This window comes from Microbacterium psychrotolerans (assembly GCF_031085295.1).
GTDB lineage: Bacteria > Actinomycetota > Actinomycetes > Actinomycetales > Microbacteriaceae > Microbacterium > Microbacterium psychrotolerans.
This window is the reverse complement of record NZ_JAVFWO010000006.1, coordinates 55,667-246,932: the sequence shown is the minus strand read 5'-3', so window position 1 is coordinate 246,932 and position 191,266 is coordinate 55,667. Positions and strand designations below refer to the sequence as shown.

Here is a 191,266-nt window from a genome sequence, read left to right as displayed (position 1 = left end):
GGGCGGCGGCGCGCAGCTGCGCGACGGCGCCGCCGAGCGACCCGGCGCTCGCGAGGGCGTCGGCGAGCCCGGGATGCGCGCGGGCGACGGGCAGGTCGTCGGGATGCTGCGAGTGGACGCCGTGCACGACGGGCGCGACCAGCAGGTCGAGCATCTCGTCGCCGTAGCGCTCGCGGACGAGGGCTCCGAGTGTGGACGGCATCGCTCCCAGCGGCCGGGCGTCGAGCTCGACCGCCTGCTCCGCGGCGGGCCGGCCGATCACGCGCACCACGTCGTCGGCGAGCGGATCGGACGGGATGCCGAGGAGCGCCGTCGCCGGCAGCGGCACCGCGTCGCCGATCACCGGCTGGAGCCAGGCGGGCCCGGGCGCGGGAGCGACGATGTCGTCGGCCAGGCCGAGCTCCGCCAGCAGGGCCGCGACGACCCCGCCACGGACGGCGAAGCTCTCGGCTCCGGCATCCAGCGCGATTCCGCCGACGTCGTGCCGCGCGACCGTTCCGCCCAGGCGATCGGATGCCTCGAACACGGTCACCGCCGCGCCCGACGCCGCGAGCCGGCGGGCGACGACCAGGCCCGCGACGCCGCCCCCGACGACGGAGAAGCGTCCGGCCGCGGTGGATTCAGCCATGCGCGTGGACGAACTCCACGATGCGCGTCAGCACGGTCGGGTCGGTGTCGGGCGGAACGCCGTGGCCGAGATTCAGCACGTGGGCGCGTGCCGCACGGCCGCGTTCCAGCACATCGACGATGTGGGCCTCGAGCACGGGCCACGGGGCGCGCAGCAGCGCCGGGTCGATGTTGCCCTGCACCGACACGTCGGGGCCGAGTCGCTTGACGGCCTCGTCGAGCGGCAGGCGCCAGTCGACGCCGACCGTGTCGACGCCGACGTCGCGCATCGCGGCGAGCAGTTCGCCGGTGCCGACGCCGAAGTGCACGAGAGGCACGCCCAGCTCGCGCACCGGCTCGAGGGCCCGCGCCGAGAAGGGCGCGACGTGACGGGTGTAGTCGGAGAGGCTCAGGGAGCCCGCCCACGAGTCGAAGAGCTGGCCGGCGGACGCGCCCGCCTCGATCTGCGCCGCGAGGAACGCGCCGGTGATCTCCGCACACCACGTCAGCAGCGCCGACCAGGTCTCGGCGTCGGAGTGCATGAGCGCGCGGGTCTTGAGCTGCTCCTTCGACGGCCCGCCCTCGACGAGGTACGACGCCAGCGTGTAGGGGGCGCCGGCGAAGCCGATGAGCGGCGTCGAGCCCAGCTGGGCGACCGTGAGGGCGACCGCGTCACGGATGGGTGCGAGTGCTTCGGGTTCGAGCGGAGGCAGGGCCGCGACATCCGCCGCCGTCCGCACGGGGTTCTCGAGAACCGGTCCGCGCCCGGCGACGATGCGCACATCGACGCCCGACAGGCGCACCGGGATCACGATGTCGCTGAAGAAGATCCCCGCGTCCACGCCGTGACGGCGCACGGGCTGCAGCGTGATCTCGCTGGCGAGCTCGGGGTTCAGGCAGGCGTCGAGCATGTCGGTGCCCACGCGCAGCTCGCGGTATTCGGGCAGGGAGCGCCCCGCCTGGCGCATGAACCACACCGGCGTCCTGGTCGGCTGCTCACCGCGATACGCGCGTATCAGGGGAGGGGGATCGTTTCTCTGAAGAACGGAAGGGTGAGAGTCATGCAAAGACACACGTTAAGATTAGAGTCGTGCTCCTCTGTCTGACCGCGAACCACCGGAACGCGAGCCTCGACATCCTGGAGCGTCTCTCTGTGGGAGCGCCCACGGCGACGCGCGCTCTCGTGGATGACGAGCTCTTCGTCTCCGGCGCCGTCGTGCTCGCCACCTGCAATCGGTTCGAGGCGTATCTCGACATCGACGAGCCGCTCACCGGCGGCGAGGCCGTCGCGGTGGAGTCGGTCGTCGAGGCGATGGCCGAGGCATCGGGCGTCTCCGTCGACCTGCTGCGCGCATCTGTCGCGGTGCACCAGGGAGCGGATGCCGCAGCCCACCTGTTCGCCGTCACCAGCGGGCTCGAGTCGATGGTCGTCGGCGAAGACGAGATCTCGGGCCAGGTGCGTCGTGCTCTCGACGCCGCCCGCGCGGACGGCATGACCAGCAGCGAGCTGGAGCGCCTGTTCCAGAAGGCAACCCACACCAGCCGTGGCGTGCGCAACCGCACCCAGCTGCGCGGCGCTCACCGTTCGCTCGTGCGCCTCGCCCTCGAACTCGCCTCGAGCCGCGTCGCCGACTGGGCCGCCGCGCGCGTCGTGCTCGTCGGCACGGGACGCTACGCCGCGCGCACCGTCGACGCGCTGCGCGCTCGCAGCGCCGGCGACATCCACGTCTTCTCTCCCTCGGGTCGCGCGCAGACCTTCGCCACGCAGCACGGGCTCATCCCGGTGTCGGACTTCGCGGCCGCCGCGGCCGAGGCCGACGTCGTGATCACCTGCACCGCCGACGCCGTGGTGCACGCCGACGCCTTCGTGCCCGGACACCGGGTGCTCGTGATCGACCTCGGTCTTCCGCGCAACGTCGACCCCGCCGTCGGCGACGTCGAAGCCGTCGAGCTGCTCGACCTCGAGACGATTCGCCTGCACGCTCCGTTGCAGGAGTTCAGTGCCCACGCCGATGCGCGCGCGATCGTGGGCGACGCGGCGACCGAGTTCCACGCCGACCGCCTGGCTGGGCCGGCCATCACGACGCTGCGCACCGAGGTGCTGGGCATCGTCGAGCAGGAGATCGCCCGCGCGCGCGCACGCGGCGCCGGCGACGAGACCGAGGCCGCGCTGCGCCATCTCGCCGGGGTGCTGCTGCACCGTCCGTCGGTCCGCATCCGCGAACTCGCGGTCGAGGGCCGCCTCGACGAGGTCACCGCGGCGCTCGAGACCCTCCACGGGCTCACGGTCGACGACGAGGGCCCCGCCGAGGGCCAGGCCTGGTCGGCATCGGCCTGATCCGCCGTTCCTGTTGACCCTCACGCTGTGTCAGGGTCGAGCATGGGCTCCACCATGTACACCATCGGAGAGTTCGCCGCCTTCGGGCGCGTGAGCGTGCGGATGCTGCGGCACTACGACGCGATCGGACTGCTGCAGCCCGTGCGGGTCGACGGCCGCAGCGGCTACCGGTACTACGGGGCGGACCAGCTCCGCGACCTGCTGCGCATCGTCGAGCTGCGTCAGCTGGGCTGCGGGCTGGACGACATCGCAGTCGTGCTCGGGGCCGACGACGAGCGGGAGGCGCTGCACGCGCTCCTCGTCCGCCGAGGCGCCGAGCTCGAGGCATCCGTCGCCGTCGACACCGCACGGATCGCCCTGATCGGCGAGCGCCTCCGCGCCCTGGAAGGAGACGTGGACACCATGTCCGCACCCATCGAATACCGCCCCATCGACCCTGTCACCGTCTACGCCGTCGAGGGGCGCGCGCCGGGGGCCGGTCCCGAGAACGTGTCGCCGGTCATCGACCCGCTGCTGGGCCGCCTGACCGGTGCCCTCCGCGCCGCGGGACGTGATCTCATCGAGCCCGGCATCTTCTGGTACGAAGACGTCGAGGGCTCGGAGGAGCTCGGTGTGCACGTCTCGTTCACCGCCGACGACGTGCCACAGCCGGGGGAGGGCTACGACGTGGTGGAGCTCCCCGCCGTGCCGCTCGCCGCAGTCGTCACGCACCGCGGCGACATGCCCAGCATCGGCGAGTCGTACAGCCTCCTGATGAACGGCCTCATCGACGACGGCTACCGCATGGTCGGCCCGTGCCGGGAGGTCTATCTCGTTGCCGAGCCCGATATCCCGCAGTCGGACTGGATCACCGAGCTGCAGGTACCCGTGGAGAAGGACTGACGCGAACGTCGCGCTGCCGAACAGGGGGATGCACCCGTTCTTCATTCTAAAGAAGTCTTGCGAAAGACTTCTTTAGAATCTATCGTTGCCCGCATGCCCACCGACGATCGGCCGTTCCCCCGCTCGGCGCGACGCGAGCGCATCACCGACCCGGAACGCATTCGGGCGCTCGCGCATCCCGTGCGGATCGCTCTGCTCGACTACCTGGGCGATGTCGCCGAGGCGACGGCGACGGAGTGCGCGGAGGCGCTCGGAGAGTCGCCGGCCAGCTGCTCGTTCCACCTGCGGATGCTGGAGAAGTACGGCTACATCGAACGTGCCGAACGGCGCGGGCGTGAGAAGCCGTGGCGGGTGCGGGTCGCGGACTTCGACATGCGGCCCGATCCGGAGGTTCCGGGGTCCCTGCTGGCGGTGCAGGCGGTGGCGTCCCTCGGGCTCGAGTCGGAGTTCCTCCGCGCGATGGACTGGTTCTCGCGCATCGATCGGGAACCCGACGAGTGGGTGCAGGCGACCACGTTCACCCGCTCGTCGTTCTGGGCCACCGCCGAGGAGCTCGCCGAGCTCAGCCGCGACGTGCAGAACCTCACCGACCGATTCGCCGGCCGTCACACCGACCCGTCGAAGCGGCCGCCGGGCGCGCGCTACTCCCGGTACTTCGCCGTCGTGAACCCAGAGCCCGAGGAGCAGCGGTGACGGCCGCGGCCGAGCGGCGCGGCGGCATCCGACCGCCCGTCGCGTGGTCTGCGCCGGGTTTCCCGCGCCTCGCAGCAGGGTGGGTGGCCACCAACCTCGGCGACAGTGCGCTGTTCCTCATGGTCGCGGTGTGGGTGAAGGAGCTCACAGGATCGGACGTGGCGGCCGGGTTCGTGTTCGTCGCACTGGGGCTCCCGGCCATCCTGGCGCCGTTCATCGGGATGATGGCTGACCGGATGCCGCGCCGCCGGCTGCTCGTGATCAACAACGTCGCGCTGGTGCCCGTCGTGCTGTCGCTGCTGCTGGTGTCGGGTGCCGGTCAGCTCTGGCTCGTGTACGCGGTCGTGTTCGTCTACAGCGCTGCGGGCTACGTGACCGCGTCGGCGCAATCGGGGATCATCCGGGCGATGCTGCGCGACGAGCAGCTCGCGTCGGGCAACGGCGTGCTCTCGACCATCGACAACGGGCTGCGGCTGGTCTCGCCGCTCATCGGCACCGCGCTGTACGTGTGGCTGGGTGCACCTGCGGTGATCGTGCTCACGGCGGCGTGCTTCGCCGCGGCGGCGATCATCGTCGCGGGGCTGCCGGTGGGAGCGGCGGCGCCTGAGCGCGAGGTGCAGCGCGGATACTTCCGGGAGCTGGTCGCGGGGTTCGAGCAGCTGTTCGCCCCGCAGAGCCTGCGTGTCGTGACAATCGCCGCGGCGATCGGCTTCGGCGCGACCGGGCTGCTCAACATCGTGGTGTTCCCGGCTCTGGATGCGATGCGCGTGGACCCGGTCGCGATAGGCGTGCTGGTGCCCATCCAGGGCGCGGGGGCGGTGCTCGGCGGCATCCTGTCGGCGACGATCGTCACGCGCTGGGGCGAGGGGCGGGCGGCTGCACTCGGCCTGCTGCTCGTCGCGGCCGGCAGCGTTCCGTTCGCCTTCGGCTCGGTCGTGCTGGGCGGGGCGGGGATGTTCGTGATGGGCATCGGCATCCCGATCACGGTCGTCGCGTTCTCGACGCTCCGCCAGCGGATGACGCCGGACGCCCTGCAGGGACGCACCGGAGCCGCCGCGAACGTGCTGGTCAACCTGCCCCAGACGCTCGTGTCGATCATCGGCGCCGGTCTGCTCATCTTCGTCGACTACCGGGTGCTGATCTGGGTGGCGGTCGGGGCGGTGGTCGTCGGGGCTGCGACGGCGCTGCGGGCGCGGAGGGCTCCCGCGTTGGCGGACGCCGGGGCGCTGCCGCTGGAGTGAGGGAAGGGGTCGGCGGCACCCGTGTGGTGAGGGCGGGGGTTCCGGGCGGGTGCCGGGGGTCCGGGGGTCGGGCTGGGTGAGGGCGGGTACCCCGGGCCCGCCTGGGTGAGAGTGGGGGCCGGCATCCTTGCAAGAGATTCGTTGCGAAGTTCGAAACTATGTTCTAAACTGGACGCATGACTCACGGCCCCACTCCGCCACTCCATGACGTGGCGGAGTGCTGGGATGACGACGTGGACGATTTCATTCCGCCGGTGCCGGACGCCGTGGACTTGGTGCTGGAGACCGCGACCATGCTGTCGGTTTTCGCGGCGGAGCGACTTCGCCGGATCGAGGCGCTGCGTCGCGAAGAACTCGCCCTCATCATCGGCCTCGGTGCCGGCACTATAGACGTGGCAGAGCGCTCCATCCGACTCGAGCTGTCGGCCGCCATGCGTATCACCGAGTACGCAGCGGGCCGTCTGCTTCTGCAGGCCGATGCTCTGGTGAACCGCTACCCGAGCGCGTTGGATGCTCTCGGCGAGGCGCGGATCACGGAGAAGCACGCCGAGTTCCTCGTCGACCTCCTGGACCAGGTGATGCCCGAGCTGCGTGCCGACGTCGTCGACCGCGCGGTGGCGCTGGCCGAGGCTGAGCCGGTCGGAACCTTTCGGCGCCGCCTGCGTGATCTCATCGCCCAGGTCGAAGCCAAGACGCTCGAGGAGCGATACGCGTCAGCGGTCGCCGGTCGGCGGATCGCGATCGAAGCCGGCAGCGACGGTATGGGCCTTCTGCTGCTGAATGCGCCCCTCGTGGAGCTGCAGGCGATCCACGGCCGAGCCACGGCGATGGCGAAGGCGATCAAAGCCACGGAGGGCGAGACTCGCACACTGGACCAGATCCGCGCCGATGTCGTCTCCGACTTGCTCATCGACGGTACGACCGCGCATGTTTCCGCCACGGCGTCCGGTATCCGGGCGTCGGTGGTCGTGACGGTTCCGGCGCTGTCGCTTCTGGCTGAGAACGCAGGCACGACGGGAGATGCTCCGGTTGTCGAGGGCGTCGGACCGATCCCGCTCTCGCAGGCCCGCGAACTGTGCGGCGGCGACTCGAAGCGGATGCGGGTGCTCACTCATCCCGAGACCGGCATGGTCCTCTCCGTGGGACGTGAACAGTATTCGCCGCCGCCGGCCCTCCGAAAGCTGGTGAAGTGGCGAGCGGATCGGTGCATGGGACCGGGATGCGGTGTGCCCGCCTCGCGATGCGAGGTCGACCACCAGGTGGCGTGGAGTCGCGAGGACGGCGAGACGAGCCTCGACAACCTCGCGCCACTCTGCAAAGGCCATCACACCGTGAAGCATCACGGCGGCTGGGACGTGCAGCAGATCGCCGGGAGCGGCGGGGCTGTCGGGTGGACCTCGCCCACCGGGCGGCGGTACGTCGTGGCGCCGGAACGCAGGGTGCCCACCGTCAGGGTCGCGGGCGGCGAAGGTGCCCGCGACTGCGATGGGGCAGGCGTCCACGATGCGCCGTTCTGACGCCGAGGATGAGCTTCCGGTTCGTGGTGACGCGGCCTGGTCGGCGGCAAACGCTCCCCGGAAAGGGTTCCCTCGCGAATCGGGCCAGTCGGTTCGACTGGTGGAGATCCGGACTTACGCGAGCTCGTGGAGGAGGAAGGCGCCGAGGAATCCGATGGTCGCCCACAGACCCGTGAGCGCGTGCTGCTCGTCGAAGGCCTCCGGAATCATCGTGTTACAGACCATGGCCAGCAGGCCGCCGGCCGCGATCGTCGTGATCAACGCGATGAGATCCGGCGACGCCGACTGGAGCAGCACATAGCCGGAGACCGAAGCGACGACGGTCACCAGGGCGATGCCGAGCCACAGCAGCGCGACGAACCGGCCTTGACGTCCGCCGCGCTTCAGAGCCGCCGTCGACCCCAGGCCCTCGGGGATGTTGCTGATCGCGATCGCAGCGACGATGGGGATGCTGATCCCGCCCTGCAGGACCGACAACCCCATCACGATCGATTCCGGGATGCCGTCGATCAAAGCGCCGATCGCGATCACGACGCCCGCACTGCCCGCAGCCCCGGCGGCACGCCGCGCCACGATGTTCGCGGGCACCTCGCTCGGGGCCGGGCGGCGCGCGGAGGCACTGCCCGTCGCGAGCGGAGCAACACCGGCGGAGGCTGTCGCGCCGGCCGTCGCGTCGGGCGTCTGCGGACGGCGTGCGGCCGTGCCCGCGCTCGGAGAAACTGGCTTGTGCTTCCTCGGGCGGGAGACGAGCTGATCCGCGACGATGTAGAGGATCGCGCCGCCGAGGAAGCCTACGGTCGTCGGGACCAGCCCGCCGTCGTCGGCAGCCTCCTCGACGAGTTCGAACGCGAGCGTCGAGATGAGCACACCCGCACCGAGCGCCATGATGCCTGCGACCACGCGCTGCGGGATGTCGACGAACCAGGCGACCGCAGCGCCGACGAGCAGCGTCCCACCGCCGATGAGACCGCTCAGCGCCGCAAGCCACACGCCATCCATGGCGCCAACCTAGTGGCCGCGATGGTAGAACGAGCGAGGCGCGACGAAGGCATCCGACACGCTCGCCCAGTCGACGACCAGAGGAGCGAAGACCCCGGCGGGCTCAGACCGTCGCGGCCTCCCGAGCTCGCAGGTCCTTGCGGAGGATCTTGCCGGCGGTCGACTTGGGGATCGCCTCGATGAACTCCACGCGACGCACCTTCTTGTGCGGGGCCACCTGCTCCGCGACGAACGCCATGACCTCCTCCTCGGTGAGACCCGAGTCGGGCATGGGAACGATGAAGGCCTTGGGGATCTCCTGCTTGTCCTCGTCCAGCACACCGATGACCGCGGCATCCATCACCTTCGGGTGACTGAGCAGCAGCGCCTCGAGCTCGGCCGGAGCGATCTGGTAGCCCTTGTACTTGATGAGCTCCTTCACCCGATCGACGATCGAGAAATACCCGCCCTCGTGGTACACCGCGATGTCGCCGGTGTGGAGATATCCGTCGGCATCGAGCGTCTCGGCCGTCGCCTCGGGCTGGTTGAGGTAGCCGAGCATCACGTTCGGGCCCTTGACCCACAGCTCGCCGGGCTTCGTCACTCCGTCGGCGCCGACCTCGGTGATCTCCTCACCCGTCTCGGTGTCGATGAGCTTGTTGAGCGTGTTCGGCAGCATGACGCCGACCGAGCTCACCGGGATGTCGTAGCGATCCGTGGGCATGGCGTGCGAGACAGGGCTCAGCTCGCTCATGCCGTACCCCTGCATCATGCGGGCGTTGATGCGACGACCGGCGGTCTCCGCGGTCTCGCCATCCAGCGGCGCAGCCCCTGAGAAGACCGTGTGCACGCTCGAGATGTCGAACTGGTCGACGATCGGATGCTTCGCCAGCGCCACCGCGATCGGGGGCGCGATGTAGAGGTACGTGCACTGGAACTTCTGGATGTTCGTGAGGAACTCGACGAGGTCGAACTTCGGCATCGTCACGAGACTCGCCCGCTGGCGCAGCGCGAGATTGAGGAGCACGGTCATGCCGTAGATGTGGAAGAACGGCAGCACCGCCAGAACGCGGTCGCTCTCGCTGAGATCGAGCGCCACACGGCACTGCGCGACGTTCGCGACGAGATTGCGATGCGAGAGCATCACGCCCTTCGGGATGCCGGTCGTGCCCGACGAGTAGGGGAGCACCGCCACATGAGTCGCAGGATCGAACGACACCTCCGGGGCCGGCGCTCCCTCCGAGAGCAGCTCACGCAGGTTCGGATGTCCCGCGGCGCCGTCGAGCACGATGACGCGCTCGTGCGGGATGCCGACCGCCTCGGCGGCGGTCGTCGCCTGGGGGAGCAGCGGGCGGACGGTGATGAGCCACGTCGCCCCGGCATCCCGCAGCTGCTTCTCGATCTCGCCCGCCGTGTAGAGCGAGTTCACGGTCGTCACGGTCGCGCCCGCTCGCAGGATGCCGTGGAACACCGTGGCGAACGCCGGAACGTTCGGGCACAGCAGACCGAGGACCGTGTGGACCTCGACCCCGCGCGCAGCCAGTGCGCCCGCGAACAGATCGATCTGCCCACGAAGTGCGCCGTACGTGGTCTCGGCGCCGGTGGACGGATCGATGAGCGCGACGCGCCCCAGATCCTCGTCGGTCAGGCTCGCGAAGAGGTAGTCGTAGATGCTGAGCTCGGGGATCTCGACATCGGGTTGGGGGCTGGTGAACACCGGATCTCCTTTGATCGCGCGGCGTGAGTCGCCGTGACGGGCCAGGGCCGCGCCGTGCGACCATCATGCCACCCCGGCCGCAGATTCTGGCACGCGATTCCGCGAGGAGTGGAACGCAGTGTCAGGCCGGTGCGCCCGGCCGCCGCCGCAGCGGCAGCCGGGCGCACACGCCTGTGTCAGCGGGCGAGAGCGGGCTGACGGCCACCCGCGGCGAGCCGCTCGGCGGCCAGGCCCTCGGCCGCCTCGAGCGGAGTGACCCCACGCGACTCGGCTTCGTCGAAGATCCGGCGCACGGTGTCGCCGATCTGCCCGACACGCTCCATGATCTCGGTGCGCGTGCCGAGCTGCTTCGCCTCGAGATCGAGATAGATCACACCACCCGCGTTCACCACGAAGTCGGGGGCGTACAGGATGCCGCGACCGGCGAGTCGCGCCGCACCGCTGTGGTCGGCGAGCGGGTTGTTGGCCGGTCCGCACACCGCCTTCGCATCGAGCGCGTCGATGACCTCGTCCGTGAGAAGGCCGCCGATGCCGGCCGGCACGAACACGTCGGCGGGCACCAGGTGCTCCTCGCCCGGGCTGACCCAGTCGGCGCCCAGCTCTGCGGCCAGATCGCGCTTGGCCGGGTTCACGTCCGTCACGGTGAGGCGCGCCCCCTCGGCGGACAGGCGCACCGCGAGACGGCTGCCCACCTGTCCGAGGCCCGAGATCGTGATGCGGCGACCCTCGACGTCGGCGGTGCCGGCGACGCGCTCGAGCGTCGCGCGGAGCGACTCGTAGACCCCGAGGCTCGTCGGCCCGGCCGGCTCGCCCGAGCCACCGACCGTGTCGGGGAGCCCGACGACGTGCTCGGTGCGCTCGCTGACGACGAGCATGTCGTCGGTCGTCGAGCCGACGTCCTCGGCGGTGCGGTAGAGGCCGTGCAGCGATTCGACCGCGTCGCCGAGGTCGAGGAAGGCGGCCCGACGGCGGTCGGCGTCGAGCGTCGTGCCGGGCGGCAGGGCGATGACGGACTTGCCACCACCGGCGTCGAGACCGGCCGCGGCGTTCTTGAGCGTCATTGCGGCCGACAGTCGCAGCGCGTCGCCGAGAGCGTCGCTCCAGTGCGGATACGTCCAGAGACGTGCGCCGCCGAGAGCCGAGCCGAGCACGGACGAGTGCAGCGCGACAGTGATGAACAGGCCGCTGCGCCGTCCGGTGATCACCTCCACCCGCTCGTGTGCGAAATCGGGCAGGGGCAGAGTGGGCACAGTGTGCGTCATCGCGATACTTCCTTCGGCGGGCCTCGTGGGCAGTGCGCTGCGGACGCCGCGGCGTTGCGGCATCCACCCCCATTGGACACCGGTTCGGCGGATTGTTCAAGCCTGCCGTCGGCGAGTGCGCAGAATGCGCGGTCGGTTCTCAGCCTGCTGCGCAGGTGTCAGCAGAGTGCGCGCCGTCGATAGCATCGGTGAATGCCAGACGCCTACACCCACGGTCACCACGAGAGCGTCCTGCGGTCGCACCGCTGGCGCACCGCCGAGAACTCCGCCGCCTACCTGCTGCCGCACCTGCGGCCGGGGGTCTCGGTGCTCGACGTGGGGAGCGGACCGGGCTCGATCACGGCGGATCTCGCGACCCTGGTGGCACCCGGTCGCGTCGTCGGGACGGATGCCTCGGCCGACGTCGTCGCACAGGCGGCCGCCGATCACGCTGCTCCCGGCCTGTCGTTCGAGGTCGGCGACGCCTACGCCCTGGCGTACGAGGACGGCGAGTTCGACGTCGTACATGCCCACCAGGTGCTCCAGCACGTCGATCGGCCCGTCGACATGCTGCGCGAACTCGGCCGCGTCGCGGGTGCGGACGGACTCGTCGCAGCGCGCGACGTCGACTACGAGGGCGTGATCTGGTACCCGCTCATCCCGGCGCTCGACGAATGGCTCGCCCTCTACCTCACGACTCATCGGAGTGTCGCGGGCGAGCCTGCTGCGGGTCGTCGCCTCAAGACCTGGGCACGCGAGGCCGGGCTCACCGACATCCGTGCCACCGCGTCGCTGTGGCTGTTCGAGGACGAGGCCGACCGCGCCTGGTGGGGCGGGATGTGGGCCGACCGCGTGCTGCAGTCGGCGTTCGCCGACTCCGCTCGCGCGACGGGCGCCGACGATGCGCAGCTGCAGCGGATCTCGGACGGCTGGCGGGAGTGGGCCGCGGCCGAAGACGGCTGGCTGCTCATGCCGCACGGCGAGATCCTCGCCCACGGGCGGCGTCGTTAGGCTGATCCGATGACGACGCCCGCCTCGCTTCCCGCCCGCAGCCGTCTCGTCCACGATGCCATCCGTGCCGTCGGCATCACCGGCGACATCGTCGTGCTTCCGGATGCGGCATCCACCGCAGCCCTGGCGGCCGCGGCGCTCGGAGTCGAGGTCGGAGCGATCGCCAACAGCCTGGTCTTCTTCTGCGACGGCGCGCCACTCCTCGTCATGACGAGCGGCGCTCACCGGGTCGACACCGCAGCGCTCGCCGAGCGTCTCGGTCTCGGAAGGATCCAGCGTGCGACGCCCGAGCAGGTGCGGGAGGCCACCGGCCAGGCGATCGGCGGCGTCGCTCCGGCCGGGCACCCCTCGCCGCTGCGCACCGTCGTCGACGAGGACCTCGCCCGGTACCCCGAGATCTGGGCCGCCGGAGGCACTCCGCACACCGTCTTTCCGATGACGTACGACGAACTCGTGCGCCTCACCGACGGGACGATCGCCAAGGTCGACTGAGCATCCGCCGGCCCGTCACTCCCGCAGGATCTCGCGACAGACGATGGCCGCCGCCGCCGACCAGGCCTGCGGCCGGCACGCCGCCGGATAGGGCGTCGGCACGGAGGTCGCGGACGCCGGGTCGCCGGAATGCAGCTCCGGCACCCGATAGCCGAACCCGTCGGCCGCCGCCAGCAGGCCGTCGACGACCTGGCGAGCGGAACCCCAAAGGCCCGCACGCGCCATCCCGTGCGCGCAGATCGCGCTGTCGTGGGTCCAGACGCTGCCGCCGTGATACGACAGCGGCCAGTAGCCCGCGGCCGCCGTGGACATCGTGCGGATGCCGTACCCGCTCGACATCGTGGGCCCCACGAGCAGCGACGCGACGTGGGCTTCGTCATCCGGGTCGAGCAGTCCGGTGCCGAGCAGATGGCCGATGTTACTGGTGAGGGTGTCGACCGGGCGCTTGTCGCGATCGAGGGCGATGGCCGGGTACCGGCCCTCCGGAGTCCGGACCCAATAGGCCTCGGCGAACCGCGCCCGCAGTCGCGCCGCCCACGTGCGCAGATCCTCGGGCGCGGGCGCCGCGAGGTTCGGATCGAGGTCCTCGCCGAGCGCCTCGAGCAGGTCTGCCCCCGACATCGCCGCCTCGTACGCGTACGCCTGCACCTCGCAGAGCGCGATCGGCCCGTGGGCGAGTGTGCCGTCGCGCCACTGGATCGAGTCGCCCGAGTCCTTCCAGCCCTGATTCGCGAGCCCTCTGCCGGTGCGGTCGACGTAGTCCAGGAAGCCGTCGCCGTCGCTGTCGCCGTGCTCGACGATCCACCGCAGCGCACGGAGGAGCGCTGGAAGCAGGTCGCGCACCTCAGCCTCCGGCATCCCGGCCCGCCACGCGTCCGCCAGGACGCACACCCACAGCGGCGTCGAGTCGACGCTGCCGTAGTACAGCGGCGGCAGGACGATGCCTTCGCCAGGCATCTCGAGGGTCGTCGCGCGCAGCTCGTGCAGGATCTTGCCCGGCTCCTGCGCGGTGTCGGGATCCCTTTCCGTGCCCTGCAGACGGGCGAGCACGCGGAGGGTGGATGCCGCGATCCCGACGTCGACCGGCAGCGTGAGCCGCGCAGCCCACAGCGCGTCGCGCCCGAACAGCGTGAAGAACCACGGCGTCCCCGCGGCGAAGAACTCGTCCTCCGGATCATCGGGAAGCGCCAGGCGCAGGGCGTCGAGATCGCTCAGCGCCGTCTCGAGCCACCGGGCGAGGCGGGGCTGGTCGGAGCGGACCTCCTCGGCGAGCGCTGCCGCGTTCCAGGGGGTGGGACTCGTCGCCTCCCGCACCACCAGCGCGTCGTCGCGGAGTTCGACCGACCACGCCACCTCGGTGCGACCACCCGGGGCTACCTGCACGGGCCAGGTCGCGACGACGTCGTCGCCGTCGGTCTCCAGTCGTGCGCCCGCAGCGCGCAGGACGAACCGCTGCGGGCCTGCCGCGAAGGTGGCACCGGCATCCGGATCCTGCTCGATCCGGATGTCGACCGGGCGGGCACCGGGGAGGCCGGCCTTCAGGTCGTGGAGCGGCGCGAACTCGGGACGGAGGCGCAGCGAGAGCGTCGTCGTGATCGGCGTCATGAGCCGTGAAACGATGGTCAGCGTCTCGGTGAGCCGCCCTGCCGCCACGCGGCGGTCGCGCGTCAGGCGCACCTTGGGGTCCGGGGTGGGGTCGTCGAGGCCGCGCAGCAGCCCGCCGAACACGACCCGGTCGGCGCCGTCCGGCGCCGCCGAGATCCACTCGATCACCGAGTCCGCACACACCAGTGAGATCGCTCGGATGTGGCGCACATCTCCGTGATAGACGCCGTCGATCGCGGCGGCACCGAGCTCGCCGTTCGAGGCCGACCACGCCTGTGTCGGTGCCCGGAACACGATCGTCGCCTCATTCAGCAGGGGCTGCAAGGGCTGCCCGGGACTGGTGGAGGAGGGGAGCGAGGCGGGACTCATTCCTTGACGGCTCCTTCGCTGGCATTCATGATGCGCCGCTGGAAGATGAAGAACATCACGGCGACGGGGACGGTCATGATCAGCGCCGCGGCGAGCTTGATCGGATACTGACTGCCCTGGCTGAGCTGACCCGATGCCAGCGACGCGACGCCCTTGGTGAGGGTGGTCAGCTCCGGCGACTGGGTGGACACGATGAAGTGGGAGAGCTCGTTCCACGAGCCCTGGAACGACAGGATGATGATCGTGATGAGCGCCGGCCGCGCCATCGGCAGCACGACCGACCAGAAGATCCGGAACGTCCCGGCACCGTCGATGCGCGCCTGCTCCTCCACGGACACCGGAATCGACTCGAAGAAGTTCTTCATGATGAACACGCCGGCGGCGTCCACCAGGAGCGGAAGGATCATCCCGGCATAGGAGTCGTAGATGCCCAGCTGATTGATGACCAGGAACCGCGGGATGAGGAGCACCACGCTCGGCACGGCCATCACGGCGATGACGCCGGCGTACACGACGCCGCGCCCACGGAAGTTGAGCCGCGCCAAGGCGTAACCCGCCAGAGACACGAAGAACACGCGCCCGAGCGTCACGCTGATCGTCACGATCGTGGAGTTGCGGAACCACACGGGGAAGTCGCTCCGGAGGAACAGTCGTTCGTACGCCGCGGTCGTCCATGTCTGCGGGACGAGGGCCACGGGGTTGCTCGCCGCCTCGGCGTCGATCTTGAAGGACGTCCCGATCTGGACCAGGAACGGATAGATGTAGAACAGCGCGATCGCGACGAGCAGGACGTAGAGGGCGATCTGCCAGCCGATGCGGGCCGTCTTGCGACGGGCATCGGATGGCGCCCGCGGTGCGGGCGGCTGCGACACCACCGTGGGGGCGACGCCGATGGTCGTGCCGGTCATGATCGCCCTCTCGTGTCAGCGGGATCGGGTGGACTCGGAACCTGATCGGCGGCGACTGTCGCGGGCGTCGCGGTGGCGGGGCGGGTGGGCAGCTGGTACTGCCGCGCACGTCGCCGTGAGACGGGGCGATCGCGCAGCACCCAGCGCTGGAAGATCGTGAACAGCACGATGATCGCGAACAGGATGAACGCGATGGCGGCGCCCTGACCCCAGTGCTGGTCCAGGAAGCCCGCATCGTAGGAGAGATACGCCGGCGTGAGCGTGGTCTTGCCGGGCGCGCCCTGCGTGCCGGTGTAGATCTGGTCGAAGACCTGCCAGCAGCCGATGAGGCCGAGAGTCAGCACCGTGAACAGGGCCGGCTTCAGCTGCGGCAGGGTCACCCGCCAGAACCGCTGCCAGGCGTTGGCTCCGTCGACCATCGCAGCCTCCTGGATCTCGGGGCCGATGTTCTGCAGCGCGGCGAGGAACAGCAGCATGAACGTGCCGCTCGTCGTGAAGATGCCCATGAGGATGATCGCCGACATCGCGACGGAGGGGCCGGCGAGCCAGTTCCACCACGAGACGCCGAGGAAGTCGTTCTCCGTCAGGGCGGCGGGGCCGTCCGTGATGCCGACCGCCGCCAGCGCATTGTGGAGGATCCCGCTCGGGTCGGCCCACCAGTTCGGTCCGTCGATGCCGATCGCGGCGAGGATGGCGTTGACCGGGCCGATCGCGTTGAAGAGGAACAGCCAGAGCACCATGATCGCCACGGTCGCCGTGACGGAGGGGAAGTAGAACGCGGTGCGGAAGAGACCGCGCCCCCGGAGGACGGCGCCGTTGACGAGGACCGCAAGGAAGAGCGACAGCGCCGTCTGCAGTGGGACGACGAGCAGCACGTACCAGGCGTTGTTGCGCATGGCCGTGCCGAAGTCGCGCGTGGCGAGGCCGTCGCCCGTCGTGACGGCCGCGTAGTTCTCGAGGCCCACGAAGCCGACGCCCGACGAGAACGGGCTGCCCCGGCCCGACCAGTCGGAGAAGCTCACCCACAGCGCCATGAAAACCGGGACGAGCAGGAAGACGCCCAGGATGACGATGACGGGGAGGGTGAAGATCCACCCCGCGGCGGCCTCGCCGCGGCGGATCCCCGATCGGGGACTCCGCGCGCGGCGAGGCGCTGTGGCGGTCGCGGTCATGGCTCGCTCAGCCGACGATCGCCTCGAGGTTGGACTGCACCGAGTCGAGGATCTGCTGCGGGTCGCCGGTCTTCAGGCCCTCGAGCTGGGCGTTGAAGTCGGTGATGACGTCAGCCGTGCCGTCGTACGTCGGGATGCCCTGCGCATAGTCCGCACCCGCGAGGAACGCCGCGAGGTCGGGGTTGTCGGTGGTCCATTGCTCTGCGGCGGACTCGATGGAGGGCATGACGCCGAACGCCTCGGAGAAGGCGAGCTGCTGCTCGGTGCTCGTCAGGTACTGCACGAGGTCGAGTGCGGCCTGCTGGTTGGGGCTGTCGGCAGCCATGCCCCAGCAGTTGGTGTACTGCAGCGTGCCCTTGCCCGCCGGGCCCTCCGGGAGCTCGGCGACCACGTACTGGACGTCGGGGAAGTCGTTGGTCATCGCGCCCGTGATCCAGTTGCCCTCGATGGTCATCGCGGTCAGCTGCTTGCCGAACGCCTCGCCGCCCCATCCCGCACCGACGTCGGAGGAGTAGGCGAACGTGCCCGCCGTCATGTTGTCCTGCACATAGGTGAGGGCGTCGACGTTCTCCTGGCTGCTGGCGATGGCCTCGCCGTCCTTCACGAGGCCGCCACCCGCCTGCGCCATGAACGCGCCCACGCGCTGGTACTCGGGTCCGAAGCCGAGGCCGACGACGCCGTCCTTCGTCAGGGTCTGCGCGACGGTCGCCAGCTGGTCCCACGTGGTCGGGATGTCGGCGTCGGTCAGGCCGGCGGCATCCCACAGTCCCTTGTTGATGACGAGAGCGAGCGTCGAGAAGTCCTTCGGCGCGCAGTAGAACTCGTCCTCGAACGTGAAGTTCTCGACGAGCGACGGGTAGAAGTCGTCCTTGTTCTCGAGCTGGTCGCCGTAGGCCACGAGCGAGCCGTTGCCGGCGTAGCCGGCGAGCGCCTCGGTCGCCAGGTAGAACAGGTCGGGCGGATCGCCCGCCGCGAAGCCCTGCGAGAGCTGCTGCGGAAGGTCGTTCGCGACCTGGACGCTGGCCTCGACGCCGGAATCCTCCGACCAGGCCGCGACGGCATCCTCGACGGCGGTCGTCTCCGCGTCACCCGACGTGCCGATGAGGACCGTGAGGGCATCGTCGCTCGAGGTGAGTTCACCCGAGCCAGCGTCACCGCCCCCGCCGCCGTCGTCGAACCCGGAACCGCAGGACGTCAGTGCCAGCGCTCCGGTTATCAGGAGCGCGCCCGCTCCGAGGAGGCCGCGTGTGGTGTGCCGTGTCATGAGTCTCTTCTCCTTCGATGAGTGCTTCGGGATCGGCATCGATCGCGCATGTGCTGTCGAGCGACTCTGGGGTGCTCGGAATTTGAACGATCAAAGTCGGTTCGTGATGCCACGGTAGAAACTGTGGGGCGCGAGTGTCAAGGGGATTGGCGCGCCCGTAGGATAACGATTTGAACGATCCGATCCGGCGCCGATGGGGGAGGAGGATCATCATGGCGAAGCCGCCCACGGTCGAAGACGTCGCGCTCGCTGCGGGTGTCTCCCGTCAGACGGTGTCCAACGTCCTCAACAGCCCCGACATCGTGCGCGAGAAGACGCGCGAGCGCGTGCTGCAGGCGATCTCGGACCTGGGCTACCGCCCGCAGGTGGCGGCGCGGCGGCTGCGCACGCGCCGCAGCTCGACCATCGGCATCCACCTCGACCCCTACGCCGGCGGGATCTCCGGAGTCGTCCTCGATCGATTCGTCCACGCGCTGACCGAGCACGCGAGCGACCGCGGCATGCGCATCCAGCTCTACGCCGCGCGATCCCCGGCGGAGGAGATCGACCGCATGCGCGAGCTCACTGATGGCGGCGAGATCGACGCGGTGGTCATCACGGGAACCTTCCCCGGTGACCCGCGCACGCGATGGCTGGCCGAGCGGGAGATTCCGTTCGTGTCGTTCGGGCGCCCGTGGGGCGAGGATGACGTGGCGGACCCCGCGCACCTGTGGGTGGACGTCGACGGCGCGGCCGGGACCCGCGCCGCCACGGTCGAAGTGCTCGCGCGGGGCGGCTCACGCGTCGCCTTCCTGGGCTGGCCCGCCGGGTCGGGCACCGGGGATGAGCGGGAGCGCGGCTGGCGTGAGGCGATGGCCAGCGCGGATGCCGACGGCCGACGGCTCGTGAGCGAGGAGGGCGTGGGGCGTGCCCGCGCGGTCGTCGACGAGTTCCTCGCGGACGGCGAAGGGGTCGACGGGATCGTGTGCGCGAGCGACGCCCTCGCGATCGGCGCGCATCTGGCGGCGGCCTCTGCCGGCATGCCCGAGCTGCCCATCATCGGGTTCGACAACACCCCCGCCGCAGAGGCGATGGGGCTCAGCAGCGTGGAGCAGCTGCCGGAGCGCGTCGCGGTGGGCGTCCTCGAGCTGCTGATGGGGGCGTCGGGCAGTGTCGTGGCGCCGCGGACTCCGACCGCCGGTTCGGCGCACGTGCTCGTCGAACCGCAGCTCGTGCTGCGATAGCAGCGGCGGCCCGTCCGGCGACAGAGGCCGGCGGCCGCGGTTACGGGGTGCGGCTCACGGCATCCGTGGCGCCTTCGGCCTTCCGCGTCGGACGATCCTCCATGCGAGGCAGCCACAGCAGGGCGATCACGCCGCTCAGCAGATACAGGCATCCCTGCGCCTCGAGCAGCGGGAGCAGCCCGATCGCGCCGTCGGAGAGGGCCCCCAGCAGGATGCCGAGCGCCTGCCCGACGGCGCTGACCAGCCCGACCGCGGCGAAGACGGCACCGCGCTGCCGCGGCTCCGACTCCTCCTGCAGCACGCTCATCAGTCCGGCGATCATGATCACGCCTGGGGCTCCGACGGCCGCGAACAGCAGAACGTACGGCCAGACGTCGGTGGTGACCGCCGGAAGGTTCCAGGTGACCAGCGACAGAGCACCGAAGGCGAACAGGCTGGCCGCGGTGAGCGCGCGCGGTGACGATCCCCGTGCGATGAACCCGAGAACGACGCCCGCCACGACCGCGCCCACGGCCTGGATGCCGCGCAGCAGGCCGACGTCGGCATCCGATCCTCGCAGCGGGCCGAGCGCGAACAGCACGAAGAGCACGAGGAACATGCCCTGGGCGACGCTCGAGACGAGGATCACCGCGAACGCGCCGCGCAGCCGCCGGATGCGGAGCGCGGCGAGGAGACCGACCGCGCGCACGTCGCGGGAGTCGGGATGGGGGGTGTCGGCGGTCGCGTCGGTGCTGCCCCGGTCATGCGCGGCCGCCTTCACTGCGGGGAGTGTCGCGATGAGCACGGCCGAGATGACGTACGTGACGGCATCGGCCGCGACGATGAGGCCGAGATCGCCGACCGCGAGCAGGACGCCGCCGAGCGGGCCGCCGATGAGCCGGCCGAGGTTCTGATTCAGGCCGATCAGCGCGTTGGCCGAGACCAGGCGCTCGGTGTCGACCAGATCGGGCAGCAGCGTGTTCTTCGCCGGCTCGAACAGCGTGCTCAGCGAGGCGTGCACGAATATGACGGCGTACGCCAGCGGAAGGTCGGCGACCTCGTTCACCCAGAGGAGGGGGAGGAGCGCGAGGGCCTGGCCGATGTTCACCGCCACCATGATCCAGCGGCGGTCGAACCGGCCGATGAGCCGTGCCGCGAGCGGCGCGAGCACCACCGCGGGCACCAGCTCCAGCAGGAACGCGATCGACGTGCCGAGCGCTGACCCCGTGAGCTGGAAGACGACGAGCGGAAGCGCGATGAACAGCAGCCAGTCGCCCGTGTCGGAGATGAGCCCGGCCGCCCAGAGTCGGCGGAACGCGGGAATCGCGAAAGCGGTGCGCGGGGTCATCTCCCGGCCTCGCCGAACGTCGGACGCGGGAACGCCAGGAGCGAGAGGTTGGCGATGGCGGCATCCTCGGGTGCGTCCGACCGCGTCGCCGCGATGTAGGGACGGACGATCGCATCGATGCGCTCGACGATCGACCGCAGCTCATCGGGGTTGACCGCGAGACCGTACTGGGCATGGGCGTCGACGTCGCGCCACGCGCCCTCGATGCGGTCGCGCCGGCGCACATGCTCGCGGGCCAACTGGTAGTCGAGCCGGATGGCGGCCTCGAGCATCGCGGTCGCGCTGGCGACGACCGACGGGTCGGCGGAGTCGAGATCGAGGCTCAGGCCGGTGATCGTCGCGCGCCACGGCCGTTCGCGGCCGTCGTCGGACTCGACGGACTCGACCAGGCCGTGCTTGGCGAGCACCCGCAGGTGGTAGCTGCAGTTGGACGGGCTGTCGTCGACTGCTCGCGCGCACTCCGAGGCGGTCGCCGCACCGTGCGACATCAGGAAGCTCAGCAGGTCGAGGCGCACCGGGTGCGCGAGGGCGTCGAGCGCCGCCGGGTCGGTGATCGTGCGTCTGATCGCGGGATCGGCCATGATCGTCCAATCTGAAAGGTCGTTTCAGATTATGCGCTCCGATGGCGAGATCTGCAAGAGCCTTTCAGAGTTTCGGTCTGGAGGGACGTGCGCCGCGGATCCGGCGGCCGAGTTCCGTCGCCATCGGTGCGACGAGAGCCGCCAAGGCCGCCGGGTCGCGCTCTTCCTCGGCGGGATAGGTGACGGCGATCGCCGCGATCGGCCAGCCGACGTGGTCGAGCACGGCGACGCCGATCGACCCGAGTCCCAGAGTCACCTCGCCGTCCTCGAAGGCCCAGCCCCGCGCCCGCACCTCGCGGAGGAGCTCGCGCAACTCGCTCGGCCGGCGCGGGCCCCGGCCGGTGCGGTCGGCGAACGCCGCGGCATCCGGGAACAGCGCCCGCACCTGCTCGCGGGGAAGGGCCGCGAGCATCGCCCGGCCCGTCGCCGTGAGGTGCGACGGCAGGCGGACACCGACGTCCGTGACGAGCGCGGGTCTGCGCGGCGCGCGCTCCTCGACGATGTACAGCACGTCGCGGCCGTGCATCACAGCGAGGTGGGCGCTCTCGCCCGCACGATCGACGAGATCGGCGAGCACCGGGCGTCCGAGACGGGCGAGCGGCTCCTGCCGCGAGTAGCCGCCGGCCAGCTCGAACGCGGCGAGGCCCAGACCCCATCGCCGCTCCTCAGGGAGGTGCACCACGAAATGGTGCTCCTGCAGCGCGCCGAGCAGGTGATACACGCTCGAGCGCGGGATGCCGAGTGCCGTCGCGATCGCGCTCGCCGGCGCCGGTCCGCGCTGGCGAGCGAGGAACGACAGGATCCGCAGGGTCTGGTCGGCGGCGGGCACCTGCGGGCGCGGGGGATCCGCGCGCGGCGGGTCTCGGAAGTTGTGCTGGCTGTCTGGCATGACAGACACAGGATCGCACGGTCCGCTGTCGCGCGGCAGCCCCGCGGTGTGGAATCGGAGCATGATCACCGTCACGCCCCCTCCCGCGAACGACACCGCCGCCGTCACCACCGGCGCGGTCACCGTCGGGGCGGCCCCGCTGCGCCCCGCGGACGTCGTCGCCGTCGCCCGGCACGGCGCCCAGGTCGCCCTCTCACCGGAAGCCCTCGCCGGCGTCGCGGCCGCCCGCGCCCTTGTCGAAGGTCTCGCCGACGACCCGGAGCCGCACTACGGCATCTCGACGGGATTCGGCGCGCTCGCCACGACGTTCATCGCCCCGGAGCGCCGCGTGCAGCTGCAGGCGAGCCTCATCCGTTCGCATGCGGCAGGCACCGGGCGCGAGGTGGAGCGCGAGGTCGTGCGCGCCCTCATGCTGCTGCGGCTGCAGACCCTCGCCACCGGCCACACCGGCGTGCGCCCCGTCGTCGTCGAGACGTATGCGGGCATGCTCAACGCCGGCGTCACGCCGATCGTCCGCGAGTACGGCTCGCTCGGCTGCTCGGGCGACCTCGCCCCGCTGTCGCACGTCGCGCTCGCCGCGATGGGCGAAGGGCGCGTCCGCGACGCCGACGGCGAAGAGGTCGAAGCCGCCGACGCGCTGGCCGCGGCTGGCCTGACCCCGCTGGTGCTCCGCGAGAAGGAGGGACTCGCGCTCATCAACGGCACCGATGGCATGCTCGGGATGCTGCTGCTCGCGCTCCACGACATCTCGCTGCTGCTCGACACCGCCGACGTCGCCGCGGCGATGTCGGTCGAATCGCAGCTGGGCACCGATGCGGTGTTCGCCGCCGACCTGCAGGCACTGCGCCCGCAGGTCGGCCAGGCGGTGTCGGCCGCGAACCTGCGCACCGTGCTGGCCGGCTCGCCGATCGTGGCGTCGCACCGCGACCCGGCCGTCTGCACGCGGGTGCAGGACGCGTACTCGCTGCGCTGCTCGCCGCAGGTGCACGGCGCCGCGCGCGACACCGCCGACCACGCGCTGACGGTCGCCACGAGAGAGCTCGCCGCCGCCGTCGACAATCCCGTCATCACCGACGACGGCCGCGTCGAGTCCAACGGCAACTTCCACGGCGCGCCCGTGGCGTACGTGCTCGACTTCCTCGCCATCGCCGTCGCCGACGTCGCCTCGATCTCGGAGCGCCGCACCGATCGCGCCCTCGACCCCGCCCGCAGCAACGGGCTCCCGCCGTTCCTCGCGCACGAGGTCGGCGTCGACTCGGGGTTCATGATCGCCCAGTACGCGGCGGCGGGGATCGTCTCGGAGCTGAAGCGACTCGCCGTGCCGGCATCCGTCGACTCCATCCCATCGTCGGCGATGCAGGAGGACCACGTCTCGATGGGGTGGGCCGCCGCCCGCAAACTGCGCCGCGCGATCGACGGGCTCTCGCGGGTCCTCGCGATCGAGGTGCTCACGGCAGCGCGCGCCCTCGACCTGCGCGCACCGCTGCAGCCCGCCGTCGCCACCGGCGCCGTCCGCCACCTGGTGCGCACCGTCGCCGGCGGTCCCGGTCCCGACCGGTTCCTGTCGCCCGAGATGGAGGCGGTGACCACGCTCGTCGCGTCGGGCGCCGTCGCCCAGACCGCCTTTCAGACCACCACGAAGGAGTGAGATGTCCGTTTCCACAGATTCGACGACCGGCGTGAATGCCCCCACGGTCCGCGCGCCGCGCGGCCCGGAGCGCACCGCGAAGAGCTGGGGCGCCGAGGCCGCCAAGCGCATGCTCATGAACAACCTCGACCCCGAGGTCGCCGAGCACCCCGAAGAACTCGTCGTCTACGGCGGCACCGGCCGCGCCGCGCGCAGCTGGGCGGCGTTCGACGCGATAGTGCGCACACTCGACGAACTCGAGCCGGACGAGACGCTGCTCGTGCAGTCCGGCAAGCCGGTCGGCGTGTTCCGCACGCACGAGTGGGCCCCGCGCGTGCTGATCGCCAACTCCAACCTCGTCGGCGACTGGGCGACCTGGCCCGAGTTCCGCCGGCTCGAAGAGCTCGGCCTCACGATGTACGGCCAGATGACGGCGGGCTCGTGGATCTACATCGGCACGCAGGGCATCCTGCAGGGCACCTACGAGACGTTCGCGGCCGTCGCCCGGTCGCTCGGCCGCGACGACCTCACCGGCACCCTGACGCTCACGGGCGGCGCGGGCGGAATGGGCGGCGCGCAGCCGCTCGCCGTGACCCTCAACGGGGGAGCGGTGCTCATCGTCGACGTCGACGAGTCACGCCTTGCCCGTCGCGTCGAGCACGGCTACCTCGACGAGTACACGACCGACCTCGATGCCGCCCTCGCGCGGGTCGTCGCCGCGAAGGCCGCGGGCGAGGCTCTCTCGGTCGGCGTCGTCGGCAACGCCGCCGAGGTCTTCGGCGACATCCTGCTCCGCCATCGCGCGGGCGAGGTCACCGTCGACATCGTCACCGATCAGACGAGCGCGCACGACCCGCTCGCGTACCTGCCGGTGGGGATCGCTTTCGATGACTGGAAGGCGGAGGCCGCCCGCGATCCCGAGGCCTTCACCGCCCGCGCCCGCGGCAGCATGGCGAAGCACGTCGCCGCGATGGTCGGATTCCAGGATGCCGGCGCCGAGGTCTTCGACTACGGCAACTCGATCCGCGCCGAGGCGCAGCTCGGCGGCTTCGAGCGCGCCTTCGACTTCCCGGGCTTCGTGCCGGCGTACATCCGCCCGCAGTTCGCCGAAGGGCGCGGACCGTTCCGCTGGGTCGCGCTCTCGGGAGACCCCGAGGACATCCGCAAGACCGATGAGGCGGTCAAGGCGCTCTTCCCCGACAACGCCGGGCTCGTGCGCTGGCTCGACAAGGCGAGCGACGCCGTGCACTTCGAAGGACTGCCGGCGCGCATCTGCTGGCTGGGCTATCAGGAGCGACACCTCGCGGGGCTGAAGTTCAACGAGATGGTCGCCTCGGGCGAGCTGTCGGCCCCGATCGTCATCGGCCGCGACCATCTCGATGCCGGCTCGGTGGCGAGTCCCTACCGCGAGACCGAGGCGATGGCCGACGGCTCCGACGCGATCGCGGACTGGCCGCTGCTCAACGCGCTGCTCAACACCGCGTCGGGCGCGGCCTGGGTGTCGATCCACCACGGCGGCGGCGTCGGCATCGGCCGCAGCATCCACGCCGGGCAGGTCACCGTCGCCGACGGTACCCCCCTCGCCGCCGAGAAGCTCGCCCGCGTGCTCACGAACGACCCGGGCACCGGCGTCATGCGTCACGTGGACGCCGGCTACGAGCGGGCCAAGGAGGTCGCGCGCGAGCGCGGGCTCCAGGTCCCGATGCTCGATGCGTAGCCCTGGACGTGGACGGACGGATGCCGTGACCACGACGCTGCTCACCAATATCGGCGAGCTCACCACGAACGTCGAGCGCGACGGCGACCCCTGCGGCACGCTGCACGATGCGGCGGTGCTGATCGAGGGGGACCGGATCGGGTGGGTGGGTTCGGGGGCCGAGGCCGACGACGTCGTAGCCCGCCTCGCACGCTCGGACACCGGGACGCCGGTCGTGGATGCCGGCGGTCGTGCCGTCATCCCGGGCTTCGTCGACAGCCACACGCACCTGGTGTTCGGCGGCGACCGTGCCGACGAGTTCGAGGCGCGGATGACCGGTACGCCGTATGCCGCAGGGGGCATACGGCGTACCGTGGCGGCGACACGCGCGGCGACGGATGACGAGCTGCGCGCCCGCCTCGCCGGTTTCGTGACCGAACTGCACCGTCAGGGCACGACGACCTTCGAGATCAAGACGGGCTACGGGCTCACCGTCGCCGACGAGGAACGGCTGGCGCGGCTGGCCGCCGAGGTCACGGCGGAGGTCACCTTCCTCGGCGCCCACGTCGTACCCGTGGAGTACGCCGAGCGCCGCGACGCCTACGTCGACCTCGTGTGCGACGAGATGCTCCGCGCGTGCGCACCGCACAGCCGGTGGGTGGACGTGTTCTGCGAGCGCGGGGCCTTCACCGCGGCGGAGTCGCGGCGGATCCTCGCCGCCGGCGTCGCGCACGGCCTCGAGCCGCGCGTGCACGGCAATCAGCTCGGCCACGGCGAGGGTGTGAGCCTCGCCGTGGCGATGGGTGCGGCATCCGTCGACCACTGCACCTATCTCGATGACGACGATGTGACCGCGCTGGCCGGCTCCGACACGGTGGCGACCCTGCTGCCGGGCGTCGAGTTCTCGACGCGACAGCCATACCCCGATGCGCGACGGCTGATCGACGCCGGAGTGACGGTCGCGCTGGCGAGCGACTGCAACCCCGGCTCGAGCTTCACGAGCTCGATGCCGCTGATGGTCGCCCTCGCCGTGCGCGAGATGGGCATGACGCCGTCCGAGGCGGTCTGGGCGGCGACCGCGGGCGGCGCCCGCGCCCTGCGCCGGGATGACGTCGGCGCGCTCGCCCCCGGCATGCACGCCGACCTCGTGCTGCTCGACGCGCCGACGCGGGTACACCTCGCGTACCGCCCCGGTGTGCCGCTCGTGCGCACCGTGTGGGCGGGTGGCGTGCAGGTCTAGCCGGGAGACCGCATCAGCGGGGGACGTCGAACGTCCAGTTGTCGGGATCGACGGCGGCGGCGACATCCCAGTCGTCCTGCGCCCAGATGAACGTCGCGACGGCGCACGTCGGCATATGGGCGATGTCATCGTCCGAGAGACGGGCGGCGAGTGCGCTCATGCCGGGGTCGTGCGCGACGACCATGACCGCCTGGGCACGCGTCGCGGCTGCCGCCTCGAGGATCTTCGACGCCGGAGCCCCGTACAGCTCGGGGTCGAGCGACACCGCCGCACCGAGCTCGGCGGCGAAGGCCTCTGCCGTCGTCCGCGCCCGCAGCGCCGTGCTCGACAAGATGACGTCGGGCCGGAAACCGGTGGCCGCGAGTCGCGCCGCCATCCGCGGCGCGTCCCGCATGCCGCGGTCGTTCAGCGGACGGTCGTGATCGTCGAGGCTGGAATCCCCCCAGTCCGACTTGGCATGCCGCACCAGCACGAGACGGATCATGACGCCACCTTTCGCAGGGCCTTTCCGGCGAGGAGTTCGAGGACGCACAGGGCAGCCAGCCGCACCGTGCGCCCGTCCGGCGCATCCGCCGTCGCGTCGACCTCGGCGATGTCGGCACTGTGCACGCGGGCGTCGGAGGCGACCGCCCGCACCAGCGCGCGCAGCTCCCACGCGGCGAGGCCACCGGGAACGGATGCGGGGCACCCGGGCGCGACGGAACGGTCGCAGACGTCCACATCGATATCGAGATGCACCGTGCCTCCGCCGGCGCCGGCGATCTCCAGCGCCTCGGCGACGACGTCGGCCGCACCACCGCGTCGCACATCGTCCATCGTCACGACGGTGATGCCGAGGTCGGCCGCGCGCTGTGCGTACGCCACCGAGTTCGCGAAATCGGCAATGCCGAGCTGGACGATGCGTCGGGGGTCGAGGCCGTCCGCCACGAGCCGCCGCACCGGCGACCCGTTGGACACGCCGTCGCGCAGGTCGAAGTGCGCATCGATGGTGATGAGTCCGGTCGCCGCAGCGCCCTGCGCGACGGCGTACGTGATCGAGTTGTCGCCGCCGAGCGCGACGACAAGGTCGGCGCGCCCCCGCAGCGCCGCCACCGCAGCGCGGACGGATGCCTCGCCCGCGGGTCCGTCGGGCTCGTCCACGTCGCCCGCGTCGGCGATGCGCAGCACCTCGCCGAGATCCAGCGGGGGAGGACCGAGGAGCGTCGGACTGTACCGCTGCAGGGCCTCGCGGATCGCACCGGGCGTGGCATGCGCGCCGGTGGGGGAAAGCGAGGTGCGGAACGCGGGGACACCGAGGATGGCGGCATCCCAGCCGCCGTCGTCGATGGCCGGCCACGCGCCTGCGCGGGGCCAGAGAGGGTCATGGGCGAGCGTCACGCTCTGACGCTACCGGCCCGGTCAGGCCGCGACGTAGACCCACGCGGAGCGACCGCTCGCGAGCACCACGGCGATGCGGCGGTAGAGCGCCACCTCGTACTCGTCGGACGCGTCGAGCTCGTCCGCGGTGACCAGGAGTGCCTTGCCCACGACCTTGTCGAGCGGGTTGCCGGTCTCTCGGACGATGGGGTGCACGGAGAGGCCCGAGAGGTCGACCACCCGGGTGTCCTCGATCTCGGCGTAGTCCACGGTGTAGCCGGGCAGGACGTCGTCCTCGCTTTCGACCAGGCGCCCGAACGTGTCGAGCTGGACGTCGGGGTGCTGCAGGGTCCCGTAGCTGAACAGGTACTCGAGGGGCTCGTCCACCGACACGGCATCAGGCTAACGCGCGGCGTCGCCGCGCCCCCGGGTCTTCACGCAGTGTTTACACGCGACGGAGGACGTCCGGTCCGCGCCGCGGCGCGGGCGCACTCAGCCCAGCAGCGCGTGCGCGATCGAGAAGATGGCGAGGCCCGCCAGGGCACCCACGATCGTGCCGTTGAGACGGATGTACTGCAGATCGCGTCCGACCATGAGCTCGATCTTCTCGGTCGTCTCGGCAGGGTCCCACCGTTCCACGGTGTCGGTGATGATCGACGCGATGTCATGGCGATAGCGGTCGACGAGGAAGACGGCGGCATCGGTGACCCAGGAGTCCACGCGGCGCTGGAGGGCGGCATCCGTCGTCAGTCGTCCGCCGATCTCGGCCAGCGCCTCCGCAGCGCGCCGGCGCAGCCCGCTGTCGGGGTCGGAGAGGGAGCGCAGCAGCCCCGCCTTCGCCGTGGTCCACACCTCGCCGGCCAGGTCGCGCACGCGAGGGCTGTCGAAGACCGCGAGCTTGGCGTCCTCGAAGCGCCCGATCGTCGCCGGATCGTGCTGCAGGTTCGCGGCGAGCCGGTCGAGGTACGCGTCGATCGCCACGCGCGCAGGATGCCCCGGATCCGACCGCACCGCGGCCACGAACTTGACGGCCTCGTTGTAGACGGTGTCGTCGACGAACCGGTGCGCGATCGACGGCACCCACCCGGGCAGGCGCCGCGAGATGACGCCGGTGAAGGATGCCTGATTCGCGGCGAGCCACGCCGCGATGCTGTCGGCGGCGAGATCGACGGCGCCGCGGTGCGCGCCCGCCTCGACGATGCGTCCGAGCCACTCGCCCAGCGGCGGTCCCCACTCCGGCGTGATGAGGTGCTCGCGGGCGAGCTCCTCGATGACGTCGCGCACGTCGTCGTCGCTCAGGGCCTGCAGGACGCCGCTCGCCATGACGGATCCCTCGGCCGCGACCCGCTCCGCGTGCGCCGGCGCGCTCAGCCACTCGCCGAGCCGGGCGGCGATCGCGGTCTGATCGAGCTTGGTGCGCACGACCTGGGCGCGGAGGAACTCGGTCTCGACGAACTCGCCGAGCGTCCGGCCGATCTCGTCCTTGCGGCTGGGGATGATCGCGGTGTGCGGGATGGGGATGCCGAGCGGATGCCGGAACAGCGCCGTCACCGCGAACCAGTCGGCGAGCGCACCCACCATGCCGCCCTCGGCCGCTGCGCGGACGTAGGCGAGTGCGGGGATGTCCTGCTGGAAGGCGAACGAGAAGGCGAACAGGACCGCCATGAAGACCAATGCACCGAGGGCGACGCCCTTCATGGTGCGCAGCGCTCGGCGGCGCTCCTGGTCGGCAGGACTCAGGAGATGGGTCGGTGTGGGCGACATGCGTCAGTCCTCGAGCGGGCCCAGCCACGCGGTCGCGACCGTTGCATGCGCGGATTCGGGGTCGGACGGGTGGAAGAGGCCCGCGAGGACATCGCGGTAGAGGCGGTTCAGCTCGTTGGCGGAGAAGTACGACGAACCGCCGCCGACGAGCATCGCGTCGTCGACGATGGACTTCGCCGCCGTCACCGCGCGGTGCTTGACGCCGGCGAGCAGCGAGAACCACCGCGCTCCGTGGTCGGCGAGCTCGTCGACATCGCGTGCGAGCGCCTCGATCTGCGGCGGCAGCGCGTCGTACGCGAGCGCCATGCCGGCGATGCGCCAGCGGATGTCGGGATCCTGGCTGTACGCCTTGCCGGTGCGCTTCGAGGTGCGCTTGCCCGCCGCGGCCACCGCGAGGTCGAGCGCCCGCCGCGCGACCCCGGTGTACACGGATGCGAGCAGCAGCTCGAAGACGCTGAAGATGCCGAAGACGAGCGGGTCGGGGTTGGGCCCAGGGGCGAGCCGGCGGACCACGCGGTCGGCCGGCGCCACCGCGTCGCGCAGCTCGGTCGTGCGCGACTGCGTGCCGCGCATCCCGAGCGTGTCCCAGTCGTCGCGCACCACTACGCGGCCGACCTGGACCTCCGAGCGCGGCACGAACGCGTAGACCATGCGCGGCGCGTCCTCCGAAGAGGTGTCGAGGCCGTGCAGCCCCAGCTGCGTCCACACCGGCGCGAGCGAAGTGAAGATCTTGGTGCCCGTGAACGAGTACCCGCCGTCGGGCAGGGGAGCGGCATCCGTCCCGCTTCCGAAGAGCACGAGGTCGTTGCCGGCCTCGCTGATCCCGAAAGCGAACACCTCGCCCGCAGCAGCGCCCTCCTGCACGAACCGCAGCGCGTCGATGCCGCGGTCGGCGAGCACTTTCGCGACCCCGGTCCACACCAGGTGCATGTTGATCGCCAGCGCCGTCGCCGGCGCCGCGCTCGCGAGGCGCTGCTGGAGCGCCGCTGCCTCCGCAAGGCCGAGCCCCGCACCGCCGAGCTCCTCGGGAACGAGGATCGCCAGGTAGCCGGCATCTTTCAGATCCGCCAGATCGTCGTCGGGGAACGTGTTCTCGCGATCGTGCACGGCCGCCCGCACGCGGAAGCGCTCGAGGAGTTCGTCCGGAAGGAGGTCGGCGGCATCGTTGGGGGTCACTCCGCCATTCTTACGCCATGATGTGCGCATGGCGACGCTCTCAGAGATGATGCAGGCGCTCATCCCCGCAACGCAACGGCAGACCGCGGCGGAGGTCGGCGAAGCGCTCGACCTCGGCTCGGGGGATCGTGCGGGCAAGCGCAGCGGATTCCTGATCATGCTGACGCTCGCCGGGATCATCGCGATCGCGGGCGTGCTCACCGACTCCACGGCCACGGTCATCGGCGCCATGATCATCGCGCCGCTGGGCACCCCGATCCTCGGAATCGGACTCGGCATCGTCCGCGGGCACCTCAGCCTCGTGGTGCGGTCGATCCTCTGGGTGCTCCTCGGAGTCGCCATCGTCATCGTGCTGGGACTCGCGTTCTCGGTCTTCGTCTCCACGCCCGAGAGCCTGGAGACCAACTCCCAGGTCGTCGGCCGCACGTCGCCGAGCTTCATGGACATGGTGGCGGCGCTCGCCACGGGGTTCGCCGGCGGCTTCGCCATGTGCCGCAAGGACCTGAGCGCCATCCTCCCCGGGGTCGCGATCGCGATCTCGCTCGTGCCGCCGCTCGGCGTGGTGGGCGTCTGCGCCGGCCAGGGCCTCTGGATGGATGCCGTCGGTGCGCTGTGGCTCTTCCTCTCCAACGTCGTCGCACTGGTCATCGCCGGCAGCATCGTCTTCACCCTCGCCGGATACGCGCGCGACCCCGGGTCATCGCGCGTCGCCAACCGCCGCCGGGCGTACACCATCGTCACGCTGCTGGCCGTGGTCATCACGATCCCCCTGATCGTGAACTCGGTCGTCTCGGTCGCGCTCGCCCGCTGGTCGGTCGGGATCCAGGACGCCGCCACGCAGTGGCTCGGCGACGATGAGGGTGCTCGCGTCTACGGCGTCGACTGGTCGGGCGCGACGGCGACGATCGAGGTCACCACCGAGGACGGCGAGACCCCGCCGCTCGATGAGCTGCAGAAGGCGGTTGCCGCAGCGGTCCCGTCGTTCGTCGGCGTGGTGGTCGACGTCGGGCAGGGAGTCGAGATCCCTGTCCAGTAGCCGGTCGGGGCGGTACGTTGGGCCGGCGGAGCGCCGGCGGTGGGCGTCAGCCGAGCGCGGCGTGCAGTGCCTCGATCGTGGCCTCCGGTCGATCGCGATGCGGCGAGTGTCCCGCGTCCGCCACCACAGAGAAGGTGAACACCGGGTTCGCGGCGACCGCGGCCTCGGCGGGCTTGCCGCGGAAGATCGAGTACACGTGCGGATCGGACGCGATGACGTGGGTGGGCACCGACACGCGGAGGGCGGCATCCGTCACGTCCCATCGCACGTTCTGCGCACTCGTCTGCTCGACCGCCCAGCGGCTGGCCTGCCGGGCGGACAGCGCCTTCAGCTCGACGTCCTGCGGGTGCCAGTGCGGGTGCTCGGCGCGCACGGCCTCCTCGGACGGGTCGTCGAACGAGCGGGTCTGGCTGTTGCGCACGATGTCGCGGTCGCGATCGGTCAGCATGATCGCCGGGTCGACGAGGACGAGCCGGCGCGTCCACGACGGATCCTCCGCTGCCGCCAGCACGGATGCCGCACCCCCGAGCGAATGCGCGATCACGAGGTCCCACGGCCGCTCGGCGCCCGCCCTGGTGCCGGCGACGTCCGCGCCGTACGCGGCCAGCGTGTAGTCGAGCGCGCGCGGTGCGGTGCCGTGTCCACGCAGGTCGACGGCATCCGCCCGCCAGCCGGCCTCCGCCAGCGCGACGCCGTAGCGCCACATCAGCGCGCCGTTCGAGCCGAGGCCGTGGATCAGCAGTGCACGGCGCTCGGCCGAGGGTGAGCCCCAGGACAGGCGGGGGAGGATGACGCGACTGGGCATACGCTCAGCCTAGAAGCGCGGCCCCGGCCGTTCCGACGCACGGCAGGATAGATGCGGGGGTTGGCGTGATCTCGACGGAAATGGCTGTGGCGCTGCGTGAAGCAGGGCTGGTGTGGCACCCGCGCTCGGGCGACCGGTTCCAGCTGGACGAGCCCGAGTTCGAGGCCGACGTCTTCACGGTCAGCGAGATGACCATCGAGCCGCGCGAGTACCCGACCGGCCGCATCCTCGCCTTCAACGGCACCACCGAGTGGGCGCTGGACTCCGTTGCGCTCGAGGACGCGCTGTGGCTGCCGCACGAGCACCAGCTGCGCGAGCTGCTGCGCGGCGCTTTCCGCGGACTTCGGCGCCTGCCCGACACGCACGAGGTCGAGATCGTGCTCGGCGGCGAGCGCCTGGCGTTCGAGCATCCCGAGCCGGCCGATGCCTACGCGCTCGCGCTGCTGGAGATGCTGCGGCGCCTGGCCTGACGCCCGCCGTGGCACCTCAGCCGATCGTCGCGACCGGCTCGGTGTCGGGGATGGGGCTCGCCCCCCGCACGCGGAGGTCGGGCAGACCGCGCACGAACACGATGGCGACGAGCAGGCCCAACGCGCAGAACGCCGCCGCCGCCGCATAGGAAGCTGTCACGCCGCCGGGCCCGTCGATGAGGATGCCCGCCACCGCCGAGCCGGCCGCGGCGCCGATGAGCTGACCGGTGCCCACCCAGCCGAACGCCTCGGCCGTGTCACTGAACTTGACGCTGGCGGTGGTCACCGCCGAGAGCACGGCGAGAGCCGGCGCGATGCCGATGCCGGCCACGAACAGCGTGCCGCCGATCCACCACACGTTGATCCACAGCGCGGTGAGGGCCAGCCCGAATGCCACCACGGTCAGGCGCCGTGCCAGCGCCCAGCGCCCCATCGGCAGGTGCCCGAAGGCGAACCCGCCGGCCAGGCTGCCGATGGAGAAGACGGCGAGCACGAGTCCGGCTTCGAGCCCGCCGTGGTCGAACGTCGCCACCACGCTCGCCTCGACCGCCGCGAACGAGCCGATGATGAGGAAGCCGACCACCGTCGCAAGCAGGATGGGCGGGCGGGTCAGCACCGTGCCGAAGGAGCGCTTGCTGCGCGGGATGCGCACCCGGCCGACCTCGGGGGAGAGGATGAACCACGCTCCGCCGCCCACCAGGAACACGACCACCAGCACGAGGCCGGCGACGGTGCCCGCCTGTGTGGCGACGAACGTGATGAGCACCGGGGCGAGGATCCAGATGACCTCCTGCAGCGACGCATCGAGCGAGTACAGCGCCGTGAGCTGCGTCGAGTTGACCATCTTGGCGTAGATCGTGCGGACCGCCGCCACGATGGGCGGCGTCGACGCGCCCGCGATGAAACCCAGCACGATGTAGACCGGCACGGGCACGACGAGGAAAGCGACCGCCAGCAGGGATGCCGCCGAGACGATCGTCGTGAGCGTCAGCACGCGGCGCATGCCCCAGCGGCCCATCCACCGGCTCGTAACCGGGCCCGCGAGCGCCTGGCCGATCGACACCGCGGCGAGGACGATGCCGGCGGCGCCGTAGGAGCCGGTGATCCCCTCGATGTGCAGGAGGATGACGAGGCTGATCATCCCGTTCGGGAACCGCGCGGTCAGCTGTGCCGCGATGATGCGGGCGACCCCGGGGGTGCGCAGAAGATCCCGGTAGCCGGCCATCCGTCCACGTTACGACACGCGCCGAAGCGCACGACACGATCGCGACACGCCCGCGACACGCCGGAGGGCTTCTCCACAGGCGGATCCGATGTCGGACCCCGGATCTACCGTCTGGCTGTGGAGGGATGCGGCCGCGGCGTCCGAAAGCGCCGTGATCCTGGTCTTTTCCAGAGCCCCGGCCTGTGGATGAATCCGTGGAGAACCTGTGTTGTACATGGGGAGAACGGTGGAAAATCACACGGATGTAACTACTAGCCCTTGTGGTGCTATCGAATGTCGGTACCCATATGTAGTATTGGACTCCCGGTGGGGGGACTACCGGGAAGAGCACCGGATGCCACCGGGGGAAGCACTGAGGAGACGGAATCGACATGGCGATCACGGTTTACACGAAGCCCGCGTGCGTGCAGTGCACGGCGACGTATCGAGCACTCGATTCCAAGGGGATCGAGTACGAAATCCACGACCTCTCGCAGGACCCTTCGGCCCTCGAGCAGGTCAAGGCGCTGGGGTATCTCCAGGCGCCGGTCGTCATCACCGATGAGGACCACTGGTCGGGCTTTCGTCCCGACAAGATCGACGAACTCGCAGCGCGGCTGGCGTAGTTCGACGCAGCCCACCCGTTTCGACGGAGCTCAACGACCGCCGTCGGGTGTGTCCGAGCAAGGGGCGTCATGGGCGTCGTAGCAACTGAGACACCGCTGCTGGTCTACTTCTCGAGCGTGTCGGGCAACACCGCACGCTTCATCGAGAAGCTCGGAGCACGAGCACTCCGGATCCCGCTGCATGCGACGGATCCGGAGCTCGTGGTCGACGAGCCGTACGTCCTCGTGACACCCACCTATGGCGGAGGCCAGGGGCGGGGCGTCGAGAAGGGCGCCGTTCCCAAGCAGGTGATCCGGTTCCTCAATGACGAACGGAACCGGCGCCACATCCGCGGGGTCATCTCCGCGGGGAACACCAACTTCGGCGAGCATTTCTGCCTCGCCGGCGACATCATCAGCCGCAAGTGCAACGTGCCGCACTTGTACCGGCTCGAGGTATTCGGCACGCCTGAAGATGTGGAACGCGTGAACGCGGGATTGGAACGATGGTGGGAACTCTGACGCAGCAGACCGACTTCAAGACGGAGGCACGCTTCGAGGGCATGGATTACCACGCACTCAACGCGATGCTGAACCTCTATGACGCCGATGGAAAGATCCAGTTCGACGCCGACAAGCGCGCTGCGCGGGAGTACTTCCTGCAGCACGTCAACCAGAACACGGTGTTCTTCCACTCGCTCAAGGAGCGCCTGGACTACCTGGTCGAGAAGGAGTACTACGAGCCCGAGGTGCTCGCCAAGTACCCGTTCGAGTTCATCCAGAAGATCAACGACCACGCCTACGGCAAGAAGTTCCGGTTCGAGACCTTCCTCGGCGCGTTCAAGTACTACACGAGCTACACGCTGAAGACCTTCGACGGCAAGCGGTACCTCGAGCGCTTCGAGGACCGCGTGGTCATGACCGCCCTCGGCCTCGCCGACGGCGACCAGACGCTCGCGCTCGAGCTCGTCGACGAGATCGTCTCTGGCCGGTTCCAGCCGGCGACGCCGACGTTCCTCAACACGGGCAAGGCCCAGCGCGGTGAGCTCGTCTCGTGCTTCCTCCTGCGCATCGAAGACAACATGGAGTCGATCGCCCGCGGCATCAACTCGGCGCTTCAGCTCTCCAAGCGCGGCGGCGGCGTGGCACTGCTGCTGTCGAACATCCGCGAGTCGGGCGCACCGATCAAGCAGATCGAGAACCAGTCCAGCGGCATCATCCCCGTGATGAAGCTGCTCGAAGACTCGTTCTCGTACGCCAACCAGCTGGGCGCGCGTCAGGGCGCGGGTGCGGTGTACCTCAACGCCCACCACCCCGACATCCTGCGCTTCCTCGACACCAAGCGCGAGAACGCCGACGAGAAGATCCGCATCAAGACCCTCTCGCTCGGGGTCGTCATCCCCGACGTCACGTTCGAGCTCGCCAAGAACGGCGAGGACATGTACCTGTTCTCGCCGTACGACGTCGAGCGCGTCTACGGCGTGCCGTTCGGCGACATCTCGGTCACCGAGAAGTACCGCGAGATGGTCGACGACCCGCGCATCAAGAAGACCAAGATCAACGCGCGCGAGTTCTTCCAGACCCTCGCCGAGATCCAGTTCGAGTCGGGCTACCCGTACATCATGTTCGAGGACACGGTGAACAAGGCCAACCCGATCAAGGGCCGGATCAACATGTCCAACCTCTGCTCGGAGATCCTCCAGGTCAACACCCCGACCACGTACAACGAGGACCTCTCGTACGCCGAGATCGGCAAGGACATCTCGTGCAACCTCGGCTCGATGAACATCGCGCTCGCGATGGACGGCCGCAACCTCGGCCGCACGGTCGAGACTGCGATCCGGGCGCTCACCGCGGTGAGCGACCAGAGCCACATCGCGTCGGTGCGCTCCATCGAGGACGGCAACGACCGCTCGCACGCCATCGGCCTCGGTCAGATGAACCTGCACGGCTACCTCGCCCGCGAGCACGTCCACTACGGCTCGGAAGAGGGCCTGGACTTCACGAACATCTACTTCTACACGGTCGTCTACCACGCGCTGCGGGCCTCGAACCTCATCGCGATCGAGCGGGGCGAGGTGTTCGACGGGTTCTGGGACTCGACCTACGCGTCGGGCGAGTTCTTCGACAAGTACACCGACCAGGCGTGGGTTCCCCAGACCGAGAAGGTGAAGGAGCTGTTCGCCGGCATCCCGATCCCGACGCAGGAGGACTGGAAGGCGCTCAAGGCCTCGATCCAGCAGCACGGCATCTACAACCAGAACCTGCAGGCGGTGCCGCCGACCGGCTCGATCTCGTACATCAACAACTCGACGAGCTCGATCCACCCGATCGCGTCGAAGATCGAGATCCGCAAGGAAGGCAAGCTCGGTCGCGTCTACTACCCGGCTCCGTTCATGACGAACGAGAACCTGGAGTACTACGAGGACGCGTACGAGATCGGCTACGAGAAGGTCATCGACACCTACGCGGCCGCGACGCAGCACGTGGACCAGGGCCTGTCGCTCACGCTGTTCTTCAAGGACACCGTGACCACCCGCGACATCAACAAGGCGCAGATCTACGCGTGGAAGAAGGGCATCAAGACCATCTACTACATCCGTCTGCGGCAGATGGCCCTCGAAGGCACCGAGCTCGACATGTGCGTGAGCTGCACGCTTTAGCCCTTCGACTTCCTCAGGGACCGAAAGAAGACTGAAATGACTCCCGAACCGCTCAAGCTGCTCTCGCACGTGCAGGCGATCAACTGGAACCGCATCGAGGACGACAAGGACCTCGAGGTCTGGAACCGCCTCGTGAACAACTTCTGGCTGCCCGAGAAGGTGCCGCTGTCGAACGACATCCAGTCGTGGAACACGCTCACGCCCGACGAGCAGACCCTCACGATGCGGGTGTTCACGGGGCTCACGCTCCTCGACACGATCCAGGGCACCGTCGGCGCCGTCTCGCTGATCCCCGATGCGCTCACCCCGCACGAGGAGGCCGTCTACACGAACATCGCGTTCATGGAGTCGGTGCACGCCAAGTCGTATTCGTCGATCTTCTCCACGCTCTGCTCGACGAAGGAGATCGACGAGGCCTTCCGGTGGTCGGTCGAGAACCCGAACCTTCAGAAGAAGGCTCAGATCGTCATGGAGTACTACCGCGGCGACGAGCCCCTCAAGCGCAAGGTCGCCTCGACCCTGCTCGAGAGCTTCCTGTTCTACTCGGGCTTCTACCTGCCGATGCACTGGTCGAGCCGCGCCAAGCTCACCAACACCGCCGACCTCATCCGCCTCATCATCCGCGACGAGGCCGTTCACGGGTACTACATCGGCTACAAGTTCCAGAAGGGGCTCGAGAAGGTCGACGAGGCCACGCGCAACGACATCAAGGACTACACGTTCTCGCTGCTCTACGAGCTCTACGACAACGAGATCCAGTACACGCAGGACCTCTACGACGGCGTCGGCCTCACCGAGGACGTCAAGAAGTTCCTGCACTACAACGCCAACAAGGCCCTCATGAACCTGGGCTACGAGGCGATGTTCCCCTCGACGGTCACCGACGTGAACCCGGCGATCCTGTCGGCCCTGTCGCCGAACGCCGACGAGAACCACGACTTCTTCTCGGGGTCGGGCTCGTCGTACGTCATCGGCAAGGCCGAGGCCACCGAAGACGAGGACTGGGACTTCTGACGCAGGTCTGAAGACATCAAGAGGACGGATGCCGCGGATCGCGGCATCCGTCCTCTCTTTCGTGGCCGCGCTCGGCCTCGGGTCAGAAACCGGGCGAAGTCGCGTAATAGATGGCCGTCGATGCTGTCTCTTGAGTGGGGGATGCGCCGGAGCCCCGGTCCGGCACCCCTGGCCGTGGGTCCCGAGCTCGCGGCTACCGGGGGTGCCGGCATTCTCGCGTCGGCCCCCCCGGTCAAAACCCGCGCTGGGGCGCCCTGCCGCGGAACGCCTCGTCATGTGAAGCCAATTCCGCCGGAACAGGTGACACCGAGCGCCCGCGTTCCTACAGTTGTGACAGCGCGCCCGGTGATGGGGACCGGCCGCAGGCTGTGCGCGCTGTGGAAGGGGAACGTGCCGTGGACGATGATGCCGGTTCGACAGGGGTTTCCGCACCCGCAGCCGCTGCCGCGCCGGCCGCGGTCCCGGTGACGCGCAACACCCTCGTGTGGTTCGGTCTCGGCTTCGTGCTGCTGTCGTTCTTCGCCGCGTTCCTGGGCTCGTGGCTCGCTCGATCGGTGGACACGGCCGCGCCCGCGCCGGCGCCGTCGGCTTCGGCCACGGCCGCTCCCGAATACGAGGAGGCGCTGGCCGAGATCCTCCCGGCCGGTTCGGCCGTCCGCGCGGGTTCCGGAGCGCCGGAGGCGGGCAAGGGCTACGAGGGCGACGTCTACATCGACATCCTCACGGCCGACGTCTACCTCTTCCAGGACGACTGGACATTCGTCGGCAACATCCGCGCCTCGGCCGCCGAGAACCTCACCGGCGAGCAGGGGCCTGCCGGTGAACAGGGGCCTGCCGGTGAACAGGGCCCGGAGGGCGCCCAGGGTCCGAGCGGAGCGCCGGGCGCACCGGGGACTCAGGTCACCCTGGGCGCCGCAGCACCCGACGACGACGACTGCACCGCCGACGGCGACGTGTTCATCGACACGACCGCCGTGCAGTTCTACGAGTGCACCCACGACGCCTGGGTGCTGTTCGGGCCGACGCCCGACGCGACACCCGAGCCTTCGCCCGAGCCGAGCGAGTAGGCGTCACCGCCGCGTCCCCCTGGGTCACCGACGCGTGGACGCCGTCACCGTGAACTTGGCGTTGCGGGCGATCTGCCGTGTCGGCCCGACCGCGCGCTCCAGCGCCGGCCGATAGCCCAGGCCCGAGTTCCACACCGTCCACAGCTCACCGCCCGGCCGCAGGACGCGCGCAGCGTCGGCGAACATGCGCGGGGCGATGCCCTCATGCACCGCGGCGCCCGAGTGGAAGGGCGGGTTGAGCGCGATGAACGACGCACTGCCGTCGGGCTGGGCTCCGAGCATGTCGTCGCGGACGACCTCCACGCGCTCGCCGACGCCGTTGGCCTCCGCCGTGGCCACGGCCGATGCGACGGCGGCGGCCGATTGATCCGAGGCGGTGACCCGCAGTCCGGGATGCCGGAGCGCCAACGCGGCCGCGACCACTCCCGTTCCGCACGCGAAGTCGATCACCGTCGCGCCGTCGCCGGAAGCGGCAGGCAGCTGCTCGAGCAGGAATCTGGTGCCGATGTCGATCGAGGTGCCCGCGAACGCGCCGCCGAACGCACAGACGACGATGCCGTCATGCTGCTCGCGACGCGGTGCGGGGTCGCGGCCGTCGTGAGGGGCGCGCGCCGTCAGCACGCGGGACTTCTGCCGCGCGTGGCTGACGTCGAGCCGCGCGAAGCTCTCGCGCAGGACGTCGTTCATGGCGAGCGTCATGTGCTTGACGCGCCCGCCGGCGAGGACGACCACGTCGGGCGCCGCGTGCGCGGCGAGGAGGCCCGCGATGTCGCGCAGCGCCTCGAGCGACCGCGGCAGCCGCATCATCACGACGCGTGCGCCGTGCACCAGCTCGGGCGACAGCGGCAGTGAAGCGAAGGCGCCGGCGAACCCGAAGCGCTCGGCGTTCGCGGCGAGCGCACGCTCGCCGGTGAGCGGGTCCTGATGGACGCGGATGCCGCGTCCGCCGTCCGCCGCCGCGGCAAGGGTGAGTGCGCCATAGCCGTCACCGATCACCGTGAGCTCGCCGTCACCGAGGCCGGCGCGGGCGGACCTGGACTCATCGAGGAGCAGCCGGTCCGCGGCATCCGACGCCACGAGCCCGGGAGCCTCGACGTCGGGCCAGCGGCGCAGTCCGTCGAGCGAGAACGTCACGCTCCCACGCTAGCGGGCGGTGCGTCGTTCGCCGGTCGGTGAATGCGCGCCGTCGCACGACAGCAGGGCTAGCATTTAGCGCGTGTCCGAGCGCGCCTTCAGTCCTGTCATCTCACTGCTGACGGTGGCGGGCGTCTGGGACGCACGTCTGGGGGCGGAACTGCGCGATCTCGGCCTGACCACCCGCAAGTACGCGCTGCTGGCGCACATCGAGGCGACGCCGGGCATCTCGTTCAGCGAACTCGCGCGACGTTCGCAGATCACGGTGCAGTCCGCGCACACCGCCGTGCAGACGCTCGTCGCGGACGGACTGGTCGCCGATGCGACGAAGCACGCGGGTTCGGCGTCCGACCTGCGGGTCACCGAGCGGGGGAGCGACGTGCTGGAGTCGGCGCAACAGCGGCTCGCGGCGCTCGACGGCGCGCTCGGCGCGGGAGCACCGGCCCTCGCCACGGCCCTGGAAGGGCTGCACGAGCAGCCGTTCGGCGCGGAGGCCGGACCATCGGACGAGTGAACCTTCAGGTCCACTGAAGATCTTTCAGTTAGGCTGAAGGTGTGTTCCGGACTCCCCACACCCTCTTCCGCGCGCTCGCCATCGCCGAGGCGATCTCCTGGACCCTTCTCATCCTCGGGCTCCTCCTCCGCGCCACCACCGGCTGGGCACTCGGCGTCACGATCGGCGGCGGCATCCACGGCTTCGTCTTCCTGTCGTACGGCGCCACGGCGATCCTCGTCGCACTCAACAACCGGTGGCGCGTATGGCCCACCGTGATCGCGCTGATCAGTGCCGTCATCCCGTACGCCACCATCCCGACTGAGCTGTGGCTGCAGCGCACGGGACGGCTGGCAGGGCCGTGGCGGCTGGAGCCGTCCGACGACCCGCGCGACGGCGCCTGGTATGACCGGCTGATGCGATGGTTCCTGCGACGCCCCTGGGTGCTCGCCGCGCTGATCGCCTTCGCCGTGATCGCGCTGTTCGGGGTGCTGCTCATCGCCGGCCCGCCCGGAGGCCGCGACTGACGACGCCGGCCGCCGGACGGCCGAGGTCAGTCGCGCGGCGGAAGCTGCTGCAGCGTCCAGGTGTTGCCGTCGGGGTCGTCGAACTGCACGAATCGGCCCCACCCCTGCTCATCGACGCCTCGCGCCTCCACGCCGAGGCCGCGCAGGTGCGCCAGGGCCTCGTCGGCATCGGGGACCACGACCTGGATCGTGTTCTGGCGGCCCGGCTCGAGATCGTTGCCGAGCCCGGTGCCGAACGCGATGGAGCAGGCCGACCCGGGCGGCGTCATCTGCACGAACCGCAGCCCTTCGAACGGGACCTGATCGTGGTCGGCGTGGAATCCGATCCGCTCGTAGAACTCCTTCGCCCTGTCGACGTCGGTGACGGGCACGAAGATGAGCTCGATCTTCCAGTCCATGGTTCTCTCCTTTGAGACGGGATTCTCCCCAGCTGACGAGGCTACGCCGTACCACCGACGCCGACAGGGGCTCGGGTCGGAGTCATGTCTGAAACAGGAGGGAATACCTGCGCGCGGGTGCCGTTGAACTTGACAATGCGTGTGTCAAGTTCAAAACTTGATGCTCGATCACTCAAGTTTCAGGAGAGACGGAATGCCCGAAGACTTCACGCCCCAGGCCGGCGACGACGGGAGCTCGTTCGACGAGTTCCTGGCACGCTACCTCGCGGGGGAGCGCGCGCGTGCCGAGCGGTCGATCGACCTGAGCCGGTACCTCGGCGCCCGCACCCAGGAGCTGCTGCAGCGTGCCGGAAAGTACGCCCTGGACCGCGGCCAGCGCGAGCTCGACGCTCTGCACGTGCTGCGCATCCTCGTCGCCGAGGCCCCGGCCCGCGACGCGGTGCGCCGCGTCGGCGCCGACCCCGACGAGATCTCGCGCGCGACCGAGGAGCGGTTGCCCGCAGCCTCCGCCGCGGCGGACGTCGACGGCGCCGTGGTCACCGCCTCCGTGCAGCGCGCGCTGTTCCACGCGTTCCAGGTCGCCCGTTCGTCGGGATCGACCTACGTGGACCCCGAGCACCTCTTCTTCGCGCTGGTGCTCGCGCAGGACACGCCGGCCGGCCAGGTGCTGGCGCGCGCCGGCGTGACGGCCGAGGCGCTCATGCAGGGTGCCCGCGAGACGGTGACGCCGGGCGAGGCTGCGGCCGAGCCTGGAACGGATGCCGCGGCATCCGACACCCCCATGCTCGACACGTACGGCACCGACCTCACCGCGCGCGCCGTCGCCGGTGACCTCGACCCGGTGATCGGGCGCGCCGACGAGATCGAGCAGACCATCGAGATCCTCAGCCGCCGCACCAAGAACAACCCGGTGCTCGTCGGCGAGGCCGGCGTCGGCAAGACGGCGATCGTCGAGGGACTCGCGCAGGCGATCGTCGACGGCGGTGTGCCCGAGCAGCTGCTCGGCAAGCGCGTCGTCGCCCTCGACCTTCCCGCGATGCTGGCCGGGACCCGCTACCGCGGCGACTTCGAGGAGCGCCTCACGAAGACGATGGACGAGATCGCCGCCCACAAGGGCGAGCTGATCGTCTTCATCGACGAGGTGCACACCGTCGTGGGCGCCGGCGGCGCCGGCGACGGCGGCATGGACGCCGGCAACATCCTCAAGCCCCGCCTCGCGCGCGGTGAGCTGCACCTCGTGGGCGCGACGACGCTCAAGGAGTACCGCGTCATCGAGAAGGACCCCGCGCTCGAGCGCCGATTCCAGCCGGTTCGAGTGGGCGAGCCGTCCGTAGAGGACGCCGTGCTCATCCTGCGGGGCCTGAAGCCCGCGTACGAGGAGCACCACGGTATCGCCTACACCGACGAGGCCCTCCGCGCCGCCGTCGAGCTGAGCGATCGCTACCTCACCGAGCGCGTGCTGCCCGACAAGGCCATCGACCTGATCGACCAGGCCGGCGCGCGGCTGCGTCTGCGGCTCGGTGCGAAGGTGGACGTCAGCGGCCTGATCGAGCGTCTCGCGACCCTCGAGGCCGACAAGAACGCCGCGGTGTCCGCCGAGCACTACGAGGAGGCCTCGCGGATCCGCGACCAGATCGCCGAGGTGCAGGCCAAACTCGATGAGGCCACGGCGTCCGGGGCTGCTGCCGCGCGTGTCGACGCGATCGTCGGCGAGCCCGAGATCGCCGCGGTGATCAGCCGGGCCACCGGCATCCCGGTCAACCGTCTCACCGAGACCGAGCGCGAGCGGCTGGCGTCCCTCGAGGACGAGCTGCACGACCGCGTGATCGGGCAGGACGACGCCGTGGTCGCGGTCGCCAAGGCCGTGCGCCGCAACCGCACCGGCATGGGAGACGCACGTCGCCCCGTGGGCTCGTTCCTCTTCCTCGGCCCGACCGGCGTCGGCAAGACCGAGCTGGCCAAGGCGCTCGCCGCGAGCCTGTTCGACGATGAGAGCGCCGTGATCCGCTTCGACATGAGCGAGTTCGGCGAGCGGCACACGGTGTCGCGCCTGGTCGGCGCCCCTCCGGGATACGTCGGCTACGACGAGGCCGGGCAGCTCACCGAGCGCGTGCGGCGCAACCCATACTCGATCGTGCTGTTCGACGAGATCGAGAAGGCGCACCCCGACGTCTTCAACCTGCTGCTGCAGGTGCTCGACGACGGGCGGCTGACCGACGGCCAGGGGCGCACGGTCGACTTCCGCAACACCGTGGTGGTCATGACCTCGAACCTGGGCTCGGAGTTCCTCGCGTCGCGGGGCGGCGCCATCGGCTTCCTGCCCGACGGAGGAGGGGAGACCGGCTTCGGCTCGGAGAAGGACCTGCGCGATCGGGTGTTCGCCAAGCTCCGCGAGGCGATGCGGCCCGAGTTCCTCAACCGCATCGACGAGATCGTGCTGTTCCGCAAGCTCGACAAGCCGCAGCTGCAGAGCATCGTGCGACTGCTGCTGGGCGCGTCCGACGCGCGGCTGGCCAAGCGCGAGGTCGACCTCGTCGTCACCGACGGCGCCGTCGCCTGGCTCGCCGAGCACGGCTACGAGCCCGAGTACGGCGCCCGGCCGCTGCGCCGCCTGATCCAGCGCGAGGTGGACGACCGCATCGCCGACCTGTTCGTGACGGGTGCGCTCGTCGACGGCGGGGCCGTGACGGTGGATGCCGTGGGCGACGAGCTGTCGGTGGTCGCGGGCGCGTCGTTCGCGGTCGCCGCGTGAGCTGAGCCGCTCCTCGAGAGGCGCCGTGCCTTCGGGCACGGCGCCTCTCGCCATGTCCAGAGGCGGTCGCCGACGACGCCGCACCGCCGAGGGGCGTCAGGCCCCCAGCATCCGTTTCAGTGTGCAGGCGTTGCGGACGGCGTTGCCCTCGCCGTCGTTGTTGAAGTAGGCGTGCACCTCGTGCCCGGCGGACTCCCATTCGCGGATGCGCTCTGCCCACCAGGCGAGGTCGTCGTCGGAGTACGAGCCGCCGTACAGGTGCTCCGGGTCGGGACCGTGCAGGCGCACGTACACGAGGCGGGCGGTGGCGCGGAGGATGCAGGGAAGCCGCGCCCCGCTCATGACGCAGTAGGCGGCGCCGTGGCGTTCGAGCATCCCGAACACCGCCTCGTCCGCCCACGACGGATGCCGGAACTCGATCGCCGGCCGCGTCCACTCGGGCAGCGCGCTCAGGAAGTAGTCCAGGCGGGCGTCGTCCCGCTCCATGCCCGGATGCAGCTGGACGATCAGCGGTCCCCGCCGACCACGGAGCTCGTGCAGCCCGCGAGTGACGCGTGAGATCCAGAGCTCGGGTTCGAGCAGTCGCCGCGCGTGCGTCAGGCCGCGGGGCGCCTTGACGGCCATCTCGAATCCCTCGGGCAGCCGCTCCCGCCATGCCGCGAACCTCGCATCGGCCGGCCAGCGGTAGAAGCTGCCGTTGAGCTCGACCGCATCGAACGTCGCGGTGTACTGCGAGAGCCAGTCGTGCTGGGGGCCTTGGTAGAGCACGCCGCGCCAATGCGGGTAGACCCATCCCGACGTCCCGATGCGTGCCATCGCTCCAGCGTGCCGGGCGAGAACGGCCTCGGGCACGGGGTTGCATCAGTGGGCCGGCCGCGTTAGCCGCCCTGGAGATGCGCGTGTCGGCCGCCGCTGACAGAGTGGGGGCATGACCCGCATCGGCGCGATCTTCAACCCGTACACCCACACTCCCGACGAGTTCCGCGACGCCGTCCTCGCCGCCGAGTCGTCGGGTCTTCCGGAGCTGTGGATCTGGGAGGACTGCTTCCGGCAGTCCGCGTTCGCGACGGTGGGCGCGGCTCTCGCCTGGACCGAGGCCCTCCGGATCGGGATCGGCATCGCACCCATGCCGCTGCGCAACATCGCGGCGACCGCCATGGAGCTCGCCACCGTCGAGCGGCTCTTCCCCGGCCGGCTGCTGCCGGGTGTCGGCCACGGGGTGCTGGACTGGATGGGGCAGGTCGGTGCGCGGGTCGCATCACCCCTGACGCTCATGCGCGAGTACGTGCCGGCGCTGCGGAGCCTCCTGGCCGGCGACGAGGTCACGGCGGCAGGGCGGTACGTGACGCTCGACGGCGTGCGGCTCGACTATGCGCCGACGACCCCGCCTCCGGTCTACGCGGCGGCCGAAGGCCCCAAGACCCTCCGTCTGAGCGGCGAAGTGGCCGACGGCACGGTGCTCGACAGCGGCCACACGGCTGAGGAGTACGCGGTCGCCACGGCGTCGATCCGCGAGGCGCGCGTACTCGCCGGGCGCGGCGGCCATCACGACGTGGTCGCCTACGTCGTCACGGCGTTCGGCGCCGATTCCGAGGCCCGCGCGATCGCCGACGTGGGCGACAAGCCCGACCCCGCCGCGCGCGCGCTCTGGGGCGACCCCGCCCAGGTCGCCGCCGGCGCCCAGCGGTTCTTCGACGCCGGCGTCGACGACCTCGTGCTCCTGCCCTCATCGCGCGGCGACATCGCCGAGTTCTACCGGGCAGCCGCCGAGGTCGCCCGCCTGGTCGGGACGGACGCCTCGTGACGGCGAAGCTGTCGCTCGGTATCGCGGCCGCGGCCGGCCCGGACCTCGCTGAGCGGGTCGCGCCGGCCGCCGAGGCGGCCGGCTTCCACGGCCTCTGGGTGAACGACACGCCCGGACACGACGCGCTGGCCGTTCTCGGCGCCGCAGCCCCCGTCACCGAGCACCTCGTGCTCGCCACCGGCGTGCTCCCCGTCGACCGCCGCACGCCCGGCGACATCGCGGCCGCGGCGTCCGGCCTGCCCACCGGCCGGCTGGTGCTCGGCATCGGCTCGGGACAGGTGCGCACCGGCGCCGTGGAGCTGGTGACGGATGCCGCCACCGAGCTGCGTGAGCGCATCGGCGCGCGCGTCGTGGTGGGCGCGCTCGGCCCGCGCATGCGGCGGGCAGGGGCTGCGGCATCCGACGGGCTCCTGCTGAGCTGGCTCACCCCGGCGGCCGCGACCGCACAGGCCGCGCGGGCGCACGCGATCGCCCCGGGAACGCACGTCGCGCTGTACGTGCGGACGGCCGCCGACGCCGCCGCGGTCGCGGCACTGGATGAGGAGGCCGCTCGCTACGCGGGGTACCCGGCGTATGCCGCCAACTTCGCCCGCCTGGGGCTGGCCGCGGCAGACACCGTCATCCGCCCGACCGATCTGGGAGACCGCATCGGCGCCTACTGCGTCGGCGTCGACGAAGTGGTGCTGCGCGCCATCACGCCGACCGGCAGCGTGGACGACCACCTGCGGTTCATCGACGCGGTCGTCGGGGCCGTCGCGTGACGCGGGTCGTCGCCCGCTGGGCGCTCGCGGCGCTCCTCGTCGTCGCGGGCGCCTCGCATCTGACCTGGGGCCGTCGCGGCTACCGGATCGTCGTGCCGGACTGGGCGACGCGCCTGCTCCATACCGACAAGGACACGATCGTGGTGGCATCCGGCGTCGTCGAGCTGATGCTCGGCGGGGCGCTCGTGGCGCTCCCCGCCGAGCGCCGCCGGGTCGGCTGGATCGTCGCGGCGTTCTTCGTGGCGGTGTTTCCGGGCAACGTACATCAGTGGCGCACGCGTCGGCCCGCCCCGATGCTGCGCACCGACCGGTCGCGCTTCGTGCGACTGCTGCTGCAGCCGCTGCTCGTGGCCTGGGCGCTCTGGAGCACCGAGACCGCGGCGGGCAGGCGCGGATGAGCCGGCCGGTCGCCGTCATCGCGGGCGCGTCGGGGTTCGTCGGCCGGGCACTCGTGCGTGCGTTCGCCGACGACGGCTATGAGGTGCGCACCATCGGCCGTGCCGGCGCCGACGCGTCCTGGACTGACACGGACGGCATCAGGGCGCTCGTCGATGGCGCGGCGATCGTGGTGAACCTCGCCGGGAAGTCGGTGAACTGCCGCTACACCGACGCGAACCGCGACGAGATCCTGCGATCGCGCGTGCAGACGACGCGGGCACTGCGCGCCGCGATCGGCGACGCAGGCACGCCGCCACCGCTGTGGCTCAACGCGAGCACGGCGACCATCTACCGGTACGCGCTCGATCGGCCGCAGACGGAGCGGGACGGCGAGCTCGGCACCGGGTTCTCGGTGGATGTCGCACGCGGGTGGGAGGACGAGTTCTTCGCGGGGAGCCTGCCGTCCACGCGGCGCGTCGCGCTGCGCATGGCGATCGTCCTCGGAGACGGTCCCGCGACGCGCAGGCTGGTGGCGCTGGCCCGGCTCGGGCTCGGCGGACCCCAGTACGACGGCTGGTGGTTCCCGCATCGGCGCTATCGCGGAATCGGCCCGCGTCCCACGGGTGACGGCCGCGCACCGCACCACCGATCCCACGGTCGGCAGCGGTTCAGCTGGATCCATCTCGACGACGTCGTCGGGGCGGTGCGGTTCGTGCGGGACGATCCCGGCATCTCCGGGCCGGTCAATCTCGCGGCACCGGGCACGGCCGACAACCGCGGACTCATGGCCACGCTCCGCCGCGTCGTGGGCGCGCCGATCGGGCTGCCCGCCTGGCGCTTCATGCTCGAACCGGCGATGTGGGCGCTGCGCACCGAGCCGGAGCTCGTGCTCAAGAGCAGATGGGCCACTCCCGAGACTCTGACCGCGGCGGGCTACGAGTTCGCCTACCCCGACCTCGAGCCGGCCCTGCGCGACGTCGTCGCATCGCTCGGCGGGCGGCGCCGCTGAGGCCGGGCGGCACCACGGTGTGCGTGTCGGGGCCGGATGGGAGAATGCGGGAATGCTGCTCCACGAGCTCGTGACCGCGACGGACGCTGTGGCCTCGACGTCGTCGCGACTGGCAAAGGTCGCCGCGCTGTCCGATGCCCTGCGCCTGCTCGGTCCCGATGAGGTCGGCCCGGCGATCGGGTTCCTGACCGCGAGCCCGCGCCAGGGTCGGCTCGGCGTCGGGTGGCGGAGCCTGTCGAACCTGGCCGTGACGCACGCCGACGAGCCGACCCTCACCGTCGGCGACGTCGATGCGGCACTCGACCGTCTCGCGGGGGCGGAGGGCACCGGATCGGTGGCCGCGCGCGCGGCGGCGCTCGATGCGCTGGCCCGTGCGGCTACGGCGGACGAGTGGGATTTCCTGGCCCGCGTCATGCTCGGGGAACTCCGCACCGGGGCGCTCGAGGGGGTGCTGCTCGACGCCGTCGCGAAGGCGTCGGATCGCGACGCCGCCACCGTCCGCCGGGCCGCGATGCTGTCAGGCGACCTCGGCGCCACGGCGCGCATCGCCCTCACCGGCACGCCGGAAGAGCTCGCCGCCATCGGGCTCGAGGTGGGGCGCGGCGTGCTGCCGATGCTCGCCTCGACGGCGGGCTCGGCGACCGAGGCGCTCGAGACGCTCGGAGGAGCGGCATCCGTCGAATACAAGCTCGATGGGGCGCGCATCCAGGTGCACCGCGACGGCGAGCACGTGCGCGTATTCACCCGGAGCCTGGCCGACATCACCCACCGCGTGCCCGAGATCGTCGAGGCCGTGCGGGAGCTGCCCGCCGACCGGGTGATCCTCGACGGCGAGACGCTGTCGCTCGATGAGGACGGCGGGCCGCGCCCGTTCCAGGACACCATGGCCCGCTTCGGGTCGCTGGGCGCCGACGATGCGGCCACGGTGGTGCTCCGCCCATGGTTCTTCGACATCCTGCACCTCGATGGCCGCGACCTCATCGACGAGCCGCTGTCGACGCGCCTCGCGCTGCTCGACAGCGCTGTCGGCGACGCCCGCATGCCCGGCATCGTCACCGAGGACGCGACGCGTGCCGAGGAGTTCTCGCGCGAAGCCCTCGCCGCCGGGCACGAAGGCGTGATGGTGAAGGCTCTCGACGCGCCGTACGCCGCCGGGCGACGCGGCAAGAGCTGGCTCAAGGTGAAGCCCGTGCTCACCTACGACCTCGTGGTGCTCGCCGTCGAGTGGGGGTCGGGGCGACGCACCGGCCAGCTCTCGAACCTGCACCTCGCTGCGCTCGATCCCGAAGGGGCGTTCGGCGAGCCGGGCGGCTTCGTGATGGTGGGCAAGACCTTCAAGGGCCTGACCGACGCGACCCTGCGCTGGCAGACCGAGTACTTTCCGACGATCGAGACCCATCGCTCGTCCTACGCCGTGCATGTGCGGCCCGAGACCGTCGTCGAGATCGCGATCGACGGCGTGCAGCGCTCCACCCGCTACCCCGGCGGTGTCGCCCTGCGCTTCGCCCGAGTGAAGGGATACCGCCCCGACAAGCGCGCCGACGAGGCCGACACGATCGACACCCTGCGCGCACTGCTGCGGGGCTGAGGGGAGCGGCGTGCGTCAGCGGCGGACCGCGACGTACTGGTGCTCGGGCCTTCCCGTCGTCCCGTAGCGCAGGCGCACCTCGACCAGGCCACGGCTGGCGAGCCCTGCGAGGTGCCGCTGCGCTGTCGCCCGCGAGATGCCGACGCGTTCGGCGATCTCGGCGGCGGACGCCTCGTCGTCGCCGAGCCCCTCGAGGATCAGCTGCTCGGTCGCCGAGCGCGCCACGGTCGCCGGCTCCGCACCGCCGTGCATGATGGCCAGTGCGCGGTCGATCTGCTCCTGTTCCAGCGGCCGGTCGGTGACCAGCAGGTTCCGCATCCGCGCGTAGCGATCGAGCCGCTCGGCGAGCACCCGGGCGTCGAAGGGCTTCGTCAGGTAGGCGAGCGCGCCCGCCTGCAGGGCGCGGCGTACCGTGGCGGCGTCGGTCGCCGCCGACAGCACGAACGCGTCGATGCCGGCCGCGGCGACGAACTCGACGCCGTCGCCGTCGGGAAGGAACGCGTCGACGAGCAGCAGATCCGGAGCGTGCGCCTTCGTGGCCTGCCGTGCCGCGCCGAGCGATTGCACGGCATCCAGCGCGGTGAACCCGGTGCGCGACGCCACGACGTCGCGGTGCAGGCCGGCGACGCGGAAGTCGTCGTCGACGACCAGTACGCGGATGGGACGGTTCATGCTTTCCTCTTCTCGGGGTTCCCGTCAGCCGGGCGGAGCGCCCCGGGCAGGCGGGCCCCGAAAACGGCACCCGCCCCCGCGCCGCCGGGATCGATCAGCCAGACGTCACCGCCGCGCCGGCGGGCGAGGTCGCGGGAGAGCGGGAGTCCGAAGCCGTGCCCGTGCACGGTGTCGTTCCCGCCCGCGTCCGTGTCGCGGACGACGGGGCGCGCGAAGGGGTCGGCTCCCGGGGGTCGGATGCCGCCGCCGGAGTCGGCCACCGTGATCACCAGATCGTCGCCGTCTCCGAGCAGCGCGATCTCGACCCAGCCGGGCCGCGCGCCGCCCACCGCCGCGGTGACGGCGTTGCCGACGAGGTTGCCCAGGACGGCCGCCACGTCCTCCGCCTCGGCCACCTCGCTCAGCAGCAGGGTGTCCTCCGAGACGCGGACTGTCACGCCGCGCTCCCGCGCCGTCGCGGCGGTCGCGCCGAGAAGCGACGTCAGGAACGCGTCGGGCACGCGCTCGAGTCCCGCGACACCGAAGTCCACGGCGCCGCGCGCGGTCAGGTCGCCGAGGAACGCGCGGGCCTCGTCGACGCGCTCGGCGTCGATCAGGCCGGAGGCGACGTGCAGGCGATTGGCGAACTCGTGCCGCTGCACGCGCAGCGCCTCGGTCATCGCGCGCACCGTCTCGAGCCGGCCGGCGAGCGCCTCGACATCGGTGCGGTCCCGCACGACCACGATCCGGCCCAATGCCCGCGCATCACGCTGCACCGGCCGGGTGTCGAGGTACAGCACGCGGTCGCCGACGACGGCCTCGACGCCGGAGGCCCCGTCCCGCACGGCGTCGCGCAGCGTGCCGGGCAGTGCGAGGTCGTCGAAGCGGCGCCCGACGGGGGCGTCGATGCCCAGCATCCGTTCGGCCGCCTCATTGCACACCCGCACGACGCCGTCGGGATCCAGTGCCACGACGCCGTCGCCGACCCCCTCGAGCACCGCCGCCTGGTTCTGCACGAGGGTCACGAGCTCCTCCGGCTGAAGCCCGAGGGTGAGCCGTTCGAAGCGTCGTCGCAGCACGAGCGTCGCCACCGCGGCGAGCGCCAGCCCGCCGAGCGCGGCGATCGCGATCGTCGCGACGAGGGCCGGCAGGTCGTCGAAGACGCTCGCGCGCTCGAACCCGACGCTCACCTCGCCGACCGGATCGCCGCCATACTCCGGGTAGACGGGCACCTTGGCGCGGGCGGACTCGCCGAGCGTGCCCACCTCCCAGTCGACGACCTCGTTGCCCTCGAGCACCTCGGCGAACGGGGTCGAGACGACCTGACCGAGGAGCTCCTCCGTCGGGTGGGCGAGACGGATGCCGTGATCGTCGGTGATGACGACGAAGAGCGCGTCCGTGCGATCCGCGACGTCGGCGGCGATCTGCTGGAGCGCGCCGGTGCGCAGCTGCGCGGCATCCGGCGTTCCCGGGTCGGCGGAGAACTCGGCGACCAGCGACTTGACGTCGGGGTCTTCCGCGACCGTCCGGGCGATGTTGAGGGCGGCGGCCTCCGACTCGGCGCGGAGCTGGCGCACGCCCAGCCACCCGAAGACGAGCGCGCACACGGCGACGACGGCGGTCACCGTCGCCAGCTGCATCAGCAGCAGCCGCGTCGCGAAGCGCATCCCACCTCCTGGGCTGATGAGGGCTGAGGCCGATGAGGGGCAGCGACCTTCCGCACACGTGAGCACAATGCGCAGAAGACACGCTACGCGCACAACCTGCGGGAATGCGACTTAGCGCGCGAGGAGCCGCGGCTCGCGCCTAGCCTCGCGGGGACGCACCGCCATCGGTGCGATGCCACCACCCGCACGACACGACGAAGGAGTCGAGATGAACGCGGCAGTTCCGTTCCTGTTCCACGCCGCCGAGGCCGACGAAGGCTACGCCACCGCGTTCGTCCCGTCCGAAGGCGTGCTCGTCGCGCTGGGTTTCACGATGGTCCTGGCGTTCATGGCGCTCATCATGACGCGCCGGCTGACCCCGATGGTCGCGCTCATCATCGTGCCGACGGTCTTCGGGCTGTTCGCCGGCGCCGGGCTCGGACTCGGCGACATGATCCTCGACGCGATCGGCAGCATGGCCCCGACGGCCGCTCTGCTGATGTTCGCCATCATGTACTTCGGCATCATGATCGACGTCGGCCTGTTCGATCCGCTCATCCGGGCGATCACGCGCCTGCTCGGCGACGACCCGGCCAAGGTCGTGCTGGGGACGGCCGTGCTGGCCGGCGCGGTCTCGCTCGACGGCGACGGCTCGACGACCTTCATCATCACGACCTCCGCGATGCTGCCGATCTACCTGCGCCTCGGCATGAGCCCCGTCGTGCTCACCTGCGTCGCCGGCCTCATGAACGGCACGCTGAACATCGTCCCGTGGGGCGGACCCACTGTGCGGGCGGCGACGGCGCTCGGCCTGCAGCCCACCGACATCTTCGTGCCGATGCTGCCCTCGCTCGCCGCCGGCATCGTCATCTCGCTGGCCTTCGCGTGGTTCCTCGGGCTCTCGGAGCGCAAGCGCATCGGCAGCATCGACGAGTCGCGCCTGGACGGCGGGGGAGTGCTCGCCGGATCCCGCATCTTCCGCGGCGCCGACACGAAGCCGGGCGCCCGCGCGACGCTGCGCACCGGCAACATCGTGACGCTCGCCGGCGGCCGGGGCAGCGTGCCCGTCGCCACCGCCGTCGTCGACCGCGAAGACACCGCGATGGCCGACACGATGCTCGATCCGAACCGTGCCACGCTGCGGCCGAAGCTCATCTGGTTCAACCTGGCGCTGACGCTCGCGGTGATGGTGCTGCTGGTGCTCGACGTCTTCCCGCTCGCCTACGTGTTCATGGTCGGCGCCGCGATCGCGCTGTTCGTGAACTTCCCGAAGCTCAAGAGCCAGGCCGACGAGATCGTCGCCCACGCCCCGAGCATCGTGGGCGTCGTCTCGATGGTCCTGGCGGCGGGCGTGCTGGTCGGCGTGCTGAACGGCACCGGCATGGTCGATGCGATGGCGACCTGGATCACGACCGTGATCCCGGCCTCGCTGGGACCCTTCCTGGCCGTGATCACCGGCATCCTGTCGATCCCGTTCACGTTCTTCATGTCGAACGACGCGTTCTACTACGGCATCCTCCCTGTGCTGGCGCAGAGCGCCGAGCACTTCGGGATCGCGCCGGTCGAGATGGCCCGCGCCTCGATCACCGGCCAGCCGGTGCACTTGCAGAGCCCGCTGGTGCCGGCGATCCTGCTCCTCGTCTCGCTGGCGAGCGTCAACCTCGGCGACCACCACAAGAAGGTGCTGTGGCGGGCGTGCGTCGTATCGCTCGCGATGCTCGCCGTCGGCGTGCTGGTGGGTGCGATCCCGCTCATGGCCTGAGCGGCGCGGCTCCCGGCGGGTTCTCCCCGTCCGCGTCCACGGCTCATAGGCTTTGGCCATGACGAGAGCAGCCGCACCCGACGCCGCCTACGAGCACCGCAGCTTCGGGGCGCCCGGCGCGGAGCGCACCGTGTTCCTGCTCCGCGAGGGCGTCTCGACGCTGTCGGATCCGTTGCACGACGCCACGACCCGACGCGATGTGCGGGTCGTGGCGATCGGACTCACGGTGGACGACATCGACGACCCGGTGGCCTACCGCGGCACGACTCCCGCGGAGGCCACCGCACGACGGATCGCACAGTTCGTCACCGAGGAGCGCGGCGATCGGTCCGCGGGCCTCGTGGGCGTCGCCACCGCCGGCGAAGTGGCCATCCAGGTCGCCGCGCTCGTGGGCGACGGCGTCGACAGACTCGCCCTTCTGGCCGTGCCGCGTCCCGAGTCCGAGCTCGGCGGACATGCGGTCGCGGAGCTCCTCGAGAACATCGCGGCCAAGACGCTGCTGATGAACGCGCGGAAGGATCCGGATGCCGCGAACGCCGCAGCACGCTGGTTCGCCGAGCGGCTCCCCTCCGCCCGCGTCGAGATGGTGCCGCAGACGTCGGACCCCGAGTCGCGCCTCGTCCTTGCCGAGGTGTGGGAGCGCGTGCTGTCGCACGTCGCGCCCGGAACCCTCCGATGACCCGGATCGTCGTGCTCACCGGCGCCGGCATCTCCGCGGAGAGCGGCGTGCCCACCTTCCGCGGCGCCGACGGCCTGTGGGAGGGACACCTGATCGAGGACGTCGCCACACCGGAGGCCTACGAGCGCGACCCCGACACCGTGCTTGCCTTCTACGACGCGCGGCGCCGCGCCCTGCGGACGGTCGTGCCCAACGCCGCCCACCTGGCGCTCGCACGACTGGAGGGTGCGATCGGCGGCGATCTCCTCGTGGTCACGCAGAACGTCGACGACCTGCACGAGCGCGCCGGCAGCCGCAACCTCGTCCACATGCACGGGGAGCTGCGCCGCGCGCTGTGCCTCGCGTGCGGCTCGCGGCCCGCGTGGGACGAAGACCTCATCGATCGCCCGGCATGTCCCGACTGCGGAGAGCGGATGCTGCGCCCCGACGTCGTCTGGTTCGGCGAGATGCCGTACGAGCTCGGCCGCATCGAGAACGCGGTGGTCGCCGCGGACGTCTTCGTGTCGATCGGCACGTCGGGTGCGGTGTACCCGGCCGCCGGCTACGTGGCGCTCGCGTCCGCGTTCGGCGTGCGCACCGTCGAGCTGAACCTCGAGCCGAGCGACGCGGCCGTGCCGTTCGACGACGCCCGAGCGGGTCGTGCGAGCGAGCTCGTGCCCGCCTGGGTGGACGAGGTCCTGTCGGCCCGCCGCGCGGGCGCCGAGCGACGCTGACACTGCGAGGGCGCCGGGTGGATCGCTCCGCCCGGCGCCCTCGAATCGACTGCTGCGGCTATACCCGGCCGCCACCCGACCGCACGCGCGAGAGGGCGTCCACGGTCGCGGCGAGGATCAGCACGGCGCCGGTCACCAGCAGGTTGACACCCGCGGGCAGGTTAAGCAGACCCAGACCGTTCGTGATCGTCGCGATGACGAGTGCGCCGATCGCCGCATGCATGAGGCGCCCCTTGCCGCCGAACAGGCTGACACCGCCGACGACCGCCGCCGCGACGCCCGACAGCACGATGTCGCGGCCGACGGTGGCGTCGACCGAGCCCACCCGCGCCACGCTCAGCAGGGCCGAGAACACCGCGAGGCTCGAGCAGATCACGAACGCCCACCACTTGATCCACCGCACCTTGACACCGGAACGGCGTGCAGCCTCGGCGTTGCCGCCGATGGCGTAGATGTAGCGGCCGAACTTGGTGCGGTCGAGCAGGAACGTGCCGAGCCAGAGGATGGTCAGCACGACCGGCACGACGATGGGAACGCCGGCCACCTCGATCACGGACTGGCCGCGGTTCTGGTTGAGGACGAAGACCACCGCGCCGCCGATCACCGCGATCGCCGCGAGCTTGATCCAGACCATCGACAGGGCACGGTTGGGAACGCCGGCCCGCGTGCGGCGTGCGCGGTCCCAGAACGACGTGCCCGCCGAGATTGCGAGCATGATCACGAGCATCGCCCATCCGCCCCACACGGGCAGGTTTCCGTTCTGGAGGGCGATGAGCTCGGGCACCTCGAGGCGGAACAGGCCGCCGGGGCCGATGATGACGAGCGCGAGGCCCTGGAAACCGAGGAACAGACCCAACGTGACGACGAACGACGGGATGCCCACCCTCGCCACGAAGAAGCCTATGAAGGCCCCCGTGAGGAACCCGAAGCCGAATCCGATGAGGAGTGCGAGCGGCCAGGGGACGCCGAACTGGGCGTTCAGCACGACGAACAGCGCCATGCCGACACCGCCGGTCACACCGGCGGACAGGTCGATCTCGCCGAGGAGCAGCACGAACACGAGCGCCATGCCGAGCACGACGAGCGTCGCAGCCTGGTTCAGCAGGTTGGCGAAGTTGCGCTCGGTGAGGAAGAACGGGCTCATGATCGAGAACAGCGCGCCGAGCACGACGAGGCCGCCGATCGCGGGCAGGGCGCCCATGTCTCCGCCGCGAACGCGCTGCCACCACGCTCGAAGCTGATCGCCGACGCCGCCCTCCACGCCGCTGCCGATCAGGTCGCTCGCGATCGGATCGGGGGCGGCCTCGGTCCGGGTGGCATTGCTGCTCATTCCGCGCCTCCTTCGGTGCGAACGGTCGACGTGTCGAGGATCGTGACACCGGCGGGTGCCTTGGTTCCGGTGATGTAGCCCACGACGTCGTCGCGGGTCGTCGAGGATGCCGGGATCTGGGCGACCATCTGGCCGAGGTACAGGACGGCGATGTCGTCGGCGACCTCGAAGACGTCCACCAGGTTGTGGCTGATGAGGATCACGGCGACACCCTGCTCCGACAGGCGCTTCACGAGGTTCAGCACCTGCTCGGTCTGCGCGACGCCGAGGGCGGCCGTCGGCTCGTCGAGGATGACCACTCGGGCCTTCTTCAGCACGGCGCGCGCGATCGCCACGGTCTGCCGCTGGCCACCGGACAGGCTGGACACCTTCTGGCGGACGGATTTGACGGTGCGCACCGAGAGGGAGCGCAGCGTGTCGGACGCCTCCTTCTCCATGCGACCCTCGTCGAAGGTGCCCGACGAGAGCTCCTCGCGGCCGAGGAACATGTTCTGGACGATGTCGAGGTTGTCGCACAGGGCGAGGTCCTGGTACACGACCTCGATGCCGAGGTGCCCTGCGTCGCGGGGAGTGTGCAGGTCGCGGTGCACGCCGTCGATGAGGACTTCGCCCTCGTCGTACGGCTGCACGCCGGCCAGACCCTTGATGAGCGTGGACTTGCCGGCGCCGTTGTCGCCCACGAGGGCGGTGACCTTGCCGGGGTGGACCTTGAGATCCACGCCCTTCAGGACGCTGACCGGGCCGAAGGACTTCTTGACCCCGACCAGCTGGATGATCGGCTCCGCGCCGACCGGGGCGGGAGTGGTGGTGAATGTATCTGACATGCTCGCTTCCTTGGGAGTGCCCGTGGTCCGGCGAGAAGGGGCGCCACGCCGAGCGGCGCGACGCCCCCTCGCGGGTTCAGCCGTAAGCCGATCCGCTACTCGGCGGTGACTCCATACTGCTCGCATGCGGCCATCACGTCAGGCGTGCAGACGTCGTCGTAGTCGGCGTCACCGGCGGCGACGACGTCCTTGACCTGCTCGGGGCCGACCAGGATCGGCGTCACCTGGATGTAGGGCGTGCCGTCCTCGAGCTCTGCCTGTGCGTCGACGTCCTCGCCCTTCAGGAGCGCGACGGCCGTGTCGACGGCAGCGGTGGCCTCGTCCTTGACCGGCTTGTAGACCGTGGCGGTCTGCCAGCCGAGCAGGATGTTCTGCAGGCCCGCGACGTTCGCGTCCTGGCCCGACACCGCAACGCCCGTCAGGTTGTTGTCCTGGAGGACCTTGATGACGCCCGCGGCGTTGGTGTCGTTCGCGGCCCACACGCCGTCGACCTTGCCGCCCAGGCCCGTCAGTGCCTGCTCGAAGTTGGTCTGCGACTTGGCCTGGTCCCAGATCCCCGGGGGCTCGGCCGCCGGCGTGATGCCCGCGGCCTCCATCACCTCGACGGCGCCGTCGTGGAACATCGCCGCGTTGCCGTCGGTCGGGTCGCCGCCCATGTAGACGACGACTGCGGTCGCCGGGTCCTTGCCGGCGGCTTCGAGGCCGTCCAGAACGGTCTGACCCTCGAGACGGCCGACCTCGGTGTTGTCGAACGAGACGTAGTAGTCCGCGCCGGTGAACGGGCGGTCGTAGGCGATCACGGGGATGCCTTCGGCCTTCGCCTTGGTCGCGACGGCCTCCGCGGCGCCCTGGTAGTCGACGAGCAGCATGACGCCGCAGCCCTGGGTGAGCTGCTGATCGGCGATCGTCGAGTACTTGTTGACGTCGCCCTGCGCGTTCTGGATGTCGACGTCGAAGCCGGCTCCCTCCAGCCCCTCCTGGAGGTACTTGCGGTCGAAGTTCTCCCAGCGCGGCGAGGACGCAGCGTCAGGCAGGATCACACAGGCGCGGTCGGCGGCATCCCCGCCATCGCCGCCGTCGCCACCGTCACCGGTGTCGCCGTTGCCGCCGGCGCAGCCGGCCAGCATCACCGCGGCCGCGCCCGCGAGGGCGGCCACGGCGAGGATCGAAGACTTCTTCATCATTCGCCTTTCGTCGTTGAAGCGAGCGAGTTCCAGGAGCGTCCCTGGTTTCTTCGCGCTGATGCGATCATCGATGACCGGCATTCTTGGCGTCAAGTCTTGAACGTAACGCTTTGGCAACGCAGGCGCTGTCGCGCGACGGATGCCGTGATGGCCGGGTCGAAGAGAGCGCTTACCGTGCAGAGTGCACCCTTTTCTGCGGAAGAAGACGCAGATTGTCTTCCGGTCACCCCGGGTCGTCTGGCCGCGCCGAGCGGAGCGTTCGCCAAGTGAAGCCAGTGCGCGGCGACGCGGGTTCAGGCGCGACCGGTGGCCGCACGCGTCCGGCGTGACAGCGAATCCACGATCACCGCGAGCACGAGCACGACGCCGGTCACCATGAACTGCACCGACGAGTCGAGGTTCATGAGGGTCAGACCCGACGAGATCGACTGGATCACCACGATGCCGACGAGAGCCGAGAACGCCGATCCACGGCCGCCGAAGAGGCTCGTGCCCCCGATGACGGCGGCGGCGATCGCGTTGAGGTTCACGTCTCCCGTGCCCGAGCTCTGGTTCGCCGACGCCAGTCGCGCGGCGGCGAGGATGCCTCCCACTGCGGCGAAGGTCGAGCACATCGCGAAGACCGAGAGGTAGATGCGGTCTACGCGGATGCCGGCGCGGCGGGCGGCCTCGACCGATCCGCCGACGGCGTAGACGGCGCGCCCCCAGCGGGTGCGGGTCAGCACGAAGTTCATGGCGACGATGAGGGCCAGGAAGAACAGGAACATCACCCCGACGCCGCGATAGAGGTTCAGGTACCAGGTCGCCACGAGCAGGAAGGCGAGGAGGACCGCGCTGCGCACCGCGATCTCGGTGTAGCTCTGGCTCACGAGGTTCGCCGCCGCCCGCCGTCGCGCGCGCCGCAGCAGAGACCAGGCGAACGCGGCCACGGCCAGCACGGCCACGACGTACGACGCCCAGGCCGGAAGGAACATCTGCTGGGCGAACTGGACGAGCCACGAGTCGAACGGGATCGCGATGGATCCCGTCTCGCCCAGCACCCACAGCTGCAGCCCCAGGAAGCCGAGGAGGCCGGCCAGCGTGATGACGAAGCTCGGCAGTCCGAAGCGCGTGAACAGGTAGCCGTACAGCAATCCGACCACGCACCCGACAGCGATCGCCGCCACCAGCGACAGGATCAGGTTCCACTGCAGCTGGACGAACGTGACGGCGAGCACCGCGGCGGCGAGCCCCGACACCGACCCGACTGACAGGTCGATCTCGCCGACGAGCAGCACCAGCACGACGCCCAGCGCGATCGTGCCGATGGCGGCGCACTGCATCGTGAGGTTCACGAGGTTCTCGCTGGAGAGGAAGACCGGGTTCAGCAGCTGGAAGACCGTCCAGATCACGGCGATCCCGAGCACGACGGGAAGGGCGCCGAGGTCTCCGCCCCGGATGCGCGTCACGAAGCCCTCCAGGGCGAGGCGGATGCCGCTGCCGCTCAGGAGCCGTTCGTCGCCGGTCGGCTCGGTGAGCCGCTCGTCGCCGCGCGCGCTCATCGGCTCCCGTCCCCGCGGGGTCGGGAGGTGGGGCGCGACCCGGCGCGCGGCATGCGGATGACGGTACCGCCGGAGGTCTGGTCGGCGGGCTCGTCGTCGCGCGCGGAGGCGGGCGCGGCATCCGTCCGCTCCGGCACGCGTCGCGGCGCCACGGAGTGGTCCACCGCGCCGGTGATCGCCGCGATGAGGGTCTCGCTGGTGACGTCCGCGACGTTGTACACGCCGTTGTTGCGGCCGAGGCGCAGGACGACCACGCGGTCGGCGACCGCCATGACATCGGCCATGTTGTGGCTGATGAGGATGACCCCATGCCCGCGCTCGCGGAGGCGCTCGATGAGGTTCAGGACCTCGGCCGTCTGCGCGACGCCGAGGGCAGCCGTCGGCTCGTCGAGGATCACGACGCGCGGCTCGCCGATCAGCGAGCGGGCGATGGCGACGGTCTGGCGCTGTCCGCCCGACAGCGACGCGACGGGCACGCGCACGGACGGGATCTTGGCCGACAGCTCGCGCAGCAGCGTCCACGTGCGCTGCTCCATGTCGACCTCGTCGAGCGTGGCGCCGTCGCGCAGTTCGCGCCCGAGCCAGAGATTCGCGACGACATCGAGGTTGTCGCACAGCGCGAGGTCCTGGAAGATCGTCTCGATCCCGAGCTGCTGCGCGTCGGCGGGGGAGCCGATGACGACTTCGTCACCGTCGAACTCGATGGATCCGCTGTCGGGAGGGTGCACGCCGGCAAGCACCTTGACGAGTGTCGACTTGCCGGCGCCGTTGTCGCCGACGAGCGCGACCACCTCGCCCTCGTTCACCCAGAAGTCGACGTCGGTGAGCGCCTTGACGGCGCCGAACCGCTTGCCGATGCCGCGCATGGTGAGCACGCGTTCACGCGGCCTCCCCGCCCGCGGGTGCGTCATCGACATCCTCGCCCCGTCCTCATCGTCGTTCTCGGCCCCAGCCGGCCCCTGCCAGAGTCTGGACCCTACCCGATGCCGGCAGCTTCGCACGCATCAGCGTAGGCGGGGGTGCAGATGTCGTCGACGCTCCAGAATCCGTCGGCGACGACGGTGTCCATGATGTCGTCGATCGTCACCGCGACGGGGTCCAGCAGCGTGGCCGGAGTCCCCTCGATCTCGAGGGGCGCGGTCACCTCCTCGCCGTGCAGCAGCTTGACGGCGACCTCGGCTGCGAGCTCCGCCTGCGGCTTGATCGCCTTGTAGACGGTCATGTACTGGTCGCCGGTGAGGATCCGCTGGATCGCCGAGAGCTCGGCATCCTGTCCGGTCACGATCGGGAGCGGATCGACGTTCGCGACCCGAAGCGCCGCGATCGCACCGCCGGCGGTGGCGTCGTTCGCGGCATAGACGCCGGCGATCGCGCCGCCGTGCTGCGCGATCTGGCCCGACACCCACTCCTGCGCCTTCTCGGGGCTCCAGCCCGGGGTGTCGTACTCGGCGAGCACGCGCAACCCGCTGTCGTCGATGATGCTGTGGGCGCCGCGCTTGAACAGCGCCGCGTTGCTGTCCGTCGGCGAGCCGTTGACCATGAGGATCCCGCTGCCGTCCTCCGTCGCGCGCATCCCCTCGACGAAGGCCGTCGCCTGCAGCACGCCGACCTTCTCGTTGTCGAATGAGATGTAGTAAGCCAGGTCGCCGCCGGCGATCAGGCGGTCGTAGGAGACGACGGGCACTCCCTTGGCGTTGGCCGAGTTCACGATGCTCACGGCGGCGTTCGCGTCGACCGGATCCAGAACCAGCACCCCCGCACCCGAGGTGAGGGCGGATTCCGCCTGCTGCTGCTGCTTCGCGGCATCCTGATCGGCGTTGGCGTACAGCACGTCGTAGTCTCCGAGCTCGGCCACGCGAGCTTCGAACAGCGGCCGGTCGAAGGTCTCGTAGCGCGCGGTCTTCGCGTCGGGCAGAAGCAGCGCGATGGTGTCGTCGGCGGGCGTGCCCTCCCCGGCTCCCGGATCCCCCGTACAGGCGGACAGGGTCGCCGCGGCGACCAGGAGGATGCCGGCAGCCGCCGCCGCGCGGTGCCCGACCGGGCGCCGCCGCGGCCGATCGTGTCGGGTGCGGGACATCGGACGAGCCTATGCGGTGATGGGGAGCGTCGACGCCGCCGGGAGCTGGGCGCTGACCGTGACGTGGTCGAGGGCGATCGCGATGGCCCCGCGTGTCTCCGCCCACTCGCCGAAGGAGGCGCCGACGATCTCGGGCAGGCCGTCGGCGGACGGCAGGGCGGTGCGCTCGAGCGAGTGCCGCATCGGCGCCATCAGGATCTCACCCGCCTGCCCCAGCTCGCCTCCGACGACGATGACCTCGGGATCGAAGAGGTTGCAGAGGCTCGCGGCCGCGATGCCGATATGGCGTCCGGCATCGGCGATGACCCGCCGTGCGGCGCCGTCGCCGGCCTCTGCGGCCTGGAGCAGGTCGCCCAGACGGTGCATGCCCTCGCTCGACGGGAAGAGCGACAGCAGCGCAGGCCCGCCCGCGTAGGTCTCGAGGCAGCCGCGGTTGCTGCAGCGGCAGATGGGGCCGTTCTCGTCGAGCGTGACGTGCCCGATCTGGCCCGCCTTGCCGTTGACGCCGCGGAACAGGTCGCCCCCGACCACGAGTCCGGCGCTGATGGTGTGGCCGACGCGGATGAAGACGGAGGACGCGGCGGCGCGACCGTTGCCCTCGCGGGCCTCGGCGAGACCGCCGAGGTTCGCCTCGCTGTCGACGTAGACGGGGCGGCCGATGCGCATCGAGAGGCTCTCGGCGACGTCGACGCCCTCCCAGCCGCGCAGCAGGCCCGGAGTGGACACCATGCCGGTGCGCGGGTCGATGGGCGCAGGGAGCGCCAGGCCCACCGCGAGGAGGTCGGTGAGCGACCCGCCGAGCGACTCCATCATGTCGCCGAGCAGCAGTGCGAGGCGGTCGAGCTCGGAGTCGTGGCGGTGGTCGAGGGGGAGGGGGAGTGAGGACTGCGTGACGATCGTGCGCGCGGTGTCGGCGATCGCGATGTGCAGGTGCCGCGAGCTGTAGTGGACGCCGGCGACGAGGCCGAGCCGGCGAGCGAGCGACACGAGGGTCGCGCGGCGACCGCTGCTCGTGGTGAAAGACGTGTGGAGCAGGCCCGAGGCCGTCAGCTCCTTGACGATGTTCGAGACCGTGGCGGGGGAGAGTCCCGTGCTGCCGGCGAGCTCGATCTGCGTGAGGCGGCCGTGGCGCTTGAGGGACTCGACGACGCGCGCGCGATTGGCCTCGCGCAGCGAGGTCTGCGAGCCCGGCGGAGCTTGACGGCGTGCCACAGCTCACACTGTATCCCACGTGCGATTTCCCAGATCGGCCGAGGGATCGCCGGTCTGCGGGCGAGCCCTCGGCCGCCGCCGCGTTCAGCGCGGGGCTCCTCGAGTTCCTCGCGCGCATCGGCTGACGCACGCGCTCCGGCGCAAGACGCTACTCGCGCAGGCGCACCAGTCGCTCGTGCCCGGTCTCCTCGAGCTCGGCGATCGACTCGCGAGCCTTCACGAAGTCGTTGAACGACCGGTAGCCCAAGGCCTTCTCGCTGAAGGACGGGTCCATCCGCCGCATGTGCGTCTTCACCGCCGAGCTGTGCAGCCATTCGGAGTCGTCGTTCTTGTCGTGGCCGAGGCGCAGGGCGCGCTCCAGCAGGCGGGTGGCCGTCTCCTGCGGGTCCTCGGCAGGCTCCTCGACGGGCTGCACCGGCTCCGGAGCGGGTGGCTCGACGCTCGCGGCCACGGTCTTCGACGACGCACGACGGTTCCCGCGCTTCGGAGGCGCCGTGGTCTCGAGCGCCTCGTTGAGCGCCGCCTCGATCTCGACGCTCGAACGGGCCTCGGCGGTCGCGGCCGTGGCCTCGGCCGGCGCGTCGGGCGTGACGGCATCCGTCGTCGAAGGAGTCTCCGCCGGCACGGACTTCGCCGCTCCGCGACGGCCTCCCGACCGCGCCGCCGTGCCGTTGGCCGCCACGCTCGCCGCCGTCTCCTTCGGCTTGGTCGCACGGCCCGAGGCGGCCTTCGACGGCGCCTTCTCGGCGGCCTTCTCTGCGGCCTTGTCCGGCGTCTTCGCCGCCCGCGCGGGCTCGCGGGACACGCGGGGGACGCCGGGCAGCGAGTCGTACGCCTCGAACTCGTCGCACGCCGCGGCGAGCGACTTGGCCGTCGATCCTGCGACACCGACTCCTACCACGTAGCGGCCGAGCCGCTTGCACCGCTGCGCGAGGGGGACGTAGTCCGAGTCGCCGGCCACGATCACGACGTGCGTGAGGTCGGGCAGCCGGAACATGTCCTCGACGGCGTCCACCGCGAGACGGATGTCGGCTCCGTTCTTGGCGTACGCGGCGGCCGGGAAGAGCTGGACGAGATCGACCGCGCGCGCGACCAGCTGCGAACGGTAGATGGCGTTGACGGGCGCCGACCAGTCCGCGTACGCGCGGGTGAGCACGAGCGTGCCGAACGAGGCCGCGAAGTCGATGATGGCGCCGACGTCGATGGTGGCCGCGGCGAGCCGCTCGGCGATCTCGGGATCGGCGGGGTTCTCGGCGATGCGCTGACGGTCGCGGGAGTACGAGTTGCGGCCGTGGACGCGGTCGTACCAGGACATCACGATGTTGTCGAAGTCGAGGTACACCGCGACGCGGGGATTCTGCAGGTCGGGCATGTCACTCCTCACCGGGGTAGCGCACGCCCACGAGCGTGCGGATCTCATCGAGCGTGGCCATGATCGCGACGGTCTCGTCGATCGGCAGGATGTCGGAATCCGTGCGGCCCTCGGCGAGGTATCGCCCGGCCGCCAGCGCCTGGTACTGCATCCCGCGCCCCTCGATGTCGGAGCGGAATTCCTCGCGCACCGTGCCGTCCGGCCCCACGAGGCGGAAGGAGGTCGCCGTGTACCAGACGCGGTCGATGTCGATGCGGACGTCCGTGCCGATCACCGACGCGGTGTTCGGCCCTGCGCCGCGCGAAGCCGACAGCGACGTCGACAGCGCGCCGTTGGCGTGCGCCATGATCGTCGCCACCTCGGTGTCGGACCCGGCGTCGCCGAGTCGGGCGGACGCGAGGATCGACACCGGCTCGCCGAGCATGTCCCACGCGAACGACACCGGGTAGATGCCGAGGTCGAGCAGTGCGCCGCCGCCCAGCTCGAGCGCGTTGATCCGGTGCGCGGGGTCGGACGACAGCAGCTGGGTGTGATCCGCGGTGACCGCGCGGATCTCGCCGAGCGCGCCGGAGGCCACGAGCTCGCGGATGCGGACCATATGCGGCAGATATCGCGTCCACATGGCCTCCATGGCGAGGAGCCCGCGGTCGGCGGCGGCGTCGCGGACCGCCGCCGCTTCGTCGGCGTTCAGCGTGAACGGCTTCTCGACGAGCACGTGCTTTCCGGCCTCCAGCGCCAGCAGGGCGTTGGAGGCGTGCATCGGGTGCGGCGTCGCGATGTAGACGATGTCGACGTCGGGGTCGGCGACCAGGTCCTCGTACGACCCGTGCGCGTGCGGGATGGAGAAGTCGGAGGCGAACGCTTCCGCGGTCTCGCGGCGACGGGATCCGACGGCGGTGACGTCGAGGCCGGCGGTGCGCAGATCGCTGGTGAACGCGCGCGCGATGCCGCCCGGTCCGAGGATGCCCCAGCGGGGTGAGGACGGTGAGGTCATGACTCGAGGCTAGTGGCGCGACGGCGCACTCGCCGGGTCGACTAGCTCGGGACGCTCTCCGCCAGCCGGGGGCGGTCGGCCGAGTCGCCGATCCGCTCGAGCGCGCGGGCCAGGTCGTCCACGATGTCGCGCGCGTCCTCCAGGCCGATCGACAGGCGCACGGTGGTCGGACCGATGTGCGCCTCCGCGAGCTGGGTGCGCGACATGTGGCTGTGGGTCATCGAGGCCGGGTGGGCGACGAGACTGCGCGCGTCGCCGATGTTGGCGACGAGCCGGATCACCTGCAGGCGCGAGATGAACTCCTCGACGAGGCGGAAGTCGGCCTCGTCGTCGCCGGTCGTGCGGAGGTCGAACGCGAAGACCGAACTCACCCCGTGCGGCAGATAGGCCTGGGCCTGGGCGTGCCACGGGCTGGTCTCGAGCCCCGGGTGGTGCACCCGCGCGACCGCCGGGTTCGTGTCGAGGAAGCGCGCGACTGCGAGGGCGCTCTCGGTGTGGCGCTGCATGCGGAGGTCGAGCGTCTCGAGCCCCTGCAGCAGCTGGAAGGCGTTGAACGCCGACAAGGACGGCCCCAGGTCGTGCACGTACTTGGTCTTCACGAGCGCGATGTACGGCGATCCGGTCTCGCCGAAGCGCTCGACGAGGCTGCCGTCCGGGACGCGGCGGTAGGTCTGCGTGAGCTGGGGCCAGCGCTCGGGCTGGGCAGTGAAATCGAATGTGCCGAGGTCGACGACGACGCCGCCCAGCGACGTGCCGTGGCCGCCGAGGAACTTCGTCGCCGAATGGACGACGATGTCGGCGCCGAAGTCCTTGGCGCGCTGCAGGTACGGCGTCGCGACGGTGTTGTCGATCACGAGCGGCACGCCGGCGTCACGGGCGACGGCCGCGACGGCGCCGAGGTCGAGCACCTGAGCGATGGGGTTCGAGATCGACTCGGCGAAGAGCGCCCGGGTGGTGGAGCGCACAGCGGCCGACCAGGCGTCGATGTCGTCCTGGTCGACGAAGGTGACCTCGATGCCCCAGTCGGCGAACGTGTCCTGCAGCAGGTCGACGGTGCCGCCGTACAGCTGCCGCGCCGCGACGATGTGCTCACCCTGCTTGGCGAGGGCGAGGAGAGCCACCGCGACGGCCGCCTGGCCCGAGGCGACACCCGCGGCGCCGATGCCGCCCTCGAGCTCGGCGACGCGGCGCTCGAACACGAGCACGGTGGGGTTGGCGGCGCGACTGTAGATGTTGCCGTCCTTGCGCAGCGCGAAGAGATCACGTGCCTCCGCGAGCGAGCGGAACTCGAAGCCGTTCGACTGGTGGATGGCCGGAACGGCGGTGTTCTCGGCCACGCTGGAATCGAACCCGGCCTGCACCTGGGCCGTCGCGAACGAGCGAGGGGCGGCCGGGCGAGGCGGCAGGTCGTTGTCGGTGGCACGAGGCATGCTGACCATTGTCGAGCCGAGGGGGTGGCGCCCGTGCGTCGTGTGTCGAACTGTTGCGCCGGCCGCGCCGACGCTGGCCGGCGGCGGTAGGCCGCGCGCGGGCGAGAATGGACGGGTGCCGCAGCTGATCAGCCCCGCAGAACTCGACCGCCTTGTCCGCTCCGGCGCCGTCCGCGTGCTCGACGTCCGCTACCGGCTCGACCGCCCGGACGGCAGCGCCGACCACCTCGACGGCCACGTGCCCGGCGCCGTCTACGTCGACATGGAGACGGAGCTCTCCCGGCACGGTCGGCCCGAGGACGGCCGCCACCCGTTGCCGGCCACCGAGGATCTGCAGGCGGCGGCGCGTCGTTGGGGCGTCCACGACGGCGACACGATCGTGATCTACGACGACGACCGGGCGCTCGGCGCATCGCGTGCGTGGTGGCTGCTGACCCGCTCGGGCGTCGTCGATGTGCGCCTCCTCGACGGCGGGCTTCGTGCGTGGGTCGCCGCCGGCCTGCCGTTGGAGACCGGGCCCGTGGTCCCCGAGCCGGGGGACGTGTCGCTGGCTCACATCGTCGAGCCGGTGCTCTCGATCGACGAGGCGGCGGCGCTCCCGGCCTCCGGCGTGCTCATCGACGTGCGCGCCGCCGAGCGCTACCGCGGCGAGGTCGAGCCGGTCGACCCGATCCCGGGACACATTCCGGGCGCGGTGAACCTTCCGACGACCGCCTATATGGACGGCGAGCGGTTCCGGGATGCCGCGAGCCTGCGCGCGCTGTTCGGCGGCGTCGGCGTCGCCGAGGGCGTGACCGCGGCGGCATACTGCGGGTCGGGGGTCACGGCCGCCCAGGCGGCGTTCGCCGCCGAGCTCGCGGGGCTGCGGCTCGGCATCTACCCGGGCTCGTGGAGCCAGTGGTCGAACATGCCCGGCCGCCCGATCGCCACCGGCGCTGCGCCGGCCGAGGTCACCGCCACCGTGTGACCGCGGTCAGGGCACCAGGGTGATCTTGCCGTCGACGCCCGCCTCGATCGCGCGATGCGCGTCGGCGGCGTCGGCCAGCGCGAACGACGGTCCCAGCTCCACCGAGAAGCGCTCCGCGGCCATCAGGGCGATCGCCACCGCCACCGCCTCGGTGCGCCACCGCTGCTGCTGCGCGGTGAGTGGCAGCGGAGACCCGCCCGAGAAGGCACGGATGCCGAGGCCCGCGGCATCCCGCCCCCGCACCAGCGTCGCGACCCGCTGCCGGTCGGGCGCGAGTTCGATGGACGTCTGCAGCGCTTCGTCGGTGCCGGCCGCGTCGATCGCGACCGTCACGCCGTGCGGCGCGACCTCGCGCACCCGGTCGGCCAGACCGTCGCCGTAGGTGACCGGGATGGCGCCGAGCGCGCGCACGCGGTCGAACCGGCGCTCGGACGACGTCGCGATCACCGTGGCGCCCCACAGCACCGCGAACTGGATGAGCGCCTGGCCGACGGCACCGGATCCGCCATGGACCAACAGCGTGTCGCCGTTTCCGACACCGAGGGATCGCAGCGCCTGATACGCGGTGCCGACGGGGATGCCGAGTGCGGCGCCCTCTGCGGCGCTCACGTGCGGCGGACGCACGAAGACCCGGTCGGCGGCGACGACCACCTCGGTCGCGTAGGCGCCGGAGGCGCCCGCGAAGACGACCGGGTCGCCGAGGCGGAATCCGTCCACGTCGTCGCCGACGGCGATCACGACGCCCGCGCCGTCGCCGCCGACGCGGCGTGGCGCGGTGATCTCGCCCGACGGGCGGGCGCCGGAGCGCAGCTTCGCATCGATCGGGTTCACGCCGGCCGCCGTGACGCGGATCGCGACCTCGCCGGCGTCCGGCGCCCGCTCGGGCACGGGGATCTCGTGCAGCACCTCGGGGCCGCCGAACTCGGTGTACGCGATCGCAGTGGTCATGGCGGGGCCAACTCCTGTCGTCGAGGCGGGTATTCCCGCACGGGCTCTGCTGTCGAGTGTCTAGCCGCGCAGGGCCCGCTGCATCCGCTGCAGCGACACGGGCTCCGCCGTGCCGAGGGACTGCGCGAACAGGCTCACACGGTACTCCTCGAGAAGCCAGCGTGCGTGGACCAGCGACAGCGGGGCGTCATCCGGCGGCGGGATGGTGCCGCCGGCCTCGGCGAAGACGGTCGCAGCGCGCTCGAACTCCGTCATCCGCTGCCGGTCGCGACCGGGATTGTCGGCCAGCGTGCGCACGCGGTCGAGCGCCCCGCGGAGGTAACGCGGGAGGTGTGCGAGGCGTGCTGTGCCCGTGCGCGACACGAAGCCGGGGAACACCAGTCCGGCGAGTTGGCCCTTCACGTCGTTCAGGGCGCCGAGGAGGGTCAGCGAGTTGCCGTCGCGCATCGCCTTCTCGACCTCGCGCGCAGCGGTGAGGATCCGCGCGGTCAACGACACGGTCTGGAAGAGCTCGTCCACGACCGCTCCCGAGAGCGCGTCGCGCACCGCCTCGAAGCCCGCGCGCGTGCGCACCAGCCCGTCGGGGGCGGTGCGGGCGATCACGGCATCCGCCACCGCCACGCGGCAGTCCTCGATCAGTGCCTTCGCCGACGGATAGGGGGATGCCGCGAGGGCGAGCTTCTCGGCGGACGTGAGGTGCTCGAGCACGTACGCCGTGGGCGAGGCGACCGAGAGCAGCACGAGCCGTCGTACGCCCGCCCGTGTGGCGCGCGCCGCTGCCTCGGGGGTGGTCTCGATACGCAGGGCTACCGAGGCGTTCTCGTCCACGATGGCGGGATAGCCGCGCACGACGCCGCCGGCGACCTTCGTGTCGACGACCTCGGGGAGGTCGCCGAACGTCCAGTCGGTGAGACCGGTCTGCTCGATGAACGCGGACTCGGGGGGCGCTGCGGCGCCCGGCGTGCCCGTCGAGCGCGGTGCGGGCACGCCCGCCGCTCGCGCGGGGGCGGATGCCGGTGTCGATGCGCTCAGCGAGCGCGAGACCGAAGCTCGCGCGCGGTCGGCGAGACGCGCCTGCAGCGTCGTGAGGTCGCGGTCCGAGCCGACGGCGCGCCCGCGCTCGTCGACGGCGCGGAACGAGACCTGCAGGTGGCCGGGCACGCGCTCCATCTCGAAGTCCGCGGCGCTCACCGGCTGGCTCGCGACACGCTGGATGCGCGCAGCGAGCGCCTCGCGCAGCCCCACCGGCGGCAGTCCGGCGTGCGACTCCGGCCCCTGCCCGGCGAGGTCGGCCGAGAAGGTGGCCGCCCAGTCCGCGGCGGGCACCACGTGGCGGCGGATGGACTTCGGCAGCGACCGCAGCAGCGCGGTGATGAGCTCGTCGCGCATGCCGGGCACCTGCCAGTCGAACCCGTCCGGCCGCAGTTGCGCGAGCAGCGCGAGCGGCACGACCGCGGTCACGCCGTCGTCGGCGGCGCCGGGCTCGAAGCGATACGCGAGCGAGAGCACCTGGTCGCCCTGCGTCCACCGTGCCGGGAAGTCCCGCTCGTCGCCCCGGGACGCCTCGTCGACGAGGTCGGCCTCGGTCATGTCGAGCAGGCGCGGCGTGCGGACAGAGGTCTCCCGCCACCAGGCCTCGAAGGAGCGCGCGTCGAACACGTCTCGGGGGATCCGTGCGTCGTAGAAGCGGTAGACGGCCTCGTCGCCCACCAGGATGTCGCGGCGCCGCTCCCGCTCCTCGATCTTCTCGAGGCGGCGACGCAGTTCGAGGTTGCGCCGCTCGAACGCGGTGAGCCGCTTGTCGAGGTGCGTCGCGTCCCACTCGCCCTCGACCAGCGCATGGCGCAGGAACAGCTCACGTGCGAACGGCCGGTCGAACCGGGCCAGCTGTACGCGCCGCTTCGGAACGATCTCCAGCCCGAACAGCGTGACCTTCTCGTAGGCGGATGCCGCCCCCGACGCCTTGGACCAGTGCGGCTCGCTCAGCGACCGCTTGGCGAGATCGCCCGCCAGCGGCTCGGCCCACTCCGGATCGATCGCCGCGACGGTGCGCGCGAACAGCCGGCTGGTCTCGACGACCTCGGCGGCCATCACGGCGCTCGGGCGCTTCTTCTTGAGGCCGGAGCCCGGGAAGATCGCGAAGCGCGTGCCGCGCGCGCCCACGTACTCGGCGCCGCGACGCTGCTCGGCGCGCTCCGAGCGATCGCCCGATCGGCCCCGTGCGGCGGCGCCCGTCGTGCGCTCGTCGAGGATCCCGAGCTGCGACAGCAGGCCCGAGAGGATCGCCTTGTGGACTTCGTCGGCATCGGCGGCGCCGGGCGCCGTCTTGCGGGGCGCGTTCACGAGTGTGCTCAGCTGCCGATGCACATCGGCCCACTCCCGCACGCGCACGTAGTTGAGGTGCTCGGAGCGGCACAGCCGCCGGAACGCGCTCGAGCCGAGCTCCGACTGCTTCTCCTGCAGGTGGTTCCACAGGTTCAGGAGGCTGAGGAAGTCGCTGGACGGATCGGTGAACCGCGCATGCAGGCGGTCCGCCTCCTCCCGACGGTCTTCGGGCCGCTCCCGCACGTCCTGGATCGACAGCCCCGCGACGATCGCCAGCACGTCGCGCAGGACGCCGGTGCGGCGGGCCTCGACGAGCATGCGGGCGAAGCGCGGGTCGATCGGCAGCCGCGCGATCTCGCGCCCGAGGTCGGTGAGCGTGGGGTGTCCGCGGTCGTCGCGGGCGCCGCTTCCCGCGCGTTCCGGCAGGCGCACGGCCCCGAGTTCGACGAGCAGGTCGAACGCCGCCTTCACGCCGCGCGAGTCTGGCGGGGTGAGGAACGGGAACGACGAGATGTCGCCGAACCCGAGCGAGAGCATCTGCAGGATCACCGAGGCCAGGCTCGTGCGCAGGATCTCGGGCTCGGTGAACTCGGGGCGGCTGTCGAAGTCCTCCTCCGAGTAGAGCCGGATCGCGATGCCGTCGCTGGTGCGCCCTGCTCGGCCGGAGCGCTGCTGCGCGGAGGCCTGCGACACGGCTTCGATAGGCAGGCGCTGCACCTTGCTGCGGTTGCTGTAGCGCGAGATGCGGGCGGTGCCGGTGTCGACGACGTACCGGATGCCCGGCACCGTGAGGCTCGTCTCGGCCACGTTGGTCGCGAGGATGACGCGACGACGGATGCCGGCGACCTGCGACCGCTCGAACACCCGGTGCTGCTCGGCCGCCGACAGCCGACCGTACAGGGGCAGGACTTCGGTCGGCGCGGCATCCTTGGCGTACATGCCCCGCACGGCATCCGCGGCGTCGCGGATCTCGGCCTCGCCGGGGAGGAAAACGAGGACGTCGCCCGCAGCCTCGCGGTCGAGTTCCCGCAGTGCCGAGGTGATGCCGTCGACGTCGTCGGATTCGTCCGCGTCCTTCGCGGCGCGCGCCGGCGGGCGGTAGCGGATCTCGACCGGGTAGGTGCGTCCCGACACCTCGATGATCGGCGCGGCGGTGCCGTCGGGCTGGGCGAAGTGCTCGGCGAAGCTCTGCGGATCGATCGTCGCGCTGGTGATGACCACCTTGAGATCGGGGCGCTTCGGCAGGATCCGTCGCAGGTAGCCGAGCAGGAAGTCCACGTTGAGCGAGCGCTCGTGCGCCTCGTCGACGATGATCATGTCGTACCGGCGCAGCAGCCGGTCGCGGTGGATCTCGTTGAGCAGGATGCCGTCGGTCAGCAGCGCGATGCGCGTGTCCTCGGACACCTTGTCGGTGAAGCGCACCTTGTAGCCGACGGTGGAGCCGAGGGGCACCTGGAGCTCCTCGGCGATGCGCTCGGCGATGGTCCGGGCCGCGATCCGGCGCGGCTGCGTGTGGGCGATGCGCGTGCGACCCAGTTCCAGCGCGATCTTGGGGAGTTGCGTCGTCTTGCCGGAGCCGGTGGCGCCCGCGACGATGACGACCTGGTGGTCGCGGATCGCGCGCGCGATCTCGTCGCGCGCGGCGCTGACGGGGAGCTCCGGCGGGTACGAGATGACGGCTTCGGGCGCGGACATAGCCTTCGATCGTATCCCGTGTCGCGGCCTGCTCCGCCTGCGGGTCGCCGGATCGCGTGACGAAAGGCCTTGATCTGCAAACAACTTTGCAGTACAAAGTTCTCATGATCACCTCGGCGAGCACGCTCGCATCGCCGCCCCCTTTTGGGTGCCGCTCCGATCGCGGTGCGCTCGTGTGGGGCATCGGGCTCCCAGCCCTGCGCGTGCTGCTCGTCGCGGCGGCGTGCACGCTGGCATGGCTGCTGCTGACCGCGTGGGCGGGGCCCGCGGCCTTCCCGCCACCGCCCCTTGTGGCGGCGGTGGCGATGCTGCCGGTCAACGTCGTGTGCCTGCTGCTGGTGGTGCGCCGCCTCCGCGCCACCGGCACGAGTGCTGCGGCGCTGATCGGCTACCGGCGCGGACGCCTCGGCCGCGACATCCTGTGGGGCCTGTTGTGGCTGGCGGTGCTGTACGTGCCGTTCGTGGGGGCCATCATGCTCGTCATGTGGGCTCTGCACGGTGCCGGCATGTTCACGGCGTTCGAGACGGTCTTCTTCGACCCGGAAGCGATCCCGCCGCTGTCGCCCGGTGGCGCGGCGGTGCTCGCGATCCTCGCCGTGCTGACCTTCGCACCGTTGAACGCACCGACGGAGGAGCTCGTCTATCGCGGGTCGGCGCCGCGGGATCTCGGGAGCCGGATGCCGCTTCCCGCCGCGATCCTCATCTCGTCGGCGTTCTTCGGCCTGCAGCACGTCTGGTACGCACCTACGCCCGACGCCGTCATGGTCTACGCCTGCGCGTTCTTCGTCTGGGGCATCGGCTCCGGCATCATCGCCTGGCGTCAGGGGCGGCTGCTGCCGCTCATCATCGCCCACGGCCTGGTGAACCTGCTGTCGACGCTCCCGGCGCTCGCCGTGCCCTTCCTTCTCGCGAACGGAATCCGATGAACACCCCCGGCATCCCCGACCTGCCCGATCCCGCCGACGACGACGCGCCCCGCGACGCGGCCGCGATGCTCGATCTGGTCCGCAGCCAGCAGGACCGCGTCACCCGCCGGCTCGCCGCGGAGGTGCCGCTCATACTTCTCGCGTGGGGGATCGCCTGGTTCGTCGGATTCGGGCTGCTGTGGCTGATCGACGGGGCGAAGCCCGCCGCCGGCGTGCCGCTGCCGGTCGCGGTCACCGTCTTCATCGTGCTGATGGCCGGGGCCCTCGTCGCGACCGCGATCCTGGGCATCCGCAGCGGTCGGGGCATCCGCGCATCGGCGGGAGCCGCGTTCACCGGGGCCGTTTACGGCTGGAGCTGGACGATCGCCTTCATCGCGATGTTCGTCTTCGGCACCGCGCTCGTGCGCAACGGCATGCCGCCCGAGCTCGCGAACATTTACTACCCGACCGCGTCCACGCTGCTGGTGGGACTCCTCTACTTCGTCGGCGGCGGGATCTGGCACGCCAAGCCGCTGCTGTGGCTCGGCGGCTGGATCATGGTCGTCGCCCTCGTCGCGTCGTTCTTCGGGTACCCGACGCATTACCTGGTCTTCTCGATCGCGGGCGGCGGCGTCTTCCTCGTCGGCGCCCTCGTCGCCTGGCTGTGGATCCGCCGATGACCGAGCTCGACCCCGTGATCCACGCCGCGGCGCGCCTGCGGATCACCGCGACCCTCGCGACGCTGGACCCTGGCGAGAGCATCGCGTTCCCGCGCCTGCAGGAGCTGCTCGACATGACCGCCGGCAACCTCTCGACGCACGTCCGCAAGCTCGAGGACGCCGGCTACGTCGCGGTCGAGAAGACCCATCGCGGGCGCACGCCCGTCACCTATCTCGCGCTGACCAAGCAGGGCCGTCGCGCGTTCGAGGACTACACCGACGCCCTGCGCTCCGTACTGGGGGAACGGCCATGAACCTCGCCCGCTTCGACCACGTCACACGCCGCTACGACGACGTGGTCGCCGTCGACGACGTCACCCTCGACCTCGAGCCCGGCGTGCTCGTCGGGCTCCTCGGCCCCAACGGCGCCGGGAAGACGACGCTGCTGTCGCTCCTGCAGGGGCTGCGCACGCCGACGTCGGGGACCGTCACGCTGTTCGGCGGGGACCCGCGCGATGCCCACAGACGGCGGTTGCTCGGCTCCACCCCGCAGGAGACCGCGCTTCCCGAGACGCTGCGGGTGCGCGAGGTCATCGACTACGTCGGCGGGCACTTCGGCGATCGTGTGCCGACCGCAGAACTCGCGGCCGAGTTCGGACTCGACGAACTGCTGCGGCGGCAGTGCGGCTCGCTGTCGGGCGGTCAGAAACGCCGACTCGCGGTGGGGCTGGCATTCGTCGGGCGCCCGCGACTGGTGCTGCTGGACGAGCCCACCACGGGGCTGGACGTCGACGGACGGCGTGCGCTGTGGGAGGCGATCCGCCGACAGCATCGGGTCGGCGCGACCGTCGTCGTCACGAGCCACTACCTGGAAGAGATCGAGGCGCTGGCCGAACGGGTGGTCGTGATCGGAGACGGCGCCGTGATCGCCGACGACACCGTCGCGCGCATCCTCGCCCGGGTCGGCGTCAGTCAGGTGCGGCTGCGCACGCCCGAGCCCGACCGGCTCGCGGCGCTCCCCGGGATCGCGCACCGGGAGAGAGCCGACGACCGCGAGGTGCTGACCGTCTCGGACGCCGACACGTTCGTCCGCGCGCTCGTCGGCAGCGGCATCGACTTCCACGAACTGGCCGTGCGAGGAGCGTCTCTCGAGGAGGCCTTCCTCGCTCTCACGGCACGCACGCCGGGGCGGGCCTCCGACGCGCTCGGCCTGGAGAGGGCATCATGACCGCGCACGCCGAGACCGTCCCGTCCGTCGCGCAGCTCACGCTGCTGCACGCCCGCTTCGGGCTCATCGAGACGTTCCGTGTGCCGATCGCGGTGATCGGAACGCTCGTCTTCCCCGCCCTCGCCCTGCTGTTCTTCGTGGTGCCTCAGCGCGCAGTCGCCGACAGTCCCGAGTACGCCACGCAGGCGGTGATCTCGCTGTCGGTGTTCGCCGTCATGTCCAATGCGCTGTTCTCGTTCGGGCTGACGATCTCGGAGAACCGCGAGAAGCCGTGGGACCCGTACCTGCGCACGCTCCCGGCACCCGGCGTCGCCCGCGTGTTCGCGCAGATCCTCTCGACCGGTCTGCTGGGCCTCGTCGCGATCATTCCGCTGATCGTCGTCGGCGGTATCTTCACCGCCGCCGAGGCGCCGGTCCTGCGCGTGCTCGCGGGGCTCATGGCGCTCGCCGTCTCGGCGCTGCCCTTCATGCTCATCGGCACCGCGATCGGCTACGCCCTTCCCTTCAAGGCGGCGATCGCCGTCATCCAGATCGTGATGTTCGGGCTCGCCTTCATCGGCGGCCTGTTCCTGCCGCCGATCCTGTTCGCGGGCTGGCTCGACGCGATCTCGAAGTTCACGCCGTCGCGTCAGGCGCGGGAGCTGGTGATCTGGGCCGTGCAGGGCGGTTCGCTCGAGTGGTGGGTGTGGGTCGGGGTCCTCGCGTGGACGACGCTCTCGCTCGCGGCAGCGCTCGTGCTGTTCCGTCGCGACGAAGGGCGCCGGTACCGCTGACCGCTCCGCCGCGCGCGGTGCGTCCTAGGCTGGGAGCATGACAGTTCCCACCGTGACCCTCAACGACGGCAACTCCATCCCGCAGCTCGGGTACGGCGTCTTCAAGGTGCCGCCGGCCGACACCGAACGGGCCGTCTCCGAGGCGCTCGAGGTCGGCTACCGCCACATCGACACCGCCGCGATCTACGGCAACGAAGAGGGCGTCGGCGCGGCGATCGCGGCGAGCGGCATCCCGCGCGACGAGCTGTTCATCACGACGAAGCTCTGGAACGACCGCCACGACGGCGACGAGCCGAACACCGCGATCGCCGAGAGCCTCGAGCGACTCGGCCTCGAGCAGGTCGACCTCTACCTCGTCCACTGGCCCACTCCGGCCCGCGACAACTACCTGCACGCATGGGAGAAGCTCATCGAGCTGCGCAGCGCCGGGCTCACCCGCAGCATCGGCGTCTCGAACCACCTCGTGCCGCACCTGGAGAAGATCGTCTCGGCCACGGGCGTCGCCCCGGCGGTGAACCAGATCGAGCTGCACCCCGCCCACCAGCAACGCGACGTCACCGCATGGGCGGCGGCGCACGACGTGAAGATCGAGTCGTGGGGTCCGCTCGGACAGGGAAAGTACGACCTGTTCGGCGCCGGGCCCGTGGCGGCCGCTGCCGAGGCGCACGGCAAGACGCCCGCGCAGGCGGTGCTGCGCTGGCACCTCCAGAAGGGCTTCATCGTCTTCCCCAAGTCGGTGCGCCGCGAGCGCCTGGAGGAGAACCTCGATGTGTTCGACTTCGAGCTCACCGCCGACGAGATGGCGGCGATCGACGCGATGGACTCGGGCGACGGCACGGGTCGCGTCAGCGCGCACCCCGACGAGGTGAACTGACCGCTCACGAGCGGGAGGAGCGGATGCCGTGAACCCACGCCTCGCGGAAGCGACGAGCCCGTACCTGAGAGCCCACGCGGGCAACCCGGTCGCGTGGTTTCCGTGGGGTGAGGAGGCGTTCGCCGAGGCGCGGCGCCGCGACGTGCCGGTCATGGTGTCGATCGGCTATTCGACGTGCCACTGGTGCCATGTGATGGCGCGGGAGTCCTTCGAGGATGCCGCGACCGCCGCGGTCCTCGACGCCGGCTTCGTGTCGATCAAGGTCGACCGCGAAGAGCATCCGGAGGTCGACGCGGCGTACATGGCCGCGGCATCCGCGTTCAGCCCGAGCCTCGGATGGCCGCTCACGGTGTTCGCCACACCCGACGGGCGCCCCTTCTACGCCGGCACGTACTTTCCTCCCGAGCCCCGAGCGGGCATCCCCGCCTTCCGGCAGGTGCTCGCCGCCGTGCAGGAGGCATGGGCCGAGCGGCGCGACCAGATCGATGAGACCGCGGCTGCCGTCGCCGGCGCCCTCGCCGAGGTGCGCGATGCGTCACCGGCCACGGACGCGGTCGTTCCCGCCGCCGAGGATCTCGCGCGCGCCGCGCACGCGCTCGCGGCCCGCGAGGATCCGCGCCACGGCGGTTTCGGCGACCCCGCCTCGAACGCGCCCAAGTTCCCGGTGGCCACGGCACTGCGGTTCCTGCAGACCCGCGTCGTGCGCGAGCAGGCGGCAGCGGCCTCCGGCGTCGCCGATCGAGCGCTCGCCACCATGGCCTCATCGCCGCTGCGCGACCCCGTCGAGGGCGGGTTCTTCCGCTACGCCACGCGTCCCGACTGGACCGTTCCGCACTACGAGCGCATGCTGACCGACAACGCCCAGCTGCTCGACGTGGCAATGGACGCGTCACCGGCCCGGCACGATGTCGCGCGCGGCATCGCCGGATTGCTCATCGACGTGCTGCAGCAGCCGAGCGGCGGGTTCGGCGCTGCACAGGACTCCGAGTCCTGGATCGACGGGGCACGCAGCGAGGGAGGCTACTACGCCCGCGACGCCGCCGGCCGTGCGCCGCTCGAGCCGCCTGCGGTGGACGGCAAGGTGGTGAGCGGGTGGAACGGCCTGGCCATCGGCGCTCTCTCCCGTGCCGGCTTCCGCCTCGACGAAGCGTCCTGGATCGAGGCGGCGCGCTGGGCCGCTGACGCCGTCCTCGAGTCGAACGTCACGCCGGACGGCCGGGTGCTCCGGGCATCGCTGGACGAGGTGCCGTCGCGCGCCCACGCGACGCTCGCCGACCATGGGCAGCTCGCTTCCGGGCTCCTGGCCCTGGCGTCGGCCACCGGCGAGATCGCGTACGCGACGCGCGCCCGCGACCTCGTCGACGCCTGCGTGGGATCCGACGGTCGCGTCGTGGTGCCGGGCGGCGGAGACCCCGTGCTCACCCGGCAGGGGATCGGGGCACCGGATGCCGCTTCGGACGCCGACGAGCCCTCCGGCGCCGCAGCGCTCGCGGAGGCCGCAGCGATGCTGTGGGTGCTCGGAGCGGGAGAGCAGTACCGCTCCCTCGCAGAGCGTCTCGTCGCGACGCACGCGTCGGCCGCGCTCGCGCAGCCGCTCGCGTACGGCGCCCTGCTGCGTGTGGCCACCACTCTCGCCGCCGCGCCCCGGCAGGTCGTGGTGGTGACGGACGACACCGGCGCGGCGATCGCGAGCGCGGCTCGCGGCATCCGTGCCGACGTCGTGAGCATCGTGTCGCCCCAGCAGACGACCGACTGGGCCGACGCCGGTTTCGGGCTGTTCGCCGACAAGGCCGTGCGCGAGGGACTGCCCACCGCCTACGACTGCCGCGACTTCGCGTGCCGGCTGCCGGTCACCGACCCGGCCGGGCTGCAGCCGTGAGCGGTGACGCGGTCAGACCCAGCTGTCCAGCCACATGTGCAGGTGCCAGAAGTCGTACGGCACGTCGACCGCGGCGATGATGGGGTACCAGAAGGCCGACAGCGCGAGGGCGACCGCGAGGAACACGAGCACCAGGCGCTGGCCGGTGAGCCGGCGGTAGGAGTCTGCCGTCGGAGAACCGGCGATGTCCTTGAGCGCGAACGTGAGCGCCAGGAGCATGAACGGCAGGATGAGCACCGTGTAGAACTGGAACACCGTGCGCTCGGGCAGGAACAGCCAAGGCACGTAGGTGACGGCGACACCGGTGAGCACGAGCGCGTACCGCCAGTCGCGAACCACCACGAAGCGGTACGCCAGGTACAGGACGGCAGCCACGCCGGCGTACCAGATGAGCGGGTTCGGCATCGTGGAGATGACCTCGACGCAGCCGCTGGAGGCGCCGCATCCGTTCACGCCGAGTGCATCGTGGTGGTAGTAGACGCCGGTCGGGCGCATCAGCAGCGGCCACTGCCAGGCCGGGCTCGCGTACGCGTGGCCAGAGGTGATGCCGGCCGTCGAGGTGTACATCGCCACGTGGTAGAGCCACAGGCTCTCGAGCGCATTGCTTCCGGCATGCCGGTCGTAGCCGCCGTCGGTGACCAGCCAGCCGGTCCACGACGCCAGGTACACGAGAACGGCGACGGGCACGAACAGCACGAACGTGACGAGTCCCTGGCGCACGGCATCCGTCGGCCAGAACAGCACGCCCGCACGCCGACGCGCGAGCGCATCGGTCACCACCAGGTAGACGCCGAGCCCGGCGAGCACCCACGCGCCCGACCACTTCACGGCGCTCGCCGCGCCGAGGGCCGCGCCCGCCGCGATGAGCCACGGGCGGTTCCACAGCACGGGTCCCCACGACGGAGCCTCGTCGCCGTCGAACCGGGCGGCCACCGACTCGGCGATCCGCGTCATCGTCCGCTCCCGATCACGCAGCAGGAACAGGAAGGCGAGCAGCACGAAGAACGTCAGAGCGGTGTCGAGCAGCGCGACGCGGCTCATCGAGATCGCGAGTCCGTCCACCGCCATGAGCAGGCCCGCCACCACCGCGAAGGTGGTCGATCGCGTCAGGCGCTTCGCGATCAGCATCAGCAGGAGCACGGAGGCGATGCCGAGGAGCGCGGTCGTGATGCGCCATCCCCACCCCGACTCGGGGCCGAGCGCCATCATGCCCAGCGCGATGATCCACTTGCCGAGCGGCGGATGGACGACGAACGACGGGTTCGTCGAGAAGATGTTCACATCGCCCGACAGGAACCGCTCGTTCGCGCCGCCGGGCCAGGATCCCTCGTACCCAAGGTTGAGCAGCGTCCACGCGTCCTTGACGTAGTACGTCTCGTCGAACTGGTTCATCAGGTCGTGCGCGGCGGCGAGGTTCCACAGGCGCAGGACAGCGGCGATGACGAGGACGACGGCCGGTCCGAGCCACGCGTAGAGGCGCCGGGCGCGCGCATCCCCGCTCAGGCGGCGCGCGAAGCGGTCGTACAGGCTCGGACGTGCCGGAGGAAGGAGGGGCGCGGCGGGCGGGTCGGCGCTGTGCTGGTCGGCACTGGGCTGGTCGACCGCGGGCCGCGGGGCATCCGTCACCCGGCAAGTTTAGGCTGAGGGCGTGATCATCCTCGCGGCGACCCCCATCGGAAACCTCGGGGACGCGTCCCGCCGGCTGGTCGAGGCGCTCTCCGAGGCGACCATCGTCGCCGCCGAGGACACCCGCACGACGCAGCGCCTGCTGGCTGCGCTCGGCATCTCGAACCGGCCGCGCCTCATCGCGCTGCACGACCACAACGAGAAGGAGCGCGCACCCGAGCTCGTGGAGCTCGCGCGCGACCAGGACGTGCTCGTGCTGAGCGACGCCGGCATGCCCACGGTCAGCGACCCCGGCTACGGGCTCGTCGCGGCGGCCGCCGACGCGGGCGTCCTCGTGACCGTCATCCCGGGGCCGAGCGCTGTCGTCACCGCGCTCGCCGTGTCGGGCCTGCCGACCGACCGCTTCACGTTCGAGGGATTCGTGGCGCGCAAGCCGGGGGAGCGGGCGGCGGCCTTCCGTGCCCTGGCGTCCGAGCCCCGCACCATGGTCTTCTTCGAGGCGCCCTCGCGGGCGGCGGCCACGCTCGCCGACATGGCCACCGCCTTCGGCGCCGACCGGCGTGCGGCCGTCTGCCGCGAGCTGACGAAGCTGCACGAGGAGGTCGCGCGCGGAACGCTCGCCGACCTCGCCGCGTGGGCCGAGGCCGGCGTGCGGGGCGAACTGGTGATCGTCGTCGAGGGTGCGGCGGCCCGCGCCGTCGCCTTCCCCGACGCGGTGACCCAGGTGCTCGAGCTGGTCCGCGGCGGCACCCGCTTGAAGGATGCCGCCGCCGAGGTGTCCGGGCTCACCGGACACTCCAGCCGCGAGCTGTATCAGGCAGCCCTCTCGATGCGCGGGTAGCCGACTGTTACGTTCGGGCCGTTCTCGGGGCGCCCGCGGCGGAGTCCGGTCACAGCGGCGGGCGGGGCATCCGCGCTGGCTAGACTCGTCGGGTGACTTCCGGCCCCTCGTCCTTCTACATCACGACGCCGATCTACTATCCGAGCGACGTGCCCCACATCGGCCACGGCTACACCACCGTGGCGGTCGACACCCTCGCGCGCTGGCACCGCCAGGCGGGCGACGACACCTGGATGCTGACCGGCACCGACGAGCACGGCCAGAAGATGATGCGCGCCGCCGCCGCGAACGGCGCGACGCCGCAGGAGTGGGTCGACCGCCTCGTGGGCGAGTCGTGGTTCCCGCTGCTGAAGACGCTGGACGTCGCCAACGACGACTTCATCCGCACGACGCAGCCGCGCCATGAGGAGCGCGTCCGCGCGTTCGTCCAGGCGATCTACGATCGCGGCTACATCTACGCCGGCGAGTTCGAGGCGCTGTACTGCGTGGGCTGCGAGGAGTTCAAGACGGAGTCCGAGATCGTCGACGGCACCGGGCCGTTCGAGGGCCTCAAGGTCTGTGCGATCCACTCGAAGCCGCTGGAGCTGCTGCAGGAGAAGAACTACTTCTTCAAGCTGAGCGAGTTCCAGGACAAGCTCCTCGAGCTCTACTCCGGAGGCGACTTCATCCGCCCCGAGTCGGCGCGCAACGAAGTCGTCTCGTTCGTCAAGAACGGTCTGAAGGACCTCTCGATCTCGCGGTCGACGTTCGACTGGGGCATCAAGGTGCCGTGGGACGAATCGCACGTCATCTACGTGTGGGTCGACGCGCTGCTCAACTACGCGACGGCCGTCGGCTACGGCAGCGACCCGGAGGAGTTCGCGCGGCGCTGGCCCGCCTACCACGTCGTGGGCAAGGACATCCTGCGCTTCCACGCCGTCATCTGGCCCGCAATGCTGATGGCCGCCGGCGTCGATGTGCCCAAGGGCGTCTTCGCGCACGGCTGGCTGCTCGTCGGCGGCGAGAAGATGTCGAAGTCGAAGCTCACCGGCATCGCCCCGACAGAGATCACCGACGTGTTCGGCTCGGACGCCTACCGGTTCTACTTCCTGTCGGCGATCGCGTTCGGTCAGGACGGCTCGTTCTCGTGGGAGGACCTCTCGGCCCGCTACCAGGCGGAGCTCGCGAACGGCTTCGGCAACCTCGCGTCGCGCACCACGGCGATGGTCGAGCGATACTTCGAGGGCGTCGTGCCGCCGCCGGCCGAGTACACCGAGGCCGACGTGCACATCCAGACGACGGTGGCGGATGCCGCCGCCCGCGCCGACGCCGCGATCGAGCGGTTCCGCATCGACGAGGCGATCAGCTCGGTGTGGACGATCGTCGACGCCCTGAACCTGTACATCACCGAGAACGAGCCGTGGACGCTCGCCAAGGACGACTCCCAGCGGGAGCGCCTCGGCACCGTGCTGTACACGGCGGCGGAAGGCCTCCGCGCGCTGGCGGTGCTGCTGTCGCCGGTCATGCCGGAGTCGACCGAGAAGCTGTGGATCGCGCTCGGCGCCGCGGAGTCGATCGGTCGCCTGCAGGACCAGCCGATCCGCGAGGCGGGCGGATGGGGCGTGCTGAAGCCCGGCACCTCGGTCAACGGCCTGGCGCCGCTGTTCCCGCGCGTCGAGCAGTCGGTCTGATGGCGACACCCCCCGTCCCGTACCCGGCGGAGGGCTCGGACCCCTCGCAGTACGTCCGCACCCGCGAGAAGGGCTCGCGCGACGTCACGTACCCCGCGGCGCCCGAGCCCCTCGCGGTGCCGGTCTACGACAACCACGCGCACCTCGAGATCGAGGACGGCGAGGTGGGTCTGTCGCTCGACGAGCAGCTGGAGCGGGCCGCGGCGGTCGGCGTCGTCGGTGTCGTGCAGGCGGGCGGCGACATCGACTCGAGCCGGTGGTCGGCGTGGGCCGCGGCATCCCATCCCCGCGTACTGGCGGCCGTCGCCATCCACCCGAACGAGGCACCCGCGTACAAGGACGCCGGCCGCCTCGACGAGGCGATCGGGGTCATCGACGAACTGGCGGCGCAGCCGCGGGTGCGCGCGATCGGCGAGACGGGACTCGACTTCTTCCGCACCGGCGAAGACGGCCGTCCCGCGCAGTTCGAGAGCTTCGAGGCGCACATCGCGCTCGCGAAGAAGCATGACGTCGCGATGCAGATCCACGACCGCGACGCCCACGACGCCGTGCTCGAGACCCTCGAGCGGGTCGGCGCGCCGGAGCGGACGGTGTTCCACTGCTTCTCGGGCGACGCCGCCATGGCCCGCCTCGCGGGTGAGCGCGGCTATTGGCTGTCGTTCGCCGGCAACGTCACGTTCAACAACGCGCAGAATCTCCGCGACGCTCTCGCAGTCATCCCGCGGGAGCGGATCCTCGTCGAGACGGATGCCCCGTTCCTCACCCCGACGCCCCATCGCGGTCGTCCGAACGCGCCGTATCTCGTCCCGGTCACCGTGCGCTTCATGCACGCCGAGCTCGGCGTGGACCTCGACGAGCTGTGCGCACAGCTCGCGGCGAACACGCTCGAGGTCTACGGCGCATTCGAGGACTGAGGGGCGTCAGGGAGCTGTGGACGGCGAGCTGTGGGACGTGACGGATGCCGACGGCATCCCGACCGGGCGCACGCACCGTCGCGGCGACCCTGACTTTCCGGCAGGGATGTTCCACATCGTGGCGTCGGTGTGCGTCGTGCGCGGCGACGGGCTCGTGCTCATGACGCGCCGCGCCGAGACGAAGGACTTCCCGCTTGACTGGGAGTTCCCGGCGGGCAGCGCTCTGACCGGCGAGACGAGCGCCGAGGCCGCGGTGCGCGAGCTCGCCGAGGAGGCCGGGGTCCGGGTCGGCGCCGACGAGGTGGTGGTGGTCGGCCGGCTGACCGAGAGGACGGCCCTGTTCGACCTCTATGTCGCGGCCGTGGCCGGCGACCCCGCGCTGACGCTGGATCCGGAAGAGGTGTGCGAGAGCGCCTGGGTCCCCTTGGCGGAGGCGCTCCGCCGCGCAGCGGCGGGCGAGATGGCAGCGCCGTGGGTGCGGCGCCTGGAGCGGTTCGGCCCGCGCCTGGCCGAGCTCGTGGAGTCGCGAGGCGCCTAGCCGCAGGCGAGCCCGCGAGCCGACGAGCCGGCAGGGCCCGTCAGTCGGGCAGCGGCATTCCGCCGGCACCCGGCTCGTCCGATGGCGGCACATCGCCTGTCGAGCCTTCGCCGATGACGGGCTTGGCGGCGGCGATGTGCGAGATGGAGCGCCACACCAGCAGCAGCGTGATCGCCGATCCCGCGAAGGCGAACCACCAGGGTGCGGTGAGTCCGAAGAGCTGGGCCAGGATGCCGCCGATGAACTGCCCGATCACGAGGCCGCCGAAGACGCCCACCATGTTGACCGAGGCGATGCGGCCCTGCAGCTCCATCGGCACGAGTCGCTGGCGCACGGTCGTCGAGATCGTGCCCCACACGAACGCGTACACCCCGAAGCCGAACATGATGACGAACGCGACCGGCGGCGACGTGGTCAGGGCGAAGCTCAGGTGCATGAGCACTTCGAGCGACAGGCAGACGCGCATCAGCGTCGAGAACGAGACGTGCTTCTCGAGCCAGCCGAAGCTCGCGATGCCCACGAGGCCGCCGAGCGCCGACGCGGTGGTGAGCGCGCCGTAGCCGACGGCGCCCATGCCGAGGTGCTCGGTGGCGTAGAGCACGAGCACGCCCCAGGGCGCGGCCCAGGTCACGTTGAACACCAGGATGATGATCACGAGTGTGCGCACTGGCGCGTTGTGGCGCAGCCACCGGAGCCCCTCGCGGATCGCGTGCACCTTGGTGCCCGGCGCGTCACCGGGGTGCTCCGGCACGGGAGTGCGGGCGATGCGAGAGATGAGCAGCACGGCGAGCGACACGCAGATCACCTGCAGCAGGAACGGCCAGAACGAGCCGAGCGCGAACAGGAAGGCGCCCAGCGGGGGACCGGCGAGCTGGTTGGCCACGAGGTAGCCGGCCTGCATCCGCGCGTTGCCGATGCCGAGGTCTGCGGGCTTCACCAGCATGGGCAGCAGCGTGCTGCCGGCGGAGTCGGCGAAGACCTCCGCCGTCCCGTAGAGGAACGCTGTCGCCAGCACCAGCCACACGGTCGCCTGGCCGGTGACGAGGAAGCCGACCAGGGCGAGCACGACCACGGCTCGCACCCCGTTCGCCAGCATCACGAGCCGGCGGCGGTCGTGGTGGTCGGCGACCGCGCCCGCCAGCAGGCCGAACAGCAGCCACGGCAGGAACTGCATCATCGCGCCGGCGGCGACGAGGAACGGCGACGAGGTCAGCGACGCGATCAGCAGGGGCGCGGCGGCGAGCGCGATGCCGTCGCCGAGGTTGCTCGTCCACGACGACGCGAGCAGCCAGCGGAAGTCGGTCCCGAGGCGGCGCGGCGCGATGATCTCCCCGAGCGAAGGCATCCCGCCATCCTATGAGGATGCCGGGCGGTGCGACGCGCCGGTGTGGCCGCCGGCGCCGATGGGACCTCAGCTGGTGGGCGCAGCGGCTCCCTTGTGCGTGAACAGCGTCTCGGTCTGCTCGATGTCCATGCCCTTGGTCTCAGGGATGCGCAGCAGCACGTAGAAGAACGAGAGCGCAGCGAACAGGGCGTACATGCCGTAGGTGAGCGGCAGCGACCACGACGACATCGCGGGGAACGAGATCGTGATGAGGAAGTTCGCGATCCACTGTGCGCCGGCGGCGACGCCGAGAGCCTTGCCGCGGATGCGGCTGGGGAAGATCTCGCCGAGCAGCACCCACACCAGGGGTCCCCACGAGGCGCCGAACCCGACGACGAAGACGTTCGCCGCGACGAGCGCGATCGGTCCCCACGGAGCCGGCAGGGTGACCGCCCCCTCGGCGTCGGTCTCGGAGAACACGAACGAGATCGCCATCAGGCCGAGCGACAGCGCCATCATCACCGAGCCCGTGAGGAGGATCGGCTTCCGCCCCACGCGGTCTACGAGGAAGATCGCGATGAGCGTCACGAGGACGTTGGTGATGGAGGTCACGACGCTGATCGTGAACGAGTCGCTCTCGTCGAAGCCGACCGACTGCCAGAGGCTCGTCGAGTAGTAGAAGATCACGTTGATGCCGACGAACTGCTGGAACACCGACAGGATGATGCCCACCCACACGATCCGCTGGAGGCCCAGCACCGGGCCTCGCAGCGAGACACCGGCGTTCTTGCGGTCGGACTCGATGGCGGTCTGCAGGTCGCGGATGGTGTGATCGAGGTCGGCGGCGGGGACGAGGCGAGAGAAGATCTCCTTCGCCTCGGCGTAGCGGCCCTTCGCGATGAGGTAACGCGGCGACTCCGGCAGCGTGAACGACAGGATGCCGTACACGGCCGACGGGATCACGCCGACGAGGAACATCCAGCGCCACGCCTCGAGTCCGAACCACAGCACGTTGTCGGCACCGCCCGCGGTGTTCGCGAGCAAGGCGTCCGACAGGAGGGCGGCGAAGATGCCGATCGTGATCGCGAGCTGCTGCAGCGAGGCGAGTCCGCCGCGGATCTGGCGCGGTGCGATCTCGGCGATGTACGCCGGCGCCACGACCGATGCGATGCCGATGCCCAGGCCGCCGATGACGCGCCACAGCGCAAGGTCCCAGGCCGAGAACGCGAGGCCGGCTCCGATGGAGCTGACGAAGAACATGATGGCGCCGAGGAACATGACGCGCAGGCGCCCCCAGCGGTCCGACAGGTTGCCGGCGATGATCGCGCCGACGGCGCAGCCGAGCAGCGCGATCGCGACGACGAAGCCGGTGATGACGTCGTTGAGCGCGAAGTCCTTGGAGATCGAGTCGACGGCGCCGTTGATGACCGACGAGTCGAAGCCGAACAGGAAGCCGCCGACGGCGGCGGCGACCGAGAGGCCGATCGCCCGGCGCCCGTAGGGGCTGCGGAGAGAGAACGCGTCTGCGGGGATCGATCCGGTCGAACTCATGGTCGTACGCTAGCCGCCGACCGCCCCGAGGGCGAGGTCATCGGCGGCTCGTCGGCGAACCGAGGGCGACGGCCGCCCGCGCCGGAGGACGGAGGCCGGGATCCCGGCGCCGCGGATCCGAGGAGGCGTCCCGCACGCCGTACAGTGAACGCATGCCCGTGACACTCCTCGGTGCGGCCGAGATCCGCGCCCTGGCCGCCGACCTCGACGTGACGCCGACCAAGAAGCTCGGGCAGAACTTCGTCGTCGACGCCAACACGGTCCGCAAGATCGTGAGCGTCGCCGAGGTGGCTCCGGGCGACCGCGTCGTCGAGGTGGGGCCGGGACTCGGGTCGCTGACCCTCGCGATCCTCGAGGCGGGCGCATCCGTCACGGCGGTGGAGATCGACCACCGACTCGCCGAGCGCCTGCCGGCGACCGCTGCCGCGCACGGCGTCGCCGACGGTGCTCTCACCGTCGTGGACGCGGATGCCCTGCGCGTCACCGAGCTGCCCGGCGAACCGGCCGTGCTCGTGGCGAACCTGCCCTATAACGTCAGCGTGCCGGTGCTCCTGCACTTCCTGGAGAACTTCCCTGGCCTCGAACGCGGGGTCGTGATGGTCCAGGCAGAGGTGGGCGAGCGCCTCGCCGCCCCGCCCGGATCGAAGGTGTACGGCGCGCCGAGCGTCAAGGCCGCCTGGTACGGACCCTGGCGTCTGGCCGGCACCGTCTCGCGTCAGGTGTTCTGGCCCGTCCCCAACGTCGACAGCGTGCTCGTCGGATTCCGTCGCGACCCCGTGCCGCGCGGTGACGAGATCCTCCGCCGGAGGACGTTCAGCATCGTCGACGCGGCGTTCCAGCAGCGACGCAAGATGCTGCGTCAGGCGACGTCGGGCGTCCTGGGTGGCACCGCGGCCGCCGCGTCTGCCGTGCTCGAGAGGGCCGGCGTGGCGCCGACCGCGCGCGGCGAGGACCTCTCCATCGACGATTTCGTGCGCATCGCGCAGGCTGCCGGAGACGCCGCCGTCGTGTGAATTCGGTGATTGTTCACCGTGTGGTGACCGGATGCCCCGAAACATGTCGGTAACATTTCTGCGTCTGCCGTCCCGTTCACGGGCAGCTCGCCTCGCGGCGGACCGGAGTGAATCGACATGCGACCCGCCGAGTATCCGGCCCCTGAACGCATCTTGCTGCACATCAGCGACACCCACCTGCGCGCGGCATCGACGCCCCGCCTGTTCGACGCCCTGGACGGTGCGGCCCAGCTCGCCCGCGCGCTGGCGGTGATCGAGGACTCGGGCATCAGGCCCGACGCGGTCGTCTTCACGGGCGACCTCGTCGACCTGGGGGAGCGCGGCGCCTACGCCGACCTCCGCGCCCTCGTCGAGCCGTTCGCGGCGCGCATCGGCGCACGCGTGCTCTGGGTGATGGGCAACCACGACGACCGTGCGGCATTCCGTGCCGAACTGCTCGGCGAGGCATCCGATGTGCGCCCCGTCGACCGCGTCGACGAGCTGGACGGCCTCCGCGTGGTCACCCTCGACACGAGCGTGCCCGGGCACCACTACGGCGAACTGCGCGACGAGCAGCTCGCCTGGCTGACCGACGTGCTGGCGACGCCCGCTCCGCTGGGCACGATCCTCGCGATGCACCACCCGCCCGTTCCGGCTGTGCTGCCGCTCGCGGCGAGCGTCGAGCTGCGAGACCAGGCCAACCTGGCCGCGGTGCTGCGCGGCAGCGACGTGCGCGCCATCATCGCCGGCCACCTGCACTACTCGACCTTCGCCACCTTCGCCGGCATCCCCGTCTCGGTGGCGTCATCCACCTGCTACGCGCAGGACCTGACCGTGCCCGTCGGCGGCACCCGTCCGCAGGATGGCGCGCAGGCGTTCAACCTCGTGCACGTCTACGACGACACCGTGGTGCACTCGGTCGTGCCCGTCGACGCGCCGCGCACACTCGAGTACATCGACGCCGACGAGGCCCAGCGCCGCCTGCGCCTGGCCGACGTCGCGCCCCTCAGCGCCGCGCCGAGGGATGCGCCGACCGAGCCGATTCCTCTGCTGCGCTGAGCTCAGCGCGCTCCCACGGCGCCCGCACCGGGAACATGCGCTCCAGCGCATCTCGGAGGCTCCGCACGCGCACGTCCTCAGGGACCTCGGCGTTGCCGCCGTCGTTGAGGCAGAACATGTCGACGTCGGTGCGTTCCGCGAGCCGCTGCATGCGGCGAAGTCCCGATGCCATCGTGGTCTGCGCGTAGCGCACGCGCGGCTCGCGCGTGGCGACGGCCCGCCCTGTCATCAGCGCGTAGTAGTGGTAGAGGCTGTTGGTGACCGAGATGTCGGTGGCGGAGCGGAAGCGGGATGCCGCGGTCCGGGCGAAGTCGTCGGGGAAGGCCGCCTCGAGCTCGGCCATCACGCTCTTGCGCAGCGGTGTCGCGCAATGGTCGAGGTCGCGCACGATCGTGCGCCCGAACCGCTCGCTGAGCAGGGCGCGGTTGACGCGGAGTCCATTGTCGTGACCGCTGCGGTGCAGCGCCGGCGCCCCGGACCCGATCCGCACCTCGCACTCGACGAACTTCGTCACCCCGGCGGGCGTGAAGAACAGCTCCGGCTCCACCAGCCGGCCGAAGAACATGTCGTCGTTCGAGTACAGGAAGTGCTCGGCCAGCCCCGGGATCCGGTGCAGCTGCGCCTCGACGGCGTGCGAGTTGTGGGTCGGCAGCACCGACGGGTCTGCGAAGAACTCCTCGCTGCGGACGATCGTCACCTTGGGGTGATCGAGGAGCCATGACGGCGCGGGCGAGTCGGTCGCGATGAAGATCCGCCGCACCCAGGGCGCGTACATGTGGACGCTCCGCAGCGCGTAGCGGAGCTCGTCCACGTGCCGGAAACGCGCGGGGCTGTCGTCGCCGTCGCCCACGACGTACTCCGCCATCTGCGCGGCGCGCATGCGCTGGAAGGCGCTCGACGAGCCGTCCACCCACGAGAAGACGAGGTCGACCTCTTCGGTGAACTCGTGCGGCTGCGGGTCGAACATGCCGTCCAGCGTCCGCCAGGAACGTCCGTAGCGTGCGACGGTCGTGTAGGACAGGTCCTCGACGGGCGTGAGCTTGCGGGTGAGCGCGTTGTCATGCGGCGCTTCGACGAGGTCGTCGGTGTGGCGCCAGAACTCGAGGTGGGCGCCGAGCGCGGCGGTGTAGCGCAGCGTGCCGTTGCGGCTGATCCGGGGGCGGTAGACGCGCACGGCCGACGGTGCCGCGGCAAGGGGCGGTGCGTCGGAGGCGAGCACCGGCGGACGCCCCTTCGCCTTGAGGTACACGGGCTCCGTCTCGCAGAGGCCGGCGAGTGCGGCCAGGGCGGCGTCGCGATCGTCGAGGTCGACCGCCAGCGCCGGGATCGCGTGATCGTGGCGGATCAGGGTCACGGTGATGCCGGCCGCCTCCAGGGCGCCGGCGACGAGCAGCAGATCCGACGTGCGGGCCTCGAGCGGCGCGACATCGTCGTGCACGAGGTGCAGGATGCCGCGGTCGACGGCGATGTCCGCGCGCTCCAGCAGTCCCGTCCACGTGCGGGCGGGCTGCGGCAGAGCCGAAAGTGCGGCCATATCTCCTCCTTCGCTGGCGACGACGTGTCGCCGTCCGGTGTGGTCACCCTAGGCATCATCCGTTACGAAGACGTTTCCTCTCGCATCCCTTGACACGTCGGCACGCTGTGTGCCTGCGTGAACCCCCCGTGCGGCACACGCCGGGGGGCGTCACCTGCGCACCGGACGCCGCGCCGATAGCCTGGACCGGTGACCGAAGACGCGCGCTACCTGTCCCGTGGAGGAGACCTCCACACCCCCTACGCCGCCGCCGCCGACCGCTACGCCCGCGCGGAGTACCGCCGCGTCGGCACGTCGGGGCTCACCCTTCCTCCCATCTCTCTCGGCCTGTGGTGGAACTTCGGCGACAACATCCCGTTCGACAACCAGCGGGCGCTGCTGCGCCACGCCTTCGACCGCGGCATCACCCACTTCGATCTGGCCAACAACTACGGCCCGCCGTACGGCAGCGCCGAAACGAACTTCGGCCGCATGATGCGCGAGGACTTCGCGCCGTACCGCGACGAGCTCATCATCTCGTCGAAGGCCGGCTACGACATGTGGCACGGGCCCTACGGCAACGGGGGCGCACGCAAGTACCTCCTGGCCAGCGCGGAGCAGTCCCTGCAGCGCATGAGCATCGACTACGTCGACATCTTCTACTCGCACCGCGTCGACCCGGACGTCCCGGTCGAAGAGACCGTGGCTGCGCTCGACACGCTGGTGCGTCAGGGCAAGGCCCTGTACGTGGGCATCTCGTCGTACAGCGCCGAGCGGACCGCGGTCGCGGCATCGGTCGCCCGCTCGCTCGGCACGCCGCTGGTCATCCACCAGCCGTCGTACTCGATCCTCAACCGCTGGGTCGAAGACGGCCTGACCGGCGTCCTCAAGCAGGAGGGCATGGGGGCGATCGCCTTCACGCCGCTCGCGCAGGGCCTGCTCACCGACAAGTACCTCGGCGACGGTTCCGCCGAGCGTGCGCAGCAGCGCGCGTCGCTTCCCGGGGGCTCGCTCAGCGAGAAGGGCCTCACCACGCTCCGCTCGCTCGACGTCATCGCGAAGGAGCGCGGGCAGACGCTCGCCCAGATGGCGATCCAGTGGGTGCTCCGCGACCCTGTGGTCGCGTCCGCCCTGATCGGGGCGTCGCGCCCGGCCCAGCTCGACGAGAACCTCAAGGCGCTCAAGGGTCCTGCCTTCGACACGGAGGAGCTCGAGCGCATCGACGCGCTGTCGGACGGCCTCGACGTGGACCTCTGGGCGGAATCGGCGAACCGGTGACTCAGGCCCTCGCCGCCGACGGCGTCCGGGTACGGGCACCGGGCAAGCTGAACCTGTTCTTCGAGGTCGGCGGCGTGCACGATGACGGCTACCACGACGTCGCGTCGGCGTATCAGGCGGTCTCGCTGTACGAGGACGTGTGGGCCACGCCGTCCGACGATTTCAGCGTGGCGGTCTCGGGCACGGTCGACATGTCGGGAGTGCCGGCCGACGACCGCAACCTCGCCGTGCGCGCGGCGCGGCTCGTGGCTCAGCGCATCGGGTACTCGGGCGGCGTGCACCTCGACATCGTCAAGCACGTGCCCGTCGCCGGCGGCATGGGCGGTGGATCCGCGGATGCCGCGGCCGCCCTCGTCGCCTGCGACGCGCTGTGGGGAGCAGAGCTCGGCAGCGCCGAGCTGCACAAGCTCGCGTCCCGCCTCGGCGCCGACGTCCCTTTCGCCCTCATGGGCGGAACGGCCATCGGAACCGGGCGTGGCGACCAGCTCAGCCCAGCCTTGGCCAAGGGCCGGTTCGACTGGGTCGTGGTCCCCTCGAACGCGGGACTGTCGACGCCCGAGGTGTACGCGCACCTCGACGAGCTGCGCGCGCGCCCCGACATCGCCGCGACCCGGACACCTGCCGTGGACCCGGCGGTGCTGCAGGCGCTGCGCGCCGGCGACCCGATCGCCCTCGCCGAGCACACCCGCAACGACCTGCAGATCGCGGCGCTCTCCATGCGGCCGCAGCTGCGGGAGGTGCTGGAACTGGGGGAGGAGTCCGGAGCGCTCGCCGGGCTGGTGTCGGGGTCCGGCCCTACCCTGGCATTCCTGGCCGTCGATCCGGAGTCCGCGCTCGAACTGCAGATCACACTGTCGGCCGCGGGGTACGAGGCGCTTCACGTCCACGGCCCGGTGGCCGGGGCGCGCGTGGTCACCTGAACCGGCGACCGGAGTCCCCAGTCCCGCACGCCGACCTGAGCCCGTACCCCGCGGGCGTGGAGAGGAAGATCCCATGAAGACGCTCGATCTCACGCACGGTGCCGACGAGGCCGACCGCGCCGCGTTCCGCGCCGGACCCGTCGACGAGGAGTCCCGCACGCGGCTCGCGGCGAACGGCCTCGACTACCGCCGGCTCGCGGTCGACCACGACGGCTTCGTCGGCTGGCTGCAGACCGTGGCGAGGGGCTTCCAGGACGGCGAACGCACCGACGAGCAGGTCGCGGCCTCGCGCGACCGCAGCGGTTACCGGCGGCTCACGGGTGTCTACGATCCTGCCGGCCCGATGGCCGACGCCCCGGTGGCGACGATCGCCTCCTGGCTCGGAGAGCTCACCGTGCCCGGCGGCGCGGCGATCCCGTCGTGCGCGATCTCGGCCGTCACGGTGGCGCCCACCCACCGCCGGCGCGGCGTCGCCCGGGCCATGCTCGAGGGAGAGCTGCGGGCCGCTCAGGCTGCCGGCATCCCGATGGCGATGCTCACGGTCAGCGAGTCGCCGCTCTACGGCCGCTACGGCTTCGCGCCCGCCGCTGCGAGCGCCTCTTGGCAGATCGAGACCAAGCGCGCCGCGTGGATCGGGCCGCAGCCCGCCGGGCGCATCGATTTCGTCACCCGCGAGCGCGTGCGCGAGCTGCTGCCGTCGCTGCACGAGCGCATGCGCCACCGCTTCCCGGGCGAGATCGACGTTCCCGGAAGTCACTGGGACGGGTTCGCCGGCACGAATCCGGCAGCCGAGAAGGTCGGCGAGAAGCGCGCCGTTCAGTACGCGGATGCCGCGGGCGAGGTGCGCGGCGCCGCGGTGTACGCCGTGCGCGAGAACCACGACGACTTCACCAAGGCGACGGCCACCGTCCACTACCTCCTGGCCGAGACGGACGACGCGTACGCCGCGCTGTGGCGGTTCCTGCTCGAGCTGGACCTGGTGGCGGAGGTCCACGCGGGCGAGCTGTCGATCGACGAGCCGCTGCTGTGGATGATCGCCGACCAGCGTGCGGCGAAGGTCACGGTGCGCGATCACCAGTACGTGCGGATCATCGACGTGGTCGCGTGCCTCGAGGCCCGTCGCTACGGCGCCGCGGGCGCGCTCGTGCTCGACGTGTCCGACCCGATCGGACTCTCGGCGGGCCGCTACCTGCTCGAGGTCGACGACGCCGGCGTGGGGCGCGTGACCGTCCTGGCCGACGGCGAGTCGCCGGAAGGGGCCGTGCAGGTGGCACTCGGGATCACGGAGTTGTCGGCCACGTACCTCGGAGCCGTCTCGCCGGCGACGCTCGCGGCAGCGGGTCGGGTGACGACGACCGATCCCACGACCGCCGCTCGCGTGCTGGGCTGGCACACCGCTCCCCGGCTGAGCATCTGGTACTGACCCGGCACCCCCTCGCGCACGACCTTCGGCGGGAACACATCCGCGGGTGGGCCGGTTCGTCCCTCTGGGGCAGACCAAGACCAACCCACCTGGAGGAGACATGAAGGCTGTGCTGAACGGCGTGGTGATCGCCGAGGCCGACAAGGACGACCTCGTGCGCATCGAGGGCAACTGGTACTGGCCGCCTGTGGCGGTCGCCAAGGGCGCCCTGGTCGAGAGCGCGACGCCGTACACCTGCCCGTGGAAGGGCGAGGCCCAGTACTTCAGCGTCCGGGCCGGCGAGCACGAACACACCGACCGGGCCTGGTCGTACCCGACCCCGCACTCCAGTGCGGTGACGCGCGTCGGGGCGGATTTCTCGGGGTATGTCGCCTTCGACCGCGCCGTGCAGATCGCCGACTGACCCGGCCTCCCCGACGCCGGGCGCGCGGCGAGGCCTTCCGGCTCGCCTAGCCTGGAGGGGACATGGCACATCTTCTGGGGGCCGAGGCCCTGCACCTGGAGTTCCCGACGAAGGTCGTCTTCGACCGGGTCTCGCTCGGCATCGACGAGGGCGACCGCATCGGCGTCGTCGGACGCAACGGCGACGGCAAGTCGAGCCTGCTGGCGATGCTCGCCGGCCGGCTCGAGCCCGACGGCGGCCGGGTGACGGTGCGCGGCGGCGTCCGCGTCGGCGTGCTCGACCAGGCGGACACCCTGGACGACACGCTCACGGTGCGCCAGACGGTCGTCGGCGATCGCCCCGACCACGAGTGGGCCGGCGACTCCCGGGCGCGCGATGTGATCGCCGGGCTGCTGGGAGACCTGCCGTGGGACGGGCCCGTGGCCGGCCTCTCGGGCGGTCAGCGCCGGCGCGTGTCGCTGGCGACGCTGCTCGTGGGCGACCACGACGTGCTCTTCCTCGACGAGCCCACCAACCACCTCGACGTCGAGGCCATCGCGTGGCTCGCGGCGCACATCAAGGGTCGATGGCCGGCGAACCAGGGCGGGCTGCTGGTCGTGACGCACGATCGCTGGTTCCTCGACGAGGTGTGCAACACGACCTGGGAGGTGCACGACCGCCTCGTCGAGCCCTTCGAGGGCGGCTACGCGGCCTACATCCTGCAGCGTGTCGAGCGCGACCGCCAGTCCGCGGTCATCGAGCAGCGGCGGCAGAACCTGGCACGCAAAGAGCTGGCGTGGCTGCGCCGTGGAGCGCCGGCGCGCACGTCCAAGCCGAAGTTCCGCATCGACGCCGCCAACGTCCTCATCGCCGACGTGCCCGAGATCCGCGACGCCACCGAGCTGCGCTCCCTCGCCGTCTCGCGCCTCGGCAAGGACGTGGTCGACCTTCTCGACGCGGCCGTCTCGTACGACGGGCGCGAGGTGCTGCATCCGGTCGAGTGGCGGATCGCCCCCGGCGAGCGCACCGGCATCCTCGGCGTGAACGGCGCCGGCAAGTCGACGCTTCTCGGGCTCGTGGCCGGGGACGTCGAGCCCACCGCGGGGCGGGTCAAGCGCGGCAAGACGGTGAAGGTCGCGACCCTGACCCAGCGCCTCGACGAGCTCGAGGAGCATCTCAACGATCCGGTGCGCGTCGTCATCTCGCGCCTGCGCACCACGTACACCTTCGGGGCCGGCTCGAAGGCGCAGGAGCTCACCCCCGGCCAGCTCCTCGAGAGCATGGGCTTCCAGAGCGCCCAGCTCTCGACGCCGGTGAAGGACCTCTCGGGTGGTCAGAAGCGCCGGCTGCAGCTGCTGCTCATCCTCCTGGAGCAGCCGAATGTGCTCATCCTCGACGAGCCCACCAACGACCTCGACACCGACATGCTCGCCGCGATCGAGGACCTCCTGGACTCCTGGCCGGGCACGCTCCTCGTCGTGTCGCACGACCGCTACTTCATCGAGCGCGTCACCGACCAGCAGTACGCGATCCTCGACGGCCACCTCCGCCATCTGCCCGGCGGCGTCGACGAGTACCTGCGTCGCAGGGCCCGGTCGCTGAGCGAGCGGGACGACGCGAAGCGCACGAGCGGGACGGATGCCGCCGCCGCGGCTGCCGGCACCGCGCCGACGCCGGGTCTCGCTGGGCAGGAGCTCCGCGCCGCGCAGAAGGAGGTGTCCGCCCTCGAGCGGCGCCTGACCAAGCTCGAGGCGCAGATCGGCGCCGCCCGCACGGCGCTCGCCGACCACGACCAGGCGGACTACGTGGGGCTGAGCGCCGAGATGAGCCGCATCGGCGAGCTGGAGAAGGAGCGCGACGCCGTCGAGGAGCGCTGGTTCGAGCTCACCGAGCAGATCGGCTGATCTCGGGACCTAGTCGTGCGCGTCGAAGCCCAGGCTGAGCTTGCGCAGCAGCCCGGCGAGCCGCTCGCGGTCGCCCCGCGAGAGGGTGTCGAGCAGCAGCGCCTCGGCGTCGACGAGACGCGTGATCGCGGCATCCACGCGGATCTTGCCCTCGTCGGTGAGGGTGACCAGGACGCTCCGGCCGTCGTCAGGATCGGACTCGCGGCGCACGAGCCGGCGCCCGACCAGGCGATCGATTCGGTTGGTCATCGTGCCGCTCGAGACGAGCGTCTGCTGCAGCAGCTGCTTCGGGCTGAGCTGGAACGGCTCTCCCGCGCGGCGGAGGGCCGACAGCACGTCCCACTCCCACGGCTCGAGCTCGCTGCGACGGAAGGCGTCGCGTCGCGCGCGGTCGAGGTGCCGTGAGAGCCGGTCGACGCGCGAGAGCACGCCGAGCGGTGAGAAGTCGAGGTCGGGGCGCTGCGTCGTCCACGCCTCGACGATGCGGTCCACTTCGTCGCTCTGCGCCGTCATGCCCTCATTATCGCGGGGCCGGCGCTCCGGCAGGCTCATCGACCGGGGGCGGTCTGGCAGACTTGACGGGCGGCATCCGGAGTCCTGGTCGCCGCGTTCCGCCGTGGTGTAACGGCAGCACGACAGCCTTTGGAGCTGTGAGGTTCAGGTTCGAATCCTGGCGGCGGAGCATGACCGACACCCCTGACAACGCTCTGGCCGTCATCGTCCTCGCCGCCGGGCAGGGCACGCGCATGAAGTCGTCGCTGCCCAAGGTCCTCCATCGCATCGGCGGTCGTCCGCTCGTCGGGCACGTTCTCGCCTCCGCGGCCGCCCTGGCACCGGCGCGCACGCTCGTCGTCGTGCGGCACGAGCGCGACCAGGTGGCCGCGGCGGTCGCCGACCTGGCGCCTGACGCGCGCGTCGTCGACCAGGACGAGGTCCCCGGCACCGGTCGCGCCGTCGAGGTCGCCCTCGCCCAGCTCGACGGCTTCGCCGGCGATGTGCTCGTGCTCTCGGGCGACTGCCCGCTGGCGGATGCCGGAACGCTGACCGCGTTCCTCGCGGCCCACCGGACGACCGATGCGGAAGTGACCGTCATGACCGCCGTCGTCGACGACCCGAACGGCTATGGACGCGTGATCCGCGACGCCGACGGCGACGTCGCGCGCATCGTGGAGCAGAAGGACGCCGACGACGCCGAGGTCGCGGTACGCGAGATCAACGCGGGCATGTACGTCTTCCGAGTGGACGCCCTTCGCAGCCACCTGCCGGCGATCGGCCTCGACAACGCCCAGGCGGAGAAGTACCTCACCGACGTCGCCGGGCTCGTGCGGCGCGCAGGCGGCCGCGTCGCGGCATCGCTCGTCGACGACGTCACCGTGACGTACGGCGTGAACGACCGCGCACAGCTCTCGGAGGTCGGCCGCCTCCTCAACGCGCGCACCGTGCGCCGCTGGCAGCTGGAGGGTGCGACGATCCTCGACCCGGCGACCACCTGGATCGACGTCGACGCGAAGCTCGCTCCCGACGTGACCGTGCTGCCCAACACGCACATCCTCGGCGCCACCGTCATCGAGACCGGCGCGATCGTCGGACCCGACACGAGCCTCGTCGACTGCGAGGTCGGCGAGGGCGCCACCGTCCGGCGCACCGACGCGACGCTCGCCGTCATCGGCGCCGGCGCGACCGTCGGCCCGTTCGCGTACGTCCGCCCCGGCACCTATCTGGGCGCCAAGGGAAAGATCGGCACCTTCGTCGAGACGAAGAACTCGACCATCGGCGAGGGCAGCAAGGTGCCGCACCTGTCGTACATCGGCGACACCACCATCGGCCGCGGCGTCAACCTCGGTGCCGGCGCGATCACCGCCAACTACGACGACCTGGCCAAGCACCGCACCGAGATCGGTGACGAAGTGCACGCCGGCTCGCATAACGTCTTCGTGGCGCCCGTTAGGATCGGAGACGGCGCGAAGACGGGGGCGGGGGCGGTCATCCGCAAGGATGTGCCCGCCGGTGCTCTCGCTCTCAGCGTCGCCCCTCAGCGCAACGTCGAGGGGTGGGTCGAGAAGAACAGACCGGGTACCGGAGCGGCGGACGTCGCCGCCAAGGCCCGCAGCGCACAGAAGGCGGACGATGGCGCGCAAGAAGAAGACCGTTGAACTCGACCGTGCGAATGACATCGCCCCCGGACTCGTCGCCAAGACGAAGAAGCGGCTCGTCATCGCGCGCGGGAGCTCGCACCCCGAGCTCGCATCGCAGGTCGCCGAGCAGCTGAGCACCGAGCTCGTCCCCACCGAGTACCGCACGTTCGCGTCGGGCGAGATCCTGACGCGGTTCGAGGTCTCCATCCGCGGCTGCGACCTGTTCCTCATCCAGAGCTTCGGGCCGCCGGTCAACGAGTGGATGATGGAGACCCTCATCATGCTGGACGCCGCGAAGCGGGCGTCGGCCAAGCGCATCACCGTCGTCGCGCCGTACTTCCCGTACTCGCGTCAGGACAAGAAGGGCCGGGGCCGCGAGCCCATCAGCGCTCGCCTCGTCGCCGACCTGTTCAAGACCGCCGGGGCCGACCGTGTCATGAGCGTCGACCTGCACGCCGCCCAGATCCAGGGCTTCTTCGACGGACCCGTCGACCACCTGTTCGCGAAGCCCGTGCTGCTGGAGTATTTCGAGAACACGCTCAGCGAGTCCGACCGCGACCGCCTCACCGTCGTCTCGCCCGACACCGGCCGCGTGCGCGTCGCCGACCAGTGGTCGGACAGCCTGGGCGCGCCGCTGGCGATCATCCACAAGCGCCGCGATCCCAACGTCGCCAACCAGGTCACCGTCAACGAGATCGTCGGCGCGGTCGACGGACGCGTGTGCCTCCTGGTCGACGACATGATCGACACCGGCGGCACGATCGTGAAGGCCGCCGAGGCGCTCAAAGCCAACGGCGCGACCAAGGTCATCGTCGCCGCGACGCACGCGATCTTCAGCGATCCCGCCGCCGAGCGCCTGCAGAGTCCGGCGATCGACGAGGTCGTCGTGACCGACACGGTGCCGATCCCCGACGAGAAGCGGTTCCCGAGCCTTACGATTCTGCCTATCGCACCGCTGCTCGCACGCGCGATCCACGAAGTGTTCGAGGACGGCTCCGTCACCAGCATGTTCGACGGGGCGGCCTGACGCCGGCACAGGGTCGGACCCCCGACTCCGCGGCGGCGACGGAAGGATGACGAATCCATGACGCAGCCGCTGAACTCCCCGCCGTTGACCGAAGCGCGCCTGACGGTGGCGCGCCCCTGGGCGCTGCTCGCCGACGACGTGCTGGCGCATCTCGAGGCCGAGGCCGGGGGACTGCGCACCGACGACGCGGCCACGCGCCTCGAGATCGCCGGACCCAACCGCCTCCCGGAGCCAGCGCGCAAGCCGGCGGTGCTCCGGTTCCTGGCGCACTCCAACGACACCCTGATCTACATCCTGCTGGGCGCCGCGGTCATCAAGGCGCTCATGGGGGACTGGCTCGACTTCTGGGTGATCATGGTCGTCGCCATCATCAACGCGGTGATCGGGTACATCCAGGAGGGGCGCGCCGAGAAGGCGCTCGCCGGCATCCGCGGGATGCTGTCGGCCGACGCGAGTGCGCGCCGCGACGGCGGCTGGGTGACGGTGCCCGCCGCCGACCTGGTGCCGGGCGATGTCGTGCGGCTCATGCCCGGCGACAAGGTGCCCGCCGACCTGCGGCTGCTGCAGGCCTTCCAGCTGCGCATCGACGAGGCGGCGCTGACCGGAGAGTCCGTGCCGTCGTCGAAGACCACCGACCCGTCGGCGCCGGAGGCGGGGGTGGGCGATCGCGGATCGATGGCGTTCTCGGGCACCATCATCAGCGCCGGGCAGGGCCGGGGCGTGGTCACCGCGACCGGATCGGACACCGAGCTCGGCCGCATCCAGAGCCTGGCGGACGAGGCCGAGTCGCTGGCCACCCCGCTGACCCGTCAGCTCGACGGCTTCGGCCGCGTGCTCACCGTCGTGATCCTGGCGATGGCGGCGATCATGATGATGATCGGGCGCTTCCTGCACGGCATGCCGTACCCCGAGCTCATCTCGGCCGCCATCGGCTTCGCCGTCGCGGCGATCCCCGAGGGGCTGCCGGCGCTCGTGACGATCACGCTCGCGATCGGCGTGCAGCAGATGGCCCGTCACAACGCGATCACGCGGAAGCTTCCCGCGGTCGAGGCGCTGGGATCGGTGACCACGGTGTGCTCCGACAAGACGGGCACGCTCACCCGCAACGAGATGACCGTGCGGCACATCGTGACACCGCTGGGGGAGTACAGCGTCACCGGGCTCGGCTACGTGCCCGAAGGCGACATCGTCCCCGCCGGCGGAGGCGCGGATGCCGCCGCGGGCGACGCGGCACCGGCCGAACGCGGCGATCTGGCAGCGCTCCTGGCCATCGCGACGCTCTGCAACGACGCCCACATCGTCCGCGGCGAGGACGGCGCGTGGGGCCTCGTCGGCGAGCCGACGGAGGGCGCGCTCAAGCTCGTCGCGATGAAGGGCGGTGTCGGGAGCGCCGGCGGACGCCGGGTCGCCGTCATCCCGTTCGACTCCGCGAACAAGCTCATGGCGACCCTCAACGAGGGCGCCCGCTCCGGCGGTGCCGCCGGCGAGGTCTCGCGGGCGATCCTCGTCAAGGGCGCACCCGACCGCCTGCTCGAGCGTTCGCTCACCCAGCGGGGAGCCGACGGGTCCGAGCCGCTCGACCTGGTGCGCTGGAACACGGCGATCGAGGCGCTGAGCTCGCAGGGCCTGCGCGTGCTCGCGGCGGCCCGGAAACCCGTGCGGCCGACCACCGACGAGTTCGCGCTCGACGACCTCATCGACCTCGAGTTCATCGGGCTCTGGGGGATCGTCGACCCGCCCCGGCCGGAAGCCGTCGAGGCGATCGCGGACTGTCACACCGCTGGCATCCGCGTGAAGATGATCACGGGCGACCACGCCGGCACAGCCCTGGCCATCGCGCACGAGATGGGGCTTGCGAGCGCCGACGCCGAGGTGCTCACCGGCGCCGAGCTCGAAGCACTCACCCAGGAGCAGTTGCGCGAGGTCGTGCGCGACGTCGACGTGTACGCGCGCACGAGCCCCGAGCACAAGATCCGCATCGTGCGGGCGCTGCAGTCGCACGGCGAGGTCGTCGCGATGACCGGTGACGGCGTCAACGACGCCCCTGCGCTGACGCGGGCCGACGTCGGCATCGCGATGGGCATCAAAGGCACCGAGGCGACCAAGGAGGCCGCCGAGTTCGTGCTGGCCGACGACAACTTCGCGACGATCCGCAGCGCGATCGCCGAGGGACGTCGCATCTACGACAACCTGCGCAAGTCGATCGTGTTCCTGCTGCCGACCAACGGGGCGCAGTCGCTCGTGATCCTCGTCGCCGTCGTGTTCGGGCTCGCGCTGCCCATCACGAGTGTGCAGGTGCTGTGGGTCAACATGGTGACCGCGGTGACGCTCTCGCTCGCCCTCGCATACGAGCCTGCCGAGCGCGGCATCATGCGCCGCCCGCCGCGCGCCAGCGGCGGACCGATCATCGATCGCCGCGAGCTCGGCTTCGTGCTGGTCGTGTCGCTCCTCATCGGCGGCGCCGCGATGGGCGTGTTCTACGGCGTCGTCGCGACCGGAGCCGACATCGAGGTGGCCCGCACCGAGGCCGTCCTCATGCTCGCGCTCGGACAGCTCGCGTACCTGCTCAACTGCCGGTTCCTCGGACGCTCGAGTCTCACCCTCGACGTGCTGCGGGGCAACCGCGTGGTCTGGTGGTCCGCCATCGCTCTCATCGTGCTGCAGCTGATCTACACCTACGTGCCGTTCATGAATGTGCTGTTCGACTCGCGGCCGCTGGACGCGGCATCCTGGATCCTGCCGATCGTGGTGTCCATCGGCATCTTCCTCGCCGTCGAGGTGCTCAAGGCGGTGCTGCGCGCACGCGGCACGTCATCGACATCGGCGGACACGCTCAAAGGCGGCTCATAGGACCGGTTGACAGGATCTGATTCAGACGCTTCCGCGTCACCGCTCGCACGACACGAGCCGACCCGAGCCAGGAGGACCGTCATGATCCGCACCGCACTCGCTTCCCGCCCTGTTCGCGCCGGAGCCGCGCTGACCGCCGTCGCCGGCATCGCGCTCCTGGCCGGCTGCACGCCGGAGGCGTCGGAGGCCGAAGAACCTGCGACGACCGACACTGCGGAGAGCACCGACAGCGGCTCCGCCGGCACCGGCTCGAGCGGCTCCTACGCCGACGGCACGTACACGGCGGACGGCTCGTATGCCACGCCCGAATCGGTCGAGACGATCACCGTCACGGTGAGCCTCGAGGACGACGTGATCACGGCGGTCGAGGTGACCGGCGACCCGCAGAAGCGCGAGTCGGAGCAGTACCAGGGCGAGTTCATCGGCGGCATCGCCGACGTCGTCGTCGGGCAGGACATCGACGAGATCCAGGTCAGCCGCGTGGCCGGGTCGTCGCTCACCAGCGGCGGCTTCAACGACGCGATCGAGACCATCAAGTCCGAGGCGGCGAACTAGGCCGTGAGCACGGCGCCGGACTCCTGGCGCTTCGACGCCATCGGCACGACGTGGGACATCGTCACCGAGCGTCGCCTGCCGGCGGCGGTGCGCGACGAGGTGAGCGCGCGCATCGACGAGTTCGACCGGGACTGGTCGCGGTTCCGGGCGGATTCGGTCGTGAGCGCGCTGGCGCGGACGCCAGGCGCCGTCCCCGCGCCTGCTGATGCCGTGCCGATGCTCGACGCCCTCGCCACCCTGTCGGACGCCACGGGAGGCGCAGTCAACCCGCTCGTCGGCGGATCGTTGGACGCCCTCGGCTACGACGCCGCCTATACGCTGCGCGACCGCGGGGCGACGCCGGCGCCGGCCCGATGGCGGGAGCTGCTGAGCTGGCACGACGGGCGCCTGGCGCTCGTCGAGCCGGCGACGATCGACGTCGGCGCCCTCGGCAAGGGCCGCCTCGTCGACCTGGTGCTGGGCATCCTCGTGCGCAGCGAGTCCGGTGATCTCACGGTGGACGCCGGCGGCGACCTTGCGCTGCGCGGGCGCCCGCAGCGCATCGGGCTCGAGCACCCGTTCGATCCGCGTCGTGCCATCGGCGTGTGGGAGGTGACGGATGCCGCGCTCTGCGCGTCGGCCGTCAACCGGCGCGCCTGGCCCTCGGCGACGGGCATCGGCACCCTGCACCACGTGCTCGACGCGCGCACCGGGCAGCCCGTGCGGACGATCGCCGCGACGTGGGCGGCGGCGGCCGACGCGATGGCCGCGGACGCCGTCGCGACGGCCCTGTTCTTCGACGGCGGTCCTCGCCTCGCCCACGAGTGGGGCGTCGAATGGGTGCGCATGACGACGGACGGCCGCGTCGAGTGGTCTCCTGGCTGCCGCGCCGACCTGTTCGTGCGAACAGATGTCGGACCCGGGATCGCACCGGCTTCGCGACCGAATAGCCTGGAACAGTGACCGAACCCCTCTCCGGACACGTCGTCGCGGTCGCCCGCGACGACGCGCATCGCTTCAGCAAGCCGACGCGCGAGAGCATCACCCTGATCGCCGGCATCGGCGTCGAGGGCGACGCCCACGCCGGCACCACCGTGCAGCACCTGTCCCGCGTCCGGCGCGATCCCACGACGCCCAACCTGCGCCAGGTGCACCTGATCCATGCCGAGCTGTTCGACGACATGGCCGAACGCGGCCACGAGGTGCACCCGGGCGCCCTGGGCGAGAACGTGACCACCGCCGGCATCGACCTGCTGGGTCTGTCGCGCGGCACGCGACTCGCACTCGGCGACGACGCGGTGATCGAGGTCACCGGCCTGCGCAACCCCTGCGTCCAGATCGACGGCGTCTCGGAGGGGCTGATGAAGGAGCTTGTCCACGTCGACGACACGCGTGCCACCGTGCGCCTGGCCGGCGTCATGTCGGTCGTGCTCGAGGGCGGCGTCGTGCGCCCGGGCGACGGCATCCGCGTCATCCCGCCCGCAGGTCGCCACGAGCCCCTGCAGCCGGTGTGACCCGGATGGGCACTCTCACCTCCATCTGGAATCGCGCCTTCGCGGTGCTCGGCCGCGTGTCGATGTACCGCCTGGTGTATCTCGCACTCGCGACGCTGGCCCTAGTGGCCCTGCTGCTCTCGTTCTTCGGCCTGGTCGGCCCCGATCCGCTGCAGCTGATCGTGACGCTCGCCGTGCTCTCGGCGGTCTGCGTGGGAGTGGATGCCGCCGCACAGCGCGTGCTCAACCTGCCGTGGCGTCTCGAGTCGTCGCTGATCACGTCGCACATCCTGCTGTTCGTCCTGCGCCCGACGCTCGAGCTCGTGGGGCTGCTGGGAATCGTCATCGCCGCCGCGGTCGCCTCGCTCTCGAAGTACCTGCTCGCATGGCGCGGCCGCCACATCTTCAACCCTGCGGCAGTCGGTGCGACGGTGCTGACGCTGCTGAGCCTGGCGTGGCCCGACCTCGGCGCGTCGTCGTGGTGGGTCGGGACGCCGGCGCTCGCCGCGCCCGTCATCCTGCTCGGGCTCGCGGTGCTGGTGCGCACCGAGAAGCTGCGCGTGGTCGCCGTGTTCCTGGTGTTCGCGGTCGCTGTCGCGGTCTTCCGCACGGCCGCTCAGTACCAGGCCGCGGGCGTCGAGGTCGAGGTGCTCGACCTGCTGTGGCCGATCCTCTGGTCGTCGCCGTTCCTCTTCCTCGGGGCGTTCATGCTGTCCGAGCCGCTCACCCTGCCGCCGCGCCGATGGCAGCAGCTGACCGTCGCCACGGTGGTCGGCGTGCTGGCCGGATGGCCCATCCCGATCGGCGATGTCACCCTCGGACAGGAGCGGGCGCTCCTCGTCGGCAACCTCGTGGCGTTCGCGTTCGCCGTGCGCACCGCCGTGCGCCTCACCCTCGTCGCACGCTCGGAGCCCACGCCGAGCGTGCAGGAGCTCACGTTCCGCGTGCACGACCGGCTCGCGTTCCTTCCGGGGCAGTACCTCGAACTCGAGGTGCCGCACCGCCATCCGGATGCCCGCGGCACGCGTCGCGAGTTCAGCATCGCCTCGGCGCCGGAGGATCTGCCGCTGCTGAAGGTCGCGTTCAAGGACGGCAAGACCACCAAGCCGCTCAGCTCGTACAAGAAGGCGCTCGCCGAGGTCCAGCCCGGCGACGCCCTCGCGATCACGGGCGTCTGGGGCGACTTCCTGCTGCCAAAGCGCGACGCGGCTCCGATCCTGATGGTGGCCGCCGGCATCGGCGTCACGCCGTTCGTGTCACAGCTGCGCCACGCACAGGCCGCGGGCCTCGACCGCGACATCGTGCTGGTCTACGTGGCGTCGGACTCCTCGGAGCTGGCGTACCGCGACGAGATCGCGGCATCCGGGGCGCGCGTCATCCTGTTCACGCGTGACCGGCCGGCGGATCTGCCGGACCACTGGCTGTGGGCGCAGGGCGTGCGCCTCGACGCCGACGGGCTGCTGCGCGTCGTGCCCGACATCGGGTCGCGTCACGCGTACATCTCCGGTCCGGCGGCGCTGATCGCCGACCTCGCACCGGCGCTCGAGCGCGCGCGCTCGATCACGACGGACGCCTTCAGCGGCTACTGAGCGTCGGTACTCAGGTCGGGTCGACCGGACGAGCGGGCAGCCGCACCTCGAACGTCGTGTCGCCGGGGGTGCTGTCGACACGGATGCTGCCGCCATGGGCATCCACGATGGCCCGGGCGATCGAGAGGCCGAGGCCGGTGCCGCCGGTCTGACGTGCACGCGAGCGGTCGGCGCGCGCGAAGCGCTCGAACAGCTCGTCCTTGATCGAGGGATCGATCCCAGGGCCGTCGTCGTGCACACGGAGGACCGCCGTGCCGTCGTCACGGGTGACGCTCGCGGTGACCGTGGTGCCGGCGGGGGTGTGCGTGCGGGCGTTGGCCAGCAGGTTGGCGGCGACCTGGTGCAGCCGGCCGGTGTCCCCGGCGACCAGCACGGGTTCGTCGCCCACCTCCAGCACCCATTCGTGGTCGGGCCCGGTGGGACGGACATCGCCGACGGCGTCGATCACGAGCCGCGTCAGGTCGACCGTGCCGTAGACGAGCTCCTGACCCTCGTCGAGGCGCGCCAGCAGCAGCAGGTCCTCGACGAGCGAGGTCATGCGCAGCGACTGCGCCTGGATCCGCTCGAGGGAGGCCTCCGTCGTCTCGATGGTCGCCGCACCCTGCCCGCGGCTCAGGGCCTTGAGCGACAGCTCGCTGTAGCCCCGGATGGACGAGAGCGGCGTGCGCAGCTCGTGGCTCGCGTCCGCGACGAACGCGCGCATCCGCTCCTCGTTGCGCTGCCGGGCGGTGAGCGATTCGTCGACGTGGTCGAGGAGCGTGTTCAGCGCCTCGCCCACGCGGCCGACCTCGGTGCGGGGATCGGCCTGGTGGGACGGCACCCGTTCGGCGATGGTCACCTCGCCCTGGTCCAGCCGCTGGGTCGAGACGCGGGCCGCCGTGTCGGCGACCGCGCGCAGCGGCGCCAGGCCTCGCCGGATGGTCCAGGCGGTGGCGACGGCGAGGAGCAGCAGGCCACCGGCGGTGAGGAGACCGATCGTGATCCACATGCGCGTCAGCGTCACGGCGACGTCATCCCGCGAGAGTCCGACAAGGGCGAACGTGGCGCCCGCCTGCACGGGTTCCACGCGATAGGTCCCGCGGTCCTCGACCGTCACCACGAGTTGATCGTGCTGGCCACGCAGGCTCTCGCTGATCTTGTCGATCTCGTCCTGGTCCAGTTCGACGACGCCGGCGGTGGTCATCACCGCGGCTGTCGGGGCGTCGGGGAGCGTCTGGATCGCCAGGAAGTAGCCGGGCGGCTGCGGCTGCTGGGTCAGGATCTCCTTGGCCGTGAGACCACTCGCCCCAGCCTGCGCGAGCACGACGGACGACCGTCGTGCCGCCGACTGCACGTTGTCGTTGAGCTGCTGCTCCAGCACCTGGCTGAGGATGGCACTGGTCGCGACGGCGACGAGCACCATGATGAACGACGTGATGCCCACCACGGTGACGATGAGCTTGCGCTGGAGCGTCCACGGCGCGCGGCGCGGGAGCCGTTCGCCGGCGGGGGACTCGACAGCGGTCTCCGCGGAGGCCGCGGATTCCCCGACGGATGCCGAGGCGCCGGCTACGGCATCCGACCCCGTCCGGTGTCCCTCGGGCGAGCCGGTCCCGTCGGTCACTGGGGCGCCTTGATCATGTAGCCGACGCCGCGCACGGTGTGGATGAGGGGCTCGCGGCCGGCGTCGATCTTCTTGCGCAGATACGAGATGTACAGCTCGACCACGCTGGAGCGTCCGCCGAAGTCGTAGTTCCACACGCGGTCGAGGATCTGCGCCTTCGACACGACGCGGCGCTGGTTGCGCATGAGGTAGCGGAGCAGCTCGAACTCGGTCGCGGTGAGCTCGATCTCCTCGCCCGAGCGCTCGACTTCGTGGCTGTCCTCGTTGAGGGTGAGGTCGCCCACGCGGAGGATCGGCTCCGCCCCCGCGGCGTGAGCGGTGCCGGCGCGGCGCATGAGGCCGCGGAGGCGCGCCACGACCTCCTCGAGGCTGAACGGCTTCGTGACGTAGTCGTCGCCGCCCGCCGTGAGGCCGGCGACGCGATCGCTCACGGCATCCTTCGCGGTGAGGAACAGCACCGGAACGTCGTCGCCCGCCTGACGCAGACGCTGCAGCACGGCCATGCCGTCGAGGTCGGGCATCATGATGTCGAGCACCATGGCGTCCGGCTCGAACTCGCGGGCGGACTGCAGCGCCTCGAATCCTGAGCCGGCCGTCCGCACCTCCCATCCCTCCATGCGCAGCGCCATCGACAGCAGGTCGGTGAGCATCTGCTCGTCGTCCACCACGAGCACGCGGAGGTTCGAGCCGTCGGGACGCAGCAGGGCGGGTGCGGGGTTGGTCATGCGTCCATTGTGGACGTCTTCCTATGCGCTTCCTATGGAGCGCGCTATGCGCCGGCTGTGAAACCGGCCGTCTCCGCGAGACACCAGCGCTGGGGCGAGACCGAGGGGAACCCCGGGGTCTTCGTGCTGCCGGTGAGGTCTCGCGGTTCATAAGGTGCCCATAGGGGCCGCTGGGCATGCCCATCACGCGGGTTCGTAGCGTCCCCTCGACGGCCGGCATTCCGCCCGCCAGGAGGAGACCCATGTACATGACCTATCTGCGGCGGGAGCTGGCCGGCCGCAAGAAGCAGACGATCATCGTGGCCGCCGGCCTCGCGATCGCCATCGCGCTCGTGATGATCGTGAACTCGCTCGCCGCCGGCGTGAGCGCCGCGCAGGCGCAGGTGCTGGAGTCGGTGTACGGCGTCGGCACCGACCTCACCGTGACCGGCGCGCAGGCCGAGCCCGGACAGGGCGGAGCGCGGTTCGACTTCGGCGAGGACGGTGGCGAGACCACCGACGACGGCACGACGCAGCTCAGCCAGTCGCGGCTCGTGACAGAGCCGATGCGCTCGACCCTCGACGCCTCGACCCTCGACACGGTCGCCTCCGTCGACGGTGTGGAGGCGGCATCCGCCGCACTCAGCCTCACGAACATGACCTTCTCGGGCGAGCTGCCGCAGCGGCCGGACGACGCCACCGGCGACGCCACCACCCAGCCACAGCCTCCGCAGCAGACCGAGGGGGAGAGCGGTGGCGGCGGCTTCGGCGGAGGCTCGTTCGGCGTCGACTCGTTCACTGTGCTGGGCATCGACCCGGCGGCCGACGCCGTGGGTCCGCTGTCCGCGGTGGAGCTCAGCGACGGCCGCGGCCTGGAGGCGTCCGACGAGGGCGCGTACGTCGCGGTGCTCGATGCCACCTACGCCACGACCGCCGACCTCGCGGTCGGCGACACCGTCGACGTCGGAGGCCAGGACTTCGAGATCATCGGCCTCGTGACGTCGACGTCCGATGAGGCCGACACGGCCTCGAACGTCTACATCCCACTCGACGTCGCTCAGGAGCTCTCGGGCGCCGGAGACGTGATCTCGACGGTCTACGTGCAGGCGGAGTCCTCCGACGCCATCTCAGCGGTGCAGACGGCGCTCCAGGAGGAGCTGCCCGACGCCACCGTGAGCTCGCAGTCCGATCTCGCCTCGACGGTGTCGGGATCCCTCTCGAGCGCGTCGTCGCTCATCACGAGCCTCGGCACGTGGCTGTCGCTCATCGTGCTCGCGGTCGCTCTCGTCCTCGCGGTGCTGTTCACGATCTCGGGCGTCTCGCGCCGCACGCGCGAGTTCGGCACCCTCAAGGCGATCGGCTGGTCCAACGGGCGCGTCGTCGGCCAGGTGGCGGGCGAGTCGGTCGTGCAAGGCCTCATCGGCGGTGTCGTGGGTCTCGTGATCGGCTTCGCCGGCATCCTCGCCATCAACGTCATCGCCCCGACCATCTCGACGGCGCCCTCGACCCAGACCTTCGGGCCCGGCGGCGACGGCGCGCAGATGCCCGGAGGAGGCCCCGGCACCTTCGGGAACGCCGTCATGCAGCAGACGGGCGCCGACGTCGTTCTCCAGGCACCGGTCACGCTCTGGGTGGTCGTCGCGGCGGTCGGCATCGCCGTGCTCGGCGGCCTGGTCGCCGGCGCCTTCGGCGGATGGCGGGCCGCCCGCCTGAGCCCCGCCGAGGCCCTCCGTTCCGTGGGCTGAGGCATCCGTGTCCGACACCATCCCCACCGCACCCGAACCCACCTCGACGACACCGTCTCCAAGAAGGGGAGAGCACGTCATGACCATGACCGACACAGAGGCCGCCTCGGCCCCGGATGCCGCAGCCCCGGCACAGTACCGCCTCCAAGGCGTCACCCGCACCTATACGCAGAAGGGCCGCATCGTGAAGGCGCTCGCCGGCGTCGACCTCACGATCGAGGCGGGGGACTTCGTCACGATCCAGGGACCCACCGGCGGCGGCAAGTCCACGCTGCTGCAGCTGCTGGGGGCCCTCGACCGCCCCAGCACCGGCTCGGTTCACCTCGGCGAGCTCGACATCGCGACCGCCAGCAACGGCGAGCTCGGCCGCATCCGCGCGCACGAGATCGGCTTCGTGTTCCAGGGGTTCAACCTCATCCCGACGCTCACGGCGCACGAGAACGTCGACATGGCTCTGGAACCGCTGGGGCTCTCCAAGGACGAGCGCGCCACCCGTGTCGCCGAGGCGCTCGCGCACGTCGGCCTGGCCGAGCGCGCGGACCATCGGCCCGGCGAGCTGTCGGGCGGTCAGCAGCAGCGCGTCGCGATCGGGCGCGCCATCGTCAAGCGCCCGCGGGTGCTCCTCGCCGACGAGCCCACGGGCAACCTCGACGAGAGCATGCGCGACGAGATCCTGTCGGTGCTGCAGGCGCTCAACGACGAGGGGCTCACGCTCATCGTCGTCACGCACGACTCCGCCGTCGCCCGCCGAGCGCGGCGCCGACTGCGGCTCGAGAAGGGGACGGTGCGCGACATCACACGCTGACCGGGGGCGTCCCCCGTCGGTCAGCCCGCCGAGCGGGCGTGGGACGCGATGCGATCGAAGAGCGCGTCGCGGTCCTCGTCGATCCGCTGCTCCTCCGGGTGCGCGTCGTAATGCGCGAGGATGCGGCGGGCGCCCTCGTCGAACGTGATCGTCGTGCGGAACTCGGGCACCAGCTGTGTCACCTTCGACGAGTCGAACAGCATGGAGTGGGCCTTGTCGCCGATAAGCGTGGGCCCGAGGTCCGGTGCGAACGCCGCGATCGTGTCTGACGCCACGTGCACGAGGTCGGCGGAGTCGACGCCGGCGGCGTCGGCCAGCCAGCCGTAGATCTGGTTCCAGGTCGGTGCATGCGTCCCGGTGATGGTGAACGCCTCGCCGATCGCCGCCGGATTGCCGAGCAGCCCGGTGAACGCGACGGCGAAGTCGTCGGAGTGCGTGATCGTCCACAGGCTCGTGCCGTCGCCGTGGACGATGACGGGGCGGCCGGCGCGCATACGCGCGATGTCGGTCCAGCCGCCGAGGGTCGGCAGCAGCCGCTCGTCGTAGGTGTGCGACGGCCGGACGATCGTCACCGGCAGGCCGCGTTCGCGATGTGCGGCGACGAGGACGTCCTCGCAGGCGATCTTGTCGCGCGAGTACTGCCAGAACGGGTTGCGCAGCGGCGTCGACTCGGTGACCGGCACGCGGCGCGGCGGCTTCTCGTACGCCGAGGCCGAGCTGATGAAGACGTACTGCCCGGTGCGTCCCTCGAACAGCTCGAGGTCGGTCGCGATGTGCTCGGGCGTGAAGGCCAGGAACTCGGCGACGACGTCGAAGCGGCGGTCGCCGAGGGCGCTGCGCACCGCGCCGGCGTCGCGCACGTCGGCCTCGATCAGTTCGACCTGCGGCGGCAGGGGGCGTCGTGCGCTGCCGCGGTTGAGGACTGCGACGTCGTGCCCGAGAGCCACGGAGCGGCGAACGCACGCCGCGCTGATCGTTCCGGTACCGCCGATGTAGAGGATGCTCGTCACCCACGCGAGCCTACGCCCGCGAGTGCGCCTCGGCGGAAGGCGCTCTCTCGCTGACGGCGAACATCTTCCCCGATGTCGGGGGTGAGCCCTAGCGTGGCGGTCATGAGCAACGACGACCTCAGCGCCGGTTACGTCGGCACCGTCATCCGCCCGGGCGATTCCGAATGGGAATCCGCCCGCCGTTTCCACTCCGGCATCGGCGAGCCCGCTGCCGTGATCCGCGCCGCCAGCGTCGATGACGTGCGCGGCGCCGTCCGCTACGCGTCCGCAGAACGGCTCGAGATCATGATCCGGGGCGGCGGCCACAGCGCCTGGGGCGGCGTACCCGGCGGACTCACGCTCGACATCTCCGCCCTCGACGCCGTCGAGGTCGACGGCACCCGCGTGCGCGTGGGCGGCGGCGCCCTGTGGGGCGGCGTCGCCCACGCCCTCGCCGAGCGCGGCCTGGGGCTCAGCTCCGGCGACACGGCCTCTGTCGGCGTCGGCGGTCTCACCCTCGGCGGCGGCATCGGCTGGATGGTGAGGGCGTGGGGACTGGCCGCCGACCAGCTGGTGGGTGCGCAGCTCGTCACCGCCCGCGGCGAGGTGGTCGAGGTGACCGAGACCTCCCACCCCGAGCTTCTGTGGGCGCTCCGCGGCGGCGGTGGCAACTTCGGTGTCGTGACGCGGTTCGACTTCGAGGCGCACCCGCTCGACGGCGTCGTCCACGCGGTCTACGGGCTCGAGGGCGACGCGCGCCCCGTGCTGCGCGTACTGCGTGAGGTCATGGCGGACGCCCCGCGCGATCTCACCGTCACCTACATGGACGTTCCGGCGATGGACCCGAATGCACCGGCGGGCGCCTCGATCACGGCGGTCTGGGTCGGCACCGACGAAGAAGAGGCGCGTCGCGCGCTGGCGCCGCTGGCGGGTGTGCCCGGAGTCACCGAGCGCGACTTCGGCGTGCAGGACTACCCCGACGTGCTGATGGAAGCCCCCGAGTTCGACCCCGAGCGGCCGATGCCCGGGTTCGTCGGGGGCAACACGCTGTTGGGCGTGCTCGACGACGAGGCGATCGATCGTCTCGTGGCGTTCCGCGAGCAGCATCCCGCCTCGGTCGTCATGCTGCGCTCGCTCGGCGGCGCATACGCCGACGTGGCGCAGGACGACACGGCGTTCCCCGCGCGCGACGCGACCTGGTTCGCGATGGCGGGCGCATTCGACATCCCGGGCATGCTCGACGACGCTGGGCGTGCAGAAGCGAACGCCGCATGGGACGCCATCGAGGTCAAGGGGTCGGGCGTCTACGGCAACTTCACCGTCTCGACGGCCGACACGATCGTCCAGCGCATGTACCCGCCGGCGACCATGGCCCGTCTCGCCGCGATCAAGCACGCGTGGGACCCCGGCAACGTGTTCTGCCGCAACCACAACGTGAAGCCCGTGCCCGACGGCCGCGCCGCCTGAGACGCTGCGCGGCCCGAGACACCGCGGCGCCTGAGCTGCCGCGCCGCGCAAGCGACACGACGAGGGCGGAGCCCCGTGATGGGGATCCGCCCTCGTCGTGTGCGGGACGCGTCGGTCTGACGCGTCGGCGTCAGTGGGTGTCTTCGGCCTCGATCTCGCTGCGGTCGCCCGACCACAGCGTGTGGAAGGTGCCTTCCTTGTCGATGCGCTTGTAGGTGTGGGCACCGAAGAAGTCGCGCTGCCCCTGGATGAGGGCGGCCGGCAGGCGCTCGGCCCGCAGGCCGTCGTAGTACGACAGCGACGACGAGAATGCGGGGGCGGGGATGCCGGCACCCGCCGCCGTCGACACGATGCGGCGCCACGCGCCCTGCGCGCGGCCGAGCGCCTCGACGAAGTAGGGCGCGGTCAGCAGCACGGCCAGGTCGGGCGTCTCGTCGTAGGCGTCGGCGATGCGGTTCAGGAACTGGGCGCGGATGATGCAGCCGGCGCGCCAGATCTTCGACACCGCGCCGAGGTCGATCTGCCAGTCGTACTCGGCGGCGCCGGCGCGGATCTCGTCGAAGCCCTGCGAGTAGGCGACGATCTTCGACGCGTACAGCGCGAGGCGCACGTCCTCGATGAACGCGTCGGCATCCTCGACCGTCAGGCCCTCGGCCGGGCCTGGGAGCTCGCGCGAGACCTCGCGCTGCTCGGGGTGCGACGACAGCGATCGGGCGAACGTGGCCTCGGCGATGCCCGATACCGGCACGCCGAGCGACAGTGCCGTCTGCACGGTCCAGGCGCCGGTGCCCTTGGCGCCGGCCTGGTCGAGGATGACGTCGACCAGCGGCTTGCCGGTGGAGGCATCCACCTGACGCAGCACCTCCGCCGTGATCTCGATGAGGTACGACTCCAGCTCGCCGCGGTTCCACTCGGCGAACACGTCGGCGATCTCGGCCGGCGTCTTGCCGGTGCCGCGGCGGATGAGGTCGTAGGCCTCGGCGATGAGCTGCATGTCGGCGTACTCGATGCCGTTGTGCACCATCTTCACGAAGTGACCGGCGCCGTCGTGGCCGATGTGCGTGACGCACGGCTCGCCCTCGGCGACCGCCGCGATGGACTTCAGGATCGGACCGAGGGTCACCCACGACTCGTCCGAGCCGCCGGGCATGATCGACGGGCCGAGGAGGGCGCCCTCCTCGCCGCCGGAGATGCCGGCGCCGACGAAGTTGATGCCGGTCTCGCGCACGGCCTTCTCACGGCGGATCGTGTCGGTGAACAGCGCGTTGCCGCCGTCGACGATGATGTCGCCCGGCTCGAACACCTCGACCAGTGCGTCGATGACGGCGTCGGTGGGTCGCCCGGCCTTGACCATGATGATCGCGGCGCGCGGCTTCTGCAGCGATGCGGCGAACTCCTCGTACGAGAACGCGGGCACGAAGCCGGCCTCGGGGTGGGTGGCGAGCAGCTCGTCGGTCTTCGACCGGCTGCGGTTGTGCACCGCGACGGTGTTGCCCTCACGGCTGGCCAGGTTGCGTGCGAGGTTCGACCCCATCACCGCGAGACCCACGACGCCGATGTTCGCCGTCGCCACACGGTCGGTCTCAGGACCCTGGGGCTCCGGGGTCTCCCGGGCCACGTCCTCGGGTGCCGGTGCGGCCTCGTGTGCCGTCGTCGCCTCGTCAGGAGCCTGGTCCTGATCCGTCGAGATTCTGGTCTCGGCCTGATTGCCGCTCGCTGAAGGGTCGTTCGAAGACACACGCGCTCCTGAGGTTAGATCGTCTCTTTCAGCCTAGAGTCTGGCGCGTCCGTGTTACACCGCAGCGGCGGGATGCTCACACCCGGCCGCGGCCGGGTGTGACGCGTTCCCGGGCGTCGGATACCGTGGCCGTCGTGACCGAGCCCTCGCATCCCGAGCCCGTTCTGCCGGGTGACGCCGACGCGCGCCCCGAGCCGGGCGTGCGCGTCGTGGTCATGGGCCCGAGCGGTTCGGGCAAGTCAGCTGTGGGACTGGCGCTGGCGCAGCGCCTCGGACTGCCGTTCGTCGACGCCGACGACCTGCATCCTGCCGCCAATGTCGCGAAGATGGCAGCCGGCACCCCGCTCGACGACGACGATCGGATGCCGTGGCTCGACGTCGTCGCCGCGGCGCTGCACGATGCGAGTGGGGGAGCGGTGATGGCCTGCTCGGCGCTCGCGCGCCGCTACCGCGACCGCATCCGCGCCGGTGCCGCGGGCGTCGTCTTCGTGGAGCTGCGCGTGCCGCAGGACGAGCTCGCCCGTCGCATGGGTTCACGCGAGCACTTCATGCCCACGTCGCTGCTTGCCTCGCAGCTGCGCACGCTCGAGCATCTCGAGCCGGAAGAGCCGGGCGTTGTCGTCGCGGGCGACCCGCAGCTCGTCGAGGTCGTCGACGCGGCGGCGGCTGCGCTGGAGAGGTTTCAGTCCTTGCGGTAGCCCTGGCGCCCGAGGCTCCAGAACGCGAGGACGGTCCCGATAGCGCCGACCGCGGCCATGGCGGCGATCAGCCAGAAGAGAGCGTGGCTCCAGAAGCCGTAGTCCATGGGGTCCTCCGTGGGGAGCGGGAAGCAAGTGCGTTCCTCATCGTAGCGGGGGCGCTGGTAGACTCGTGTCGAACTTCGGCGAGGGATGCCTCGCGCCCGTCGATCCCGGTGGGCTGCGGCATCCGTGATCGACGCAGTGATGCGGGCCCCACGGGCTTTCCTCACGCGCGTGCGTTCGAGTCGAAGACATCCCGAATACCCCCGGGCCCGCCACCGCGCAGGCCGAGTCAGAACGGCCACGCGCCGCAGCTTACCGGGCCAGTGCGCCCACAAGGAGAACCCCATGTCGTCCGAGCCCGATACCAAGGTCCAGGCCGAGTTCCGCGAGAGCTTCGGCAAGGGCTTCGCCCGCCGTCTCCGCGCCGCCGGCAAGATCCCCGCCGTCATCTACGGTCACGGCACCGACCCCGTGCACGTCGCCCTGCCGGGCCACCAGGTCTCGCTGCTCATCCGCCGCGCGAACGCGGTGCTCGAGCTCGACCTCGACGGCAAGTCGCAGCTCACGCTCGTCAAGGACGTGCAGAAGGACCCGGTGCACCAGGTCATCGAGCACATCGACCTGCTCGTCGTGAAGAAGGGCGAGAAGGTCGAGATCGAGGTGCCGATCGTCGTCGTGGGCGAGTCCGCCCCCGGCACCATCGCGAACCTCGACAACACGACGGTCACCCTGCAGGCCGAGGCGACGCACATCCCCGAGCACATCGAGGTCGACGTCGAAGGCCTCGAGGACGGCACGCACATCACCGCCGCCGACCTGAAGCTGCCGAAGGGCTCGGTCCTCATCGCCGACGCCGAGCTGCTCATCGTCGCGATCTCGGTCCCGGCAGCGACGCTCGCCGCCGAGGACGAGATCGCCGAGGCCGATGCCGAGGTCGCCGCCGAGCAGTCCGAGGCTGCGGAAGAGTCCGCCTCCGAGTAATCCCTTTCACGAAGTCGAGGGGGTGCGGATGCCGCACCCCCTCGCTCCGTCTCACCGGCAGGATGGATGACATGGCAGAGTCGTGGCTGGTCGTCGGGCTGGGAAACCCCGGTCCCCGCTATGAGCTCACACGGCACAACGTCGGGCAGCTCGTCGTCGACGAGCTCGCCGCGCGACGTGGCGAGTCGTTCAAGTCGCACAAGGCCAACGCCCGGGTCGTCGAGACCTGGCTGCGCCCCGGCGGGGCCAAGCTCATCCTCGCCAAGCCGAACACGTTCATGAACGTGTCGGGCGGTCCCGTCGCCGGGCTCGTCAAGTTCTACGGCATCGACCCCCACCACGTGGTGGTCGTGCACGACGAGCTCGACATCCCGTTCGACACCATCAAACTCAAGGTCGGCGGTGGCCACGGCGGCCACAACGGGGTCCGCGACGTCGCCAAGGCGCTCGACACGCCGGAGTTCACGCGCGTCCGCGTCGGCATCGGCCGCCCCATGGGCCGGCAGGATCCCGCCGACTGGGTGCTCGACCCGTTCGGCGCCACAGAGCGCAAGAACCTGCCGATCCTCGTCGGAGACGCCGCCGACGCGGTCGAGCAGCTCGTGGCCGAGGGCCTTCTCGCCGCACAGCAGAAGCACCACGCACCTCGCGTCTGAGGCGGGGTGTCCGGCGCAGGGCTCGGGGTGATCCCCGTCTGCTGGTCAGGCGCCCATGCCGGTGCCGGCGGTGAGCCCGGCGGTGAGGAAGCCCTGCACCACCCCACCGAAGACGATCGGGCCCAGCGCGGCGACGATCACGGCGGCGATGCCGGCGCCGCGGCCGCGGGCGGTGACGATCGCGATCACACCCTGCACCAGAGCCCAGACGCCGAGCGCGGTGCCTACCCAGAACGAGACCTCGCCCAGCAGCACCCAGTCACGCACGGGGGTGAGGATCGACCAGTCGAAGTCGCTGTCGAGGGCCCCTGCGGTGATCTGGCGGCCGGCGCCGAGTCCGATGCGATAGCTCGCGATGGCCGCCACCAGGCTCGCGCCGACGGTCGCGACGAGTGCAAGTGCGAGGGCGACGACACCGAGGACGCTGCTGCGCCTCGCAGGCGGAGCGCCGTACACCGGGGCGGATGCCGCGACCGGCGCGGCAGCGTAGCCCGCGGGCGGGGCATACCCCGGCGGTGGGGCGTACGCGCCGGCAGGCGGCGCGGACCATCCCGTAGGGATCCCGGGCTGCGCGCCAGGTGCGCCGGCGGCGCCGGGCTGACTGCCGTCCGCGCCCGCGGGCGGCCCGAACGGCGCATGCGCCGGTGGAGCCCACGCGCCGGGCGGAACGGTCGGGGTCTGAGGCGCATCGGGCGCGGGGGGCTGGCTCACAGGCTCATCCTAGGAGGGGCGCGCGGCACCTCATCGGCTTCGGAGGGGCCGGGTCGCACGCTCCTTCCCTGGGCGGCCCCGTGTCGGCGGCGGGCCGTAGACTCGTGCGGTGACAGTTCCCGGGATCGTTCGCGCCCTCGAGCAGGCTGAGCCGTTTCGGGACGCGGTGGCCGCGGCATCCGTCGATGCCGACTTCTCGCTCGTCGAGGGGCTCGACGCCCCCCTCCTCGCCGCCCTGATCGAACGCCGCCGTGCCGCAGGCAAGCCACCGCTGGTCTTCCTGATCGCGCCGACCGGCCGCCGGGCGGAATCGTTGGGTCCGGCGCTCGGCGCACTGCTGCCCGGTGCCGAGGTGCTCCACTTCCCCGCGTGGGAGACCCTTCCCCACGAACGGCTCAGCCCGAGCGCCGAGACCGTCGGCGCCCGACTGGACATCCTCACCCGCATCGCGCGCTGGGACGCCACGACGCCGCTCGTGATCACGGCATCGGTGCGCGGCGCCATCCAGCCGCTCGCGGCCGGGCTCACGGACGTCCCGCCCGTGGAGCTCGTCGTCGGCGCCCGCGGGCACGACCTCGGCGAGGTGTCGGCTCGCCTCGTCGAACTCGCCTACCACCGCGTCGACATGGTCTCGCGTCGCGGCGAGTTCGCGGTGCGCGGCGGCATCCTCGACGTCTTCCCGCCGACCGCTCCGCACCCGTACCGCGTCGAGTTCTTCGGCGACGAGGTGGACGAGATGCGCGCGTTCTCGGTCGCCGATCAGCGTTCGCTGCCCGGCGAAGTGCGGGACGTCACCCTGCTGCCCAGCCGTGAACTGCTGCTCACCGAGCCCGTGCGCGGCCGTGCCCGCCAGCTCAAGGGCGAGTTCCCCGGGCTCGCGGGAATGCTCGAGAAGATGGCCGAGGGCATCCCGGTCGAGGGCATGGAATCCCTGCTCCCGGCCGTCGTCGACCGGCTCGTCACCGTCGTCGACTACCTGCCCGAGGGCTCGGCCGTCGCCCTCGTCGACCCGGAGCGCGCGGTCGCCCGGGCGATCACGCTCGGTGAGACGAATCGCGAGTTCCTCGAAGCGGCGTGGAGCGCGGCCACCGCCGGCGCGAGCACCCCGATCGACCTCGGCGCCGGCGACTTCCTGACGCTGCCCGCCATCCGCGCCGCTGCCCGCACGCGCGGCGGGGTCTGGTGGAGCCTCAGCTCGTTCGACTCGGGACAGGCGGATGCCGCCGCCGAGGGGCTCATCGACGACGACATCGACGTCGCGCTCGAGGCCGCCGCCGCGATCCGCGTGCCGGGGTCGGCGGTGCCGTCCTTCCAGGGGAACGTGGAGGGCGCGACGCAGCACGTCGGCGCACTCCTCGCGGACGGCTGGCGCGTCGTGGTCGCGGCCTCCGGAACCGGGCTCGTGGAGCGTGCGCGCGACGTGCTCGCCGAGCGGGGCATCGCGGCGCGCAGGGTCGACGAGGTGCTGCAGGCGCCCGAGCCCGGCGTCGCCCACGTGGTGCTCAGCACGCTCGAGCGCGGGTTCGAGGCGGCGGCCGCGAAGCTCGCCGTGCTCACCGAGTCGGAGTTCTACGGCCGCACCATCGGGGGCGACTCCCGCGTCGTGAAGAAGCTCGCGTCGCGACGCAAGGCCGTCGTAGACCCGCTGCAGCTGAAGGCCGGCGACTACGTGGTGCACGCGACGCACGGCATCGGCAAGTTCGTCGAGCTCACCCAGCGCGAGGTCTCCAGCGGCGGGCGCAACGCGATCAAGAGCGTACGGGAGTACCTGGTGCTCGAGTACGCGCCGTCCAAGCGCGGCTACCCGGGCGACAAGCTCTTCGTGCCCACCGACCAGCTGGACCTCCTCTCGCGCTACGTCGGCGGCGAGGCGCCGGCCCTGTCGAAGATGGGCGGCAGCGACTGGGCCCAGGCCAAGAGCAAGGCCCGCCGCGCCGTACGCGACATCGCGGTGGAGCTCGTCAAGCTGTATTCGGCGCGCATGGCGTCGAAGGGCCACGCCTTCGGTCCCGACACGCCCTGGCAGCGCGAGCTCGAAGAGGCGTTCCCGTTCGCCGAGACCCCCGACCAGCTGCAGACGATCGACGAGATCAAGGCCGACATGGAGAAGCCGATCCCGATGGACCGGCTGCTGTCAGGCGACGTCGGGTTCGGCAAGACCGAGGTGGCGGTGCGCGCCGCGTTCAAGGCGATCCAGGACGGCAAGCAGGTCGCGATGCTCGTCCCGACGACGCTGCTGGTCAAGCAGCACCTCGAGACGTTCACCGAGCGCTTCGCCGGCTTCCCGGTGAAGGTCAAGGCGCTCTCGCGGTTCCAGACCGACAAGCAGGCGCGCGAGGTGCTGGCAGGTCTCACCGACGGCACCGTCGACATGGTGATCGGCACGCACCGCATCCTCACCGAGAAGGTGATCTTCAAGGACCTCGGGCTCATGATCATCGACGAGGAGCAGCGCTTCGGCGTCGAGCACAAGGATCAGCTCAAGAAGCTCAAGACCAACGTCGACATCCTCGCCATGAGCGCGACGCCCATCCCGCGCACGCTCGAGATGGCGGTCACCGGCATCCGCGAGATGTCGACGCTGCAGACGCCGCCCGAGGACCGGCATCCGATCCTGTCGTACGTCGGCCCGCGCAACGACAAGCAGATCGCCGCCGCCATCCGCCGCGAGCTGTTGCGCGAGGGGCAGGTGTTCTACGTGCACAACCGCGTGCAGTCGATCCAGCGCGTCGCGGCGGAGCTCGCCGAGCTCGTCCCCGAGGCGCGCATCGCGGTCGCCCATGGCCAGATGGGGGAGCACGCCCTCGAGGAGGTCGTCGACGCGTTCTGGGAGCGCCGCTCGGACGTCCTGGTCTGCACCACGATCGTCGAGACCGGCCTCGACATCTCCAACGCGAACACGATCATCATCGACCGCGCCGACAAGTACGGCCTCAGCCAGCTGCATCAGCTGCGGGGCCGGGTCGGCCGCGCCCGCGAGCGCGCGTACGCGTACTTCCTCTACGACGACATGAAGCCGCTCAGCGAGACCGCCGCCGACCGCCTCGAGACGATCGCGGTCAACAACGACCTCGGATCCGGCATGCAGGTCGCGCTGAAGGACCTCGAGATCCGCGGCGCGGGCAACCTGCTGGGCGCCGAGCAGGCCGGACACATCGCGGGCGTGGGCTTCGACCTGTACCTGCGCATGATCGGCGAGGCGGTCGCCACCTTCCGCGGCGAGGAGACCGAGGGGCCGGCCGAGCTGCGCCTCGAGCTGCCCGTGCAGGCCCGCATCCCGGAGTCCTACATCGACAGCGAGCGGCTGCGCCTGGAGGCGTACCAGAAGCTCTCGGCGGCGGCATCCGTCACCGCTCAGCCCGACGCGATCGACCTGGTCGTCGAGGAGCTCACCGACCGGTACGGCGAGCCGCCGGCCGAGGTCGAAGGGCTGCTCGCCGTCGCGCGGCTGCGGCGCCGGGCCGGGCAGGCGGGGCTCGCCGACGTCGTGGCGATGGGCCCGAACCTGCGCATCGCGCCGGCGAATCTGCCGGACTCGATGCGTGTGCGCCTGCAGCGACTGCATCCCAAGGCCAAGCTCGTCGCCGGCGGCGAGGCGATGGTTGTGCCGCTTCCGTCGGCCGGTGGCGAGCCGCTCGGCGACGACGAGCTGATCGCCTGGGTCGCCCAGCTGATCGAGCAGCTGTGGCCGCCGAAGAAGACGGACGCGGATGCCGAAGCCGAGGCGGCCGTCAACGCCTGACTCCGGAGGCACGTTGCGTGCGCGAGACCGGGTCAGATCACACCCTGCGCCAGCATGGCGTGCGCGACCCGTTCGAAGCCTGCCGAGTTCGCTCCCACGACATAGTCGCCCGGGCGACCGTATCTCTCAGCGGCGGCGAACGCGGCGTCGTGCACGTCGGCCATGATCGCGCGCAGCTTCGCCTCGCTGTCGTCGAAGCTCCAGCGCTGGCGGGCGGCGTTCTGGCTCATCTCGAGCGCTGATGTCGCGACGCCGCCGGCGTTCGCCGCCTTGCCCGGTCCGAACAGCACGCCCGCGGACTGGAAGAGCTCGATCGCCTCGGGAGTCGAGGGCATATTGGCGCCTTCGGCGACGGCGCGTACGCCGTTCGCGATGAGTGCCCGCGCGTCGTCGGCGTCGAGCTCGTTCTGCGTGGCCGCGGGGATTGCGACGTCGACCGCGACCTCCCAGGGGCGCGCACCTTCGACGTAGCGTGCCGTCGGGCGTCGCGCCGCGTACTCCGCGATGCGAGCGCGCTCGAGCTCCTTGACCTGGCGGAGCAGGCCGACGTCGATGCCGGCGTCGTCGACGACATAGCCGGAGGAGTCGGATGCCGTCACCGGCGTCGCGCCGAGCTGATGGGCCTTGTCGATGGCGTAGATCGCCACGTTGCCCGACCCTGACACACCCACCCGCTTGCCCGCGAGCGTCTGTCCGTGGACGCCGAGCATCTCCGCCGTGAAGAAGACAGCGCCGTAGCCGGTCGCTTCGGTGCGGACCTCGGCACCGCCCCACTGCACGCCCTTGCCCGTGAACATGCCGGACTCGTGGCGGTTGGTGACCTTCCGGTACTGGCCGAAGAGGTAGCCGATCTCACGGGCACCCACGCCGATGTCTCCGGCGGGCACGTCGGTGTGCTCCCCGAGGTGGCGGTAGAGCTCGTTCATGAACGACTGACAGAAGCGCATGATCTCGGCATCCGAGCGGCCGTGCGGGTCGAAGTCGCTGCCGCCTTTCGCACCGCCGATGCCCTGGCCGGTGAGGGCGTTCTTGAAGATCTGCTCGAAGCCGAGGAACTTGATGATCGACAGGTTCACCGAGGGGTGGAACCGGAGACCGCCCTTGTAGGGGCCGAGCACGGAGGAGAACTGCACGCGGAATCCGCGGTTGACCTGCAGGCGCCCAGCGTCGTCGACCCACGGCACTCGGAAGATGATCTGCCGCTCCGGCTCGACGAGCCGCTCCACGATGCCGCCGTCGACGAACTGCGGGTGGGCTTCGAGCACGGGCGCGATCGATTCGAGCACCTCGTGCACCGCCTGCAGGAACTCCGGCTCGTGGGGATTGCGGGCTCCGACGGTGTCGAGGACGAGGCCGATCGACTCGGCTGACGAGAGGGCGGTGGGAGCGGAGGCCGTGGGCGGTGCAGTGGGCATGTGGAGCTTTCGGGGTGGAGCGATGCGCGCTGGGACGGCGCTCTTTCACCCTACCCAGGGCCCGGAACCTCGACCGGGCGTGTGACGACGACGGCCGTCGCCTTTGCACGGCGTTTCTCGCGCGCCTGCGCGCGACGCAACGGGTTCGCGTGCGGGAGAGTGGAGGGATGGCGGCCGACCTTCGCATCGAGATCTTCCCCGACGACCTGGACCTGACCGTCGATTTCTATGTCCGCGTGCTGGGGTTCTCCCTCGTGCGCGATGAGCGGCACCTCGAGTGGGCCTACGTCGCGCTGGAGCTCGGTCGCGTGCGCCTCGGGGCGGCAAGGCGCGCGTCCGTCGACACCGCGCCGCGCCGTGCGCCCGTCGGAGTGGAGCTCGTGCTCGAGACGGACGATCTGGATGCCGCCCGCCGGCGTATCGCGGACGAGGGCTGGCCCGTGGACGACGACCTGCGGGCGCAGCCGTGGGGCCTCCGCGATTTCCGCGTGCTGGATCCGAGCGGCTACTACTGGCGCCTGACCGAGCATCCGGACTGACGCGCGCGGCGGCGACCGAGTGCGGCGCGGATGCACCGCACTACGCTGTGAACCGACCGCGACGGCCCCGACGACGGGCGGGCCGGCACGGGATCGAGGAGGCATGATGCGTTTCGAGCACCTCGGGGCCCAGCCCCGCATCCACCCCGACGCTGTCGTCGCGGCGACCGCCGTGATCAGCGGCGACGTCGAGATCGGCGCCGACTGCCAGATCCTCCACGGCGCGGTGATCACCGCCGAAGGAGGCGCGATCACGCTGGGCGAGAACGTCATCGTGATGGAGAACGCCCTCATCCGGGCGACGGCGACGAACCCGGTGCACATCGCAGACCACGTGCTCGTCGGGCCGATGGCCAGCGTCTCGGGCGCCGTCGTCGAGGAGGAGGTGTTTCTCGCGACCGGCACGCGCGTGTTCAACGGCGCTCGGCTGGGTGCGCGCAGCGAAGTGCGCATCAACGCGGTCGTGCACCTGCGCACCACGCTCCCGCCGGACTCCACGGTCCCGATCGGCTGGGTGGCCGTGGGCGACCCGGTGCAGATCCTTCCGCCCGACCGCCACGAGGAGATCTGGGCGGCGCAGCGCGAGCTCGACTTCCCCGGCTATGTCTTCGGACTCGACCGCGAGACCCCCGACCTCATGGTGCAGCTCACCGAACGATACGGTCGGAGCCTCGCCCGTCACGTCGACGACCGCCGCGTGGACTGACGCCCCAGCGACCGTCCGCCGTACAACCGCCGATCGCGAGATCGACGTGGGCCTGGCCTTCTCCTGGCTCAGGCCATAGGGTCGCGGACATGGGCCGTCTGGGGACCCGTTCGAGGCTCGATCAGGCCGTGGGTGCCTTCTCGAGCAACTGGCGCAACCCCAATCTGCGGCGCGCGCAGCTGAGCTTCCTCGGTGCCTGGACGGCGGAGTGGGCGTTCACGGTGGCGCTCGGCATCGTCGCGTACAACGCCGGGGGCGCGCTCGCCCTCGGCGCGGTGGGACTGCTGCGCATGCTGCCCTCGGCGCTGCTGGCGCCGATCCTGTCGCCCTTCGCCGACCGCGGGCGGCGCGAGCGCGTCCTCGTCGTCGTGTCGGTGGTGCGGGGCGCCGCCACCCTCGTCGCGGCGGTCGTCGTGGCAGTGTCGGGCCCGATCGCGGTCGTCTACGCGCTCGCGGTGGTCTCGACGATCGCGGCCACCATGTTCCGGCCGGCGCACTCCGCGCTCCTGCCCACGCTGTGCCGCACCGGGCACGAACTGGCCAGCGCCAACGTCGTGCGAGGGCTGCTGGACTCCGTCGCGACCCTCGTCGGGCCGCTCGTCGCCGCGATCCTGCTGATCTTCACCGATGTCTCCGTCGTGTTCGCCGTCGCGGCGCTCGCATCGTTCTGGGCGGCGCTGCTCCTCTTCCGCGTGCGGTACGACGCCCCACCCAGACCGGCGGCACCGCGGCGCGACCTGCTGAGGGAGGCGGCCGAAGGGCTCGCCGCCGTGTGGCGGAGCCGCGATCTGCAGCTCATCCTCGGCTTGGCCGCCGCCCAGTCGCTCACGCGGGGTGCACTCACCGTGTTCTCGGTCGTGGTCGCCATCGAGCTGCTGGGCATGGGCGAGTCCGGCGCCGGATCGCTGATGGCCTCGGTCGGCGTGGGGGCGGTCCTGGGCTCGCTGGCGGCCTCACTGCTGGTCGGAACCCGCCGGCTGGGCGCGTGGTTCGCCGTCGGCGTGGCGTTGTGGGGACTGCCGCTCGCCCTCGTCGGCGTCTTCCCCGCGCAGGCGGCGGCGCTTCTCCTGCTCGCGTTCGTCGGGGTGGGTAACGCGCTGATCGACCTCGCCGGGTTCACGCTGATCGGCCGACTGGCCCCGGACGCCCTGATGGCGCGCGTCTTCGGTGTGCTCGAGAGCCTGGTCGCCGTCTCCATCGGCGTCGGCGCGATCATCGCGTCGATGATGATCGCGTGGCTCGGCGTCGATGGCGCGCTCATCGCGATCGGCCTGCTGTGTCCGGTGCTCGCGCTGGCATCGTGGTGGCGGCTGCGCGCCCTCGATCGATCCGTCGGCGCGTTGGACGCCGAGGTCGGTCTCCTCCAGCGGGTGCCCATGTTCCAGCCGCTCCCGCTGCCCGCGATCGAGCAGCTCGCGCGCGGGCTGGAACCGGTCGAGGTGGCACCAGGCAGCGCCGTCTTCACCCAGGGGGACCTCGGTGATCGCTACTACGTGATCGAGAGCGGCCGAGCCGACGTGCTCGGCGACGGTCGCGTGATCGCAACGCTCGGCGACGGGGAGGGATTCGGCGAGATCGCGCTGCTTCGTCGCACGCCGCGGACGGCGACGGTCCTCGCGCGCACCCCGCTCGCGCTGAAGGCGCTCACCGCCGACCGGTTCACCGCCGTCGTCCTCGGCTACGCGCCCAGCGCGCAGGCGGCCGCCACGACAGTACAGGACGAGCTCGCGCGATACGCGCCCGACGACCTGCCAGACGAGCCTCGGGCATCGTGAGACCCGCTGGGATCAACGACCGACGAAGGGACTGGCACATGGGACGGAGCGAACGGCCCTGCTGATCGCCGATATCGGCGGTTACACCGAGTACATGGGCTCGCATCGCATGACCCTCGCGCATGCCGAGGTCAACACGGCGCGGATGCTGGAGAGCATCGTGCGCGCCGCGACCGGATTCGAGCTCGTCGAGATCGAGGGCGACGCCGCGTTCCTCTCTCGGCGCGCCGTCGCGCGGGAGCCGGACCCGACCCTCACCGACATCCTCCATCTGGCTGTCGTGATGCACCGCGCCTTCCATCTCGAGCGCGAGTACGTGGTGCAGAACCTCTGCCCGTGCGGTGGGTGCCGTCAGGCGCGCAATCTCACTCTCAAGTTCGTGGCACACGTGGGCGATGTCGCGACGCAGCGGGTCGGCGGCCGCTCCAAGCTGGTCGGCATCGACGTCATCCTCGTGCATCGACTGCTGAAGAACTCCGTCGGCATTCCCGAGTACGTCCTGCTGACAGAGGAACTGTGCCGCACCGACGCGGCATCACTTCCCGCGTCCGCGGGCGAGCTCGCGCCGGATCTCGAGGGCATCGGCACCATCCGCGCCTACTTCGTCGACGTCGCGGATCTGGACCACGTCGACGCGGTGCCGCAGGTGCCGACGGTGTGGTCCCGCCTCGGCAGCACGTTCTCGGCCGTGGGCCGCGGGCTCCCCTACATGCTGGGCACGAGGAAGCCTCGCCGCACGCGCTAGGGGGAGGCATCCCCATCCGACGCCGCCGGGCAACGGCGGACGAGGCCGCGTGGGCCTGCGGCCCGCGGCATCCGTGATCCGCCTTCGTCACTCCCAGAGCAGGTCGCAGTCGCGGCAGCCGAACTCGAGGCGGTCGACCCAGCCGTCGTCGAGGGCGTCTCGACGATCCCACTCGATCCGGAACCACCTCGGCTCGGTCACTCGCACATCGAGCGACCCGCACCGGGGGCAGACTTCGGCGACGACGATCCGTGCCATGGGCGCTACGGTACGCCGGGCCGTCGGAGATCACGGGTGCGACGCGCGTGTCACCGCACCCGGGCGGGTCAGCCCGTGTTCTGCAGGCCGGCGGCGACGCCCGACACCGACAGCAGCAGCAGTCGCTGCAGCTCGGGATCGACCGGTGCGCCCTCGGGAGCCTCGCGCAGAGCGCGCAGGGCGCGCAGCTGCAGCAGCGAGAGCGCGTCGACGTAGGGGCTTCGCATCTTGACCGCCCGCTGCAGCACCGGCTTGTTGCCGAGCAGCTCCGTGCCGCCCGTGATGCGGACGACCCAGTCCCGCGTCACGCGCATCTCGTCTCGCACGAGCGCGGCGAGATCGTCACGATCGCCGAGCTCGAGGTAGTGCAGCGCGATGCGATCGTCGGTCTTCGCGAGGCTCATGGCCACGTTGTCGATGAGGGTACGGAACAGCGGCCACTCCTGGTACGCCTGCTGCAGCAGCGGCTCGTCGCCGACGGCGTCGAGGGCGGTGCCGAGTCCGAACCATCCGGCGAGGTTGATGCGGGCCTGCGTCCACGCGAAGACCCAGGGGATGGCCCGCAGGTCCTCGAGAGACTCGACCGACAGTCCGCGGCGGGCCGGGCGCGAGCCCAGCGCCAGCAGTCCGATCTCCTCCATCGGCGTGACGCGGGCGAACCACGGCGCGAAGCCGGGCGCCTTCACCAGCGAGAAGAAGCGCTCGCGGGACGCCGCGTCCAGCGTCGCCGCCACGCCGGCGTACTTCTCGGCGGCCGCGCGGTTGCGCTCCTCGTTCGACGGCGACGAGGCGAGCAGGATCGCGGCCGCGACCTGGTCGATGTGCCGCATCGCGATCGCCGGATCGCCGTAGCGCGCGAAGATCACCTCGCCCTGCTCGGTGAGCTTGAACCGGCCGTCGACCGAGTGCGGCGGCTGCGCCATGATCGCCGAGTTCGCGGGACCGCCGCCACGGCCGAGGGCTCCGCCGCGACCGTGGAACAGCGTGAGCTCGATCCGGTTCTCGTCGGCCCAGGCCGCGATCTTCGCCTGCGCCTCGTAGAGGGCGAGGTTCGCGGCGACGGGGCCGACGTCCTTCGACGAGTCGGAGTAGCCGAGCATGACCTCCAGACGCCGGCCCGTGGCCTCCAACCGCGCTGCGAACTCCGGGTGCTCGACGATCTCGGCGAGGATGCGGGGCGCGGCCTGCAGGTCGGCGAAGGTCTCGAAGAGCGGGATGACGTCGAGGACAGGAGGGGTGCCGTCCGGACCGACCGCGTACGCGGCGAGCTTGTGGACGGCGGCGAGGTCCTCGGCCGACTGCGTGAACGACACGATGTAGCGGCCGGCTGCGCGCGGGCCGTAGCGCTCCTGCAGGAATCCGACCGTGCGGATGACGTCGAGCACCTCCTCGGCCAGCTCGCTGCGCGGAGCGCCGGTCTCGAGCTCGGCGAGGACCTTGGCGTGCACGGCAGAGTGCTGCCGCACCTCGAGTTCGGTGAGGTGGAACCCGTACGTCTCGACCTGCCACAGCAGCTGCTGCAGGTGCCCGTACGCCTGGCGCGGCGCGCCCGCCTGCACCAGGGACTCCTGCACGACGCGGAGATCGGCGAGCAGGTGTTCGGGATCGGCGTACGCGAGGTCGGCGTTGCGGGCGCGCGTCGCCTCGATCTTCCGGGCGATCAGCAGCACGATGCGGCGATGCGGCTCGTCGGGGGATCGCTTGGCGATGTCCTTCGCGGCGTCTTCATCGGCGGCCTTCAGGCGCTGCCAGAGCGCCAGCAGCGCGTCGCTCGGCGGCGTGGTCGTCGCGTCGAGCGTCAACGTGCGCCCGATGCGGCTCGCGGTGCGGGCGAGGCCGAGCAGCACGTGCTCGCTCGCGATCGCCGACGCCTTCCGGGTGACGGATGCCGTCACGAACGGGTTGCCGTCGCGATCGCCGCCGACCCAGGAGCCGACGCGCACGAAGGGGCGCACCACCGGTGCGCGCCCGCCGGCCGCCGGTCCCTGCAGGGCGTCGTCGACGCGGCGGTAGACGTGGGGCACGGCCGTGTAGAGCGTGTCGTCGAAGACCGCCATCACGGCGCGCACCTCGTCGGTGGGAGCGGGCTTCTCGGGGCGCAGCGGCGCCGTGCGCCACAGCGTGTCGATCTCCTCCAGCATGCGGCGCTGTGCCCGACGCTCGTCGGCGCCGCCGCGCAGCGACGCGTCGTGCTGCTCGAGGAGCGTCGCGAGGCGGCGGATGCTGGTCGACACCGCACGTCGGCGCGCCTCGGTGGGGTGGGCCGTGAAGACGGGGTGGAATCGCATGTTCTGCAGACGCCGCAGCGCTGTGTCGTCGCCGACCTCGGCGGCCAGCCGGACGAACGCCGCGGCGACCGAGTCGGTCGCCTGCTCGCGGTCGGGGCGTCCGTCGCGCTCCCGCAGGATGCGCACGCGCTGGTGCTCCTCGGCGAGGTTCACGAGGTGGAAGTAGGCGGTGAACGCCCGGGCCACCTCGTCCGCGCGGGCGATCGTGAACGAGTCGGCGATCGCGGCGGCACGGGCGAAGGCCTCGGGCGTCTCATCGGTGTAGGCCTGGATTGTGGCGGTGCGCAGGCGCTCGACGTCCTCGTACAGTCCCGGCGATCCGCTCTCGCGCAGCACCTGACCGAGAAGGGTTCCCAGCATGCGCACGTCGCTGCGCATCTGCTCGGGGATCGCCTGCTCCGCCTCGTACCGCCCGACGAGGTCGATCGCTTCGGTCTGGGTGAGTTCACGCATCTCTCCAGGCTAACGGCGCGCTGTCGCGGCGCCGGCACGGCCGACGTTGTGTGACGACGGGTCCTGCGCCGTCCCCGCAGCCGAGCATGACCCACTCGCTACACTGGCCCGTGGAGAGCCGGGAAGTCTGGTCGGCGCACCATTGTCGACCCGCGATCCTGTCACGGAGGCCCGATGTCGCTTCTTCGCTCCGCCCGCTTTCCCGCCATCATCCTGCTCGTCGCGGCGGGTCTCGGTCTCTTCGTCGCCAACTCGGCACTCTGGCCTGCGGTAGACGCGGCGATGCACGCCGAGCTCGGCATCCCGGGTGTCTTCGAGCTCACGCTGTCGCACTGGATCAAGGACGGCCTGCTGGCCCTCTTCTTCTTCGTCGTCGCCGTCGAACTGCAGTACGAGCTCACCAGCGGGCAGCTCAACTCCGCCCGCAAGGCGCTGCAGCCCGCGATCGCCGCCGCCGGCGGCGTGATCGTGCCGATCGCGATCTACGCGGCCATGGCGGGGGGCTCGGACGCGACCGCAGGATGGCCGATCCCGACGGCCACCGACATCGCGTTCGCCCTCGGCGTCTTGGCGGTGTTCGGCAAGGGGCTGCCGCCCGCGCTCCGCGTGTTCCTGCTCGCGCTCGCGATCCTCGACGACATCGTCGGCATCATCTTCATCGCCGTCCTCTTCACCGACGGCGTGAACATCGCGGCGCTCGCCGGCGCCGCGGTCGCCGTCGTCGCGTTCGGCATCCTGAGCAGGCAGCTCGACACCCGGGGCCGCGTGCCGATCGCCGTCCTGCTGGTGCTCCTCGCGGTCACCACCTGGGTGCTGGTGTACCTGTCGGGAGTGCATGCCACCATCGCCGGCGTCGTGCTGGGACTCGCGATGGCGCAGCAGCCCGCCCTGCGGGTGCGTCACGCGCTCGAACCGTGGGTGAACGTCGTCGTGTTGCCGGTGTTCGCCTTCTCCGCGGCGCTCGTCGTGATCCCCGCGGTGCCGCTCTCTCAGCTGTCGCCGGCGTTCTGGGGTGTGCTGGTGGCACTGCCGGTCGGCAAGATCGTCGGTATCGCCGCGTTCGGGTGGCTCTCGCTGCGGGTCGCGCACCGGGGGAGCGCGCCGCCGCTCGCCTTCGCCGACCTCGTCGCCGCCGGAGCGCTCGGCGGCATCGGCTTCACGGTGTCGCTGCTCCTGTCGGAGCTCGCCTTCACGGATGCCGCGGCGCTGCGCGATCAGGCGACGCTCGGCGTGCTCGCAGGTTCGGTGATCTCGCTCCTGCTGGCCGCCGGCCTCGTATCGTGGCGGGCATGGCACTATCGGCAGCGGGCGGCGACCGCATCCACGACGACGTGACCGGCGCGCGGCGGCACGACGCATCCGATCCGCTCCGCGAGGCGGCGGAGGTCATGCGCGCGGTCCGCGACCGCTGCGTGTGGACGCAGCAGATCGACCACCGCGCCCTCGTGCCGTACCTCGTGGAGGAGAGCGCAGAGCTCATCGACGCCGTCGAGGAGGGGTCGCGCGACGAGCTGCGCGAAGAGCTCGGCGATCTCCTGTGGCAGGTGCTGTTCCACGCCGAGATCGCCTCGCGCGACGAGGACGCCCCATTCGACATCGACGACGTGGCCCGAGGGTTGACCGACAAGATGGTGCGCCGGCATCCGCACGTGTTCGGCGACGCGGTCGCGACCACGCCCGAAGAGGTGCTGGTGCACTGGAACGCCGCGAAGGCCGCCGAGAAGAGCGCGCGCACAAGCGTGCTCGACGGGGTGAGCCAGCGGATGCCGAGCCTCGCCCTCGCCCAGAAGCTCCTGGGCAAGGCGCGTCAGGTGGGCGTGGCGGCGCCGTCGACGTCCGCCGCGGCCGCTGACCCTTCGGCGTCCGCCGCGCCGGTCGGCGTCCCCTCGGCGTCCGCCGCGCCGGCCGGCGTCCCCTCCGCCTCCGCGAGAGTACAGCGGGTGGACGAAGGTGCGGGTCCTTCCCTACCCCTCGGCGACCAGATGTACTCTCGCGGGCCTGAGAGCGACACGAGCACGAGCCCGGCGTCGGAGGAGGAGCTGGGTGAGGCGCTGCTGACGCTCGTCGCGACGGCCCGTGCGAACGGCTGGGACGCCGAGCGCGCGCTGCGCGAGCGGCTGCGGCGCCTCGAGCGCGACATCCGCGCCGCCGAGACCCACCCCGCCGACGGATGAGCCCGCCGGCGGGGTTCGCGGGAGCAGCCCCGCGCGGCCATCTGAAAAGATGGCTCCGTGGCATCCGTCAATCCGCCGCGCGGCATGCGCGACTTCCTCCCCGCTGAAAAGGCCCGTCGCGAGCGCGTGCTCGCCGTCATCCGCGAGCGCTACCGCGCGCACGGGTTCGACGAGATCGAGACGCCGGTGGTCGAGGAGTACGCGCGGCTGCACGCGGGCATCGGCGGCGACAACGAGAAGCTCGCCTACAACGTGCTCAAGCGCGGGCTCGACGCCGATGCCATCCGCGCTGCGGCAGACGACCCCGCGAGCCTGACGGACCTCGGCCTGCGCTACGACCTGACGGTGCCGCTCGCCCGGTTCTACGCCACCAACCGCGGCCACCTGCCGTCGGTGTTCCGCTCGATCCAGATCGCACCCGTGTGGCGGGCCGAGCGACCCCAGAAAGGCCGCTACCGCCAGTTCGTGCAGTGCGACATCGACATCATCGGAGACGGCTCGGCGCGCGCCGAGGCCGAGCTCGTCGTCGCGACGCTCGACACCCTCGACGCCCTCGGGCTCGAAGGCGGGAGCGTGCGGATCAACGACCGCCGCGTCCTCGACTGGATGCTCGACAGCTTCGGCTTCGGCGCCGAAGAGCGCCCCGGTGTGCTGATCACGATCGACAAGCTCGACAAGATCGGACCCGAGGGGATCGTCGCCGAGCTGCGCGAGCGAGCCCTCCGGCTGGGCCAGGGGGCGGACTCGGCGGCCATCGACGCGTTCGAGGCCTTCCTTCGCCGCCCGATAACCCTCGAGTACCACCCGTACGGCGAGCGCCAGATCCGCAAGGCGCTGCCGGCGGACGCCCCCGACGAGATCGTGTCGCACCTCGTCGGCATCGGCGCGGCGGCGGCTGCGGCGCGTGCCGCCACGGCCGGAGATGAGGTCGCGGGCGACATCCCGCTGGTGTTCGACCCGTTCCTGGTGCGCGGCATGGGGTACTACACCGGCACCATCTTCGAGCTGGCCCACCCCTCGGTCGACTACTCGCTCGGCGGCGGCGGTCGCTATGACGGCATGATCGGGCGGTTCCTCGGGCAGGAGGTGCCCGCGGTTGGCTTCTCCATCGGCTTCGAGCGGATCGTCGACCTGGTCGCCGAGCAGACGGATGCCGCAGCCCCGGCCGTCGTGCTGGTCCACGACCGCGACGTGCCGGAGGCCGGTCTCCTCGCGCTCAAGGCCGGGCTCGTGCGACAGGGCTCGCGTGTGCGCCTGGAGCAGCGGACGAAGAACCTCAAGGCGCTGCTCGAGCGCGCAGCATCCGACGGCTACACGGCTTTCGCGACCGTGACGGCGGGCACGACGGCCGACGATCTCGAGGTCAAGCCGCTCGGCTGATCCGCCGCTGCATCGCCGGCCCGCCCTCGCCGCTGAGCCCTGGGCGGCCTCGTGTTCGAGGCGTCGACAGCGGAGTCTGTCAAGTTGCGGTTGACATCCCATGGCGTCAAGCCTAGATTGACACGCATGAGCGAATCCCCCGAGCACCCCGCCACGTTGTACCGACGCATCGTCGGCGTCGGCGTCGCCGTCGCGACCGTCGTCGTCGGCGGCATCATCGTGCTGCTGGGCATCGGGTTCGGATGGGGCGGCCTCGGCGGCGGTTTCGCCCTCGGCGGCGGCATCGGCCTCGCGCTCGCGGGAACGTACTTCTGGGGGTACGGGAACGGACTTCGACGCCCCGTCTCCCGCGCCACGTGGCTGCCGAGCCGGGACGCCCGGGGATGAGCGGCCTCGCCGACGACGTCGGACGCGCGGTCCTCGCGGCCGCGCGGGTCGACAGCGCGGACTCGCTCGATGTCGACGACCACCTCGCGCTGATCGCCGTCAGCGCCCAGGCCGAGGAGGAGGTGCGCGGCATACTGCAGCGCTCCGTCGCCGCCGCGCGCGCGGGAGGCGCGAGCTGGGCGCTGATCGGAGCGGAACTCGGGATGTCGAGGCAGGCCGCGCAGCAGAGGTTCGGCGCCGTGGTCGCCACCGCGGGGGAGTCCGAGCGCTGGCTCGGGCCCGTCACCGCATTCGACGAGCTGGCCGAGCTCGAGATCGCCGGACGTGCGGGATGGCACACGGTCGAGGCGGGCATGCTGTCGCATCGCATGGTCCGCACGGACACGCAATGGGAGCACCGCCGGATCCTCTGGCGCGGGTCGCTCGCGGCCGAGGAGGCGCAGGGCTGGCAGGTCGGATGCCGCGCCTTCCCGTGGATCTACCTGATCCGCGATCTCGGGACGCCGGCCGAGACGACACCGATCTGATCGGCCGCCCTTCGCGCGCAGGTCGGCCCGCAAGGTGAGCGGGTCGGACGTCAGTCCTGCCGCGCGACGCGCAGGCGGATCACCCGGTAGAGGACGCCCGCGCCGACCACGATCACGCCTCCGACGACGGACTGCCAGGGCAGCGTCGCCGCCAGGACGAGGCATCCGGTGGCGCCGACGATCTGCAGCGCAGCCGGGTACCGTCGCGCGTCGCGCCGCTGACGGAAGGCTGCGACGTTCGCGACGAAGTAGTAGAGCAGCACGCCGAACGAGGAGAAGCCGATCGCCCCGCGCATGTCGACGAGGGCGACCAGTGTCACCGCCACCAGCCCTGCAGCCAGCTCCGCGCGGTGCGGAACGCCCCACCGCGGGTGCACCCGATCGAGGAGGCGAGGCAGATCGCCCTCGCGTGACATCGCGAACGTCGTGCGAGTCACCCCGGCGATGAGCGCGAGCAGCGCGCCGAGCGATGCCGCCGCGGCGCCGACGCGCACGACCACGCCGATCCACGCCCATCCGGATCGCGCGGCGGCGTCGGCCACCGGCTCGGTCGACGCGGCGACCCCGGCGGGACCCAGTGCGCTCAGCACCGTGACGGCTACGACCGCGTACACCGCGAGTGCGACCAGGAACGCGATCACGATCGCGCGCGGGATCACCCGCCGGGGATCGCGCACCTCCTCGCCCATGGTGGCGATGCGTGCGTAGCCGGCGAAGGCGAAGAACAGCAGACCGGCCGATTGCAGGATGCCGTAGCCGCCGCCCTGCATGAGCGTCTCGGCTGAGAACCAACCCGGAGCCGCACTCGTGGAGAAGGCCGCCGTGACGGCGGCGGCCAGCGCACCGAGCGAGATGACGACGATCACGCGCGCGGCGCCGGCCGTGCGGGTCACGCCGAACCAGTTGACCGCGGTCAGGGCGATCACGGCCGCGATCGCGACGGGACGCTCCCATCCGGCAGGCGCGGCGTAGGCGGCGAAGGTCAGGGCCATGGCTGCGCAGCTGGCGATCTTGCCGACCACGAACCCCCATCCTGCGATGAAGCCCCACCACGGGCCCAGCTCGGCGCGGCCATACGCGTACGTCCCGCCGGAGGTGGGGTACGCGGCTGCCAGCTGCGCCGACGAGGTGGCGTTGCAGAAGGCCACGATCGCGGCGATCGCCAGACCGATCAGCAGGCCCGTGCCGGCGGCATCCGCCGCCGGCGCCCACACGGCGAATACGCCGGCCCCGATCATCGAGCCCAGGCCGATGAACACGGCGTCGCCGAGGCCGAGGCGGCGGTGCAGGGAGGAGGATGTCACGCGCGAACTTTAGCGCGCCACGCGAACGGCTGATCCGGGGATGCGCGGGCAGGCTCCGACCCGTCAGGATGAGCGCATGACGCTGCAGATCCACGCCGTACTGGCGCCGATGGGACCCGCCACGGCCATCGAACTGACCGATGCGCAAGTCGCCGAGCTCGGAGGCGGCAAGCGCGCGGCTGTGGTGGTCGGGATCGGGGAGCGCCGCGCCCGCGTGCGGCTCGGCGTGATGGACGGGCGGAACCTCATCGGCCTGTCGAAGGCGGTGCGCGCCGAGCTCGGCGTCGAGATCGGCGACGAGGTCGACGCGACCGTCGACCTCGATACCGCCGATCGCGAGATCCAGGTCCCGGCCGACCTGGCTCAGGCGCTCGACGAGGGCGGTGAGCGCGCCGCGTTCGACGCGCTGTCGTTCAGCCGGCGCAAGGAGCTCGCGCGGGGCGTGTCGGAGGCGAAGCGGCCCGAGACCCGCGAGCGCCGCATCGCCGCGGTGCTGGCGGAAGTCGGCGCGTCCTAGCCCGCGTCGCCCCCGGCGCGTCACCGGGATGACGGCATCCGTTCATCCGGGTGCTGTGGCATGGCGGCATGCCGCGCATGCGTGAGGTCGGCCCCGGTGCCGTCGCCGCCGCATTCGCCGGCGCCGTCCTGGGGGCGGGGCTCGTGCTGCTCGGGGGTCGCACGATGCTGTCACGCCAGGCCGCGGTCGCCCGTCGTCGCATCGGCAAGCCACTGGGGGAGGAGGCGCTCGACGCCGACCGGGTCTGGGGGCGGCGGTTCGACGGCGAGCCCGTCGAGTTCGTCGTGCTCGGCGACTCGATCGCCGCGGGACTGGGCGCCGAGCGCCGCAAGGACACGCTCGGCGGCCGGCTCGCGAAGGGGCTCGCGCGCAAGCTCGGCCGACCGGTGCGGCTGCGGACGGCAGCGGTCGTCGGCGCCGAGTCGTCGGTGCTCGCCGAGCAGGTCGACGGGCTCCCTGCCGACTACACGCCCGACGCGGCGGTCATCGTCGTCGGCGGCAACGACATCACCCACCGCGTCCCCGTGCCCGCCTCGATCGCGCACCTCGAGCAGGCGATCCTGCGCCTGCGCGCGCGGGGCGCCGTGGTCGTGGTCGGGACCTGCCCCGACCTGGGCGCGCTGCGGCCGGTGCCCCAGCCGCTGCGCGCCCTCGGCTCGCGCCTGTCGCGCCAGCTCGCCGACGCCCAGGCGGATGCGGCATCGCGGTGCGGTGCGCGAGCGGTGTCGCTGAGGCGCGCGGTGGGGCCGTTCTTCGTCACCCAGCCCGACGAGATGTTCAGCCTCGACAGGTTCCATCCGAGCGCACTGGGGTACCGGCGCACCGCCGAGGCGCTTCTGCCCGCGGTGCTCGCGGAGCTCGAGTCGGCCGGCGCGCGCCGGGACTGACCTGCCGTCGGCAGTTCGACCGCGCCCCCGCAGGACGTTTCGCGAGCAGCTCTCCCCGCGGAAGCACGGTTGACCTGTGGAGGCGTCGTCGGGGCAGCAGGGTCGCGCGCCGTCGGGTCCCTGCGGGCTTCAGTCAGCACTGGTGGATGTCGCCACTTCAGAGACGCGCGGCTCAGCCGGCGCTGACGGAAGCCGCCCATTCGGCGACGCGAGCCGCGCTCTCCTCTTCGGAGAGGTCCTCGACGCGCGTCATGATCGACCAGCGCACGCCGAAGGGGTCGCGCACGCTCGCATAGCGGTCGCCCGACACGAACGTCGAAGGCTCTTCGCGCACCGTCGCGCCGGCGGCCACCGCGCGGGCGGTGACGGCATCGACATCGGGCACGTAGATGCCGATCGAATAGCAGTCCTCGTCTCCTGCCGGCGGCGCGACCAGCCCGTAGTCGGGGGACGGCTCGCCCAGCTGGAGCAAGCCGAGCCCGAAGTCGAGCCCGGCGTGCACGACGGCGCCGTCGAACTCGGTGACGTCCGTGACACGCGCGCCGAAGACGTCGCGATAGAACTCGATCGCCTGCTTCGCCCCGCGGATCGCGAGGAAGGGAGTGAGGGTGGTCGCCCCGTGCGGGCGCCCGTCGGTGGTGTGGGCTCCGGTCACGCCGGTGGTCTTCTCCGTGGTCATGTCTCCATGCTCACGCGGGGCGGATGCCGCGGGCTTGGAGATTCGCGACACCGTCGGCGGACGGGTGTCGGCGCACCGCACTAGCGTGACCGTGTGACGGATCCGACGCGCGGCGTGCTCTACCCCGAGCGCCTGCCGCGCTTCACACGGCGCGCGCCGCCGGCAGCGGCGTCCGACCTCGTGGAATGGTTCTGGTTCCCCGAGTGGGACCTGCCCGACGGCGTCGAGTCGAGCCAGCCGATCCTCGGATACCCGGCGGCGAATCTCGCCGTTGAGCCGGGCGGCGTCACGCTGTGGGGCGCCACGACACGGACCTCGGAGCGTGTCCTGCGGGGGAGCGGCTGGGCGGTCGGCGCCGTGCTGAAGCCCGCCGCCTTCGCGCGGCTGCACGATGCACCGAGCCAGCTCGTCGATGCTCACGCCGCGCTGGACGAGCCCGAGCTCGAGCGCACCGTGTCGGCGGCCATGCCCGATCTCGGGGCCGCGGCCGCGGTCGTGTCGCGGTGGTTGAGTCAGCGAGTCGGTCCGCTCACGCCCGAGGGGCGGCTTGCGAACGCGATGGCCGACCTCCTGACGTCCGATGCGGAGGTCCTCCGCGTCGACGACGCGGCGGAGCGTCTCAAGGTCTCGGTGCGCACGCTGCAGCGCCTCGCCCACCGCACGGTCGGTCTGTCGCCGGCCGCGATGATCCGGCGCCGGCGGCTGCAGGAGGCGGCGCAGCGCGTGCGCGACGATCCGGATGCCGCTCTGGCCGACATCGCCGCCGAGCTCGGCTACGCCGACCAGGCGCACCTCGCGAACGACTTCCGGGCGGTGCTGGGGTTCACCGCATCGGACTATCGCGCCCGCTGAGACTCGTCCTCGCGCTGCAGGGGGTGCGGCGCGACCTTCGTCGCGGTGACCCGCTTCTTCTCCCGGACGTAGACCTCGCGGCGGACGCGGGCGACGACCTCGCCCGCGGCATCCGTGATGTCGGTCTCGAACCACTCCAGCACCTTGGCACCGCCGTGCGCGCGCTGACGAAGCTCCTCGGCCTTCTCGCGCGGCACCTCGAACTGGGCGGTGAGCACCCCGCGACCGGGCTTCAGGAACTCGATCTCACCGCGGGTGTCCCAGACGACGTAGTCGCGTCCGAGCTGGTGCATCACGAGCATGAAGTAGTACGGGTCGGTCATCGCCGACATCGACCCGCCGAACGCCGTCTTGACGTAGTTGCGGGTGAAGACGTTGACGTGCAGCTCGACGGTGGCGCTCGTCCAGTCGTCCGCGAACCTCCTCACGCGGATGCCGCTGAACAGGTTGGGGATCCACAGGCTCATGCCGAGAGCGAGGCGTCGGGGAGTCACGTGCATGTTTGTCAGGATGACCGACGCGGGGGAGAGCGGAAAAACCGATTGGCGGATCTCCACAAATGGTATCCATGGTTGTTCTAGTGCTATTAGAATTAATGCATGCTCGTCCGTATCGATCCCGAGAGTGATGCCCCGCTGTTCGCGCAGATCGCCGCGTCCGTGCGGGCGGATGCCGCGGCCGGGCGCGTGCGGCCCGGCGACCGGCTCCCTGCGGCGCGCGACATCGCCGCGGCCCTCGGAGTCAACGTGCACACCGTGCTGCACGCCTACCAGGACCTGCGCGACGAAGGTCTCGTCGAACTCCGCCGCGGTCGCGGCGCCGTGGTGACGGCGCAGGCGGCCACGCTCGAGGACCTCCGCCATCACATCCACGACCTCGTCGCGCGGGCGCGCGCGGCGGGGCTCTCACCCGACGCCCTCGCCGCCCTCGTGAAGGAGATCGCCCGTGACCGCTGATGGCACAGCCTCGCCCCGCCCCGCCCTGCGCCGATTCATGCTCGTCGCGGTGTGGCTTCCCGTCGCGCTCGTCGCGCTCGCCGTCGCCCTGCAGCTTCTGCTGCTGCCGCAGGTGCCCGCCGCGATCGCCGTCCACTGGAACGCCTCGGGCGAGGCGGACCGGTTCGCGCCCGCGTGGACGCAGCCGATTGCGACCGTCGCGTTCGGCCTCGGCCTGCCGCTGCTCATCGCCTTCGCCTGTCTTCCCGGTCTCCGCCGGGGCGATCGCGGGGCGACCTACCGGCTGATGGGTGCCACGGCCGCCTCGCTGTCGGCGCTCGTGACCGTGGCGCTGACGTGGACGCTCGCCATGCAGGCCGGGCTCGAGAGCTCCGCGGACGCGCCCACGGTGTGGCCCGCTCTCTTGGCGTCGCTCGTCGCGGCGGCCGTCGTCGGCGTGGCGGCGTGGTTCGTCCAGCCTCGTGAGGAGTCGACGCATGCAGTGACCACGCCGGCGATCGCGCTCGCCCTGTCGGCGCACGAGCGGGTGCTCTGGATGCGGACGACCAGCATCGCCCCGGGCGCCGCGATCGCGATCTTCGCGGGAGTGCTCCTCATCGCCCTGTCGGCCGCGGTGGCGGGCGTCACCGGCGCGGATCCGCTGGTGGTGTGGCTCCTGGCGGGAATCGCGGTGCTGCTCCTGGTGCTCGCGGCCACCACCCTCGCCTTCCACGTCCGCGTCGACGACAGCGGCCTGCACGTCGACTCGGTGCTCGGCGTACCGCGATTCCACGTGCCGCTGGGCGACATCGAATCGGCGGCGCGCGTGGACGTGAATCCGATGGGCGAGTTCGGCGGCTGGGGTCTGCGTTCGTCGACCGGGAGGCGCTTCGGCGTGGTGCTGCGCGCCGGGGAGGCGATCGAAGTGCTCCGCCGCAGCGGCAAGCGGTTCGTGGTCACCGTGGACGACGCGGGGACGGGGGCCGCGCTCCTCGAGGCTCTGGTGGACCGGGCGACCGCGAGGCCTTGACGCCCGGTCCGCGGCCGGATTGGCTGAGCGCATGGTCGAACCCACACCCGACACCTGGCCCACCCCCGAGAAGTGGTCCCGCGTCGACGCGTATCTGACGGAGCTGCTCGTCGGCCACGATCCCGACCTCGAGCGTGCGGTCGCGGATCAGCAGGACGCCGGACTCCCGGCGATCGAGGTCGCACCCGTCAACGGCAAGCTGCTGCACCTCATGGCGCGGATCTCGGGAGCACGTCGGGTGCTCGAGGTGGGCACGCTCGCCGCGTACTCGACGATCTGGCTGGCCCGCGGCATCCCCGGCGACGGGCGCGTCGTGACGATCGAGGCGGAGCCCCGCAACGCGGAGCTGGCGCGCGCGAACCTCGACCGCGCCGGGGTGGGCGAGAAGGTCGAGATCAGACTCGGCCGAGGCGCCGATGTCCTGCCCACCCTTGAAGGAGACGAGCCGTTCGACCTGGTGTTCATCGACGCCGACAAGGAATCCAACACGATCTACCTCGACTGGGCGGCGCGGCTCGGGCGGCCGGGCACCGTCGTGATGGTCGACAACACCGTGCGCGGCGGCGAGGTCGCCAATCCAGCGACCGAGAATCCGCAGATCATCGGCGTGCAGCGCGGTCTCGAGATGCTCGGCCGCGACCCCCGCTTCGACGCGACGGCCATCCAGACGCTCGACGCGAAGGGCTACGACGGCATCGCGATCGCGCTGGTCGTCTGACCGCGGGGGTGACCGACGCCGTGGCCGACCCACGCGCCAGGGGACGCCGTGACCGTCGTCACAACGCGGCGGCGGGTCAGTAGGCTGAGGGGCGGACCGACGACGCTCCAGCGAATCACCCTAAGCAAGGAGAACCCCTGTGGCACAGATCGAGGCTGTAGGCGCCCGCGAGATCCTCGACTCGCGTGGAAACCCGACCGTCGAGGTGGAGGTGCTGCTGGACGACGGCATCGTCCAGCGCGCGGCCGTGCCGTCAGGCGCGTCGACCGGAGCCTTCGAGGCGTACGAGCTGCGTGACGGCGACAAGAGCCGTTACAGCGGCAAGGGCGTTCTGAAGGCCGTCGCCGCCGTCATCGACGAGCTCGGCCCGGCGATCGAAGGCGTCGAGGCGAGCGAGCAGCGCGTCATCGACGAGATCCTCATCGCCACCGACGGCACCGAGAACAAGTCGCGCACCGGCGCCAACGCGATCCTGGGCATCTCGCTCGCCGTCGCCAAGGCCGCCGCCGACTCGGCCGACCTTCCGCTGTTCCGCTACCTCGGCGGACCCAACGCGCACGTCCTGCCCGTGCCGCTGTTCAACGTCATCAACGGCGGCGAGCACGCCGACAACGGCATCGACTTCCAGGAGTTCTTCCTCGCCCCGATCGGCGCCGACACGTACGCAGAGTCGCTCCGCTGGGGCACCGAGGTCTACCACGTCCTCAAGGGCGAGCTGAAGGCTGCCGGCTTCGCTACCGGCCTCGGCGATGAGGGCGGCTTCGCACCCGACCTGCCGAGCAACCGCGAGGGTCTGGACTTCCTGATCCAGGCGATCGAGAAGGCCGGCTTCACCCCCGGCACCGACATCGCCGTCGGCCTCGATGTCGCGGCGACGGAGTTCTTCAAGGACGGCGTCTACACCGTCGAGGGCCAGCCGTGGTCGGCCGAGAAGCTGACCGATTACTTCGCCGACCTCGTCGAGAACTACCCGATCGTCACGATCGAGGACGCCCTCGCCGAGGACGACTGGGATGCGTGGAAGGCCCTCACCGACAAGATCGGCTCGAGGGTACAGCTCGTGGGCGACGACCTGTTCGTCACCAACCCGACGCGCCTGCAGAAGGGCATCGACCTCGGCGTCGCCAACGCTCTGCTGGTCAAGGTCAACCAGATCGGCACCCTGTCCGAGACGCTCGACGCCATCGCGCTGGCCACCCAGAACGGCTACCGTTCGATGCTCTCGCACCGCTCGGGCGAGACCGAGGACACCACGATCGCCGACCTCGCGGTCGCCGTCAACGCGGGTCAGATCAAGACCGGCGCGCCCGCTCGCAGCGAGCGCGTCGCGAAATACAATCAGCTTCTGCGCATCGAAGAGGAGCTCGGTGAGGCCGCGGTGTTCGCGGGCCGCGGAGCGTTCCCTCGGTTCAAGGGCTGATGCGCTGACAGCCTGACGTCGACGAGAGGGGGAGCCGTGGCCAAGACGACGGCTCCCCCTTCCCGTCCCCCCGGTGCGACGGCACCTCGTCGTCGGCCGGTGAGCGCGCGGCGCCCCGTCGACGTGCGGGGCTGGCTCGGCGGCATCCGCCTCTCGGGCTTCATGGTGATCATGATGGGCCTGGTCGTGCTCGCCGCCTTCGTGCTCGTTCCCACCATCGGCACCTACGTCGACCAGCGTCAGCAGGTCGCCGCGCTCGAGGCGGCCGTGCAGCTCAGTCGTGACGAGGTGGCCGACCTCGAGTCCCAGCGCGAGCGCTGGCAGGACCCCGCCTACATCACCACGCAGGCGCGCGAGCGGCTGTACTACGTCAAGCCCGGCGAGGTCGTGTACCTCGTCGACGACGACCTGCCCCCCGAGCTCGCGCCCCAGGAGCAGGAGCCGGTGAGCGACGAGCTCGAGGCCGCCGACGCGGACTGGATGTCGAAGCTCGTGCGCTCGGTGACGGCGGCGGGACTCGCCCAGACCGTCGCGCCGGTCACCGTCGGCGTGCCCGACCCCGACCCCTCGTCCACGCCGACGCCCTGACCGCCCGCGACGGCGACGAGACCGCGGCGGCGTCGCGGTCCAGCACCGTCCCAGGTGGCGCCGGTACCCTGGGCCCGACCAAGGAGCTGCTCTGTGACGACCCCGCCGTACCCCCCTGTCAGCGACGCCGACCTGGCCGTGCTTCGCGAACAGCTCGGTCGCCCGGCTCGCGGAGTCGTCGGGATCGCCGCACGCTGCGTATGCGGCAACCCCACCGTCGTGGCCACGTCGCCGCGGCTTCCCGACGGCTCGCCGTTCCCCACGTTCTACTACCTGACGCACCCGGCTGCGACCGCCGCGATGTCGGTTCTCGAGGCCGACCACGTCATGCGAGAGCTCTCCGACGTGCTGGCCGACGACGAGGAGGTTGCCGCGGCGTACCGGCTCGCGCACGAGGCGTATCTGCGCGACCGCTCCGCGTTCGGCGAGGTCGAGGAGATCGCCGGCATCTCGGCCGGGGGCATGCCGACGCGCGTCAAGTGCCTCCACGCGCTCGCGGGGCACGCCCTCGCCGCCGGTCCCGGGGTCAATCCGATCGGCGACCGCGCGCTCGCGCTCTCGTCGTGGTCGCCCGAGCGCTGCGTGTGCGCGCAGCCGGGATCGGGCGGATGATCCGCCGCGCCCTCGCCGCCGTCGCCTCGGCGGCCGTCGCCGCGACGCTGATCGTGGCAGGCCCCGTGGCAGCCCAAGCGGCGCCCGCCGCGGAAGACCCGGTGCGCGGCGCCGAGTACTGGCTGGACGACTACGGCGTCGAGAAGGCGTGGGAGACCACGCGGGGCGCCGGCGTGAAGATCGCGGTCATCGACACCGGGATCGGCCGGGGACCGGTCGAGTTCGACGGCGCGGTCGCCGGGGGCACGGATGTCTCCGGCGTCGGCTCCTCCGACGGGCGCACGCCCGTGGGTGCGGTCGACGCCGATCACGGCAGCTGGGTCGCGTCGCTCGCGGCCGGCCGGGGCACCGGCCCCGCCACCGGCATGATCGGCGTCGCGCCCGAGGCGCAGCTGCTGTCGGTATCGGTCGCCTTCGGCTCGTCCGCGCAGCGGCCCTTCGCCGACCAGATCGCCGACGCCATCCGCTGGTCTGTCGACAACGGCGCCGACGTCATCAACATGTCGCTCACCACGAACGTGCCGGACTGGCCCGAGAGCTGGGACGACGCCTTCCTCTACGCGTTCGACCACGACGTGGTCATCGTGGTCGCCGCCGGCAACCGGGGAAGCGGCACCACCCGCGTCGGCGCGCCGGCGACCATTCCCGGCGTCCTCACCGTGGGCGGTGTGGACCGCTCCGGGAAGGCGAGTGTGGACGCGTCCACGCAGGGCATCACCATCGGCGTCACCGCGCCCAGCGAGGAGCTCGTCGGCGTGTCTGCCGACTCGACGCTTGTCTCGTGGGACGGCACGAGCGGCGCCGCCCCGATCGTCGCCGGCATCGCAGCACTGGTGCGCGCCGCGCACCCCGATCTCGACGCCGCCAACGTCATCAACCGGATCGTCAAGACCGCTCGCCCCGCAGCGGGTGCGACCGCCGTGCCCGACGTGCTGTACGGCTATGGGCTGGTGGATGCCGCGGCCGCCGTGACGGCGAGTCTGCCGACGGTGACCGCCAACCCGATGGGCAGTCTCGAGGACTGGGTGCGGCTGTATCGCCGGGCGCCCGTCGCGCCCATGCCGGAGGAGCCGGCGCCGAGCGCCGAGGTCCCCGCGCTGCCCGACGCCGACGCCGCGACGCGGGTTTCCTCCCCGCTGCTTCCGGACCGGGACACCGTCGTCTACGGCACCCTTCCGCTCCTCCTGGTCACAGCGACGGCTATACTGGTGGCGCTCGGCGTCACCGCTGCTGTCCGACGCATCCGATTGGCGTCCCGCGCGCCGAGCCGCTGACACAGGAGGAGTACTCCAAACCGTGACCAACACCGTGCCCAAGATCCTCATCGTCGGTGGCGGATACGCAGGCTTCTACACGGCCTGGAAGCTCGAGAAGCATCTGCGCAAGGGCGAGGCGGAAGTGACGATCGTCGATCCGCTGCCCTACATGACCTACCAGCCGTTCCTCCCCGAGGTCGCGGCCGGCTCGATCGAGGCGCGCCACTCCGTCGTGGCCCTGCGCCGCCACCTCAAGCGCACCAACGTCGTGGCCGCCAAGGTGACCGGCATCAACCATGCCGGCAAGGTCGCCACGATCACGCCGATCGCCGGAGAGCCGTACGAGTTCGCGTACGACCAGATCGTCGTCACGGCCGGCGCCGTCTCGCGCACCTTCCCCATCCCGGGGATCGCCGACAACGCGATCGGCCTGAAGACGATCGAAGAGGCCGTCGCGATCCGCGACCGGCTGATGTCGAACTTCGACAAGGCCTCGACGCTTCCCCCCGGTCCCGACCGCGACCGTCTCCTGACCGTCGTGGTGGTCGGTGGCGGGTTCGCCGGCATCGAGGTGTTCGCCGAGCTGCGCTCGCTCGCCTCGTCGCTGGTCAAGAGCTACCCGCAGATCACCTTCGACGACACGCACTTCCACCTCATCGAGGCCATGAGCCGCATCATGCCCGAGGTCTCGCTGAAGACGAGCGAGTGGGTGCTCAAGAACCTCGCCCAGCGCGGCGCATCGGTGCACCTCGACACGCAGGTTACCGGCGCCGTGGGCGGCAACATCGAGCTCTCCACGGGCGAGACCATCCCCAGCGACCTCATCATCTGGACCGCCGGCGTCATGGCGAACCCCACGGTGGTGCGCGGCGGTGACCTCCCCGTCGAGGAGCGCGGTCGCATCCGCACCCGCGCCGACCTGCGCGTGGGCAGCGAGGACGAGATCGTCGAGGGCGCCTGGGCAGCCGGCGACGTGTCGGCTGTGCCCGACCTCACCGGCGGCGGCGTGGGCGGTTACTGCGTCCCCAACGCCCAGCACGCGGTGCGCCAGGCGAAGCTCCTCGCAAAGAACCTCGTGGGCGTGCTCCGCGGCGAGCTGCCGCGCGAGTACTACCACAAGAACCTCGGTGCCGTCGCGGGCCTCGGCCTCTGGGTCGGCGTGTTCCAGTCCGGCAAGCTCGCACTCAAGGGACCCATCGCGTGGCTCGCGCACCGCGGTTACCACGGCCTGGCGATGCCGTCGTGGGAGCGCAAGTGGCGCGTGCTGTGGGGCTGGTGGAACAACTTCTGGCTCGGCCGCGACATGGTGAACCTGTCGACGGTGCAGAACCCGCGTTACGTCTTCGAAGAGTTCGCAGCGCGCCCGCGCCCGCCGCAGCCCGTCGAGGCGCCGGTCGAGGCCCCCGCTGCGGTTGCGCCGGCCAAGAAGGCCCCCGCGCGCAAGCCCGCCGCGAAGGCCGCCGACGCCGAGAAGGTCGCCGCGAAGTAGGTCCGCAGAATGCCGCAGGCTCGTCTGAGAAGATGAGCCTGCGGCATTCGCATTCCCGCGGAACGTGGCGGGCCCCCGTAGCCCAACGGCAGAGGCAGGCGACTTAAAATCGCTCGAGTGTGGGTTCGAATCCCACCGGGGGCACCGGCTGCATGCCCTCGCGCCGTCCGAGAAGACGCGTTAGCCTGGGCAAAAGCGGCGGAGGGTCCCCGACATGGGCGAGAACAGCACGGACGGCCTGAGCGCGGGCACTCAGAGCGCGCGCGTGCAGAACGAGCCGAAGAGCGGCTGGTGGTGGAAGCTGACCGCGCTGCTGCTCGGCGCCCCGCCGATCGCGGTGTACGGCGCCGAGGATGAGGTCGAACAGGAGCGCGCCGAGAGGGCGAAGGACTGACCTCATCCGTCGGTTGTCGCGCGCCCGCGAACGCTGAGGCGATCCGGTCATTGCAGGCATCCGCGGCGCCTTAGGCTGGTGCGATGCGCACGCACCCGAAGCGAGCCGTATGAGTCTCGATCTGCTGTCCACACGCACGGCGACGAAGCCCTGGGCCGACCCCGCGTCCTACTGGGGTGCCATGAGCCATGCCCTCGCCGAGGTCAGCGGCCCCGTCGCCGCCATTCATGCCGAGGCCCTGCGCTACAACGCCCTCGATCTGGTCGTGCGGGCAGGGGGCGTCCCCATCCGCGTGGCCAGCAAGTCGGTGCGGGTGCGCGAGGTGCTCGACGCCGTGCTGGCTCTGCCGGGCTACGCGGGGGTACTCGCCTTCACGCTGCCCGAGGCGCTGTGGCTCGCTGAGACCATGGACGACATCGTCCTCGGATACCCGACGGTCGACCGCGCGGCGATCGCGGCCCTCGCCGCGGACGAGACCGCCGCCGCACGCGTCACCCTGATGGTCGACGACCTCGCTCAGCTCGACCTGGTCGACGCCATCGCCGCGCCCGGCGCGCGGCCCGAGATCCGGGTCGCCATCGACGCCGACGCCTCATGGCGTGCGCCCGCGCTCGGTCACATCGGCGTGCTGCGCTCGCCCGTGCACGAGGCGGCTGAGGTGGCTGCGCTGGCGCGTTCGATCGCCGCGCGCCCGGGCTTCCGGCTCGTCGGCCTGATGATGTACGAGGCCCAGATCGCCGGTCAGGGCGACGCGACGGGGTCGGGGGATGCCGTCATCCGATGGATGCAGCGCCGCTCGGCCGCTGAGCTGCTCGACCGCCGCGCCGCCATCGTCGCCGCTCTGCGCGACATCGCACCCCTCGAGTTCGTCAACGGCGGAGGGACGGGGTCGCTCGAGCTGACGGCATCCGATCAGTCCGTGACCGAGGTCACCGCCGGGAGCGGACTGCTCGCCGGCCACCTGTTCGACGGCTACCGCGCCTTCGACCCGGCGCCGGCGGCGGCCTTCGGGCTGGAGGTCGTGCGCAAGCCCGCCTCCGATGTGGCCACGGTGCTCGGCGGAGGATGGATCGCGTCGGGGCCCGCTCTCGAGTCGCGCCAGCCGCGTGCCGTGTGGCCGGCGGACCTGCGCATGGCGCCCCGCGAGGGCGCCGGCGAGGTGCAGACGCCGTTGCGTGGAGACGCCGCACGCGAGCTGCGGATCGGCGACCGCGTCTGGTTCCGCCACTCCAAGAGCGGAGAGCTCGCCGAGCGCGTCGCCGCGTACCACCTGGTCGACGGCGACCAGCGCGTCGGGGAGCTGCCGACGTACCGCGGCGAGGGGAAGGCGTTCCTATGACCCGCCCCGGCGGCGTCTGGCGCAACTGGGCGCGGACGGAGTCGGTGCGACCGCAGCGCCTGGAGTTCCCCCCGACGGTCGCGGCCGTGCAGCGAGCGGTCGTCGCCGCGGCGGCCCAGCACATCCCCGTCAAGGCGGTGGGCGCGGGGCACAGCTTCACCGGCATCGCCGTGGCACCGGGTGCGCTCCTCGAGCTCCGTGATCTCAGCGGCCTCGTGTCCGTCGATGCCGATCGCGGCCGGGTGACCCTGCTCGCCGGCACGCGCCTGCACCGGATCCCCGCGCTCCTGGCCCCCTTCGGCCTCGCGATGGAGAATCTCGGCGACATCGACCGCCAGTCGATCGCGGGAGCGATCTCCACCGGCACGCACGGTACGGGCGCTCGCTTCGGCGGCATCGCGGCGCAGGTTGTCGGCGCGACGCTGGTCACGGCCTCCGGCGAGCTGCTGACCGTGAACGAGGACGAGAACCCCGAGCTGGTCCCCGCCGTCGCTCTCGGTCTCGGCGCGCTCGGCATCCTCGTCGATGTCACGCTGCAATGCGTCCCGGCCTACGTGCTGCATGCGGTGGAGCAGCCTGAGCCGCTCGACGACGTGCTGACGATGCTCGACGACCGCGTCGCGGCCGCCGACCACTTCGAGTTCTACTGGTTCCCGCACACCGATCGCGCGATGACGAAGACCAACACGCGTCTGCCCGACGGCGCACCGCGGCACCCGCTCTCGCCCGTGGGCAAGTGGATCGACGACACGCTCGTCGGAAGCGGCCTGCACCAGGTGGCGTGCTCGACGGGCCGGGCGATCCCCGCACTCGTGCCCACCATCAATCGCGTCTCGGCGAAGGTGTGGGGCGACAGGGAGTTCACGGATGCCTCCGCCCGCGTGTTCGCGACCAGCAGGTCGGTGCGGTTCCGCGAGATGGAGTACGCCCTGCCGGCGGCGAACGTGCGCCCGGCCTTCGAGGCGCTCCGGACGCTGGTCGATGACCGGGGATGGCGCATCGGCTTCCCGGTGGAAGTCCGCTTCGCCGCGGCGGACGACCGCTGGATGTCGACGGCCCACGGTCGCGCCTCGGGTTACATCGCGGTGCACAGGTACTGGCGCGAGGACCCGACGGAGTACTTCGAGGCGGTCGAGGAGATCATGCTCGGCTTCGACGGGCGACCGCACTGGGGCAAGATGCACACACTCGGCGCGGAGACGTTCCGCGAGCGGTATCCGCGCTTCGACGACTTCGTCGCCCTCCGTGATCGCCTCGACCCCGGGCGGCTGTTCCGAAACCCCTATCTGGATCGCGTCCTCGGTGGGTAACGGCTGAGAGTACAGGGATCGGCCTCATGCCGCGAGGGCCCGCGTCGGTAGGATGAGGTCACTACGGAACGGAGCCTCGGCACATGGAATGGCTGATCCCAGTCCTTATCGTGGTGGCGCTCGCCGTCATCGTCGGCATCTATCTCTGGGCGACATACAACTCGCTCGTCCAGTTGAACGTGCGCGTCGATGAGGCGTGGAGCGACATCACGGTCCAGCTCAAGCGTCGAGCGGACCTGCTGCCGAACCTCATCGAGGCCGTCAAGGGATACGCCACGCACGAGAAGGCCGTCTTCGAGCGCGTGACACAGGCGCGCGCCGACACTCTGTCGGCGACCGGACCCGCCGAGGCGGGCGCCGCAGAAGGACGCATGCAGCAGGCGCTGAAGTCCCTGTTCGCCGTCGCGGAGGCGTATCCGCAGCTGCAGGCGAGCCAGAACTTCCTCCAGCTGCAGCAGTCCATCGTTGACACCGAGGACAAGATCCAGGCCTCGCGCCGCTTCTACAACGGCGGCGTTCGAGAGCTGAACACCAAGATCAAGGTGTTCCCGAACAACATGTTCGCCCGCAACCTGGGCTTCCACGAGCGCGAGTTCTTCGAGGTGATCGACGGCGCGGCGATCTCCGAGCCGCCGCGCGTGCAGTTCTGACGTGACTCGGAGCGAGCGAGGGCCGGCGGGCGTTTCGAGGTCTTCCCGAACGCACCGGATGTCCCCGCCCGGCGGTAGCGTCGGGGCGTGACTCTCCGGCTGACGCGTGAGGAGGCGCGCCGCATCGCGGTGCGCGGGCAGCTCCTGACGGCTGAGCGGCCGGCCGGCATCGTTGAGACCATCGACGCGCTCACCATCGTGAACATCGAGCCGACGGCGGCGATCGCGCCCAGCGCCGACCTGATCCTGTGGAGTCGACTCGGCTGGCCGTACCAGCCGGCGGACTTGGCACGCCTGGTCGAAGAGGACCGCGCCGTGTTCGAGTGGGGCGGCTTCTACCGGGCGATGACCGACCTTCCGCTGCTGCTGCCCGAGATGCGGCACCGGCCGCACTCGGCGCAGGCGCGGGAGTGGCTGGCCGCCAACGACGTGTTCCGGCGTGAGGTCCTGACCCGGCTGCGCGCCGAGGGGCCGCTGCGGGCCGCCGACATCCCCGACGCGGCCCAGGTCTCGTGGCGCTCGTCGGGGTGGACGAACAACCGCAACTCGATGCAGCTCCTCGAGATCCTCGTGATGTGCGGCGACGTGGCCATCTCGTCGAGGGATGCCGCCGGCCGGCTGTTCGATGTCGCCGACAGGGTCTACCCGGCCGACGTGGTGGCGCTCACCGACGAGGAGGCTGCCCGCGAGCGCGCGGAGCGCCGCCTCACCTCGCTCGGCATCGCGCGCGCGAAGGGCATCGCGCAGCCGCTGGAGCCGGTGGACGTCGGCGAGATCGGTGAAGAGGCCGTGGTCGACGGGACGGACGGCGTGTGGCGCGTCGACCCCGACGCCCTCGACGGACTCGCCGGCTTCGCGCCGCGCACCGCGCTGCTGTCGCCCTTCGACCGGCTGGTGTTCGACCGCCGCCGGCTGGAGGAGATCTTCGGGTACGAGTACCTGCTCGAGATGTACAAGCCCGCGGCCAAGCGCCGGTGGGGCTACTTCGCACTGCCGATCCTGCACGGCGACCGGTTCGTCGGCAAGCTCGACGCCAAGAGCGATCGAAAGGCCGGCGTGCTGCGGGTGCACGCGGTGCACGAGGACGAGCCCTTCACCGACGAGATCCGGCAGGCGGTGGATGCCGAGATCCAGGATCTCGCCCGATGGCTCGGGCTCGACGTGCTGGGTTCCCCCGCCGCCTGAGACCGAAGGCCGGCACGCGGCAGCTGCGCTCGGCTTCCTGCCGCTGCTTCGTCAGCTCGCGAGCTCCTCGACGGCCTCGGCACCGGGTTCCGCCTCCGCGGACTCGTCGGCACCGGGCTCCTCTGGTGAGAGAGCGACGGCCTCGGCGGGGCCTGCATCATGCCGCGCGGCCTCGGGCATCACGCGTGCGAGGTCGTCCACGGCGTCGCCCCAGCGCGAGATCGAGACGGACTCCAGCCCCTGCCACGCCGCCGCCAGACGAAGCTCCTCCGCGAGCCGGGGTGCGGCATCCGCGGGGCGTCCCTGCTCCCACCAGGCCGCCTGGACGCGCAGCGTCGAAGCGGCACGATCGGCTTTGAGGTCGACGCGGCCGACGACGTCGTCGTCGATGAGCACCGGAAGCGAGTAGTAGCCGAACCGGCGCTGGGGTGCCGGCGTGTAGATCTCGATGCGGTACTCGAAGTCGAAGAGCCGCTCGGCGCGGTCCCGGAACCACACCACGGGGTCGAACGGCGTGAGGATCGCGGTGGCGTCGATGCGCCGCGGAACGACCGCCTCCCGGTGCAGCCACGCCTTGGCCGGCCGCCTCCCCGTGGTCCATCCCTCGACGGTGACGGGGTGCAGCTCACCGGCATCGGTGAGATCGTCCAGCGCCGCCGTGATGGCCTTACGGTCGGCGATCCGCCAGTAGTCCGCGATGTCGGCGGCGGTCGCCACACCATGGGCCTGTGCCGCGCGCCGCACGAGCTCGTGCACGGCGTCGTCGCGCGGGACGGGGGCATCGAGCACCTCGTGCGGGATCACGTGCTCCGCCAGCCCGTAGCGACGCTCGAACCCGCGGCGGCCGGCGATCGCGACCTCTCCGAACAGCCAGAGATGCTCGAGCGCCTGCTTCACCACATCCCAGTCCCACCACGGGCCGCGAGCGCCCTTCTTGGCGTCGTGCTCGATCTGCGCCGGACGCAGCGGACCGCGGTCGGCGAGCTCGGCGCGCACCCAGTCGAGGATCTCGCGATGGGTGTCGGACCAGCTGCCCGCACCGCCGTACTTGGCGCGCATCGCCTGCATGCGGAAGTCGAACAGTCCCCAGTCGGCGGCGGGGATGAAGGAGGCCATGTGCGCCCAGTATTCGACGTACGGCGAGCGCCGAGCGAACAGCAGTCGGTCGAGGGCGGCGGTGTCGTACGCGCCGAGGCGCGAGAACAGCGGCATGTAGTGCGACCGGGCGAAGACGTTGACGGAGTCGATCTGCAGCGTCGCCATGCGCGCCAGCGCGCCGTTCAGCTGCCGCGTCGCTGCGGCCGAGGGGCGAGGACGCGCGAACCCCTGTGCGGCGAGCGCCACGCGCCGCGCTTCTGCGGCACTGAGTGAGGACTTCACCCGCGTCAGCCTAGCCAGCGGCTCCGACATCCGCCCCGCCGTCTTCATGACCGTCACGGAATGCGACGCGCCTAGACTGGGCGAATGAGCACTGGGCGTACGAGCGGCTCCGACGACAGGCCCCGCACCTCGCTCTTCGATGCCGTCCGCGACCGCAGCCGGGTCGTCTCCACCGAGACCTCCGCGGCGGTCCCGCGCGGTCTCCGGATCGCCACCGCCTACTCGTGGCGCGTGATCGTCGTCGCCGCCGCCATCGGCATCGGCGTCTGGCTCGTCATCCAGCTGAAGCTGCTGGTGATCCCGCTCCTGATCGCCATCCTCATCACCGCTCTGCTGTGGCCGACGTTCGCGTGGATGCTGCGCCGGCGGGTGCCTCGCTGGCTCGCCATCGTGATCTCGGTCGTCGGCACCCTCGCGATCGTGACGGGACTGCTGTGGCTCGTCGTCTGGCAGATCATGCAGCAGTGGGACTCCGTGCAGGCCAGCACGGTGGCCGCCATCGACCAGTTCCGGCAGTACCTCATCGACGGGCCGCTGCACCTGAGCCCCGAGCAGATCGACGATCTGCTCGATCAGGGCTGGGTCTTCATCCAGCAGCAGGCCGAGCTCCTCTGGTCGGGTGCGCTGGCGATCGGTTCCACGATCGGCCATGTCGTCACCGGCGCCGTGCTCGCGTTCTTCATCCTGCTGTGCCTGCTCGCCGACGGCGCCGGCATCTGGCGGTGGACGCTGCGGCTGTTCCCCAAGAAGGCACGCCCCGCGGCCGACGGCGCAGGACGCGCCGGCTGGGTCACCGTCGTCAACTACGCCCGCACGCAGCTGCTGGTCGCGACCATCGACGCGATCGGCATCGGCCTGGGTGCTGCCCTCCTCGGCGTCCCGCTCGCGATCCCCGTCGCCGTGCTCGTCTTCCTCGGCGCGTTCGTGCCGATCGTCGGTGCCGTCGTCACCGGCGCCGTCGCCGTGTTCCTCGCGCTCGTCTACAACGGTCCGTGGATCGCGCTCTGGATGCTCGTCGTCGTGCTGGGCGTGCAGCAGCTCGAGGGCCACGTGCTCCAGCCGCTGCTCATGGGGTCCGCCGTGAAGGTGCACCCGCTCGCGGTGGTGCTCGTCGTGGCCGGCGGTGCCATGATCGCCGGCATCCCGGGCGCCCTGTTCGCCGTCCCGCTCGCCGCCTTCGTCAACGTCGTCGCCGTCTATCTCGCCGAACGTGCCTGGGAGACCGGGGCCAAACCCTCCGGCGACCTCATCTGGAGCACCGTTCCGCGGCAGAGGAGAGTCCGTTCGTGACCACCGCCATGTCTCCCGCCGGCCACGCCCGGCCCGCGGCCGCCGCCGCAGACGCCGGTTCGTCGGCGTTCGCGGTCCCGACCCTCGCGGACTTCGAGGATGCGAAGGCCACGCTCGAAGGCGTCATCGCCCACACCCCGCTCGACGAGTCGCAGCACCTGTCCGACGTGCTCGGGGTGCCGGTCCATCTGAAGCTCGAGAACCTGCAGCGGACCGGCTCGTTCAAGATCCGCGGTGCGACGTATCGCCTGTCGCGGCTGACGGCGGAGGAGCGCGCTCGCGGCGTGGTCGCCGCCTCGGCCGGCAACCACGCTCAGGGTGTGGCGCTCGCCGCCAAGGCGCTCGGCATCCGCGCGACGATCTTCATGCCGCTCGGCGTGCCCGTACCGAAGCTGCTCGCCACGCGCGGGTACGGCGCCGACGTCGTGCTCGAGGGTGCCACCGTCGAGACGCCGCTGCGGCTGGCCGCCGAGTTCGCCGAGCGCACCGGCGCCGTCTTCATCCACCCCTTCGACCACCACGACGTCATCGCGGGCCAGGGCACGCTGGGCCTCGAGCTCATGGACGAACTGCCCGACCTCGACACCATCGTGCTGGGCATCGGCGGGGGAGGGCTCATCGCCGGCGTCGCCGCCGCCGTGAAGGCCCGCGCGGCCGCCGAGGGGCGGACCATCCGGGTCATCGGCGTCCAGGCGGCGAACTCCGCCGCGTACCCGGCCTCCCTCGCTGCGGGGCACCCGCTCGAGATCCCCACGCTGCCCACCATCGCCGACGGCATCGCCGTCGCGCGGCCGGGCGACCTGCCGTTCGAGATCATCCGCGACCTGGTCGACGAGGTGGTCACGGTCACCGAGGACGACATCGCCCGTGCCCTGCTCGTGCTGCTCGAGCGAGCCAAGCAGGTCGTGGAGCCCGCGGGCGCCGTCGGCGTGGCCGCGATCCTCGCGGGCAAGGTCGTGGCGAGCGGCCCGACCGTGACGGTGCTGTCAGGCGGCAACATCGACCCGCTGCTGCTGCAGCGCGTCGTCGCCCACGGGCTGGCGGCATCCGGCCGGTACATGACCCTGCGCATCCCGCTGCCGGATCGGCCCGGTCAGCTCGCGCAGGTGTCGGAGCTGCTGGCGATCGCCGGCGCGAACGTCATCGAGGTGCTGCACACCCGGCACGGGCAGGGGCTGCAGATCAGTGAGGTCATCCTGCAGCTGAGCGTCGAGACGCGCGGCGAGGAGCACCGTGCGCACGTCATCTCGGTGCTCGAGGATGCCGGCTACGCGCCGACGGTCGTCCCCGACTAGCGCGCGCGACGCGCGCGCGGGGGCCGGCTGCTACTGGCCGTTGTAGGTCTCGACCTTGACGATCTCGACGGCGATCTCGCGGCCGTTCGGAGCGGTGTACGAGGTCTTCTCGCCTTCCTTGCGGCCGAGGATCGCGGTGCCCAGCGGCGAGGCCTCGCTGTAGACGTCCAGCTCCGAGCCGACGGCGATCTCGCGGTTGCCCAGGAGGAAGACCTCTTCACCGCCGGCGATGATCGCCGTGATGACGGTGCCGGGCTCGACCACGCCGGTGCTCTGCGGAGCCTCGCTCACTGTGGCGGTCTTCAGCAGGTGCTGGAGAGTCCGGATGCGGGCCTCCTGCTTGCCCTGCTCGTCCTTGGCGGCGTGATAGCCGCCGTTCTCCTTGAGATCGCCTTCTTCGCGCGCGGCCTCGATGCGCTTGGCGATCTCCTCGCGGCCGGTCGTCGAGAGGTGCTCGAGCTCGGCGGCCAGGCGGTCGTACGCGTCCTGGGTGAGGAAGGTCACGGGGGCGTCGGTGGACACGGCTGACTCCTTCGTTGGGCCCGGCGTGCGGAACGGCACGGGCATAAACCGAACGCCCTGGCTCACGGCCAGGGCGCGATTCGACTGATGTCCCGTCAGACTACGTCACCCAGCAGGAGTTGACAAAACCCGTCGTCGCCAGCGCGGTGGTGGGGATGACCTCGCGGAAGGCCCGGGCATGAAGCTCCGAGGCGGGCAGCTCGACCACCCTCCAGCCGACCACTCCGTGCTCTTCGTCCTGCGCTTCGATCGCGCAGGCGACCGCCGATCCGGGGGGAGCGGTGATCTGGAATCCGAGCGTCACGGAGTGCTCGTCGGCGACCTCGAACGACGTCGTGTCGGAGTCGACCGCGTCCAGGGCGTTCTGCACCGTGAACCAGCCGAACAGGGCGACGACACCGACCGCGACGAGGATGCCGGCGGCGATCGCCCAGCGACGCCCCGGGGATCGCTGACGGCCGTAGCGCTCGTCGAGCATGTCCTGCGTGGTCACGCCGCTCCCTGACGTCTCATCGGCCCGGATCGGAAAGATTAGGCTGGAACTCCAGGCTATGCGCTCGCGCGCACCCCCGACGACACCGCCCGTTCCGCGGGCAGAGCGAGGACCTCATGCAGCACGCGATCGTCGCCTTCCTGAGCGCCGCGGCGACTCCGACGCCGACGCCCTCGCCCGCCGAAGTCGATCCCGACATCGTGACGCCGGGCGTCGTCGGCTTCGTCGTCACCGCGTTCATCGCGATCGCGGTCATCCTGCTGGTGTGGGACATGATGCGCCGCATCCGCCGCGGCCGCGTGCGCGCCGACATCCAGGAGGAGCTGGATGCCGAGGAGCAGGCGGCGCGGGCGACCGAGGCCACCGAGGTCGACGACGAGAGCATCGATCCGGCGGACGACGAGACCCGAGGTGACGACCCCGGCGGGCCTGCTCCGAAGCGCTGAGGCACATGGTGCCGCACCGCGGCACCGGAGGGGTCAGCCCGGGAGCCCGAGCGAGGGTGAGAGCGGGTTCAGGGCGATCAGCAGACACGCCGTCCAGTGGCAGAGGAAGGCGAGCACCGTGCACACGTGGAAGATCTCGTGGAACCCGAAGTGGCCGGGCCACGGGTTCGGCCGCTTGAGCGCGTAGACGATGGCGCCGCCGGTATAGAGGAGCCCGCCGACCGCGACGAGGATCATCATCGCGGCGTTGGCCTCGAACAGGTCGACGAGGTACATGACCGCCGCCCAGCCCAGCGCGAGGTAGAGCGCGACGTAGAGCCAGCGCGGGGCGTTGATCCAGAACACCCGGAACAGGATGCCGACGAGCGCTCCGCTCCACACCAGCACGAGCAGCAGCGCGCCCTTCTGCGGCGGCAGCGCGAGCGTCGCGATCGGCGTGTAGGTGCCGGCGATCAGCAGCAGGATGTTGGCATGGTCGACCCGCTTGAGGATCGCCTTGGTCCTCGGGTTCCAGTCGAACCGGTGATACAGCGCCGAGTTGCCGAACAGCAGCAGCGACGTGGCCATGAACACCGCGCAGGCCCACTTGGCAGGTGCGCCCTGCGCGAGCGCGATCAGCACCACGCCGGCCACGACGGCGATCGGGAATGTGGCCGCATGGATCCAGCCGCGCCAGGAGGGCTTGAGATCGGGCGTCGCCGCGTCGACGGCGGCGGCATCCATCAGGGGCAGCACGGGGACCTCGGGGGCCCGGGGGCTACTGCGATGACGGCTCATCACTTCAGCGTAGACGGCGCCGCATGCCGGCCGGGGAACATAGCCGGACCCCTGGATGTCGGGCGGCGGCCGCGCTAGGGTCCGCGGCGCGCGAGGGGTAGCGTAGGTCTGTGGCGCGCGGCGAGACGAACGAGGGCAGAGGGCCCCTCTACCGCCTCTACATCAACCGCCTTCGTCGCCGGCTCGATCCGGCCGCGGTGCCCCGCCACCTGGCGATGATGATCGACGGCAACCGCCGCTGGGCCAAGCAGCTCGGCTACGACTCCGCCGCGCACGGCCACCGCGCAGGAGCGGCGAAGATGAAGGAGTTCCTGCGGTGGTGCGACGACGTGGGCATCCGCGTCGTGTCGCTCTACCTGCTTTCGAACGACAACCTCCGCAAGCGCGACTCACGCGAGCTGTCGGATCTGATCGAGATCATCGCCGAACTCGCCGAAGAGCTGTCGCACGAGCGCGACTGGCGCGTGAAGCACGTGGGTCGTGCCGTCGCACTGCCGGGCGATCTCGCACGGGTGCTCGCCGACGTCGAAGCCCGCACCAAGGACCACACCGGCATGCACGTCAACCTCGCGGTGGGCTACGGCGGACGCGGCGAGATCGTCGACGCTGTGCGCAGCATCATCGCGCAGCACGACGAGCAGGGCGGATCCCTCGAGGAGCTCGCCGCGAGCCTCACGCCCGAGCAGATCGGGGAGCATCTCTACACCGGCGGCCAGCCCGATCCCGACCTCGTGATCCGCACGTCGGGCGAGCAGCGGCTGAGCGACTTCCTGCTGTGGCAGTCGGCGCACTCGGAGTTCTACTTCGTCGAAGCGCTGGGGCCCGATCTCCGCGAGGTGGACTTCCTGCGCGCCATCCGCGACTTCACTTCGAGGGAGCGCCGCTTCGGGGGGTGACCGACCGCGTCTATCCCACACGGAGCTTCTCCTTCGTCGAGGCGCTGGGGCCCGACCTCCGCGAGGTGGACTTCCTGCGCGCCATCCGCGACTTCACCTCGCGGGAGCGCCGCTTCGGGGGGTGACCGACCGCGTCTATCCCACACGGAGCTTCTCCTTCGTCGAGGCGCTGGGCCCCGACCTCCGCGAGGTGGACTTCCTGCGCGCCATCCGCGACTTCACCTCGCGGGAGCGCCGCTTCGGGGGCTGAGCACTCCGTCACACCGCCGCTCGCGGCTCTGCCAGAATGATCGGCGTGACCGATCTGGATTCTTATCTGGCGTCGTTCGATGGGGAACCCGGGTATCTGGACTGGGCGGCGTTCGGCCCGCTCTCTCCTGCGGTCCGCAGCGAAGCGCAGGGCGACACCGAGCTGCTCGGCTCGGGCCGGCGCACGAGCGTCCAGCTCGTCGCCGACCACGTGCGCGAGGCCCGGGAGCTCGTGGCCGAACTGATCGGCACGGATGCCGAGCAGGTGGTGCTGCAGCCGTCCACCACGTACGGGCTGATGCACGCCGTCTACGGCCTGGCTGGAGGGCTCATGCTCGGGCGGGGGGAGTTCCCCAGCCTCACCGTCGCCGCCACGCGCGCCTCCGAGGCGTTCGGCTCGCTCCAGCTGCAGTGGGTGGAGCCTGCCCACGGGTTCATGACACCCGATGCGGTGCGTTCGGCCCTCTCGGACGACACCCGTGCGGTCGCGGTCAGCCTCGTCGACTTCCGTACCGGATACCGCACCGACCTCTCCGCCCTGCGCGAGGTCATCGGGGATCGCCTTCTCATCGTGGACGCCATCCAGGGGTTCGGCATGGTCGAGGCCGACTACCTCGCGGCCGACGTGGTCTGCGGCCACGGATACAAGTGGCTCCGCGCCGGCCGCGGGACCGGCTTCTCCTGGTTCGGCGAGCGTGCGCTCGAGCGCATCGCCCCGGTGCTCTCGGGCTTCCGCGGCGTGGACGGCGAACTGCCCGTCGACGCCGTGCCGGCGCCGTCCGCCTCTGCGCAGGCCTTCTCGATCTCGGGACCCGACACGCTCGCCGCCGCCCGCCTCGCGACCGCGCTGCGCGAGGTCGCCGACGTCGGGGTCGCGCAGATCGAATCGCAGCTGTCGGCGCGGGCGGCGGACGTCATGTTCTTCGCCGACCGCTACGAGGTGCCCGTGGTGACACCCCGCGAGCCCGAGCGCCGCGCGGGCATCGTGACGCTCGAACCCGCACCGCAGGATGCGGCGCCGCTCGCCGCGTCGCTCGCGAACCACGGGCTGACGGTGACCGCGAGGGCCGGCCGCATCCGCGTCGCGCCGCACGTCGGCACCGGCGCCGACACCCTGCGGCTGTTCGGAGATGCGCTCGCGGCGTTCTCGTCCGCTCGGGTGTGGTGACGCCCTTCTCGAGCTGACGCCGGGTCGGCCGGGCGATGGCCGGGGCGACCGGCCGCACGATCGCGGCATCCGTTCACCGGATCGTCACATGATTCCAGCGTGTCGGGCGCGCGCAATGTCGGCGGGCGGTCGTAGCGTGAGGCCATCGGGCAAGGAGCCCGGTCGGGTCGGCCTCACGGATCGCGACTTCACGATCTACGACTCGGTACCCTGGTCGACTCGTGACTGCCGGGTGAATCACCCGGGGCGGGAGTGGGTTGTGACCACACGAGCACCACACGAGCAGCGCAGTCAGGATCTCGAGCAGGTCGCGGAGTCCGATCAGGACCTGCGCACCTATGTTCTCGACACATCGGTGCTGCTGAGCGATCCACGGGCGTTCTTCCGTTTCGCTGAGCACAGCGTCGTGATCCCCGTCGTGGTGATCACGGAGCTAGAAGGCAAGCGGCACGACCCCGAGATCGGCTACTTCGCCCGGCAGGCGCTGCGTCACCTCGACGAGCTCCGCGTCGAGCACGGCCGACTCGACTTCCCGGTCCCCGTCGGTCAGGGCGGCACGCTGCGCGTCGAACTCAACAACACCGACGCCACGGTCCTGCCCTCGGGCATGCGTCTCGGCGACAACGACAGCCGCATCCTCGCCATCGCGATGAATCTCGCCCAGGACGGCCAGGAGGTCACGGTCGTCTCGAAGGACCTTCCCATGCGGGTGAAGGCGGCGTCCCTCGGCATCACCGCGGAGGAGTACCTCGCGGAGCAGGCCGTCGACTCGGGCTGGACGGGCATCTCCGAGATCGACGTGTCAGGCGACGACATCAGCGATCTGTATGAGAGCGAAGTCGCCGTCAGCGAGGACGTCCGGGGACTTCCGGTGAACACCGGGCTGATCGTCCACTCCGAGCGCGGTTCCGCACTCGGGCGCGTGATCGGCGACGGCGAGTTCCGCCTGGTCCGGGGCGATCGGGAGGTCTTCGGGCTGCATGGGCGCTCGGCCGAGCAGCGCATCGCCATCGACCTGCTGCTCGATCCGGAGGTGGGCATCGTGTCGCTCGGCGGGCGCGCCGGCACGGGCAAGTCGGCCCTCGCATTGTGCGCGGCACTCGAGGCGGTGCTGGAGCGACAGCAGCAGCGCAAGATCATCGTGTTCCGGCCGCTGTTCGCCGTCGGCGGGCAGGAGCTCGGGTATCTGCCGGGTGACCAGCAGGAGAAGATGAACCCCTGGGGCCAGGCGGTCTTCGACACCCTGGGCTCGGTCGTCTCGGGCAACGTGCTCGACGAGGTGATCGAGCGCGGTCTCCTGGAGGTGCTGCCGCTCACGCACATCCGCGGTCGCTCGCTGCATGACGCCTTCGTGATCGTGGACGAGGCGCAGTCCCTGGAGCGCAACGTGCTGCTCACGGTGCTGAGCCGGATCGGGCAGGGATCCCGCGTCGTGCTCACCCACGACGTGGGCCAGCGCGACAATCTGCGCGTCGGTCGTCACGACGGTGTGGCCTCGGTCATCGAGACGCTGAAGGGGCACTCGCTGTTCGGCCACGTCACGCTCGTGCGCTCCGAGCGGTCCGCCATCGCCGCCCTCGTCACCGACCTTCTGGAAGCGGGCGAGCTCGCCTAGAAGACCCGCAGCTGCACTGACGGCGCTGCCGGCCGGGATGCCGGCCGACAGCGCCGTCGGCGCATGAGAAGAGTCTCATCGCTGGTGGCACTTGCGCTGCCATCGGTCTGCCACCATGGATGGAGGGGAACTCGATCCGCACATGGGAGGCAGCAGAGACGTGGAAGCACGCACGGGGCTCGTGATCGGTGGCGTGACCGCCGTCGCTGCGAGCATCGCCGTCGTGACTGCGGTCGCTCTCGCGAACACCATGGCGCTGGCCGATTCACCCGGCACGAGCCTGGCGTCCGAGCATGTCGTCGTTCCCGCCGCGACGTCCCCGTCGCCGTCGCCGTCTCCTTCGGCCACCCCGGCAGTCACCCCGGCGGCACTGGTTCCTCCGGCCGACGCCGAAGTGGCGGAAGCACCTGCACCGCTGGTCGTCGCCCAGCCGCCCGCAGCGGACGGCTCCCGGCCGACCGCCAACGCGCCCGCGGCCCCCGACCGTGCCCAGCCCGCCGCGCCCGCCGACATCGAGCCTGTCATCGCCGCGGCGAAGGCGGCCGGGTCGTGGGAGGAGCTCCGCTCCTGGGCGGCCGCGCACGGGTGGACCACGGCGAGAACCGATGCGCTGGTGTCCCGCCTGGAGCGCGAGCTGGCCGAGAAGAGCGAGGTTGCCGAGCGTCCGGTGCAGACGCAGTCCGACGGCCAGCAGAACCTGGTCGCACCCGTGGAGCAGCAGAAGTCCTCAGCCGATCGCCGCTCGAACGGCCCAGATCGTCCCGCGCATGCGGGCGGAAACGTCGGGAACGGCAATGGCGCCGATCACGACGCGAAGAAAGACCAGTCGCGCAATTCCCCAGACAAGCGCGACTGATACGGCCGGATCCCCCAGTCCGGCCTTTCACAGCCCCCGGTGTCCCCCAGCACCGGGGGCTTCTTCGTGCGCGGGGGAGCCGATCGCCCAGCGCGGCGCCCGCCTCACTCCCAGCGGTAGCCGGCGCCGCGAACGGTGACGATGTGGTCCGACCCGAGCTTTCCACGGAGATACCGCACGTACACGTCGACGACGTTGGAGCCCGGATCGAAGTCCAGCCCCCACACGCGGCTCAACAGCTGCTCGCGGCTGAGCACGCGGCCGGGGTTGCGCAGGAACTGCTCGGCCAGCGAGAACTCGCGCGCGGACAGATCGATCTCGCGTCCGGCGACGGTCGCGCGCCGCGCGAGGATGTCCAGGACCACGTCACCGTGCGAGATCGACACGCCGGGCTGCGGAACGCTCTCGCGCAACCGCGAACGCACGCGTGCGAGAAGCTCCTCGAAGGTGAACGGCTTGGGGACGTAGTCGTTGGCCCCGGCATCCAGTCCGGTCACGGTGTCGCGCGTGCTCGAGCGCGCGGTCAGCATGATGACCGGCACCGCCGAACCGCGGGCGCGCAGTTCGCGGAGCACATCGAAGCCGTCCATCGTGGGCAGGCCCACGTCCAGCAGCACGAGATCGGCGTCGCCGCGCAGCGCGGCCTCGAGGCCTTCGGGGCCGTCCTCGACGACGACCGTCTCGTAGCCGGCGGCTTCGAGCCCACGGCTGACGAACGCCGCGATGCGCGGCTCGTCCTCGACGATGAGGATCCTGGTCATCCCGCTGCCTCCCGTTGAAGTACGACATCTCCGGCACGAACGGGCACCGGCAGCTCGACCTCCGTGGGAGGCAGATGGATGGTGAAGGTCGCCCCGCCTCCGGGCGTGTCGGTCACGACGCAGTGGCCGCCGTGGCCCTTCGCGATCGCGTCGACGATGGCGAGGCCCAGCCCCGAGCCGCCGACGGACCGCTTGACGTGTGCACGGTCGAAGCGGCGGAAGATCCTGGTCCGCTCCTCCAGGGGGATGCCCGGGCCGTGATCGCGCACCCAGAGCCGGGCGCCTTCGAGGTCGCGCGCGCTGCCGATCTCGATCGGGCTGCCCAGGGGAGTGTATTTGGCAGCGTTGTCGGCGAGCTGGAGCCACGCCTGCAGCAGGCGGTCCTGGTCACCGGTCGTCTCGCCGTCGGCGACGGCCTCGATCGTCCAGAGATGACCGGGGATCACAGCGACCAGCTCGCCGACCCGGGCGGTCAGCGATGCCAGGTCGACGGCCGCGAGTGTGGTCGAGTCCACCTCGGCCGTCGCGAGAAGGTCGATGTCTTCGACGAGCCGCGTCAGGCGGTCGAGCTCGGCGATGCCGATGTCACGCGCGGAGGCCACGTCGTCGGCATCCTGCGGGTTCATCAGCTCGAGGTGACCGCGCACGATCGTGATGGGCGTCTTGAGCTCGTGGCGCACGTCGTCGAGCAGCTGGCGCTGGTCGTCGACCGAGTCCTCGAGCCGGTCGAGCATCGAGTTGACGGTGCGCGACAGATCGGAGATGTCGTCGTTGCCTTGCGGCTCGAGCCGGCGTGACAGGTCGCTGATGGAGATCGCATCGGCGGTCTCGCGGAGGTGGCGGATCGGTGAGAGCAGGCGGCCGGTCACGAACCAGCCGACGATGCCGATCGCGAAGAGCACGGCCACGGCCGCGATCACGTAGGTCCCCATCGCGAAGGTGACGGGCTGCAGCTCGGCTCCGAGATCGACGGCGCGCACGTAGAGTCCCTCGCTCGGGTCGCCGTCCATGCGCACCGGTATCGCGATGTACCGCAGCGACCCCTGGTCGGTGACCGCCGTCCCCATCTCGGTGCTGCCGCCGGCCGTCTCCGCGACGACGCGGTCGATGAGCTCCTTGTTGTCCGAGATGTCGAAGCCGGACAGCGTCGAGGGCACCCAGCGGGGGGCGCCGTCGACCAACGCCAGCGAGGCCTCGTTGCGCGCGGGCACCAGGCGCGCGACGACCGCGTTCAGGTATTCGTCGATCGAGTCGAAGTCGTTCTTGTCGAGCGCTTCCGTGGCCGCCGAGGCGCCCTCACGCGCTCCCGCGGCGGTGTCGTCGGAAACGGCCTCCAGCGACGACACCTGGGCCTTGAGACGCTCGTTGACGCTCGCGAGCGCCTGTTCGCGCTGCACGAGGAAGGTCACGCTGCCCACGATCGCCAGGCCGACGCACGCGACGGCGAGGATCGCTGCAAGGATCCTGACGCGCGCGGGGACCGGGCGGGGGGTTCGGGCCATGTCCCGATTATCCCGCCGACGAAGGGGTTGCGGCATGGGGCGGGCGGATCAGCCCGGGTGCGTCATCGAGAGGAGGTCCAGCTTCTCGTCCAGCTGCTCGAGAGTGAGCTCTCCGCGCTCCACGTAGCCGAGATCGATCACGGCCTCGCGCACCGTGATGCCCTTCGCGACCGAGTGCTTGGCGATCTTCGCCGCCGCCTCGTAGCCGATGAGCTTGTTGAGCGGCGTCACGATCGAGGGCGACATCCCGGCGTAGGCCGCGGCGCGCTCGACGTTCGCCTCGAGGCCGTCGATGGTCTTGTCCGCGAGCACGCGCGACGTGTTGGCGAGCAGTTCGATCGACTCGAGCACCGCGCTGCCCATGATCGGGATGGCGACGTTCAGTTCGAAGGCGCCGGACGCTCCCGCCCACGCGACGGTCGCGTCGTTGCCGATGACACGCGCGCACACCATGAGCGTCGCCTCGGGGATCACCGGGTTCACCTTGCCGGGCATGATCGACGAGCCCGGCTGCAGATCGGGGATGTGCAGCTCGCCGAGCCCGGTGTTCGGGCCGGAGCCCATCCAGCGCAGGTCGTTGTTGATCTTCGTGAGCGACACCGCGATGGTGCGCAGGGCGCCGGATGCCTCGACCAGGCCGTCGCGGTTCGCCTGGGCCTCGAAGTGGTCCTTGGCCTCTGTGATCGGCAGCTCGGTGTCGGCGACGATGAGCTCGATCACGCGCTGCGGGAAGCCGAGCGGGGTGTTCATGCCGGTGCCGACGGCGGTGCCGCCGAGCGGCACTTCGGCGACGCGGGGGAGGACGGCCTGCACGCGCTCGATGCCCAGGCGGATCTGGCGGGCGTAGCCGCCGAACTCCTGGCCGAGGGTGACCGGCGTCGCGTCCATGAGGTGCGTGCGGCCCGACTTGACGACGGTCTTCCAGAGCTCGGCCTTCGCCTCGAGGGCGACCGCCAGGTGGTCGAGGGCCGGGATGAGGTCGTCGATGAGCTCCTGCGTCACCGCGATGTGCACCGAGGTGGGGAACACGTCGTTGGACGACTGCGAAGCGTTGACGTGGTCGTTCGGATGCACCGTCGCCCCGAGAGCGTGCGTGGCGAGGGTCGCCAGCACCTCGTTCATGTTCATGTTCGACGAGGTGCCGCTGCCGGTCTGGTAGACGTCGATCGGGAACTGGTCGGCGAACTCTCCCGCGATGATGCGGTCGGCCGCGCCGGCGATGGCGTCGGCGATCGCGCCGTCGAGGGTGCCGAGCTCCTTGTTCGCCAGCGCGGCGGCCTTCTTGATGCGAGCGAGCGCCACGATCTGGGCGGGCTCGAGCCGATCGCCGGAGATCGGGAAGTTCTCGACGGCGCGCTGCGTCTGGGCGGCGTAGAGCGCGTTCTTGGGCACGCGCACCTCGCCCATGGTGTCGTGCTCGATGCGGTACTCGATGTCGGTCACGTCGTTGTTCCTCATGTGTCGGTACGGGGTGGGGGAAGCCGGATCAGGCCTGGTCGGGGATGCCGACCATCACGTCGGGGACGGCGGTGCCCTCGGCCAGGCGGTAGTTGGCGCCGACGATCGCGAGGCGGCCCTCGGCGACGGCGGTGCTGATGAGCTCGGACGCGTGCAGGAGCTCGGCCACGGTGTCGCGGAGGTGCTCGCGCCCGACCTCGTCGGCGTCGATCTCGTCGGGGTAGACGCCGTCGACGGCGGATGCGCGCTGGACGCGGCGCACCGCGGGGACGATGGGCGAGATCAGACGCCAGATGTGCGGCGGCAGAGGGTCGGCCTCAGGGTCGGTGATGTCGATCGCCGCTCGCACCGCGCCGCAGGCGTCGTGGCCGAGCACGACGATGAGCGGCACCTCGAGCACCGCCACCGCGTACTCGAGGCTGCCGACGACCGAATCGGAGATGACCTGACCCGCGTTGCGCACGACGAACAGGTCGCCGAGGCCCTTGTCGAAGATGATCTCGGCCGCCAGGCGCGAATCCGCGCAGCCGAACAGAGCGGCGCGAGGACGCTGGCCTTCCGCGAGGTCGTGACGGGTGTCCACGTCCTGGCGGGGGTGCCGGGGCTCGCCGGCCACGAAGCGCGCGTTGCCGCGCTGCATCTCCTGCCAGGCCTTCGCGGGCGTGGGGTGGTCGGTCACTCGGCCTCCTTGCGCAGTGCGGTGATCTGATCGGCGACGGAACGCGCCGTCTCTTCCAGCGCCTTCTCGCTCGCCGCGCCGTAGATGAGCACCGTGTCGGCGCCGGCGTCGGTCTCGAGGGCGACAGTGATGTTCCCCGTGCGATCGGGGTCGAGGTCGTAGCGCTCCCACGTGATGCCCTCGATGGTCACGGTGTCCTGAGGGGCTGCGCCCGAGAGGACGCGGGCGGCCCACGACTCGTCGGCGTCGAAGCCCTGCGCCACCCGCAGGAACCCGCGCTCGTCCTCGCCGGCGGGGGCGTAGACGACCGTGAAGGCGCGGATCGGGCCGTTGCCCTCGATGCGCGCGTTGTTCACCACCCAGCCGTCCGACAGCTCGGGCGTGATGACGGTTCGGCCTTCCGACGCTGCGATGTCGCCGGCGACAGCGGCGACGTCGATCGGCTCGCGCTCGGGGGGAGTGCCGCGCGGGACGGCGAAGATGATGACGACGACGACCGCCAGCGTCGCGAGCAGCGCCGCGATGAGGTTGCGCACGTTCTGGCTGGAGCGGTAGACGCGCGACGACTCCGCCTTGCGGTCGGCGGTCTCCTCGGGTGTCTCGGGGCGGCCGAGCTCGGCGACGATGCGGGGTCCGCGTGTCATCGCGTCTCCTGGTCGTCCGCGCGGCCGACCGTCGACCGGGCGGCCTCGAGGCGTCGCTTGGCGCCGAGCAGCCACTCCTCGCAGCGTGCGGCGAGGGCTTCCCCGCGCTCCCAGAGGGCGAGGGAGTGCTCGAGGGTCGGAGCACCCTGCTCGAGTTCGGCGACGACGCGGACCAGTTCGTCCCGCGCCTGCTCGAACGAGAGGGTAGCGACGTCCTCTAGGGCGCCGCTCGTCTCAGTCATGGCCTCCATCTTAGTTCGCGGCAGAGGGGGCGCCGTGCGCCGACGGATCGGGCTGCGCGGGGTCGGGCGCCACCACTCCGGCGGCGGCGGGAGAATGTTCGGCGATCTCCCCGTCCGAGTGCGCCGCGAACGATCCGCGCCCCACCGTGACCACGAGGGGGGTGGATGCCGGAGCCTGCGCAGCATCTCGCACGATGACGCCGTCGGCCAGGTGCGCGATGGCGTAGCCCCGGGCGAGGGTCGACGCGGGGGACAGCGCGCGGAGGGTCGCGCGCAGCTCGGCGGTGCGCCGCTCGTGCAGCTGGAGCGAGCGGTCCACGCGATCCCGGCCTCGAGCGGCGAGCAGCTCGACCTCATGCGCGCGGGTGGTCAGCAGCGTCTCGGGCGCGCGCAGCACGGGTCGCGAGCGGAGCTGCTCGAGCTGGGCGATGTCGTGCGAGATCCGCTGTGCCAGGCGCGTGTTCATCCGCGCACGCAGCTGGCCGACGATGGCGCGCTGCTCGGCGACGTCCGGAACGATGCGCTTCGCGGCATCCGTCGGTGTCGAGGCGCGGAGGTCGGCCACGTCGTCCAGGAGCGGGTGATCGTTCTCGTGGCCGATCGCGCTGACGACGGGGGTGGATGCCGCGGCCACCGCCCGCACCAGGCGCTCGTCGCTGAACCCGAGGAGCGTCTGCGGGTCGCCGCCGCCGCGCGCGATGATGATCACGTCGACGTCGGGCGCGGCATCCAGCGCCTTCAGCGCCGCGATCGTCTCGGGCACGCAGCGGTCGCCCTGGACGGCGGCGTACTTCGTCTGGAACCGCACCTGCGGCCAGCGCAGCTCGGCGTTGCGGTGGACGTCCTTCTCGGCATCAGAGTTCTCGCCGGTGATGAGACCGATCAGGCGCGGGAGGAACGGCAGGGCCTTCTTGCGCGACGGGTCGAACAGTCCCTCCGAGCGCAGCTGCACGCGCAGCCGCTCGAGTCGCTCGAGCTGGTCGCCGAGTCCGACGTGGCGCATCGCCGACACGCCGAAGCCGAAGTCGCCGTTCTTCACGAAGTAGTCGGCCTTGACGCAGGCGATCACGTGGTCGCCGACCTTGAGGTCACCCGGCAGCCGGTCGCGGGTCGACGACCAGATGCGGAACGAGATGGTGGCATCGGTGACGAGATCCTTCAGCCGCCCGAACACGTTGCCGCCGCGCTGATTCCAGCCGGTGATCTCGCCCTCGACCCACACCGAGCCCCACGTCTGCACGAATCCGCGGATCGTGTCGTTGAGGCGGGCCACCGATGTCGGCGCCTGCGGCGAGGAGTCTCGCGGCCGCACCGAGTCGGCGGGCGGCGGCTCGCCGGGAACGGCGGCGGGCTGGAAGGTCGTCATGCGGTCCTTTCGTGCCCGGGGCGGGCTGCTCTCTCCCGGCGAACGGTCGGGCATCGCGGGCGGTCTCGCGGAGGCCCCGCTCAGGAGCCCGCCCGTAGAATCGTGGGGTGAGCATCAGCACCGCGGGCCAGACCCGAGCGAGTCAGGCCCCTGTGAGCATGCCCGTCCCGCGCATCCCGCGGCGGCGCGAACCGCTCAAGGATATCGCCGGCACCGGACAGAAGCGGGTGCTCCTGGCCTCCCCGCGCGGCTACTGCGCCGGCGTGGACCGCGCCGTCATCGCCGTGGAGAAGGCGCTGGAGCGCTTCGGCGCGCCCGTCTACGTGCGCAAGCAGATCGTGCACAACATCCATGTCGTCACCGAGCTCGAGGCCAAGGGGGCGATCTTCGTCGAAGAGGTCGACGAGGTTCCCCACGGCGCGCACGTCGTGTTCAGCGCGCACGGGGTGTCGCCGGCCGTCGTGAACTCGGCGGCCGACCGCGGCCTCCGCGCCATCGATGCCACCTGCCCCCTGGTCACCAAGGTGCATCGCGAGGCCGTGCGCTTCGCCCGCGACGACTACGAGATCCTCCTGATCGGCCACGTCGGCCACGAAGAGGTCGAGGGCACGGCGGGCGAGGCGCCCGACCACGTCACGATCGTGAACTCGCCGGACGAAGCCGACACCATCGAGGTGCGCGATCCGTCGAAGGTCGTGTGGCTGTCGCAGACCACGCTGTCGGTCGACGAGACCATGGAGACAGTGCGGCGCCTTCGTGCGCGGTTCCCGGAGCTCCAGGATCCGCCGTCGGACGACATCTGCTACGCCACGCAGAACCGTCAGGTCGCCATCAAGAAGGTCGCGAAGGATGCCGACCTCGTGATCGTCGTCGGCTCGGCGAACTCATCGAACAGCGTGCGCCTGGTCGAGGTCGCGCTCGAATACGGCGCCAAGGCCGCCTACCGCGTCGACTACGCCGACGAGGTCGAGCAGGCCTGGCTCGAGGGCGTCGAGACGGTCGGGGTCACCAGCGGCGCCTCAGTGCCCGAGGTGCTCGTGCAGCAGGTGCTCGACGACCTCGCCGCCGCCGGTTACCGCGACGTCGAAGAGGTCCGCACGGCGGAGGAGGACCTGCAGTTCTCGCTGCCGAAGGAGCTCCGGACGGATGCCGCCGGTAAGCGCGACGACCGGGCCCTCGGTGGCCGGAGTCGCGCATGAGCGACACGTCCGCCGACACCGAGTCCGACCCGCCCGCGCGGCCGGTGGCGCACGCGCGCCCGGCGGACACCTCCCGGCCCAAGCCCCAGTTCGGCGAGTACGCCACGCCCGAGGAGCAGCGCGCCCGCATCCAGGACCCCGCGCCGTGGCAGCGGGAAGCGCTGACGCCGGTCATGACGGACGCGCCCGATCCTGTCGTCCCCGCCTCGCCGGCCACCGCGGAACGGCGTCCTCGTCCGGTCGACCGCGTCGTGACGTTCGCGCTGCTCGCCTACGGTCTGGTGAACGTCATCTCGTCGGTGCCGGCCTTCCTCGACTACGGCGCGTATGCCGAGACGCTGCTCTCGATGCTCGGCGTCGACGTGCAGATCACCGACCCGGCCGCCGGAAGGGCGTGGGGGATCGCCGCCGTTCTCGTCCTCGCGGTCGGCTGGTGCGCGACGGCGGTGGTCTCGTGGTGGAGCGTGCGCCGCGGACGCCTGACGTGGTGGATACCGCTGGTGGGCGGCATCCTGTTCACATTCGTCTCCGGCACCCTGATGGCCGTGCCGCTGATGAACGATCCGGCGGTGTGGCAGGCGCTCGTGGAGAGTGCGGGCGGCTGATTCTCGAAGCTCACGCTGTGCGTATGTCTGCCGCGATGCCTCGTCGCAGGTCCATACTCGTGATGACGGCGGGGGCGTGGCCGCTCACCTGAACCTGCGGGTGCCACGTCTCGTGTCTTCTGCGGGAGGTGATGGATGCCGCACGACAGCGTGGACAGTCGTGACAGCGCCGCCGGCCGCGATGCCGCGCGGCTGGCCGCTCTGTACGACGCCCACGCCGCCCCGGTCTGGCGCTACGTCGTGCATCTGACCGGCGATCGTGCGGGTGCCGACGACATCGTGCAGGAGACGCTGCTGCGGGCGTGGCGGACGCCCAGGATCCTCGAGCAGGATCCGTCGACCACGCGCTCGTGGATGTTCACGGTGGCCCGTCACCTCGTCATCGACGAGGCGCGCAGCGCGCGGCGCCGCCGTGAGATCGGCGTCGCCGAGGTGCCCGAGCGCGCCGCGCCCGACGCCACCGATGCGCTGTTCGAGGCGATCCTCGTCGAGGAGGCGCTCGCCGCGCTCACGACGGAGCACCGCGCCGTCGTGATCCGCGCCTACTATCGTGGGCTCTCCGTCGCCGAGATGGCGGACGAGCTCGACATCCCGCCCGGCACCGTCAAGTCCCGCCTGCACTACGGGCTGCGTGCTCTCCGGCTCACCCTGCAGGAGAAGGGGGTGACGCGATGAACACCGACCACGTCCGCTTCGCCGACTGGGATGCGGCGTACATGGTGCGCGCCCTGAGCTCCGACGACCGCCGGCTGTACGAGGCGCACCTCGACGAGTGCCGCCTCTGCCGAGACGCGATCGCCGACCTCGCACCCGCGCTCGGGCTGCTGGCGCGCGTGGGAGTGGACCGCGCCGAGTCGCTCCTCGACCCGGCGGGCGAGGGCGGCCCCGACCCGGCGGCCCGCGCCCGGATGGTGGCCCGGGGCACGCGCAGCGCGCGCCATCGGAGGATGCTCGCCTGGGGCGGCGGGATCGCCGCCGCGGCGGTGCTCGCCGTCGTGGTCGCGTTCGCCGTGACGACGTCGGTGGTCCCCGCAGCCGTCCCGGAGGAGGTCGTCGCGCTCCAGCCGGTCACCGACGTGCCGCTGAGTGCGACGGTGGAGCTGACCGACGTCGCGTGGGGCACGCGGATCTCGATGGTCTGCGACTACCCGCCGACCGACGACCCCTATGCGGCGGATCAGGAGTGGCCGTACGTGCTCGTCGTCACGTCGGCCGACGGCGCCACCAGCGAACTGTCGAGCTGGCGCGCCGGGCCCGGATCGACCGCGCATCTGGATGCCGGCACGGCCCTGGACCGCGCCGACATCGCCTCGATCGAGGTGAGAGCGGTCTCGGACGGCCGCGTTCTGCTGCGGGGCGAGCCGGGGGACTGAGGCGCCGCCCCGGTGCGGGGTGGGACGACGGATGCCCCGGCGCCGGGTCCTTCGCGGGACCGGTGCCGAGGCATCCGAGGTGCCCGGGTCTGCCCGGACGGACGTTGTCAGGCGGCGAGGCTCTTGCCGGCGGAGCCGAGCTGCTGCGTGGCCTCGACGACGCGGGCGGCCATCGCCGACTCGGCGATCTTGCCCCACGCACGCGGGTCGTACGCCTTCTTGTTGCCGACCTCGCCATCGACCTTCAGGACGCCGTCGTAGTTCTGGAACATGAAGCCGGCGACGGAGCGCGTGAAGGCGTACTGGGTGTCGGTGTCGATGTTCATCTTCACGACGCCGTTCGCGACCGCCGTGGCGATCTCCTCGTCGGTCGAGCCGCTGCCGCCGTGGAACACGAGGTCGAGCGGCTTGGGACCGGTGCCGAACTGCGCGGCGATGCCCTCCTGGATCTCGCCGAGGAGCTCGGGGCGCAGCTTCACGTTGCCGGGCTTGTAGACGCCGTGCACGTTGCCGAAGGTGAGGGCGGCGATCCAGCGGCCCTGGTCGCCGAGGCCGAGGGCCTCGACGGCCTTCGCGACGTCGGCAGTGGTCGTGTAGAGCGCCTCGTTCGAGCCCTCGTGCTTGACGCCGTCCTCTTCGCCACCCACGACGCCGATCTCGACCTCGAGGATCGCGTTGATCGCCTTGAGGCGGGGGAGGAGCTCCTTGGCGATCTCGATGTTCTCGTCGAGCGGCACCGCCGAGCCGTCCCACATGTGCGACTGGAAGATGGGGTTGCCGCCATCGGCGACCGCCTGCTCCGAGGCCTTGATGAGCGGCAGCACGAAGTCCTCGAGCGCCGGCTTGGGGCAGTGGTCGGTGTGGAGGGCGACGGTGATCGGGTAGCTCTTGGCGACCTCGTGGACGTAGGCGGCGAAAGCGAGTGCGCCGGTCGCGCGGGCCTTCACGGTGTGGCCGGCGAAGTAGTCGGCACCGCCCGTGGTCACCTGCAGGATGCCGTCCGAGCCGGCTTCGGTGAGGCCCTGCAGGACGGCGTTGACCGACTGCGAGCTGGCGGCGTTAATGGCGGGATACGCGAAGCCACCGGCCTTCGCGCGGTCCAGCATGTCGGCGTACTGTTCCGGGGTGGCGACGGGCATGGGTGCTCCTAGATCTTCACGGGTCTGAAGGGGTGTCGGCTCAAGGCTGTTGGTCCCTGCGGGCGTAACGCAAACTCTACCGAAGCCCCGGATGCCCCACCGGATGCCCGTGGCCTCGGCTGCCGCGGGAAACACCCGTCCCTGCGATATCGGAAAGAAACGCGATTCCTTCGATAGCGGTTGGGTGAAATTCCCGTGAATCGGGCGAGAGGCTGGCTAGGCTGACCGCATGGTCAGCCTTACCGCGGATATGAGTCCCCTCCACCCCGATCGCAACCTCGCACTGGAGCTCGTGCGGGCGACGGAAGCGGCGGCGATCCGCGCAGTGCCGTTCATCGGCCGCGGCGCCAAGGAGGCTGCCGACGGCGCGGCCGTCGATGCCATGCGCGCCTTCTTCACCACGGTGAACTTCGACGGGACGATCGTCATCGGCGAGGGCGAGAAGGACGAAGCCCCCATGCTCTACAACGGCGAGCGCGTGGGCAACGGCCGCGGCCCGCAGGCCGACGTGGCTGTCGACCCGATCGACGGCACCTCGCTGACGGCCGCGGGGCGCAACAACGCGCTGTCGGTGATCGCGGTCTCGGACCACGGCACCATGCTCGACGCTTCCAGCGTCTTCTACATGGACAAGCTCGTCACCGGGCCCGCCGGAGTGGGCGTCGTGGACATCCGCCTGCCCATCGGCGAGAACATCCGCCTGCTCGCCAAGGCCCTCGACAAGCCCGTCGACGAGCTGGTCGTGTCGGTGCTGCACCGCCCGCGCCACGAGCGCCTCATCGAGGAGATCCGCGAGGCGGGCGCCGGCACGCGCCTCATGAGCGACGGCGACGTTGCCGGCGGCATCAACGCTGCCCGTCACAACGCTCGCACCGACATGTGCGTCGGCGTCGGCGGAAGCCCGGAGGGCATCGTCACGGCGTGCGCGATCAAGGCGCTCGGCGGTCACATCCAGGGCCGGCTCTGGCCGCGCGACGACGATGAGAAGCAGCGCGGCGTCGACGCGGGGCTGCAGCTCGACGGCTACGTGTACGAGGCGGACGAGCTCGTCAAGGGCAACAACACCATCTTCGTGGCGACGGGGGTGACCGACGGCGCCCTGGTGGCGGGCGTCCGTCGCGAAGGCGGCTACGTCTACACCGAGAGCGTCGTGCTCCGCGGAGCGTCCGGCACGCTCCGCCGCATTTCGTCGGAGCACCTCGTGTCGAAGTGGCTGTGACCTCTGACGCGATGCCGGTGTGACGGAAGTGGCAGATGATACTGCTGTGACTGTTTCGTGACCGCCGTCGCCGGGGGACTCTGGCAGAATCGACTGTGGTGTCGATGGCGACACGACGGTGTTTCCGAAGCGAGGAGTTGACGATGTCTGCGCAGTCCGCCGATCCGTCGTCGCCCCAGACGGGCGCGCATGCGGTGGTCGCCAACGCGATCGATCCGGCGCGCCGCCCCGATGTACTGCTGCGGGTGCGACGTGACGAAGGTCACGAGATCAGCGCGTGGTGGATGGTCGGCGCCTTCGTGGGCGTCTCGGCGGCCGTCATCGTGCTCCTGAGCTTCGTTCCCGGCGGCGCCTGAGTCCTGCGCACACGCTCCGCGCGGCGGAGCCTCGTGCCCGCGGGCGACGCCATCGCTCGCCCCTCATTCGTCCGGTGCCGCGATGCGCGCGCGCACCTCGCCCAATTCGGCGGTGGCCGCGGGTGCCGGGGTGGCATCGTCGATGCCGGCGAGCGTCTCGTCGAGCAGCTCCGCAGCGGTGAGACGGCGCGGAGACTTGTCGATCGTCGCCGGTTCGCTCACGGCGTCGAGCTTGGTCGCGTCGATGCCGGGGAACTTGCGCGCGCTCACCAGCACGCGGGTCTCGAGCGATCCCGCGAAGCGGTTGTAGCTGTCGACGGTCCGCTCGATCGCGCGGCGCAGGTCGTCGGCGTGCGAGGCGAGCGATCCCAGTCGCTCGTACAGCTGGTTGCCGAGGTCGAAGAGCGCTCGGGCCTCCTGCGTCACATCCTGCTGCGTCCACGTGTACGCGACGGTCTTGAGCACCGCCCAGAGGTTCACCGGCGAGGCCAGCGCGACGCGCTTGCCGAACGCGTAGTCGAGCAGCGAGGCGTCCTCTTCGAGCGCGGCCGCAAGCAGCGACTCGCTGGGAAGGAAGCACACCACGAACTCGGGGCTGGAGTACAGACCTGCCCAGTAGGTCTTGCGGGCCAGCGCGTCGACATGGGCGCGCACGGCCTTGACGTGCTTGTCGAGCAGGGCGCGACGTCGCGCCGCCTCGGCGCCCTGCGCGGTCAGCGGGATCGCGCTGGCCTCGAGGAAGGCGTCGAGCGGCACCTTGGCGTCGACGGCGATGGCCTTGTCGCCGGGAAGGCGGATGACCATGTCGGGCCGGCCGGCTCCGGCATCCGTCGTGATCGAGGTCTGCAGATCGAAGTCGACGTGCCGGGTGAGGCCGGCTGCCTCCACGACCCGGCGCAACTGCGTCTCGCCCCAGACGCCCCGCGTGCTGCCGGAGCGCAGGGCGCTCGCGAGCGACTCGGTGGTCGCGCGCAGCGCCTCATCGGACTCGTTGGCACGTCGCAGCTGTTCGGCGAGCGTGCCGAACTGGAGGTGCCGATCGCGTTCGAGGTCGTCGACCTTGGTGTGCATGGCGGCCAGCGTCTCTTGCACGGGAGCGAGGGCGCGCAGCACCGACTGCTCTCGCCGTTCGCGCTCCTCGCGCGCCGCCTGGTCGTGGCGGGCCTGGCTCGCGAGCTCGCGGTAGAGCAGCTGCTGGTGCTCGAGCTGGGCCTGCACCCCCTGTCGTGCGGCCTCCGAACCGGCGAGGCGTGCCGTGAGATCGGCCTGTTCGCGGGCGGCGCGCGCCGCGCCGCGTGCGAGTCCGGCCGCCCACCCCGCCACGGCGCCCACGACGATGCAGGCGATCACCACCACACCGATCACGACTGCGTCCATGTCTCCAGAGTGGGGGATGCCTCCGACATGACGGCCGCGCCGCGCGGCGGGGGGCTCGGCGACGGCGGACGAGACGGCCCTAGGCGACGGCGAACGAGATCGCGGGAGCCGCGGCGATCGCGATCTGCGACACCCGCACCCCGACGGCCTCGGTGAGGGCTTCGATGTCGGTCGCGCCCACACGGTGCGCGGCGTCGATCATGACGTGGGCGCACGCGAGCGCGTCGGCGGTCGCATTGTGGTGGGGGAAGTCGGCGAAGCCGGCCTCGGCGGCGACGAACGGCAGCCGGTACGACTCGAGCCGGTAGACCTTGCGTGCCACCTGCAGGCTGCACGCGTAGCGGTAGGCGGGGCAGTCGTCGCCCGTCGCGTCGCACGCGCGCTTGAGCACGGCCATGTCGAAGCCCGCGTTGTGGGCGACGAGGATGTCGTCGCCGGCGAAGGCGACGATGTCCGCGAGCTGCTGGGACCAGGTCGCGGCGTCCGCGACGTCCTCGGGCTGGATGCCGTGGATGCGCACGTTCAGCTCGAAGAACACATCGTGGCCGGCCGGCGGGCGGATGAGCCAGCCCGTCTTCTCGACGATCCGGCCGTCGCGCACCCGCACGAGACCGACCGCACAGGCCGAGGCGTTGCTGGAGTTCGCCGTCTCGAAGTCGATCGCGGTGAAATCCAGTGGCACCTCCCCAGACTCACCCGGCGTCGGCCGCACTCGGGGAAGGCGCGCCGCACGAGGGCCTCGTCATAGGGTCGGAGCATGGCCAGTCGCGAGGAGATGTCGCTGTCGTTCGGGTCCGCCGCCGGAGCCTACGAGTCGGGGAGGCCCGAGTACCCGCGCGAGGCGGTGGATTGGATGCTGGCGCCCGTGCGCGAGCCCGGCCGGGCACTGCGCGTCGCCGACGTGGGCGCGGGCACCGGCAAGCTGACCCGCACCATCGTGGAGGCCGGCGCCGAGGTCGTCGCGATCGATCCCGACCCCGACATGCTCGCCGCCCTGCGCACGCACGTGCACGGTGTCCCCACCTTCGTGGGCACAGGCGAGCGGATGCCGCTCCCCGACGCGTCCGTCGACGCAGTGCTGCTCGGACAGGCGTGGCACTGGGTCGAGCCCGTCGCCGCCTCGGCGGAGGTCGGGCGCGTGCTGCGCGCCGGCGGCGTCCTCGGGCTCGTCTGGAACATCCGCGACGAGTCCGACCCGTGGGTGGGGCGGCTCACCGCCGCCATGCACGGCAGCCACGCCGAGGAGATGCTCTCGGGCGAAGGCCCGCAGGTCGCCGAGCCCTTCGACGGCCTCGAGGCGAGATCGTGGCACTGGACCCGCTCGCTGACACGAGCGGCGCTGCTCGACATGGTGGCGTCGCGGAGCTACGTCATCACCGCCACCGACGCCGACCGCAGCGCCGTCCTCGCCGCGGTGGGCCGGCTGTTCGACGAGCGCCGCATCACGGACGCCACCGGCGCCGAGGTCGTCGACCTGCCGTACGTCACGCACGCGTACCGCGGCATCCGTTCCTGAGGCATCGCCCGGGCGGGTCGCCCGGCGCTCGAAACAGCCGCGCAGGCTAGGTGCGCACCGCGCCGACGACGTGCCACGGCCCGCTGCGCCCGCGGTACCGCGGTTCGAAGCCGCGTCGCCGCAGCACATCGACCATCGCATCCGGGGGGTGCGCGAAGGCGCGGTAGGGATTCCCCGTGAGCGCGTACACGGCGTTGATCGTGCGAGCCGCCACGCGGGCGAAGAGACCGTGCGTCGGGTGGCTGAACACCACGGCGCGCCTTCCACGTCCGGCGGCGGCGCCGAGCAGCCGCTCGTAGTCCGGGTAGCAGCAGACGACACGATGCAGCACGACGATGTCGGCCGGCTCGACGCCCTCAGGTGCGCCGGCGAGGTCGACCCCCAACGTCCTGGTGACGCGAGCGCGCAACCCCGCCTCGTCGAGGAGCCGCGCAGCTTCGGGCTCGTACGCGGACGAGAGTTCGACGTTGGTGGTGTGCGCCGCGCCCCGCTTGAGCGCCTCGAGCTGGATGTCGCCGATCCCGCCGCCGATCTCGAGCAGCGACGCGCCCTCCAGACCCACCGAGTCCGCGAACTCGAGGATCAGCTGCGCGCTCGGCGTGAGCCCCTCGCGCCGGTACCGCTGCGCGAGCCGCCGCGCGAACCGGGCGTTGAACTCGCGATCGAACCCGTCCGGTGGGTGCGGCGCACAGCACTCGTCCACGGGATCAGTATCGCGGCGCGCCGGTGCTCGGGCAACGGGCCACGAGGCGGTGCACGGCTCCGGATCCGCGAGGGCGCGCTGCGCATCGGCCACTCGCACGGGCGCGCCGCCCGGCGCTACGGTGAGCGGATGCGCACCCTCACCGTCTGCAACTTCGTGACCGTCGACGGCCGCTACGAGGATGACGACCACGACATCGTCTCGTTCTTCGAGCACTGGCATCCGGACTATCACGGTGCCGACTCGTTCGATCACTACACGTCCGAGCTGCTGCGCGACTCCGACACGCTGCTGCTCGCCGGCCGCCGCTCGACCCTCGGCAACCTGGGCTACTGGACCCGTGTGAGGGCGGACCCCGAAGCCACCGACATCCGCCATGAGTTCGCGGAGCTCATCCTCGGCGTGGAGAAGGTCGTCGTCTCCGACACCATCACCGAAGCCGACATCGCGCCGTACGAGAACGTCCGGATCGTGCGCATCGCCGACGCACGAGCCGAGGTCGCCGCTCTCAAGGAGCGCGCCGGACGCGGCATCCTGATCCTTCTCGGCCGCGTGCTGTGGAACGACCTGATGCACGCGGGGCTCGTCGACGAGCTGCACCTCGTGACGTTCCCCCTGATCGCCGGAACCGGCGTGCCGCTGTTCGACTCCCGGCCGCCGGTGGCCTTGAGGCTCCTCGAGACGCGCACGTGGGAGGAGTCGGGCAACGTCCTGATGCGGTGGCGCGTCGACCCGGACTGACCTCCAGCGGCGCGGGGCCCCGGCACGCGTCAACGTAGACTGGATGCCCGTGGCTCTCACCATCGGAATCGTCGGTCTCCCGAACGTCGGCAAGTCGACCCTCTTCAATGCCCTGACCAAGAACCAGGTGCTCGCGGCGAACTACCCGTTCGCGACGATCGAGCCCAACATCGGCGTCGTCAACCTGCCCGACCCGAGGCTCGACACGCTGGCGGAGATCTTCCACTCCGAGCGCATCCTGCCCGCCGCGGTGTCGTTCGTCGACATCGCCGGCATCGTCCGCGGCGCTTCGGAGGGGGAGGGGCTGGGCAACAAGTTCCTCGCGAACATCCGGGAGGCGGACGCGATCGCGCAGGTGGTCCGCGGCTTCGCCGACGACGACGTGGTGCACGTCGAGGGCGCGGTCAACCCGAAGAGCGACATGGAGACCATCAACGCAGAGCTGCAGCTCGCCGACCTCGAGACGCTCGACCGCGCCATCACGCGGTACGAGAAGGAGGTCAAGGGCCGCAAGCTCGACCCTTCGGTGCTCGCCACCGCGATCGAGGCGAAGGACGCCCTCGAGCGCGGCGTGCTGCTGTCGGCATCGGGCATCGACCTCGCGCCGATCAAGGAGCTCGGCCTGTTGACGGCGAAGCCGTTCATCTTCGTCTTCAACGTCGACGAGGCGGTGCTGACGGATGCCGCGCGCAAGGCCGAGCTCGAGGCGCTCGTCGCGCCGGCCCACGCCGTGTTCCTGGACGCGAAGATCGAGTCCGAGCTCATCGACCTCGACCCGGAGGACGCCGCCGAACTGCTCGCCTCGACGGGCCAGGACGAATCCGGCCTCGACCAGCTCGCCCGCATCGGCTTCGACACGCTCGGGCTGCAGACCTACCTCACCGCGGGCCCGAAGGAGGCCCGTGCCTGGACGATCGGCAAGGGCTGGAAGGCCCCGCAGGCCGCCGGCGTGATCCACACCGATTTCGAGAAGGGCTTCATCAAGGCCGAGGTCATCTCGTTCGACGATCTCGTGGCCACGGGATCGGTCGTCGAGGCCCGCGCCAAGGGCAAGGCCCGTCTCGAGGGCAAGGATTACATCATGCAGGACGGCGACGTCGTCGAGTTCCGGTTCAACGTCTGAAGCCCCCACCGCGCCCAGCCGGGCGCGGGCGACTCCCCCACGCGAGAGGACCCAGAAACCTTGGCTGAAACCCAGATCTTCGAGCCCGACGGCCGCGCGATCCCGTACGTCGACGAACGGGCCGACGGCCCGGCTCTCGTGCTCATCCCCGGGCGCGGCCTGAACATCAGCTACCTGGGCCCGCTGACGCACGCCCTGGCGGAGGAGGACTTCCACGTCGTCCGCATCGGCCCCCGTCATCCGCGTGCCGCCGCCGACCAGGCGGTCTCGATGCACGACCTGGCGCAAGACGTGGTCGACGTGATGGAGCACCTGGGGCTGGCGAGCGCGTGGGTCGGCGGTCACGCGTTCGGCGGCTCGGTCGCACGGGCGGTGTCGCTCGATCACCCGGGACGGGTCAACGGCGTGCTGCTGCTCGGTGTCGAGGGGGCGGTGGCGACCGATGAGCTGAGCTCCGACGTGTCGGAGATCCCGGCGCAGGCGCGCGACGCCGAGGTCGAGTCGATGCAGCGGGCGGCGCTGGAGGCGACGCCCGAGCTGGAGTGGTCCTCTCTGGCGCCGGCCGTGCCGGTGCTCGTCGTGCAGGGCACCGAGGACCGGATGACCCCTCCGTCGAACGGCGAAGAGCTGCAGGCGTCCGCGCCTGATCGGGTGAGCGTCGCGCACGTCGAGGGAGCCGGGCACCTGTTCCCGGTGACCCACGTCGGTGCGACCGCGTGGCCGATCGAGGACTACCTCGACTGGGACTGAGCCGATTCGCCGAGCGCTCGCGCGGGCCCGCGTCGCGGCGGCTGCGGTCGTGGCGGCGCGAGCCGCCTCGAGCTATCGGCCCTGACGTTTCTTGAACGGCTTGGGCTGCCCCTTCACCGCGGGAGCGCGGCCCTTGCCCTTCGAGGCCTTGGCCTTGCCGCCGGCGGGCACCTTCGGCTTCGGCGCAGCGGGGGGCGCCTCGGCGATCCGGCGCTTCGCCTCTTCGAGGAGGAGCACTCCCGCCGGGGTCAGCGACCAGGCGGGCTTGCTGCGCGTGATGAGCGGGTGGCCGACCTCCGCCTCGAGCTTGTCGATCGACGAGTACAGCGATGCGAGCGGGATGCCGAGGGCATCGGCGGCACGCGGGAAGTGCAGGTCTTCGGCGACGACCGTGACGAACCGTTCCAGCAGAGTGATGTTCACAGCGAGCCTTCCGTTGCCTGCGCCCTCAGGATACGGGCGTGCCGGCATCCGGACCGCGCCGAGCGGACGTCGGCGTGCTGCCAAAGGTCCGCGTGATCCGGCCAGCAGTGCGCCAGACGGCGCGGATCCGCAGCAGGCCGAGCGCAGGTCGGCGACAATCGAATCCCCCCGCTCGCAGCCCAGCCGGCTCGACCGATGAACGGAGCACCGTGATCACCATCCACCTGCGCTACGAGATCGACCCCGACAAGCTCGAGGAGTTCACGCAGTACGGCCGGGAGTGGATCCGGCTGGTCAACCGGCTCGGCGGCACCCACCACGGTTACTTCATGCCGAGCGAGGGCGACAGCGACGAGGCCTTCGCTTTGTTCACCTTCCCCTCGATGGCGGATTACGAGGCCTATCGCATCGCCTCCCGCAGCGATCCGGAATGCCTGGCGGCCTTCCAGTTCGCTCGCGACACGCAGTGCATCCGCCGCTACGAGCGACGCTTCCAGACCCCGGTCTTCGACTGACCGGCGGACCGCACCCGTCACCCGACGTTCGCGAGCGCCGCGAGACGTGCCCTCCCGGCGGCGATGTTCTGCTTCAGCCGATCTCTGGCGGCGAGGACTGACGGATCACCGGCGAGGTCGGGTGGGATTCGGGCAGGGTTGAGCGTGGTGGCGTTCGACCATTCCCGCAGGTCGGTCTCCCTGGTCATCGCGAGCGACGCATCCCCGCCGATCACCTGCATCGTGGTCCAGTCGGCGGGCGTGTTCGAGTACGGCGACGGCCGGCACACGCGGTTCTTCTCCTCGTCACGGTCGCGCGTGGCCTCGACGTAACCGGTGAGGGCGGCCCCGAAGCACGGGAAACCCACCCGCACCGGCTGCGGGGTGATCGCATGCGGGGTCCAGATCGGCCGGAGGCCGGGGTATTTCAGGCCCTCGGCCGCGCAGTGCACGACGAGCGTATCTGCGGGGACCCGCACGTCGCCGTCGGGGAAGACGAGGCGTCCCGGACCGACGGCGCGCAGGTGACCGCGGCGGAGGACATCCTCGATCGTCCTGACGAGGTCGAGCTCCCACGTCGCGAGGGTGGGGGTCTTGGCCATCGTCGGCGTCACCGTCGGGTCGATCCGCAGCATGATCCCGGCATCCTCCATCCGCAGGAAGACGTCCTCGGCGCTGGCCGCTGCCGCCGCGGCGGCCATCGTATCGGCGGCCATGCCCAGGAAGACCGCGGGGTCGGGCTGCACCACCGCGCGGTTGAGCAGCCACGGATCGCGCGGTCGCACCCAGGTGATCCGGTCCGGTGGGACGCCGTTCTGCAACAGCCACACGCACGTGTCGGTCGCGGTCTTTCCTGCGCCCACGATCACGAAGTGCTCGGGGGCGTGACGGATGCGGACCAGCTCGTTCACGGCGATCACGCGGGCGCCGTCCTCCACGGCGAACGGCGGGGGAGTGAGGGCGGGGATGTCGGGTGACAGGTACGCGGCGTCCACCACCCGCGCCCGGGGTGCGCGGAACCGCCGCCCGCTGAGCAGCGACGCGAACCGGCGGTCGCCCAGGTACTCGGAGCGCGAGTGGAACACGACCTGCCCGGTCGCCGTGAGACGGGTCAGGACGCGCGCGTAGTACTCCGTCACCTCTGCCGCGCGCGCTCGTTCGTGCAGACCGCGCTCGGGGCCGTCGGACTGCACGCGGCCGCCGCCCAGCAGCGTCGACGCGACGCCGTAGAAGGCCGAGGCCTGGTGCAGCCGCACGAACCCGTAGGCGTCGAGCCAGTGGCCGCCCGCGCCGTGACGACGGTCGACGATCGCGACCGAGACGTCGGCGTGGGCGGTGAGGGCGTCGACGAACGCCATCCCCATCGCTCCTGCGCCGACCACCAGGTAGTCGACGTCGACGATCCCCTCCATGCGCTCATCAGAGCAGTGGCGGTGATCCGCGTCAATGGGCTGCCGCGGCGCTACACCGACAGGGTGCCCGTGGGCAAGAGCGACGGCGAAGACGCCGGGCGCATCGACAATGGGCTGGTGAGCGACGACGAGGGTCAGGGGACGGCGGCGCCCTACGCGTCCTCGTCCGTGGAACGTCTTCCGCACCCGGAGCCCCACCGGGCCGTCGTCCTCGTCGTGGGGGTGGTCGCGACGGTCGCCTTCGTCGTGCTGCGCTTCGTCGTCGCGCTCGGTGGGCACGAACCGCTCCCGGCCGACCTGTGGTGGCATGACGTCATGGTCGCGACTCTCCATGAGGTCGGCATCGTCACAGCCTGGGTTCCCGCCGTCGTCGGCGGCACCATCGGGGTGATCGTGATCGGCATCCTGCTCGTGGCGATCTTCGTGTGGCAGCGAAGACGGTGGGATGCCGTGACGCTCGCGAGCGCGATCATCGTCGTCGTGGCGATCGGCGCGCCTATGGCCGCCGTCATCGCACGCGTGCGGCCTCAGGACTCGCTCGCCGAGAGCGTCGCCACGTCGTTCCCCTCCGGTCACACCGCCGTTGCGACGACGATGGCGGTCACGCTCGGGCTGCTGCTGCGGCGCTGGTACGTGTGGCTTCTCGGCGCGTTCTGGGTTCTCTACATGATGTGGAGCCGGACCTATCTTCACGCGCACTGGCTGAGCGACGTGGTCGCGGGAATGCTGGAGGGCGTCGCGGTGGCGACGCTGGTGTGGAGTGCCGTCCAGGCCTACCGGATCCGCCGGGCGACGCCGTCCTCTCGCGCGGTGGCCTGATGCCCGGATCCCGCCCGATTGCAACCCCCTCCGCCGGGGTTCGGCCCCTGGATACGCTTCGGCCATGACCACTGCCAAGAACGCCGCGCGCTCCGCGACGGAATCACCCGTCTTCCGCACGATCGCCCGCATCGGCTACGTCGTGCTCGGCGTGCTGCACATCGTGATCGGCGCCATCGCGATCCCGGTCGCGATGGGCGGCGGGGGCGAGGCGGACCAGGGCGGCGCGATGGAGGCGATCCGGGATTCTCCGGCCGGCGTGGTGCTCCTCTGGGCGATCGTGATCGGACTGGTGGCCCTCGCCGCGTGGCAGATCGCGGAGGCGTTCCTCGCGCGGGACGCCGACACCAAGAAGAAGTGGGGTCATCGGGTGAAGTTCGCCGGCACCGCGGTGGTCTACCTCGCGATCGCCTTCACCGCGCTCGTGTACGCGCTCGGTGGCCAGTCCGACTCCTCGCAGTCGTCGCAGAGCCTCAGCGCGCAGCTGATGGCCACGACCGGCGGCCTGATCCTGCTCGTGCTGATCGGGCTCATCGTGCTCGCCATCGGCATCGCCTTCGTCGTCCGCGGGTTCACCCGCGCTTTCGAGAAGCACCTCGATCTTCCTGCCGGTGCCGTGCGCACGGGCATCGTGACGTTCGGCGTGGTGGGCTACGTCGCGAAGGGCGTGGCGGTCGCGGTCACCGGAGTGCTCTTCGTCGCGGCGGCGCTCACCCACGACCCCGAGAAGGCCGGAGGACTTGACGGCGCCCTGCACGCGCTCGCCGAGCTGCCGTTCGGGCCGGTGATCCTCTGGGTGGTCGCGGCGGGGCTCATCATCTACGGCCTGTTCTGCTTCGCGCGTGCCCGCTATGCCCGGATGTGAGCCGGGCCGCGATGCTCGATCGCGTTCAGCCGCTCTCCGGCCGCCCGTCATCTGACGCCGCAATGCTCCGGCGGCCCCACTGTGCGCCGTCCAGCGCCGTTATCGCGGCGCGACGCCCTTCGGCGATGAGACGGGGCACGTCGGACATCGTCCACTGCGCCATGCCCTCCATCTCGGGCTGGACCAGCACCACCGAGGGGTCCTCGACGAGTTCCGCCGTGCGAGTGACGGTCCGCATCATGCGCACGTTCTCCCACTTCGCGTGCAGGCGCACGACGATGACGCGCGACGCGCCGAGCGCGCGAGCGGCCGCGACGGGCACGTTGTCGATCATCCCGCCGTCGGCGAGCAGCTCGCGGCCTCGCCGCACGGGTGGGAGCAGGCCCGGCACGGCGACCGTCGCCCGGAGCGCGAGGCTCAGCGGGCCACTGTCGAGGATGACGCCGCGCCGGGTGCGCAGGTCGGTGGCGAACGCGGCGAAGTGACGCGGCAGGTCCTCGATGAGCGGGTCCTCGCCGAGCGTGCGCGAGACGGCGTCGACGATGGGGGTCGTGTCGAGCAGGCCCCACCGGGGAGCCAGTGACCAGCGTGCGATCGCGGCCCAGCGGAACCCCCGTGCGGCGCGGTCGATGGCGTCCAGCTCGAGGCCGGCGCCGTAGGCGGCGCCGATGAGCGCGCCCGAGCTCGTTCCCGTGACGATCCCCGGCTCGATGCCTCGCTCGGCGAGGACCTGCAGGACGCCCACGTGCGCGGCGCCGAAAGCGCCGCCGCCGCCGAGCACGAGCCCGAGATCAGGGTCGTCGCCCACGTGGTCCTCCGCTCGTCATGCGCAGCCAAGCTAGCACCGGGCGGATGGGTGCCGACTGTGGATGCACGCGATCGTGCGGTGCCCTTCGATCCGCGATCAGGCGGGACGGATGCCGAGCTCGCGGTCCGGGCCGCGCGGAGGCTCCGTCTGCCAGGGGTCCGCGTCGAGCATCGATCGCGCCAGCAGCGCCGCACCCGCCACCGCGGCCGGCATCGTGGCTACGGCGCCGAGCGGAACCAGGAACGTCAGCTGCGTGGCCACGCCGAAGCCCAGGACGCGACCGCGGTGGCGGCGCATCAGCCGCCGTCGCGCCGGCCGCGCCATGCCCCGCGCCGTGAACGCCCGCGACGTCAGCTCATCGGCCACCAGCCATCCGGTCAGGGTCACGCCGAACACGGCGCTGAGCGCGCCGCCCACCACCGGCACGAGCCCGATGAGCGCGGCGAGCAGGGCGACCCCCACCCCCCGACCGACGAGCGACAGTCCGTCGACGACCGAGCGCCAGAATCCGTAGCGGGCATCGGGAGGCGCGGCTCCGGCATCCGTCTCGACGGCTCTCCAGATGCGCTCGTAGAACGGGTCGCCGACAAGCAGCGTCACGGCGGTGAACGTGACGACCACCAGCACGAGCGCCGCCCCGAGCAGTGCCGTGCCGACGGCGATGCGGAAGACCGTCGCCCACAGGCTGGGCCAGCCGTCGGCGAACGGCGTCATCGCGTCGGTGAGTCCGGGCAGCGAGGCGCTCAGTGCGATGAGTCCCGCGAGGAACAGGATGCCGACGATGGCCGCGGGCAGCAGACCCAGCACCATGAGGCCGGGGCGGCGCCGCCACGTGGCGAAGCCGCGGCCCAGGATGGCCACTCCTCTGACGAACTCGCGCATCGGTCTCAGCCTACGGTCGAGGCTCGGACCCTCGCGCGACGCAGCCTCGGTGCCTTGTGCGGGGTGCGTGGTCGACAGGCATCGGCGCCCGGCGATCAGTGCGAGGGCGCAGTGGCGTGCGTGACGGTGGCGAGCACGTCCTCGAGGAACGTCGCCACGATCCGCGCGTCGCCGGACGTGAGTTTCGCAGCGATGGAGCGCAGTCGCATCGTGAGCGGATCCAGGTGGTCGAGGTCGATGTCGCCGTCGAGCGGACGAACGAGCTTCTTGCGGCGGTCATGAGGGTGGCCGTGCACGACCACGAGACCGCGTGCCACCAGGCGATCGATGAGAGCCGTCCCGGAGGCGGGCGAGAGATGCAGGGCGCGCGCGATCCTGCCGGGTGTGACCTCTTCGGAGTCCTCACGCTCCAGCAGGTACCGCATCGCAGCGCGATCGGTCTCGGTCATACCGCTCTGCTGCTCCCGCTGGCGATTGAGCTTCGCCTCTGCCAGACGGAGATGCTCGAGGATGCCGGCGACATCAGGCCGGCCGGTTTCCGTCGATGCGGATGTCCCCGTGTGATCCACCACGACCTGGCCCCTCTCTGCCCTGTGCGTCACCCTGGCGCAGGGGTCCTATTGGACCATGAAATTCGCGTGAATGAAATACTCGATGGCAAAACTCTCATGACCGAATAGTTCGATGCCGAAGTATCATAGGGGTCTGGCCTTCGGAAGGAACAGCACCATGGCTGAACTGATCTACGGTGCCGAGGGCGATCCGGTCCACATGCCGGAACATCTCCTCGCACACGTCAAACTCGTCGTGGCGACCAAGCTGCGTCGCAACGAGAGCTTCATGCTGACCTGGCGGCACCCCGACGGCAGCGGCCGTTCGTCGGTGTGGCTGGAGCCGTCCATCCCGTTGCGCTTCGTGTTCGAGACGATCGAAGAACCGGCGATCGATCACGCTCTCCTCGCGAGCCTGGCGGCTGCCGCCAGTTCCAATGGCGGACTCGTCCTCGACCTTGCGGACGTCCGTCCGCTCGCGGCGTCGGGCGATGGCCTGCCTCGCCAGGAACCGCAGCGGCCGGAGGTGGCTCAGCCGGCCGCCTGACCGCGTGCCCCGGTCGCGCTGCCCTCGACGGGGCAGGCGGACGGCGCGCGGGTGCGCTGTCAACCCCTTTGCCCTGGAGGCCGTGAAGCCGCATCCTCAGAGCGCAGGAGGTTGACGATGACCGAACCCATCGCCGGCGAGCACGTCGCGCAGAAGCCGACGCCGAACGACGTATCGGCGCCCGAATCGCCGCGCGCACCGGGGGCAGGGGAGCGGTCCGCACGCACCGACGCCGCTGAGCGCCGGCGCCAGCGCTCCTCTCGCGAGCACCCTTGGTGGGGCCCGATGCCGGCGGACCGGCATGAGTGAGAGCGCCGAGTCGAACATGCGCGACGACATCCATCAGCTGGTGCTGACCCCTCTCGCCGATCGTGCGTGGAGGCTGCGCGACCAGGCGATCGGCCGCGGCGGGCCGTCCAGTCTGGTCGCCTACGTGGAGCAGCACGACGACGGCATGTACGAAGCCGTCTGGGTGTCGGTGGGCTGCGGCACGGCGCGGTTCGCGTCGCTGGAGATGCTCTTCCTCGCCGCGGTGCAGATGCTGGAGCAGTGCCGCAGTCTCGGCGCGCTGAAGCCCGACCCGATTCCCCACCGGCCGCCCGCTCACGCGTGACCCCCGCGCGGTGTCGGCGGGCGATGGCAGGATGGGGCCATGCCTGAGTCGCCAGAGGTCGAGGCTCTCGCGCGGTTCCTCGCCGACGAGGCATCGGGCCGTGAGATCCGCGCCGTCGATGTGCTGGAGTTCCGCACCGTCAAGACGAGGAGCGCGCCGCCCGCCGGCATCGCCGGACGCACGATCACCGGCGCAACGCGTCACGGAAAGCATGTCGAACTCCTCCTCGACGAGGGGAGTCTCGTGGTGTCGCTCGGCCGTCACGGGTGGATGCGCTGGCTCACCGACTCCGAGAGCGCCGGATCCGAACACCCGGCCGAGGCGCCGCCGGCCCTCGCCACACTCGAGCTGTCGGGCGACGTCGCTCTGCAGGTCACGGATGCCGGATCCTGGGTGTCGCTCGGCCTCTTCGTGGTCGACAGCGCGGACGAGGTCCCCGCCATCGCGAAGCTCGGCCCCGATCCGGCTGACCCGGCCTTCAGCCGTGCTCAGTTCGACGCCGCGCTGGGAGGGAGACGCAAGCAGGTCAAGGCGATCCTTCAGGAGCAGGAGTCGCTCGCCGGC

At 71.1% G+C, this 191,266-nt stretch carries 185 protein-coding genes, 2 tRNA genes and 1 pseudogene (1 of these 188 only partly in view); 115 read left to right on the top strand and 73 right to left on the bottom strand.

Features of this window, described 5'->3' with window-relative positions; all coding sequences use genetic code 11:
* Both Q9R08_RS18795 and hemE read right to left on the bottom strand, forming a co-directional pair.
* The coding region (locus tag Q9R08_RS18795) for an FAD-dependent oxidoreductase (protein ID WP_308869702.1) at positions 1-628 on the bottom strand (628 nt) is incomplete at its 3' end.
* Positions 621-1,679, bottom strand: a complete 1,059-nt coding sequence (gene hemE / locus Q9R08_RS18790; protein WP_308869701.1) for a uroporphyrinogen decarboxylase — start codon at positions 1,677-1,679, stop codon at positions 621-623. The genes Q9R08_RS18795 and hemE, both read right to left, overlap by 8 nt.
* Positions 1,680-1,696: 17 nt before the next feature.
* Between hemE and Q9R08_RS18785 the strand changes: the two genes are divergently transcribed.
* The 5 genes from Q9R08_RS18785 to Q9R08_RS18765 all read left to right on the top strand — a co-directional run bounded on the left by Q9R08_RS18785 (position 1,697) and on the right by Q9R08_RS18765 (position 7,277).
* Positions 1,697-2,944, top strand: a complete 1,248-nt coding sequence (locus Q9R08_RS18785) for a glutamyl-tRNA reductase (RefSeq protein ID WP_308869700.1) — start codon at positions 1,697-1,699, stop codon at positions 2,942-2,944.
* 42 nt (positions 2,945-2,986) lie between these two features.
* Positions 2,987-3,826: a MerR family transcriptional regulator gene (locus Q9R08_RS18780; RefSeq protein ID WP_308869699.1), complete on the top strand. Its 840-nt coding sequence runs from the start codon at positions 2,987-2,989 to the stop codon at positions 3,824-3,826.
* Positions 3,827-3,919: 93 nt separating this feature from the next.
* Positions 3,920-4,519: an ArsR/SmtB family transcription factor gene (locus Q9R08_RS18775; protein ID WP_308869698.1), complete on the top strand. Its 600-nt coding sequence runs from the start codon at positions 3,920-3,922 to the stop codon at positions 4,517-4,519.
* Positions 4,516-5,760 (top strand): MFS transporter, encoded by a 1,245-nt coding sequence (locus Q9R08_RS18770; RefSeq protein WP_308869697.1) that lies wholly within the window; start codon positions 4,516-4,518, stop codon positions 5,758-5,760. Before Q9R08_RS18775 ends, Q9R08_RS18770 begins: the two co-directional genes overlap by 4 nt.
* A gap of 176 nt (positions 5,761-5,936) precedes the next feature.
* The gene (locus tag Q9R08_RS18765; RefSeq protein ID WP_308869696.1) at positions 5,937-7,277 is read left to right on the top strand and encodes an HNH endonuclease; all 1,341 of its coding nucleotides are present in this window, start codon (positions 5,937-5,939) and stop codon (positions 7,275-7,277) included.
* A gap of 114 nt (positions 7,278-7,391) precedes the next feature.
* On the opposite strand, the gene Q9R08_RS18760 is transcribed toward Q9R08_RS18765, so the two are convergent.
* The 3 genes from Q9R08_RS18760 to Q9R08_RS18750 all read right to left on the bottom strand — a co-directional run bounded on the left by Q9R08_RS18760 (position 7,392) and on the right by Q9R08_RS18750 (position 11,234).
* Positions 7,392-8,276, bottom strand: a complete 885-nt coding sequence (locus Q9R08_RS18760; RefSeq protein WP_308869695.1) for a ZIP family metal transporter — start codon at positions 8,274-8,276, stop codon at positions 7,392-7,394.
* Positions 8,277-8,379: 103 nt separating this feature from the next.
* Positions 8,380-9,972 carry an AMP-binding protein gene (locus Q9R08_RS18755; RefSeq protein WP_308869694.1) on the bottom strand — a complete coding sequence of 531 codons (1,593 nt, stop codon included), beginning with the start codon at positions 9,970-9,972 and terminating at the stop codon, positions 8,380-8,382.
* 176 nt (positions 9,973-10,148) lie between these two features.
* Positions 10,149-11,234, bottom strand: coding sequence for a Glu/Leu/Phe/Val dehydrogenase family protein (locus Q9R08_RS18750; protein WP_308869693.1), 1,086 nt, complete (start codon positions 11,232-11,234; stop codon positions 10,149-10,151).
* Between the two features lie 192 nt (positions 11,235-11,426).
* On the opposite strand from Q9R08_RS18750, the gene Q9R08_RS18745 reads away from it, so the two are divergent.
* A complete protein-coding gene (locus Q9R08_RS18745) occupies positions 11,427-12,224 on the top strand; it encodes a methyltransferase domain-containing protein (protein ID WP_308869692.1) in 798 nt (265 codons plus the stop codon).
* 9 nt (positions 12,225-12,233) lie between these two features.
* Entirely contained in the window at positions 12,234-12,716 is a 483-nt protein-coding gene (locus Q9R08_RS18740) for a YbaK/EbsC family protein (protein WP_308869691.1), read from the top strand.
* A 15-nt stretch (positions 12,717-12,731) separates the two neighbouring features.
* Here Q9R08_RS18740 and Q9R08_RS18735 read toward each other — a convergent pair whose 3' ends face one another.
* The 4 genes from Q9R08_RS18735 to Q9R08_RS18720 are packed head-to-tail and all read right to left on the bottom strand — an operon-like array spanning position 12,732 to position 18,034.
* Positions 12,732-14,690: a glycogen debranching N-terminal domain-containing protein gene (locus tag Q9R08_RS18735; RefSeq protein WP_308869690.1), complete on the bottom strand. Its 1,959-nt coding sequence runs from the start codon at positions 14,688-14,690 to the stop codon at positions 12,732-12,734.
* A complete protein-coding gene (locus Q9R08_RS18730; RefSeq protein WP_308869689.1) occupies positions 14,687-15,598 on the bottom strand; it encodes a carbohydrate ABC transporter permease in 912 nt (303 codons plus the stop codon). The genes Q9R08_RS18735 and Q9R08_RS18730 overlap by 4 nt, the downstream gene beginning before the upstream one ends.
* Positions 15,595-16,770, bottom strand: coding sequence for a carbohydrate ABC transporter permease (locus tag Q9R08_RS18725; protein WP_308869688.1), 1,176 nt, complete (start codon positions 16,768-16,770; stop codon positions 15,595-15,597). Before Q9R08_RS18725 ends, Q9R08_RS18730 begins: the two co-directional genes overlap by 4 nt.
* Positions 16,771-16,777: 7 nt before the next feature.
* Positions 16,778-18,034, bottom strand: a complete 1,257-nt coding sequence (locus tag Q9R08_RS18720; RefSeq protein WP_308869687.1) for a sugar ABC transporter substrate-binding protein — start codon at positions 18,032-18,034, stop codon at positions 16,778-16,780.
* Positions 18,035-18,246: 212 nt separating this feature from the next.
* Here Q9R08_RS18720 and Q9R08_RS18715 point away from each other — a divergent pair, with 212 nt between their 5' ends.
* Entirely contained in the window at positions 18,247-19,257 is a 1,011-nt protein-coding gene (locus tag Q9R08_RS18715; RefSeq protein WP_308869686.1) for a LacI family DNA-binding transcriptional regulator, read from the top strand.
* A 40-nt stretch (positions 19,258-19,297) separates the two neighbouring features.
* Here Q9R08_RS18715 and Q9R08_RS18710 read toward each other — a convergent pair whose 3' ends face one another.
* The 3 genes from Q9R08_RS18710 to Q9R08_RS18700 form a co-directional block, all read right to left on the bottom strand.
* Positions 19,298-20,584 carry an MFS transporter gene (locus tag Q9R08_RS18710; RefSeq protein ID WP_308869685.1) on the bottom strand — a complete coding sequence of 429 codons (1,287 nt, stop codon included), beginning with the start codon at positions 20,582-20,584 and terminating at the stop codon, positions 19,298-19,300.
* Positions 20,581-21,165, bottom strand: coding sequence for a winged helix-turn-helix domain-containing protein (locus Q9R08_RS18705; RefSeq protein WP_308869684.1), 585 nt, complete (start codon positions 21,163-21,165; stop codon positions 20,581-20,583). Before Q9R08_RS18705 ends, Q9R08_RS18710 begins: the two co-directional genes overlap by 4 nt.
* Before the next feature lie 64 nt (positions 21,166-21,229).
* On the bottom strand, positions 21,230-22,054 hold the full coding sequence (locus Q9R08_RS18700) for an IclR family transcriptional regulator (protein ID WP_308869683.1): 825 nt from the start codon (positions 22,052-22,054) through the stop codon (positions 21,230-21,232).
* Between the two features lie 61 nt (positions 22,055-22,115).
* Between Q9R08_RS18700 and hutH the strand changes: the two genes are divergently transcribed.
* Genes hutH through hutI form a run of 3 tightly spaced genes read left to right on the top strand, consistent with a single transcriptional unit; the run spans position 22,116 to position 26,617 of the window.
* Positions 22,116-23,702: a histidine ammonia-lyase gene (gene hutH / locus Q9R08_RS18695; RefSeq protein WP_308869682.1), complete on the top strand. Its 1,587-nt coding sequence runs from the start codon at positions 22,116-22,118 to the stop codon at positions 23,700-23,702.
* 1 nt (position 23,703) lies between these two features.
* Positions 23,704-25,398 (top strand): urocanate hydratase, encoded by a 1,695-nt coding sequence (hutU, locus tag Q9R08_RS18690; protein ID WP_308869681.1) that lies wholly within the window; start codon positions 23,704-23,706, stop codon positions 25,396-25,398.
* A 25-nt stretch (positions 25,399-25,423) separates the two neighbouring features.
* Positions 25,424-26,617: an imidazolonepropionase gene (hutI, locus tag Q9R08_RS18685; RefSeq protein WP_308869680.1), complete on the top strand. Its 1,194-nt coding sequence runs from the start codon at positions 25,424-25,426 to the stop codon at positions 26,615-26,617.
* 13 nt (positions 26,618-26,630) lie between these two features.
* Here hutI and Q9R08_RS18680 read toward each other — a convergent pair whose 3' ends face one another.
* The 5 genes from Q9R08_RS18680 to Q9R08_RS18660 form a co-directional block, all read right to left on the bottom strand.
* Positions 26,631-27,101, bottom strand: a complete 471-nt coding sequence (locus Q9R08_RS18680; protein ID WP_308869679.1) for a SixA phosphatase family protein — start codon at positions 27,099-27,101, stop codon at positions 26,631-26,633.
* Complete coding sequence (locus tag Q9R08_RS18675; protein ID WP_308869678.1) at positions 27,098-27,994, bottom strand: agmatinase family protein; 897 nt, start codon at positions 27,992-27,994, stop codon at positions 27,098-27,100. The genes Q9R08_RS18680 and Q9R08_RS18675 overlap by 4 nt, the downstream gene beginning before the upstream one ends.
* Before the next feature lie 21 nt (positions 27,995-28,015).
* On the bottom strand, positions 28,016-28,366 hold the full coding sequence (locus Q9R08_RS18670; RefSeq protein ID WP_308869677.1) for a gamma-glutamylcyclotransferase family protein: 351 nt from the start codon (positions 28,364-28,366) through the stop codon (positions 28,016-28,018).
* Between the two features lie 99 nt (positions 28,367-28,465).
* Complete coding sequence (locus Q9R08_RS18665) at positions 28,466-29,737, bottom strand: DUF445 domain-containing protein (protein ID WP_308869676.1); 1,272 nt, start codon at positions 29,735-29,737, stop codon at positions 28,466-28,468.
* 3 nt (positions 29,738-29,740) lie between these two features.
* Positions 29,741-30,943, bottom strand: a complete 1,203-nt coding sequence (locus Q9R08_RS18660) for an acyl-CoA dehydrogenase family protein (protein WP_308869675.1) — start codon at positions 30,941-30,943, stop codon at positions 29,741-29,743.
* Between Q9R08_RS18660 and Q9R08_RS18655 the strand changes: the two genes are divergently transcribed.
* On the top strand, positions 30,942-31,949 hold the full coding sequence (locus Q9R08_RS18655; RefSeq protein WP_308869674.1) for a TIGR00341 family protein: 1,008 nt from the start codon (positions 30,942-30,944) through the stop codon (positions 31,947-31,949). The genes Q9R08_RS18660 and Q9R08_RS18655 overlap by 2 nt on opposite strands.
* 46 nt (positions 31,950-31,995) lie before the next feature.
* On the opposite strand, the gene Q9R08_RS18650 is transcribed toward Q9R08_RS18655, so the two are convergent.
* On the bottom strand, positions 31,996-32,754 hold the full coding sequence (locus tag Q9R08_RS18650; protein WP_308869673.1) for an alpha/beta fold hydrolase: 759 nt from the start codon (positions 32,752-32,754) through the stop codon (positions 31,996-31,998).
* A 65-nt stretch (positions 32,755-32,819) separates the two neighbouring features.
* Between Q9R08_RS18650 and Q9R08_RS18645 the strand changes: the two genes are divergently transcribed.
* Positions 32,820-33,224, top strand: coding sequence for a pilus assembly protein CpaE (locus Q9R08_RS18645; RefSeq protein ID WP_308869672.1), 405 nt, complete (start codon positions 32,820-32,822; stop codon positions 33,222-33,224).
* Positions 33,225-33,240: 16 nt separating this feature from the next.
* Here the strand turns inward: Q9R08_RS18645 and Q9R08_RS18640 are convergent, their stop codons facing one another.
* A complete protein-coding gene (locus Q9R08_RS18640) occupies positions 33,241-34,449 on the bottom strand; it encodes an MFS transporter (RefSeq protein ID WP_308869671.1) in 1,209 nt (402 codons plus the stop codon).
* Between the two features lie 371 nt (positions 34,450-34,820).
* Between Q9R08_RS18640 and nrdH the strand changes: the two genes are divergently transcribed.
* The 5 genes from nrdH (at position 34,821) to Q9R08_RS18615 (ending at position 39,777) form a co-directional block, all read left to right on the top strand.
* Complete coding sequence (gene nrdH / locus Q9R08_RS18635; RefSeq protein ID WP_194413491.1) at positions 34,821-35,054, top strand: glutaredoxin-like protein NrdH; 234 nt, start codon at positions 34,821-34,823, stop codon at positions 35,052-35,054.
* Positions 35,055-35,123: 69 nt separating this feature from the next.
* Positions 35,124-35,555 (top strand): class Ib ribonucleoside-diphosphate reductase assembly flavoprotein NrdI, encoded by a 432-nt coding sequence (gene nrdI / locus Q9R08_RS18630; RefSeq protein ID WP_308869670.1) that lies wholly within the window; start codon positions 35,124-35,126, stop codon positions 35,553-35,555.
* The gene (gene nrdE, locus Q9R08_RS18625) at positions 35,540-37,696 is read left to right on the top strand and encodes a class 1b ribonucleoside-diphosphate reductase subunit alpha (RefSeq protein ID WP_308869669.1); all 2,157 of its coding nucleotides are present in this window, start codon (positions 35,540-35,542) and stop codon (positions 37,694-37,696) included. Before nrdI ends, nrdE begins: the two co-directional genes overlap by 16 nt.
* Before the next feature lie 36 nt (positions 37,697-37,732).
* Positions 37,733-38,710 (top strand): class 1b ribonucleoside-diphosphate reductase subunit beta, encoded by a 978-nt coding sequence (nrdF, locus tag Q9R08_RS18620; protein WP_308869668.1) that lies wholly within the window; start codon positions 37,733-37,735, stop codon positions 38,708-38,710.
* 395 nt (positions 38,711-39,105) lie between these two features.
* Positions 39,106-39,777: a hypothetical protein gene (locus Q9R08_RS18615; protein WP_308869667.1), complete on the top strand. Its 672-nt coding sequence runs from the start codon at positions 39,106-39,108 to the stop codon at positions 39,775-39,777.
* 24 nt (positions 39,778-39,801) lie between these two features.
* Here the strand turns inward: Q9R08_RS18615 and Q9R08_RS18610 are convergent, their stop codons facing one another.
* Positions 39,802-40,911, bottom strand: a complete 1,110-nt coding sequence (locus tag Q9R08_RS18610; protein WP_308869666.1) for a class I SAM-dependent methyltransferase — start codon at positions 40,909-40,911, stop codon at positions 39,802-39,804.
* 82 nt (positions 40,912-40,993) lie between these two features.
* On the opposite strand from Q9R08_RS18610, the gene Q9R08_RS18605 reads away from it, so the two are divergent.
* Both Q9R08_RS18605 and Q9R08_RS18600 read left to right on the top strand, forming a co-directional pair.
* A complete protein-coding gene (locus Q9R08_RS18605; protein WP_308869665.1) occupies positions 40,994-41,425 on the top strand; it encodes a MarR family winged helix-turn-helix transcriptional regulator in 432 nt (143 codons plus the stop codon).
* Between the two features lie 41 nt (positions 41,426-41,466).
* Positions 41,467-41,931: a DUF3817 domain-containing protein gene (locus tag Q9R08_RS18600; protein ID WP_308869664.1), complete on the top strand. Its 465-nt coding sequence runs from the start codon at positions 41,467-41,469 to the stop codon at positions 41,929-41,931.
* Positions 41,932-41,957: 26 nt separating this feature from the next.
* Here Q9R08_RS18600 and Q9R08_RS18595 read toward each other — a convergent pair whose 3' ends face one another.
* On the bottom strand, positions 41,958-42,329 hold the full coding sequence (locus tag Q9R08_RS18595) for a VOC family protein (RefSeq protein ID WP_308869663.1): 372 nt from the start codon (positions 42,327-42,329) through the stop codon (positions 41,958-41,960).
* Positions 42,330-42,522: 193 nt separating this feature from the next.
* Between Q9R08_RS18595 and Q9R08_RS18590 the strand changes: the two genes are divergently transcribed.
* A complete protein-coding gene (locus tag Q9R08_RS18590; protein WP_308869662.1) occupies positions 42,523-45,081 on the top strand; it encodes an ATP-dependent Clp protease ATP-binding subunit in 2,559 nt (852 codons plus the stop codon).
* A 96-nt stretch (positions 45,082-45,177) separates the two neighbouring features.
* Here Q9R08_RS18590 and Q9R08_RS18585 read toward each other — a convergent pair whose 3' ends face one another.
* On the bottom strand, positions 45,178-45,897 hold the full coding sequence (locus tag Q9R08_RS18585) for a DUF72 domain-containing protein (protein ID WP_308869661.1): 720 nt from the start codon (positions 45,895-45,897) through the stop codon (positions 45,178-45,180).
* 112 nt (positions 45,898-46,009) lie between these two features.
* Here Q9R08_RS18585 and Q9R08_RS18580 point away from each other — a divergent pair, with 112 nt between their 5' ends.
* From Q9R08_RS18580 to Q9R08_RS18560, 5 genes are read left to right on the top strand one after another with little or no spacing between them, the layout of a single operon-like run.
* Positions 46,010-46,885, top strand: a complete 876-nt coding sequence (locus tag Q9R08_RS18580; RefSeq protein ID WP_308869660.1) for an LLM class flavin-dependent oxidoreductase — start codon at positions 46,010-46,012, stop codon at positions 46,883-46,885.
* Positions 46,882-47,646 (top strand): LLM class flavin-dependent oxidoreductase, encoded by a 765-nt coding sequence (locus Q9R08_RS18575; RefSeq protein ID WP_308869659.1) that lies wholly within the window; start codon positions 46,882-46,884, stop codon positions 47,644-47,646. The genes Q9R08_RS18580 and Q9R08_RS18575 overlap by 4 nt, the downstream gene beginning before the upstream one ends.
* Positions 47,643-48,044, top strand: a complete 402-nt coding sequence (locus Q9R08_RS18570) for a DoxX family protein (protein WP_308869658.1) — start codon at positions 47,643-47,645, stop codon at positions 48,042-48,044. The genes Q9R08_RS18575 and Q9R08_RS18570 overlap by 4 nt, the downstream gene beginning before the upstream one ends.
* Positions 48,041-49,033, top strand: a complete 993-nt coding sequence (locus Q9R08_RS18565) for an epimerase (protein WP_308869657.1) — start codon at positions 48,041-48,043, stop codon at positions 49,031-49,033. Before Q9R08_RS18570 ends, Q9R08_RS18565 begins: the two co-directional genes overlap by 4 nt.
* A 52-nt stretch (positions 49,034-49,085) precedes the next feature.
* Complete coding sequence (locus Q9R08_RS18560) at positions 49,086-50,621, top strand: ATP-dependent DNA ligase (RefSeq protein WP_308869656.1); 1,536 nt, start codon at positions 49,086-49,088, stop codon at positions 50,619-50,621.
* 15 nt (positions 50,622-50,636) lie between these two features.
* Here the strand turns inward: Q9R08_RS18560 and Q9R08_RS18555 are convergent, their stop codons facing one another.
* Both Q9R08_RS18555 and Q9R08_RS18550 read right to left on the bottom strand, forming a co-directional pair.
* Complete coding sequence (locus Q9R08_RS18555) at positions 50,637-51,293, bottom strand: response regulator (RefSeq protein ID WP_308869655.1); 657 nt, start codon at positions 51,291-51,293, stop codon at positions 50,637-50,639.
* On the bottom strand, positions 51,290-52,939 hold the full coding sequence (locus tag Q9R08_RS18550; protein WP_308869654.1) for a sensor histidine kinase: 1,650 nt from the start codon (positions 52,937-52,939) through the stop codon (positions 51,290-51,292). The genes Q9R08_RS18555 and Q9R08_RS18550 overlap by 4 nt, the downstream gene beginning before the upstream one ends.
* A 208-nt stretch (positions 52,940-53,147) precedes the next feature.
* Here Q9R08_RS18550 and Q9R08_RS18545 point away from each other — a divergent pair, with 208 nt between their 5' ends.
* From Q9R08_RS18545 to Q9R08_RS18535, 3 genes are read left to right on the top strand one after another with little or no spacing between them, the layout of a single operon-like run.
* Positions 53,148-54,680: a CitMHS family transporter gene (locus tag Q9R08_RS18545; RefSeq protein ID WP_308869653.1), complete on the top strand. Its 1,533-nt coding sequence runs from the start codon at positions 53,148-53,150 to the stop codon at positions 54,678-54,680.
* A gap of 58 nt (positions 54,681-54,738) precedes the next feature.
* Positions 54,739-55,359 carry an alpha/beta fold hydrolase gene (locus tag Q9R08_RS18540; protein ID WP_308869652.1) on the top strand — a complete coding sequence of 207 codons (621 nt, stop codon included), beginning with the start codon at positions 54,739-54,741 and terminating at the stop codon, positions 55,357-55,359.
* Positions 55,356-56,072, top strand: coding sequence for an NAD-dependent deacylase (locus tag Q9R08_RS18535; protein WP_308869651.1), 717 nt, complete (start codon positions 55,356-55,358; stop codon positions 56,070-56,072). Before Q9R08_RS18540 ends, Q9R08_RS18535 begins: the two co-directional genes overlap by 4 nt.
* 58 nt (positions 56,073-56,130) lie before the next feature.
* Here the strand turns inward: Q9R08_RS18535 and Q9R08_RS18530 are convergent, their stop codons facing one another.
* From Q9R08_RS18530 to Q9R08_RS18485, 10 genes are all read right to left on the bottom strand, one after another.
* Positions 56,131-57,402, bottom strand: coding sequence for a sugar ABC transporter permease (locus tag Q9R08_RS18530; RefSeq protein ID WP_308869650.1), 1,272 nt, complete (start codon positions 57,400-57,402; stop codon positions 56,131-56,133).
* Positions 57,399-58,226: an ATP-binding cassette domain-containing protein gene (locus Q9R08_RS18525; RefSeq protein WP_308869649.1), complete on the bottom strand. Its 828-nt coding sequence runs from the start codon at positions 58,224-58,226 to the stop codon at positions 57,399-57,401. Before Q9R08_RS18525 ends, Q9R08_RS18530 begins: the two co-directional genes overlap by 4 nt.
* A gap of 95 nt (positions 58,227-58,321) precedes the next feature.
* Entirely contained in the window at positions 58,322-59,407 is a 1,086-nt protein-coding gene (locus Q9R08_RS18520) for a sugar ABC transporter substrate-binding protein (protein ID WP_308869648.1), read from the bottom strand.
* Between the two features lie 296 nt (positions 59,408-59,703).
* Complete coding sequence (locus tag Q9R08_RS18515; protein WP_308869647.1) at positions 59,704-60,951, bottom strand: sugar ABC transporter permease; 1,248 nt, start codon at positions 60,949-60,951, stop codon at positions 59,704-59,706.
* Complete coding sequence (locus tag Q9R08_RS18510) at positions 60,948-61,862, bottom strand: ATP-binding cassette domain-containing protein (protein WP_418001374.1); 915 nt, start codon at positions 61,860-61,862, stop codon at positions 60,948-60,950. The genes Q9R08_RS18515 and Q9R08_RS18510 overlap by 4 nt, the downstream gene beginning before the upstream one ends.
* A 65-nt stretch (positions 61,863-61,927) precedes the next feature.
* Positions 61,928-63,028: a sugar ABC transporter substrate-binding protein gene (locus tag Q9R08_RS18505; RefSeq protein ID WP_308869645.1), complete on the bottom strand. Its 1,101-nt coding sequence runs from the start codon at positions 63,026-63,028 to the stop codon at positions 61,928-61,930.
* 9 nt (positions 63,029-63,037) lie between these two features.
* Positions 63,038-64,240, bottom strand: coding sequence for an ROK family transcriptional regulator (locus Q9R08_RS18500; protein WP_308869644.1), 1,203 nt, complete (start codon positions 64,238-64,240; stop codon positions 63,038-63,040).
* Positions 64,241-64,388: 148 nt separating this feature from the next.
* A complete protein-coding gene (locus Q9R08_RS18495) occupies positions 64,389-65,612 on the bottom strand; it encodes an NYN domain-containing protein (RefSeq protein WP_308869643.1) in 1,224 nt (407 codons plus the stop codon).
* A 1-nt stretch (position 65,613) separates the two neighbouring features.
* A complete protein-coding gene (locus Q9R08_RS18490; RefSeq protein ID WP_308869642.1) occupies positions 65,614-66,606 on the bottom strand; it encodes a Gfo/Idh/MocA family protein in 993 nt (330 codons plus the stop codon).
* Positions 66,607-66,647: 41 nt separating this feature from the next.
* On the bottom strand, positions 66,648-68,036 hold the full coding sequence (locus Q9R08_RS18485) for an O-acetylhomoserine aminocarboxypropyltransferase/cysteine synthase family protein (RefSeq protein ID WP_308869641.1): 1,389 nt from the start codon (positions 68,034-68,036) through the stop codon (positions 66,648-66,650).
* Positions 68,037-68,151: 115 nt separating this feature from the next.
* On the opposite strand from Q9R08_RS18485, the gene Q9R08_RS18480 reads away from it, so the two are divergent.
* Positions 68,152-69,003: a sulfurtransferase gene (locus Q9R08_RS18480; protein WP_308869640.1), complete on the top strand. Its 852-nt coding sequence runs from the start codon at positions 68,152-68,154 to the stop codon at positions 69,001-69,003.
* Between the two features lie 6 nt (positions 69,004-69,009).
* Here the strand turns inward: Q9R08_RS18480 and Q9R08_RS18475 are convergent, their stop codons facing one another.
* Both Q9R08_RS18475 and hrpA read right to left on the bottom strand, forming a co-directional pair.
* The gene (locus Q9R08_RS18475) at positions 69,010-69,951 is read right to left on the bottom strand and encodes a quinone oxidoreductase family protein (protein WP_308869639.1); all 942 of its coding nucleotides are present in this window, start codon (positions 69,949-69,951) and stop codon (positions 69,010-69,012) included.
* 60 nt (positions 69,952-70,011) lie between these two features.
* Complete coding sequence (gene hrpA / locus Q9R08_RS18470) at positions 70,012-73,971, bottom strand: ATP-dependent RNA helicase HrpA (RefSeq protein ID WP_308869638.1); 3,960 nt, start codon at positions 73,969-73,971, stop codon at positions 70,012-70,014.
* A 104-nt stretch (positions 73,972-74,075) separates the two neighbouring features.
* Between hrpA and Q9R08_RS18465 the strand changes: the two genes are divergently transcribed.
* The 7 genes from Q9R08_RS18465 to Q9R08_RS18435 are packed head-to-tail and all read left to right on the top strand — an operon-like array spanning position 74,076 to position 80,289.
* Positions 74,076-74,897 carry a CPBP family intramembrane glutamic endopeptidase gene (locus tag Q9R08_RS18465; RefSeq protein WP_308869637.1) on the top strand — a complete coding sequence of 274 codons (822 nt, stop codon included), beginning with the start codon at positions 74,076-74,078 and terminating at the stop codon, positions 74,895-74,897.
* Positions 74,894-75,556 (top strand): hypothetical protein, encoded by a 663-nt coding sequence (locus Q9R08_RS18460; RefSeq protein ID WP_308869636.1) that lies wholly within the window; start codon positions 74,894-74,896, stop codon positions 75,554-75,556. The genes Q9R08_RS18465 and Q9R08_RS18460 overlap by 4 nt, the downstream gene beginning before the upstream one ends.
* Entirely contained in the window at positions 75,553-75,849 is a 297-nt protein-coding gene (locus tag Q9R08_RS18455; RefSeq protein WP_194413531.1) for a transcriptional regulator, read from the top strand. The genes Q9R08_RS18460 and Q9R08_RS18455 overlap by 4 nt, the downstream gene beginning before the upstream one ends.
* Entirely contained in the window at positions 75,846-76,763 is a 918-nt protein-coding gene (locus Q9R08_RS18450) for an ABC transporter ATP-binding protein (RefSeq protein WP_308869635.1), read from the top strand. The genes Q9R08_RS18455 and Q9R08_RS18450 overlap by 4 nt, the downstream gene beginning before the upstream one ends.
* On the top strand, positions 76,760-77,536 hold the full coding sequence (locus Q9R08_RS18445; protein WP_308869634.1) for an ABC transporter permease: 777 nt from the start codon (positions 76,760-76,762) through the stop codon (positions 77,534-77,536). Before Q9R08_RS18450 ends, Q9R08_RS18445 begins: the two co-directional genes overlap by 4 nt.
* Before the next feature lie 37 nt (positions 77,537-77,573).
* Complete coding sequence (locus tag Q9R08_RS18440; RefSeq protein WP_308869633.1) at positions 77,574-78,410, top strand: aldo/keto reductase; 837 nt, start codon at positions 77,574-77,576, stop codon at positions 78,408-78,410.
* Between the two features lie 28 nt (positions 78,411-78,438).
* Complete coding sequence (locus tag Q9R08_RS18435; protein WP_308869632.1) at positions 78,439-80,289, top strand: thioredoxin domain-containing protein; 1,851 nt, start codon at positions 78,439-78,441, stop codon at positions 80,287-80,289.
* 12 nt (positions 80,290-80,301) lie between these two features.
* On the opposite strand, the gene Q9R08_RS18430 is transcribed toward Q9R08_RS18435, so the two are convergent.
* Positions 80,302-81,915, bottom strand: a complete 1,614-nt coding sequence (locus tag Q9R08_RS18430; RefSeq protein WP_308869631.1) for a dolichyl-phosphate-mannose--protein mannosyltransferase — start codon at positions 81,913-81,915, stop codon at positions 80,302-80,304.
* A 22-nt stretch (positions 81,916-81,937) separates the two neighbouring features.
* On the opposite strand from Q9R08_RS18430, the gene rsmI reads away from it, so the two are divergent.
* From rsmI to Q9R08_RS18410, 4 genes are all read left to right on the top strand, one after another.
* Positions 81,938-82,756: a 16S rRNA (cytidine(1402)-2'-O)-methyltransferase gene (gene rsmI, locus Q9R08_RS18425; protein ID WP_308869630.1), complete on the top strand. Its 819-nt coding sequence runs from the start codon at positions 81,938-81,940 to the stop codon at positions 82,754-82,756.
* 92 nt (positions 82,757-82,848) lie between these two features.
* Positions 82,849-84,426 carry a methionine--tRNA ligase gene (gene metG / locus Q9R08_RS18420; protein ID WP_308869629.1) on the top strand — a complete coding sequence of 526 codons (1,578 nt, stop codon included), beginning with the start codon at positions 82,849-82,851 and terminating at the stop codon, positions 84,424-84,426.
* Complete coding sequence (locus Q9R08_RS18415; protein ID WP_308869628.1) at positions 84,426-85,340, top strand: TatD family hydrolase; 915 nt, start codon at positions 84,426-84,428, stop codon at positions 85,338-85,340. The genes metG and Q9R08_RS18415 overlap by 1 nt, the downstream gene beginning before the upstream one ends.
* A gap of 16 nt (positions 85,341-85,356) precedes the next feature.
* Positions 85,357-85,878, top strand: a complete 522-nt coding sequence (locus tag Q9R08_RS18410; RefSeq protein ID WP_308869627.1) for an NUDIX hydrolase — start codon at positions 85,357-85,359, stop codon at positions 85,876-85,878.
* A gap of 40 nt (positions 85,879-85,918) precedes the next feature.
* On the opposite strand, the gene Q9R08_RS18405 is transcribed toward Q9R08_RS18410, so the two are convergent.
* Together Q9R08_RS18405 and Q9R08_RS18400 are read right to left on the bottom strand one after the other, a co-directional pair.
* Positions 85,919-87,223, bottom strand: coding sequence for an MFS transporter (locus Q9R08_RS18405; protein WP_308869626.1), 1,305 nt, complete (start codon positions 87,221-87,223; stop codon positions 85,919-85,921).
* A gap of 66 nt (positions 87,224-87,289) precedes the next feature.
* Positions 87,290-88,753 (bottom strand): sugar porter family MFS transporter, encoded by a 1,464-nt coding sequence (locus Q9R08_RS18400; protein WP_308869625.1) that lies wholly within the window; start codon positions 88,751-88,753, stop codon positions 87,290-87,292.
* A 152-nt stretch (positions 88,754-88,905) separates the two neighbouring features.
* Here Q9R08_RS18400 and rsmA point away from each other — a divergent pair, with 152 nt between their 5' ends.
* Both rsmA and Q9R08_RS18390 read left to right on the top strand, forming a co-directional pair.
* Positions 88,906-89,766 carry a 16S rRNA (adenine(1518)-N(6)/adenine(1519)-N(6))-dimethyltransferase RsmA gene (gene rsmA / locus Q9R08_RS18395; RefSeq protein ID WP_308869624.1) on the top strand — a complete coding sequence of 287 codons (861 nt, stop codon included), beginning with the start codon at positions 88,906-88,908 and terminating at the stop codon, positions 89,764-89,766.
* Between the two features lie 117 nt (positions 89,767-89,883).
* Positions 89,884-90,804: a phosphodiesterase gene (locus tag Q9R08_RS18390; RefSeq protein WP_308869623.1), complete on the top strand. Its 921-nt coding sequence runs from the start codon at positions 89,884-89,886 to the stop codon at positions 90,802-90,804.
* Here the strand turns inward: Q9R08_RS18390 and Q9R08_RS18385 are convergent.
* The gene (locus tag Q9R08_RS18385) at positions 90,752-92,338 is read right to left on the bottom strand and encodes a stealth conserved region 3 domain-containing protein (RefSeq protein WP_308869622.1); all 1,587 of its coding nucleotides are present in this window, start codon (positions 92,336-92,338) and stop codon (positions 90,752-90,754) included. The two genes, Q9R08_RS18390 and Q9R08_RS18385, sit on opposite strands and share 53 nt — an antisense overlap.
* A gap of 189 nt (positions 92,339-92,527) precedes the next feature.
* Between Q9R08_RS18385 and Q9R08_RS18380 the strand changes: the two genes are divergently transcribed.
* The 5 genes from Q9R08_RS18380 to Q9R08_RS18360 all read left to right on the top strand — a co-directional run bounded on the left by Q9R08_RS18380 (position 92,528) and on the right by Q9R08_RS18360 (position 98,224).
* Entirely contained in the window at positions 92,528-93,595 is a 1,068-nt protein-coding gene (locus tag Q9R08_RS18380) for an aldo/keto reductase (protein WP_308869621.1), read from the top strand.
* Positions 93,592-94,515, top strand: a complete 924-nt coding sequence (locus Q9R08_RS18375; RefSeq protein ID WP_308869620.1) for a 4-(cytidine 5'-diphospho)-2-C-methyl-D-erythritol kinase — start codon at positions 93,592-93,594, stop codon at positions 94,513-94,515. The genes Q9R08_RS18380 and Q9R08_RS18375 overlap by 4 nt, the downstream gene beginning before the upstream one ends.
* Before the next feature lie 73 nt (positions 94,516-94,588).
* The gene (locus Q9R08_RS18370; RefSeq protein ID WP_308869619.1) at positions 94,589-95,938 is read left to right on the top strand and encodes a GNAT family N-acetyltransferase; all 1,350 of its coding nucleotides are present in this window, start codon (positions 94,589-94,591) and stop codon (positions 95,936-95,938) included.
* A 100-nt stretch (positions 95,939-96,038) separates the two neighbouring features.
* Positions 96,039-96,341, top strand: a complete 303-nt coding sequence (locus tag Q9R08_RS18365; RefSeq protein WP_308869618.1) for a DUF427 domain-containing protein — start codon at positions 96,039-96,041, stop codon at positions 96,339-96,341.
* A 62-nt stretch (positions 96,342-96,403) separates the two neighbouring features.
* Entirely contained in the window at positions 96,404-98,224 is a 1,821-nt protein-coding gene (locus Q9R08_RS18360) for an ABC-F family ATP-binding cassette domain-containing protein (RefSeq protein ID WP_308869617.1), read from the top strand.
* Between the two features lie 9 nt (positions 98,225-98,233).
* On the opposite strand, the gene Q9R08_RS18355 is transcribed toward Q9R08_RS18360, so the two are convergent.
* A complete protein-coding gene (locus tag Q9R08_RS18355) occupies positions 98,234-98,737 on the bottom strand; it encodes a MarR family winged helix-turn-helix transcriptional regulator (RefSeq protein WP_308869616.1) in 504 nt (167 codons plus the stop codon).
* A 97-nt stretch (positions 98,738-98,834) separates the two neighbouring features.
* On the opposite strand from Q9R08_RS18355, the gene Q9R08_RS18350 reads away from it, so the two are divergent.
* The 8 genes from Q9R08_RS18350 to Q9R08_RS18315 all read left to right on the top strand — a co-directional run bounded on the left by Q9R08_RS18350 (position 98,835) and on the right by Q9R08_RS18315 (position 107,852).
* A tRNA-Gln gene (locus tag Q9R08_RS18350) sits at positions 98,835-98,906 on the top strand.
* Position 98,907: 1 nt separating this feature from the next.
* A complete protein-coding gene (glmU, locus tag Q9R08_RS18345; RefSeq protein WP_308869615.1) occupies positions 98,908-100,377 on the top strand; it encodes a bifunctional UDP-N-acetylglucosamine diphosphorylase/glucosamine-1-phosphate N-acetyltransferase GlmU in 1,470 nt (489 codons plus the stop codon).
* Positions 100,352-101,386 (top strand): ribose-phosphate diphosphokinase, encoded by a 1,035-nt coding sequence (locus tag Q9R08_RS18340; protein ID WP_308869614.1) that lies wholly within the window; start codon positions 100,352-100,354, stop codon positions 101,384-101,386. Before glmU ends, Q9R08_RS18340 begins: the two co-directional genes overlap by 26 nt.
* A 57-nt stretch (positions 101,387-101,443) precedes the next feature.
* Complete coding sequence (locus Q9R08_RS18335) at positions 101,444-104,236, top strand: HAD-IC family P-type ATPase (RefSeq protein ID WP_308869613.1); 2,793 nt, start codon at positions 101,444-101,446, stop codon at positions 104,234-104,236.
* Between the two features lie 81 nt (positions 104,237-104,317).
* Complete coding sequence (locus tag Q9R08_RS18330) at positions 104,318-104,791, top strand: FMN-binding protein (RefSeq protein WP_308869612.1); 474 nt, start codon at positions 104,318-104,320, stop codon at positions 104,789-104,791.
* A gap of 3 nt (positions 104,792-104,794) precedes the next feature.
* Positions 104,795-105,733, top strand: a complete 939-nt coding sequence (locus Q9R08_RS18325; RefSeq protein ID WP_308869611.1) for an FAD:protein FMN transferase — start codon at positions 104,795-104,797, stop codon at positions 105,731-105,733.
* On the top strand, positions 105,730-106,284 hold the full coding sequence (locus Q9R08_RS18320) for an MOSC domain-containing protein (RefSeq protein ID WP_308869610.1): 555 nt from the start codon (positions 105,730-105,732) through the stop codon (positions 106,282-106,284). Before Q9R08_RS18325 ends, Q9R08_RS18320 begins: the two co-directional genes overlap by 4 nt.
* Before the next feature lie 5 nt (positions 106,285-106,289).
* Entirely contained in the window at positions 106,290-107,852 is a 1,563-nt protein-coding gene (locus Q9R08_RS18315) for an FAD-dependent oxidoreductase (RefSeq protein WP_308869609.1), read from the top strand.
* A 10-nt stretch (positions 107,853-107,862) separates the two neighbouring features.
* Here Q9R08_RS18315 and Q9R08_RS18310 read toward each other — a convergent pair whose 3' ends face one another.
* Positions 107,863-109,254 carry a sensor histidine kinase gene (locus tag Q9R08_RS18310; protein WP_418001377.1) on the bottom strand — a complete coding sequence of 464 codons (1,392 nt, stop codon included), beginning with the start codon at positions 109,252-109,254 and terminating at the stop codon, positions 107,863-107,865.
* A gap of 197 nt (positions 109,255-109,451) precedes the next feature.
* Complete coding sequence (locus Q9R08_RS18305; protein WP_308869607.1) at positions 109,452-110,180, bottom strand: response regulator transcription factor; 729 nt, start codon at positions 110,178-110,180, stop codon at positions 109,452-109,454.
* A 242-nt stretch (positions 110,181-110,422) separates the two neighbouring features.
* Between Q9R08_RS18305 and Q9R08_RS18300 the strand changes: the two genes are divergently transcribed.
* Together Q9R08_RS18300 and Q9R08_RS18295 are read left to right on the top strand one after the other, a co-directional pair.
* Entirely contained in the window at positions 110,423-111,904 is a 1,482-nt protein-coding gene (locus tag Q9R08_RS18300) for an ABC transporter permease (RefSeq protein ID WP_308869606.1), read from the top strand.
* Between the two features lie 79 nt (positions 111,905-111,983).
* Positions 111,984-112,709 carry an ABC transporter ATP-binding protein gene (locus Q9R08_RS18295; RefSeq protein ID WP_308869605.1) on the top strand — a complete coding sequence of 242 codons (726 nt, stop codon included), beginning with the start codon at positions 111,984-111,986 and terminating at the stop codon, positions 112,707-112,709.
* Positions 112,710-112,729: 20 nt separating this feature from the next.
* Here the strand turns inward: Q9R08_RS18295 and Q9R08_RS18290 are convergent, their stop codons facing one another.
* On the bottom strand, positions 112,730-113,719 hold the full coding sequence (locus Q9R08_RS18290; RefSeq protein WP_308869604.1) for an SDR family oxidoreductase: 990 nt from the start codon (positions 113,717-113,719) through the stop codon (positions 112,730-112,732).
* Between the two features lie 102 nt (positions 113,720-113,821).
* Between Q9R08_RS18290 and Q9R08_RS18285 the strand changes: the two genes are divergently transcribed.
* A complete protein-coding gene (locus tag Q9R08_RS18285; protein WP_308869603.1) occupies positions 113,822-115,165 on the top strand; it encodes an FAD-binding oxidoreductase in 1,344 nt (447 codons plus the stop codon).
* A gap of 130 nt (positions 115,166-115,295) precedes the next feature.
* Here the strand turns inward: Q9R08_RS18285 and gndA are convergent, their stop codons facing one another.
* Positions 115,296-116,738: an NADP-dependent phosphogluconate dehydrogenase gene (gene gndA / locus Q9R08_RS18280; protein ID WP_308869715.1), complete on the bottom strand. Its 1,443-nt coding sequence runs from the start codon at positions 116,736-116,738 to the stop codon at positions 115,296-115,298.
* A 380-nt stretch (positions 116,739-117,118) separates the two neighbouring features.
* On the opposite strand from gndA, the gene Q9R08_RS18275 reads away from it, so the two are divergent.
* Positions 117,119-117,601: a gluconokinase gene (locus tag Q9R08_RS18275; protein ID WP_308869714.1), complete on the top strand. Its 483-nt coding sequence runs from the start codon at positions 117,119-117,121 to the stop codon at positions 117,599-117,601.
* Here Q9R08_RS18275 and Q9R08_RS18270 read toward each other — a convergent pair.
* Positions 117,586-117,708 carry a hypothetical protein gene (locus Q9R08_RS18270; protein ID WP_308869602.1) on the bottom strand — a complete coding sequence of 41 codons (123 nt, stop codon included), beginning with the start codon at positions 117,706-117,708 and terminating at the stop codon, positions 117,586-117,588. The two genes, Q9R08_RS18275 and Q9R08_RS18270, sit on opposite strands and share 16 nt — an antisense overlap.
* A 283-nt stretch (positions 117,709-117,991) precedes the next feature.
* Between Q9R08_RS18270 and Q9R08_RS18265 the strand changes: the two genes are divergently transcribed.
* Together Q9R08_RS18265 and pth are read left to right on the top strand one after the other, a co-directional pair.
* A complete protein-coding gene (locus Q9R08_RS18265; RefSeq protein WP_308869601.1) occupies positions 117,992-118,627 on the top strand; it encodes a 50S ribosomal protein L25/general stress protein Ctc in 636 nt (211 codons plus the stop codon).
* A 71-nt stretch (positions 118,628-118,698) separates the two neighbouring features.
* A complete protein-coding gene (pth, locus tag Q9R08_RS18260) occupies positions 118,699-119,283 on the top strand; it encodes an aminoacyl-tRNA hydrolase (RefSeq protein WP_308869600.1) in 585 nt (194 codons plus the stop codon).
* 45 nt (positions 119,284-119,328) lie between these two features.
* Here pth and Q9R08_RS18255 read toward each other — a convergent pair whose 3' ends face one another.
* Positions 119,329-119,994 carry a hypothetical protein gene (locus Q9R08_RS18255; RefSeq protein WP_308869599.1) on the bottom strand — a complete coding sequence of 222 codons (666 nt, stop codon included), beginning with the start codon at positions 119,992-119,994 and terminating at the stop codon, positions 119,329-119,331.
* A gap of 109 nt (positions 119,995-120,103) precedes the next feature.
* Between Q9R08_RS18255 and mfd the strand changes: the two genes are divergently transcribed.
* The gene (gene mfd / locus Q9R08_RS18250; protein WP_308869598.1) at positions 120,104-123,736 is read left to right on the top strand and encodes a transcription-repair coupling factor; all 3,633 of its coding nucleotides are present in this window, start codon (positions 120,104-120,106) and stop codon (positions 123,734-123,736) included.
* Positions 123,737-123,768: 32 nt separating this feature from the next.
* Here the strand turns inward: mfd and gdhA are convergent, their stop codons facing one another.
* Positions 123,769-125,151, bottom strand: a complete 1,383-nt coding sequence (gdhA, locus tag Q9R08_RS18245; RefSeq protein WP_308869597.1) for an NADP-specific glutamate dehydrogenase — start codon at positions 125,149-125,151, stop codon at positions 123,769-123,771.
* A gap of 167 nt (positions 125,152-125,318) precedes the next feature.
* Here gdhA and Q9R08_RS18240 point away from each other — a divergent pair, with 167 nt between their 5' ends.
* The 4 genes from Q9R08_RS18240 to Q9R08_RS18225 all read left to right on the top strand — a co-directional run bounded on the left by Q9R08_RS18240 (position 125,319) and on the right by Q9R08_RS18225 (position 128,916).
* Positions 125,319-125,690: a VOC family protein gene (locus Q9R08_RS18240; protein WP_308869596.1), complete on the top strand. Its 372-nt coding sequence runs from the start codon at positions 125,319-125,321 to the stop codon at positions 125,688-125,690.
* A 106-nt stretch (positions 125,691-125,796) separates the two neighbouring features.
* Positions 125,797-126,396 carry a gamma carbonic anhydrase family protein gene (locus Q9R08_RS18235; RefSeq protein ID WP_308869595.1) on the top strand — a complete coding sequence of 200 codons (600 nt, stop codon included), beginning with the start codon at positions 125,797-125,799 and terminating at the stop codon, positions 126,394-126,396.
* An 89-nt stretch (positions 126,397-126,485) separates the two neighbouring features.
* On the top strand, positions 126,486-128,171 hold the full coding sequence (locus Q9R08_RS18230) for an MFS transporter (protein WP_308869594.1): 1,686 nt from the start codon (positions 126,486-126,488) through the stop codon (positions 128,169-128,171).
* Between the two features lie 94 nt (positions 128,172-128,265).
* Entirely contained in the window at positions 128,266-128,916 is a 651-nt protein-coding gene (locus tag Q9R08_RS18225; RefSeq protein ID WP_308869593.1) for a DUF2652 domain-containing protein, read from the top strand.
* An 87-nt stretch (positions 128,917-129,003) separates the two neighbouring features.
* On the opposite strand, the gene Q9R08_RS18220 is transcribed toward Q9R08_RS18225, so the two are convergent.
* Positions 129,004-129,174 (bottom strand): hypothetical protein, encoded by a 171-nt coding sequence (locus Q9R08_RS18220; RefSeq protein ID WP_308869592.1) that lies wholly within the window; start codon positions 129,172-129,174, stop codon positions 129,004-129,006.
* 68 nt (positions 129,175-129,242) lie between these two features.
* Positions 129,243-131,915 carry a phosphoenolpyruvate carboxylase gene (locus Q9R08_RS18215; RefSeq protein ID WP_308869591.1) on the bottom strand — a complete coding sequence of 891 codons (2,673 nt, stop codon included), beginning with the start codon at positions 131,913-131,915 and terminating at the stop codon, positions 129,243-129,245.
* A 174-nt stretch (positions 131,916-132,089) separates the two neighbouring features.
* Here Q9R08_RS18215 and nhaA point away from each other — a divergent pair, with 174 nt between their 5' ends.
* The 5 genes from nhaA (at position 132,090) to Q9R08_RS18190 (ending at position 136,383) form a co-directional block, all read left to right on the top strand.
* Positions 132,090-133,250 carry a Na+/H+ antiporter NhaA gene (nhaA, locus tag Q9R08_RS18210; RefSeq protein WP_308869590.1) on the top strand — a complete coding sequence of 387 codons (1,161 nt, stop codon included), beginning with the start codon at positions 132,090-132,092 and terminating at the stop codon, positions 133,248-133,250.
* Complete coding sequence (locus tag Q9R08_RS18205) at positions 133,205-134,089, top strand: MazG nucleotide pyrophosphohydrolase domain-containing protein (protein ID WP_308869589.1); 885 nt, start codon at positions 133,205-133,207, stop codon at positions 134,087-134,089. The genes nhaA and Q9R08_RS18205 overlap by 46 nt, the downstream gene beginning before the upstream one ends.
* Before the next feature lie 84 nt (positions 134,090-134,173).
* On the top strand, positions 134,174-135,469 hold the full coding sequence (gene hisS, locus Q9R08_RS18200) for a histidine--tRNA ligase (protein WP_308869713.1): 1,296 nt from the start codon (positions 134,174-134,176) through the stop codon (positions 135,467-135,469).
* A 126-nt stretch (positions 135,470-135,595) separates the two neighbouring features.
* Entirely contained in the window at positions 135,596-135,856 is a 261-nt protein-coding gene (locus Q9R08_RS18195) for a hypothetical protein (protein WP_308869588.1), read from the top strand.
* A complete protein-coding gene (locus tag Q9R08_RS18190; RefSeq protein WP_308869587.1) occupies positions 135,853-136,383 on the top strand; it encodes a hypothetical protein in 531 nt (176 codons plus the stop codon). Before Q9R08_RS18195 ends, Q9R08_RS18190 begins: the two co-directional genes overlap by 4 nt.
* A gap of 50 nt (positions 136,384-136,433) precedes the next feature.
* Here Q9R08_RS18190 and Q9R08_RS18185 read toward each other — a convergent pair whose 3' ends face one another.
* Positions 136,434-137,687 carry an APC family permease gene (locus Q9R08_RS18185; RefSeq protein WP_308869586.1) on the bottom strand — a complete coding sequence of 418 codons (1,254 nt, stop codon included), beginning with the start codon at positions 137,685-137,687 and terminating at the stop codon, positions 136,434-136,436.
* 76 nt (positions 137,688-137,763) lie between these two features.
* Here Q9R08_RS18185 and Q9R08_RS18180 point away from each other — a divergent pair, with 76 nt between their 5' ends.
* Positions 137,764-138,204 (top strand): YdeI/OmpD-associated family protein, encoded by a 441-nt coding sequence (locus Q9R08_RS18180; protein WP_308869585.1) that lies wholly within the window; start codon positions 137,764-137,766, stop codon positions 138,202-138,204.
* Between the two features lie 68 nt (positions 138,205-138,272).
* Positions 138,273-139,091 (top strand): SGNH/GDSL hydrolase family protein, encoded by an 819-nt coding sequence (locus tag Q9R08_RS18175; RefSeq protein ID WP_308869584.1) that lies wholly within the window; start codon positions 138,273-138,275, stop codon positions 139,089-139,091.
* 172 nt (positions 139,092-139,263) lie between these two features.
* Here Q9R08_RS18175 and Q9R08_RS18170 read toward each other — a convergent pair whose 3' ends face one another.
* On the bottom strand, positions 139,264-139,770 hold the full coding sequence (locus Q9R08_RS18170) for a VOC family protein (protein WP_308869582.1): 507 nt from the start codon (positions 139,768-139,770) through the stop codon (positions 139,264-139,266).
* A gap of 93 nt (positions 139,771-139,863) precedes the next feature.
* On the opposite strand from Q9R08_RS18170, the gene Q9R08_RS18165 reads away from it, so the two are divergent.
* On the top strand, positions 139,864-140,622 hold the full coding sequence (locus tag Q9R08_RS18165) for a helix-turn-helix domain-containing protein (RefSeq protein ID WP_308869581.1): 759 nt from the start codon (positions 139,864-139,866) through the stop codon (positions 140,620-140,622).
* Here the strand turns inward: Q9R08_RS18165 and Q9R08_RS18160 are convergent.
* Positions 140,607-141,122 (bottom strand): PaaI family thioesterase, encoded by a 516-nt coding sequence (locus tag Q9R08_RS18160; RefSeq protein ID WP_308869580.1) that lies wholly within the window; start codon positions 141,120-141,122, stop codon positions 140,607-140,609. The two genes, Q9R08_RS18165 and Q9R08_RS18160, sit on opposite strands and share 16 nt — an antisense overlap.
* A 99-nt stretch (positions 141,123-141,221) precedes the next feature.
* On the opposite strand from Q9R08_RS18160, the gene Q9R08_RS18155 reads away from it, so the two are divergent.
* From Q9R08_RS18155 to Q9R08_RS18090, 14 genes are all read left to right on the top strand, one after another.
* Positions 141,222-141,578: a GntR family transcriptional regulator gene (locus Q9R08_RS18155; protein ID WP_308869579.1), complete on the top strand. Its 357-nt coding sequence runs from the start codon at positions 141,222-141,224 to the stop codon at positions 141,576-141,578.
* A complete protein-coding gene (locus tag Q9R08_RS18150; protein WP_308869578.1) occupies positions 141,568-142,587 on the top strand; it encodes a DUF1648 domain-containing protein in 1,020 nt (339 codons plus the stop codon). Before Q9R08_RS18155 ends, Q9R08_RS18150 begins: the two co-directional genes overlap by 11 nt.
* Positions 142,588-142,618: 31 nt before the next feature.
* A complete protein-coding gene (locus Q9R08_RS18145; protein WP_308869577.1) occupies positions 142,619-143,305 on the top strand; it encodes an O-methyltransferase in 687 nt (228 codons plus the stop codon).
* A gap of 139 nt (positions 143,306-143,444) precedes the next feature.
* Positions 143,445-144,725 (top strand): phosphopyruvate hydratase, encoded by a 1,281-nt coding sequence (gene eno, locus Q9R08_RS18140; protein ID WP_308869575.1) that lies wholly within the window; start codon positions 143,445-143,447, stop codon positions 144,723-144,725.
* A gap of 99 nt (positions 144,726-144,824) precedes the next feature.
* Complete coding sequence (locus tag Q9R08_RS18135; RefSeq protein ID WP_308869574.1) at positions 144,825-145,313, top strand: FtsB family cell division protein; 489 nt, start codon at positions 144,825-144,827, stop codon at positions 145,311-145,313.
* Between the two features lie 93 nt (positions 145,314-145,406).
* Positions 145,407-145,925, top strand: coding sequence for a DUF501 domain-containing protein (locus Q9R08_RS18130; protein WP_308869573.1), 519 nt, complete (start codon positions 145,407-145,409; stop codon positions 145,923-145,925).
* Entirely contained in the window at positions 145,922-147,199 is a 1,278-nt protein-coding gene (locus tag Q9R08_RS18125) for a S8 family serine peptidase (RefSeq protein ID WP_308869572.1), read from the top strand. Before Q9R08_RS18130 ends, Q9R08_RS18125 begins: the two co-directional genes overlap by 4 nt.
* 34 nt (positions 147,200-147,233) lie before the next feature.
* The gene (locus Q9R08_RS18120; RefSeq protein ID WP_308869712.1) at positions 147,234-148,670 is read left to right on the top strand and encodes an NAD(P)/FAD-dependent oxidoreductase; all 1,437 of its coding nucleotides are present in this window, start codon (positions 147,234-147,236) and stop codon (positions 148,668-148,670) included.
* A 71-nt stretch (positions 148,671-148,741) separates the two neighbouring features.
* Positions 148,742-148,814: transfer RNA gene (locus tag Q9R08_RS18115), tRNA-Leu, on the top strand.
* A gap of 70 nt (positions 148,815-148,884) precedes the next feature.
* A complete protein-coding gene (locus Q9R08_RS18110) occupies positions 148,885-149,064 on the top strand; it encodes a hypothetical protein (protein ID WP_308869570.1) in 180 nt (59 codons plus the stop codon).
* Between the two features lie 109 nt (positions 149,065-149,173).
* On the top strand, positions 149,174-150,403 hold the full coding sequence (locus tag Q9R08_RS18105) for an alanine racemase (protein ID WP_308869569.1): 1,230 nt from the start codon (positions 149,174-149,176) through the stop codon (positions 150,401-150,403).
* On the top strand, positions 150,400-151,713 hold the full coding sequence (locus Q9R08_RS18100) for a D-arabinono-1,4-lactone oxidase (RefSeq protein ID WP_308869568.1): 1,314 nt from the start codon (positions 150,400-150,402) through the stop codon (positions 151,711-151,713). Before Q9R08_RS18105 ends, Q9R08_RS18100 begins: the two co-directional genes overlap by 4 nt.
* An 83-nt stretch (positions 151,714-151,796) precedes the next feature.
* Positions 151,797-152,363: a LemA family protein gene (locus Q9R08_RS18095; RefSeq protein ID WP_308869567.1), complete on the top strand. Its 567-nt coding sequence runs from the start codon at positions 151,797-151,799 to the stop codon at positions 152,361-152,363.
* Between the two features lie 87 nt (positions 152,364-152,450).
* Positions 152,451-153,548, top strand: a complete 1,098-nt coding sequence (locus tag Q9R08_RS18090; protein WP_308869566.1) for a DNA glycosylase AlkZ-like family protein — start codon at positions 152,451-152,453, stop codon at positions 153,546-153,548.
* 51 nt (positions 153,549-153,599) lie between these two features.
* Here Q9R08_RS18090 and Q9R08_RS18085 read toward each other — a convergent pair whose 3' ends face one another.
* On the bottom strand, positions 153,600-154,928 hold the full coding sequence (locus Q9R08_RS18085; protein WP_308869565.1) for a winged helix-turn-helix domain-containing protein: 1,329 nt from the start codon (positions 154,926-154,928) through the stop codon (positions 153,600-153,602).
* Positions 154,929-155,012: 84 nt separating this feature from the next.
* Here Q9R08_RS18085 and Q9R08_RS18080 point away from each other — a divergent pair, with 84 nt between their 5' ends.
* Both Q9R08_RS18080 and ilvA read left to right on the top strand, forming a co-directional pair.
* Positions 155,013-156,218: an AI-2E family transporter gene (locus Q9R08_RS18080; protein WP_308869564.1), complete on the top strand. Its 1,206-nt coding sequence runs from the start codon at positions 155,013-155,015 to the stop codon at positions 156,216-156,218.
* 8 nt (positions 156,219-156,226) lie between these two features.
* Positions 156,227-157,513 (top strand): threonine ammonia-lyase, encoded by a 1,287-nt coding sequence (ilvA, locus tag Q9R08_RS18075; protein WP_418001376.1) that lies wholly within the window; start codon positions 156,227-156,229, stop codon positions 157,511-157,513.
* Positions 157,514-157,543: 30 nt separating this feature from the next.
* On the opposite strand, the gene greA is transcribed toward ilvA, so the two are convergent.
* Together greA and Q9R08_RS18065 are read right to left on the bottom strand one after the other, a co-directional pair.
* Entirely contained in the window at positions 157,544-158,035 is a 492-nt protein-coding gene (gene greA / locus Q9R08_RS18070) for a transcription elongation factor GreA (protein WP_308869562.1), read from the bottom strand.
* Between the two features lie 100 nt (positions 158,036-158,135).
* A complete protein-coding gene (locus Q9R08_RS18065; protein WP_308869561.1) occupies positions 158,136-158,528 on the bottom strand; it encodes a DUF4307 domain-containing protein in 393 nt (130 codons plus the stop codon).
* 116 nt (positions 158,529-158,644) lie between these two features.
* On the opposite strand from Q9R08_RS18065, the gene Q9R08_RS18060 reads away from it, so the two are divergent.
* Positions 158,645-158,974: a hypothetical protein gene (locus Q9R08_RS18060; RefSeq protein ID WP_308869560.1), complete on the top strand. Its 330-nt coding sequence runs from the start codon at positions 158,645-158,647 to the stop codon at positions 158,972-158,974.
* Positions 158,975-159,007: 33 nt separating this feature from the next.
* Here Q9R08_RS18060 and trhA read toward each other — a convergent pair whose 3' ends face one another.
* Positions 159,008-159,751 carry a PAQR family membrane homeostasis protein TrhA gene (gene trhA, locus Q9R08_RS18055; RefSeq protein WP_308869558.1) on the bottom strand — a complete coding sequence of 248 codons (744 nt, stop codon included), beginning with the start codon at positions 159,749-159,751 and terminating at the stop codon, positions 159,008-159,010.
* A 110-nt stretch (positions 159,752-159,861) separates the two neighbouring features.
* Here trhA and Q9R08_RS18050 point away from each other — a divergent pair, with 110 nt between their 5' ends.
* The 6 genes and pseudogenes from Q9R08_RS18050 to Q9R08_RS18025 all read left to right on the top strand — a co-directional run bounded on the left by Q9R08_RS18050 (position 159,862) and on the right by Q9R08_RS18025 (position 164,535).
* Positions 159,862-160,647 carry an isoprenyl transferase gene (locus Q9R08_RS18050; RefSeq protein WP_308869557.1) on the top strand — a complete coding sequence of 262 codons (786 nt, stop codon included), beginning with the start codon at positions 159,862-159,864 and terminating at the stop codon, positions 160,645-160,647.
* A 26-nt stretch (positions 160,648-160,673) separates the two neighbouring features.
* Positions 160,674-160,772: pseudogene (locus tag Q9R08_RS18045) on the top strand (isoprenyl transferase); the annotation flags it as partial.
* Positions 160,769-160,897, top strand: a complete 129-nt coding sequence (locus Q9R08_RS18040) for a hypothetical protein (RefSeq protein WP_418001373.1) — start codon at positions 160,769-160,771, stop codon at positions 160,895-160,897. The pseudogene Q9R08_RS18045 and the gene Q9R08_RS18040, both read left to right, overlap by 4 nt.
* Before the next feature lie 36 nt (positions 160,898-160,933).
* A complete protein-coding gene (locus Q9R08_RS18035; protein WP_308869556.1) occupies positions 160,934-162,064 on the top strand; it encodes an aminotransferase class V-fold PLP-dependent enzyme in 1,131 nt (376 codons plus the stop codon).
* 259 nt (positions 162,065-162,323) lie between these two features.
* Entirely contained in the window at positions 162,324-163,679 is a 1,356-nt protein-coding gene (locus Q9R08_RS18030) for a PhoH family protein (protein WP_308869555.1), read from the top strand.
* A 160-nt stretch (positions 163,680-163,839) separates the two neighbouring features.
* Positions 163,840-164,535 (top strand): hypothetical protein, encoded by a 696-nt coding sequence (locus Q9R08_RS18025; RefSeq protein WP_308869554.1) that lies wholly within the window; start codon positions 163,840-163,842, stop codon positions 164,533-164,535.
* Between the two features lie 104 nt (positions 164,536-164,639).
* Here Q9R08_RS18025 and Q9R08_RS18020 read toward each other — a convergent pair whose 3' ends face one another.
* Genes Q9R08_RS18020 through xseA form a run of 7 tightly spaced genes read right to left on the bottom strand, consistent with a single transcriptional unit; the run spans position 164,640 to position 171,187 of the window.
* The gene (locus Q9R08_RS18020; protein ID WP_308869552.1) at positions 164,640-165,296 is read right to left on the bottom strand and encodes a response regulator transcription factor; all 657 of its coding nucleotides are present in this window, start codon (positions 165,294-165,296) and stop codon (positions 164,640-164,642) included.
* Complete coding sequence (locus tag Q9R08_RS18015) at positions 165,293-166,798, bottom strand: sensor histidine kinase (protein ID WP_308869551.1); 1,506 nt, start codon at positions 166,796-166,798, stop codon at positions 165,293-165,295. Before Q9R08_RS18015 ends, Q9R08_RS18020 begins: the two co-directional genes overlap by 4 nt.
* Before the next feature lie 48 nt (positions 166,799-166,846).
* Positions 166,847-168,256, bottom strand: coding sequence for a class II fumarate hydratase (locus tag Q9R08_RS18010; protein WP_418001372.1), 1,410 nt, complete (start codon positions 168,254-168,256; stop codon positions 166,847-166,849).
* A 28-nt stretch (positions 168,257-168,284) separates the two neighbouring features.
* Positions 168,285-168,896, bottom strand: coding sequence for a carbonic anhydrase (locus Q9R08_RS18005; protein ID WP_308869711.1), 612 nt, complete (start codon positions 168,894-168,896; stop codon positions 168,285-168,287).
* Between the two features lie 35 nt (positions 168,897-168,931).
* A complete protein-coding gene (locus Q9R08_RS18000) occupies positions 168,932-169,579 on the bottom strand; it encodes a DUF4245 family protein (protein ID WP_308869549.1) in 648 nt (215 codons plus the stop codon).
* Entirely contained in the window at positions 169,576-169,821 is a 246-nt protein-coding gene (locus Q9R08_RS17995) for an exodeoxyribonuclease VII small subunit (protein ID WP_308869548.1), read from the bottom strand. The genes Q9R08_RS18000 and Q9R08_RS17995 overlap by 4 nt, the downstream gene beginning before the upstream one ends.
* Before the next feature lie 10 nt (positions 169,822-169,831).
* Positions 169,832-171,187, bottom strand: a complete 1,356-nt coding sequence (xseA, locus tag Q9R08_RS17990; RefSeq protein ID WP_308869547.1) for an exodeoxyribonuclease VII large subunit — start codon at positions 171,185-171,187, stop codon at positions 169,832-169,834.
* 158 nt (positions 171,188-171,345) lie between these two features.
* Here xseA and Q9R08_RS17985 point away from each other — a divergent pair, with 158 nt between their 5' ends.
* The 4 genes from Q9R08_RS17985 (at position 171,346) to Q9R08_RS17970 (ending at position 174,364) form a co-directional block, all read left to right on the top strand.
* A complete protein-coding gene (locus Q9R08_RS17985) occupies positions 171,346-172,386 on the top strand; it encodes a 4-hydroxy-3-methylbut-2-enyl diphosphate reductase (RefSeq protein WP_308869710.1) in 1,041 nt (346 codons plus the stop codon).
* A complete protein-coding gene (locus Q9R08_RS17980) occupies positions 172,383-172,991 on the top strand; it encodes a DUF6264 family protein (protein ID WP_308869546.1) in 609 nt (202 codons plus the stop codon). Before Q9R08_RS17985 ends, Q9R08_RS17980 begins: the two co-directional genes overlap by 4 nt.
* Before the next feature lie 135 nt (positions 172,992-173,126).
* Complete coding sequence (locus tag Q9R08_RS17975; RefSeq protein WP_308869545.1) at positions 173,127-173,666, top strand: sigma-70 family RNA polymerase sigma factor; 540 nt, start codon at positions 173,127-173,129, stop codon at positions 173,664-173,666.
* The gene (locus Q9R08_RS17970) at positions 173,663-174,364 is read left to right on the top strand and encodes a hypothetical protein (protein ID WP_308869544.1); all 702 of its coding nucleotides are present in this window, start codon (positions 173,663-173,665) and stop codon (positions 174,362-174,364) included. Before Q9R08_RS17975 ends, Q9R08_RS17970 begins: the two co-directional genes overlap by 4 nt.
* Positions 174,365-174,471: 107 nt before the next feature.
* Here the strand turns inward: Q9R08_RS17970 and fbaA are convergent, their stop codons facing one another.
* Positions 174,472-175,503, bottom strand: a complete 1,032-nt coding sequence (gene fbaA, locus Q9R08_RS17965) for a class II fructose-bisphosphate aldolase (RefSeq protein WP_308869543.1) — start codon at positions 175,501-175,503, stop codon at positions 174,472-174,474.
* A 229-nt stretch (positions 175,504-175,732) separates the two neighbouring features.
* Here fbaA and glpX point away from each other — a divergent pair, with 229 nt between their 5' ends.
* Positions 175,733-176,722, top strand: coding sequence for a class II fructose-bisphosphatase (glpX, locus tag Q9R08_RS17960; RefSeq protein ID WP_308869542.1), 990 nt, complete (start codon positions 175,733-175,735; stop codon positions 176,720-176,722).
* Positions 176,723-176,865: 143 nt separating this feature from the next.
* Positions 176,866-177,078: a UDP-N-acetylmuramyl pentapeptide phosphotransferase gene (locus Q9R08_RS17955; RefSeq protein ID WP_308869541.1), complete on the top strand. Its 213-nt coding sequence runs from the start codon at positions 176,866-176,868 to the stop codon at positions 177,076-177,078.
* A gap of 63 nt (positions 177,079-177,141) precedes the next feature.
* On the opposite strand, the gene Q9R08_RS17950 is transcribed toward Q9R08_RS17955, so the two are convergent.
* Complete coding sequence (locus tag Q9R08_RS17950) at positions 177,142-178,455, bottom strand: DNA recombination protein RmuC (protein ID WP_308869540.1); 1,314 nt, start codon at positions 178,453-178,455, stop codon at positions 177,142-177,144.
* 79 nt (positions 178,456-178,534) lie between these two features.
* Entirely contained in the window at positions 178,535-179,137 is a 603-nt protein-coding gene (locus Q9R08_RS17945; RefSeq protein ID WP_308869539.1) for a 3'-5' exonuclease, read from the bottom strand.
* Positions 179,138-179,212: 75 nt separating this feature from the next.
* On the opposite strand from Q9R08_RS17945, the gene Q9R08_RS17940 reads away from it, so the two are divergent.
* Positions 179,213-179,971 carry a class I SAM-dependent methyltransferase gene (locus Q9R08_RS17940; RefSeq protein WP_308869538.1) on the top strand — a complete coding sequence of 253 codons (759 nt, stop codon included), beginning with the start codon at positions 179,213-179,215 and terminating at the stop codon, positions 179,969-179,971.
* Between the two features lie 46 nt (positions 179,972-180,017).
* On the opposite strand, the gene Q9R08_RS17935 is transcribed toward Q9R08_RS17940, so the two are convergent.
* Positions 180,018-180,674 (bottom strand): class I SAM-dependent methyltransferase, encoded by a 657-nt coding sequence (locus Q9R08_RS17935; protein WP_308869537.1) that lies wholly within the window; start codon positions 180,672-180,674, stop codon positions 180,018-180,020.
* A gap of 129 nt (positions 180,675-180,803) precedes the next feature.
* Between Q9R08_RS17935 and Q9R08_RS17930 the strand changes: the two genes are divergently transcribed.
* Genes Q9R08_RS17930 through Q9R08_RS17920 form a run of 3 tightly spaced genes read left to right on the top strand, consistent with a single transcriptional unit; the run spans position 180,804 to position 183,288 of the window.
* A complete protein-coding gene (locus Q9R08_RS17930; RefSeq protein ID WP_308869536.1) occupies positions 180,804-181,415 on the top strand; it encodes a dihydrofolate reductase family protein in 612 nt (203 codons plus the stop codon).
* A 49-nt stretch (positions 181,416-181,464) separates the two neighbouring features.
* Entirely contained in the window at positions 181,465-182,538 is a 1,074-nt protein-coding gene (ychF, locus tag Q9R08_RS17925) for a redox-regulated ATPase YchF (RefSeq protein ID WP_308869535.1), read from the top strand.
* A 60-nt stretch (positions 182,539-182,598) separates the two neighbouring features.
* Positions 182,599-183,288 (top strand): alpha/beta fold hydrolase, encoded by a 690-nt coding sequence (locus Q9R08_RS17920; RefSeq protein WP_308869534.1) that lies wholly within the window; start codon positions 182,599-182,601, stop codon positions 183,286-183,288.
* A gap of 72 nt (positions 183,289-183,360) precedes the next feature.
* Here Q9R08_RS17920 and Q9R08_RS17915 read toward each other — a convergent pair whose 3' ends face one another.
* Complete coding sequence (locus Q9R08_RS17915) at positions 183,361-183,711, bottom strand: LysR family transcriptional regulator (RefSeq protein WP_308869533.1); 351 nt, start codon at positions 183,709-183,711, stop codon at positions 183,361-183,363.
* 209 nt (positions 183,712-183,920) lie between these two features.
* On the opposite strand from Q9R08_RS17915, the gene Q9R08_RS17910 reads away from it, so the two are divergent.
* Positions 183,921-184,226 carry an NIPSNAP family protein gene (locus tag Q9R08_RS17910; RefSeq protein ID WP_308869531.1) on the top strand — a complete coding sequence of 102 codons (306 nt, stop codon included), beginning with the start codon at positions 183,921-183,923 and terminating at the stop codon, positions 184,224-184,226.
* Between the two features lie 17 nt (positions 184,227-184,243).
* Here the strand turns inward: Q9R08_RS17910 and Q9R08_RS17905 are convergent, their stop codons facing one another.
* Entirely contained in the window at positions 184,244-185,617 is a 1,374-nt protein-coding gene (locus Q9R08_RS17905; protein WP_308869530.1) for an NAD(P)-binding protein, read from the bottom strand.
* A gap of 21 nt (positions 185,618-185,638) precedes the next feature.
* Between Q9R08_RS17905 and Q9R08_RS17900 the strand changes: the two genes are divergently transcribed.
* Entirely contained in the window at positions 185,639-186,436 is a 798-nt protein-coding gene (locus Q9R08_RS17900) for a phosphatase PAP2 family protein (protein ID WP_308869529.1), read from the top strand.
* 64 nt (positions 186,437-186,500) lie between these two features.
* Complete coding sequence (locus Q9R08_RS17895) at positions 186,501-187,301, top strand: DUF1206 domain-containing protein (protein WP_308869527.1); 801 nt, start codon at positions 186,501-186,503, stop codon at positions 187,299-187,301.
* Between the two features lie 25 nt (positions 187,302-187,326).
* Here Q9R08_RS17895 and Q9R08_RS17890 read toward each other — a convergent pair whose 3' ends face one another.
* The 3 genes from Q9R08_RS17890 to Q9R08_RS17880 form a co-directional block, all read right to left on the bottom strand.
* Positions 187,327-188,109 carry a patatin-like phospholipase family protein gene (locus Q9R08_RS17890; protein WP_308869526.1) on the bottom strand — a complete coding sequence of 261 codons (783 nt, stop codon included), beginning with the start codon at positions 188,107-188,109 and terminating at the stop codon, positions 187,327-187,329.
* Between the two features lie 96 nt (positions 188,110-188,205).
* On the bottom strand, positions 188,206-188,991 hold the full coding sequence (locus tag Q9R08_RS17885) for an EI24 domain-containing protein (protein ID WP_308869524.1): 786 nt from the start codon (positions 188,989-188,991) through the stop codon (positions 188,206-188,208).
* Positions 188,992-189,086: 95 nt separating this feature from the next.
* Positions 189,087-189,440: a MarR family winged helix-turn-helix transcriptional regulator gene (locus Q9R08_RS17880; RefSeq protein ID WP_308869523.1), complete on the bottom strand. Its 354-nt coding sequence runs from the start codon at positions 189,438-189,440 to the stop codon at positions 189,087-189,089.
* 280 nt (positions 189,441-189,720) lie between these two features.
* Here Q9R08_RS17880 and Q9R08_RS17875 point away from each other — a divergent pair, with 280 nt between their 5' ends.
* The 4 genes from Q9R08_RS17875 to Q9R08_RS17860 form a co-directional block, all read left to right on the top strand.
* A complete protein-coding gene (locus tag Q9R08_RS17875; RefSeq protein ID WP_308869522.1) occupies positions 189,721-190,089 on the top strand; it encodes a DUF7882 family protein in 369 nt (122 codons plus the stop codon).
* Between the two features lie 117 nt (positions 190,090-190,206).
* Entirely contained in the window at positions 190,207-190,398 is a 192-nt protein-coding gene (locus Q9R08_RS17870) for a hypothetical protein (RefSeq protein ID WP_308869521.1), read from the top strand.
* Positions 190,391-190,702, top strand: a complete 312-nt coding sequence (locus Q9R08_RS17865; RefSeq protein WP_308869520.1) for a hypothetical protein — start codon at positions 190,391-190,393, stop codon at positions 190,700-190,702. Before Q9R08_RS17870 ends, Q9R08_RS17865 begins: the two co-directional genes overlap by 8 nt.
* A gap of 39 nt (positions 190,703-190,741) precedes the next feature.
* On the top strand, positions 190,742-191,266 hold the 5' portion of the coding sequence (locus Q9R08_RS17860; RefSeq protein WP_308869518.1) for a DNA-formamidopyrimidine glycosylase family protein. It continues 312 nt past the right edge of the window; 525 of the gene's 837 nt are visible here — the first part of the coding sequence; the start codon lies at positions 190,742-190,744; its stop codon lies off the right edge, out of view.

What these genes read in the sequence shown, in the direction of transcription:
- Q9R08_RS18780 (WP_308869699.1), top strand. Translation starts at nt 2,987, where the DNA reads ATGGGCTCCACCATGTACACCATCGGAGAGTTCGCCGCCTTCGGGCGC.
- Q9R08_RS18775 (WP_308869698.1), top strand. Translation starts at nt 3,920, where the DNA reads ATGCCCACCGACGATCGGCCGTTCCCCCGCTCGGCGCGACGCGAGCGC.
- Q9R08_RS18765 (WP_308869696.1), top strand. Translation starts at nt 5,937, where the DNA reads ATGACTCACGGCCCCACTCCGCCACTCCATGACGTGGCGGAGTGCTGG.
- Q9R08_RS18760 (WP_308869695.1), bottom strand. Translation starts at nt 8,276, where the DNA reads ATGGATGGCGTGTGGCTTGCGGCGCTGAGCGGTCTCATCGGCGGTGGG.
- Q9R08_RS18750 (WP_308869693.1), bottom strand. Translation starts at nt 11,234, where the DNA reads ATGACGCACACTGTGCCCACTCTGCCCCTGCCCGATTTCGCACACGAG.
- Q9R08_RS18745 (WP_308869692.1), top strand. Translation starts at nt 11,427, where the DNA reads ATGCCAGACGCCTACACCCACGGTCACCACGAGAGCGTCCTGCGGTCG.
- Q9R08_RS18740 (WP_308869691.1), top strand. Translation starts at nt 12,234, where the DNA reads ATGACGACGCCCGCCTCGCTTCCCGCCCGCAGCCGTCTCGTCCACGAT.
- Q9R08_RS18735 (WP_308869690.1), bottom strand. Translation starts at nt 14,690, where the DNA reads ATGAGTCCCGCCTCGCTCCCCTCCTCCACCAGTCCCGGGCAGCCCTTG.
- Q9R08_RS18730 (WP_308869689.1), bottom strand. Translation starts at nt 15,598, where the DNA reads ATGACCGGCACGACCATCGGCGTCGCCCCCACGGTGGTGTCGCAGCCG.
- Q9R08_RS18725 (WP_308869688.1), bottom strand. Translation starts at nt 16,770, where the DNA reads ATGACCGCGACCGCCACAGCGCCTCGCCGCGCGCGGAGTCCCCGATCG.
- Q9R08_RS18720 (WP_308869687.1), bottom strand. Translation starts at nt 18,034, where the DNA reads ATGACACGGCACACCACACGCGGCCTCCTCGGAGCGGGCGCGCTCCTG.
- Q9R08_RS18715 (WP_308869686.1), top strand. Translation starts at nt 18,247, where the DNA reads ATGGCGAAGCCGCCCACGGTCGAAGACGTCGCGCTCGCTGCGGGTGTC.
- Q9R08_RS18710 (WP_308869685.1), bottom strand. Translation starts at nt 20,584, where the DNA reads ATGACCCCGCGCACCGCTTTCGCGATTCCCGCGTTCCGCCGACTCTGG.
- Q9R08_RS18705 (WP_308869684.1), bottom strand. Translation starts at nt 21,165, where the DNA reads ATGGCCGATCCCGCGATCAGACGCACGATCACCGACCCGGCGGCGCTC.
- Q9R08_RS18700 (WP_308869683.1), bottom strand. Translation starts at nt 22,054, where the DNA reads ATGCCAGACAGCCAGCACAACTTCCGAGACCCGCCGCGCGCGGATCCC.
- hutH (WP_308869682.1), top strand. Translation starts at nt 22,116, where the DNA reads ATGATCACCGTCACGCCCCCTCCCGCGAACGACACCGCCGCCGTCACC.
- hutU (WP_308869681.1), top strand. Translation starts at nt 23,704, where the DNA reads ATGTCCGTTTCCACAGATTCGACGACCGGCGTGAATGCCCCCACGGTC.
- Q9R08_RS18680 (WP_308869679.1), bottom strand. Translation starts at nt 27,101, where the DNA reads ATGATCCGTCTCGTGCTGGTGCGGCATGCCAAGTCGGACTGGGGGGAT.
- Q9R08_RS18665 (WP_308869676.1), bottom strand. Translation starts at nt 29,737, where the DNA reads ATGTCGCCCACACCGACCCATCTCCTGAGTCCTGCCGACCAGGAGCGC.
- Q9R08_RS18655 (WP_308869674.1), top strand. Translation starts at nt 30,942, where the DNA reads ATGGCGACGCTCTCAGAGATGATGCAGGCGCTCATCCCCGCAACGCAA.
- Q9R08_RS18660 (WP_308869675.1), bottom strand. Translation starts at nt 30,943, where the DNA reads ATGCGCACATCATGGCGTAAGAATGGCGGAGTGACCCCCAACGATGCC.
- Q9R08_RS18650 (WP_308869673.1), bottom strand. Translation starts at nt 32,754, where the DNA reads ATGCCCAGTCGCGTCATCCTCCCCCGCCTGTCCTGGGGCTCACCCTCG.
- Q9R08_RS18640 (WP_308869671.1), bottom strand. Translation starts at nt 34,449, where the DNA reads ATGGCCGGCTACCGGGATCTTCTGCGCACCCCCGGGGTCGCCCGCATC.
- nrdH (WP_194413491.1), top strand. Translation starts at nt 34,821, where the DNA reads ATGGCGATCACGGTTTACACGAAGCCCGCGTGCGTGCAGTGCACGGCG.
- nrdI (WP_308869670.1), top strand. Translation starts at nt 35,124, where the DNA reads ATGGGCGTCGTAGCAACTGAGACACCGCTGCTGGTCTACTTCTCGAGC.
- nrdE (WP_308869669.1), top strand. Translation starts at nt 35,540, where the DNA reads ATGGTGGGAACTCTGACGCAGCAGACCGACTTCAAGACGGAGGCACGC.
- nrdF (WP_308869668.1), top strand. Translation starts at nt 37,733, where the DNA reads ATGACTCCCGAACCGCTCAAGCTGCTCTCGCACGTGCAGGCGATCAAC.
- Q9R08_RS18595 (WP_308869663.1), bottom strand. Translation starts at nt 42,329, where the DNA reads ATGGACTGGAAGATCGAGCTCATCTTCGTGCCCGTCACCGACGTCGAC.
- Q9R08_RS18590 (WP_308869662.1), top strand. Translation starts at nt 42,523, where the DNA reads ATGCCCGAAGACTTCACGCCCCAGGCCGGCGACGACGGGAGCTCGTTC.
- Q9R08_RS18585 (WP_308869661.1), bottom strand. Translation starts at nt 45,897, where the DNA reads ATGGCACGCATCGGGACGTCGGGATGGGTCTACCCGCATTGGCGCGGC.
- Q9R08_RS18580 (WP_308869660.1), top strand. Translation starts at nt 46,010, where the DNA reads ATGACCCGCATCGGCGCGATCTTCAACCCGTACACCCACACTCCCGAC.
- Q9R08_RS18565 (WP_308869657.1), top strand. Translation starts at nt 48,041, where the DNA reads ATGAGCCGGCCGGTCGCCGTCATCGCGGGCGCGTCGGGGTTCGTCGGC.
- Q9R08_RS18560 (WP_308869656.1), top strand. Translation starts at nt 49,086, where the DNA reads ATGCTGCTCCACGAGCTCGTGACCGCGACGGACGCTGTGGCCTCGACG.
- Q9R08_RS18555 (WP_308869655.1), bottom strand. Translation starts at nt 51,293, where the DNA reads ATGAACCGTCCCATCCGCGTACTGGTCGTCGACGACGACTTCCGCGTC.
- Q9R08_RS18550 (WP_308869654.1), bottom strand. Translation starts at nt 52,939, where the DNA reads ATGCGCTTCGCGACGCGGCTGCTGCTGATGCAGCTGGCGACGGTGACC.
- Q9R08_RS18545 (WP_308869653.1), top strand. Translation starts at nt 53,148, where the DNA reads ATGAACGCGGCAGTTCCGTTCCTGTTCCACGCCGCCGAGGCCGACGAA.
- Q9R08_RS18540 (WP_308869652.1), top strand. Translation starts at nt 54,739, where the DNA reads ATGACGAGAGCAGCCGCACCCGACGCCGCCTACGAGCACCGCAGCTTC.
- Q9R08_RS18535 (WP_308869651.1), top strand. Translation starts at nt 55,356, where the DNA reads ATGACCCGGATCGTCGTGCTCACCGGCGCCGGCATCTCCGCGGAGAGC.
- Q9R08_RS18530 (WP_308869650.1), bottom strand. Translation starts at nt 57,402, where the DNA reads ATGAGCAGCAATGCCACCCGGACCGAGGCCGCCCCCGATCCGATCGCG.
- Q9R08_RS18525 (WP_308869649.1), bottom strand. Translation starts at nt 58,226, where the DNA reads ATGTCAGATACATTCACCACCACTCCCGCCCCGGTCGGCGCGGAGCCG.
- Q9R08_RS18520 (WP_308869648.1), bottom strand. Translation starts at nt 59,407, where the DNA reads ATGAAGAAGTCTTCGATCCTCGCCGTGGCCGCCCTCGCGGGCGCGGCC.
- Q9R08_RS18515 (WP_308869647.1), bottom strand. Translation starts at nt 60,951, where the DNA reads ATGAGCGCGCGCGGCGACGAGCGGCTCACCGAGCCGACCGGCGACGAA.
- Q9R08_RS18510 (WP_418001374.1), bottom strand. Translation starts at nt 61,862, where the DNA reads ATGACGCACCCGCGGGCGGGGAGGCCGCGTGAACGCGTGCTCACCATG.
- Q9R08_RS18505 (WP_308869645.1), bottom strand. Translation starts at nt 63,028, where the DNA reads ATGTCCCGCACCCGACACGATCGGCCGCGGCGGCGCCCGGTCGGGCAC.
- Q9R08_RS18495 (WP_308869643.1), bottom strand. Translation starts at nt 65,612, where the DNA reads ATGCCCGACCTGCAGAATCCCCGCGTCGCGGTGTACCTCGACTTCGAC.
- Q9R08_RS18490 (WP_308869642.1), bottom strand. Translation starts at nt 66,606, where the DNA reads ATGACCTCACCGTCCTCACCCCGCTGGGGCATCCTCGGACCGGGCGGC.
- Q9R08_RS18485 (WP_308869641.1), bottom strand. Translation starts at nt 68,036, where the DNA reads ATGCCTCGTGCCACCGACAACGACCTGCCGCCTCGCCCGGCCGCCCCT.
- Q9R08_RS18475 (WP_308869639.1), bottom strand. Translation starts at nt 69,951, where the DNA reads ATGACCACTGCGATCGCGTACACCGAGTTCGGCGGCCCCGAGGTGCTG.
- hrpA (WP_308869638.1), bottom strand. Translation starts at nt 73,971, where the DNA reads ATGTCCGCGCCCGAAGCCGTCATCTCGTACCCGCCGGAGCTCCCCGTC.
- Q9R08_RS18465 (WP_308869637.1), top strand. Translation starts at nt 74,076, where the DNA reads ATGATCACCTCGGCGAGCACGCTCGCATCGCCGCCCCCTTTTGGGTGC.
- Q9R08_RS18460 (WP_308869636.1), top strand. Translation starts at nt 74,894, where the DNA reads ATGAACACCCCCGGCATCCCCGACCTGCCCGATCCCGCCGACGACGAC.
- Q9R08_RS18455 (WP_194413531.1), top strand. Translation starts at nt 75,553, where the DNA reads ATGACCGAGCTCGACCCCGTGATCCACGCCGCGGCGCGCCTGCGGATC.
- Q9R08_RS18450 (WP_308869635.1), top strand. Translation starts at nt 75,846, where the DNA reads ATGAACCTCGCCCGCTTCGACCACGTCACACGCCGCTACGACGACGTG.
- Q9R08_RS18445 (WP_308869634.1), top strand. Translation starts at nt 76,760, where the DNA reads ATGACCGCGCACGCCGAGACCGTCCCGTCCGTCGCGCAGCTCACGCTG.
- Q9R08_RS18440 (WP_308869633.1), top strand. Translation starts at nt 77,574, where the DNA reads ATGACAGTTCCCACCGTGACCCTCAACGACGGCAACTCCATCCCGCAG.
- Q9R08_RS18415 (WP_308869628.1), top strand. Translation starts at nt 84,426, where the DNA reads ATGGCGACACCCCCCGTCCCGTACCCGGCGGAGGGCTCGGACCCCTCG.
- Q9R08_RS18405 (WP_308869626.1), bottom strand. Translation starts at nt 87,223, where the DNA reads ATGCCTTCGCTCGGGGAGATCATCGCGCCGCGCCGCCTCGGGACCGAC.
- Q9R08_RS18400 (WP_308869625.1), bottom strand. Translation starts at nt 88,753, where the DNA reads ATGAGTTCGACCGGATCGATCCCCGCAGACGCGTTCTCTCTCCGCAGC.
- rsmA (WP_308869624.1), top strand. Translation starts at nt 88,906, where the DNA reads ATGCCCGTGACACTCCTCGGTGCGGCCGAGATCCGCGCCCTGGCCGCC.
- Q9R08_RS18390 (WP_308869623.1), top strand. Translation starts at nt 89,884, where the DNA reads ATGCGACCCGCCGAGTATCCGGCCCCTGAACGCATCTTGCTGCACATC.
- Q9R08_RS18385 (WP_308869622.1), bottom strand. Translation starts at nt 92,338, where the DNA reads ATGGCCGCACTTTCGGCTCTGCCGCAGCCCGCCCGCACGTGGACGGGA.
- Q9R08_RS18370 (WP_308869619.1), top strand. Translation starts at nt 94,589, where the DNA reads ATGAAGACGCTCGATCTCACGCACGGTGCCGACGAGGCCGACCGCGCC.
- Q9R08_RS18365 (WP_308869618.1), top strand. Translation starts at nt 96,039, where the DNA reads ATGAAGGCTGTGCTGAACGGCGTGGTGATCGCCGAGGCCGACAAGGAC.
- Q9R08_RS18360 (WP_308869617.1), top strand. Translation starts at nt 96,404, where the DNA reads ATGGCACATCTTCTGGGGGCCGAGGCCCTGCACCTGGAGTTCCCGACG.
- Q9R08_RS18355 (WP_308869616.1), bottom strand. Translation starts at nt 98,737, where the DNA reads ATGACGGCGCAGAGCGACGAAGTGGACCGCATCGTCGAGGCGTGGACG.
- glmU (WP_308869615.1), top strand. Translation starts at nt 98,908, where the DNA reads ATGACCGACACCCCTGACAACGCTCTGGCCGTCATCGTCCTCGCCGCC.
- Q9R08_RS18340 (WP_308869614.1), top strand. Translation starts at nt 100,352, where the DNA reads ATGGCGCGCAAGAAGAAGACCGTTGAACTCGACCGTGCGAATGACATC.
- Q9R08_RS18335 (WP_308869613.1), top strand. Translation starts at nt 101,444, where the DNA reads ATGACGCAGCCGCTGAACTCCCCGCCGTTGACCGAAGCGCGCCTGACG.
- Q9R08_RS18330 (WP_308869612.1), top strand. Translation starts at nt 104,318, where the DNA reads ATGATCCGCACCGCACTCGCTTCCCGCCCTGTTCGCGCCGGAGCCGCG.
- Q9R08_RS18315 (WP_308869609.1), top strand. Translation starts at nt 106,290, where the DNA reads ATGGGCACTCTCACCTCCATCTGGAATCGCGCCTTCGCGGTGCTCGGC.
- Q9R08_RS18310 (WP_418001377.1), bottom strand. Translation starts at nt 109,254, where the DNA reads ATGGTGCTCGTCGCCGTCGCGACCAGTGCCATCCTCAGCCAGGTGCTG.
- Q9R08_RS18305 (WP_308869607.1), bottom strand. Translation starts at nt 110,180, where the DNA reads ATGACCAACCCCGCACCCGCCCTGCTGCGTCCCGACGGCTCGAACCTC.
- Q9R08_RS18300 (WP_308869606.1), top strand. Translation starts at nt 110,423, where the DNA reads ATGTACATGACCTATCTGCGGCGGGAGCTGGCCGGCCGCAAGAAGCAG.
- Q9R08_RS18295 (WP_308869605.1), top strand. Translation starts at nt 111,984, where the DNA reads ATGACCATGACCGACACAGAGGCCGCCTCGGCCCCGGATGCCGCAGCC.
- Q9R08_RS18285 (WP_308869603.1), top strand. Translation starts at nt 113,822, where the DNA reads ATGAGCAACGACGACCTCAGCGCCGGTTACGTCGGCACCGTCATCCGC.
- Q9R08_RS18275 (WP_308869714.1), top strand. Translation starts at nt 117,119, where the DNA reads ATGGGCCCGAGCGGTTCGGGCAAGTCAGCTGTGGGACTGGCGCTGGCG.
- Q9R08_RS18270 (WP_308869602.1), bottom strand. Translation starts at nt 117,708, where the DNA reads ATGGACTACGGCTTCTGGAGCCACGCTCTCTTCTGGCTGATCGCCGCC.
- Q9R08_RS18265 (WP_308869601.1), top strand. Translation starts at nt 117,992, where the DNA reads ATGTCGTCCGAGCCCGATACCAAGGTCCAGGCCGAGTTCCGCGAGAGC.
- pth (WP_308869600.1), top strand. Translation starts at nt 118,699, where the DNA reads ATGGCAGAGTCGTGGCTGGTCGTCGGGCTGGGAAACCCCGGTCCCCGC.
- gdhA (WP_308869597.1), bottom strand. Translation starts at nt 125,151, where the DNA reads ATGCCCACTGCACCGCCCACGGCCTCCGCTCCCACCGCCCTCTCGTCA.
- Q9R08_RS18240 (WP_308869596.1), top strand. Translation starts at nt 125,319, where the DNA reads ATGGCGGCCGACCTTCGCATCGAGATCTTCCCCGACGACCTGGACCTG.
- Q9R08_RS18235 (WP_308869595.1), top strand. Translation starts at nt 125,797, where the DNA reads ATGCGTTTCGAGCACCTCGGGGCCCAGCCCCGCATCCACCCCGACGCT.
- Q9R08_RS18230 (WP_308869594.1), top strand. Translation starts at nt 126,486, where the DNA reads ATGGGCCGTCTGGGGACCCGTTCGAGGCTCGATCAGGCCGTGGGTGCC.
- Q9R08_RS18225 (WP_308869593.1), top strand. Translation starts at nt 128,266, where the DNA reads ATGGGCTCGCATCGCATGACCCTCGCGCATGCCGAGGTCAACACGGCG.
- Q9R08_RS18220 (WP_308869592.1), bottom strand. Translation starts at nt 129,174, where the DNA reads ATGGCACGGATCGTCGTCGCCGAAGTCTGCCCCCGGTGCGGGTCGCTC.
- Q9R08_RS18215 (WP_308869591.1), bottom strand. Translation starts at nt 131,915, where the DNA reads ATGCGTGAACTCACCCAGACCGAAGCGATCGACCTCGTCGGGCGGTAC.
- nhaA (WP_308869590.1), top strand. Translation starts at nt 132,090, where the DNA reads ATGTCGCTTCTTCGCTCCGCCCGCTTTCCCGCCATCATCCTGCTCGTC.
- Q9R08_RS18205 (WP_308869589.1), top strand. Translation starts at nt 133,205, where the DNA reads ATGGCACTATCGGCAGCGGGCGGCGACCGCATCCACGACGACGTGACC.
- hisS (WP_308869713.1), top strand. Translation starts at nt 134,174, where the DNA reads ATGCGCGACTTCCTCCCCGCTGAAAAGGCCCGTCGCGAGCGCGTGCTC.
- Q9R08_RS18195 (WP_308869588.1), top strand. Translation starts at nt 135,596, where the DNA reads ATGAGCGAATCCCCCGAGCACCCCGCCACGTTGTACCGACGCATCGTC.
- Q9R08_RS18190 (WP_308869587.1), top strand. Translation starts at nt 135,853, where the DNA reads ATGAGCGGCCTCGCCGACGACGTCGGACGCGCGGTCCTCGCGGCCGCG.
- Q9R08_RS18180 (WP_308869585.1), top strand. Translation starts at nt 137,764, where the DNA reads ATGACGCTGCAGATCCACGCCGTACTGGCGCCGATGGGACCCGCCACG.
- Q9R08_RS18175 (WP_308869584.1), top strand. Translation starts at nt 138,273, where the DNA reads ATGCCGCGCATGCGTGAGGTCGGCCCCGGTGCCGTCGCCGCCGCATTC.
- Q9R08_RS18170 (WP_308869582.1), bottom strand. Translation starts at nt 139,770, where the DNA reads ATGACCACGGAGAAGACCACCGGCGTGACCGGAGCCCACACCACCGAC.
- Q9R08_RS18160 (WP_308869580.1), bottom strand. Translation starts at nt 141,122, where the DNA reads ATGCACGTGACTCCCCGACGCCTCGCTCTCGGCATGAGCCTGTGGATC.
- Q9R08_RS18155 (WP_308869579.1), top strand. Translation starts at nt 141,222, where the DNA reads ATGCTCGTCCGTATCGATCCCGAGAGTGATGCCCCGCTGTTCGCGCAG.
- Q9R08_RS18145 (WP_308869577.1), top strand. Translation starts at nt 142,619, where the DNA reads ATGGTCGAACCCACACCCGACACCTGGCCCACCCCCGAGAAGTGGTCC.
- Q9R08_RS18125 (WP_308869572.1), top strand. Translation starts at nt 145,922, where the DNA reads ATGATCCGCCGCGCCCTCGCCGCCGTCGCCTCGGCGGCCGTCGCCGCG.
- Q9R08_RS18110 (WP_308869570.1), top strand. Translation starts at nt 148,885, where the DNA reads ATGGGCGAGAACAGCACGGACGGCCTGAGCGCGGGCACTCAGAGCGCG.
- Q9R08_RS18105 (WP_308869569.1), top strand. Translation starts at nt 149,174, where the DNA reads ATGAGTCTCGATCTGCTGTCCACACGCACGGCGACGAAGCCCTGGGCC.
- Q9R08_RS18100 (WP_308869568.1), top strand. Translation starts at nt 150,400, where the DNA reads ATGACCCGCCCCGGCGGCGTCTGGCGCAACTGGGCGCGGACGGAGTCG.
- Q9R08_RS18095 (WP_308869567.1), top strand. Translation starts at nt 151,797, where the DNA reads ATGGAATGGCTGATCCCAGTCCTTATCGTGGTGGCGCTCGCCGTCATC.
- Q9R08_RS18080 (WP_308869564.1), top strand. Translation starts at nt 155,013, where the DNA reads ATGAGCACTGGGCGTACGAGCGGCTCCGACGACAGGCCCCGCACCTCG.
- ilvA (WP_418001376.1), top strand. Translation starts at nt 156,227, where the DNA reads ATGTCTCCCGCCGGCCACGCCCGGCCCGCGGCCGCCGCCGCAGACGCC.
- Q9R08_RS18060 (WP_308869560.1), top strand. Translation starts at nt 158,645, where the DNA reads ATGCAGCACGCGATCGTCGCCTTCCTGAGCGCCGCGGCGACTCCGACG.
- trhA (WP_308869558.1), bottom strand. Translation starts at nt 159,751, where the DNA reads ATGAGCCGTCATCGCAGTAGCCCCCGGGCCCCCGAGGTCCCCGTGCTG.
- Q9R08_RS18035 (WP_308869556.1), top strand. Translation starts at nt 160,934, where the DNA reads ATGATCGGCGTGACCGATCTGGATTCTTATCTGGCGTCGTTCGATGGG.
- Q9R08_RS18020 (WP_308869552.1), bottom strand. Translation starts at nt 165,296, where the DNA reads ATGACCAGGATCCTCATCGTCGAGGACGAGCCGCGCATCGCGGCGTTC.
- Q9R08_RS18015 (WP_308869551.1), bottom strand. Translation starts at nt 166,798, where the DNA reads ATGGCCCGAACCCCCCGCCCGGTCCCCGCGCGCGTCAGGATCCTTGCA.
- Q9R08_RS18010 (WP_418001372.1), bottom strand. Translation starts at nt 168,256, where the DNA reads ATGAGGAACAACGACGTGACCGACATCGAGTACCGCATCGAGCACGAC.
- Q9R08_RS18005 (WP_308869711.1), bottom strand. Translation starts at nt 168,896, where the DNA reads ATGCAGCGCGGCAACGCGCGCTTCGTGGCCGGCGAGCCCCGGCACCCC.
- Q9R08_RS18000 (WP_308869549.1), bottom strand. Translation starts at nt 169,579, where the DNA reads ATGACACGCGGACCCCGCATCGTCGCCGAGCTCGGCCGCCCCGAGACA.
- Q9R08_RS17995 (WP_308869548.1), bottom strand. Translation starts at nt 169,821, where the DNA reads ATGACTGAGACGAGCGGCGCCCTAGAGGACGTCGCTACCCTCTCGTTC.
- xseA (WP_308869547.1), bottom strand. Translation starts at nt 171,187, where the DNA reads ATGACGACCTTCCAGCCCGCCGCCGTTCCCGGCGAGCCGCCGCCCGCC.
- Q9R08_RS17985 (WP_308869710.1), top strand. Translation starts at nt 171,346, where the DNA reads ATGCCCGTCCCGCGCATCCCGCGGCGGCGCGAACCGCTCAAGGATATC.
- Q9R08_RS17980 (WP_308869546.1), top strand. Translation starts at nt 172,383, where the DNA reads ATGAGCGACACGTCCGCCGACACCGAGTCCGACCCGCCCGCGCGGCCG.
- Q9R08_RS17975 (WP_308869545.1), top strand. Translation starts at nt 173,127, where the DNA reads ATGCCGCACGACAGCGTGGACAGTCGTGACAGCGCCGCCGGCCGCGAT.
- Q9R08_RS17970 (WP_308869544.1), top strand. Translation starts at nt 173,663, where the DNA reads ATGAACACCGACCACGTCCGCTTCGCCGACTGGGATGCGGCGTACATG.
- fbaA (WP_308869543.1), bottom strand. Translation starts at nt 175,503, where the DNA reads ATGCCCGTCGCCACCCCGGAACAGTACGCCGACATGCTGGACCGCGCG.
- glpX (WP_308869542.1), top strand. Translation starts at nt 175,733, where the DNA reads ATGGTCAGCCTTACCGCGGATATGAGTCCCCTCCACCCCGATCGCAAC.
- Q9R08_RS17955 (WP_308869541.1), top strand. Translation starts at nt 176,866, where the DNA reads ATGTCTGCGCAGTCCGCCGATCCGTCGTCGCCCCAGACGGGCGCGCAT.
- Q9R08_RS17950 (WP_308869540.1), bottom strand. Translation starts at nt 178,455, where the DNA reads ATGGACGCAGTCGTGATCGGTGTGGTGGTGATCGCCTGCATCGTCGTG.
- Q9R08_RS17940 (WP_308869538.1), top strand. Translation starts at nt 179,213, where the DNA reads ATGGCCAGTCGCGAGGAGATGTCGCTGTCGTTCGGGTCCGCCGCCGGA.
- Q9R08_RS17930 (WP_308869536.1), top strand. Translation starts at nt 180,804, where the DNA reads ATGCGCACCCTCACCGTCTGCAACTTCGTGACCGTCGACGGCCGCTAC.
- Q9R08_RS17905 (WP_308869530.1), bottom strand. Translation starts at nt 185,617, where the DNA reads ATGGAGGGGATCGTCGACGTCGACTACCTGGTGGTCGGCGCAGGAGCG.
- Q9R08_RS17895 (WP_308869527.1), top strand. Translation starts at nt 186,501, where the DNA reads ATGACCACTGCCAAGAACGCCGCGCGCTCCGCGACGGAATCACCCGTC.
- Q9R08_RS17885 (WP_308869524.1), bottom strand. Translation starts at nt 188,991, where the DNA reads ATGCGCGAGTTCGTCAGAGGAGTGGCCATCCTGGGCCGCGGCTTCGCC.
- Q9R08_RS17880 (WP_308869523.1), bottom strand. Translation starts at nt 189,440, where the DNA reads ATGACCGAGACCGATCGCGCTGCGATGCGGTACCTGCTGGAGCGTGAG.
- Q9R08_RS17875 (WP_308869522.1), top strand. Translation starts at nt 189,721, where the DNA reads ATGGCTGAACTGATCTACGGTGCCGAGGGCGATCCGGTCCACATGCCG.
- Q9R08_RS17870 (WP_308869521.1), top strand. Translation starts at nt 190,207, where the DNA reads ATGACCGAACCCATCGCCGGCGAGCACGTCGCGCAGAAGCCGACGCCG.
- Q9R08_RS17865 (WP_308869520.1), top strand. Translation starts at nt 190,391, where the DNA reads ATGAGTGAGAGCGCCGAGTCGAACATGCGCGACGACATCCATCAGCTG.